We start from the raw sequence: 230,686 nt of genomic DNA, 5'->3' as shown, positions 1-230,686 counted from the left end.
TTATTTAAAAGTCGTTTGAAAAAAGAATAATGGTATATTTACCTTAATTACTATCAAAAAAACCAGAACCCAAATGAAACAACTCATTCGTCTCACACTACTTCTTGCTCTACTATATTGCAACACAATTGAAGCACAAAAATCAAAGTCCAGCTGGACATTACTTGATTTTGTAAAAACGGACAGCATTAATCCTATTTTATCACCTGATAAAAAACAGACCTTTATATGTCCGGTAAGTAAAAAAACGGTGAGTTGGGAAGAACGCAATGTACTCAATCCGTCTGCCATTGTAAAAGACAACAAAGTATATCTCATTTATCGAGCACAAGACAACCAAATGACTTCCCGTTTAGGCTTAGCCGTAAGCGAAGACGGTTTGCATTTTAAAAAAGAAGCCGAGCCTATCTTTTCCCCTGACAATGACAGCATGAATCAATACGAATGGAAAGGTGGAGTAGAAGATCCAAGGGTGATTGAATGCTCTGACGGAAGCTATTTTATGACCTATACTGCTTATGATGGTAAAGTGGCCCGATTGTGTTTTGCCACTTCCAAAGATTTGAAACATTGGACAAAACAAGGCCTGGTACTGAAAGACGAAAAGTACAAAGACCTCTGGGCCAAATCTGGGGCGATTGTAGGTAAAAAAAAAGGAAATAAAATAATTGCTACCAAAATTAATAACAACTATTGGATGTATTTTGGCGATACCGATTTGTTCATGGCGTATTCTGACGATTTAATCCATTGGCAAGCCGCTGTCAATGAAGAAAGTCAAAAAATAATTAGTGTTCTTCATCCTCGAATGGGCTATTTTGACAGTCGATTGGTAGAACCTGGACCTTTTGCCCTTTTGCAAAAAGAAGGAATTGTATTAATCTACAACGGTAGTAATGCAGCCAATTACAACACCTCTGAATTGCCAAAATTTACCTATGCTGCAGGCCAAGCATTATTTGACAAAAACCAACCGTACAAACTAATCGACCGTACTCAAAATCACTTCATTCATCCCGACAAACCCTATGAAAAAATGGGAGAAGTAAATGAAGTTTGTTTTGTAGAAGGATTGGTTTTCTTTAAGAACAAATGGTTCTTATATTATGGTACAGCCGACTCAAAAATTTCCGTAGCGGTGCGTAAACAATAGGTATTACTGCAAACTTTCAGCGATTTTTAAAGCGCATTTTTCACCATCAATGGCAGCCGAAATAATGCCACCAGCATAGCCTGCTCCTTCTCCACACGGATACAATCCTTTGATTTGCAAATGCTCAAGAGATATTCCATCTCTCGGAATTCTCACAGGCGAAGAAGTACGTGATTCAGGCGCGTGAAGAATCGCTTCATTGGTCAAGTAGCCTTTCATCGATTTGCCAAATTCGGTAAATCCTTCTCTCAAAATCTGACTTAAAAAACCAGGAAACACCCGCCCCATTTCTACCGAAGTAGTACCTGGAACATAGGATGTAGTAGGAATAGTAGTAGATACTTTATTTTGAGTAAAATCAACCATTCGTTGTGCGGGAACACGTTGGGTTTGACCAGCCAAATGCCATGCTTTCTGCTCGATACTCTTCTGAAATTCCATTCCAGCCAAAGGCCCAAATTTAGCAAAAGGAGCAAAATCTTCTAACTTCAATTCGATAACAATGCCGGAATTGGCAGTAGCCTGATCCCGTTTAGAAGGCGACCATCCATTGGTTACTACCTCGCCTGGGCTAGTAGCACAAGGCGCAATTACTCCACCTGGACACATACAAAAAGAATACATCCCTCGACCTCCCACTTGTTTTACTATCGAATACGGAGCGGGTGGTAAATGTTCCCCACGATAATCACAACTGTATTGAATACGGTCTATCAACGATTGTGGATGTTCTGCTCGAACGCCCAAAGCAAAAGGCTTGGCTTCAATCAATACTTTTTTGCGATCCAACAATTCAAAAATATCACGAGCCGAATGCCCTGTGGCCAATATGATTTTATTAGCGGCAATGGTATCCCTTTTTTGAGTTACCACGCCTTGGACTTCGTTATTTTTGATTACAATATCGGTTACACGGGTTTCAAACAAAACCTGTCCGCCACATTCAATAATTTTTTCTCGAATATCCTGAATAATTTGAGGCAATTTGTTTGTTCCAATGTGCGGATGAGCATCAACCAAAATATCAGGTGTTGCACCAAAAGCAAATAACAATTCCAGAATTCGAGTTACATCACCTCGTTTTTTAGAACGGGTATACAATTTCCCATCCGAATAAGTTCCTGCCCCGCCTTCGCCAAAACAATAATTGGAATCTTCATTCACAATATGATCTCGATTGATCGCTTTTAAATCACGACGACGACCACGAACGTCTTTTCCACGTTCAATCACAATAGGCTTTAATCCTAATTCGATCAATTGCAAAGCAGCAAAAAGTCCTGCTGGACCTGCACCAACAACAATTACTTCATGGGCATGAGCGACATTTTGATAATCAGGAAGCGATATAGATTGTTCTTGAAAGACTTCTTCTTGCAAATAAATCCGTACTTTCAGATTGATTTTAATGGTTTTTTGACGCGCATCAATAGAACGTTTTAGTATGGAAACATGTTGAATTTCAGAAACCCCAACCTTGATTTGTTTAGACAAATACTGTTGTAGCAACACAGCATCGGCAGCTATTTCGGGACTAACTTGTAGTAAAAGTTCTTTTGGCATCAAATGTTATTTTTTCTATGTTAAACCCATTTGGCAAAACAGAATACAAAAATAACATTTTGAAGTGAATTCAGTCAATGAAAATAACAACCATTTCGAAGAAGAGTTTGTACCTTTGCGTTTCAATTGCAAAAAATGGAAAGAAAAATTAAATTAATTTGGGATTTTAGAGGACCAACAGCTGCAAAAACCGCCGAACATCATGAAATTCACCTCAAAGAATTCATCGACATCGAAAAGCTACCGCTCAAAATTACAGGATTTGAAATACGAAATGAAATGTACGCTATCGCTTATATGGTAGTCACTGACGACTATATGATTGCAGTTCGCGATGCCTTAAAACCACATCGCGGAGAAATCTACCAAGAGTAACGATTGCTACATTAGTTAGCGACTTCGCTAATGAATTGAATACGCATCAAACGCAATTCATCAATATCGTATTCACCGTCAAATTCTTTCAAAGCGTCTTCAATTCGATCCGATTCAGATTCCATAAAGTAGTCGTGAATTTCTTCTTGTTGTTCGTCATCCAAAAGATCGTCAATCCAATACTTAATATTTAATTTAGTTCCTGAATACACAATCTGTTCCATCTCTTTAATCAAGTCATCCATAGTCATGCCTTTGGCTGCAGCAATATCCTCTAAAGAGAGTTTTCTGTCAATATTTTGGATGATATACAACTTATTAGCCGAATTCACACCGGTAGATTTCACTACCAAATCATCTGGACGAATAATGTCATTATCCTCAACATAACGACTAATTAATTCTACAAAGGAAGCACCATATTTTTTAGCCTTTCCTTCTCCAACACCATGAATCGTAATTAATTCATCTTGAGTAATCGGATATTTTAACGCCATGTCTTCCAAAGAAGGATCTTGGAAAACCACAAAAGGCGGAACTCCTAATTTTTTGGCTACTTTTTTACGCAACTCACGCAACATTCCCATTAAAATTTCATCAGTCGCTCCCGAAGATTTTGTTGATGAAACAATTGCATCCTCCTCACTTTCGCTATACTCGTGATCTTCAGACATCATAAACGAACTAGGATTTTTAATAAAATCCAATCCTTTGTCTGTAATCTTAACAATACCATAGGTTTCAATATCCTTAGCCAAATACCCTTCGACTAAAACTTGGCGTAACAAAGCCATCCAATATTTTTCATCGTGATCAGCTCCCGATCCAAAGAAGGATTGTGAGTCTGTTTTATGTGCCTTAATTACCGCATTCACACGACCTATCAAAGTAAATACGACTTCTTTAGATTTGTATAAATGTTTGGTATCGCGAACAACTTCTAATAATTGTACGACTTGATTTTTAGCTTCTACTTTATTCTTTGGATTGCGTACGTTGTCATCCATATCGGCTCCTTCACCCGTTTCGCTATCGAATTCTTCACCGAAATAGTGCAATAAAAATTTACGTCTCGACATCGAAGTTTCAGCATAGGCCACTACTTCTTGCAACAAAGCAAATCCAATTTCTTGTTCAGCAACAGGTTTACCCGACATGAATTTTTCTAATTTTTCTACGTCTTTATACGAATAGTAGGCTAAACAATGACCTTCGCCTCCATCTCGTCCTGCACGTCCTGTTTCTTGATAATAACTTTCCAAAGACTTTGGAATATCGTGATGAATTACAAAACGAACATCGGGTTTGTCAATTCCCATACCAAAAGCAATAGTAGCTACAACTACCTCCACATCTTCCATCAAAAACATGTCTTGATGTTTCGCTCTTGTTTTCGCATCCAAACCAGCATGATAAGCCACCGCGCTAATACCATTCACTTGCAAAACCTCAGCAATAGCTTCAACTTTTTTACGACTTAAACAATAAATAATTCCTGATTTTCCTTTATTTTGTTTGATAAAACGAATGATATCCGATTCAATATTTTTGGTTTTAGTACGAACCTCATAATACAAATTAGGCCTATTAAACGATGCCTTAAATGTTGTGGCATTAGACATATCCAAATTTTTCAAAATATCTTCCTGTACCTTTGGAGTAGCCGTAGCGGTTAACCCAATTACTGGAACATCACCACCTAACTGTTTGATAATATGTCTTAAATTGCGATACTCTGGTCTAAAATCATGTCCCCATTCGGATATACAATGCGCCTCATCAATAGCAACAAATGAAACAGTTACCGACTGAAGAAATTGCACATATTCCTCCTTAGTCAACGATTCAGGGGCAACATATAATAATTTAGTAATTCCTGCTGAGATATCATTTTTTACTTGGGCTATCTCAGTTTTAGTCAAAGATGAATTCAACACATGCGCAATACCATTCTCAGAAGAAAGACTTCGAATAGCATCTACCTGATTCTTCATTAAAGCAATCAGTGGCGAGACTACAATCGCAGTTCCTTCCTGAATTAAAGCCGGCAACTGATAACAGAGTGATTTCCCTCCGCCTGTAGGCATAATAACAAAAGTATTTTGTTTAGCAAGAATACTTCGTACAACCTGCTCTTGTAATCCTTTAAATTGACTAAAGCCAAAATACTTCTTTAATTCTTTGTGGATATCAATTTCGTTTGAATTCATTCTTTATTATGTGGTATTTTGTATAAATTTGCATCACATAAAGATACAACTTTCTTTTATAATCGCAAATTTAATGATAACAACCCAAAATATTTTGGCTACAGCCCAAAAAACTATACTCTCAGAAAGCCAATCGATAGCAAAAATTGCTGATTATCTGGATGAAACATTTGCAACGGCTGTTGAAAAAATTTACCATTCAAAAGGGAGATTAATCGTAACTGGTATCGGGAAAAGCGCCATCATTGCACAAAAAATGGTTGCTAGCTTCAATTCGACAGGAACTCCATCCTTATTTTTACACGCTGCCGAAGCCATTCATGGCGATTTAGGAATGGTTCAAAAAGAAGATATTGTCATCTGCATTTCTAAAAGTGGCAATAGCCCTGAAATTAAAGTATTAGTGCCTCTATTGAAACGTTTTGATAATTTTTTAATTGCCATAACTGGAAATATGAGTTCGTTTTTAGCGCAAGGATCCGATATTGTACTCAATACTACAGTAGATCATGAAGCTTGCCCTAATAATTTAGCACCAACCAATAGTACTACAGCTCAATTAGTAATGGGCGATGCCTTAGCCGTTTGTCTGATGGAAATGCGCGATTTTAAAGCCGAAGATTTTGCAGTCTATCATCCTGGAGGTGCTTTAGGTAAAAAACTACTACTCCGCGTCAAAGACATGCTAGAAAACTCGCAAAAACCAATGGTTACTCCCGATGCTCCAATCAAAAAAGTAATTGTTGAAATTTCGGAAAAACGTCTTGGAGTTACTGCCGTAGTAGAAAACAATCAAGTAATCGGGATCATTACCGATGGAGATATTCGTCGTATGTTAAACGAAAGAGATTCTTTTGCTGATTTGACAGCCAAAGACATTATGACCAAAAATCCAAAAACCACTACCTCTGAAGCCATGGTAATTGATGCTTTCCATTTGATGGAAAACTTCAAAATTACCCAACTCGTTGTAGTAGACGACTCAGAATTTAAAGGGGTGTTACACCTGCACGATATTTTAAAAGAAGGAATTATATAATGGCAAAGAAAGATTTAAACGAAATGTCGTTTTTAGACCATCTCGAGGAACTACGATGGTTATTAGTACGAAGTACAATTGCTATTTTAATTTTAGCAACGGTCACTTTTTTTGTAAGCGATTATATATTTGATGTAATTATTTTTGGACCAACTAGTCCCGACTTCATTACCTACCGCTTTTTCTGTGATTTATCACACCAATTAGGATTTGCCGACAGCATTTGCGTAACCGAAATGCCTTTCATTATCCAAAATACCGATATGGAAGGACAGGTAAACATTTTAGTTTGGACGTGTATCTTATCTGGATTCATTCTTGGATTTCCTTACATACTATGGGAATTATGGAAATTCATTAGCCCTGCCTTGTACGAAAAAGAAAGAAAACACGCCAAGTTATTTCTATTTGTGTCTTCGATGCTTTTCTTCTTAGGCGTTTTATTTGGCTACTTTGTGGTGATCCCAATGTCTGTAAACTTCTTTGCCACCTTCAAGGTGAGTGATGTGGTAAAAAACCAATTCAGCATTGATTCCTACATCGGAATGGTAAAAACGAGTATCGTAGCCAGCGGCTTGTTTTTTGAATTACCAATTATTATCTATTTCTTAACCAAGCTAGGCTTAGTTACTCCAACATTCTTAAGAAAATACTGGAAATATGCAGTGATAATTATTTTAATTGTAGCCGCTATTGTAACACCTCCTGATGTAGTAAGTCAAACAATTGTAGCTATCCCAATGTTGATTATTTACGAAGCAAGTATATGGATTTCTAAAGTTGTAACTCGAAATAAAAACAAAGAAAATGGCTGATATCGTTCAAGAATTTAATGAGTACCGTTCAAAAATGAACGAGAAATTACTCGCAGACAATAACAAAATTGTCAAGCGTATTTTCAATTTAGACACCAATGCCTATGCCGAAGGGGCTTTGGATGTAAAAACCAAAGAACTTTTAGGTCTTGTGGCCTCTACTGTATTGCGCTGTGATGATTGCATCAAATACCATTTAGAAACCAGTTATAAAGAAGGCGTAACCAAAGAAGAAATGATGGAAGCAATGGGAATCGCTACTTTAGTAGGCGGAACTATTGTAATCCCTCATTTGCGTAGAGCCTACGAATTTTGGGAAGCCTTAGAAAACAATTAAATAATGTAACAATATTGCCAATGTAACAATAAACCAATTGCTACATTTAGGAAGTGATTCATTTACACATTAGACTATGATATTAAAAGCAGACAATCTAATCAAAACCTACAAGGGCCGCAGTGTCGTAAAAGGGATTTCGGTAGAAGTAAACCAAGGAGAAATCGTAGGACTTTTAGGTCCTAACGGAGCGGGTAAAACCACTTCTTTTTACATGATTGTAGGCTTAGTAAAACCCAATGCAGGCAGTATACATTTAGATAATTTGGACATTACGGATTACCCAATGTACAAAAGAGCTCAAGCAGGAATTGGCTACTTAGCGCAAGAAGCCTCTGTTTTTAGAAAGCTAAGTATTGAAGACAATATATTAAGTGTACTGCAATTGACCAACTTATCAAAAGCAGAACAGGAAGCCAAAATGGAAAGTTTAATTGCCGAATTCAGTTTGGAACACATCCGAACCAACCGAGGCGATTTACTATCAGGTGGAGAAAGACGTCGTACCGAAATTGCACGTTGTTTAGCCACCGACCCTAAGTTCATCTTATTAGACGAACCTTTTGCAGGGGTAGACCCTGTAGCGGTGGAAGACATACAGCGTATTGTAGCCCAATTAAAAAATAAAAACATCGGTATCTTAATTACCGACCATAATGTGCAAGAAACACTAGCCATTACGGACAAAACGTACTTGATGTTTGAAGGTGGAATCCTGAAAGCAGGAATACCTGAAGAATTAGTGGAAGACGAAATGGTACGCCGAGTATATTTAGGACAGAACTTCGAATTGAGAAAGAAAAAATTAGAATTTTAAAATGAATAAACTTTCCCCTGAAGAATTAAATCAAAGTCATCAAGATCCGAATCATTGGATATGGGGAATTTTTTATTTCAACAAACAAGATCATAGATTGCTTCCGCCTAAACGAAATCCTTGGATGGGTTGGACCGTAAACTTTGCTAATCCAAAATCAATTTTACTATTACTAGCTATGATTGTATTTTGTAGTGCAATCGTCTATTTCGCTAAATCGAAATAAATGATTTTTGTATTACGCTAACTTGTTCATTTTTGCAAAGGCATTATTAGCAACAGAAAGCAACACATAGAATACAATCACTAAAGGAATCCCAGCATACTGAAAAAATACCAACAGTAAAAGTGAAGCTACTAAAAAGCCTATTTGCAGCGCATTCTTCTGCACACTAAACGTCTTGATTTTTAAAGAAAACAAAGGGATTTCAGCATTTAACAAATACACACTCAAGAAAATAATCGCTATTAATACCCACGGATTAGTCAATAATTCCAAAACCAACATCGAATCGGAATAACGCAATACTAGAGGCAAACTCAAAATAAATAACGCATTAGCTGGTGTAGGCAAGCCAATAAAAGAATCCGTTTGACGGGTATCAATATTAAAATTAGCCAAACGATAGCACGATCCCAAAGCAATCCAAAAGCCTAGAAACGGAAACGGTTCAACGGCCCAACCTAACTTTGGATAACCACTTGAACTCCCTAGTAATTGGTACATAACAACCCCAGGCACAACCCCACTAGTCACCATATCGGCTAATGAATCCAATTGCAAGCCTAACGGACTAGAAACCTGAAACAAGCGCGCAAAAAAACCATCAAAAAAATCCAAGAAAATCCCCAAGCTCACAAAATAAAAAGCCATTTCGAAATCATTGTTCAAAGCAAATACCATAGCAATACAGCCACAGAAAAGATTGAGCAAAGTAATCACATTAGGGACGTGTTTTTTAATAGTCATCATAATATAAAGTCTACAGATCGTTGAGAGCAAATTTAATATAATAATTTCAAGGACGTGAGATTTAAGCCCCATTTTTCATTCAGAGCTCTTACTTTACTATTATTTTAGAACACAGAGATAGATTCACTTTATAAAAAAGAGTATTTTTGGCAATAAGAATAACACTGCCCAATAACCTATTATGATGAAGTATTCCGTGCTAAAAAAAACAGTCTTTTTCACCCTATTTGCCTTAAGTCTACAAATTAGTTTTGCACAAAACATAACGCTTTCCAAAGAAGCCAAAGCAAGTGTACTAACCTGCGGAACAAGCAATGAAATCTATGCTCTTTTTGGCCACACTGCCATCCGAATAACAGATACCATCAACGGAATTGACGTAGTGTATAATTATGGCGCATTCGACTTTAGCACCTCTAATTTTGCCATGAAATTCGTTAAAGGAAACCTGCACTATTTTGCTGTCGCTAATTCGTATGCCGATTTCATTGCGAATTACACCTTCGAAAAGCGCTCTGTTTACGAACAAGTCCTCAACATTTCGGCAGCACAAAAACAACGATTATTTGACAACCTGAACCAATCCCTACAATTAGAAAATCGAGAATACATCTATAAATTCATTGACCAAAACTGCACGTCTATGGCGGTGGATGCACTCAACCGTTCCTTAAATCAAAAAGTAATTGTAAAAAAAGGAGATACAGATAAAAGTTACCGAACCATTTTATACCCTTATTTTAACCACCATTTTTACGAGCAGCTAGGAACGAGTATCCTCTTTGGAACAAAAACAGATCAACTAGGCACAAGCATCTTTTTGCCTTTTGAACTCCAAAAAAGTCTCAACCAAATCAAACTAAACCAACACCCTATTGTAAAAGAAAATAAAACGGTATTGGAATTTGAACCAGAACCCAATTCTTCTTGGTGGAACAATCCTTACACTTACTTACTCTTTTTAGGACTAATTCTAATACTCAACAAAAGCAGTATTGACAAAATATACCTAATAACAATGGCATTTTTAGGGATGGTATTTGCCTTTTTAGGAATGTATTCTACCCACTTAGAACTAGCCAACAATTATAACATCTTGTTATTTAATCCCAGTCTAATTGCTTTATTGTATTTTGCTAAAGCAAACAATATAAAGGGAATACAATACACATTTTGGTTTAACTTAGTAGCATTAGTAATCTATACTCTTATCATAATCAACAAAGCCCATCTTTGGATTGTAACACCCTTAATCATTACTAACGGACTTATTCTCAAACGACGATTTTAATTTACGATATTGGATTTACGATTTACGATATAACAATTTGAAAACAAGTATATCTTAATGAATCTTAATTTCTTAATGGTTTAAAATATTGGTCTTAAAAAAGCTTCTTATATTTCCTTATATACCCTATATGGTTTGAAATTTACGATTTGCGAGGTACGATTTACGACCCGAGGCAAAGCCAAAGTCTGCGAATACTTGGAGCAGAGTATGTGGGGAGCGAAGCTATTTACAAATAACCAACAACTGACAACCAATCCCTACTTCCCAAAGAAATCCCTCAAAATTCTAGCGGTAAATAGTCGAGCACCTGCATCGTTCAAATGCCCGCAAGAAGAAAAATACTGATCGCCTTCCACCACATTTTCATAATTGTAAATCTCTGGATATTTGGATTTGACTTTATCAAAATAGTCCATTCCCTTGACATTGGAACACATTGGAGTCATAATCGCAATCAATTGGATATGATGCGCTTTACAAATAGCCTTAATTTCTTTGTAGTATTTATTGTCAAGCGGATTCAACGCACGAATATCATTCTTCATATTTCCCTTCTTCTTACCACTCAAAGGATGATACCCCAAATTTTCCAAATAATTAGTAGGAACACCACGCCAACTTCGGTTCATTTCTCGAAAGCCAATTTTAGCATCAAAAGCCACATAGCGATAAAACGGAATATAATACAACTTCCAAAAGTCTTCTTCTTGAGCAAAATGATTCCGAATCATCTCCGAATCATGCAAATAGGGTAAAAATTGAGCCGAAATTCCAGCATCTCTTTTCTCATTAGCCAAATTCATATCGGTCTCAAGGATCAATTTCTTGATCACAAAATGGCGTTCTACCATCAATTTCAATAGCAAAGAAGCCTCAAACAAATGCGACGCACTCATCCCATAGTTGAACGTCTTGAGACCTTTGGCTTCAAATAAGGGCGCTACAAAATGATTGTTGGCTCTTGACGAACCTAAAAAAACCACATCATACTGTTGCGGACGAGCGTGATACACATATTCAATTTTCCCTCTCATCGATGATTGCTGAAAAATAGTGGTGTACACCCAATCCAAAACCACTGCCAAAAGCATGACAGCAACTACTATAAAGGCAATTAAACGTATAAATTTTTGCATTAAAACTGAAAATAAATAAATTCCTTATAATCCGAAAAAGTGCCCAAAGCCAAAATTGCAGCCAAGCACAACACTAATTTCAAACCACTATAGTTCCCTGAAATTGGCTCCACTTTCGTACGAGAATTCCACTCGACTATTACAAAGGCACCAATCAAAAACAACAACTCATAGTTGTACCGTTCATTTTTCAAAAACTGAGAAACAAAATGCTGCTCGGTGAATATGCGCTGAATATAACGCAACGCCTGCTGTATCGAATTGGCCCTAAAGAAAATCCAAGCCAAACAACTCAACAAAAACGTACTCAAAATACTCCCAACAACGCGAACCGAATGCCAATCGCGAGTCAATACTACGGTTTCCATATTGGTTCGGTTCTTTTTCAAAAGTAATAAGGGTAAAAAGTACACCGCATTAATCAATCCCCAAGCAATAAATGTCCAATTGGCGCCATGCCAAAAACCACTCACCAAGAAAATGATAAACGTATTGCGAATTTTCATACCCATACCGCCACTACTTCCACCTAACGGAATGTACAAATAATCTCGGAACCAAGACGAAAGTGAAATATGCCAACGGCGCCAAAACTCGGCAATATCCCTTGAAAAATACGGATAATTGAAATTGCGCAACAAATCAATCCCAAACAACTTCGACATCCCTAACGCCATATCCGAGTAACCCGAGAAATCACCATAAATCTGAAAGGCGAAATACACCGCTCCCAAAATCAAGGAAAGCGAATTCATATTGGGATAATAATCAAAAATCGCATTGGCATAGGTCGCACAGGTATCGGCAATAACCACTTTTTTGACCAAGCCCCAAAGAAATTGATACACCCCTTCTTTGGCTTTCTCAAAATCAAAATGACGTTTAATTTTTACCTGTGGCAATAAATGAGTAGCTCTTTCAATAGGTCCAGCGACTAGTAGTGGAAAGTAACTGACAAAAAGAGAATAATCCACAAAGTTCGTTTCGGCCTTGATGCGCTTCAAATAAATATCAATCACATACGACAAGCCGTGAAACGTATAAAACGAAATCCCAACGGGCAACACCACATTCAATAACAACGGACTAGTGGATAACCCAATAGCATTCAACGCTTCGGATAGCGAACTAGCAAAAAAATTATAGTACTTAAAAACTCCTAGAAAACCCAGATTAACAGTAATACTCAGCCAAAACCAAAATTTCCTTCCTTTTTCAGTAGTCCCTTTTTCAATTCGAAGTCCTGTGTAGTAATCCAAAAAAGTAGAAAAGACCAACAAGAACAAAAACCGCCAATCCCAACACGAATAAAAATAATAGCTCGCTACAATTAGCACGGCATTCTGACTGGCTTTACTTTTGTTAAACACAAACCAATACAGTACAAATACTATGGGCAAAAAAACCGCAAAACTTAACGAGTTAAAAAACATAATTAGGGTTTCTAATTTTCAAGCGCGAAATTACCATTTATTCTTTTTACAAACTAATTTTATATACGAGTGACGATTTACGAAGTACGATTTTAGAATGTATCAATTTGAAAATTTGAAAATGTAACAATTCCTAAAATAAGTGTTCGTGATGTGCTACTTAAATGCGCTGTAACAAAGCGAAGCGACTTCTTAATTTTCCTTATATGACTTAAATGGTTTTAAAATATCGAGTTACGAGTTACGGTTTACGAGTCAAAAAAAAATCCCCAAAGAATAGTTCTCCAGGGATTTGTAGTCGATTAGTGAAATCGTAATTAATTATCTAGTACCGCAAAAGTCGAATTCATACTCTTAAACTCCGGTACAATTTTCTTCATTCTACTCACAATGGTATCATTATCAAAAATATCGGAACCTGTAATCAATTCAATAATATCGAGATGCAACTCTTCAAACTCCTCCTCCATTTCTTGAGCAATCATAATCTTCTCGTGATACGTCGGAATTGTTTTAGCCGAATCATTCAACAACTCTTCATACAATTTCTCTCCTGGTCGAAGTCCTACTTCCTCAATAGCAATATCAACATTAGGAACAAATCCAGCCAACTTAATCATTTTAAGTGCTAAATCATAAATTCTAACAGGTTTACCCATATCAAAAATATAGATTTCACCTCCGTTCCCCATAGCACCGGCTTCCAAAACCAGTTGACACGCTTCAGGAATCGTCATAAAATAACGTATAATATCTTTATGCGTAATGGTCACCGGGCCACCTGCTGCAATTTGTTTCGTAAATAAAGGCACTACCGATCCGTTAGACCCCAAAACATTTCCAAAACGAGTCGTAATAAATTTAGTGACAACACCGGTATTTTCTTTTGAATGTTTCCATTGTAAGGACTGTACATATTTTTCGGCAATACGTTTACTAGCACCCATTACGTTAGAAGGATTAACTGCTTTGTCTGTAGAAACCATAACAAACTTAGCGACACCATACTTACAAGATAAATCAGCTACATTTTTAGTTCCTTTTACATTTGTTACAATGGCTTGTGCGGGATTTTCTTCCATTAACGGAACGTGCTTATAGGCTGCCGCGTGATACACCACCTGCGGTTGATGTGTTGCAAAAACTGATTCCATGGCTTTCTTACTTCGAACATCAGCAATCAAACTACGAATAACCGTATCGGTAGTGATGCTTTGCATTTCAAGGGTTAGTTGGTGCAAAGGCGTTTCCGCTTGATCTAACATTAAGATTACTTTTGGCTTAAATGCTAATACTTGACGAACTATCTCACTCCCTATTGAACCCGCAGCACCTGTGATTAATATAGTTTTCGATTTTATTTGTTTTGAAATAGCCGAATTATCCAATACAATTGGCTTTCGCTCCAATAAATCTTCAATTTGAATGTTTTTAATTTTTTGAGAGATCTCTTTTTGATTCTCCCAATTGGTAATCAAAGGAACTGTAAATACTTTATAATTGTACTCCAAACATTGATCTACAATATAAATTTGTTCTTCTTTAGTTAAACTCTTATCAGCAATAATTACCCCTTCTGCATTCATGGAACGCATCAAAGCAGGTAATTTTTTCTTTTGTGCCAAAATAGGCAAATCCAACATTCGTTTAGAAACATTTTGATTGTGATGATCCACAAACCCAAGTACTTTAAAACGAGCCGGAGTTTCTGAATTCAAGGCATTGGCAACAGATAAGGCATTAGCGTCAGTACCGTATATAATCGTTTTTACTAACTTTTGCTTTGAATTGTCCGAAAAATACAATTCAAACGTACGTTTTACAAGTACTCGGTATAAGAACAAGCCACAAAACGAAAATACTGTATTAATTAACAATGCGGTATTTAGGAAAACTTTTTCTTCAAATCGAAACTCATAAACCAAGTTAAAAATCAAGAAAAAGACCAAAACAAAAACTTGTGAGAAGAGTAATTTTACAGCATCAATATAAGAAGAATGACGAATAATACCCGAATAGGTTCTAAAGATCCAAAACGAAAAAAGATTGACCAATAGAAAAAACCCAACAAATACTTCCCAATGAGGTGTAATGACAAAATCAACTCCTGTCCCTCTGAACAACAAAAAATTAAACAAACAAGCCGATATAAGTACTCCAAAATCAATGGAAAGTATAATCCAACGAGGGAGGTAATTCAGACTACTAATGTTAAACCTTAGATTTTCTCTTGAAAAAAACGACATAAAATGAGTTTCTTTTTTAGACATACTGATATTCAGAGAAATAGAAAATTAATATTACTTAATTTGGACTTTTAGTTAAGTACAAAGTAACCAAAAATAAACAATTTAAACGAAATAAAATTATTTTATATCAATCAATCTCAAATAAATCTTACAACTTATTCTTTAACAATCCCAATAAATAATCCCCGTAGCCCGATTTTCGTAAGGGTTCAGCTATTGTTCTTAGTTGTTCTGAACTAATAAATCCTTGACGCCAAGCAATCTCTTCAATACATCCTACTTTCAAACCTTGACGCTCCTCTAAAACTTGTACAAACTGCCCTGCTTGCATCAAGCTAGCAAATGTTCCGGTATCTAACCAAGCCGTTCCCCGACTTAAAATTCCGACTTTCAACTTGCCTTGTCGCAAATATTCTTTATTAACATCAGTAATTTCATATTCGCCACGGGCAGAAGGCTGAATATTCTTGGCTATTTCAACGACTGAATTATCATAAAAATACAAACCTGGAACAGCAAAATTCGATTTAGGTTCCAATGGTTTCTCTTCTATTGAAAGGGCTTTGAATTCATGATCAAACTCTACTACGCCATAACGTTCCGGATCTGAAACATGATACGCAAATACCACACCTCCATCAGGGGCTGTATTAGAACGCAACAATTCTTGCATATTAGCCCCAAAGAAAATATTATCGCCCAATACCAGCGCCACCGAATCGTCACCAATAAAATCAGCCCCAATCACAAAAGCCTGTGCCAATCCATTCGGAACGGCTTGCTCGGCATAACTAAATTGACATCCAATAGCTGCCCCATCGCCTAACAATTTTTGAAAATTTGGCAAATCATGAGGTGTCGAAATAATCAAAATTTCGTTAATCCCAGCCATCATCAAAGTCGATAACGGATAATAAATCATGGGCTTATCATAGACCGGCATCATCTGCTTGCTCATCGCTAAGGTTAAGGGATGCAATCGAGTACCGGATCCTCCGGCGAGTATAATTCCTTTCATGTGTTTTTATTTTTTTTCTTTATTGCCACTAAGACGCTAGGGCACAAAGTCTTTATCAGTTGTCGTTTATTGTTTGTCTGACATTGCGAACGCAGTGGAGCAATCTTATTCTTAAAATTGTTAAATTTTTAAATTACTACATTGATAAATTTCCATTCGTAAATCGTACCTCGTATATCGTAATTCTACGTATATTGCTTCTCATAATAACTCGCATACGCCCCCGAAGTCACATTATCCAACCATTTTTGATTGTCTAAATACCAGTTCACCGTGCGCTCCAATCCTTCTTCAAAAGTAACCGATGGTTTCCAACCTAACTCTTGGTTAATTTTAGTCGCATCAATCGCATAACGCAAGTCGTGCCCTGGGCGGTCTTTCACGTAGGTAATCAATTGAGCCGAAGTCCCTGCTGGGCGGCCTAATTTGTCGTCCATAATTTGGCACAACAATTTAACCAAATCAATATTTTGCCATTCATTAAAACCGCCGATGTTATAGGTATCGTGATTTTTCCCTTTATGAAAAACCAAATCAATCGCTACAGCATGATCTTCTACAAACAACCAATCGCGCGTATATTTCCCATCGCCATATACCGGTAACGGCTTATTTTGAATAATATTATTGATAAAAAGCGGAATCAATTTCTCTGGAAAATGAAAAGGCCCATAATTGTTAGAGCAATTGGTCAACACATACGGCAAACCGTAGGTCTCGCCATACGCTCGTACAAAATGATCCGAACTCGCTTTCGAAGCCGAGTAAGGCGAATTAGGGTCATAAGCCGTCGTTTCAGTAAACAAACCTTCAGCACCCAAACTACCATAGACCTCATCGGTACTGATATGATAGAAACGTTTGCCTTCAAAATTGTCTTTCCAAATCGTTTTAGCCGCATTCAACAAATTCATCGTCCCAATCACATTCGTTTTCACAAACGCCAAAGGGTCTGTAATAGAGCGATCCACATGCGATTCAGCTGCCAAATGCAGTACCCCATCAAACTGATGCTCAGCAAACAAAGCATCAATAAAAGGAGCATCTACAATATTGCCTTTCACAAAAGTATAATTAGGTGCCTTTTCAATATCGGCAATGTTCTCTAAATTCCCCGCATAAGTCAAGGCATCCAAATTAAAAATCTGATAATTCGGATACTGATTCACAAAACGTCTCACCACATGAGACCCAATAAATCCGGCTCCGCCGGTAATCAATATTTTTTTCATTTTTTTTATTTTGCCACAAAGGCGCTAAGTCACTAAGTTTTTTATCAGTTGTCCGTCATTGCGAACGCAGTGAAGCCTGCCTGCGACAGTCAGGCAATCTCTAAATTGTTACATTGATACATTGATACATTGATACATTGATACATTGATACATTGATACATCGTACCTCGTAAATCACTTCATACATTTCTCCAAACTCTCCCGATACCCAGAAACAACCACTCCAAAGGTAGTCGTAATTTTGGATTTGTCCAACAAGGAATAATGCGGTCGTCGCGCAGGTGTAGGGTAATTGGATGAAGGAATCCCGGAAATTGTACACTCCCACCCTCCTATTTCTTGAATCGCTAACGCAAATTCATACCAACTCATTTCTCCTTTATTAGAGAAATGATAAATACCACCTTGCCAATGAGAATGCGTAATAATCGTCATAATGGCTTGCGCCAAATCAGCAGCATAAGTAGGACAGCCTATCTGGTCGTTCACTACATTGATGCTATCGCGTTCTTGTATCAATCGGCTCATGGTTTTTACAAAATTGTTCCCAAAACGAGAATACACCCAAGAAGTCCGAATAACAATAGCCTCTGGATTTTCTCGCAAACAGGCGTGTTCCCCTGCCAATTTGGTTTGACCATACACATTGATCGGTCCGGTTGGGGCATCTTCAGTCAAAGGAGTACTCGAACTACCATCAAAAACATAATCAGTCGAAATATGGAGTAATTGTACTTGATGTGATGCTGTCCATCGGGCCAAAACCGCTACGGCTTGATGGTTCAACACGTCGGCCAATTCCGTTTCAGTTTCCGCTTTATCCACGGCAGTATAAGCCGCACAATTAATAATAATGTGAGGTTGAATCCCATCCAATACATCGGATATCGTTGCCAAATCACTCAAATCCAAAACCGAACGATCCGCAAACACCCATTCGAATTGGGCATATTGCGATGCCAACTCCTTCAATTCCGAACCCAGTTGTCCGTTAGCACCTGTTACTAGTATTTTTTTATTCATTATTTTGCTTTTGTTACCACTAAGACGCCAAGGCGCTAATGTAAGTCATTGCGAACGTAGTGACGCAATCTCTATTTCTCAAATCATAAATTTTTAAACCATATAAGTCATATAAGGAAATATAAGAAAGTCTCTTCGCTCTATTACAGGATATTCAATTAGTAAATTCTGAACACTTATAACTGAATTCTGAACGCTCTCTTAAATCAAACATCATGAATTGTTCCATTTTTAAATTGCTACATTCTTATATCGCACTTCGCATATCTAAAATCGTACATCCAACTTCGCAAATGGTATATTGCTAAACCCCCAAAGAAGCTAATGAAATCACATTTATTCCATCGGGACGCCGGTAACTCATTCCCGTTCCGGTAATTATATTCAGTGATTTTGGAGATTCCATTTTTTCCGAGTCAATATTGGTTGCAAACTTTTTGAGATTTTCAGCAGCTTCGTCAATAAAACCTACGCCTAGTTTTATTTCAAATGCTGCATAATCTCCGTTGCGTTTCTGAACGATGGCATCTACTTCATAGCCATATGAATCGTTGTAGTGGTAAACCGTAGCATCATTTGTTTTTGCATATACATTCAATTCGTGTATTGCCAGTGATTCAAACAGAAAACCGGTGTACTTAATATCTTTCATCAATGATTCCTTATCCAAACCCAAAACTGCAACTGCTAACGAGGGGTCACATAGATGCCTTTTGGGAGATTTACGCAACGATGCAGCTGATCGAATATGAGGGTTAAAAGCAGGTTGCTCGTATAGAATCATTAATTTAGATAATGCATCTAAATAATCAGAAAGCGTGTTTCTTGATAGTTCATTATTTTCATTGATTTTTACATCTTTCTCTAAGGTCTTGTTGTCAACTAAAGTTGCTATATTTCTCGATAGAGAGCGTAATAAACTCCGTACTTTATGGGGATTACGCTTCACTCCAGACACTTGACTCATGTCTACCTCGCAAAGCAAATCTATATAGCCTCGATTCATTTTCAAGGCATTTTTATACTCCTCATTAATCAATGTAGGCCACCCCCCTATACAAATTCTTTCAATGATAGATTCCAATGAAATCGCAGGTTCGTAATAATCATTTCCTAACCCAAGAAGCAAATCCGATAGTTTTACAGTACCACTTGAATAACCTAATTCTTGCCAAGTCATGGTGTCCATTTGCAAAACTGTAAATCGTCCTGCACCACTATGAAGCCTCACCTGTTCAGGCGGATTAGCGGAGCCTGTAAGTAGAAACTCGCCTTTAGACTTGCGTTCATCGACTTCGTGTCTCACATAATTCCATATTTCAGGTTGTTCTTGCCATTCATCAATCAATCGCGGGGTTTCTCCCTCCAATAATAATTGTGGATTGGTTGCCATAATTACCGGAACTTGTGGATCTCGATCCATTCTCAAAACGCTTTTTGCATACCGCATAGCAGTCTCTGTTTTCCCGCATGATTTAGGACCTTTTATCAGTACCGCGCCAGAAGCGGCCATTTTTGCCATTAAATCATCTTCAACCAATCGTTTAATATAATTCATTTACTCCCTATGTATTTAGCTTAAATATACTTTTAAAAATGCAATTATGCAAATATAAGGTTTTTTGTTGTGCAAATATAAGATATTTTATTGTGCAAATATAAGGTTTTTTGTCGTGCAAATATAAGATCTATTCTTATGCGCTTTTTATATTAATTACTGATTATTGGATCTTTTTTTGTCATTACGAACGTAGGTCAACTTTAATAATTTTAAGGATTAATACTATTAATTACTATTCACTAATTACTATTGTTATATACCATATAAGTCATATAAGGAAATTTAAGAAGTCACTTCGCTCATTTCAAGAACAGATAAATTAGAATATACTAATTCCTAACAACTGACAACCAACAACCAAACACACATTTTCAAATTATTTCATTTTCAAATTTTCAAATTGCTACATTATCAAATCGTAAATCGTAAATCGTAAATCGTATATCGTAAATCGTCCCTCGTACATCTAAAACATACTATTACACCCGTCAATCCCCGGCAACACCAAGTCTTTATCGGACACAATAGCGTCTTTTAAATCAATTCCCCAATCAATATTCAAACTAGGATCATCAAAACGGATACCGCCTTCACTAGCTTTATTATAAAACTGATCGCATTTGTACAACACCACAGCCGTCTCACTGATCACTGAAAAACCATGCGCAAAACCATGCGGAATCAACAATTGCTTTTTATTCTCGGCGGATAACCGTATCGCAAAATGCTGCCCATACGTAGGCGACGCTCTTCTAATATCTACGGCTACATCAATGATTTCGCCTTGCAGTACCCGCACCAACTTAGTCTGTGCATACGGCGGATTTTGATAATGCAAGCCCCTCAAAGTACCACGCTTGGAAAACGACTGATTGTCTTGCACAAAATCAATGGTAACCCCTAAGGCTGCCAATTTCTCTTGATTATACGCCTCAAAAAAATACCCACGCGCATCTTCAAATACTGTGGGATTAATAATAAGTAAATCTTGAATGGGTGTAGTTTCTATTGTCATTGTATTCTGTTGTCTGTCATTGCGAACGTAGTGACGCAATCTATTCCTATCGTAAATTGTTATATTTTAAATTCGTAAATCGTATATCCTACCTCGTATATCCTACCTCGTATATCGTATATCTAACCTCGAATCATTCTATCCCCAGACCCTTTACCTAGCACAGTAGCAATAATATAATAAAAATACTGAACCACGGTCAATTGACTTGTCATTTTGGCATCGGTTTCAGCTAGGAGTTGCGGGGTGGACATATCGATTTTATTGATTTGTGATAAACCCGTAATTCCAGGAACTACTTGGTACACTCCCCTGCTATCACGTTCTTGAATCAACTCTACTTGATTGAACAAATTAGGTCGTGGCCCTACTAAACTCATATCGCCTAGCAGTACATTCCACAATTGGGGTAGCTCATCCAGTTTGGATTTACGCAAAAAAGCACCATATTTCGTAACCGCACTATAATTAGCCAAATGAGTCGCTACGGATTTCGTATCCACATGCATCGAACGAAATTTATACAAATTAAACGGTCGCTTATTTTTCCCAACACGCTCTTGACAAAAAATAGGAGAACCCGTATCAAAATACCCAATAATTAGTAATACAATAATAATAGGACTCAGTAGCACTAGACCAATCAAAGAAAAAATAAAATCAAAAAATCGAATCATATTTTAAAATAGTTTTGAGAAATAAAACGCTAGTACATCTCTTTTTTTAAATGTATTCCTTTTGAGGTTAAGCGATACTTTTGTTTAGGACTTTTGGGACTATCAGGTTTTCTCATTTCTATCAGACCTAATGCTAAAGCAGGCTGCAAATAATTATAAAGAAAAGAAGGGTGATGTTTTATTCCGACTAATACCTTTAATTCTACTGCAGCATAATATTCTACTGACATAACTTGAATTAAAAATAATACTTGTTCGGTTACTTCTTCGGTTACTTGTTCGGTTACTTGTTCGGTTACTTGTTCGGGAATACTATTTGAGACTAATGCAAAGCTACAAATAACACTGTCAAAGTCTAATGTATATGTTGGGATACTTCCATTGTATTGCATCCAATTAGATTCTATTTTATCAATACCGAAACCCACATTTTCGGCTAATTTAACCATTCTAAAAAGTTTTGATAATACTGGATTTCTTGGTATAGACAAGTCTTTATCTTTTAATTCTGAAATCGATTTTGGCAAACCTCCGGGATTATAGAACTCAATGGAATTATTAAAAACACGAATTCTAGCATGTGCCGGAGAAAAATAATCAGCGTGCATCAATAAATTTACTAATGCTTCTCTAATAGCTATTAAACCGGTTGATAGTTCCTCACCAAATCCTTCAGATGAAACCTGAAACGTTACATCAACCTTAGATTTTAAACGTGCAAAACATTCAAAATAATACTCCCATAAATTTTCTTGTTCTTCCAGACGAAACGTATATCTTGAATCTGTTTCTGAGTAAGAATCTCCTGGAATCTCTAATAAATCAATTCTAAAATCAGGAAAATACTTTTCAATATGTTCTCTTTTTCCTAACAATAGCAAACCGCTATACGTACAACATCCATCTTCAAATATTCGCAATTTTTCTAAAAACTCATCTTCATCAAAACGGTTGTAGCTTACATTAGGATTGAATCTTGTCATATAGTCGCGATAGCGAAGTAATGAAATTTTATTTAAGCTATCTCTACTTGTACCTATAACTTTCTCAGAAGATTTTGAACCAAATGTTTGATCGCGATACATGGCATCAATCTCCTCTTTAGTTGCCTTATTATCAGCACTACCTCTTCGAATATAAGTATTTGCTTGCGTATTAAAGTAAACTGGTTTTTTATTTGATGCTACTATGTAAAAAGCAAGAACCACTTTGCCTTCAAATTCATATTTTACTGATTTGACACCTAAATAAACATTAAACTTTTCGCTTCTTACTGTATTTAAAAAATCTTGTTCAATTTTCTCTGGATTAGCAACCCCTTGAATTTCAAACAAACTGCCCGTTTGTTTTACACCAAAAACAAGCCACCCTCCAGAAGTATTAGCAAATGCACTAACGGTCTCCCATGAAGATTTAGGTACTTCAGCTTTGGCTTCTTTTAACTCAAAATCTTCCCACTCTAGCTCTGTAAGCTTATTTAAAAACAATGATTTGTCCATAGATAGAAACAAAATTAAAACAATATTAATTTATATATTTTCACTATCTAAAAATATAGGTGTTATTATAAATGAGACGAAATTTATACAAATTAAAAGCATGCTTATTTTCCTTACGGGGTACTGACAAAAAAAAGATTTTTGTTAGGCATAAATGAAAAAAAAAGACCAGAAGGCTGATCTAACGGGAAGCGATACTGGTACGATTGATACAAGTGTAGTTACAATCGAAAAAATAAACAAATTTTTTAACAATAAATTCTAATGAATCCAAAAGCTAAAATTTTAAACCATATTAGTAATATAAGAAAATTGAAGAAGTCGCTTCGCTCTATTATAGAAAAATTAAGTCAAATCAACTGATCACTTACAGCTGAACACTGAACATTTCCTATATCGTAAATCGTACTTTGTACTTTAAATAACATACCCTTAATCCCTCTATAGAGGGTAACGTGTAGTGTAACTTACACGAATTGTTACATTTTTAAATTGCTACATTTCATAATCAAACTTCGTAAAACGACCCGAGGCAAAGCCAAAGTCTGCGAATACTTGGAGCAGAGTATGTGGGGAGCGAAGCTAATATCGTAAATTGTAAATTGATACATTTTCAAATTGCTAAATTGGCACATCGTACCTCGTAAATCGTATATCGTAAATCATATATCATAAATCGACTCATCTTCCAAAATCATCCTGCACCCGCACTATATCCTCTTCATCCGAAGGATGATTCGCATCCGTATGTTGCCAAATCTCAGCAATGACGGCATAATCGTCTAAACCTATTAAACGGTGACGCTCCCCTTGTTGCAAGGTAATGGTATCGCCTACGCTTAGAATTTCTAATTCCCCTTCGATATCGTTAGGGCTTCTCTTAATTCCAGCTTGCCTTTGAATCACTCGCCATATCTCAGCTCTACGGTGGTGGTACTGCCAAGACAACCGTTGCTTTGGCGCTACAACTAGAATTTTAGGGCTTAATGCACCGCCTCTTTTTAAAGTAGACACATCCAAGCCATCAAAGTAGGCATTGGCAAAAGCCTGTGCTTGCTCCTCAGCAATAACGAAAAAACCACCCCAAGGGCGGTTGTGATCTTTTGAAACGATGGTAAAACGATTCGTTTCCAATTGGTTTTGTATAGTTTCGAAAATCATTAAATAAACGATTTTATTGTTTTTACTAAACCTTCTTTTGCAGAAACAGGTAATTTTTCAATTCCCAAAGCAGCTTTAATTTTAGCATTAGAAACTACAAAACTTTCAGTCAATTTATCCAACCGTTCTGTATTTAAAGGCAAATACAATACATTTCCTAATTCAGCAATTGTATTAATTATATTTTTAGGGATATTAAGAATTTTTGTTTTTTTATTTGTAGTTGATACAATGAGTTCAATCAATTCATTGGTTGATAATGCTTCGTCATCTGCTAAATTATAGACTCCAGAAGGAATATCATCCCGTTCTAAAATTTGTTGGATTACAAAGCAAACATTATCAATACTACAAAAAGAACGCTGATTATGAAAAGAGCCTAAAGGCCAAGGTATTCCTCTTGAGACTAATTGATACAACAAATTCAAGTTGCCTTTATTACCGGGGCCATGAATCATAGCAGGACGAATTATGAATACTCGCTTTCCTTGTGGCAGTGTTTTACTTAAAATATACTGCTCTGCCTGGAGTTTTGATTGACCGTAAGCAGTTTGAGGATTAGTTACTGTTTCTTCTTTTACAATATCTTCTGCTTTATCAGTAACTGCCTTTACACTACTAAAAAATATAAAATCGCGGCAATTGCTTTCCAAAAATACATCAAATAATTCTTGAGTTAACTTAGTGTTTACATCAAAATATTGATCAGGATTAAAACTATTTTTTAGATCGTGTGCTTTGCCGGCAAGATGAATAATTGCAGTAGATTCATTATCAATCTCCGATTTCCAGTTGGTATTTCTAAGATTGAGAGATATAGGCTCCCAATTATTGTCTAGTAAATATTCAAATAGATTAGATCCTACAAAACCTCTAACTCCTGTGATGATTATATTAGATTTTTTTTTCATCAAATCTTTTCAAATAAATCTAGATACTGTTCAATTACTTTCTCTTTAGTATAAAAATTTTGAATTTCATTATATCCATTCTGTCCTAATTCAAATTGTTTATTCTTGTCACTAGCTAATGAAATAATAGATTCAACAAAACTGTCATTACGATTATCGGAAATAAGGATTGAACAATTTTTACCTGAAAGAAAGTTAAAGAGAGGGGTGTTTTCACCAGTTAAAATAATCATTGGTTTTGCACAAGCCATAATTGTATACACTTTTGATGGAAATCCTTCTTGTTCCATTTCTTTACTAATGGAAATAAAATGAATATCCGCAAAAGAATTAATAGCCGGCATTAAACTTCTATTTTGGTATGGAAGTATTTTAATATTACTTAATTTTTCTTCATTAACCCTATTCATTAAATACTCTTTTCTAACTCCTTCTCCTATTATCCAAAATTCAATATTAGTATTTAATAACTTTTTAGCGGCATAAAAAACAGGTTCCCAATCTTGAAAGAAACCAATATTTCCAGCATATAGTAACTTTAGCTTGGATTTATCATCAGTAAAAACAGGAGGTAGAGTTACTTTAGTTTCTGGTTTATATAATTCAGTGTCTACAAAATTTGGAATAATATTCAATTTTTGTAAATTTTTTAATCGATCTTTTATTTGATTATAGAACAGCTGGTCTATTGTTATTATAGCATTCGAATTATTATAAACAAATTTCTCAAGCCATTTTAATATATTTATAATTAGTTTTGATTTTAATCCACCTTGATTAATTAATAAGTCTGGATAAATTTCTTGTACATTGTATACAATTTTAGCTTTCTTAATTTTTGCAATTAAAATAGATACAAACCCTATACTTAATGGTGGAGATGGACTTAGAATAAAGTCGATTTTATTGATAGACAATCCTATAAAGAATGAAAACAAATGCCAATATATAAACGATAGTATTCTAAGTGTTGTACTCTTATATTTTTTTAAGGGAACGTGAATAACTCTAATCTCATTAAAACTACTCTCATAAAAAAGCCCCATTAATTTGGGACATAATGGTTGCTTTGCAGAGTCTTCTTTTACTATATTATAATGCGGCGTAGTGGTTAATACGACTACTTCATATCCATTTTTCTTAAATCCAAGCGCTATATCATTATATAGATAAGCCGTTGAGACACCATCGGGACTAAAAACAATAGAGTGTATTAGTATTTTTCTATTTATCATTCGCTCCAAACTGTTCTTTTGATATAATCGGTATAACTTAAAATGATTCGTACCATTTTTTCTGAAACATTCGGCATAGAATAATCGGCTACCGGTCTAAAATTACGTTCAACACCTCTTTTTTGAGATTGTAATTGAACCAATCCTTGCATAATTCGTTCTGGGTTTAATCCCACCATCATCACCGATGCTTCTTCCATTGCCTCTGGTCTTTCATGCGCTTCACGAATATTCAAGGCAGGAAAATTAAGCGTAGAGGATTCTTCCGAAATGGTTCCACTATCCGATAAAACTGCAAAAGATTTCATTTGCAATGCATTATAATCATTGAAACCCATAGGTTTTAAAAACTGAATCTCTGGACGCATTTCAAACTGTTTCGCATCCATCATTTTTTTAGTTCGCGGGTGCGTACTCACAATGATTGGGTAACCATATTTTTCAGCAATCAGATTCAAACTGTCCATTAACCCTTTAAAGTTTTTTTCGCTATTGATATTTTCTTCTCTATGTGCTGAGATAACAAAAAATTTATTTTCTTCTAGATTTAATCTAGAGATAATATCCGACTTATTAATTTCGGGTAAGTAATGATGAAGGACTTCATACATTGGAGAACCCGTTTTGATGATTCTATCGGCAGGTAAACCTTCACGAAGTAAATATTCTCTGGCTATAGAACTATATGTCAAATTAATATCAGAAACATGGTCTACGATTTTACGATTCGTTTCTTCTGGAACTCGCTGGTCAAAACATCGGTTTCCTGCTTCCATATGAAAAATAGGAATATGACGTTTTTTAGCTGGTATTGCGCACAAACAACTATTGGTATCTCCTAAAACTAAAAAAGCGTCAGGCTGCTCACTAGCTAAAAGTGGATCTATTTTAATTAATATTTGCCCCACCGTTTCTGTAGCTGTAGCACCTGCTGCATCCAAAAAGAAATCCGGTTTACGAATGCCTAAATCGTCAAAAAATATTTGATTCAATTCGTAATCGTAGTTTTGACCAGTATGGACTATTATATGTTCAATAGCCTCCGACTGATCTAAAGCTGCCATTACTCTTGACAAGCGAATTATCTCGGGACGAGTCCCAACCACTGTCATTACTTTTAATTTTTCTTTCATTATTTATATTTTTAGGAGCCAAGGTAAAAGTAAAAAGAACCAAGGCTTTAAAACTTATTTAGTATTATTTATTATTGCTGCAAGTATATTTTTAATTTCTTTACTTTCTTGTAACAAATTATCCAATTTACTATTCTCTATTTCTCCGAGTGCTTTAATAACTCGTAACCAATAATTCGACTCACGTGCTTCTTTTAATGCAATTCTAACTTTGTTTTTAAAATCTGCTTTAGAAGACCCCGCTTGTGATTCTTCATAATTTGCACCAACAGATGTTGCTGATTTACCAAGTTGATATCTAATTATTGTATATTCAGAATCTTTAGGTAAATTTCGGTTCAATTTTAATGTTTCAACCCCAAAATTAAAAGTTCTTTCTAATAAATTATTAGGCTTCATGTTTTTTACTTTTAACTTTCAACTTGGCTCTTAATTCTTTTGCCTTGGTGCTTGATTAAAACTAAACATTCTCAAAATAGGTATCCGGATCATTTGGATCGTAAAACTCATTGATCCAAAAATTGGTATACAATACCTCATCCCCTATATTTTTAATATTATGGGTGTACCAAATAGGCATATCCACATAAGAAGGAGCATCTCCATCTAGATAAAAATCCAATACTTCATCGGTTCCAATGCGCCTTAATTGAATCAAAGCTTTTCCTTTGATTACTGCAAAACGTTCAATTTTTCTAGTATGATAATGATTCCCTCTAGTTATACCTGGAACTGTAGTTGAAAAAGAAACCTGTCCTCCTACTCCTAAACGAATTATTTCTACAAATGAACCTCTATCATCTGTATGTTCTACAAATGAAACAGGGAAATGAGTAGCAATGTCCATATAACAACGAAAGGTATTGAACAAATTCAATTCAAAAGTAGAATGTATTTCAGGTATTATTCCCTTATCTTGATACTCTGATTTGTATTTTTCTAATACATGCAAAATTTCAGACACCTTAGCTGTTGCTGTATATGGGACTATCATTTCAGCTTTACTATTTGCATTTCTTATTTCAGAAAGTAGCACCTCTACAAGTTCACCTACATAAATTAACTTCAACTCACTATCAACTGCAATTGTTGGTGTTTCGTTATGAGCTAATTTATGGCAAAAAGTCGCAATAACCGAATTGTAATTAGGATGTCCAAAAGGCCCAAAAACATTAGGAATAATTAAACCTGTAAATTTTCCACCTGATCGTTGTGACCAATTGTACAACAATTCTCTACCCACTTTTTTGGATTTTCCATATTCGTTGTCCCTTTCCTCTTGAGTGGAAGAAGAAAAAATTACATGTGCTCTACTTTTAGTAGACTCCAAGGCATCAACTAATTTTTGAGCCAATTCAATATTCGTATCATAAATTACTTTTGGATCATTGTGACGATTCATTGCCGCCAAATGCACAATCACATCACATTGCGATACAAATTGTTCTAGTTGATGCTGATTTAAAAAAAAGCCTTTATCAAAATGAATTCTCTCAAATTCCTCTGGATGTAATCCAAGGGTATTGTACAAATGGGTTCCGACAAATCCTGCCTGTCCTGTAATTCCTATTTTTAACATTTATTCTGTTGTAAAGTAATCCGTCGGGTATCGAGATTCATCATCTATTTCTCCTAAATGATAATCCGACATAACCACTAATTTTGATTTTTCTTCTAGTGCTTGTATACTGCTAATGTACCCTGCCGGAATATGTAATATGTCTAGTTTTTCTGAATGTAAATGATATTCTATTCGTGGTAAGTTTTCGCTTGGTATGTCCCAATTATCAACCGCAATCAATTGAATTTTAAAACGACCTTGTACAGCACTAAACCATCGTTGTTCAATTTTATGTCCTTGCCAAGCCCTTACAAAATCAACCGAATGATTTTCTATAACATACATTCTTTTAATGCTTGACGCGTCGAAATCATTGTTGTAAAATAATTGTCCTCGTTGGTCTTGATGGCAATTACCTGAAATTAAAGTTGGCTTCATTTACTAATTATCCTGGCATTTGCGTTACCTCTTCACCAAAAATTTCTTTTCGAATTAAGGGCAACTTAGATAACAATTTCTTCATTCCTTCTACATCCTGCTGTACCGTATTATGGGAATGATAATCCTCAATTAGGGAAACATCTTGCTCTCCTTCTGAAAAATATTGTGCGTAATTGAGATCCCTATTATCAGCTGGAATTCGATAAAATTCACCCATATCTTCGGCTTTCACCATTTCCTCTCGTGTACACAAAGTTTCGTATAATTTTTCACCGTGTCGCGTTCCAATAATTTTAACTTCTGTATCTGCTTGACACAATTCTTTCAACGCTTGTGCCAAATCGCCAATTGTTCCTGCAGGAGCTTTATTAACGAATAAATCGCCTGGATTACCGTTTTCAAAGGCAAACAAAACCAACTCCACCGCTTCATCTAAGGACATTAAAAAGCGGGTCATTTTGGGGTCGGTGATGGTAATTGGATTTCCTTCTTTGATTTGTTTTAAAAACAATGGAATTACTGAACCTCGAGAAGCCATCACATTACCATAACGAGTTAGACAAACTGTAGTATCAGTCAAATTTCTTGAGGCAGCTACCGCCACTTTTTCCATTAGGGCTTTAGAAATTCCCATAGCATTAATCGGGTATGCTGCTTTGTCTGTACTCAGACAAATTACTTTTTTAACTTTATTCGCTCCAGCAGCATCAATCACGTTTTGTGTTCCAAAAACATTCGTTCTGGTAGCTTCTAATGGGAAAAATTCACAAGACGGCACTTGTTTTAAAGCGGCAGCATGGAATACATAATCAACACCTCGCATGGCACGCTCTACACTATTATAATCACGAACATCACCAATGTAAAATTTAAGCTTATCACTTTTTAATTGGTTGCGCATATCATCTTGCTTTTTCTCGTCTCGAGAAAAAATTCTGATTTCGCTGAAATGGTTGGTGTGTAAAAACCGATTTAAAACTGCATGGCCGAAAGAACCGGTCCCTCCTGTAATAAGTAATGTCTTGTTTTCTATCTTCATTTTAAATGAATTTTAAATACTGTATTCTTTTCTTTTTGTGTTGGATAATTGATTAATACTGCTTTATAAGGTCCCTTAAAAACAAACAAACTCCCTGCGGCAACTCCAATTACACCATGTTTTTCAATTACTTTTTCAACATCTCGCATTGAACCAGCGCCGCCTAAAACGGTTAAAGGGATTGAAATGACCTCGGCAATTTTATCAATTAAGTTAATATCATAGCCTTTCATTACCCCATCTTGATCAATCGCATTTATAATAATTTCTCCAGCACCTAACTGCTCTAATTCTTGGACAAATTTAATTGGATTAATACCGGTAGCTTTTTTACCATTATGGGTATATACTTCATAACCCCCGAAGAGTTTCTTTTTAACATCAAGTACTACTATTACACTTTGAGACCCTACCCGATCTGCAATTTGAGTAACTAATTGGGGATTTTGAATTACAGCACTACTTAATGCAATTTTTTCAATTCCTAAGCCAAATATCTTTTGGGCTTGCTCCACCGTCTTCACTCCCCCCCCATAACACAATGGCATACGCGATTGGTTAGCTAATTTTTCAATCAATACATAATCTGGCTCTTTATTCAATGTAGTAGCATCTATGTCAAAAAAAGCCAATTCATCAACTTCTTTTTCATTAAATATGCGCACCGCATTTATAGGATCTCCTACATATTTGGGAGTTTTAAAGTTCACTGTCTTTACTAAGCCCTTGTCGTGAAGTAATAAACTTGGGATGATTCTAGGACGAAGCATACTTATAATTTTGCAAAGTTATGTAATAATTTTTCTCCGTATTGGTGGCTTTTCTCTGGATGAAATTGTATACCATACATATTATCAGCATTTACTGCTGAAGTAAATGGAATTCCATAATCAGAAATAGCAATACTATCCTCAGCATTATTGCATTTAAAAAAATAGGAATGTAAAAAATAGAAAATAGCATCTTGTTCTAATCCTTCAAATAAAGGATGTCCTGTAATTGGACTCACATCATTCCAACCCATATGGGGTAACTTGGTACGTTGTTGAATTAGACTCTCATCAAATTTTAGAATATCTGCATCGATCCATTTTAAACCTTCAGAGGTACCTTCATCACTTCTATTACCCATCATCTGCATCCCCACACAAATCCCAATTATTGGGATTTTCTTTTCCAATACCAACTCATCTAATTTGTGACGCATCCCTGAACTATTTAATTGCTCCATGGCATAATCAAAAGCACCTACTCCTGGTAAAATTAACTTTTGAGCATCTTCTAAATCAGCAGCTGTTTTAGCAATTTTTGTTGGAATGTCCAATCGTTTATACACATTTTGAAAAGCAAAGATATTTCCTACTCCGTAATCTATTAATGTAATCATCTAAACAATCTTTTTTCTAATCCTATTTTCTGCATAACATTAGCCCCAAAATTTAGTAATTTTATCTTTGTTTTATAATCGTTAAATGTTTTGTTTTCTCCATCAAAAATAGCCAGCAATTCTTGTCGAGTTAATTCTAATTTATCCGCTACATAATCAAACTCTCTTTGCAAAAATTCTTCTGAGAGTTCCGGTTTAGCAATACGTTCTAATGCTTCCTCCCTTGTCATCTGACCTGTTAAAATCAGACTGGAAAAATGGGCTCTTCGTTTTTCAAAACCAAACTTTCTGGGCAACCAAAAATCTTCATAGAAACGAGTAAAACGCGATTCATGATGTTTGTGTTGAAAAGGTTCCCAGCAAAATTTACTTTGTAATAATTGTTCTGCGTCTTTTTTAATATAAGGAATTAAATTCAATGGTTTAAAAACCTGCATTCCTAAAACATACCTGTAATATAATTTATAGGATAATATATCAACCAATGGAAAAGTCTTTAATGGTCGTTTACCAAACTTTGAATGAATATCTTTTACCAATAAGGTATCAATTCCAGGAAATCCACCCCATTCTTCAGGTTCACGACAACATTCTGTTGAGAAATTCCCGCCTGTAAGTACATATTTTATCTTATTTTTTCTAGCAAATTTGTACAAGCCTGAAAAAAAAGCATAATCTTGAGGCAAATCTTGATCCGCAATTTGAGATTTCAAAAAGGCGACTTGCAAATCCTTCATTTCTTCCCAATTGATTACTTCAGTATACAAATTCAAGCCTAACCCGTTGCACAATTTTTCAATATTACCCACAGCTCTATCAGTATTCCAGCCTGCATCCACATGAAATAATAAAGGACGTAAACCCATAATCTCTTTAGCCACATAAGCCACATAAGAGCTATCCAATCCTCCACTTAAACCAATAATACAATCAAAATCTCTTTTTTTACCATCAGCTTTTATTTTTTCTGCAGTACGCATTAGTTCTTTATACCCATTTTCATCCGTATGCCAATTGGGTACAATAGTCTCAATATAATTAGTATAATAATCGCTCTCTCCCCTTTCATTAAAAACTATATTAGGATCAGAAGTGTCCATTATAGTTTTAGTGCAGATTTGATAAGGTTTATTGCTTTTCATTCTTCTATTTTTTTCATTGTATTACTAATAAATTCAAAAGTTTCATTAGAACATCTTTCCCAAGAAAACTGTTTGGACAATAAATTTGATTTATGTGCTAATTTAAGTCTTAAGTCATCATTCACAATCATTTCGTACAAGGCATTTTTTATTGAACTTACATTCTCTGGATCAAAAAAAATGGCAGCATCTTGAATTATCTCAGGCATTGGCCCATAGTTTGAACAGACTACAGGCAATGAAGTTGACATTCCTTCAATTAAAGTGTTGGGCATATTCTCACAGGTTGATGCGAATACAAATATGTCTGTATTTTCAAGGTAAGTTACTAATTGGGGATGATTAACTTTTGATGTTCTGTAAATAAACTTTTTCTTTAAATCAAATTTATTTATGACCTCATCTATTTTAAGTAATGCCTTTGCATTACCTTCTTCTGAACCTATTAATTGTAATTTTACATTTAAACTATGCTCTTTTCTAATACGATGTACCGCTTCAATTATATTCCAATTATGTTTATACAAATCAGCATTTGATACATAAGTTAGTATTATTTCTTCTTCTTTAATTAAATTTAATTTATTTATTTTATTAATTCTAAACTCATCGGATATTCCATGATTGATAACAATATTGTCGTAGTTTATTTTATGGTATTGTGAAATTTTATTTTTAGCATAATGGGTCAAAAAAATTGTTGCTATAGAATTTTTAAATGAAGATAATTGCACATATTTTAATAAATACAATCTTAACCATGAAAAAGAAAAAGAATATCTATTAAATTCTTTTTTTTCAAATGACAACATGTCACGACTCATTGTTATGTATGGCCTAAACCTACAAACGCTCCCTGCATCAACACTGAATAAAAGTGTACAGTTATTTTTTTTTAGTTCTTTAGGTAAAGAGAAATATTGCCAAGACAATTGATTAACTATACTTTTTTTTAATGAATTAGGACAGTGCTTAACAAGCCAAGGGTAATCTGGTATCTGATTTAACAACTTTTCATATGACCACAAATGAATTTCATTGATTGAATGCTTTTCTGGATTAAAATATTTTAATATATTAATAATATGCACTATCGCTCCTCCCGATTTATTTCTAGTTGCGTCAATAGCTAAATTCATATGCATACAATAGGTAATTATAGTTAGAAATAAAAACTTTAATTGGAATTAGAAAAACTATTTAAAAATTCTATGAATTTTTCGGAATATGTTTCAGCATTAAAAACTGTAAGTGCAATTTTTTTTCCCGATTCACCAATAATTTTAGCTTCATTTTCATTAAGATCAATAAATAATATATTTTTTGCTATACTTTCTAAATCACCAACATTAGACAAAAAAATGTTTTTATTATGAGTCATATAATATTCAATTTCACCTGCAGAAGTTGCTACAACAGGAACACCTGATAATAAATATTCTCCAAGTTTTGTTGGAAAACCACCAGAAACATACTCTAGCGGAGTAGTTAATAGACATTTAGCATTCAACAATATTTTTGGAACTTCATTTATAGATACTAACCCTTTAAACTCAATATTATTTTCTAGATTATGATCCTTGATATAATTCAATATTTGATTACACTCCGGAAAACTATTACATAATCCTAAAAAATCTCCAATAAGTATTAAATCTAAGTAAAATTCCCCTTTTAGTTTACAATATTTATGATAAGCTAGTACACTTTCAAATAAACCATCTCTATTATGAGTACCAAATACAACAGCTATGTATCTCTTACTATCCTTGTCCTTCTCAAAACCTATATATCTTTGAGGGTCTATTGTCATTGGAAGTAAAAAAAATTTTGATTTTTCATAATTAGTAATTTGCAAATAAAATCTTTCTAACTCATTAGTAATTACTATAAATCCATCAAACATTTTAAGTTTAAAATTTTCTATTCGTTTTCTAAATGTAGACATTTTAAAATATCCATTTGGATATTCCGTTTTATCTATAATAAAAGGAATCCCAATTATTTTAGTGAAAATTCTAAAAAAAATATTTGAAAATAATTCATTATGATATGATAGTAAACAATTTATCTTATCTTGGCGTAAATACTTAAAAGAAATGAGAACCCCCTTTACATAATAAAAGAATTTAACATACGTAGGAGTATCCTTCTTTTTCCATGTTATATTGGTCATGTATTGATATTCAACTCCCTCTACATTACCTGATTTAAATTCATTTACAGCTGCTTCGGCTGTAGGTGCTAATAATAAAACTTTTACAAAAGCTCCTTCCTTTGCTAAAGCTTTACAATATGACATAATTCTTAATGAGGAGACATTACCTACAGGAAAGGGGCCTAAAAAAATTAATGCACATCTGAGTGTATTATTATCTTTTTTCATAATTAACCATTCTCAAATACTTTTTATTCAAATTTAAAGTACTTTGTTATTAAAATCTATTGCTCTAAACTCTTTTTTGTTTATTTCAATATATCTGCCCAAGATTAATAAGAATGGAACAATTAACATAACGTACCTTGCATTAATTGTTGGATTCATTAACCAAGTCAAAGTAAATGAAATAAGAATAATATAAACATGTTTAATTATTGTTTTATTTACAATGCTAAAATTTCTTATCGAATAAATCAATGGGTTAATAAAAACTACTAGTGCCAATAATAATGGAATTCTCAATATTTTTGAGACATCTATTAACCCATCCGTATATATATAGAGTGACATATAAATATCCATAAAGAACTGTAAAATACGCAATAGATTAAATATAAGATATCCTGTATAAAAATAATTTTGATTAAAATAAATTAAAAAAGAACTAAATCCACTACCCATGGTTTCATCACTTACAAATTGACCTTTTATAGTAGTAATTGCACCAATAATTGATGTTAATATATAAGCAAAAATTATCCTTTTTTTAAAATTACCAAAACTTAAGTAAATAGTTAAGATTCCAAAAATTAATAATTGAATTCTCACTATAAAAAAAAGTATACTAAAAATAATTATCAACTTATAGTGTTTATCAAGTAGCCATTTTAAAACTAATATAAAAAAAAATAAAGTCAACAAATCTTTATTTATTAATTGAGTGAAATATAAGATTTGCAAACCCAAAAAAAAATAAAACTTTGTAAATCCACTTAATTTAAGTTTATCACAAACTTTTATATAATTTATGAAAATAAAACATACAGTTATTAAATTAAAAATAAATGCTATTAGTTTAACATCGTATATTCCAAATAAATTAAAAAAATTTATTATGTATAAATATAATAAGGCAATTCCAAAATCATTGTTTATTGACAATAAAAAATTTCCGTCTTTAATGTTTTGTATATTATAAAGATAAACATCATGATCATTGTTCACATAATTATATAATTGTTTAAAATCAACAAAGAAATAATTACAACCATAATAATAGATAATACACATTACAATAAATAGTATAAAGAATATACTCGATATTAAATTTGTTTTATTGAAAATTATCTTCACTTTTTTAAAATTTATTATTGAATTAATTATTTAAAAATTTAATTCAAATAAAAAACTCAATCAAAATTTGAAACTTTTTTATAATAAAATACAATTATAAAAAAGTATGTTAAACCAGAAATTATGGTAGCTAATGCGGCTCCTTTAGCACCTGAAATGTTTATCAATATAAAATTAGATATAATTAGAACTCCTCCTACAATAAAAGAGGAATTTCTTAATTCTTTTCCTTTACCTTTTGCCAATAAAAATCTATTAAAAAAATCCGCAATCCCATACAGTAAAGATCCAATAGATAAATAATATAATAAATAAACACATTCTATATACTCGTCTCCATAAATCATTAAAATAATTGGTTTGGCTATTATAAATATTAAAATGACTAATGTAAAACTTATAACATACATTCTAGTTAATGTTGTTTTATCAATTTTCTGCGAATTTGCAAATTTCTTAAAAGATGTTGTTGCTATAACATTAGGTATTAAAGAAAGTGGTGCAGAAAGCTGTAAAGCAATAGCATAGTAACCTACTTCAATATTATTAATACCAAAATATCCAATTAAAACACCTGAAAGACTACTAGATCCAACAGCAAACAATGAACCTACATATACATTAAAACCAAATTTATTATTTGCTACTTTTATTTCTTGGATTCTCTTCTTAAAATTAGTTAACTTTGGTTTTAATTTATGTATTATAATAAAATAAGGAATAATTGATGAAACTATAAAACAACATAATATTGTATTAGTTGATATTTTATGAGAAGTAAATGAATATATAACTATTAACAAAATAAGAAAAAAAAACTTAGGCATAAATCGAGAAAAAGATAAAAGTAAAATTCGATTCCCGCCCTGTAACAAGAGTTCATTAAAATTATTTAACAAAAAAATCCAACTAAATGGAATGCAAAATAACAAGGAGTTTATAACTTCTTGTGTTGTTGATTTATCAAAGATTAGAAAAAAAACTATCAAACAAAGAATCATTATAATAAACAAACAAAAAGATATAATCAAACCCGCACCATACAATTCTCTATGCCTTGAATTATCATCAACTATAGCAATTCCCCTACTTATCGAATAAAATAAACCGAAATTAAAAACTATTTGAGAAAAGTTAAATATATTTAATACTAATGAATAATTGCCAAAAGAATTTTTTTCTAGAATTCTTGTAATGAAATAATTAATTCCTAAAACTAATATCATTACTAAAATTGAAGTAATTAGTAATATTAATGTTTGTTTCTGTTTTTTATCATTTAGATAGTCTATTATAAATTTTGACATACTTTATAAGATCTTTACTTAAAGAGATCCATCAACTTTATTTGTAATAATACTTTTAACATCGTACAATATTGAATTATCCTTTTGTTTCAAAGATAAATCCATGTCTAAAAACTTTTTATGAGCTACACCTAAAACAACAGCGTCAAATTTCTCACTAGGTAAAATAGAAGTTGTACATAAACCATATTCATGCTTCACTTCATTTGGATTTGCCACAGGGTCGTAAATGGTTACTTTAATTCCATAATCATCTAAAGCCTTTACCACATCCACAATTTTTGTATTTCGTACATCTGGACAATTCTCTTTAAAAGTAATCCCTAACATTAGTAAAGAAGCTCCATTAACAGTAATTCCTTTTTTGATCATCAATTTGACCACTTGTGAAGCGACATATTCTCCCATACTGTCATTCAAACGGCGTCCTGCTAGTATTATCTCTGGATGATACCCTAATTCTTGTGCTTTCTGGGCTAAATAATACGGATCTACACCTATGCAATGCCCTCCTACTAAACCTGGTTTAAATGGTAAAAAATTCCATTTAGTTCCAGCGGCTTCTAAAACAGCATGCGTATCAATATTCATTAAATTAAAAATTTTAGCCAACTCATTGACAAAAGCAATATTGATGTCTCTTTGAGAGTTCTCAATCACTTTGGCAGCCTCAGCTACTTTAATACTCGGAGCCAAATGCGTTCCAGCAGTAATTACACTTTTATATAAATCATCTACTTGTTTCCCAATTTCTAGAGTAGAACCTGAAGTAACTTTTAATATTTTTTCTACCGTATGCTCTTTATCTCCAGGATTAATTCGTTCAGGTGAATAGCCCGCAAAAAAATCAACATTGAATTTTAATCCAGAAACTTTTTCTAATACGGGAATACATTCTTCCTCGGTTGCTCCGGGATATACTGTTGACTCATAAATAACGACATCTCCTTTTTTCAAAACTTTACCAACTGTTTCACTAGCTTTGTAAAGTGGTGTTAAGTCCGGTCGATTATTTTTATCCACTGGCGTGGGAACTGTAACAATGTAATAATTACATTCTTGTATATCCGACAAATCATAGGAACAGAAAAGTCCATTACCTTCATTTTGATTACTTTTTAATAAGACGGCTTGAAGTATTTCATCTTCAACTTCTAAAGTTCCATCATGTCCTTCACGAAGTTCTTTAATTCGAGTTTGATTAATATCAAAACCAACTACTTTGTATTTTGTGGCAAATAATCGGGCGAGAGGTAATCCTACATAGCCTAGGCCAATAACTGCTATTTTTTTCATTAAATCTATTACTTTAAATTATGAAAGTACCAAGAAACCGCTTCTTGAATACCTTGTTCAATAGAATATTGAGGATGGTATCCTAAATTATTTTTTGCTTTGTCAATACTAGCTAAAGAATGAGGTATATCTCCAGCTCTATTTGGTCCGTGTAGTACTTCTACCTCAGCAATTTTAGGATCAAAAAGGGCTAAATTATCTTTCAATAATTTTACTAATTGTGTAAGCGTTGTTCTGTCTCCGTAAGCCGTATTATATACTGTATTGATAGCTTCAGGATTTTGGGTAGTAATTGCTAATTCATTCATTTGAATCACATTATCAATGTAAGTAAAATCCCTTGAGTAATTACCATCTCCGTTAATTACAGGGCTTTCATAGTTCATTAATTGCTTTACAAACAAAGGTATCACCGCTGCATAAGCACCATTTGGATCTTGCTTTCTTCCAAAAACATTAAAATAACGTAAACCTATTGTCTCAATACCATAAGTTTTACTAAATATTTCGGCATATAGTTCGTTGACATATTTAGTAATGGCGTAAGGAGAAAGTGGTTTCCCAATAACATCTTCGACTTTGGGCAAACCTTGAGAGTCTCCATAAGTTGAGGAACTAGCTGCATATATAAAACGTTTCACTTTAGCATCTCGAGCTGCAGTCAACATATTCAAAAAACCAGAAACATTCACTTCATTAGTTGTAATGGGATCCTTAATAGATCGAGGAACAGACCCTAAGGCTGCTTGATGCAAAACATAATCAACTCCTTGCACTGCTTTTTGGCAATCTTCGATTTTCCTAATATCGCCTTCAATTAAAGTAAAATTAGAATGATTGATTACTTGATCTAGATTGTGCAAATGTCCTGTTGCAAAATTATCTAGACAAACTACCTGATATTCTTTTTCAATAAAATAGTCGCAAAGATTAGAGCCAATAAATCCAGCCCCACCTGTTATTAGTATTTTCATTTATAAACTATTTAATATTCTTTTTAAAATTAGACCCAAGGTCACCAAAAATCCCGCTAATAGTCCACCCAATACAATCCCTTTGGCTTTTCCAAATTGTTCTTTGGGCAGAGGCAAAATGGGACGATCAATCACTTGAATCAATGGGGTTTCTTTGCGCAGGGTAACTTTAGCCAGTTCCGTTTGTTTCACTAATTCGGTTAAAATAGCCGTATTGGCTTGTACGTCTACTTGTCGTTTTGCCGAAGGCGTACGATTCACGTTCAAGGCAGGGTTTAGCATAAAGGTATTATCATTAGCTACCGCCACTCCAGTGATGGCACCATTCAATTCAGCACGAATGGAATCCGTTTGCTTTTGTAAAATAGCCATATTCATTCGGGCTTTTTTACTCTTCGTATCCACGTAAAAGTCCGATACCTGTTTCGCTAAAGTTTCTGAGAACGCTTTAGCAAAGGCCTCATTCTCTGATTTGACATCAATACTGATAATCGATATTTTTTTGTCTTTTTGGGCAACCGTCAAACTCGTCTTAGACAAATCTTCATACATCTTGCCCATAATACTATCGTGTTCACGGGTAAAGTACTTTTGCTTGGTCAAAGGAGGAAATTGTATGGCTTTTAATTTTGGTTTTTCTTGCCATTTTTCTCTCCATTCCTGAGTACGAATGTATAGTTCAGCCAAAGAAATCGTATCCTTCCCATCGAATACCGGTTGCATCAAAGTTTGCTCCACCATAGAGCGAGATTTGAATAATTCGGTCAAATTAGCCCCTGAGAAGGCGCCACCACCACTACCTCCTAAATCAAACCCCAAGGAACTCGCTAAGCCTAGAGCGCCACTAATTCCTCCTGCTGATTTCTCATCTTCTAAGGCAAAAGATAAGGTGGCAGTATATACCGGTTTTTTCATAAAAGAATAGCCAAGCCCTAAAGCCGCTCCTACTACACCCGCTAACACAATGAACTTCCATTGTGATACCAAGTACGAATACCATTCTTTGGCTTTCTCGAGTAGTTCTTTAAGGGTGATTTCGTCGTTCTCCATTGTAGTTGTTGGTTGATAGTTGTTGGTTGATGGTTCGTTTTTCAACATTCGTTGTTCCTTGTTCATCATTCAAAAATACTATTTTTTACCGCTAAGGCGCTTTTGCCGCTAAGACGCTAGGGCGCTAAGTTTAGTCATTGCGAAAGCAGTGAAGCAATTTTATCACCGCTGATTCGCAGGTTAATTTATTTTATCGTTATCGATTACCTGTCATTGCGAACGCAGAGAAGCCTGCCTGCGGCAGTCAGGCAATCTTTAGTTGTATTGGTTAAACTTCGTAAATCGTACTTCTAACATCGTACCTCGACCCGAGGCGAAGCCGAACGGAGCGAAGCTAATATCGTACTTCGTATATCGTAAATTATTTCTATAATTTCTTCAATCTGTGTTCTTCCAGTAAAAGTACTATTATACACACATTGTTACATTATTACATTTTCAAATTGGTACATTCCTAAATCGTACTTCGACCCGAGGCGAAGCCAAAGTCTGCGAATACTTGGAGCAGAGTATGTGGGGAGCGAAGCTAATATCGTATATCGCAAATTACTTAAACGCCGTTACAATCAACAACGCCAAACTCGTCATGACACTTCCAATACTTACCCATTCTCCTGTTGTCATTTTCTTGGTCTCAGGCTTCTCAGGAATAATAATTTGAGAACCTGGTGTTACTTTAGGATAGGTTTTAAAAAACAAGAACGATCCCGTTACTGCAGCTTTTCCGTTAGGATACACTACATAGGCTTTTTTCTTCCATGCTTTAGCATCAGTCCCCCCCACAGCATTCAAATAGTAATTAATTCCTCTACCACTATTGTACGGAATCTCCGAAGTCAACAATACATTACCGGTCACTTTAACACTTTCGCTAAAGGCAGCGACTTCAATTTCATCTCCAGGAAGTAAGGTAATATTGGTACGGCTTTTAGGATTACGTACAATGCGATCCCAATCTACAGGAATAGTCGCATATTTCAATTCTTCTTTCAATTTTTTAAGCGCTTTATTCTGTACCGTATCTTTTTTAGTCATCCCTGCATCGACTACATTTTTAGTCACATCAAAATTGACATTTTCTAAATCTTCAATTTGTTTGGCTTGAATAGGACGCTTTATTTTTACTCCTTTAGCATCTGCCAAAGAGGTCAAGCCACCCGCTCGTTGAATCACACTGTAAATCTTTTCTTTTTTATCTGCCAAAACATATTTACCAGCATAGGCTACAGCTCCAGTCACACTAACCATCTCTGGCTTTTCGTACACCGCCATTCTACGAATATTGACTACATCAAAGGGAGCCAAAACAAAATTTTCAGCTTGTTCATTATTTCCAGGGGTAATTTCTAGATTAAATAATGCTACTCGAGCCGTACTTTTTTCATTTACCTCATCCGATTGAATCATACGAGCAATCTCCACCCGTTTAGATGCTGAACCCGTGAGACCGCCTGCTTGTACTAGTAAATCATTCAAAGTCAAAGCCGGATTAAAATCATAAGTCCCTGGTTTTTTAATTTCACCATCAATAGTCACTTGATACTCTTCTTTGAAATCCAAGATAGAATATACGGTTACTACATCTTCTTTTTTGAGCAAAATATTCGCTTGAGCATCTCCGCGAAGCGCTTTTCCTAAATCAACTGCAACAGACTCCTTAGTAAAATCCGATTTCAAACGCACAATGGTAGCACGAGTCGCATAGGCGTCTTCTTTCAGTCCATCGGCTTTAGCAATCAAATCAGCAATACGCATCCCTTCATAAAAAGAATAGGTATTGGGTCTAAAAACTGCCCCTTCAATTTTGATACGATTTTCAAAACGATTTAAAATTTTGGCTACTGTAAACACATCTCCAGAACGGGGTTTGTACACTTTATAATCGGCCGCTTTAATATCTTTTACCTTGAACTCTTTATCTGTTTTTTGCAACACATTCACCGATGCAGTATAGGCAAACTCATTAAATCCAGAGGCAAATGTCAACAAATCTTGAAAACTCTCTCCAGATTTCATCTCAAAAATACCAGGACGTTTTACCTGCCCTTCAAGCGTAACTCTTTGGTTATAGGCCGGAATACGAATCACATCATTATCCTTCAATCCAATATTATCCGACTGGTTGCCATGCACCAAAAAACGGTACAAATCAATAGTACGGTACACTTTATTGTTACGAATCAACTCAATGTTACGATAGCTGCCATTTTTAGCTGGACCACCTCCTAAATACAACGCATTATACACCGTTGCCAAAGAGGAAACCGAGTAATTCCCAGGTTGTTTACTCCCAATCAAAGTCACTTTAATGGTACGAATGCGACTCAAACTAATGCCTACTTGGGATTGTCCTGAACGTACTGTACTATACACTCTTGCAATAGCATTGCGTATTTTTACACTTGCAGCTTCAATAGTCATCCCGGAAACCGCTATTTGACCCACATACTGGATATTGACCTTCCCTTCAACGGTAACAGGTACTGCATCACTAAATTCTTGGATACCATAGACACTAATTTGCAATTCATCTCCAGGTCCTAAAACATAATTAACTGGAGTAGCTAATTTTAGATTAGGCTCAAAATTCAAACTAGGAGTATCAAATAGTTCCGAACCAAAAACCAGAGTATTCAAGGTATCTTTTACCTTTTTGTTCACAATAGGTTCTTGCTTGCGACCATACTCTTCTGAAGTTTCTCCTTCTAAATTTCCTTTTTTAATAGGGGCTACAACTGCCGATTTCATTCCCAAACGTGCTTTTAATTTCGCAAATTCAGAGGCTGACATTCCCTTAGATAAAGCCAATTGCTCGGCCTGATCAATGGTAAGCTTGTTCGTTTCTAACTGCGTACGAATTTTAGCCAAGTCAGTATCCGACAAATAGTCCACTTTCAAGGTACTTAAATCTTGTGCTTTCATCAAATCCTGCGCTACAATTGGTGTACTTTGCATCAAGGCAAAAAACAAAAGCGCGAGTGATAGTATTTTTTTCATATTAAAAATTTGTAAATGAAGTAATGTAGCAATATATCAATTGTTTAATTGTTACATTATTAAATTGTTATAGTAGTAGTTGGGAATTTTCTTTTTCTAATTGATTATAAATATACTTTACATCCTGTGATTGTTCTTTTTGCAAAATCAAATTAGCATCAGGAGTGCTGACAAAAATGGTGTTTTTCAATCCAATAAATGTGGAAAAGACATCCGTACCAATCACCATATTGCCTTGATCATCAACAGGATGACCTTGATTGAGCAAATAATCGTACACCGATTCAAAAGATCCTAAGTCAGACCAATTGAAAGCAGAAGCAACAACTTTAATTTTTTTAGATCGCTCCATCACGGCATAATCAATACTAATCGATGGGATAGCCATAGATAAATCCAAATTTAATTGTCCTTCTTGATTCGCTTTCCAAGCAGCTTGAGCTTTCTCAAAAACGGTTGGCTCAAATTGATGCAATTCCTCTAACAAAACTTTAGCCTTAAAACAAAACATCCCGCTGTTCCATAAAAAGTTACCTCTCGAAATAAAATCGACAGCAGTAGCTTTATTCGGTTTTTCGCGAAATGAAAGTACAGCATCATCTTGATACTCAATATATCCAAATCCAGTTTCAGGTTTTGTGGGTACAATTCCAAAGGTAACAATATAATCTTCTTGCGCCTTAGCAATAGCTTCAGTAATCGCACTGTTGTAGGCATCCATTTCGTCAATAATATGATCGGAAGGCGTCACAATTAAAATGGCATCAGGTGCAGCGGCAAAAGCGGCAAAAGCAATGGCTGCAGCCGTATTTCTTGGGGTAGCCTCTACAATATTGATGTAAGTAGTTTGCGTTTTCTCCAACACTTTTTTGCTCAAATGGCAATTATCCACATTCCCCACAACCATCACTTGATTGACTAAATGACTATTGCGTTCCACAGTCATTTCAAACAAAGACTTCCCTTCAAACAATTCTAAATATTGCTTGGGCTGACTTTTTCGAGAGAGAGGCCACAAACGACTCCCTACTCCCCCAGTAAGAATAACATGCACAATAGATGAACTCATACTATCTATTTTTTAACAGTTGTAACATTTCAACCAACAACTGATAACTAACAACTGACAACCAATAAGGTATAACTACTTTTTAGCCTGTTTCTCTGCTACTTCTTGACGAAGGCTGCTACTAGAAAAACGATGTTCTCGCTTATTAAAATACAATTCAATCCCTTTGTCTTCGCAATAGGTTCTACCTGTAAAATTTTTATCTTGATATTCGTCTCCAATAATGCGAACATCTATCTTGAATGAACGTAAAATATCTTCCAAATCCTGCTCTGTAGCATACGGCACAATTTCATCTACAAACTTACATCCCTTCAATTGAATGTATCGCTCCACTACCGATTGTACAGGACGATTTTTATCTGGTCGGTCCAAAGTAGGATCGGTTTGCAAGCCACAAATCAAATAATCACATTGCCTTTTGGCTTCTTCCAACATAGTAATATGCCCTGCATGCAATAAATCAAAGGCACTAAAGGTGATTCCTACTCTTAGTTTGGCACTCATATAATTTTATTTTTAAATAAAAATTTGAATTTAAGACACAGCTTCGCCGTTTCCAGTCCCATAAAAAACTGAAAAACGGATAGTAAAAGTAACGCAAAAATAGTAAAAATAAACCAATATTTTGTAAGTTTTTTAAACTATACGGATACTATAAATTATCACTACTATCCTGTCTTTTCTAATACCTTAATTATCAATTATAAGTACAAACATAGCCAAAAATAAAAAACAAAATATCACTAAAATTAGTGAGAAGAAAGAGGCACAAAAGAGACGCTTCTGGAGAAAATACGAATCATAAAATGTATTCATTTGAAAATGTACCAATTCGTCTATTTAATAGTAGACATTCCTTTCTTGAAATCGAAGATTCAACGATTCCAAAAAAACAATAAAAACTAGAGTTATAGGGGCTAGGGGTGTGTTACAATTTACGAAGTACGAAGTACGATTTACGAAGTTTAACCAATACAACTAAAGATTGCCTGACTGCCGCAGGCAGGCTTCTCTGCCTTCTGAATGACCGACAACAAATAATAAAACCTTTGCGACCTAGCGTCGACAGTTTCGTGGCAGAAAAAAGTAATTACGTTGACTAAAGTACCACAGTCAACTGAACTGTCAACTGAAAACCGTCAACTGACAACCATCAACTGACAACCATCAACAGACAACACTTACTTATGCTTCATCCTCAACACACAACCCATTGATTCCAAAACTAGAATATAGTGAGAAGCAGTTACTTCCTGCACTACAGCTTGTTGGTTCACAAAAGGACCAGATTCTAGTTGAATGGTTTCGCCTACTTGATAGGTACTCACTTCAATTTCAGCAAGATCAGGAGAATTGAGCCATTTTTTAATAGTAGCAATTTCGTCTTCACGGACAATCGCAGGTTTTTGCAACCAAAACAAATACCGTACTGCCCCTGGAGATTGAAACACCGAAGGACGATCTTTATCTTCCAAATGCACAAAAACATACGAATTAAACAACGGTACTTCTACCTTCTTTTTTCGATCCGACCATTGACGCTCTTTGGTCACCAAAGGGCAATAGCATTCAATTCCAATAGCTTGCAATTGCTCGGTAACTTTTTTTTCCCATTTGGGTTTTGTATAAAGTACGTACCAGTTCATGTTGTTTTGCCGCAAAGACGCTAGCCTGCCAGCCGCAGGCAGTGACGCCAAGGTTAGACATTATTTAAAAGTTAAAAAAAATTAAGCCCCAATACCGTGATAAACAAACCCAATAGCTTCCATTTCAGAACGATGCAATAAATTACGCCCATCAAATATAAAAGCAGGTTTTTGCATCCCATCGTATATTTTTTGCCAATCATAGGTGGTAAATTCATCCCATTCAGTCAATACCGCAATAGCATGCGCACCAGCACAGGCTTCGTAAGGTGTACCAAAAGAGGCTACTGATTGTGCATTGGACTCAGGTGTACGTGTTTCCAAATAATCCAAATCAGCCAGCACTTTAGCCGCAGGTACCTTCGGATCATATACAGCGATTTGGGCCTGTTCATTAATCAAATCATCCGCCACATAAATAGCTGCCGATTCTCGAGTATCATTAGTATCTTTTTTGAAGGCCCAACCCAAAAAAGCAATCTTTTTAGATGCTACTGTATTGTATAATGTTTGAACAATTTTAGCCGAAAAACGTCTTTTTTGATGGTCATTCATGATAATCACTTGTTCCCAATAATCTGCTACTTCATTCAATCCATACGACTTAGCGATATAGACCAAATTCAATATGTCTTTTTGAAAACAAGAGCCTCCAAAACCAACAGAAGACTTTAAAAATTTAGAACCAATGCGACTATCCATCCCAATAGCACGAGCTACTTCGGTTACATCAGCTCCTGTCTTTTCACATAATTCAGATAGCGCATTAATCGAAGAAATACGCTGCGCTAAAAAAGCATTAGCTGTTAATTTAGATAATTCAGAAGACCAAACATTGGTCGTTAAAATTTTGTCGCTGGGTACCCAATTCGCATATACATCCACCAAAGACTGAATCGCTTCTTGCCCATCAGGAGTAGTATCACCACCAATTAAAATACGATCTGGATGCAATAAATCTTCCACTGCAGTTCCTTCTGCTAAAAATTCTGGATTTGACAAAATTTGAAATTGCACTCCATTACCTGTATGGTCCAATATATTTTTAATCGCCTCGGCAGTACGAACAGGCAACGTAGATTTCTCGACCACAATTTTATTGTCTTTGGCCACCTGAGCAATTTGACGCGCACACAACTCAATGTATTTCAAATCGGCAGCCATTCCTTTTCCTTTTCCATAAGTCTTGGTAGGCGTATTTACCGAAATAAAAATCAATTGCGCTTCATCAATGGCTTTTTCAACATCTGTAGAAAAAAAGAGGTTTCTGCCTCTGGCTTCTGCTACAACAGCACTCAATCCTGGTTCATAAATCGGAATAGCATCTACGTTTTTATCATTCCAAGCCGCAATACGATCAGCATTCAAATCTACTACCGTTACCTGAATATCTGGACATTTTTGAGCAATTACCGCCATGGTAGGCCCTCCCACATAACCTGCTCCAATACAACAAATTTTTGTAATCTTCATTTATTTATAATTAGTCGTTTGACTTTTATTTAATTTTTTACCATGGATTTTTCAAACGGAACCCGTTGTAAAATACTACGTCCTAATGTTACTTCATCTGCATATTCTAGTTCATCTCCCACCGAAATCCCTCTTGCTATCGTAGATAATTCCACTGGATAATCCATAATTTGCTTGTAAATATAAAAATTGGTAGTATCTCCTTCCATAGTAGAACTTAACGCAAAAATGATTTCTCTTACCCCTCCTTGTTTTACTTTTTCAATCAAAGGATTAATATGCAACTGACTCGGACCTACTCCATCAATTGGTGATATTTTTCCTCCCAATACATGATAAATTCCTTTAAACTGGCCTGTGTTTTCAATAGCCATCACATCGCGAATATCCTCTACTACACAAATAATTTGATGATTCCTATTGGTATTAGAACAAATTTCACACAAATCATAATCCGAAATATTATTGCAACTAGTACAATGTTTGATGTCTTCGCGCATTGTAGTAAGTGCTTGAGACAAATACTGCGTTTGCTCCTGAGGCTGTTTCAACAAATGCAAAACCAATCGCAAAGCCGTACGCTTACCAATACCTGGCAATTGCGACATTTCGTTAACTGCTTTTTCTAATAATTTTGAAGAAAATTCCATGGATACAAAAATAGTGAATTGGATAAATGAATTGACTTAATATTGGTTGGTAGCCAATAAAACCAAAGTACAAGCCACTTCCACCTGAATATCGTTCAATGCTAACAATTGATAAAACTCCGGATTTTCAGTTCCTGGATTAAAAATAACACGATTAGGATGGGCTTCAATAATATAATTGTAATATTCCCTTTGACGAACTGGATTGAGGTACAAACTAACTGTATCGATGTTTTTAATAGGTAGTGCTTTAGTTTGAATTGTAATACCTGCCACTTCACCTGTATTTTGCCCAATCGCTACTACCGAGTGCCCTTTGGCAACCAAAGCAGCAATAGCTTTAAAAGCATAACGTTCGGGATTAGTAGTTGCCCCAAGCACCAAAGTTTTTTTATTTTTCATCGATTTAAATTGTATGCTACAAAAGTAATCAAAAAAGAAACGTTTGTGTCAAATTATTCGGACTAAACCGTCGATTTAGGCAAGAAAATTTCAGCTATCATACAACGCGCACTACCCCCTCCACAAGCTTCAATAGTATCCAAACTAGCTTTCAAAATAGTCACATGCTCTTCTAATTGGGCAATTTGTTTCTTGGTTAAGCTTTGGTATGCCGAAGCGCTCATCACTAAATATCGTCGCTCATTAGCCCCAATTACTTCTAGCATATTACCCGCAAAATGATTCAACTGTGCTTCAGTAATCAGAATTATTTCTTTTTCATCACCACGCAAACTGTCCAAGACCATTTTACGTTCTTTTTTATCGTCAATACAATCAGCGCAAATTACGGCAAAAGTATCACCAATACACATCATCACATTGGTATGATAAATCAACTTACGTTCATCACCAACAGTCTGAAAGGCTTCAAAAATAACGGGGGTGTATTCAAAATCTTCACAAAACTCAATAAACAATTCTTCATCAGCGCGCGGAGACAACGCACAATACGCTTTTCCATTTTCTCGATCCAACACAATACTCCCAGTGCCTTCCAAGAAAAACCCCTCAGTTTCTGCCGAAGTGTAATCCATTATTTCGTTGACCACAAAACCCTCGTCTTCTAATACATCTAAGATATCTTCACGACGTTCCAAACGACGGTTTTCAGCAAACATAGGATACAAAACCACATCACCATTTTCGTGAAACGAAATCCAATTGTTTGGAAAAATACTATCGGGCGTATCAGTATCAGTAGTATCCTCTACCACAATAACCTGAATACCCACAGCACGCAATTGCGCAACGAAAGCATCAAATTCCTGTTGTGCCTTAGCATTAACCGTTGCGGGTAATAATCCGTCCAACACTTTTTGGTAGTAATTATTGACAGCAGTTTGTTCGTTCATTCGAAACGCCACGGGGCGAATCATTAGGATAGCGTTAGTAGTTTGGTTCATTTTTTTTATTGTTTAAAGTTTAAAGTTAGAAGTTTAAAGTTAGCAACAACCTTAAACTTTAAACTTTAAACACATTTATTCTCTAATCAATGGCAATGTCGAGCAACGCAACAACCCTTCTTGTTTAGCTATTTCGGCATAAGGTACTTCTTCTACTGTAAATCCGTTTTCTCTAAGCCAATGGTTCAAACGGCTAAACTTCCTTTCAGAAACAACAACATCTGGAGCTATGGAAAACACATTAGAATACATATGGTACATTTCCTTGCGCTTGATATGAAACAAATTTTCTTTTCCAAACAAATTCACTAAGAATAAATAATCCGCCTCCTCACGAAAGCCTCTTTTGTATATAATTCCTTTGTCTTTACCCACAGGCTGAAAACAACAATCCAAATGCAAGGCATTATCTCGGGCTTCTATTTTGGATTTAACCAAATCGAATTCCTTTACTATTTTATTGGGAAATAGTTTTCGGAGGTACTCTACCCCTTGCAGATTAGTTCGGGCAGTAATATAGTCTTTGTAATCACTCCCTTTATAAGTCCCTACAAAAATATAATCCCTCCACAACATCACATCTCCTCCTTCAATATGAACTTCTTCAGGAGGTCGTACCACCTTATCAGGTGCTATTTGGTCGATGATATACTGTATCGCATCGAGCTCACGCTCTCGATCAGGTAAAATATTAGACTTTATAAAAACATCATCAATAACAAATCCAATATCACGAGTAAAAATCTGATTGTAATTCGGGATGAGTTGAGGGCGAAAAACCGTAACTCCATATTTTTGTAAGACCGACTCAAAAGCATCCATTTCCAGTGCCATATCGGCTTCAACAGGATAAGTTCCAGCTTTGATGTGCTCTAATGATTTAGGATCATAAGCCTCCTCAGCCAGTGGAGTAGGCCCATTACTTTCTGCAGTTCCTAAAACCACCGCACGCAAGCGTGACGTTTCGTCTTGTACATGTAATTGCAACATAAATTCGGGAATTAAGAAAGCGAAGGTAATAAAAAAAGCTTCACCAAAAGTGAAGCTTTAGATTATTCAGAATTAGGCTATCTTTTAAACTCTCTTAAAGGATGACCTACATACACTTGTCTTGGTCTACCAATAGGTTCTTTATTTTCACGCATTTCTTTCCATTGTGCAATCCAACCTGGTAATCTTCCAATTGCAAACATAACTGTAAACATATCGGTCGGAATTCCTAAGGCTCTATAGATAATACCAGAGTAGAAATCTACGTTAGGATATAAATTTCTTGATTTGAAATAATCATCCTCTAAAGCAGCCGCTTCTAACTTTTTAGCAATATCCAAAATAGGATCTTGTACTCCTAAAGTACCTAAAACTTCATCTGCCGCTTTTTTAATAATTTTGGCTCTTGGATCAAAGTTTTTATAAACACGATGCCCAAATCCCATCAAACGGAACGGATCATTTTTATCTTTAGCTTTAGCTAAATATTTCTCTGCATCACCTCCTGTTTTATAAATTTCCTCTAACATTTCAAGTACAGCTTGATTAGCGCCACCATGAAGTGGTCCCCAAAGTGCAGACACACCAGCAGAAATAGAAGCAAATAAACCAGCATGAGAAGAACCTACCATACGCACAGTAGAAGTAGAACAGTTTTGTTCGTGGTCAGCATGAAGAATAAACAACTTGTCTAATGCATTAATCACAACTGGATTGGCAGCATAAGGTCCAGTAGGCAATTCAAACATCAATCGCATGAAATTTTCAACATATCCTTTTGTATTATCATAATAATTCAAAGGGAATCCCATACTTTTTCTATAAGTCCAAGTTGCAATAACCAAAAATTTCCCCATAGTCTTACATACCGCCTCATACATCTCCGCACTATTATCAACATTAACCGATTTTGGATTAAAAGCTGTCAAAGCACTAGTCAAAGCAGATAATACACCCATAGGATGAGCAGTTTTTGGAAAACCGTCAATGATGTTTTTCATTTCCTCATTCACCAAAGTATATTTTCTAATGTCTTCCTCAAATTGATGTAATTGAGCTGCTGTTGGCAACTCGCCAAAAATAATTAAATAAGAAACCTCTAAAAAATTTGACTTTTCGGCTAAATCCTCAATGGCATAACCTCGATAACGCAAAATACCTAATTCTCCATCAAGGAAGGTAATCCCACTCTTACAAGAACCTGAATTTTTATAACCAGGATCGAGAGTAATTAAACCAGAAGCGTCACGTAATTTACTAATGTCGATCGCTCCTTCATTCTCACTTCCTGTAATAACTGGAAGCTCAAATTGATTGCCATCGATTGTTAATGTTGCTATTTTTGACATAATATTAAAAGGAAATAAACTTGAATAAATAAATATTTCTCAAATTTAAGCAATTTTATATTAATTTGAAAGTGAAAATAGAAGTGAAAATGTTAAAATTCAAAAAAAAAGCCATTCACGAACCGTGAATGGCTTTAAAAAATACTATTTGACCTATTTATTTTACTTTAAATGCATTTTTTCCAGGGAAATATGCTGTGTTTCCAAGCTCTTCTTCGATACGAATCAACTGATTGTATTTTGCCATACGATCAGAACGTGAAGCCGAACCTGTTTTTATTTGACCACAGTTTAATGCTACGGCTAAATCAGCAATAGTATTATCTTCTGTTTCTCCTGAACGGTGAGACATTACTGATGTATAACCCGCATTTTTAGCCATGTTTACAGCTGCAATAGTTTCTGTCAAAGTACCTATTTGATTTACTTTTACTAAAATAGAATTGGCAATACCTTTTTCGATACCTGTTGACAAACGCGCTACATTAGTAACAAACAAATCATCCCCAACTAACTGCACTTTATCGCCAATTTTTTCTGTTAATAATTTCCATCCATCCCAGTCATTTTCGTACATACCGTCTTCAATAGAAATAATTGGATATTTAGACGCCAATTCAGCTAGATATTCGGCCTGTTCAGCAGATGTTCTTACCTTTCCTGTTGGACCTTCAAATTTAGTATAATCGTACTTTCCATTTACATAAAATTCCGATGAAGCGCAGTCTAAAGCAATCATAATTTCGTCACCAAAAGTATACCCTGCATTCTCAACTGCTTTTTTGATAGTATCTAAAGCGTCTTCTGTACCTCCAGCCAAATTAGGAGCAAAACCACCTTCATCACCTACTGCAGTAGAAAGACCTCTATCGTGCAATACTTTTTTCAAACTGTGAAAAATTTCAGTACCCATTTGCATAGAGTGAGAAAAAGAAGTCGCTTTTACTGGAAAAATCATAAACTCTTGGAAAGCGATAGGCGCATCAGAGTGAGATCCTCCGTTGATAATATTCATCATCGGTACTGGCAAAGTGTTAGCCGATACACCACCTACATAACGATACAATGGCAATCCCAATTCGTTAGCAGCCGCTTTTGCAGCAGCCAAAGACACTCCTAAAATAGCATTAGCTCCTAATTTAGATTTATTTGGCGTACCATCTAAATCAATCATCATTTGATCCAATACATTTTGTTCAAAAACAGAAGTACCTACTAACTCATCAGCAATAAGAGTATTGACATTTTTCACTGCATTCAAAACTCCTTTTCCTAAGAATGCTTTTCCTCCATCACGTAACTCAACAGCTTCGTGTTCTCCAGTAGAAGCCCCAGATGGTACTGCTGCTCTTCCTAAAATACCATTTTCTGTAATTACATCTACTTCAATAGTAGGATTTCCTCTAGAATCAAAAATTTGTCTTGCGTGAATTTTAACGATAATACTCATAATCATTTATTTTATAATGTTGAACTCTATATTTTAAACGCAAATATATTACATCTTTCGCAATCAGAATACAAAAAAAATCAATCTTATTAACGAAAACGTTGTAATTTATTAGTGCAAATTATAGCGGAATTATGAATATCAAAATTTTAAAAGAAATAACACTTAAATACTGTAAAATGTTACATAAAAAAAGCGGAGTTAAATACTCCGCTTTCGATAACATCCAAATATGGAGTTATTTATTTTTTCATATTCTCAATAAATTGATCAAACAAATAGGACGAATCATGAGGACCCGGACTAGCCTCTGGATGGTATTGTACAGAAAAACAATTTTTATTTTTCATACGCATTCCAGCAACTGTACCATCGTTCAAATGCAAATGAGTGATTTCCAAATCAGGATGATTTTCTAATTCTTCTTTATTGACAGCAAAACCATGATTCTGAGACGTAATCTCTCCTTTGCCAGTAATCACATTTTTTACTGGGTGATTAATTCCTCGGTGTCCATTAAACATTTTATAAGTAGATACCCCATTGGCAAGAGCAATTACTTGATGTCCCAGACAAATTCCAAATAAAGGCTTATTATTCGCTAAAATTTCTTTTGCCACACCAATAGCCCCAGTTAAAGGATCTGGATCGCCAGGACCATTCGATAAAAAGAAACCATCTGGATTAAATGAAGCCAAATCAGCATAAGTAGAATCGTAAGGAAAAACTTTAATATAACAATCTCTTGATGCAAAGTTTCGAAGGATATTGGTTTTAATACCTAAATCCAAAGCAGCTATTTTATAGGTAGCCTTCTCATCTCCATAAAAATAAGGGGTAGTCGTAGATACTTTGGAAGCCAATTCTAGTCCTTTCATATCAGGAGTTTTGGCTAAAGCAGTTTTCAAATCCTCAATAGGCGTTCCATCGGTACAAATCACCGCATTCATTGCGCCATTATCACGAATATAGCTTACTAAAGCACGTGTATCTACATCCGAAATACAGATTAAATTTTGTTTCGTAAAATACTCTTCTAAACTTTCAGAAGCATCTTCTCGAGAATAATTAAAACTGAAATTTTTACAAACTAAACCAGCGATCTTTATTCCATCCGATTCAATCTCTGAATCATTAACACCATAATTACCAATATGTGCATTGGTAGCTACCATGATTTGACCAAAATACGATGGATCTGTAAAAATTTCCTGGTATCCTGTCATTCCAGTATTAAAACATACTTCTCCAAAAGTAGTTCCACTTATTCCAATTGATTTTCCGTGAAAAATGGTACCATCACTTAATAGTAATATGGCACTTTGTCTAGTTGTGTATTTCATGTGTTGTAAAATATGCTGCAAATTTAATTTATAAAAGCAGCACATGCAATTAATTGTTTGAAGATTTTAATTTTTCAAATGATAAGTTATAATTCAAAAAAAAAGGATAAACTAAAAATTAGCTTATCCTTTTATATTATTGAATAATTACTACCATAATTATTCAGCAGCTTCTGTTGTTGGTTCAGCTTCAGCAACCGGAGCATCGGCAACCGGAGCTGCTTCTGTAACTACTTCCTCTGCTTTTTTAGCTTTCCCACCACGACGGCTTTTAGCTTTCTTAACTTCTTTTTTCCCTCCGTTGTAAAGTTCATTAAAATCAACTAATTCGATCATTGCCATATCAGCATTATCTCCTAAACGATTTCCAACTTTAATGATACGAGTATATCCACCTGGACGGTCACCTACTTTAGCAGCAACGTCTCTGAATAAATCAGTTACGGCATATTTACTACGTAAGTATGAAAATACAACACGACGATTGTGAGTCGTATCAGATTTTGATTTTGTTATTAATGGCTCAACAAATTGTTTAAGCGCTTTTGCTTTAGCAACAGTAGTATTAATACGCTTGTGCTCAATTAATGAACATGCCATATTAGCCAACATAGATTTTCTATGTGCAGTCTGTCTGCTTAAGTGATTGATTTTTTTTCCGTGTCTCATTGCTTTATGAAATGTAATCTACCATAAATGGCAAATTAGATTATTCTTTATCTAGTTTGTATTTTGTTAAATCCATTCCGAAAGTAAGGTTTTTAACCGCCACTAACTCATCTAGTTCAGTTAACGATTTTTTACCAAAATTACGGAATTTCATTAGGTCATTCTTATTGAAAGATACCAAATCACCAAGTGTGTCAACTTCAGCCGCTTTCAAGCAATTTAATGCTCTTACAGAAAGATCCATATCAACAAGCTTAGTTTTAAGCAACTGTCTCATATGTAATGATTCTTCATCATACGATTCTGTTTGTGCGATTTCGTCTGCCTCAAGAGTGATTCTTTCATCCGAAAACAACATGAAATGGTGAATTAAAACTTTAGCAGCTTCGGTTAGTGCATCTTTTGGATTAATAGACCCATCAGTTTTGATTTCAAAAACTAATTTTTCATAATCTGTTTTTTGCTCTACACGGAAGTTTTCAATAGCATATTTTACATTTTTTACCGGAGTAAAAATAGAATCTGTAAAAATGGTTCCAATTGCAGCATTTTGTTTTTTGTTCTCTTCAGCAGGAACATATCCCCTACCTTTTTCGATAGTTAAATCGAAATTCAGTTTGACTTTACTATCTAAATTACAGATTACAAGTTCTGGATTTAAAACTTGAAAACCTGAAATAAATTTTTGAAAATCACCAGCTGTTAATTGCTCCTTACCAGAAACTGATACAGTAACTGATTCATTATCGACATCTTCAATTTGACGTTTGAAACGTACTTGTTTTAGATTAAGGATAATTTCAGTAACGTCTTCAACAACTCCTGAAATAGTAGAAAACTCATGATCTACACCTTCGATACGAACCGATGTAATTGCATAACCTTCCAATGCTGAAAGCAAAACTCTTCTAAGTGCATTACCAACAGTCAATCCATAACCAGGTTCTAAAGGTCTAAATTCAAATTTACCTTCAAAATCGGTTGAATCGATCATGATAACTTTATCGGGCTTCTGAAAATTAAATATTGCCATAAATTTCGACTAAGTCAATTATTATTTGTTGTACAACTCTACGATTAATTGTTCTTTAATGTTTTCTGGAATTTGCAATCTTGCAGGTACAGAAACAAAAGTACCCTCTTTAAGATCGTTATTCCAAGTAATCCATTCATAAACATGACTTGAATTAGACAAAGAACGTTCGATAGCCTCTATAGATTTAGATTTTTCACGAACAGCAACTTTATCACCAGGCTTAAGGTGGTAAGAAGGGATATTAACCACTTCACCATTCACGGTAATGTGTCTGTGAGAAACGATTTGACGAGCACCTCTTCTAGAAGGAGCAATACCCATTCTATAAACTACATTGTCTAATCTTGATTCACATAATTGTAATAAAACTTCACCAGTAACTCCTTTAGTAGCTGATGCTTTTTCGAATAAATTTCTGAATTGTTTTTCTAAAATACCATAGGAATATTTAGCTTTTTGCTTTTCCATTAATTGAACAGCATATTCAGATTTTTTTCCTCTTTTTTTAGCCATCCCGTGTTGACCAGGTGGATAATTTCTTCTTTCGAAAGCTTTATCGTCTCCGAAAATTGCCTCGCCGAATTTACGAGCGATTCTTGTACTTGGACCAGTATATCTTGCCATTTTAATTTTTTTAAGATAGAGATTATGAATTCAGGTCTTATCCTTCGATAATCGTATAGTTCTATCTAGGTTATACTATAAATTACTTTGAGTATTAAACTCTACGTCTTTTAGGAGGACGACATCCATTATGAGGCATTGGAGTCACATCAATAATTTCTGTAACTTCAATTCCACCATTATGTAAAGAACGGATAGCAGACTCACGTCCGTTTCCTGGTCCTTTAACATAAACTTTAACTTTTTTAAGTCCAGCTTCAAGAGCTACTTTAGTACAGTCTTCTGCGGCCATTTGAGCGGCATAAGGAGTATTCTTTTTTGAACCTCTAAAACCCATTTTACCAGCCGAAGACCAAGAAATAACTTCACCTTTTTTGTTTGTCAAAGAAATGATGATGTTGTTAAAAGTAGCAGAAATATGAGCTTCTCCAGTTGATTCAACGATAACTTTACGTTTTTTTGCAGTTGCTTTAGCCATATTACTTATTATTTAGTTGCTTTTTTCTTGTTAGCAACAGTTTTTCTTTTACCTTTTCTTGTTCTAGAGTTATTTTTAGTTCTTTGTCCTCTTAATGGAAGACCAGATCTATGACGGATACCTCTATAACAACCAATATCCATTAAACGCTTGATGTTCAAAGAAACTTCAGAGCGTAATTCTCCTTCAATCTTGTAAAACGATACTGCATCACGAATTGCTCCGATTTCAGCATCATTCCAATCTTGAACTTTTTTATCTTGGCTAACTTGAGCTTTCTCTAAAATCTCAATTGCTCTACTTTTTCCTAATCCGAAGATATAGGTAAGTGCTATAACACCTCTCTTGTTTTTTGGGATATCTACCCCTGCTATTCTTGCCATAACTATCCTTGTCTTTGTTTAAATCTAGGATTCTTTTTGTTGATTACGTATAATCTTCCTTTTCTACGTACGATAATGCACTCGGCACTTCTCTTTTTAACTGATGCTCTTACTTTCATTGTTGAAATATCTTTTAATATCTATAAGTAATTCTTGCTTTTGACAAATCGTAAGGACTCATTTCTAATTTCACTTTATCACCAGGTAATAATTTGATGTAATGCATACGCATTTTCCCAGAAATATGAGCAATTACAATATGTCCGTTTTCTAACTCTACACGAAACATTGCATTTGACAATGCCTCAATGATTGATCCATCTTGTTCTATTGCAGATTGTTTTGCCATAACTTAAGCTATTGCTTTTCTATTCTTACCTGTTTTCATTAAACCATCATAATGTTGATTCAACAAGTAGGAATTAATTTGTTGTATGGTATCGATAGCAACTCCAACCATAATAATTAAAGAGGTACCTCCAAAAAACATTGCCCAAGATTGTTGAACATCCATAACGCTTACAACAATTGCTGGGAACACAGCGATTAAAGCAAGAAATAAAGACCCTGGGAAAGTAATTAAAGACATCACTTTATCAAGAAAATCGGAAGTTTCTACTCCTGGTTTTACCCCTGGAATAAATCCACCACTTCTTTTCAAATCATCAGACATTTTATTAGTAGGAACCGTAATTGCTGTATAAAAGAAAGTAAATACTACTATCAAAGTAGCAAATACAAAATTATACCAAAAACCGAACATATTACTAAAAGCACCAACAATAGATTGAGATGCATCTGATTTAGATAATCCTGCTACAGCAGCGGGAATAAACATGATTGCTTGGGCAAAGATAATTGGCATAACTCCTGCAGCATTAAGCTTCAAAGGAATCCATTGTCTACTACCACCAATAGCATCTTGTTCATAATCACCTGTTGACGTACGACGTGCATACTGTACTGGTATTTTTCGCACCGCCATCACTAACAATACACAAGAAATAATTACTAACAACCAAACAATAATTTCAATCACCAATAACATTGGACCTCCATTATTATTCGTAACTCTGGTAGTAAATTCTTGAATAAAAGCTTGTGGTAAACGAGCCAAAATACCCACCATAATTAACAATGAAATACCATTACCAATTCCTTTATCTGTGATTTTTTCTCCCAACCACATAGCAAAAATAGTACCGGTAGTCAAGATAATTACAGAAGAAAACAAAAACTCAAAAGAATTAAACCCTAATAAAAAGGCATTACTCGGTAATGTTCTGTATAAATTGTAAATATAAGTAGGACCTTGAAGTAAAGTAATTCCAATTGTTAACCAACGAGTAATTTGATTGATTTTTTTTCTTCCACTTTCACCATCACTTTGAAGCTTCTGCAAATAAGGAATAGCAATGCCCATTAACTGAACCACAATGGAGGCAGAAATATAAGGCATAATTCCTAAAGCAAAAACAGATGCTTTAGAGAAAGCTCCACCAGTAAACATATCCAAAACAGAACCAATCCCTTGTTTGGTTTGTCCTGCTAGACCACTTAATTGTGTAGCATCAACCCCTGGCAACGTAACATGCGCTCCAAAACGATAGATTAAAAGTAAACCAAGAGTTAAAAGAATACGATTCTTTAACTCTTCGATTTTCCAAACATTACTTATTGATTCAATAAATTTCTTCATCTTAATTGAAAAATTATAATGTTACCGCTTCACCACCAGCAGCTTCAATTGCCGCTTTTGCAGTCGCAGTAAATTTGTGAGCAGTTACTTTTAATTTTGCTTTTAATTCGCCTCTACCTAAAATCTTAACGATTTCATTTTTAGTAGCCAAACGATTTGCAACATATACTGACATATCTACAGTATCTGTAACCATTCCATTATCAACTAATAATTGAAGTGTATCTAAATTAACACCCTCATATTCTTTACGATTGATGTTTTTGAAACCAAACTTAGGCACACGTCTTTGAAGTGGCATTTGACCTCCTTCAAAACCAATCTTTTTAGAATAACCAGAACGAGATTTAGCTCCTTTGTGTCCTCTAGCGGCTGTACCGCCTTTACCGGAACCTTCTCCTCTACCTAATCTTTTATTTTGATTATGCGTAGCACCTTCAGCAGGTTGTAAGTTACTTAAGTTCATAACTATAATTCTTATTTAACTTCCTCAACGGAAACTAAGTGTTTAACTTTATTTATCATACCAAGGATTGCAGGATTTGAATCATGCTCTACAACTTGTCCCATTTTACGTAAACCTAAAGCTTCTAAACCTCTCTTTTGTGAAAGAGGACAGTTAATTTTGCTTCTAACTTGTTTTACTAATAATTTAGCCATAATTTCCTGTTATTAACCTTTAAAAACTTTTTCTAAAGAAACTCCTCTTTGTTTTGCTACTGTATGAGCACTTCTCATTTGTAACAAAGCATCAAAAGTTGCTTTTACCACGTTATGTGGATTCGAAGATCCTTGAGATTTAGACAATACATCGTGAATTCCAACTGATTCAAGAACTGAACGAACAGCTCCTCCAGCAATAACTCCTGTACCATGAGATGCAGGAATTAAAAATACACGTGCACCTCCAAATTTACCTTTTTGTTCGTGAGGAACTGACTGTCCATTCAAAGGAATACGTACTAAATTTTTCTTGGCATCTTCTACTGCTTTTGCAATAGCTTCAGATACATCTTTAGATTTTCCTAATCCGTGACCAACAACACCGTTTTCATCACCTACAACTACAATAGCAGAAAAACCAAAAGCTCTACCTCCTTTTGTAACCTTAGTAACACGATTTACACTAACCAAACGATCTTTTAATTCAAGACCACTAGGTTTTACCAACTCTATATTTTTGTATTTATTAGACATACTTATTAGAATTTAAGTCCAGCAGCTCTCGCGCCTTCTGCTAATGATTTAATACGACCGTGATATAAATAACCTCCTCTATCGAAAGTTACTGTATCAATACCGGCTTTTAACGCTTTCTCTCCAACTAGTTTTCCAACTGCTGCAGCAACTTCAACGTTTGTACCTTTACCTATTTCTTTTTCTCTTGAAGAGGCAGCTAATAAAGTAACTCCATTTACATCGTCAATTAATTGAGCATAAATTTCTTTGTTACTTCTAAACACAGAAAGTCTAGGTTTAGCAGCAGTACCGCTAACAATCTTTCTAATTCTGAATTTAATTCTCTGTCTTCTATCAGATTTTGTTAATGACATAATCTTATTTTTTAAGCTGATTTACCTGCTTTTCTTCTTAATACTTCACCTACGAATTTAACACCTTTTCCTTTGTATGGTTCTGGCTTACGGAAACTTCTAATTTTCGCAGCAACTTGACCTAAAAGTTGTTTGTCAAATGATGTTAATTTCACAATTGGATTTTTACCTTTTTCAGAAATAGTCTCCACAACAACTTCTGGAGCAACTTCTAAAATGATATTATGTGAATATCCAAGAGCTAAATCTAATTTTTGACCTTGGTTTGAAGCTCTATAACCTACCCCAACCAACTCCAATTCTTTAGTAAAACCAGTAGATACACCTGTAATCATATTATTGATTAATGATCTATACAAACCATGTTTTGCTCTTTGGTCTTTCTGATCAGACGATCTTTCAACTTGAACTTGACCGTCTTCAACTTTTACAGTTACGTCCGAAAACTCCTGCAATAGTTGACCATTCTTTCCTTTTACTGTAACAACACCTTCTGCAACTTCTACAGTTACTCCAGCAGGGATTACAATTGGATTTTTACCTATTCTTGACATCTTAATCTAGTCTTTAATATTAGTATACGTAACAAATTACTTCACCACCTACATTCAATTGCTTAGCTTGTTTCCCAGTCATAAGACCTTTAGAAGTAGAAACAATAGCAATCCCCAATCCATTAAGAATTCTTGGAATTTTGGAAGCACCTGCGTATTTACGTAAACCTGGTTTACTAATTCTTTGGATATCTTTAATTACAGGCTCTTTAGTCTCTTTATCATATTTTAAAGCGATTTTAATAGAACCTTGAACCGTATTTTGTTCAAATTTGTAACTTAAGATATACCCTTGATCAAATAAGATCTTTGTAATCTCTTTCTTTAGATTAGATGCAGGAATTTCCACAACTTTATGGTTTGCAGCCACAGCGTTACGGATTCGCGTCAAATAATCAGCAATTGGATCTGTATACATATGTATTAATTTGCGGTTTTGGTTTTCGATAGCACTTTGCCATCGAACCTAAAACCAATTTATAATTCTTTATATTACCAGCTGGCTTTTTTAACTCCAGGAATTAACCCGTTGTTAGCCATTTCTCGAAACGTTACACGTGAAATTCCAAATTGACGAATATATCCTCTTGGTCTTCCAGTCAATTTACAACGATTGTGTAAACGAACAGGTGAAGCATTTTTTGGTAATTTTTGCAAACCTACGAAATCTCCAGCTTCTAACAAAGCTTTTCTTTTCTCAGCATACTTCGCTACCGTTTTTTGTCTTTTCACCTCGCGGGCTTTCATTGATTCTTTAGCCATGTCTTAATTCTTTTTAAAAGGTAATCCTAATTCAGCCAATAACGATTTTGCTTCTTTATCGGTTTTTGCAGTAGTAACAAAAGTAATATCCATACCTGCAATCTTATTAACTTTATCAATATCAATCTCTGGAAAAATGATTTGCTCTAATACGCCAAGGTTATAATTACCTCTTCCATCAAATCCAGTAGCTTTGATACCATTAAAATCTCTAACACGTGGTAAAGCAGAAGTAATAAGTCTATCTAAAAACTCATACATTCTCTCTCCACGAAGGGTTACTTTTGCTCCAATTGGCATTCCTTTTCTCAATTTAAAAGACGCAACGTCTTTCTTAGAAATTGTAGAAACTGCCTTTTGTCCTGTAATCTTTGTCAATTCATCAACTGCGTAGTCAATTAATTTTTTATCAGATACAGCAGCACCAACTCCACGGCTCAAAACGATTTTTTCCAATTTTGGAACTTGCATTACGTTTGTATATCCGAATTCTTCTTTAAGAGCAGCAATTACTCTGTTCTTATACTCTTCTTTTAGTCTAGGTGTATATGCCATCACTATAGTACTTGATTAGATTTTTTTGAAAATCTCACTTTCTTATTTCCTTCTACTCTGATACCTACTCTAGTTGTTTCCTTAGTTTTAGGATCAATCAAAGCAATGTTTGAAATTTGAATAGAAGCCTCTTTTTTAACGATACCACCTTGAGGGTTTTTAGCACTTGGTTTTGTATGTTTTGAAACCATGTTTACACCTTCAACGATCGCTTTGTTCTTCTCACGGTATACACGCAATACTTTACCTTCGGCACCTTTATGGTCTCCTGCGATAACTCTTACTATGTCACCTGATTTTATTTTTAGCTTTATCATCTTATAACGAATTAAAGCACTTCTGGTGCTAATGATACAATTTTCATGAATTGTTTTTCACGAAGTTCTCTTGCCACCGGACCAAAAACACGAGTACCTCTCATTTCACCAGCAGCATTCAATAATACACATGCGTTATCATCAAATCTGATATATGAACCGTCGGCTCTTCTCACTTCTTTTTTGGTACGTACAACAACTGCAGTTGAAACAGCTCCTTTTTTAACGTTTCCGTTTGGAGTTGCATCTTTGATAGAAACTACAATCTTGTCACCAACAGAGGCATACCTTCTTTTGGTACCTCCTAAAACACGGATAGTTAAAACTTCTTTAGCTCCTGTGTTATCTGCTACTTTTAGTCTTGATTCTTGTTGTACCATAATTATTTAGCTCTTTCAATGATTTCAACTAATCTCCAACATTTAGATTTACTCAAAGGACGCGTCTCGCTAATTCTTACAGTATCTCCAATGTTACAGTCGTTTGTTTCGTCGTGCGCAACGTATTTTTTTGTTTTCAACACGAACTTACCGTATAATGGGTGTTTTACTTTACGTACTTCAGCTACAACAATAGATTTCTCCATTTTGTTAGAAGTAACAACACCAATTCTTTCTTTTCTTAAATTTCTTTTTTCCATCTTTCAGCAGATTACAATTATTGTAACTCTCTTTTTGTAAGCTCAGTAGCTAATCTTGCAATTGTTCTTCTTACAGTTCTTATTTGTAGAGGATTTTCAATTGGTGAAATAGCATGAGCCAATTTTAGATTAGCATAAACTTTCTTAGTTTGACTAAGTTTTTCTTGCAACTCCGCTGCAGAAAGATTTTTTATTTCTGATTGTTTCATAATATAATTAGATTATGCTTCGAAATCTCTCGCAATAACGAATTTTGTTTTTACTGGAAGTTTTTGCGCTGCAAGACGTAATGCCTCTTTAGCAACTGACAAAGGAACTCCTCCAACCTCAAACATAATTCTTCCGGGTTTAACAACAGCAGCCCAATATTCAACTGCTCCTTTTCCTTTACCCATACGTACTTCTAGAGGTTTCTTAGTGATTGGTTTGTCTGGAAATATTTTAATCCACAACTGTCCTTCTCTCTTCATATAACGAGTAGCTGCAATACGAGCTGCTTCGATTTGACGAGAGGTTAAGAACATTCCTGTTTCATGTACAGATTTAATACCAAACATTCCATTTGAAAGTTCATGCCCTCTTTGAGAGTTACCTTTCATTTTACCTTTCTGTACCTTACGGTATTTTGTTCTTTTAGGCTGTAACATTTTTTTTTAATTTAAAAATTTACTTTCTTTTACGAGCATCAGGTTTACCCCCTTTGTTGAAGTTTGATTTACCACGAGATGAATCTCCTTTACCTCCAGCACTAGATTGTTTTTTATCCATTCCAGTTAGTGGAGAAAGATCTCTCTTACCATAAACCTCTCCTTTCATGATCCATACTTTAACTCCCATTCTACCATAAGTAGTATGAGCTTCTGCCAAAGCATAGTCAATATCAGCTCTGAAAGTTGATAGAGGAATTCTACCTTCTTTGAAACCTTCTGAACGCGCCATTTCCGCCCCATTCAAACGACCAGAAATCAATACTTTGATACCCTCTGCGTTCATACGCATTGAAGCAGCAATAGCCATTTTAATAGCTCGTCTGTAAGAAATACGACTCTCAATTTGACGACAGATACTTGTTGCAACTAAATAAGCATCTAGTTCTGGTCTTTTGATTTCAAAAATGTTAATTTGAACCTCTTTATCAGTAATTTTCTTAAGCTCTTCTTTCAACTTGTCTACCTCTTGACCACCTTTCCCAATAATAATACCAGGTCTAGCAGTAGTGATAGTAACGGTTACAAGTTTTAAAGTTCTCTCAATAATTACTTTTGATACACTAGCTTTTGATAAACGAGCATGGATATACTTTCTGATTTTATGATCTTCGGCTAATTTATCGCCATAATCATTTCCACCATACCAGTTAGAGTCCCATCCTCTGATGATACCAAGTCTATTTCCAATTGGATTTGTCTTTTGTCCCATCTTTATTAATTGCTTTGTGTGTTATTAATAGCTCCCAACACGATTGTTACGTGGTTAGAACGTTTTCTAATTCTATGTGCGCGACCTTGTGGAGCTGGACGAAGTCTTTTCAACATCATACCACCATCAACTCTGATCTCTTTTACAAATAAGCCTGCTTCAGCAACATTACCTTCACTATTTTTTTGCTCCCAGTTATTGATAGCAGATAATAATAGTTTCTCTAATTTTCTTGAAGCTTCTTTTGAGCTAAATCTTAAAATATTAAGTGCTCTTTCCACTTTCTGACCTCTTACCAAGTCCGCAACTAAGCGCATTTTTCTAGGTGAAGTAGGGCAGTTATTCAATTTTGCAAAAGCCAGTGACTTATTAGCCTCTTTTCTTGCATCTGCTGTTTCTCTTTTACGAACTCCCATTGCTTCTATTTTTTACCTTTATTTTTTGCTCCAGCGTGACCTCTAAAAGATCGTGTTGGTGAAAATTCTCCTAACTTGTGACCTACCATGTTTTCTGTAACGTAAACAGGTACAAACTGACGTCCGTTATGAACTGCGATTGTTTGCCCAACAAAATCTGGAGTAATCATCGAAGCTCTAGACCATGTCTTTACTACTCCGTTATTTCCTTTTTCTATATTTTCTTGAACTTTCTTATCTAATTTATAGTGAACGAAAGGTCCTTTTTTTAATGAACGTGCCATATCTCAATTATTTCTTTCTACGTTCTACGATATACTTATTACTCGGGTTTTTCTTAGAACGAGTTCTATAACCTTTAGCTGGCATTCCGTTTCTTGAACGTGGATGTCCTCCAGAAGAACGTCCTTCACCACCTCCCATTGGATGATCAACAGGGTTCATTGCAACAGGTCTTGTTCTAGGTCTTCTTCCTAACCATCTTGTTCTACCTGCTTTACCAGACACAACTAATTGATGATCAGAATTAGAAACCGCTCCAATTGTAGCCGAACAAGTTAACAAGATCAATCTTGTTTCTCCTGAAGGCATTTTAATTGTGGCATACTTACCATCTCTTGCCATTAATTGAGCAAAAGTACCAGCCGAACGAGCAATAACAGCTCCCTGACCTGGACGTAACTCAATACATGAAATTACAGTTCCTAAAGGAATCTTACTTAAAGGTAATGCATTACCAATTTCTGGTTGAGAATCTGGACCAGAAACTAATTTCTGACCCACTTTCAATCCATTTTGAGCAATTACATACGTTTTCTCTCCATCAGCATAAGCTAACAAAGCAATAAATGCAGTACGATTTGGATCGTATTCGATAGATTTAACCGTAGCAGGAACTCCTACTTTAGCACGTTTAAAATCAATAATACGATATCTCTGCTTGTGACCACCACCCGTATAACGCATGGTCATCTTTCCCTGACTATTTCTACCTCCTGAGTTTTTTATCGGTGCTATCAAAGAGCGCTCCGGCTTATCAGTTGTAATGGCGTCATAACCATTCACAACTCTAAAACGCTGACCCGGGGTAATAGGTTTTAATTTTCTAACTGACATTGTTCTCTATTAGATATTATTGTAAAAATCAATTGATTCTCCTTCTTTTACTTGCACAAATGCTTTCTTTTCAGCATTTGTTTTTCCACTGATTAAACCACTTTTAGTGTATTTTGCAGTTCTATCCGGTCTAACATTAATTGTATTAACACTCACAACAGTTACACCATAAGCAGCTTCAACAGCTTTCTTAATCTCAACTTTGTTTGCTTTTGTGTTAACAAAAAATCCAAATCGGTTCAAAACTTCACTCTCTTTGGTCACTTTTTCAGTTACTATAGGTCTGATTATGATACTCATTTTCCTATTTATTTACTTAAATTTTCTTCAATTCCTTCTAAAGAACCTTCAAAAAGCACTACATTATTAGCGTTTAAGATGGCGTAAGTGCTTAATTCTGAGCTACTTACAACATTAGAAGCCTTCAAATTGCGTGACGACAAATATACATTTTTATTTAAATCACCCAACACAAACAAAGATTTTTTATTCTCTAACCCTAAAGCTTTCAAAACATTAATGAAATTTTTAGTGCTTGGAGTATCAAAATTAAAATCCTCCAAAACAATAATATTGGATTCTTTTGCTTTGATTGAGAAAGCTGATTTTCTAGCCAAACGTTTCAAGTTTTTATTCAATTTGAATGAATAACTTCTTGGTCTTGGACCAAAAACAGTTCCTCCTCCTTTAAACAAAGGATTCTTTACACTACCCGCACGAGCAGTACCAGTTCCTTTTTGCTTTTTAATCTTACGTGTACTTCCAGCTACTTCAGCTCTTTCTTTTGACTTATGAGTACCTTGTCTTTGATTAGCAAGATATTGCTTAACATCAAGATATACAGCATGATTGTTTGGCTCAATTGCGAATACTGAATCAGAAAGCTGAACCTTTCTTCCAGTATCTTTTCCGTTGAAATCTAATACTTTTACTTCCATTACTTCTGAATGATTACATAAGAGTTAGTATGCCCAGGAACACATCCTTTAACAATAAGTAGGTTCTTATCAGCCACTACTTTTAAAACTCTAAGGTTTTGAACTTTTACATTTTCTCCTCCCATTCTTCCAGCCATACGCATTCCTTTGAATACTCTAGATGGATAAGAAGAAGCTCCTACAGAACCTGGCGCTCTTAAACGATTGTGTTGACCATGAGTAGATTGTCCAACACCACCAAAACCGTGACGTTTAACAACACCCTGAAAACCTTTACCTTTAGATACACCTTGTACATCTACAAATTCTCCTTCTTCAAAAATAGTAACATCAATAAGATCTCCTAATTTTTGTTCAGTTGCAAAATCTTGGAATTCAACGACTTTTTTCTTAGCAACAGTTCCTGCTTTTTTAAAGTGACCTACAGCCGCTTTAGTGGAATGTTTCTCATTTTTGTCATCGAAACCAAGTTGCAACGCTTCATACCCGTCAACCTCTTTGGTTCTGACTTGGGTAACAACACATGGCCCAGCTTCGATTACTGTACAAGGAATATTCTTCCCGTTTTCATCGAAAATACTAGTCATGCCGATTTTTCTACCAATTAACCCAGACATAAAATATTAATTATTAATTATTAAATATAAATATAGAACTTTCGCTTAAGCGAATACTATTTTTTAAAAACGAGGTGCAAAAGTAAAACTTATTTGCAGATATTCCAAAAAATGTTTTTTCGCTTAAACGAAACGTCCTTCTATTTCAAAAATTCAGGTATTATACCTTGATTTCTACTTCAACCCCACTAGGCAATTCTAGTTTCATTAAAGCATCAATAGTTTTAGATGAAGAAGAATAAATATCAATTAATCTCTTATATGACATCACTTCAAATTGTTCTCTAGCTTTTTTATTAACGTGTGGAGAACGTAAAACTGTGAATAATTTTTTGTGAGTTGGTAATGGAATTGGACCTGTTACAACTGCACCAGTAGTTTTAACCGTTTTTACAATCTTCTCAGCAGACTTATCCACCAACATATGATCGTAAGATTTTAGTTTTATTCTGATTTTTTGACTCATTTTCTTAAAAATTAAGCGTTACCTTTTGCTTTTTTAATCACTTCTTCTGAAATATTAGAAGGAGTTTGTTCATAGTGTGAAAATTCCATAGTAGAAGTTGCTCTACCTGATGACAATGTTCTTAATGTAGTTACATAACCAAACATTTCAGACAAAGGAACACTTGCTTTAATAGTTTTAGCTCCAGCTCTATCTCCCATGTCATTAACTTGACCTCTTCTTCTATTCAAATCTCCAACAATATCTCCCATATTTTCTTCAGGAGTAATCACTTCAATTTTCATAATAGGCTCAAGGATAACCGCACCAGCAGCTTTCGCTACTTCTTTATAACCCATTCTAGCAGCCAATTCAAATGAAAGAGCATCAGAATCCACTGGGTGATACGAACCGTCTAACAAAGTTACTTTCAAACTATCTACAGTATAACCAGCTAATGGCCCTGTTTTCATAGCTTCTCTGAAACCTTTTTCAACAGCAGGAATATATTCTTTAGGAACGTTTCCTCCTTTTACTTCATTTACAAACTGTAATCCAACAGGCGCTTTACCATCAACAGTATCAGCAGGTTCTAAACGGAAAACAATATCTCCAAATTTACCACGACCTCCAGATTGTTTTTTGTAAACTTCTCTGTGTTGTGCTGACTTAGTAAATGCCTCTTTGTATTCTACTTGAGGCTCACCTTGGTTTACTTCTACTTTGAATTCACGTTTCATACGATCTACAAGAATATCCAAGTGTAACTCTCCCATTCCTGAGATAATGGTTTGACCTGAAGCCTCATCAGTTCTAACAGTAAACGTAGGATCTTCTTCAGCTAATTTAGCCAAAGCCATTCCCATTTTATCAACGTCAGCTTTAGTTTTAGGCTCAATTGCGATACCAATTACAGGATCAGGGAATTTCATTGATTCAAGAATAATCGGATGTTTTTCATCGCACATAGTATCCCCTGTCTTGATATCTTTAAATCCAACTGCAGCTCCAATATCTCCAGCCTCAATATATTCGATCGGATTTTGTTTATTCGCGTGCATTTGGTAGATACGAGAGATACGTTCTTTATTCCCTGAACGAGTGTTCAAAATATAAGAACCTGCATCCAAACGACCTGAATAAGCACGGAAAAATGCCAAACGACCTACATAAGGGTCAGTAGCAATTTTAAATGCCAAAGCTGCAAAAGGCTCTTTTACATCAGGGCGACGCACGATTTTAGTTTGATCTTCTTCTAATAATTCAGCATCATCAGGATGAATTCCCTCAATACCTTCTTTATCTAATGGAGATGGCAAATATTTACATACTGCATCTAACATGAATTGAACTCCTTTATTTTTGAAAGAAGACCCAGCAATCATAGGAATAATTGCCATGTCAATAGTTGCAGCACGCAACGCATTGTTGATCTCTTCTTCTGTAATTGAGTTTTCATCCTCCATATATTTATCAAGAAGACTCTCATCATAGGTAGCAATTTCTTCAATAAGGATAGATCTGTATTTTTTTACATCATCCACCATATCAGCAGGAATATCTACAATATCAAAGGTAGCACCTTGTGTAGCATCATGCCATACAATAGCTTGATTTTTAACTAAATCAACTACTCCTTTAAAATCTGCCTCGTCTCCAATTGGCAATGTAATTGCAACTGCATTAGACTTCAACATATCTTTAACTTGCTGACAAACACCCAAGAAATTAGAACCTTGACGGTCCATCTTGTTTACAAACCCCATTCGAGGCACTCGATATTGATCTGCTAATCTCCAGTTAGTTTCTGATTGAGGCTCAACACCATCAACAGCACTAAACAAAAATACCAAACCGTCTAATACACGTAACGAACGATTTACCTCTACAGTAAAATCAACGTGTCCAGGAGTATCAATAATATTAAAGTGGTACGGTTTTGAATCTGGTAATAACTTACCTTGTTCAGTTGGAAAACTCCACTCACAAGTTGTTGCAGCAGAAGTAATTGTGATACCTCTTTCTTGCTCTTGTGCCATCCAGTCCATGGTAGCAGCACCATCATGCACCTCACCAATTTTATGTGATTTTCCGGTGTAGAATAAAATACGCTCAGTTGTTGTTGTTTTACCAGCATCAATATGAGCCGCAATACCTATATTTCTTGTATATTTTAAATCTCTAGCCATTTCTTATGAATTAAAATCTAAAGTGAGAGAAGGCTTTATTTGCTTCTGCCATTTTGTGAGTATCCATTCTTTTCTTAACAGCAGCCCCTTCTTCTTTAGCCGCAGCTAAACATTCTGAAGCCAATTTTTGAGCCATTGATTTCTCATTTCTCTTTCTAGAATACAAAATCAACCATTTCATTGCCATAGAAATTTTTCTATCTGGTCTGATTTGCATTGGAATTTGAAACGTTGCTCCACCAACTCTACGACTACGCACCTCTACGTGTGGCATCACATTAGTTAATGCATCTTTCCAAATTTCTAAAGCAGATTTTTCTGCATCTTGCTTTTTAGTCTCTATAATATCGATTGCATCATAAAAAACTTTGAAAGCGGTTGATTTTTTACCATCCCACATTAAGTTATTCACAAAACGCGTAACCAATTGGTCATTAAACCTTGGGTCTGGTAAAAGAGGTCTTTTTTTAGCCTGTCTTTTTCTCATGTCTTTTTTTTAATTAAATACTATACTTATATAATAAAGAATACCTATTATATATTACAGCGTTTTAAATTACTTTTTTGCTTCTTTTGGGCGTTTTGCTCCGTACTTAGATCTTCTTTGCGTTCTACCAGCAACACCTGATGTATCAAGTGCTCCACGAACGATGTGATACCTAACTCCTGGCAAATCTTTTACCCTTCCACCCCTAACTAATACTATCGAGTGCTCTTGTAGATTGTGTCCTTCTCCAGGAATGTAAGCATTCACTTCATTACCATTAGTCAAACGCACACGCGCAACTTTACGCATTGCAGAATTTGGCTTTTTTGGTGTAGTAGTGTAAACACGCGTACAAACCCCTCTTCTTTGAGGACAAGAATCTAAAGCAACCGATTTACTCTTCTTAGTTATCTGAGTTCTTCCTGTTCTTACTAATTGTTGAATTGTTGGCATAATTAATACTAAAATTACTTATTTATTTAATTCCCGCTTTTTACGGGGTTGCAAATTTATAAAATATTTTAAACTTAACAAACCATAAATGATTAATTTTCAATATATTTAAATAACTAGCGATTTTTAATGTTATTTTAAGTCTTTTAAAAGCACTTGCTCTTTTCAAAAAACACACTATTAAAGGAACTTTCAGCCGAAAAACTAAAAAGAAAAAGGAAATAAAATCAAATAAAAGCAGATTTATAACATCCGAAACTACTTCTGTTAAAATGTTAAATTTTAGATGCACGCATAAAAAACAACAAAGAATATTAGGAAAGTTAACAAATAATTAAGATTTTTGCTTCACTAATTCAAAATAATTAAAAATGAAACTAAAATTAAATGGATTCTTAATGCTTTTATTAGCATTAGTGACGCAAATAACATTTGCGCAAGAAAGAGCCGTTTCAGGAACTGTTTCTGACAATACAGGACTACCTCTTCCAGGGGTAAGCGTATTGGTTAAAGGAACAAAAACTGGAACGCAAACTGATTTTGATGGAAAATACTCTATCAAAGTGGCACCAAGCCAAACTTTAGTATTTAGCTACATTGGTATGACAAGCCAAGAAGTTAAAGCTAGCTCAACTAGTATTAATGTAAAACTAGCTAGTACAGCAATTGAACTTGAGGGTGCTGTTGTAACAACTGCACTGGGTGTTAAAAGAGAAAAAAAATCTCTTGGATATGCTACTCAAGAAATCAAAGGAGCCGACATTGTTTCAGGAGCTGGAAGCGGAAACTTCTTCAATGAATTATCTGGTAAAGTAGCTGGAGTTCAAATTAGAAGAAACAACAACTTTGGTGGTTCTACTAATATTGTATCACGTGGTATTAAAAATCTTACAGGTAATAATCAAATGCTTGTAGTAATTGATGGTGTACCAGTTAATAACTCTAACATTAACTCAAGTACTGGATCTCAAACTACTGGAGCAGGACCTACTTACGATTACGGTAACAACGCAATGGACATCAATCCAGACGACATTGAAACTATTAACGTATTAAAAGGAGCTGCAGCATCGGCTTTGTACGGATACCAAGCTGGAAATGGTGTTTTAATGATTACAACCAAAAAAGGGAAAGCGAAAAAAGGATTAGGAATTACTGTTTCTTCTGAATTAGTAACTGGTTCTATCGATAAATCTACTTTCATTAAATATCAAGATAAATATGGTGCTGGTTATGGCCCGTATTACGAAGACGCTTCAGGAATGTTCTTATCAAGAGATATTAATGGTGATGGTGTTGATGACTTAGTAGTACCTACTTCTGAAGACGCTTCTTATGGTGCAGCTTATGATCCAAACAAAATGGTTTATAACTGGAATGCATTCACTCCATATTCTGATAATTTTGGTAAAGCAACTCCATGGGTAGCTGCTAAAAATGGTCCAATAACATTTTTTGAATCACCACTTTCTGTAAATAACTCAATTTCATTAGAAGACGGAAATGATAAATCTAATTTCGTTTTAAACTTTAATAACTTCAAACAAAATGGTATTATGCCAAATTCTGAATTGAAGAAAAATAGTTTAAGTTTAAAATTTAATCACCAATTAACTGATAAATTATCAGTATCCTCATTTGCTAGTTATACTGCGCAAACTACAGTAGGTAGAAACTCAACAGGTTATAGTGATAACATCATGACACAATTCCGTCAATGGTGGCAAACTAATGTTGATGTTCAGGAATTAAAACAAGTTTACGAAAGATCAGGAGGTCAAAACGTTACTTGGAACTGGGCAGATCCTACTGACTTACAGCCAATTTACTGGGACAACCCATATTTTACAAGATACAAAAACTACCAATCTGACGAAAGAAACCGTTTTACGGGTTATGCAAAATTAGATTACAAAATTGCTGACTGGGTAACAGCTACAGGTCGTGTATCTACAGACACATATTCTGAACTACGTGAAGAAAGAAGAGCTAACGGATCTACTGCTGGAACTTTTGGAATCAACAGATTGGATGAAGGATCAGGTTACCAAAGATACTCTAGAAATTTTTCAGAGCAAAACTATGATTTCTTCTTAACGTTTAAGAAAAACATCAATGATAGCTTTACATTCAATGGAGTTGCTGGAGGTACTATAAACAGATCTAGAATTGTTTCAGAATTAGCATCAACACAAGGAGGACTTGTAGTTCCTGAACTTTATAGTTTGAATAATTCTGCCTCAACTGTGCCATATCCTCTAGATAGTGAAACAAATACAGGAGTAAACTCTTATTATGGATCTGCTTCCTTTGGATACAAAGATTTCTTATTTTTAGACGGTACAGTAAGACGTGATGCTTTCTCAGTATTACCTGCAGGAAATAACTCATTACTTACAAACTCTCTTTCTGCAAGTTATGTGTTTACCAAAACTATTAACAAGCCATGGTTATCATTCGGTAAATTAAGAGCTAATATAGCTGAAAGTCCTCTTGGATCACCTTCACAAGCATTAGTAGATACTTATCCAAGAACAACTTCATACGAATCAGAACATATGTATTCTGTAGCATCAACAAAAAGCAATCCTGACTTAAGACCTGTTAAATCAAGTACAAAAGAAATTGGATTAGAAATGCAATTCTTAAACAGAAGAATTGGTTTTGATGTTGCCGCATATAAAACATTAAGTTCTGGACAAATTTTTCCAGTATCTTATTCTACAGCAACTGGTTACTCAAATAGATATGTAAATGCTGGTGAAATTGAAAATAAAGGTCTTGAGGTACAAATTAATTTAACTCCAATAAAAACAAATGACTTTTCTTGGGATATTTTTGTAAACTGGGCTAAAAATGAAAATAAAGTTATTAGTTTAACTGAGGGGATATCAAATTTACAATTAGGAAGTTTCCAAGGTGGTGTAACAATTAATGCGCAAGTAGGTCAACCATATGGAACTATTAAAGGAACTGATTACACTTATTTAAACGGTCAAAAAGTTGTAAGCACACTAGGTCGATATGTAATTAATACCTCAACTAACAATGTAATTGGAAACATTACTCCAGACTGGACAGGAGGGGTAAGAAATAATTTTACTTATAAAGATATATCTTTAGGTTTCTTGATTGATATGCAAAAAGGGGGAGATATGTTCTCGCTTGACCAATCATATGGGCTAGCTACTGGACTTTCTGTAGTAACTGCTGGCAACAATGAATTAGGAAACCCTGTTCGTAATACTATCGCTAATGGAGGAGGGGTAATTTTACCTGGTGTTCAAGCCAACGGTACTCCAAACACGGTGAGAACAGCAGCTCCTAATCAATACGGAAATATTTCAGGTTATAGAAGAGCACCTAATGCTGCATTTATCTATGATGCATCATTCATTAAATTAAGAGAGGTTAACATTTCATATAACTTACCAAGTTCTATTACTTCCAAGTTAAAACTTACTGCTATGAAATTTAGTATAGTAGGTTCTAACTTATGGATTATTCATAAAAACCTTCCAGATGCTGACCCTGAAAGTGGTTTAGCTTCAGGAAATTTAGCATCTGGATACTCTGTAGGTTCATTACCAACAACTAGAAATATCGGTTGTAACTTAACATTTAAATTTTAAATTATGAAAAAGATAGTATTATTCATAACGTTTATTTCACTGGCTATATCGTCATGTACAGATGATATTACAGGTTTAAATGAACTAAAAAAAGAAGCTACTTCAACGAAACCAGAGTATTTATTCACAAATGCACAGAAAAATTTAGCCGATCAAATGGTTAGTACATCTGTTAATTACAATGTGTTTCGATTATTTGCACAACATTGGACAGAAACAACATATCCAGATGAAAGTCAATATAATATAACAACTAGAAGTATCCCTGACAATCACTTTACGGTACTTTATAGAGATGTATTAAGAGACTTAAAAGAATCTAAAACAATTTTATCTGCCGAAGTATATGTAGGTACTACAGCAGAAAAAGCAGCTAAAGAGTTAGTTAGAAAAAACAAATTAGCCGTGATAGATATATTAACTGCATATACATACAGTATATTAGTAGATACATTTGGAAATGTTCCTTATACACAAGCATTAGACTTAGAGAATCATCCACAGCCAGTTTACGATGACGCTAAAACAATCTACAAAGATTTAATATCTAGATTAACTTCAGATGTTTCTAACTTATCTTCAAGTGCTGAAAGTTTTGGAAGCGCTGATTTAGTATATGGTGGTGATGTCGTAAAATGGAAAAAATTCGCTAATACATTGCGATTACGTTTAGCTGTAAACATTTATGATGCAGAACCTACTTATGGTAAAGCTCAAGTTGAGGCTGCAGTTACAGCTGGAGTTATAATGAATGCTTCAGATAATGCTAATTTCAAATACCTATCTACACAACCAAATACTAATCCATTATATGTTGATTTAGTTGCTAGTGGAAGACACGATTTTGTTCCAGCAAATACACTAGTAAACAAAATGAACACATTAGCTGATCCAAGAAGAGAAAAATATTTCACTCTAGCATCTAATGGAACATATAAAGGTGGTACATATGGAACTGGAAATTCGTATAGCAGTAATTCACATGTGAGTGCTACTATTGAAGACCCTACTTTACCAGGTACTCTTTTAGATTACACAGAAGTAGAATTCCTATTAGCAGAAGCTGTTGAAAAAGGAGCTACTATATCAGGAACTGCAGAATCTCATTACAATGCAGGCATTACAGCTTCTATGCAAAATTGGGGTGTTGCCGCGGCAGATATTACTACTTATTTAGCAAGAACTGATGTGGCTTATACTACTGCAACTGGTACTTACAAACAAAAAATTGGAGAACAAGCTTGGATTGCTCTTTATAACAGAGGATTTGAAGCATGGACTTCATACAGAAGATTAGACTTCCCTGTATTAGCTGCGCCAGCTGGAGCTTATAACGGATTAACATCTGTTCCTGTTCGTTATTCTTACCCTGCAAAAGAGCAAACATTAAATACAGCTAATGTCACTGCTGCTATCACTGCAATTGGTGGAAATAACTTAACTACAAAATTATTCTGGGATAAATTCTAATTTATCTTCATAATTTGATCAGAAACCATCAGCCTTTGGCTGGTGGTTTTTTTTTGTATCTTTGCGTTATGGAAAAAGAAAAAATTCCATTTGGAATACGGGCTATTATTGAGAGCCCATACAAACTGGAATTACAACAAACTTAAACCTATTCTCAAAAAATCCCAATACAATTCTTTTAAAATCATAATGGTAAACTAGTTTAAACTACTTTATTTTTATATCTTTTAATTACAAATTGTCATCTGTATAATTTATTATAAAATTAAAGCTATGAGCACAATAACAATAACCGAATTATATTCTTTATTATCAGAAAAGGTAGGGAAAGAAACGGCACAAAGTCTAACTGCTTACATTGAACAAAAGATAGAAAAAAATATAGAATACAACACCCGTCACTTGGCAACAAGAAAAGATTTAGAAAAAGGATTCAAAGAACAGTCAAGATGGATGTTAGGTGTTTTTATAACACTTGCCCTAATGATACTGGGATTATATGCGACTATTTTATTAAAGTAATCATATAGACACTATTTAAAAAAACATATTGAACAAACCATTCCTTTGAATCCAAAAGGGATGGTTTTTTTATATCTTTGCGTTATGGAAAAAGAAAATATAATATTTGGAATACGGGCCATAATCGAGGCTATACAAGCGGGAGCTGCAGTAGACAAAGTCTTCATTCAAAAAGAAATTGCAGGCGAACTAATGAAGGATTTAATGAAGGTAATGAAACGTGCTAATATTAATTTTTCCTACGTTCCTGTAGAAAAACTAAACCGTTTAACCCCTAACAACCACCAAGGAGCAGTTGCAAGCATCTCTCCTATCGGTTTTATGGAATTGGAACATTTAGTAGAATCCACCATGGAATCGGGTAAAAAAGCCTTATTTTTAATTTTGGATCAAATTTCGGACGCGCGTAATTTTGGTGCTATTATTAGAACTGCCGAATGTACTGGTGTAAATGGTATCATCATTCAAAAAGCAGGTTCTGCTCCCGTAAATGGAGACACTGTAAAAACATCTGCCGGTGCCGTATTCAATGTGCCTATTTGTAAAGTAGAACACATTAAAGACGCTATCTTTTATCTTCAAAGTTCAGGAATCAAAACCGTAGCCGCTACCGAAAAAACAGAACAAAATATCTACGACATTGCACTAAACGAACCCGTAGCCATCATCATGGGATCAGAAGACCGAGGAATCAATCCATCGGTATTAAAAATTGTAGATGAAAAAGCAAAATTACCAATGTTCGGGACAATCGGATCATTAAATGTGTCGGTAGCTTGTGGCGCCTTCCTATACGAAGCGGTAAGACAAAGAAGTTAGAATTAAAAACAAACACATAAAATTTAAATTCTAACACTACTCAACACCTAAAAAATAACCTCATAAACATATCCCCGAATAACCTTATCAACAAACAACCCCACATAAACACAAAAAATGGAAGCTCCTCTAGCAGAACGCATTCGTCCACAACAATTAGAAGACTATATTAGTCAATCCCACCTAGTGGGTGTTAATGGTTCGTTGACACAGCAGATAGCCAAAGGAATTATCCCTTCCTTGATTTTTTGGGGGCCTCCTGGCACAGGAAAAACTACTCTAGCCCAAATTATTTCGCAAGAATCCAAACGCCCTTTTTATACCTTAAGCGCTATTAATTCCGGAGTAAAAGATATCAGAGAGGTTATAGAAAAAGCCAAACAAAGCGGCGGACTTTTTACTTCCAAAAATCCCATTTTATTTATTGATGAGATTCATCGCTTTAGTAAGTCCCAACAAGATTCCTTATTGGCTGCAGTCGAAAAAGGCTGGATTACACTCATCGGAGCTACAACTGAAAACCCCAGTTTTGAAGTCATTCCTGCTTTATTATCGCGTTGTCAAGTGTACACCTTGAATGCTTTTAACAAAGAAGACTTAGAAGCCTTGCTAGACCGAGCAATGCAAACAGATGCCATTTTAAAAGAAAAAAAAATAAATCTAACCGAAACAGAAGCGCTACTGCGACTTTCTGGTGGCGATGGACGCAAACTATTAAATCTTTTCGAACTGGTCGTAAACGCCTCTAATGAAGATGAAATTTTCATCACCAACGATCGCGTACTCGAATTAGTACAACAAAACACCGTTTTGTATGACAAAACAGGAGAACAACATTATGATATTGTTTCGGCCTTCATCAAATCCATTCGAGGCAGCGATCCTAACGGAGCAGTCTATTGGCTAGCCCGAATGATTGAAGGGGGTGAAGATGTAAAATTCATTGCGCGACGCATGCTTATTCTTGCTAGCGAAGACATTGGTAATGCGAATCCTACTGCCTTTATTATGGCCAACAATACCTTCCAAGCAGTAGCTACTATTGGTTATCCTGAAAGCCGAATCATCCTCAGTCAATGTGCTGTGTATCTAGCTACTTCTCCAAAAAGTAATGCATCTTATATAGCTATTGGCAAAGCCCAGCAACTGGTCAAACAAACAGGAGACTTATCGGTACCTATTCATCTGCGCAATGCACCTACCCCATTAATGGCGGCATTAGGATATGGAGAAGAATACAAATACTCCCACGATTATGCAAACAATTTTGCCGAACAAGAATTTTTACCCGATGCAATATCTGGGACAACTCTTTATGAACCAGGAAATAATACTAGAGAAAATACCACTCGCGAATTCTTAAAAAACCGATGGAAAGACAAATACGGTTACTAAAACTTTACCGATACTTTTTCTGAAATTAATTTTTCATTTACATAATAGTCAAAAAACCACTGTTTGTCCTTTAGAATAAAAACACCTTGGTTGTTACCTTTTACAGCAATATACAAGTCAGGACGTGAAGTTGCATACAATTTAAAAACAACTTTCGGACTTGCATCCACTAACTGATATCCATTTGGAGTAGCTTGAGCATAAAGCAATTCTGGAGCTGTTGTTTGTTCAACTTGTACTGCTGCATTTGTAGTAGAAGGAGCAATTGCTGGTACGACTTCATTTTTTAACGCTACCGCAGGAGTAGTAACCGTCATTTTTTCGTATTTATAATTCAATTTAAAAATAGATTCAAAAGCAGCATTTAAAGCTTTTGAATATGCCAATTCTGTGTCTTTCTCTTTAGTATAACCGCTTTCAGACTTGTAAATCAAATTATTACTACAATCTTTTAATTCAACATGAAATTTTGTGGCTAAAAAAGCACTTTCTTTTACAATATCATAATACAAAAGCTCGCATCGATCACTATATTCCTTAGGAAGTATTTCATTCGCATAAAATACCGTAAATCCAGCTTTATTGAGGTTCATTTTAGACATTGTACATAGACGGTACTGATTATTGGTCCGAATAAAATCAAATTTCAAAGGCACAATAACCGCTTTGTAATTGTTGCTATTTTGTGCAAAACAAAACGAACTAAATAAGACGAATACAAATACTAGTTTTCTCATGATCATAAATAATTTTTAAGTTCCAACAAATGATTAATTGCAATAATTCCTTCAGGGCTACTTTCTTTATTTGGATTAAAAAAAACCGCATCAATTCCAAAATCCAAAGCTCCTCTTACATCGGCTTCTAAACAATCGCCAATCATAATACTGTTTTCTTTTTCGGCTTGAGCCAAATCCAAAGCATGCTGAAATATAATAGGATTAGGCTTTTTAACCCCTGCCATTTCAGAATTGGTAATTGTTTTAAAATAGGAATCCATCTTAGAATTGGCTATTTTTTTATACTGAACATTAGCAAAGCCATTGGTAATAATATGCAATTGGTATTTTTCATTTAAATAATCTAAAATTTCAATAGCGCCGTCAAACAGATGATTATTGTCTGGTAAAAAAGCAATATAATCCTCTGCCATTTGATAAATCGCTGCATCTGAAATAGGATAATTTAAAGCGTCAAAAGAATCCTTAAGCCTTTTGTAACGCAATTCTTCATGCGTGATTTTGTCATACTGATACAATTTCCAACACGCCTGATTGATAGGCGCGTATTTTGCTATAAAATCAGCTATTGCTATTTCAGGATGGTCTTGCTTAAAAATAGAGGCAAACGCCATTTCAGAATTTTTATCAAAATCCCAAAGGGTGTGATCCAAATCAAAAAAAACATGCTGTATATTTTTATTTTTCATTCCCTTTTTTACAAAATCCCTTGATCAACAAAACTAAAATAACCTGTCTCAGTTACTATTACGTGATCTAAAACCAATATTTCTAAACTCTCTCCTGCTTTTTTTAATTTCTGAGTGATTTGCTTATCAGCCTCACTGGGTTTCAAACTCCCCGAAGGATGATTATGACACAAAACTAAAGAAGTAGCTCCCATTTCAAGCGCTACTTTAAAAACCAAACGAACATCAACCACGGTACCTGTAATTCCTCCTTTACTCAATTGTTGTTTCGAAATCACCTTGTTAGAATTATTCAAATATACAATCCAAAACTCTTCGTGTTGCAATTCACCAATAATGGGTTGCATCAACTCAAAAATGACTTTACTAGAATTGATTTTAACTAACTCAACTGCGTCTTCTACCCTGCGTCTTCTGCCTAATTCTAAAGCAGCTACTATAGCAATTGCTTTAGCTTCTCCTATTCCTTTGAATTGCATCAATTGCGACAAACTTTGTTTTCCTAGCGCATTCAAATTATGAGAAACTGTAGCCAAAATCCGTTTGCTTAAATCGACTGCCGTTTCATTCCGACTACCAGAACCTATTAATATAGCAATCAATTCGGCATCGCTTAAAGCACTTTTACCTTTAAGCATGAGTTTCTCCCGAGGTTTATCATCTTCAGACCAACTACTAATGGGAAAGGGGGCTTTTTCCATAGGTATTCTATTTGGGTAAATATTATTCTATCAACTGCTTAACTCCATCAAAATTCAATCCTCCGTAATTACCAGAACTCATCAAAAGTAAGGCAGAATTATCTAAATTTCGGCTGAATAAATAGTGTTTAAATTCGGCCGGATTGGTATATATAATTAAATCTTCTCGATTAAAAGCTTTGGCAATTTGCTCATAAGTTACTTCTTCCAATTGTTTGATTTTTACCGCATCTGGCGAATAAAAAACAACTGCTTCATCGGCATATTCCAAAGCGCCTTCATATTCTTTCAAAAATTCAGCATTCAAACTACTATACGTGTGCAACTCCAAACAAGCCACTAAAGTACGATTTGGATATTGCTCTTTTACAGCTTTGGTGGTGGCAGCTACTTTGCTTGGTGAATGAGCAAAATCTTTATAGGCTACTTTTCCTTTTCCTTCGGCAATTTTTTCCAAACGTTTGGATGCCCCTTTAAAACTAGCAATTGCCTCATAGAAATCAGCTTCGTCCACTCCCATATTTTGGCAAATCCATTTGGCACCGGCTAAATTATTCAAATTATGTGCACCAAATACCTCAATTGGCATAGGTCCTTCAGGAGTTTCTAAAAGCGTTACCCCATCGCTAACCGTATAAGCAGGCGTGCTATAAGGCAGTTTCCGAATTGGATTCGCAGCCGCTTCCGAAACACGTTTTACCTCAACATCGTCTTCGTTATACACCAAAATTCCGCCATTCGTAATTTTGCCAATAAAAATCTCAAACTGTTCTACATAATTCTCATAGGTTGGAAACACATTAATATGATCCCAAGCAATACCAGAAATCAAAGCAATATTAGGCTGGTACAAATGAAATTTCGGACGTCTATCAATCGGAGACGATAAATATTCATCACCTTCCAAAACCATAAAATCATTTTCTTCAGTAAGATGCACCATGGTATCAAATCCTTCTAACTGCGCTCCCACCATATAATCTACCGCAATATTATGGTAATGCATGACATGCAAAATCATCGAAGTAATGGTAGTCTTTCCGTGAGAACCACCAATAACCACACGGGTTTTATTTTTGGACTGTTCGTATAAGAATTCCGGATACGAATAAATTTTTAATCCTAATTCTTGTGCTTTCAACAACTCAGGATTGTCTGCCTTTGCGTGCATTCCTAAAATTACAGCTTCAATATCTGCGGTGATTTTTTCTGGAAACCAACCCATTTCAGCAGGTAAAATTCCTTTCTTTTCTAATCGTGATTTAGAAGGTTCAAAAATGGCATCGTCACTTCCTGTAACCTGATATCCTTTGTTGTGTAAAGCCAACGCTAAATTGTGCATTGCACTGCCACCAATAGCAATAAAATGTAGCCTCCTACCCCCCGAAGGGGGCATGCTTTTAGTATTATTTTTATCAATCATCTTAAGTTTATTTATTAATCTCTTTTTAAGCCCCTCCTTTGGAGGGGTTGGGGAGGCTTATTTTTCAAATCGTTCTTTTAATTGTTGTGCTTTCGCAAAATTTTTCATTTTGTACCAATACAAATTATATAACTTTTGAAAAGCTAATTTTGAATGGGTCAACTCTAAAGCTTTACTATAATTCAGTTCCGCTTTTTTATTTCGACCAAAATATTCTTCAATATATCCTTTTGACAAATACCCATCCAAAGAAGACAACCGCATCAATTCATTAGAATACTGTACCGCTTTTGCTTCGCTACCACCAATAATTCCAGGTAATTCCAAATACAACTGAACCAAAGCCCAACGGGATTCTTTGTGTTTCGGATCTAAAACAATGGCTTTCTCAAACGACGATTTAATTTCCTCAATCATTCCCAATGCTTTAAATTTAGTCCCCTCTTTCGCTTTCATTCCTAAAGCGCCTCCATATTTGTAATAGTAATTGGCTTCTCTAGGTTGTAATTGTTTTAGCTTTTTGTAATACAACAATGCTTTGTCCCATAGCTTTTGCTGACCTGCAATATCTCCCAAATATTCAATTGCTTTTAAATGCGATGGATTTTCAACAACTACACTTTCAAATAATGTGCGAGCTTGTTCTATTTTTCCAGCTTCAAAGAACTGCTCTGCTTTCTCAAAATTAACCTGAGACCAAAGTAGTATTGGAAAAAATAGTAAAACAAAAACAATCCCTTTCATTCTTCAAAAATAGCGAAATTTATATTTGTTTTCTTGTAGATTTAGGAAGCTTTGACTTTTTTTATAAAAAAAATCCGCCTCATGAGAGACGGATCTATATTTGTCACAACTAAATACGTTTAGTTATTTAACATATTCCACAATTTATCTTTTAATTCAGTCAAACCTTGTTGTGCCACCGAAGAAATAAACAAATACGGAATATCCTTAAACGCAACATCTAATTCTGCCTTTAGTTCTGCCTTCAATTCTTCATCCAACATATCTATTTTTGAAATGACCAACAACCGTTCTTTGTCTAACATTTCCGGATTGTACTTGGTCAATTCATTGACTAAAATATCGTATTCAGCTTTAATATCGGGCGTATCCACAGGGACTAAAAATAACAAAGTAGAATTTCGTTCAATATGACGCAAAAAGTAATGCCCCAATCCTTTCCCTTCAGCTGCACCTTCAATAATTCCAGGAATATCAGCAATTACAAACGATTGAAAATCACGATACGCTACAATTCCTAAATTAGGTTTTAAGGTTGTAAATGGATAATCCGCAATTTTGGGTTTCGCTGAAGTTAAAACCGACAACAAGGTTGATTTTCCAGCATTTGGAAATCCAACTAAGCCCACATCAGCCAATACTTTCAATTCTAAAATCACATCCATTTCTACACCCGGTAAACCCGGCTGTGCATAACGTGGGGTTTGATTGGTTGAACTTCTAAAATGCCAATTACCTAAACCTCCTTTTCCACCTTGAGCTAAGATTTTTTTCTCTCCGTCTTCGGTAATTTCAAATAAAACCTCTCCGGTTTCTTTATCTTTTACCACAGTTCCTAAAGGCACTTCAATAAATTTATCTTCTCCATCAGCACCCGTACTTCGATCAGAACCTCCATCTCCTCCATGACCTGCTTTAATGTGTCGTGCAAATTTCAAATGAAATAAGGTCCAAAGTCCTTTATTACCAATTAAATAAACATGCCCTCCACGACCACCATCTCCGCCATCTGGCCCCCCTTTTTCAATAAATTTTTCTCTATGCAAGTGCGTAGAACCTTTCCCTCCTTTTCCAGAAGATACATATATTTTAACGTAATCAACGAAGTTCCCTTCTGTCATTATTCCTTATTTTATTAATCTACAAATGTTTTGATTACTACTTTATCAATCTTTACACCATCCATTTTTTGAGCTTCAAATTCCAACTTATTCCAAATCAATTTATCTCCTTCTTTAGGAATAGCGCCTAACTCTGTAATAATAAAACCACTAACGGTAGTTACTTCATAGTCAGTGGTCAACTCATCCAAATCAAAATAAGTCAAGAAATCGTGTAAGGAATACTGCCCATCTACTAACCAAGAACCATCTTCATTCGCAATCAATTGGTATTCATCATCATCAAAATCAGCAGCATCACCTACCAATGCTTCCAAAATATCATTCAGTGTAATAATCCCTTGAAAAACGCCATATTCATCTGTGATAAAAGCATAATGAACTTTCGTTTTCTTAAAATTCTCAAGGGCTTTATAGGCCGATGTATGCTCGATAAAATAAGCGGGCTCTTTAGCAATCGATTTCAATTGAAAGTTGCCTTTTTCAAAGTTAGCAAACAAGTCTTTCAAATACACAACTCCTACTACCTCGTCCAAATTTTCTTCACAAACGGGATAAACAGAATGCAATTCATCCAATACTTTAGATTTGATTTCTTCCAAAGTATCATCTACAGAAAGATAGACCATAGAACTTCGATGCGTCATCAACGAATTCACTTTCCTGTCTCCAATGTGAAATACACGTTCCACAATATCCTGTTCAATTTCTTGCACCTCACCAACTTCTGTACCCTCTTTGATTATAGCTTTAATTTCTTCTTCAGTAACTTTTCCGTCTGCCGTAGGTTTAATTTGAAGAATGTCTAAAAGAAATTCTGTCGATGTGGTTAATAACCAAATAAAAGGCGCCGTGATAATGGAAATTCCCTTCATTGGCATAGCCATAGCTTTGGCAATTGATTCCGGGTAATTTAAACCAATACGCTTGGGTAGTAATTCACCCAAAACCAAAGAAAAAAAGGTTAATATTACAACTACTATTGCCACTGAAAGAGAATGCGCATAAGGCTGCATCGCTGCAAATCCACTCACAAAAAACTCAACGTCTTCAGTAATTTTATCTCCACTATAGATTCCGGTTAAAATTCCAATAAGGGTTATTCCTATTTGAACAGCCGAAAGGAATTTATTTGGAGAATTAGCTAAATCAAGGGCAGTTTTCGCGGTTTTACTCCCTTTTTTAGCAGCTGTTTCCAATCTACTTTTTCGTGAAGAAATCAAGGCAATTTCGGACATAGAAAAAACGCCATTCAGTAGAATTAATAAAAATATAATAAGTAGTTCCAATTGTATTTTTTTAAAGTATTGGTTTAAAGATAAGTAAATTTACTTTTTTCTTGAAAACCAGAATTTCAAGCTTTTTAATAAATACTATAAATTATCAATTACAGCGCTCAATCGTTCAGTAATCTCAGCGATAGAACCTATTCCATCCACTGCATAAAATTTACCTTGATCTTTGTAGTACCCCATCAAAGGAGCGGTCTTTTCATTGTATTCTTGGTAACGGTTTCTGATTTTCTCTTCATCTTGATCATCTGGTCTTCCCGAAGTTTTACCTCTTTCTAAAAGACGTTGTACCAAAATTTCATCATCTGCTTCTAAAGCCACAGTCGCTGTAATTTGTTGTCCTTTTGATTCTAAAAAACGATCCAAAGCACCCGCTTGTGCCAAAGTTCTTGGAAAACCGTCAAATAAAAACCCAGCCGATTGCGGATTAGCATCTACTTCTGATTGTAACATTTGAATCGTTACCTCATCAGGAACTAAATCGCCTTTATCCATATAGGTTTTAGCTAATTTCCCTAACTCGGTTTCATTCTTAATATTAAATCTAAAAATATCCCCTGTTGAAAGGTGTGTTAGGTTGTATTTCTCTTTCAAAAATTCAGCTTGAGTTCCTTTTCCTGCTCCTGGTTTCCCAAATAAAACAATGTTAATCATCTTGTAAATTATTTTTTGTGTTGTAAATAGGACTAAATTCAAATCCCAAATTAATCATAGTTCTGGCAAATATACTGAATTCGAATCGGACAATCTATATAAAGAAAGGGAATTTGTACATTTACAACCACGAATTATCCAATATCAATTGTTAATTATCAACGGACTAAGTATCTTTGCGAAACGAAACAACAACTTGTATGACACGAGCGAAGCGACTGCATTCAACAACTAAAAAATAATTACTACTCCAAATGAACTATTTTTCTTCCAATTTTAAATTAGGTATTCTAGGTGGAGGCCAATTAGGCAAAATGCTTTTGCATGACACTCGAAAATTTGATATTCAAACCTATGTTTTGGATCCAAGTGAAGAAGCACCTTGTAAAATTGCTTGCAACCAATTCTTTCAAGGAGATTTGATGGATTTTGACACCGTATATAAATTCGGAAAAAAAGTAGATATTTTGACTTTCGAAATCGAATTGGTGAACCTAGACGCCTTAACACAATTAGAAGAAGAAGGAGTACCCGTTTATCCTTCGCCAAAAACCTTGAAATTGATTCAAAACAAAGGTATTCAAAAAGATTTTTACACCCAACACAATATTCCAACAGCTCCGTACCAGCGATTTGAAAATCTTGAAAATCTAAAATCAGCAATCAACAGTCAGCAATCAACGCTTCAATTGCCTTTTGTTTGGAAGTGTACCGAATTTGGTTACGATGGTAATGGGGTCAAAGTAGTTCGAAAAGTAGCTGATTTAGACGAATTACCCAACGTAGAATGTATTGCCGAGGCAATGATCCCATTCAAAAACGAATTGGCCGTTATTGTATGTCGCAATCCTTCGGGCGAAATCAAAACCTATCCTGTGGTAGAAATGGAATTTCACCCCGAAGCCAATCAGGTAGAATATGTTATTTGTCCTGCGCGAATTGATGAGGAAGTAGCCCAAAAAGCCAGAGCCATTGCTTTGAATGTTTCCCAACAATTTCATCATGTGGGGTTATTAGCAGTGGAAATGTTTCAAACCGAAAATGACGAAATTCTAGTCAATGAGGTAGCGCCAAGACCACATAATTCAGGTCATTATTCTATTGAAGCAAGTTACACCTCACAATTTGAAAATCATTTGCGCGCGATTTTAGATTTACCTTTAGGCAATACTGATAGTAAAGTGGCCGGAATTATGGTCAATTTGGTAGGCGAAGAAAATTTTTCGGGCAATGTAATTTATGAAAACATTGAAAAAATACTAGACTGGGATGGTGTAACACCACACATCTACGGTAAAAAACAAACCCGCCCTTTTAGAAAAATGGGACACGTCACCATCGTAAATGAAGACGTAAACGAAGCAAGAAAAATTGCCGAAGAGGTAAAAAATACGATTCGAGTAATTAGTGAAAAATAAACACAAATTTCACAGATTTACACAAATCAAATTGGTGTTAATTAGTGCAATCTGTGTTAAAAATAACAAACAATGAGTAAAATAGCCATCATCATGGGAAGCATTTCGGATATGCCGGTAATGCAAGACGCCATAGACATTTTAAAAGAATTTGGAATCGAAACCGAAGTAGATATTGTTTCGGCACATAGAACTCCTGAAAAATTAGTGGATTTCAGTACAAAGGCACACGAAAGAGGGATTTCGGTTATTATTGCGGGTGCAGGTGGTGCAGCACATTTACCTGGGATGGTCGCTTCTATGAGTCCGCTTCCAGTTATTGGAGTTCCGGTTAAATCAAGCAATTCGATTGACGGTTGGGATTCGGTTTTATCAATTTTGCAAATGCCGGGCGGAGTTCCTGTAGCTACAGTAGCATTGAACGGAGCTAAAAACGCAGGAATCTTGGCAGCTCAAATCATCGGAAGTGCTGACAAAACTGTTTTAAACCGAATAATTGCCTACAAACTAAGCCTAAAAGACGCCGTTATCAAAGCATCAGAAGGATTGAAAAAATAAAAGTAAAACCATTAAGAGATTAAGGTTCATTAAGATTTTGATGTAGCAATCCTTCTTAATTTTTCTTAATCTCTTAATGGTTAAAAATAAGGAAACTAGATTGCACAATGAACATCTTAACCTCAACATACACTACCCAACACAACGCAGCACCATTCTCTCAAATTCAAATGAGCGATTACCAACCTGCTTTTGAAACCACTATTGCCGCTGCGCGCGCAGAAATTGATGCGATTACCAATAATCCTTCAACACCTACTTTTGAAAACACCATCGAAGCATTGGATTTTTCAGGACAAACTTTAGATCGTTTATCCTCTATTTTCTTCAATTTGAATTCGGCAGAAACCTGTGACGAAATGCAGAAAATCGCACAAGAAGTTTCGCCTTTACTAACAGCGTTTAGCAATGATGTTTCGTTAAACGAAGCCTTATTTCTACGAGTGAAAGCAGTGTACGACCAAAGAAATGAATTGAGTTTATCTCCAGAACAAGCCACTTTATTGGATAAGAAATACAAAAGTTTTGCTCGCAATGGAGCACTACTTAGCGAAGATAAAAAATCACGCTTACGCGAAATCGATACTGAATTAGCCAAATTAAAACTGACTTTTGGTGAAAATGTATTGGCAGAAACCAATAACTACCAACTACACATCACCAACGAAACCGACTTAAAAGGATTGCCTGAAGGAGCTATTGAAATGGCTCGTTCTTTGGCTGAATCTAAAGAAAAAGAAGGTTGGATTTTTACGTTAGACTTTCCGAGTTACCTGCCTTTTGTAACCTATGCAGACAACCGTGAATTGCGAAAGGAAATTACCATTGCCGCAGGAAAAAAAGCCTTTCAAAACAACGAGTTCGACAACCAAGAAATTACGTTACAAATTGCTAAACTACGTTACGAACGCGCTAATTTATTAGGCTATGAAACCCACGCACACTTTGTTTTAGAAGAGCGCATGGCACAAAACCCTAATCAAGTAAAAACGTTTTTAAATGATTTGTTAGCCAAAGCCAAACCGGCAGCCGAAAAAGAGTTTGCGCAATTAACCGCTTTCGCCAAAGAATTAGACGGTATTGACCAATTAGAAAAATGGGACGGACCCTATTATTCAGAAAAATTGAAACAAAAATTATTCAATTTGGATGACGAATTATTAAAACCCTATTTCAAATTAGAAAATGTATTAAATGGCGCTTTCACTATTGCTAATAAATTATTTGGATTAACATTCAAAGAAATTAGTACCGTGGACAAATACCACGCCGATGTACAGACTTTTGAAGTCGTAGATGAGAAAAACGAATTAGTAGCACTATTCTATGCCGATTTTTTTCCAAGAAAAGGCAAACGAAATGGAGCTTGGATGACCTCGTTCAAACCACAATACATTCAAAATGGCGTAAACGAAAGACCACATATTTCCAATGTGTGCAATTTTACACCGCCTACTCCAACCAAACCTTCTCTGTTGACATTTAACGAAGTAACTACCTTGTTTCATGAATTTGGACACGGTTTACACGGCATGTTGGCTAACACCACCTATGCAAGTTTATCAGGGACTTCGGTATATTGGGATTTTGTAGAATTGCCTTCGCAAATGATGGAAAACTGGTGTTACGAACCGGAAGCTTTGGCTTTGTTTGCCAAACATTATGAAACAGGCGAAATCATTCCGCAAGAATATGTAGAAAAAATAAAAGAAAGTGCCAGTTTCTTAAAAGGAATGGCCACCTTACGCCAATTGAGTTTTGGATTATTAGACATGGCGTTTCACAGCAATAATCCAACGGGAATTACCGACATCAAAGCATTTGAAAAAACGGCTTTTGAAGGCACAAGCCTTTACCCTGATGTAGCCGAAAATTGCATGAGTGTTTCCTTCTCTCATATTTTTCAAGGAGGGTATTCTTCGGGATATTATAGTTACAAATGGGCCGAAGTTTTAGATGCCGATGCTTTTGCTTATTTCCAAGAAAAAGGCATTTTCAACAAGGAGGTCGCTACAAAATTTAAAGAAAACATCCTCTCAAAAGGGGGTACAGAACACCCAATGATTCTATACAAACGTTTTAGAGGGCAAGAACCAAAACCAGAAGCCTTATTGAAACGCGCGGGATTGATTTAGACAATTAGAAACTTTAGACATATAAAAACCGAAGTTACTCGCTTCGGTTTTTTTATAGGAATACCATCAAAATTAACCACCACAGGATCGGTAAACTTTCAACCCAAAACGAAGTATAATACCAACTCCTTTTTTGAGAAGAAAAATAAATAGCAATTACCGAAGATAAAGCATAGATAAAGTAGGGATAAAGCATGGATAGTGTATGAAAAGAGGTAATACAAAACAACCCTACTAACACATAACCTATTTGTTTTGTTCTTACTATTCCAAACAAATGGGGCAAGGTTTTCAAGGAAACAGCATCGGTGGTGCTATCCAAAATTTCGAAAGGAATCATTACACTAGACAACAATAGAAACCGTTGTGCAAAAAACCAAGCAACATCTAAACTAGACTTTAAGGGAATAACCACTGTAATATAGCTTACTACACCACTCACAAAGAAAGGTTTTAACCAGCCCAGTTTACGAATAAAAGGATACAACACAACCAATCCTAAAGCGATTGTCAAATCCAACTGTATTGCAACATCTTGCTGAAAGAAAAGCAGCACAAACCCTGCCGCAGCAATTGAAGTAACACTTAGTATCCCAATAAGATGAATTCGTAAAGGCTTATTAGACAAAACCCATTCGGAATATTTCAAAAAATTATAGCCTACCACTGTTCCAAACAAAACCAAAAAAGAATAACCGCTCCATTGAGGAACACTAAGCTGAACCAAACAGAACACAGCTATCCCAACATGAATAGAGGACTGAATGTAGAAATTTAAAATTTTCCTAAGACTAAGCATATTACAAAACTAACAAATCTGTTAATAAGACTCGATTTTGGTTAACAAATTCTCAAAATATTACCATTTGTTGAACTTAAAAATACAAGTTTAATAATTACTTTTGTACACGAATTCTTTGGCTGAGACCAACACCGAATTAAAACACAACTATATTTACTTTTATTATATATAAATGAGAACAGACGCATTTGCTTTACGCCATTTAGGCCCAAGAGAAAGTGACCTTCAGCACCTATTTACAACTATCGGAGTTGACTCACTTGACCAATTGATTGCTGAAACTATTCCAAATGACATTCGACTAAAAAAAGACCTAGAGTTAGATGCTCCAATGACCGAATTTGAGTACTTAAGTCATATTCAAGAATTGGGAAGCAAAAACAAAGTATTTAAATCATATATCGGTTTAGGGTATCACCCTGCAGCAATTCCTGCCGTAATTCAAAGAAATATTTTTGAAAATCCGGGTTGGTACACTGCCTACACTCCTTACCAAGCAGAGATTGCTCAAGGTCGTTTAGAAGCTATTTTAAACTACCAAACTACCATTATCGAATTAACAGGAATGGAAATTGCCAATGCTTCATTACTTGATGAAGGTACTGCTGCGGCCGAAGCCATCGCTTTGTTATTTGATGTCCGTTCTCGTGACCAAAAGAAAAATAACGTAAATAAGTTCTTCGTTTCAGAAGAAATTTTACCACAAACCCTATCTGTTTTACAAACGCGTGCCACTCCAAAAGGTATTGAATTAGTGATTGGAAATCACGAAACATTTGATTTCTCGTCTGATTTCTTTGGTGCGATGTTACAATATCCAGGTAAATTCGGTCAAATCAATGACTATGCTAGTTTTATTGCTAATGCACATGCTAACGAAATAAAAGTCGCGGTAGCAGCCGATCTTTTAGCATTGGCTAAATTAACTCCTCCAGGAGAAATGGGAGCTGATGTAGTGGTAGGAACTTCTCAACGTTTTGGTATTCCAATGGGATACGGAGGACCTCACGCAGCTTACTTTGCTACTAAAGAAGAACACAAACGCTCCATGCCAGGAAGAATCATTGGTGTAACCATTGACGCAAATGGAAACAGAGCTTTACGAATGGCTTTAGGAACTCGCGAGCAACATATCAAACGCGAAAAAGCCACTTCAAATATTTGCACAGCTCAAGTTTTATTGGCTGTTATGGCAGGAATGTACGCCGTTTATCACGGCCCAAAAGGATTACAATACATTGCTAATAAAGTACACGCTTCGGCAGTAACTTTGGCGGAAGCCCTAAATCAATTAGGCGTTTACCAAACGAATACTGCTTTCTTCGATACACTTTTGGTAAAAGCAGATGCTGCGAAAGTGAAAGCTATAGCTGAGAAAAACGAAGTAAACTTCTTTTATGTAGACAGCGAAACGATTTCGATTGCATTAAATGAAACTACTTCATTAGCAGATTTAAACCAAATTGTATCCATTTTTGCGGAAGCATTAGGAAAGTCAAAGGTGCAAATTGATCAATTTGCAAATGAAACAATGGTTCCCAAAAACTTAGAAAGAACCTCGACTTTCTTACAACACGAAGTATTCAATAACCATCATTCTGAAAGCCAATTGATGCGTTATATCAAAAAATTAGAGCGTAAAGATTTATCATTGAACCATTCTATGATTTCTTTAGGTTCTTGTACGATGAAATTGAACGCTGCAGCCGAAATGTTGCCTTTGTCTATGGCAAACTGGAACAGCATTCACCCGTTTGCTCCTGTTGAACAAGCAGAAGGGTACCAAATCATGTTGAAAAAATTAGAGCAACAATTGAATGTAGTTACTGGGTTTGCTGGAACTACTTTGCAACCGAATTCGGGAGCGCAAGGCGAATATGCTGGTTTAATGACCATCAGAGCTTATCATTTGTCAAGAGGAGATAACCACAGAAATGTGTGTTTGATTCCTTCATCGGCACACGGAACCAATCCAGCATCGGCAGCGATGGCAGGAATGGAAATTATCGTAACCAAAACTACTCCAGAAGGAAATATTGATGTTGAAGATTTACGCGCCAGAGCCATTGAGTACAAAGACCGTTTGTCTTGTTTAATGGTAACCTATCCTTCTACACATGGTGTTTTTGAAAGTTCGATTATCGAAATCACAAATCTAATCCACGAAAATGGTGGATTAGTCTATATGGATGGTGCAAATATGAATGCACAAGTAGGATTAACTAATCCTGCTACTATTGGCGCTGACGTTTGTCACTTAAATTTACACAAAACATTTGCAATTCCTCATGGTGGTGGTGGACCTGGTGTTGGCCCAATTTGTGTGAACGAAAAGTTGGTTCCATTTTTACCAACAAATCCTGTTCTAAAAGTAGGTGGAGAAAAAGCTATTACTGCTATTTCATCTGCTCCTTATGGTTCGGCTTTAGTGTGTTTAATTTCGTATGGCTACATTTCTATGTTAGGTTCAGAAGGCTTGACCAATGCTACTAAATATGCGATTTTGAATGCCAATTATATGAAAGCGCGTTTGGAAGACCACTATCCTGTTTTATATTCAGGAGAAATGGGAAGAGCGGCTCACGAGATGATTTTGGATTGTCGCGCTTTCAAACAACAAGGCATTGAAGTAACTGATATCGCTAAACGTTTGATGGATTACGGTTTTCACGCACCAACGGTTTCTTTCCCAGTGGCAGGAACTTTGATGATTGAACCAACTGAATCGGAAGATGTAGCCGAGTTAGATCGTTTTTGCGACGCGATGATTGCTATCAGAAAAGAAATTGCAGCAGCAACTGCCGAAAACCATAATACAGTTTTACACAATGCACCACATACACAAGCGATGCTTACTGCTGATGTTTGGAATTTCCCATACACCAGAGAACAAGCCGCTTTCCCATTGGAATACTTAACAGAAAATAAATTCTGGCCAAGCGTGCGTCGTGTAGATGATGCTTACGGAGATCGAAATTTAGTATGTTCGTGTGCGCCAATTGAAGCGTATATGTAAATTTAGTTTAAAGAGTTTCAGGTTTGAAGTTTAAAAGTTCAAGATTTAATAAATTAATCTAAACTTTTTTATACCAACTTGAAACCTGAAACTTAAAACTATTTAAAAATGAAAGACATTCAAACACCCGAAGAAATCTATACTGTTGTTGATGAGTTTTACAAAAAATTATTAGCCGACGAAAAAATCAGCTACATCTTCACCGATGTAGTTAAAATAAAACTAGAAGAGCATCTACCAATTTTAGTTACTTTTTGGTCTCAAGCCATTCTAGGGACAGGCGGTTATGTAAACAATTTAACGCAAATTCATTTGGATGTCAATGCAAAATCGTATTTATCAAAAGAGTTATTTGAAATTTGGCTCGCTCACTTTGAAGCAGCAATCGACGAAAACTTTGAAGGATTCAATTGCGAACGAATGAAAAACCAAGCGCACAATTTATCTACTATAATGCAAATAAAGATTGCACAACAAGACAAATAATTATTGTATTGTTATTTTTTAAATATTTTTATTAAAAAAAATAATAATAAATCCCTAAAAAATAGTTTTCACACAATAATTCCGAATAAAAATGATATTTTCGTAACGTAATATACTATTTATGAATATCAAAATAAGCGGAATTGGAAGTTATATTCCTGAAAAAAGCATAAGCAATACTGATTTTTCCAATCATGTTTTTCTAAACGAAGATGGAAGCCCTTTTGGGTATCCAAATGAAGTAGTTGTCAACAAATTCAAAAGCATTACCGGAATAGAAAACAGACGGTATGCTAACGACCAATACACCTCATCAGATTTAGGTTATTTTGCCGCAAAACGTGCCATTAAAAATGCTAATATAGATCCTGAAACTATCGATTATATTATTTTTGCACACAACTTTGGCGACGTAAAACACGGCACTATTCAATCGGATATGTTGCCAAGTTTAGCCACAAGAGTTAAACACAAATTACAGATTCAAAACCCAAAATGTGTTGCTTACGACTTACTTTTTGGCTGTCCAGGTTGGGTAGAAGGCGTTTTACAAGCGAATGCGTTTATTAAATCAGGAATGGCAAAACGTTGCTTGGTTATTGGGGGAGAAACTTTATCTCGAGTAGTAGACGACCATGATAGGGACTCCATGATTTATTCTGATGGTGCAGGTGCTTCAATCATAGAAGCCTCAGATGACGAAAGCGGAATGTTATCTTACGAAAGTGCCACTTTTGCCAATGACGAAGCTGGTTATTTATTCTTCGGAAAATCCTATAATCCTGATTTAGATCCCGACACTAAATACATTAAAATGTATGGTCGAAAAATCTATGAATTTGCCTTAAGCAATGTCCCATCAGCAATGAAAAATTGTCTAGATAAAAGTGGTTTAGGCATTGATGATGTAAAAAAAATATTGATTCATCAAGCAAATGAGAAAATGGACGAAGCTATTGTGCATCGCTTCTACAAACTATACGGGAAAACGCCGCCAAAAGACGTGATGCCGATGAGTATTCACGATTTAGGAAATAGTAGTGTAGCCACTGTTCCTACACTTTTTGATCAAGTTCTACAAGGAAAAATTGAAAATCAAGAAATAAACAAAGGAGATATTTTAATTTTTGCTTCGGTTGGGGCAGGAATGAATATCAATGCATTTGTGTACCGATATTAATTACAATTATCATTATATAAAATTTCGCAGTTTATGCCATAAGCTGCGAATTTCTTATTTTTATCATTCTCTCTAAAAGTTTAAATTTCAAAACTTTATTTATCTTTGTTGCTTTAACAAAATCGGGCTCAATTTTAAACCGTTCCTTACCAAAAATATGTACGAAAAAACGTTTCCAAATAAAAGATTCAAACACACTTTAGAGTTTTTACAAAAACACATTGCTACTTCAGAAACTATTTTTGATTTAGGTGTTCCCAATCCTTTTTCAAAAATTATGATTGAAAATGGATATACCGTGAAAAACACTACTGGAGAAGATTTAGACAACAACCAAGACGCACTACAAAACGAAGACTATTCTGTTTTTACCGCGTTTGAAATTTTCGAACATTTATTGAATCCATACACCGTTTTACAAAACGTAAAATCAGATAAATTATTGATTTCAATTCCACTTCGTTTGTGGTTTTCTTCTGCATATCGTAGCAAAACAGACCTATGGGACAGGCATTACCACGAATTTGAAGACTGGCAATTGGATTGGTTATTAGAAAAAACAGGCTGGAAAATCATCGCGCGCGAAAAATTTACTCACCCTGTAAAAAAAATTGGATTCAGACCCTTATTACGTCTCTTTACACCTCGATACTATATCGTATATGCAGAGAGAGTGAAAAATAATTAGTCAAATGAGGTTTTATATCATAATCCCTTCTTATAACGAAGAAGAATTTATCACTCTTACCTTACAATCATTAGTAGAACAAACTGCACTTCCAACAAAAGTTGTTGTAGTCAATGACAGTTCTACCGACAAAACTCCTGAAATTGTTTTGGCATTTGCTGAAAAGCACCCTTGGATCTCATTGGTAAACAAAACGTCAAATGCAGTTCATATGCCAGGAAGCAAAGTAATTCAGGCTTTTCAAGAAGGGCAAAAACATATTGACGATAATTACGACATCATCGTTAAAATTGATGCTGATTTAATTTTTCCTCCAAATTATTTTGAGACCATTATCAACCATTTTAAATCTGACGATCAAATTGGAATGGTAGGCGGATTTTGTTATATTGAAAAAAATGGAGATTGGGTTTTAGAAAATTTAACTGATAAAGACCACATTCGCGGAGCTTTGAAAGCGTATCGCGCAGCAACTTTCAAACAAATTGGCGGTCTGAGAGCGCAAATGGGCTGGGATACGGTAGACGAGTTGTTATGTAAATTCTATAATTGGAAAGTTGTTACAGACGAAAGTTTACATGTAAAACATCTCAAACCAACTGGAGCTAGTTATACCAAAGCCGCGAGGTACAAACAAGGTGAAGCATTTTACACACTAGGCTATGGCTTTTTCATTACCGCTGTCGCTTCTTTAAAATTAGCTTTTCGCAAAGGGAAACCATTTCTGTTTCTAGATTACATTATGGGATTTTTAAAAGCTAAAAAAGAACAAAAGACAATGCTTGTTACTCCAGAGCAAGCTTTATTTGTTAGAAATTACCGTTGGATGAAAATGAAAAACAAACTATTTCATTAATCAATTGCTAAAAGTCGAATATCAAACCCTTCAAGGCACTACATTTTTTTTGTAATTTAGCCCATATTTTTAAATTATGATGCTCCTTAGATATTTATCACAAATAGGCCGCTATTTTTTGATGTTAAAAGATATGTTCAACAGACCTGTAAAATGGAGTGTGATGAAACAATTAATACTAAAAGAAGTTGATGACCTAATTATTGATTCCTTAGGCATTGTATGCTTCATTTCATTTTTCGTTGGAGGTGTTGTAGCTATTCAAACCGCTTTGAATTTAACCAATCCTTTAATCCCAAGATATTTAATTGGATTTGCCACAAGACAATCTGTAATTTTAGAGTTTGCACCTACGTTTATTTCTATAATTATGGCGGGTAAAATGGGGTCTTTTATTACTTCAAGCATTGGAACAATGCGGGTAACAGAACAAATTGATGCTTTAGAAGTAATGGGAGTCAACTCCTTAAATTATTTGGTATTTCCGAAAATAGTTGCACTCCTCTTATATCCTTTTGTTATTGGAATCGCCATGTTTTTAGGCATTTTCGGAGGTTATTTAGCAGGCGTTTACGGAGGTTTTACAACCGAGACCGAATTCGTAAACGGAATACAAGTAGAGTTCATTCCATTCCACATCACCTATGCTTTCATCAAAACATTAGTTTTTGCTTTCATATTGGCTACAATTCCTTCTTTTCATGGTTACTACATGAAAGGTGGTGCATTAGAAGTTGGAAAAGCAAGTACCGTTTCCTTTGTTTGGACCTCAGTAGTAATTATCCTGATGAACTATATACTCACTCAAATATTGTTAAGCTAATGATTGAAGTTAAAAATGTTGAGAAACGATTTGGAGCGCAAAAAGTACTAAAAGGCATTAGCACTACTTTTGAAGCAGGACAAACTAGTTTGGTAATTGGTCAAAGTGGTTCTGGTAAAACCGTTTTCATCAAATCACTATTAGGGATTCATGAAATAGACAAAGGAACTATTTCCTTTGATGGACGTATCTATGGAAAAATGGACAAAGATGAAAAACGCGATATACGTACCGAAATAGGGATGGTTTTTCAAGGGAGTGCTTTATTTGATAGTTTGACCGTAGAAGAAAATATTGGTTTTCCGCTAAAAATGTTTACCAATAAGACTCCTAAAGAGATCAAAGAGCGTGTTGATTTTGTTATTGAACGTGTCAACCTTATTGAGGCACATCATAAAAAACCTTCAGAAATTTCTGGAGGAATGCAAAAACGCGTAGCTATTGCACGAGCCATTGTTAACAATCCAAAATACTTGTTTTGTGACGAACCTAACTCTGGTTTAGACCCAAAAACAGCTACTGTAATTGATAATTTAATTCAAGAAATCACAAAAGAGTACAACATTACTACGGTAATTAACACCCATGATATGAACTCTGTGATGGAAATTGGAGAGAAAATTGTGTTCCTAAAAAACGGGCTAAAAGCTTGGGAAGGAAGTAAAGAAGAAATTTTTAGAACCGACAATAAAGCTGTAGTTGATTTTGTGTATTCTTCTAATCTATTTAAAAAAGTAAGAGAAGCTGTTTTAAACGGACATTAATTCGTTTTCAAAAGTTCCACTTCAGCATTTGGATTGAACAAATACGTTTTACCTGTGCTGATTTCCAAACATTCGAATCGCTTGGTTCTCACCGCCATTTTTTTAAAAATTTTCCCATTTGAAATTCGAAAAACACTCCCGTACGGAATTTCGAACACATAATTTTTATCATTTTGTTGGTCAAATTGTTTGAGTGCCAATGACAAAGTAGTATCCGTATCACTACTCGCTGACGGATTTCTGAAATGCCTTGCCAATAATGGCAATAAATGATGTGGGAAAATTTCTGGTCGAATAAACGGCAACATCAAACGTTGAAACGTATATTTCCATTCATTACCATGTGGTTTAATGGAACGCCCGAATTTTTCAAAGGCAACGAGATGTGAAATTTCGTGAATCAACGTAATCAAAAATTTATATTGATTGAGACTTGCATTCACCGTAATTTCATGCTTCCCACTCATCCCTCTTCTATAATCGCCATGACGAGTTTGCCTCTCATTTACAATTTTGAGATGCACTTGATGCGTTACAATCAATTCAAAAACAGGCTTTACAGCATGTTCTGGCAAATATCTGGCTAAGGTTTCGCTCAAAACTAAACGAATTTAAGGATTTGAAGAAGATACTTGCAGCACTTTTCCGTTATAATATCGATTTCCTGTAAGGGTAAAATCTACAATATATTGGGCCATATCAGCCGCTGAAATTGGCGCTTGGTATCCTGGAAAAGCTTCGGCTAGCATTTCGGTTTGAACAGCGCCAAGTGCTAACACATTAAACGTAATTCCTTGTTCTTTGTACTCTTCGGCTAACAATTCAGACAAGGTTATCACAGCTCCTTTACTAGAACTATAGGCTGACAAACCTGCGAATTTTAAACTCCCTTGAATGCCTCCCATCGAACTAATAGTAACTACATGACTTCCTTTTTGTAAATACGGTAACGCTACACGAGTCAAATTAGCTACACCAAAAACATTTACTTTATAAATGCTTTCAAAGTCAGCTTGCGAAGTTTCAAAAAAAGGTTTCAACAACAAACTTCCTGCATTATGAACTATCGCATCAACCTGTTTCCATGTAGCTGACAAATAATCAGCTACCTTTTGTAAATCAGATTCTACCGCTAAATCGACAGACAAACAACTGATGTTTTCATTACCTAAAAGTGCTTGTGGAATTGTTCTTGAAATAGCTAACACACGATGCCCTTTTGTAGCAAATTGCAATGCCAATTCTAAACCTATACCCCTACTTGTTCCTGTAATTATAATGTTCTTCATTTGGCAAAAATAAACAAAAGAGTGAAGATTCTACCCATACCCAAAGTCTAATCCGCTAAAACAGCTCTTGAAATCACAATTTTTTGAATTTCAGAAGTACCTTCATAAATCTGGGTAATTTTAGCATCGCGCATCAAACGTTCCACATGGTATTCTTTCACATACCCATTACCTCCATGAATTTGAACCGCTTCTACAGCAGTATCCATAGCCACTTGAGAAGCATACAATTTTGCCATTGCCCCACTTACATCATAATTATGATGATTGTCTTTGTCCCAAGCCGCTTTCAAACATAAATAACGTGCTGCCTCAATGCTTACCGCCATATCAGCTAATTTAAAAGCAATAGCTTGATGATTGCAAATTTCAGTACCAAAAGCCTTGCGTTCTTTCGAATATTTAAGTGCTAATTCATACGCTCCTGAAGCAATTCCCAACGCCTGAGAAGCAATTCCTATACGACCGCCAGCAAGGGTTTTCATAGCAAACTTAAATCCAAAACCTTCTTCACCTATTCGATTGGCTTTAGGAACTTTTACATCTGTAAACATCAGCGAATGCGTATCAGAACCACGTATTCCCATTTTTTGTTCCTTTGGGCCAACGGCAAAACCAGGCATGTCTTTGGTCATAATCAAGGCGTTGATTCCTTTACTTTTTTTAGCGATATCAGTTTGTGCAATCACAATATAAAAAGAGGCCGTATTCCCATTGGTTATCCAATTTTTAGTTCCGTTAACCAAATAATAATCCCCCATATCGATGGCAGTAGTTTTTTGCGAAGTAGCATCACTTCCTGCTTCTGGTTCGCTCAAACAAAAAGCGCCATGAATTTCACCCGAAGCCAATTTAGGCAACCATTCTTGTTTTTGTTCTTCGGAGCCATAGGTTTGCAAGCCCCAACAAACCAAAGAATTATTTACGGACATCACCACCGAAGCAGAGGCATCTACTTTAGAAATTTCTTCCATTGCTAGTACATACGAAATCGTATCGAGTCCGCTACCTCCATATTTTGGATCTACCATCATACCCATAAAACCCAATTCTCCCATCTTTTTAACCTGTTCTGCTGGAAAAATTTGTTTTTCATCTCGTTCAATTACACCTGGTAGTAATTCATTTTGAGCAAAATCACGTGCCGCTTGTTGAATCATCTTATGTTCTTCGGTCAGACTAAAATTCATAATAATATAAAATAAATAGGTTGATTTGTTATAAAAATGCAATCAAAGATACTTTTTAAAACGGAATTTTGGCATTTAAAAATCAAAAAATAAGTATTGAAACTGTAACTATTTCTTTTCTCTCTTGACAATTTTTAGTACATTTCGGCGTTTTTAAAAAGTCTTTTACATTTATACAGAACACATGAGTTTTACTCCTTCTACAGACCAAAAAAAATCCTTAGCATTTTCGCTGCTTATCTATGCCGCAATGTTGTTGATTTTATTTTTCATCCGATTTTGGCCGCCATCTAATTTGGCAGAGCTAACCGGTGGTGGCGGAGGTGGTGTTTCTGTAAATTTTGGAGACAGTGATCTAGGTTCGGGTAGCAATTACAAAAGCGAGGTACTTGAAGTCCAAAACCAAGTAAAAGAAACTCCAACAGCAGTTACTCCAGAAGAAGCCGTAATTGCACAAGAAAATAGCACGGAAGAAAGTGTTGTGATTCCGAAAAAAGAAAAAACAGACCAAAAAACAACCGTAGTCAAAGACGAGGCTAAGCCTGAAGTTGTAAAGCCTAAAGTAGCTAACACAACCAACGACGCCTTATCCAGTCTTTTAAAAGGATCTAATAAAGGAGGGGATGGCGATGACAAGACTGCAGGAAACAAAGGAAAATCAAACGGAAGTTTGAGCGCTACAAGTTATTATGGAAACGGTGGTTCCGGAGGAGGAACTGGCGGTGGTAATGGTACTGGAAACGGAATAGGTAATGGAAGTGGCTATGGAGCAGGTTCTGGTGGTGGCTCAGGAAATGGTATTGGAGGAGGCTATTCGTTAGGCAATAGAAAAGCAATTTCAAAACCTGCGCCTAAATATACGTGCAACGAAGAAGGAAAAGTAGTTGTAGAAGTTGCTGTCGATAGAAACGGAAGAACGATCAGCGCCATAGCCGGAATTAAAGGAACTACTAAACGCTAAGTGTTTATTAGAACAAGCAAAGATTGCCGCAATGAATACTAAATGGGATGCGAGTAGCGATGCCCCAGAAAAGCAAGTTGGAAGAATTGTGTATAACTTCAATTTGAATTAGAAAAACTCAATACATTTAAAAAACCCCCTTAACTCTTTTGAATTAAGGGGATTTTTTTGTTATTTTTTATTTAGGACTCGTGGCAATCACAAATTTTAAATTGTTTCGGACTCCAATTTGTAGCACATCAACTAAATCTTGTACTTGTAAATTAAACGGAATTCGCACCACGACCGTTTGGTCTTTTTCTCCATTCATTTTGGACATCAAGGTACTCTCTAAAGCATCAAAAGCAACAGGCTCTTTGTCAATATAGAATTTTTTATCTTCTGTAACTGAAAGGCTAATGAATTGCTTGTTTGTTTTTTCATTGGCTTGCGCTTTTGGCAAGGTCATTTTAATTACGTTAGGATTAGCTAAAGTAGAAATGATCAAAAAAAACAACAATAAAAAAAACATAATATCACTCAGTGACGAGGTCGCCACTTCAGCATGAAATCTTCTTTTACGTTTAATGGACATACTTATGCTTTTTGAATAATATTGACAAACTCTAAAATTTGTTTCTGAATCTTCAAGGCAAAATTATCGATTTTACCATTCAACAAGTGGTAAGCACTATATGCAATAATACCTACAATAAGACCAGAACCACTACTAATCATTTTTTCGTACAACCCTCCAGAAATGTTTCCAATACTAATATTCTCAGTTACTGAAATGCTGTAAAAAATCTTAATAACACCCGAAATAGTCCCAATAAACCCTAATGTAGGTGCAATACCTGCAATCAAACCTAAATGTCCTAGACGGCTTTCCATTTGAGCAATTTCGATATCGGCAGCACGGTCCATATTTGATTCAATTTCGGCAATAGGTCTTCCAATTACCAAAATTCCTTCTTTCAATATATTTCCAGATGCCGAATTACTTCTTTCTGCAATTGATCTTGCCAAATCCAAATTCCCTGAATGCAATTGATCGCGAATATCTAACATCAAACGATTGTCAATAGTTGAAGCTTTACTTATGTATAAGTAACGTTCAATGATTACATAAATAGTATAAAACAATAAAATAGCAATAGGAATCAAAAAGAAACCACCTTTAACTATAAACTCTAATACCGAGATTTCGTTATTAGTTGCAATTTTTTCCACCACCACATTAGAGGCAGCATTAGCAAGGGTGTCAGACTGTAATTGTAGTAAACTAAACATATATTATTCTTGTTTTTTAAGCTTTAATTCTAAAATTTGTTTGAAATTTGCAATAAAGATACTTTTCGATGCAATAGTAAACTAAAAAAATCGAAAAATATTTTAAACAATTACTTTTTTTCAAAAAAAAATGAACTACCCAGAAACCCTAAACTGGCTCTTTAATCAACTCCCGATGTACCAACTTCAGGGGGCTTCGGCATATAAAAAAGACTTGACGAACGTTCATTTACTTATGGACTATTTGGAACATCCCGAAGACCAACTGCAATGTATTCATGTAGCGGGAACTAATGGCAAAGGCTCAAGTTCTCACATGTTGGCCTCAGTTCTTCAAGAAGCGGGATATAAAGTAGGTTTGTACACCTCGCCTCATTTAAAAGACTTTAGAGAACGCATCAAAATCAATGGAGTGATGATTTCCGAAGACTTTGTTTGTGATTTCGTCAACCAACACCAATCGTTTTTTGAAGCCAATGACATGAGTTTTTTCGAAATGACTGTTGGATTGGCTTTTGATTATTTTGACAAAGAAAAAATAGACATTGCCGTTATTGAAGTCGGCATGGGCGGACGATTAGATGCCACCAACATCATTACGCCTCTAGTTTCGGTGATTACGAATATCGGTTTAGACCACACGCAGTTCTTAGGCAACACTTTAGCGGCAGTTGCAACAGAAAAAGCAGGCATCATCAAACGCAATATTCCAGTAGTCATTGGTGAATACACTCCCGAAACCCAGCCGGTTTTTTTGGCTACAGCCAAAGTAAATCAAAGCAACATCTACTTTGCTTCTGATTTGATTGCAACGACTTATCCGTCTGACTTAGTTGGCGATTACCAAGTGCATAACAAAAAGACAGTCCTACAAACCCTAACCGTTTTAAATCAATATACTTCCTTCCAGACTACCGAATCGCATTGGAAAAAAGGATTATCTCAAGTGGTGAAGAATATAGGTTTACAAGGACGCTGGCAGCAGTTAGGCAAATCTCCCAAAATAATTTGCGATACAGCACACAATACCCATGGTCTTACTATTGTTTTAAACCAAATCCAAAAAGAATCTTTTGACCAGCTCCATTTTGTTTTAGGTGTAGTAAATGACAAAGATTTGGATGAAGTACTCCCTTTATTTCCAAAAAACGCAATTTATTATTTTTGTAAACCGAATATTCCACGTGGACTTGAAACAGACATTTTGCATAAAAAAGCCAGCTCATTTGGACTAAACGGAAAAATATATAATTCTGTTTCAGCCGCTTACACCAAAGCCAAACAAAATGCACAGCCTTCCGATTTTATCTACGTGGGCGGAAGTACGTTTGTAGTGGCAGAAATTTTATAATTTTTTTTCTTTTTTTCTTGCAAATACAAAAAACAGCTGTATATTTGCACTCGCAATAAGGGAATGAAAATTACATATTGCAATCGGGCGATTAGCTCAGCTGGTTCAGAGCACCTCGTTTACACCGAGGGGGTCGGGGGTTCGAACCCCTCATCGCCCACAACACTAAAACTCCTTAAGCAATTAAGGAGTTTTTTTATGAACTCTAATTACTCTTTTTGTAGTAAATCAAATTCACGACTTTAAGTTCGCACTTTTTATTATTAACTTTGACGTCGATCAGAGCAAATCATCAAAATTCTTAATGCAAAAACAACACACAACATACTAGACCATGTCATCAAATTCAACTCAAAAAAGTATTTCTAATGGCGTAATGTTAAACGCCTATCCGGATAGTATTGGAAACAATTTAAATGATATTGTGCAAATGCTACAACTGCCCGAGTTCAAAAATACTTTTTCTCTTTTTTATGTATTACCTACCTTTTTCAATAGTGACTTAGACAGAGGTTTTTCTATTATCAATTACGACATCAACGAGGAATTAGTATCCAAACAAGATATTGCAGCCTTAAAAGAATTGAATATCCAATTGAAGTTTGACATCGTTTTAAATCACTTGTCGGTAGCCTCTCCTCAATTTAAAGATTTGATTGCCAATGGAGATCAATCCAAATACAAAGACTTTTTTATTGATTGGAACGAGTTTTGGAAAGGCAACGGAACGCTTGGAGAAGACGGTGTGATTATTCCTAATAAAGAATATTTAGACAAACTGTTTATGCGAAAATCAGGTTTGCCTATTTTAAAAATAGTATTCCCTGACGGACAAGAGAGACCGTATTGGAACACTTTTTACCAAAAAATAACGTTTCAAAAAATAACTGTTTCCGATTTACAATCACTTAATATCTCTCCTGAAGAAGCGAATGCTATTTGCGAAATAATAAATCGTGCTATTGACGAAAACCAAGACATTCAAAGTCTTGATTTAGGTAGCAATGCGCAACTCCATGCCGAAGTTCTGAAAATCGTAAACAACAAACGCGAGTATTTAGGACAAATGGATGTAAATGCTCAATCGCCTTTGGTTTGGGAATTTTACGAAGACGTTTTGGCTAAAGTAGCGAGTTACGGCGGGCAAATCCTACGTCTAGACGCCTTTGCTTATTTGCACAAAGCTATTGGCGAAAGTAATTTCTTCAACAAACCTGGTACTTGGGAATATTTGGCACGAATCAATGAGATAGCCCAAAGAAATAATTTAGAATTATTACCCGAAATTCATGCCGAATACGGTTTACATTTGCACGAAGAAGTAGCCAAAGAGGGGTATGCTATTTATGATTTCTTCTTGCCTGGTTTGTGTATTCACGCTATTGAAAAAGGAACGAATAAAGCCATTCTAACTTGGGCAAAAGAAATTATTGCCAAAGGCTTGAAAACAGTCAACATGCTGGGTTGCCACGACGGAATCCCTGTTTTAGACTTGAAAGGAAAAGAAGTGAATGGGATGTACCAAAAAGGATTGTTAGAAGACAACGAAATCGAAGAGTTGATGAACCTCATCATTGAACGCGGAGGATTGGTAAAAAACTTATACGGTGCCGACGGTAAAAAAATCTCGTATTACCAAGTTAATGCTACATACTTTAGCGCTTTGGGCGAAAACGAACAAAAATTAGCTTTAGCGAGAGCGATCCAACTCTTTATGCCGGGAATCCCTCAAATTTGGTATTTGGATATTTTTGCGGGTGCCAATGATTACGCAGGAGTTGAAAAAGCAGGTAAAGACGGTCATAAAGAAATCAACCGAACTACATTGAGCCTAGAAAATATTCAAGAAGGGCTGAAAAAAGAAGTGGTACTGAAACAATTGGACATGCTACGTCTGCGCAATACCTCTAAAGCGTTCTCAGGAACATTAGAATTTGGAGTGGCTGCTGAAAATGAATTGAATCTAATTTGGAGAAACGAAGAGGAATTCGCACAATTGAATGCCAATTTGACCACTCACGAATTCTCTATTCAATATACCGATTCAGGAGAAGTGAAAACTTTATAATTTAGTTTCCCCTTTAAATTGAACCATAAAAAACTCCTTAAGAAATTAAGGAGTTTTTATTTAGAGTTATACCTTCAACCACAACACATCATACGCGCTTATAAAAGTGCTTTGATGAATTGCTATTCGACTATCGGTAATTAAGTCATGAAGTTCTGTATACTCATTTGTACCAAAAATATTTTTTTCAAAAACCGTATCAAATTCAGAGAAGTTCGCAATCACATACACTATTCCGTCGTGCTGATCTGTTTTTTTATACACTAGCAAATGACTGTTAGCACAGTCTAAAAATTGCAAATCGTTATCATCTGAAAAAGCAGGAGTTCGTTTCCGAATCGCAATTAATTTTTTCAACTGATTGTACACCTGAGTCGGCACAAAATTAGAAGAAGACAATCCCGCAACTACTTCCCAATTCATTGGCGAACGGTGTAACCAACGGTTGTCATACTTTTTACTTTTATCGTTCAGATAATCATAATTATTAGGCGTCGCAATTTCGTCACCGCTGTAAATCATTGGCAAACCACCCAAAGACAAGATAATTGCATGTTGTAAATTAATGCGCTTAATTGCTAATTCAATTTCTCGCTCGTTATTTTCAGCAACCGCTTTCTCAAGACCGCATAATGCTGCTAACGAACCCGATATTCGGGCTTTACCTGTTTCGGGTTCAGTCATAAATCGTTGTCCTAATGCGGCACTTCCATTGAATCCATCGCAGAAATATTGTAAAATATACAAGCGATGCGCTAAGCTATCCAATCCTAATTCTTTCACTAAAGCATCATCAAATCCTAACCCAATATCGTCGTGACAACGTGCATAGTTAATCCAAGTAGTATTACGAGGTTTGGCCGGCACTGCTTTCATTGATTTTTTAATCAATTCGGTACTTCGAGTAGCCATTGCCTCCCAGCTTAATGCCATGAAATTAGCATTGTACGCAATATCGCATTCATCTCCCGCTGCAATTCCTTCGCCAAAATATTTGATAATTTCTTCGGGTTGCACAATAGCTTCAGCAATATATGCTACACCTGGTGCCACAATTTGACCACATAATTTAAACAATTGTAATAAAATATGGACTTCGGGTAAATTCTGATTGTACTTCCCAATTTCTTTCCACATAAAAGCTACCGCATCCAAACGGAAAATATCAATCCCTTTATTAGACCAATACAACATTGTATCAATCATTTCGACTAAAACCATTGGGTTTTTATAATTCAAATCCCATTGATAGCCATAAAACAGAGACATTACCCATTGATTGCTTTCGGGCAAGTAACTGAAGTTCCCAGGTGCTGTGTCTGGAAAAATCTCAGTCATTGTTTTCTCGTATTCATCAGGCAAAGTGCGGTCTGGGAAGAAATAAAAAAAGTCTTTGTATTTGGGATGCCCTTTGCTCCCTTCCACTGCCCATTCGTGTTCGGAGGCGCAATGATTCAACACAAAATCCATCACCAAATTCATATCATTCTTTTGGAATTCGGCTACCAAAGATTCAAAATCTTCCATGGTTCCAAATTTTGGATTTACTTTGCGATAATCACGCACAGCATAACCTCCATCATTTTCAAATTCTGGCACATCCAAAAAAGGCATCAAATGAATGGTATTGATTCCTAAATCTTTGAAATAGGGAATTTTTTCTTTGAGCCCATTGAAATCCTGATTAAAAAGATCCACATACAACATCATCCCCACTATCTTCTCACTTGAATACCAATTAGGATGAGCCATACGATCTAAATCACGTTCTTTTTGATAAACAGATCGTTCCTGAAAGCGTTTGAACAAAGTAATCAGCAAGTCCTGAAAGGTTTGTGCTCCATAAGGACTATCCGCATATAATTGTTGGTACAAATCAGTTATAATAGGAAAATTAGCACCCATCCGCAATTGGAAATTGGAATCCGTTATTTTATGCTCGTCCAAGAACTTTTTCAATTTTGATAACTTTTCTGCTTGTTGCATTCCTTACGCTTTTGGTTAACCTTTATTCTATATAAATCGAATTGAAATATACTAAAAAAAGCATTTCCTATATAAAAACAAGCAAAAAAATAGTGAGTCTGAAAAAATTACGTTAAATCAATTACTGTATTAATAAAAAAAGGGCTGTCTTTTCAGATAACCCTTTCTAAATTATTAATTAAAGTGACATTACCAACCTTGGTGCAACCCTATTTTCAACACTTCTTCGTATCGTTCTTTATCAAAGGAATACAAGTTAGGCGCTTTGTGTGCTACATTACTTTTCTTCTCATCTAATTTGGTCAAAATCCCAATTGAAGTTATTTTTCGAAGAAAGTTTCGACGATCTAATTTTCTACCCAAAATAGTTTCATACAATCGTTGCAACTCAGGAATAGTAAATTTTTCTGGTAATAAATTATACCCAACAGGTACTAAATTGAGCTCCATTCGGAGCGTTTCAAGCGCTTTATCAAAAATTTCTTTATGGTCTAAAATCAACTCCGGAACTGCATTACAATCAATCCACTCTACTATTTCGTTATTTCCCTCAGGTTGCGGAACAGCTTGTAAAAAATCGACTAATGCATAATATCCAACGGTAACAAAACGATTCCTATACCATTGACCCTCTACTAACGGTATTTGATAAAATGCCAATACACCATCACTAAATTCTACAGGATTTCTCTTTGCCTGACCAAAGGTGGCAAACTGTCTAAGGAAAATTCCTTGTAATCCTGTTCGTCCTTTCAATACATTTACCGCTCCATCATCAATACTCTCATCAACACGAACAAAACCTCCTGGCAAAGCCCATTTATCGCTATACTTTGTTTTTATTAATAATACTTTAAGTTGATTATCATGAAACCCAAAAATTACACAATCAATGGATAGACCTGGCTGATAGTTTTCTTTATTGGCTAGAATTTCTTTTAACATTTATCTATCGTATTACTTTCTCTTTGCTAATGGAATTCATAAAATCTATGAATTGAGCGAATATACTATTTTATATAGAACATCACAAAATGAATTTATTTTTTGTTTGAATCCAAAAAAATCATACATTGCGTCAAAATTACGCATTAATTATAAAAAAGGTTATTATAGACTAAAAGTATTGATACGAACAAAAAAAGAGGCTGCTTATAGCAACCTCTAATTAAGTTCTCTCTTCATAGCTCTTCTCCTAATGATGTCATAACTACAAGCTTATTAGGAATTTTGAATTGAGTCAATACTTTTTAGTCTCTTCAATAAAAGTAAAAAAGCTTCTCCTCAAATATATTCATTTCTATTTAAAATTAAGCTACTTATTTTCTTTTTTATTTTAAAAGTTCTATCACTGAACGCAATCGAATATCTGAAGATGAAGAGCCAATCATCAGATCAAATTCTCCAGGTTCTGTTGTCCATTCTAATTTTTCATTGTAAAAAGATAATTTTTCCTTGTCAATAACAAACTGAATATTCATTGTTTCGCCTGCATTCAAATGTATCTTTTTAAAATCTTTCAACTCAATTATCGGACGTACTACCGAGCCGACTCTATCTCTTAAATACAATTGCACTACCTCATCACCCGCATATTTACCTGTATTAGTCAGATTAAATGAAATCTCAACCTTTTCAGAATCAGTTATTTTATTCTTTGTTACTTTTAAATCTGAATATTGAAAAGTTGTATAGCTTAATCCATATCCGAAAGGGTATTTTGGGCTATTCTTCAAATCAATATATGCTGACACATAATTGGTTGTTGTTTCATTTGGAGCAGGTCTACCGGTATTAAAATGATTGTAATATATTGGTAATTGTCCTTCATCCCTTGGAAAGGTCATTGGTAATTTAGCTGAAGGATTATAATCTCCAAATAACACATCTGCGATAGCATTTCCTGCTTCGGTTCCTAACCACCAAGTATATAAAATAGCGGGAGCAGTATCTGCAATTTTATTAAAGACAAGTGGCCTACCTGCATTTATTAATACCACTACAGGTTTTCCTGTAGCTTGAAGTGCTTGAACCAACTCTTCTTGCACTCCTGGAATACGAATACTACTTCTACTTTTAGCCTCTCCACTCATATCCCTACGTTCTCCTATACTCACAATTACAATATCTGCTTGATTAGCAACTGTTACAGCCTCAGCAAAGCCATCTTTATTATCTCCCTCTATTTCACATCCTTTAGCGTATAAAAGCTGCGTGTTTTTACCCACTTTATTTTGCAAGCCCTCCCATTGAGAAACAATATATTTATCGTAATCCACTTCTGGTAATTCTACTGACCAAAATCCCATGTTTTGTTTGTGTTCTTTCACCAGGGGACCAATGAATGCAATTTTTTTCACATCTTTAGATAAAGGCAACAGTTGTTTTTCATTTTTTAACAAAACAATACTTTTAGCCGCTATATCTCTTGCAATTTTACGATGCATTGGATTATTTAACTCTTTGTCTTCACGCTTTGGATTCGAATACTTATAAGGATCTTCAAACAACCCTAATTCGAACTTTTTACGCAGAATTCGTTTTACAGCATCATCAATCAAAGCAATATCAACTTTACCTTCTTGTACTAATTGAGCTAAATTATAACGATAGGAATTACTCTCCATATCCATATCGCTTCCTGCTGTAATGGCCAATTGAGCTGCTTCTTTACTATCTTTCACATTACCGTGATTGACCATCTCACCAATAGAGCCCCAATCTGAAACAACAAATCCTTTAAAATTCCATTTGCCTTTAAGAATATCTCTTTGCAAGAATTTATTCCCTGTCGCTGGCACACCATTCAAATCATTAAACGAATTCATGAAGGTAGCAACCCCTGCATCTAAGGCAGCTTTAAATGGAGGTAAATAGGTTTCCCAAAGCATTCTATCACTCATATCTACGGAATTATAATCTCTCCCGCCAACAGCAGCTCCATAGCCTACAAAATGTTTTACACAAGCCATTACCGAATTTGTATCTCCTAGGTTTCCTTGAAACCCTTTTACTCTAGCAAAAGCTATTTTAGAACCTAAATAGGTGTCCTCTCCGGCTCCTTCCATGACACGACCCCAACGAGGATCCCTAGATATATCCACCATAGGAGCAAATACCCAATGAATCCCGCTAGCAGATGCTTCTTGTGCTGCTATTCGAGCGCTTAACTCAATAGCTTCTAGATCCCAACTAGCCGCCTCAGCCAAAGGAATTGGAAAAGTTGTTTTATATCCATGAATCACGTCTTGTCCAAATAATAATGGAATTTTTAATCGAGACTGCATCGCCAATTCTTGATATTGACGTGTGTACTTAGTACCCACAATATTTAACATTGACCCAATCAATCCTCCTTTGATTTCGGCTTCTTTATTAGGATTTATAGTTATCGGGCCCGTAGCCTGATTATCGCCTGTATATTGGTTTAATTGTCCTATTTTTTCTTGCAGGGTCATTTGTTTTAATAATGACTCTACTCTTTGATCGATTGTTTTTTGCTGTGCAAAAACAACTTCGGCACCCAAGGCTAAGATAGCTCCTAATACAATTAATTTATGTTTCATAATTACGATTTTATTGATTACCAAATAAAAGTAGCTACAGCACCTGATTCTAAAGAAACTGTAACCCACTTTCCATTATTTTTAATATTAAATAGTTGAGTAACAACCCCATCATTCTCTACAATTAGTACTTTATTCCCCTTTGGAGTTTTAAATGCGACCGTATTTAAATCTTTATGTTGTTCTGAATCAATCCTAACAGAACCAGAGGGAACAAATTTAGAAACATGTGCAATAATGTAATACCCAACATTCCTTTCAAAATTTTCCGCACTATTAATTGTCAAAGCCCCTTTACAAGTGGAACATCCACCGGGAGTATAAGGTCTAAAGTTCGCATCGTTGGCTAAATTCCATTCAAAGGCCGTTTTACTCCAATTGCGCATCGAACCAATAATCACATTTTTCAAATGCCATTTTAAATCGCCGTCAAAAGTCCCAGATGTCCCAGTATATTGTTCTGTAAAATAAACATTTTTATTTGGATAAGCATTATGAACAGTAGATAAAGCGCTAATATCACCTTCATACAGATGAAAAGCAGAACCATCTACATACGGATTTGCTCCTGCATCATTCAAAATTGCTAAAGGATATTCTGGTTTATTGCAGTTGTGATCGTAAATGATAATCTTGGTTTTCAAATTCGCTTTAGCAAAAGCTGGCCCTAAATGATTTTTAATAAAATTGGCTTGTTCTAAAGCCGTCATATACATACTTGGATTATTGCCTGGATGTAGCGGTTCGTTTTGAGGTGTGATTGCGGTTATAAGAATTCCTTCCTCTTTCATTTTTTGGATGTATTTCACAAAATAATTAGCATACGCTTCATAATATTCTGTTTTCAAACTACCTCCTATGAAAGCATTGTTGGTTTTCATCCAAGTTGGTGCAGACCAAGGTGTTGCTAATAGTTTTATCTCAGGATTAATTGATAAAATTTCTTTCAGCATTGGGATTACAGTAGTTTTATCTGGAGACAAACTAAATTGTTGCATCGCGACATCAGTTTGTCCCAAAGGCACATCATCATAAGTAAAAGGAAATTCATTCAAATCAGACGCTCCAATACTAATGCGGAGATAACTTATCGAAATGGAATTGTCGTTTTTTCCAAAGAGTTCCTGTAAAAGTGCTGTTCTTTTTGGAGCATCTAACATAGTAATTGTCTGTACGCTACCTCCAGTTAAGGTAAAACCAAAACCATCTACTTCCTGATAGCTTTGATTTTCATCAACTGTAATCGTTGGGTAAGTATTGTAATTAGTCCCAAAAACTAATGACTCCTTTTGCTGTTGCAAATAAATAGATTGGTCAGGATTAGTCATCCAAAAATCAATCTTATTTTTGGTCAACGAGGAACTTGCCTGATAATTTTTATCAATAACATTTACAGAAGAAGAACAACTATACAAAACAAGTGCTACTAGTGGCAAAAGATTAAAACATTTATTTCTTACTGACATTATAATTATTTTTTAGGATTAAAACTAACCTCTACATAAACAGGTAGATGATCTGATGGGTACTTTAACGCGTCAGAATCGCTTAAAACGGCATATTTCTTTATTATCAGATTAACTTTTTTAGAAACAAAAATGTAATCTATTCGTTTTGTCACTGAGAGATTATGTTCAAAATTATTAAATGTTCCTATTGGACCAAATGGTTTGTGTATTGCTATCTCTCGAGTGTCATCCATTTGAGTTTTAAGTGAAATTATCCTATCCTCTAGTGGTTCCGAATTAAAATCTCCCATAAAAAAAACAGGATAATTCTTGGTATTTAATTCTTTAATCTTAGAAAGAATTAAGGCAATCCCTTTAGTTCTTGCTTGTTCCCCAATATGATCAAGATGCGTATTAAATACCCAAAATATTTTTTTAGTTATTGCATCTTGAAAAAGAGCATACGTACACACTCTATGGCAGGCTGCGTCCCAGCCTTTAGAAATTATTTCAGGTGTATCAGAAAGCCAAAAAGTATTGGTTTGTATAATTGTAAACCTATCTTTTTTATAAAAAATATTGGAAGATTCTCCTTTACCTATCCCTTCACGCCCTATTCCTACTTGACTATATTGAGAAAGTAATTGTTCTAAATCTACCACTTGATGAGGCATTGCTTCTTGTACCCCTAAAATATCAGGTTCATAAAATTGAATTTGTGAAGCAAAAAAATCTTTCCGCAAAGGCCAAGCATTTACTCCATCAGACGCCACATCTAAACGGATATTATAAGTCATCATTTTGATGGACTGACTGTGTACAATAGTACAAAAAATCAATCCAATAAATACCATCATTTTTTTCATATATACCAAAATATTCTTCAAAAAAGCTTTTATCCAACTTACAAATAAAAGCTTTTTTTGAAGAACTCTTAAGGTTTATAAACCATTTAATTAAAAACTCTGATATAATCTACTTCATAGGTAGAAGAAACAAAATTAGGATCTATAGTTCCACCAAAATTTCCTCCTATAGCGCAATTAATAATCAAGAAAAAATTCTGATTAAACGGCAATGAAGAAGTATTAGTAAAGGTGTAGAATAACTGATTATCTACATAAAACTTAATAGCATCGGCTCTCCAATCAAGAGCATAAATATGAAATTCTGAAGTAGCATTTGCAATATCAACCGTTCTCGAATCTGCATTTCCTCCTGAATGACCTGGATGATGTAGCGTGCCGTAAATTTTATTCAGTTGATTCCCTAAATGCTCCATAATATCAATTTCGCCACATGCAGGCCACCCAGCTGTTGTAATATTATTTCCTAACATCCATAGAGCAGGCCAAGTCCCTCCTCCAGATGGTAGCTTTGCTCTCATCTCAACTCTACCATATTTAAAAGTAAATTTCCCTTGTGTTTTTATACGTGCCGAGGTATAATTACTTCCACTATAATTTTCTCGTTGAGCAATTATCTTCAATACGCCATTTTGAACCTTAACATTATCCGCTCTGCTAGTATAATATTGTGCTTCATTATTACCCCATCCCCAATCACCTGTTCCAATATCATAAGCCCATTTAGTAGCATCAGGAGCTCCATCTACATTAAATTCATCTGACCATATCGCCTTTGGGGCTACATAAATAGTTACTGGAATGGAAGTACTTATAAATTGTGCCCCATTGTATGCCGAAACATAAATGGTATAACTATTGGTTCCTGACACAGTATAAGTATACGATAAGGTTCCTGAGGAAGTTTCTCTTGTCTCACCATCTCCTAAAGCGACTTTATAAGAAGTAGCATTAGTTGCAGATATAGTAAAATTTACTGTCCCACTACCATCTCCATTTGGATTTTGAGTTGAAACCCCAACAGGCGTAGCAACAACTGTCAAATTGGTTGGTTTTAATATTGTATCGCCACCAGTTGTGCCTCCGTTATCTCCACTACAAGAAAAAAATAAAAAAGCAGCCACGAAAACACTTAGCATAATCTTATATTTTTGAAATTTATTTAAATAATCTCCCATTTTATTTAAAATTTAAATCTGCCAGACTTAAAATTATTACAAGTCTGGCAGTTATTTAATTATTTATGGTGCTGGTTTTAACTTCAAGTACCATGCATTACCTGTTTCGGTACCCTGTACTCTCAAATACATATAATTTGCATTGATAACTAAAATTTCATACTCCTTTTGGAGTGCGCCATAACCAATGAAAGTATCAACACCAGATAATAAAATACTAGTTTGAGTTGATGGTGTAGCAGCTGCAATTCCTGTACTAGACGGAATAAAGCTAAACGCTCCTGAACCTCCACCATAAGAATAACATCCTTCAGCGCCAGAAGATGGAATTCCAGGTAAAGTGGTTAACGCACCTGTTTTAGTAAAAGCTCCGTCAGGACAAGCTACTTGAATAGTGTATGATGTTGCAGAAGCTTTTGTAAAAGTAAAAGTTGACGTATAAAAACAATTACAGCAACTTACTTTCTCATCTACATTGGCAGACCACCAATCAGGACCTACAGATCCTGTCCAAGGACCTACTCCAAAGTGACCTGGAACTGACTTGTCAACTACCCAAGTTTTAGAAGTGTTATTAGTCAATGCGGTAACTATAGCAGGATTTGGTGTAAAATCACTTTTTACCGTAACCTCAGTAGTTACTGTAGTAGAAGTCCCTCCAGGACCATATGCAATAACGGTTACCGTATACGTATTCAAACCAAGGGTGGTGTATTTCTTCGTAATTTTTCCATTATTAACAGCTACTAAATCTAAAGCATTGTTTGCATCAAAATCAATTTTTGAAGCTAAAATATTATCCCCAGAAATTGTAAATGTCACATCTCCAGACCCATCTCCATTAGGGGCGGCAGTCGTTTTACCTGCAATAGTAACAGCAACCGCAACATTTGAAGGTGCATTTAATTCCCCTAACTCATATTTTTCTACTGTACAATTGGTAATCAAAAGCACTGAAATAACAAACGTTATTTTATATAATATATTTTTCATTTTTGTATTTTTTAGAAATTAAACTCTTACCAGTTTGAAATACCACCAAACACCAGTTCCTGATTCAATTTTTAACTCCATAGTGTTGTTCCCATTTGACAGTTGAACAGAATAAACTCTAGAATTTGGAACAGGGACATTTGGCAATTCTCCTGTATTAGTCGCTTTTGGAAGTCCTAAATAGGCTCCTGTACCATTAATTGTAATTGTATGAGCAGTAGCATCATAAACATAAGTAGCAGAAGCTGATCCATCATGAGGTGCAACTGGTGTTCCACAAGCATCTGAAGTACCTTGCCAACTTTCAAGCCAAGTAGTACTCCCTAAAATATTCCTGAAAGAACCATTAGAACCAAATACATAAGTATCGTCAAAATAACATGCTCTTGCGGTCACTCCAGCGGCATCAATAGACCACCAGCTTTTATCTCCTGGAGCAGGTCCAACACCTAGAGCTCCAGCTTCGGAAGCAATTTTCCAAGTCCCTTCTATACCTGAAGCAGGAGTTGGGTTTTTGTAAAAATAAAGGTTATCAATAAATACAGTACCTCCAGAAGATGCAAATAACATTTGTGTTATTGCAGATTTATTGGTCGTGAAATCAGCTAAAGGAATATCTACGCTCACCCAATTATTAAGGGTAATTGATGATAAATCAACTTGCGATTCTTTTGATGGACCAGCTGGTTGGCTAGTATTCACAATTTTGAAACCTAAATTTGTTGCATTAGGTGTCCAATAATCAAAATGTACATACTGCATAGCAGACAAATTGGTCGGATTGCCATAGTCGGTTACAATTCCTGTGTAGTTAAGTAAACTATATTTAATAGTATTATTAGTCCCAACAGTAACGTTTGTCAAAATCGTTGATTGTCCCCATCCTGGATTCCATTCGTTTATAGTAATATTTGTATAGGAATCACTAAAAATAGAGACAACATCAGCAGCTTGTCTGCTAGGTGGAGTTGGAGCTGCCGAGGTAGGAGCTAGAATTGCAGTAACCACAAAATCTTCCTGATAATTGGTTGTACGGATAGCACCACTTTTTGAAACTATTTTTATTGTATAGGTTCCCGCTGAAGCATAAACATGCGAAATAGAATCTCCATTATTAACTTGAGTAGGAACTTCATTAGGCACATCCCCAAAATAAACATCGTAAAACAAAGCAAAATCAGCTGTAGCTCTAATATTTACTTTTTTAGAAACAACCCTGTCATTTTCAATTGTGACAACTAAATTTTCTGGTGCTCTAAAAGAGACATTTATTTCTTGTTCTGCAACTGTTTTCTTTCCAGATAATCCAATTGCAGTTACTTTAACTTTATACACTCCTTCTCTATAGATATGAACTGTACTACCGCCAGCTATGACTTTAGCTACAGTAGTTGTACCATCTCCATATTCGATTTCAAAACTAGTAGCACCTTCTCCCCTCGGAATCAAGGTTACTTTTCCTGTATTATCTTGAGTAATTAAAGCTAAAACAGAAACAGATTTAGGGTCTTTGATAGAATTTACAGCACTTATATCCGAATCTATACCGTCTGGAACAGAACAACCTATAGCTAAGAACACTAGTAATATTAAACTATATATATTTTTAAATTTTTCATAACTTTCATATTTTAATTAATTATATCCAGGATTCTGAACTAATTTGGTGTTTTGTAATTCTTTATACGGAATTGGAAAAACTTCATTTTTATTAGCTCTGAAACCTCTAGACGCTAATTTTGTTGCAGCATCACCCCAACGAACTAAATCAAAGAAACGATGTCCTTCTCCAGCTAGCTCCGCTCTTCTTTCTGCTTTTATAGCAGCTAATGAAACTGGCGTACTTGCAAGACCTACACGAGCTCTAACAGCATCTAATAATGCTTGTGCTCTTGCTCCAGTTCCTCCTAATGCTTCAGCTTCCATTAAATAAGTATCTGCTAAACGAATGACATAGGAATTTTGTCGGTAATTCAATACCGGCTCACCAGTTCCTGTAGTTACATCAGAGCGTCTTGGAATAAATTTATTTAAAAAATAACCTGTGTCTTGATATCCTCCGATATAAGATGCTTTACCTCTTGTTTGCAAGTCTTTCATATCCAATACAGTAGCTGCAAATCGCGGATCTAATTTTATAAAATCATAGAAATCTTGAGTAAACACATTGAAACTCCAGCCCGAAGGTAAATCAGGTGCATCAGAAGCAATCTTAGCGTACGTTCTAGGTCCACACATTACATTCACTGAATTTCCTTCATCTATTCCGTTACCCCAATTTTCCCAACCTATACTAGAAGCATTAGTGTGAGCAACTTCTAAAATAGACTCCGTATTGAACTTATTATTAACTGTCCATAAATCAGCAAAATTGCTCAAAAGTCTATACCCATATTGACTAGTTCCTCCTGGCGTACCATTTACAGCAGCCAATTCAGTTGCTGCTAAAGTGTTTTTGTTTTGATATAAATATACTTTACCTAACAACGCACGAGCAGCACCTTTAGTAAAACGAGCCGATTCAGCTGAAGAAACTGTCGCAGGTAAATTTGGACTAGCAATAGCTTCTGTCAAGTCTTTCTCAATTTGTGCATAAACTGCTGCCGGTGTTGCTTGTGTTACAGTATAAAACTCTGATGACGACATAGGTACAGTAATCAAAGGAATATTTTTGAACATACGTACTAAATTAAAATAATAATTAGCACGTAATGCTTTAGTCTCTGCAGTATAACGATCTATTAAAGCTGCATCCATTGGAACATCTGGTAATTTTGTTAGCAAATAATTGGCTCTGAAAATTCCTTGGTAATGATCGTTCCAAAAACTTGATGGCATAATGTTAGGATTTAAAGTATAATTTGAAAACCCTTGTATTCCAGCTCCATCTGTTGCGCCCCCACCTCCAGCATAATGATCATCTGAACCTGCATTCATCATGGTAATCATATTCTCAAAACCACCAGAATTTTTTCTCATTATATCATAAACAGCAACTAATCCTGCAAAGGCTTGTTCTTGATTTTGATAATAATTATTCTCCAAACTAGTCCCTTTTGGTTCCACTTCTAAGAAATCTTTAGAACAAGAACTTAACAATACAACTATTGCTACTACAATAGATGATAATTTATAATTTATTGTTTTCATAATTTAATTTGTATTAAAACTGAACTTGTGCTCCAAACATAAATGTACGTGCTTGTGGGTAATACCCTCTATCAACTCCAAAAATATTCCCTCCAATTTCAGGATCGAAACCTGTATATTTTGTTAAGGTTAGTATATTTTCTCCTGTTATGTAAAAACGCACTTTTTGTGCTCCAAATCTGTTCACTAAACTTGTTGGTAAAGCATACCCTAATTGTACCACTTTAAGTCTTACATAATCTCCTTTTTCTAAATAGAAATCAGATGAATTACCAAAATTACCATTTGTATCATTGTTGGTTAATCTAGGATAAGTATTTGAAGTTCCAGGTCCTGTCCAACGAGACAAAGCTTCTGTTTGATAATTTGAATTCAAGATGTCTAGACGTCTGATTCCTTGAAAAATTTTATTTCCAGTAGCTCCTTGTGCAAATGCCATTAAATCAAATCCTTTGTAATCTAAATTCAAAGTCAGTCCAAAAGTAAATTTAGGCAACGGACTTCCTAAAAATTGTTTGTCATCATTAGTTATTGTACCATCTCCATTAGTGTCTGTCCAGCGGAAATCACCCGGACGAGCGTTAGGTTGAATCAAAGTACCTGAGCCATTTTTATATGCGTTGATTTCATCTTGTGTTTGAAAAATTCCTGCTGTTTTAAAACCATAAAAAGAATTATAGGGTTGTCCTACCTGAGTTCTGGTTATTTCACCCATTGATTGGAATCCTGCAACTCCACTAGTTATAAACTCTTTGCCTTGACCTAAATAAGTCACCTCATTTTTAAGATACGATACATTTCCATTAGCTGAAAAATTAAAATCTCCTAATTTCTTACGGTAACCCAATTCTACTTCAACCCCTTTGTTTTGCATGTCAGCAACATTCCCTAATGGGCTTCCGGTAGCTCCAACATAACCTGGCAAGTCAACATATTGTAAAATACCTGTTGTTTTCTTGTCATAATACTCAACCGCAAGAGTAAAATCTGTGAATAATTTTGCATCAAAACCAATATTCAATTGAGAAGTCTCTTCCCATTTCAAATCAGGATTTGAAGGCGCGCTTGGACTATTTCCAGGCGATATAGTTGAACCAGCGCTACCAAAAGTATAGTTACGACCTCCATCAATTAAAGCTAAGAATCCATTAGGAGCAATTGCATCATTCCCTGTAACTCCGTATCCTCCTCTAATTTTTAATGAGTTAACAATCTTATTCTCTTTCCAAAATCCTTCTCTTGACACCACCCAACCTGCTGAAAAAGAAGGGAAAAATCCATATTTATTATTAGGACCAAAATTAGTAGATCCATCTCGTCTTACAATTCCTGTAAACAAATACTTCTCGTTATACGAATAATTCAAACGAGAAAATAAAGAAGTTACTCGATGCTCTTGTGTTGTATAAGAGGCACCTACACGTTGCGCTGTTGGCAAAGGAAAATTAAAAGAAGCTTCTCTATAATCGTTAACTGGCAGATTAGTATGAGCCACATAAGATCCTCTAGTATTATTATCTACATAAACCCCTTGCCCCAACAATACAGTAAAATCATGAGAACCAATGTTTTTGGTATAAGAAGCTGTATTTTCAATATTCCAAGCAAATGTTTGATTGGTAGCTCTTGCCAAACTATTCTGAGAAGCTAATACTGTAGGACTTAAGAAATACTTCGGAGTAAATGATTCATCTCCCCAATAAGCTATTTTACCCCCCATTGAAGATTTAATTTTTAAATTATCAATAGGTTTTATTTCTGCAAAAACATTTCCAATGAAATCATCAGACCAATTGTAATTTCCTAATCTTGTATTTACATAAGCCACTGGATTAGACATTTCTTGGCCCACTAAAGACGATATTCCATATGGATTCCCACTAGCATCTCTAAATACAGGATTACTTGTATATATGGAAGAATTAGCCACTATAGGATCTGTAATAACCACTGGAGTAATTGGGTCTAAATTTAATGCTGAACTTAATGGCCCACCAAATTCACTATTTGTATTTCCTAGACCTACACCCTTTTGATGCGTGTAACCCAAAGTTTGACCAATTTGAATCTTCTTAGATAAATTGTGTGTAGAGTTTAGACGAATAGTTTTTTTATTGAAATTAGAAATTGGTTTAGACACAATTCCTTCTTGATCTTGAACTCCAAATGAAGCAAAAAAAGTAGAAACATCATTACCTCCACTAAAACTAACCTCGTGATTAGTTCTCATAGCATCATTACTAAATATCTCTTTTTGCCAATCCGTTCCTTTACCTAAAGCTGATAAATTAGAAAACAATACTGGTCCACCTGCCGCAACTGATTTTTCATTCATCAATGCCCCGTATTGTGTAGCATTTAACAACTTTAAAGTTTTTTCAGGAGCAGAAACTCCCATAAAACCTGTATAATTGACACTAATTTTACCTGACTTCCCTTTTTTAGTAGTTACTAAAATTACCCCAGAAGCAGCGCGTGCTCCATAGATGGCTAGAGATGCTGCATCTTTCAGTACTTCAATTGACTCAATGTCAGATTGGTTAACAAAACCAATTCCTCCTGTATCCACAATAACACCATCAACTACCCATAAAGGATTATTACCCCCATAAGTATCAAAAGTGGTTAATCCTCTTACCCTAACTGTTGAAGCAGCCCCAGGTTGACCCGATTGAGCGGCAATGGTAACACCAGAAACTCTACCTTGTAAAGTTTGTTCAATTCTACCATTAGGCACTTTTTCTAAATCTTTTGCTTTTACACTAGATATAGCTCCTGTAACAACACTTTTCTTTTGAGTTCCATAACCAACCACTACAACTTCATTTAAATCCTGAGATTGAGATCTCAATCTAATAGTAACTGAGGCTCTCCCATTGACAGATTCTTGAACCGTCGTATATCCAATAAAACTAATTACCAATACGGAATTTTTTGATGCTCTAATTTCAAAAACACCATCAAAATCTGAAGTAGTTGCTTTATTAGTTCCTTTAATAAGAACGGTTGCTCCTGGAACAGAAATACCATTCTCGTCATAAATTTTTCCTTTAACAACAAGATCTTGGGCTTGTCCATAAATAGAGAAAAAGAATGACAAAAAACAAAAAATAAATAATTTCGTTAATTTCATTTTTCTAAAATTTTGGTTAATTAATTAGTAATTTGAAGCAATACTATAACTATTAATTTATTTTTTATTTTTTTTATTCCTTACAAAAACACATCAAAACGTATTTTTAGTTACTACAAAAACACATCATAATTTTATTAATATTTTGATTATCAATTTAATAAAAAATAAAAAATGTTATAATCAAAAAATAAAAATTAAAAAAACCACTACAATCTATAATTTCACAATAAATTAGCATGAACAAGCTTAAGAAATAGGTTATGTATTCTAAATCAAAACAAATTTGTATTTACTTATTTTTTATTTTCTCTAACACTATGCTAGTGTTGGGACAAGTAAAAAATATTGGGCTACCTGAAATACGCAATTATATCAGATCTGATTATAAAGGAGGAACACAAAATTGGAATATTGATCAAGACAAAGACGATAATTTATATTTTGCAAATAATGAGGGGCTCTTTCAATATGACGGAACCGTTTGGACTAAATATACACTACCTAACAAATCTGTTATTCGTTCAGTAAAGACGGATTCTTCAGGAAAAATTTATGTTGGAGGATACAATGAATTTGGATATTTCAAACCAAATAAAAATGGGAAATTAGTTTATTTTTCATTGTCCAGATTTTTGAAGAAAAAACAGGTAAATTCAATTGATATAATCTGGAAAATACACTTATACAATAATGAAATAATCTTTCAATCATTTGAAAAAGCATATATCTACAATAAACAAACATTACGATTACTAACACCTCCATCACGATTTCAATTTTCATTCTTATCAGACAATACGCTTTATTTTCAAGACATTACAAATGGTCTTATGGTGTATAAGAAAGGAAAAATCACTCCCTTAAAAAACACAACAGAATTAAATAATACCGAAGTATGGGGTATTTTTAATTTATCAAAAACAAAATTACTCATTACCACTTTAGACAAAGGTCTTTTTATTTATGAAAACCAAAAATTAGTTCAATGGAACACTGAAGCCAATGATTTCATAAAAAAGAATAGTGGCTTAGGTGGATATAAAATGAAAAATAGTTACATCGCACTTAATTCTGTTTTAAACGGAATTATTATTTGCAATCCTCAAGGAAAAATTATTCAACATATCAATCGCAAAAAAGGATTGCAAAACAATACTGTATTGGCCTCGTTCATAGACCATAAAAATAACTTATGGTTAGGTCTTGACAATGGCATTGCATTTATAAATGAAAATTCTCCTTTTACATTTTTTGGTTTTAGCTACAACCTAAGTACTGTTTATGCCACAGCGGTTCATAAAGAAAATCTATTTGTTGCTACAAATCAGGGAGTGTTTTATCATTCTTGGAATTCCCCATTTAAAGAAGATAATTTTGAACTAATCAAAGGGACTACAGGTCAAACATGGAATGTTCAAATTATTGATAATGAATTGTTTTGTGCACATAACAGGGGTGCTATAATTATTAACCCGGATAAAACGACAAAAACATTAGATAATGTTGGGTATTGGAGTTTTAAAAAAATCCCTAATCTACCTAATAGTATCATCGGTTCTAATTACAAAGGGTTCTCTTTATTTGAAAAAAAGAATAACGAATGGAAATTTATAAAACATATTGATGGCTTTAATAAATCTGTTGGAGAATTTGAAATTGATACCAATAACTCTATTTGGGTAAAAAAAGATGAACTTATTTACTTGATGAGTTTGGACTCTAGTGCGCATAAATTTAATTCTATAAAGACATTCAAAAGACTCTCAAGTACAGATAATGGAATTACAAGTATTCAAAGAATAAACAATATTGTTTATTTCCAAAAAGACAATCATTTTTACACGTACTCCTATACCGACAAAACCTTTCAAAAAGATAACAAAATAACCAATGTTTTCAGAAAAATTCCACAAACAAATACAATTCAAGAAGATCGATACGGCAATATTTGGTATGTAACTAACGAATCGCTTGGGGTTTTATTAAAAAAATCTAATCATTCTTACAGTAATAGAATTGCTCCTTTTCTTAATCTTACCGAAGACTTAGTGTACAATAATCTATCTATTAACACACTAAACCCAAACAACATATTTATAGGACTTACAGATGGTTTAGCACATTATGATTCAAAACTATCAAATGATTTTAATCAGTTACCTAAAGTCTTTATCCGCAATTTTTCGAGTCCAAGCGGAACATACACAATAGTAAATAATAAAGATGATTTTGATATAACAATACCCTATAAATCAAACTATGTAAAATTTCGATTTTCGACACCAACTTATGAAAACATTGAAAACATAAAATATTCTTTCAAACTTGAAGGCTTTGATGAATATTGGAGCGATTGGAATCAAGGGACTATCAAAGAATATACCAATCTTAGAGAAGGTGAATATACCATGAGGGTAAAAACCAAAAATGGTTTCGGAATAGTTTCAAAAGAAGCTACCCTATCTTTTACAATTTCTCCTCCTTGGTACAGACACTTTTTTGCTTATATTTTCTATCTACTATTAATTGGAGCTATAATTCGTATTATTCGTGATCGAGTTAAAATTAAAATTCGCAAAAACAAATATTACGAAACAATTGAACAACGCAGACTATATTTAGAGAAAGAAGCAAGAATACGCAAAGAACAATACAAACTAGAAAAAGAAATTGAAAAACTAAAAAACGACAAACTTCAAATAAAAATATTAGCTAAAGACAAAGAATTAGTTACTAATTCACTCCAAGTTGTAAAAAAGAATAAAATACTTAATGGTATCATACATAAATTGAAAGACATCAATACTAATTCTTTTGACGAAGAGAGCAAATTTCAATTCGAGAAACTACGTAAAAGCATTCTTAAAGAGGTAAACTCCGACAAAAGCTGGAAAGACCTAGAAAAACATATTAAAAATGTCCATTTTGATTTCTTGAAAAGATTAAAAGAAAAACACCCAACAATATCTCCAAGAGAATTAGACCTGTCCACTTATTTGTTAATGAATATGTCTACTAAAGAAATTGCTGAAATTATGAATATTTCAATTGGCGGAGTAGAATTAGCAAGGTATCGCTTACGAAAAAAACTTGATCTTACAAAAAAAGAAAACTTAATTGGTTATCTTATGAGTATTTAGAATTTTAAAATGTAAACACCTTATTTAATTAAATAATTTCTAAAGTTCGCTCTAAAGCCATTCCTCTTGATCCTTTTATAAGTAGGGTACTGTTCTCTATTTTTTCGGTTTTCAAATAGGCCGATAAATCATTAAAACTTGGATGAAAATGAAAATTTTCATTCTTCAAACTATTGGCAAAAAAATCAGCGCCAACAAAATGACAAACAATCGATTTTTGATTAGCTAAAGAAGCTACAACTGCAGCATGCTCTTTTAAACTCTCTCCTCCTAATTCAAACATATCGCCTAAAATTGCAATTTTGTTTGCATTGTCTAATTGTTTAAAATTCTCAATTGCCACCGCCATACTACTTGGATTAGCGTTATAAGCATCTAATATAATTTGATTGGTTCCTTTTGTGATTAATTGTGATCGGTTATTTTCAGGAATATACCCTTCTAAAGCTTTTTTAATATCTTCTTTAGAAACTTCAAAATAATTACCAATTGCTATTGCTGCATTAATATTGTTTGCATTATACAATCCTATCAAATGGGTTTTTAAACTCAATCCTGCATAGTCTATACAAACAAATGGGTCTGCCTTTACATCAAGTATAACTACATTAGCGTTTGATTTATTAATACCAAAAGTATAGTGCTTCAATGACTTTGTTTTTTCTACTTGAACAGAATCCTCTAAATTAACAAAAGCTAATTTTGCAAATTTGCCAAGGTAGTCATACATTTCACTTTTGCCCTCTACAACCCCTAAAACACCTCCAAATCCTTCTAAATGTGCTTTCCCAAAATTAGTTATATAACCATAATCAGGCTGAGCCAATTCACACAAAAATTCGATTTCTTTTTTATGATTTGCTCCCATTTCAACTATTCCGATTTCTGTTTCTGAAGTAAAGGAAAGTAAGGTCAGCGGAACTCCAATATGATTATTCAAGTTCCCAACAGTAGCTTTAGTTCTATATTTCGTAGACAAGACAGCATGAATTAATTCTTTAGTAGTTGTTTTTCCGTTACTACCTGTAAGAGCAATAATTGGTAATTTCAAATAATTCCTATGGTATTGCGCTAATGCCTGAAGAGTTTGAAGACTATCCTTTACCAAAACAGTTCTTTCATCTATGTAATAATCTGCATTATCGATTACAACATACGAAGCGCCCTTTTCTAAAGCTTCGTTAGCAAAAGTGTTCGCATCAAAATTGTCTCCTTTAATAGCAACAAAAAAAGAATTTGGTTGAATTTTACGGGTATCAATTGAAATCGATTTGCATTTTAAAAATAAAGCATGAATCTTAGCAATATTCATAATTGTGAAATTTTAAAAAACAAAAAGCCCTAAAAAAGGGCTTTATATTATAAATTTATAAAAACTAATTTCTAGGTCTTTTCTTATTTTGTGATTTAGAACCTACTCTAGACATAGCACATCTAAAACCGATATAATCAGTAGCCATATCCTGAGGAAAATATCTTCTTTGAGCTGGATCCAACCAATAAGCTCTATCTCTCCAAGAACCCCCTTTATACACTCTTACATTATCATTGATAAGTGTTGTTCTTTTATTCGATCTATCGTACTTTCTAACCATTTTTCCTAAACTATCAACTGTCACATTATGCTTAGGAGAATTGTACATCGTTTTAGGTTCCTTTGTAGATTCAGAAGATGCAAATTTATATTCTTTACTTGATTGCTGATCTCCATCTCTAAAATTAAGATTGTTACTTCTATCAAAATTTTGTCTTAAATAAGTTTCATTTTCGTCAACTGGAACTTGTACTAACTGACCTGGAAAAGTTCGTGCTATTACCTTTCCATTACTTAAAGTATCATACTTCATAGTTTCTTTAGTAATGATCTCTGCTTTACCATCTTTTCCTATTTTATTTTTAGTATATTGATTTCCTCTAAAGTAATTGAAATCATTAAATTCATTATCAACAATAGGACGATAAACATCGGCAACCCATTCAGCAACATTTCCTGCCATATCGTATAATCCAAAATCATTAGCTGGATACTTTTTAACTTCATTAGTAATATCAGCTCCATCATCAGACCAACCTGCTATACCACCATAATCTCCATTACCCTGTTTAAAGTTTGCTAATTGATCTCCTTTTGTCTGACGTTTGCCTGAACGAGTATACTGACCAGACCAAGGATATTTTTTCTGGCCTTTATACACATTATATTCTCTTTGCCCTACATCAGCTGCTGCGGCGTATTCCCACTCCGCTTCTGTTGGCAATCGATATTCTGGAAGCAACAATCCTGACGATCTTTGTACATAAAGATTTTTAGGCTGAATCGTTTTACCTCCTTTAGTTGTAGTAGCTTTTGCCGAACCTTTTTTCCCTTTTAACACAATCTTATCGTCTCCTCCATAAGTAGCTGTTGGTGAATTAAAATAGGTTTCTGTACTAAATGAACTTTCGGCAGTTACATCTTCAGTTTTTGCATTCTTTTTTAAATACCCGTTTTTTTCTAACAAGGCTTCATTAACTCGATCTGTTCTCCATTTGCTAAATTCATTTGCCTGAATCCAATTTACACCAACAACAGGATAACTAGCGTATGCTGGATGTCTTAAATAATTATTAGTCATAGTCTCACTATACCCTAACCTGTTTCTCCATACTAATGTATCTGGCAAAGCTCCTTCATAAATATGCTTATAATTTTCTTCTGTTGGAGGAAATACATTTTTCAACCATTGCAAATATTCCAAATACATAAAATTGGTAACTTCAGTCTCATCCATATAAAAAGATTGAACATGCTGTTGATTCGGTGTATTGTTCCAATCATGCATTACATCGTCTTGAACTTTTCCCATTGTAAACGTTCCTCCCTCAACAAAAACCAAACCTGGGCCTGCCTCTTGTTCTCCTGCTTTTTTAAATCCTCCTTTTTTATTGTTTACATTCCAACCTGTTGCTCTTGACGAACCTTTCCCTGTGCTTGAAGATTTTTTACTACAACTTGAAACACCTATGATTAATAGCATAGAAGCAACTAATTGCAAGACATTAATTTTGTTTATTTTCATACTTATTTATGGATAATTGTATGGTAATTTTTTTATTATCAAATAATTAACTATACTAATTTTTCTTTTACATTCTTTTTAAATTGCTTTGGGTAATCTCCCTAACAGCGATAAAAACGCAAATTTATAATTTTTATTATTAAAAATACACTAAAGATTTAGATTTTTACTCCCAAAACAGTCATTATAATCTTAAATTAAAATTAGAAATGATTTTATATTTGGATTTATATATACAATAATACTACAAAATAACAGTTATATAAAAAGTATATCTGAATTACTAAACTAGCAAACTAATACAGATAAAGCCAAAATAAACTATTAAATATACTTTTCATTCTGAATTAATCAAAATAAAAAAACATTACATTTGTTCCATAATTACATTTTTTGAAAATGAAAAAAACAATCCTGATTCTATCATTTCTATTTTTATTTTCTACAGTAAATGCTCAAGAAAGAGTTATTACTACTGGTGTACCTTTTTTATTGGTATCCGCAGATGCTAGAGCGGCTGGAATGGCAGATGCTGGCGTTGCTACTTCTGCAGATGCTTTTTCTCAACAATGGAATCCGGCAAAATATGCTTTTATCAATAACGAAAAAGGATTTTCTATAAGTTATACACCTTATTTAACAGATTTAGTTAATGATATTTCTTTAGGTCAACTTACCTATTTTAATAAAATAAATGACCGAAGCACTTGGGCTGGAAGCTTAAGGTATTTTGGATTAGGAAATATTGAATTACGAAATGACGCAAATGACCAACCAAGAATTGTTTCACCAAACGAATTAAGTCTTGACGGTTCTTACTCTCTAAAATTAAGCAATGCCTTTTCAATGGCTGTAAGTGGAAGATACATCCGTTCCAATCTCAAAGTCGCAACAGATAATACTGACGCCTCTGCAGCAAACACATTTGCGGTAGATGTTGCAGGATACTATCAATCTGAAGAAAAAGCATACTCCCATTTTAACGGTATTTGGAGAGCTGGTTTTAACATTCAAAATCTAGGACCAAAAATTAGTTACGATAATGACGAATTTAACACTAATTTTTTGCCAGCTAATTTAAAAATTGGAACTAGTTTCGATTTTATTTTTGACGAAGACAACAAACTTTTAGTGCATCTTGAATTAAATAAATTACTAGTCCCTACCCCTCAAAATCCGGATAGCAATGGAGACGGAACAATAACTCCCGAGGAATACACTCAAAACTATAACAATTATCGTAAAACAGGATGGGTATCGGGAATTTTCAAATCTTTTGGTGACGCCCCTAATGGATTTAGTGAAGAATTAAAAGAAATTACCTATGCTTTAGGAACAGAATATTTATTTAAAGAATCTTTTGCAATACGTATGGGGTATTTTCACGAAAATCCTCTTAAAGGCGCAAGACAATTTTTCTCACTAGGAGCTGGATTTAAATATACAACCGCAAAAATTGACGTATCGTATTTGTTTTCATCATCAAAAGTACGAAATCCACTAGAAAACACCCTTCGTTTCTCGTTAACGTTTAACTTTGGCGACAATTACGGACTAAATTAATTTATTATAACTTACACTTGCTAAATCCAAATTTCAATTGAAATTTGGATTTTTTTTCCAAAAAAATTATGAATAAAATAACCATAACTACCAATTTTGATGTTTTTGAATCCATTCAAGAACTTCCAATAGACATTCAGAATTTGATGCAAGAAGCCATTGCTATTCGCAAAACAGCCTACGCTCCTTATTCGAATTTTAAAGTTGGAGTTGCACTTTTATTGGATAATGAAAAAATTATACTCGGTTCCAATCAAGAAAACGCAGCCTACCCTTCTGGACTATGCGCAGAGAGAGTCGCTATTTTTCATGCAGGGGCCGTTTTTCCCGAAGCAAAAATTTTAAAAATGGCCATCTCTGCAGCTTCAAGCACCACAACTACTAGCGCACCAATACCGCCTTGTGGCTCATGCAGACAAACTATTGCAGAATATGAAATTAAACAAAACACTCCAATTGAAATCTATTTTATGGGGGAAATAGGCTCCATCTACAAGTCCGATTCTCTCAAAAACTTACTTCCTCTCCTTTTTGACAAAAAGTTCTTGTAAAAAATTCAAAAAATAGCATATTAATTTTAGTGCTAAGTTGGAATGTCTTATTTTTGCACTTCGCAAATTTGTGTGAGGAAACTATTTTGCGTTATTCGATACAATTGATAACACAACATTATTCAAATGAAAGAAGTTACAAAAGAAGTTTATTTAAAGTGGTATGAAGACATGCTGCTTTGGAGAAAGTTTGAAGACAAACTTGCAGCATTATACATCCAACAAAAAGTGAGAGGCTTTCTTCACTTATACAATGGTCAAGAAGCAGTACTTGCAGGGGCTCTACACGCCATGGATTTGACCAAGGACAAAATGATTACAGCCTACCGAAACCACGTTCAACCAATTGGCATGGGAGAAGACCCTAGACGTGTAATGGCAGAACTTTTAGGAAAAGCAACCGGTACTTCAAAAGGGATGGGGGGCTCAATGCACATTTTCTCAAAAGAACATCGTTTTTACGGAGGTCATGGAATTGTTGGTGGCCAAATTCCTGTAGGAGCTGGTTTGGCATTTGCAGACAAATATTTTAATACTGGAGGAGTTACAATGACTTACTTTGGTGATGGTGCGGCTCGTCAAGGTTCTTTACACGAAGCATTTAATATGGCCATGTTATGGAAATTACCTGTTGTATTTATCGTTGAGAACAACGGTTATGCCATGGGAACATCTGTTGAAAGAACAGCTAACCATACTGATATCTGGAAATTAGGTTTGGGGTATGAAATGCCTTGCGGACCTGTTGACGGAATGAATCCAGTAAAAGTAGCTGAAGCGATGACCGAAGCTATCGAAAGAGCACGTCGTGGAGATGGACCTACCTTCCTTGAAATGAAAACGTACCGATACAGAGGACACTCTATGTCTGATGCACAATTATACCGTTCTAAAGAAGAAGTAGAAGAATACAAAAAAATTGACCCAATTACACAAGTATTAGATGTAATTAAAGACCAAAAATATGCTACTGACGATGAAATTGAAGTAATCGAACAAAGAGTGAAAGATTTGGTAGAAGAATGTGCAAAATTTGCCGAGGAATCTCCTTATCCAGAAATCCAACAGTTATACGACGTAGTATACGAACAAGAAGACTATCCATTTTTACCTCATAAATTATAATCAGTTATGGCTACAATAGTAACAATGCCTCGTTTGAGCGATACAATGACAGAAGGAACGGTGGCTACTTGGCTTAAAAAAGTCGGTGATAAAGTAAGCGAAGGAGATATCTTAGCTGAAATCGAAACAGATAAAGCTACTATGGAATTTGAATCTTTCAATGAAGGAACACTTTTACATATTGGTATTCAAGCAGGAGAAACTGCACCCGTAGATTCATTATTGGCAATTATAGGAAATGAAGGAGAAGACATCTCGGCTTTATTAGCTGGGGGTACTGCAGCAGCTCCTGTAGCTGAAACTCCTGTAGCAACTGAAACCAAACAAGAATCACCTGCCGCTACCCCAGCAGCACTTCCAGAAGGAGTAATTGTTGTAACAATGCCTCGTTTAAGTGATACGATGACTGAAGGAACCGTAGCTACTTGGTTGAAAAAAGTAGGTGATACAGTTGCAGAAGGAGATATTCTTGCTGAAATCGAAACAGACAAAGCGACAATGGAGTTTGAGTCATTCAATGCTGGAACTTTATTATATATTGGAATTCAAGAAGGAAGCACGGCACCAGTTGATAGTTTATTAGCGATCATAGGACCAGCGGGAACAGATATTAGTGGCGTAGCTGATAACTTCAAAGTGGGTGGTTCAAACACTGCTACTGCAAAAGAAGAAACTAAAGCAGCTCCTGCTGAAAAAGCAGCTCCGATTACTCAAGAAGCAGCTGCTGACGGACAACGTATTTTGGCTTCACCATTGGCAAAGAAAATTGCTAACGAGAAAGGAATCCAATTATCACAAGTAAAAGGTTCTGGAGAAAACGGACGTATCGTAAAAAGCGATATCGAAAACTTTACACCATCTACAAGCAGCACTACAGCCGCTGCAGCACAACCACAAGAAACAGCTAAAGCAGCAGCTCCAAAAGTATTCGTTCCTGCTGGAGAAGTTTTCACAGAAGAAATTAAAAATTCGCAAATGCGTAAAATCATTGCGAAACGTTTAGCTGAATCTTTATTCACAGCACCTCACTATAACTTATCTATTGAAGTTTCAATGGACGAAGCAATGAAATCAAGAGCAGCTATTAATAGCGTTCCTGACACCAAAGTTTCATTTAATGATATGGTAATTAAAGCTTGTGCGACTGCCTTGAAAAAACACCCAATCATCAATTCACAATGGAGAGAAGATGCTATTATCATCAATCACCACGTAAATATTGGTGTAGCTGTAGCTGTTGAAGACGGATTAGTAGTTCCTGTACTGCGATTTACAGATGCTATGAGTTTATCTCAAATTGGTGCAAGCGTAAGAGATTTAGCTGGAAGAGCTAAAACCAAAAAATTACTTCCTAACGAAATGGAAGGAAGTACATTTACAGTTTCTAACCTTGGAATGTTTGGTATCACTGAATTCAATTCTATCATTAACCAACCTAACTCTGCTATCCTTTCTGTAGGAGCTATTGTAGAGAAACCAGTAGTTAAAAATGGACAAATTGTAGTAGGTAACACTATGATGCTTTCTTTAGCTTGTGACCACCGTACCATTGATGGTGCAACAGGAGCACAGTTTTTACAAACATTAAAACAATTCATCGAAAACCCAGTAACAATGCTTGCATAATTACTCGTTTTCATAAACTATAGAATCCCGTCTTGTTTACTTGACGGGATTTTTTATTTCTTATTTTTTTCTTCAATCCAACGCGACATATATTTGGTACTCTGCATTGTATGGTGGGACAACATTTGACCCAAGAAATTATTTTGCCTGTGCATCTTTAAATTCATTTGTAATTCAGCTATTGTATTCTTAAATTCATCTTCAAACAGCTCTTTCAAATAGCGTTGCTTAATGATTTCAAATCCATTTTGCTGACTTTGTTTCCAAACGATTTCATCTTGATACAATTGAATTGATGCATCTGCAAATTGTTGCGGATTATCTTCGATGCTACCATTCCAATCTAAAGCACCACGCATCGACTCAGCACCAATAGAAGAAGTAACCGATGGAGTTCCATATTCCATTGCCTCCAATAATTTGCCTTTAATTCCAGCACCAAAACGAAGTGGTGCCAACAATACCCGAGCATTTGAAATGACCTCTTTAGCATTTTCAGCTCTGCCTTTTATTATAAATCCTTCCTTCTCATTATGCAATTGAAAAACTTTCTGCGAAGGATAGGCCCCATAAATTTCCAACACTGTTGTAGGAAGTTGTTTTCTAATCAAAGGCCAAATCGTTTCTTTCAAATACTGAACGGCATTCCAATTGGGTTCATGAAGAAAATTACCTATAAATACAAAACGTTGCCTTTGTTCAAATGACAAAATATTCCAATCAACCGAATCAACCATTAAAGGCAAATAAAACAAAAGCGATTGATCTATTTTAAAAACAGACTGCAATACCTCCATTTCATATTCAGAAACCATCAAAGATACATCTGAACGCAAAATACTAGCAATTTCTCTTTTGGCCACTTCTTCTTGTAGTAAATCCAAAACTTCAAATTCCCGATTCGCTTTAAAAGAATTTTGGCGCGCCAAACGCAAACAATGCAAATCTTCAGTATCTAAAATCCGAACGGCATCAGGACAATGTTCCGCAACACGCCACCCAAATTGCTCTTCGATCATAAAACGATCAAATAAAACCACACTAGGCTGCAATTCCTTCAAAAACAAATCAAAACTAGATTCATTCAACTCTATTGCTGCCTTATCAACACCAAAATCGGCAAGAGAAACCATAAAATCACTATCCTGAGCGGGACTTGCAAAAGTAATAGCAAAACCCTGTTTCTTGAACAAAGAGATTAACCGCATCATTCTTCCACCAGCGGCAGAAGAATTAGGCTCAGGCCAAACAAAACCGATAATTAAAAGTCGTTTATTGGTATCCATATTTACGTAATAGCAAAATACAAAATAATAGCAATTAAACTAAAATCAAATCATTTATCTTAAAAAATTAAACATAAAAAAGTAATTTTGTAACTCTAAATAAAAACTCATGTTAGGACTTAAATTAGCTACCGATCCCAGATGGGTCAATATCGTGGAATCCAATATTGAAGAAATCTTAACCGACCATGCGTGGTGCGAGCAAAAAGCAGCCTCCAATGCAATTTACATCATCGTCAACAATTCAGAAAAAGAAGAATTGGTTACCGAAATGACGCGAATTGCTTTAGAAGAAATGGAACATTTCCAAATGGTACACAATATCATTAAAGAAAAAGGTTTGGTATTAGGCAGAGAAAGAAAAGACAATTATGTGAACGATCTAGTCAAATTTGCTAAAAAAGACGGCAGCCGAAATGATGCTTTGGTCGAACGACTCCTTTTTGCAGCCATGATTGAAGCTCGAAGTTGCGAACGCTTCAAAGTCCTATCCGAAAACATTCAAGACCCTGAATTAGCGCAATTTTATAGAGACCTTATGATTTCTGAAGCAGGACATTACACCACGTTTTTAAACTTTGCCAAACAATACCAAGAAAACATCAACGTAGATACCCGTTGGAAAGAATGGATAGCCTACGAATCCTCTATTATTACCAAATACGGCAAACAAGAAACCGTTCACGGTTAAAAAATATCCTTTTTATTTGTCATTCCGAACTCGTTTCGGAATCTATAAATAACACCTTTTATTTAGTAATTTTAGCAGCACTTATTGTACTTCCTGAACACGAGTTGTCCCGCTATCCGCGCTACAAGGTAGCTTGCTACTATCGGGGCTAGAAAAGGCGTTTAGTAGTTCAAAACATTTACCAAATAACACTCCTAACGGAGCTAATAGTCTTATAAATGTCTATTTTACTTTGATTAGTTTACAATAGATAAATCCCTTAGAAATGGCATATTGGTAACAAAAATCTTTTAATGTTGAACTCTTAAATCCCATAGATTTGAGATTAAGAGGAGGAAGCCCAGTGGGCTTCAGGTATAAACAAAAAAACTCCAACTTGTACAAGTTGGAGTTTCAAAAGAAACCTGTCTGCCGACAGGCAGAGGCGACGACTACCGATTGCAATCGGGACTCCCACATAACTACCGTACTCCCGAAGCGTCGGGACGCAAGCGGGCATAACTACTCTGTTCGGGCTAAATCTTATCTTGTTTTTTCTAAAAAAATATATAAAATAAAAAACCCCGTTTCGTTAGAAACAGGGTTTTCAAAAGACTTGAGGGCTATGCCCGACTGAGCGAAGCTAAAGGCGACGAACCGAGCCCGAAGGGCGAACACGTCGATCCAATATAAAAAAAGAGCCTTGTCTGAAAAGACAAGGCTCACTAAAGAAAGGCGACGACACGAACGCAGTAACTGCGCCGAACCGCTTGTAAACAAAAAAGCCTGTCTAGATTTAGACAGGCTTTCTAAAAAAAGGCGACGACATACTCTCCCACATAACTGCAGTACCATCTGCGCAGGCGGGCTTAACTTCTCTGTTCGGGATGGGAAGAGGTGAGCCCCGCCGCAATAACCACCTTAAGGTTTTTGTTGGCGGTTGTTGGTTTTTGGTTGTTGGTGTTGCCATCAACTACCAACCATCAACTATCAACTGCAGCTTCGCTGCAAATATCTTAACATACTGAGATAAAGAAAAAAATTAAGAAAGTTTCTCTCTGCCCCTTGCGGGGCAGGAAAAGCGTACATAAGCTTACGGGTTATTAGTACTACTCGACTATGACATTACTGCCTTTACATCTATAGCCTATCAACGTGGTCATCTTCCACGACCCTTAAAAGAAATCTCATCTTGTGGTGGGTTTCGCGCTTATATGCTTTCAGCGCTTATCCCTTCCAAACGTAGCTACTCTGCAGTGCCCCTGGCGGGACAACAGATACACTAGAGGTTTGTCCAATTCGGTCCTCTCGTACTAGAATCAGATCCACTCAAATTTCTAACGCCCACAGTAGATAGAGACCGAACTGTCTCACGACGTTCTGAACCCAGCTCGCGTGCCACTTTAATGGGCGAACAGCCCAACCCTTGGGACCTTCTCCAGCCCCAGGATGTGACGAGCCGACATCGAGGTGCCAAACCCCCCCGTCGATATGAGCTCTTGGGGGAGATCAGCCTGTTATCCCGGCGTACCTTTTATCCTTTGAGCGATGGCCCTTCCATGCGGAACCACCGGATCACTATGCTCTACTTTCGTACCTGATCGACCTGTATGTCTCTCAGTCAAGCTCCCTTATGCCATTGCACTCTACGCACGGTTACCAAGCGTACTGAGGGAACCTTTAGAAGCCTCCGTTACTCTTTTGGAGGCGACCACCCCAGTCAAACTACCCACCAAGCAATGTCCCCCGCTTAAGCGGGGTTAGGCCTCAGATAAACAAAGGGTTGTATTTCAACAATGACTCCACAACGCCTGGCGACGCCACTTCACAGTCTCCAACCTATCCTACACATCATTTATCCAAGGTCAATACTAAGCTATAGTAAAGGTGCACAGGGTCTTTTCGTCCCACTGCGGGTAAACGGCATCTTCACCGTTACTACAATTTCACCGAGCTCATGGCTGAGACAGTGTCCAGATCGTTACACCATTCGTGCAGGTCGGAACTTACCCGACAAGGAATTTCGCTACCTTAGGACCGTTATAGTTACGGCCGCCGTTTACTGGGGCTTCAATTCAATGCTTCTCGCAAGGATAACATCTCCTCTTAACCTTCCAGCACCGGGCAGGTGTCAGGCCCTATACTTCATCTTACGATTTTGCAGAGCCCTGTGTTTTTGATAAACAGTCGCCTGGACCTCTTCACTGCGGCCAGCTTGCGCTGGCGACCTTTCTCCCGAAGTTACAGGTCTATTTTGCCTAATTCCTTAGCCATGAATCTCTCGAGCACCTTAGGATTCTCTCCTCGACTACCTGTGTCGGTTTACGGTACGGGTACTTATTACCTGAAGTTTAGAGGTTTTTCTTGGAAGCCCTTAGGCGTACTATCTCTTTGACCGAAGTCTCCGAGTACTATCGTATTTCCCCAAAAAGCGTGGATTTGCCTGCGCTTCTTATAGGTAGGTACTTCAACGAACTATTCCGTCAGTTCGCGACGCTTTCATCACTCCGTCACCCCATCACAGTAATAAGTAGTACGGGAATATTAACCCGTTGGCCATCGACTGTCCCTTTCGGGTTCGCCTTAGGTCCCGACTAACCCACAGCTGATTAGCATAGCTGTGGAAACCTTAGTCTTTCGGTGGCGGTGTTTCTCGCACCGCTTATCGTTACTTATGCCTACATTTTCTTTTCCAGCCAGTCCAGCATACCTTACGATACACCTTCAACCCTGCTGGAATGCTCCCCTACCACTTGTATATAATACAAATCCATAGCTTCGGTAGTATGCTTATGCCCGATTATTATCCATGCTCGTCCGCTCGACTAGTGAGCTGTTACGCACTCTTTAAATGAATGGCTGCTTCCAAGCCAACATCCTAGCTGTCTGGGCAGACAAACCTCGTTCTTTCAACTTAGCATACATTTGGGGACCTTAGCTGATGGTCTGGGTTCTTTCCCTCTCGGACTTGGACCTTAGCACCCAAGCCCTCACTGCTGGTAAACATTATATAGCATTCGGAGTTTGTCAGGAATTGGTAGGCGGTGAAGCCCCCGCATCCAATCAGTAGCTCTACCTCTATATAACTTAAATCCAGCGCTGCACCTAAATGCATTTCGGGGAGTACGAGCTATTTCCGAGTTTGATTGGCCTTTCACCCCTACCCACAGGTCATCCGAAGACTTTTCAACGTCAACCGGTTCGGTCCTCCACTGTGTGTTACCACAGCTTCAACCTGCCCATGGGTAGATCACACGGTTTCGCGTCTAACACTACTGACTAAAGCGCCCTATTCAGACTCGCTTTCGCTACGGATCCATGGCTTAACCACTTATCCTTGCCAGCAACGTTAACTCGTAGGCTCATTATGCAAAAGGCACGCCGTCACCCCACGAAAGGGCTCCGACCGCTTGTAAGCGTATGGTTTCAGGATCTATTTCACTCCGTTATTCACGGTTCTTTTCACCTTTCCCTCACGGTACTGGTTCACTATCGGTCTCTCAGGAGTATTTAGCCTTAGCGGATGGTCCCGCCAAATTCAGACAGGGTTTCACGTGCCCCGCCCTACTCAGGATACCACTATCCTTTACACTTGTTACCTATACGAGACTATCACTCTCTAGGGTCCTACTTTCCAGTAGATTCTAGTTCCTTGTGCAAGAAATGTCGTGGTCCTACAACCCCAAAATTGCCGTAACAACTCTGGTTTGGGCTAATCCGCGTTCGCTCGCCACTACTTACGGAATCACTTTTGTTTTCTTCTCCTCCGCCTACTTAGATGTTTCAGTTCAGCGGGTTTGCCCACCTATCGGTGTACTATGTCTTCAACATAGTGGGTTGCCCCATTCAGGTATTTACGGATCAATTCGTGTGTGCCAATCCCCGTAACTTTTCGCAGCTTATCACGCCTTTCTTCGCCTCTGAGAGCCTAGGCATCCCCCATACGCCCTTATTTTGCTTATTGTACCAACCTATTAATTAAAATAGGCCGTTTCTTTTACTTGCCTAATGATAAACAAGTAAAAATGTTTTCTACTTTATTATTTTCTTATCTCAATATGTCAATGAACTTTTTTCTTAGTAATTAGTTACTAGTAATTAGTGATTAGCACAAGGCTAATTACTATTTACTCTTTACTATTCACCAGAATAGTGGAGAATATCGGAGTCGAACCGATGACCTCCTGCGTGCAAGGCAGGCGCTCTAGCCAGCTGAGCTAATCCCCCGTCTTTTAGTTGGCAGTTAACAGTTATCAGTTAACAGTACTTCAAACGGTTACTCAACCTCTAAAATTTCCTTAAGTCTAAAAAAGTAGTCCCGGGCAGACTCGAACTGCCGACCCCTACATTATCAGTGTAGTACTCTAACCAGCTGAGCTACGAGACTCTGTTTTGTTCTTAATTGTATTATTTGAACCAACAGCAAGAGTAATATTATCAAACTATTCTTAACTCTAAATAGTACGTTTTTTTCTTAATCGTGTTGCCTAAGCAACTAACAATTAAGCTCTAGAAAGGAGGTGTTCCAGCCGCACCTTCCGGTACGGCTACCTTGTTACGACTTAGCCCTAGTTACTAGTTTTACCCTAGGCAGCTCCTTGCGGTCACCGACTTCAGGCACCCCCAGCTTCCATGGCTTGACGGGCGGTGTGTACAAGGCCCGGGAACGTATTCACCGGATCATGGCTGATATCCGATTACTAGCGATTCCAGCTTCACGGAGTCGAGTTGCAGACTCCGATCCGAACTGTGACCGGCTTTATAGATTCGCTCCTACTCGCGTAGTGGCTGCTCTCTGTACCGGCCATTGTAGCACGTGTGTAGCCCAAGGCGTAAGGGCCGTGATGATTTGACGTCATCCCCACCTTCCTCACAGTTTACACTGGCAGTCTTGTTAGAGTTCCCGACATCACTCGCTGGCAACTAACAACAGGGGTTGCGCTCGTTATAGGACTTAACCTGACACCTCACGGCACGAGCTGACGACAACCATGCAGCACCTTGTAAATTGTCCGAAGAAAAATCTGTTTCCAAATCTGTCAATCTACATTTAAGCCTTGGTAAGGTTCCTCGCGTATCATCGAATTAAACCACATGCTCCACCGCTTGTGCGGGCCCCCGTCAATTCCTTTGAGTTTCATTCTTGCGAACGTACTCCCCAGGTGGGATACTTATCACTTTCGCTTAGCCACTGAAGTTGCCCCCAACAGCTAGTATCCATCGTTTACGGCGTGGACTACCAGGGTATCTAATCCTGTTCGCTCCCCACGCTTTCGTCCATCAGCGTCAATCCATTAGTAGTAACCTGCCTTCGCAATTGGTATTCCATGTAATCTCTAAGCATTTCACCGCTACACTACATATTCTAGTTACTTCCTAATAATTCAAGCTCTACAGTATCAATGGCCGTTCCATCGTTGAGCGATGGGCTTTCACCACTGACTTATAAAGCCGCCTACGGACCCTTTAAACCCAATGATTCCGGATAACGCTTGGATCCTCCGTATTACCGCGGCTGCTGGCACGGAGTTAGCCGATCCTTATTCTTACAGTACCGTCAAGCTCCCTCACGAGGGAGTGTTTCTTCCTGTACAAAAGCAGTTTACAATCCATAGGACCGTCTTCCTGCACGCGGCATGGCTGGATCAGGCTTGCGCCCATTGTCCAATATTCCTCACTGCTGCCTCCCGTAGGAGTCTGGTCCGTGTCTCAGTACCAGTGTGGGGGATCTCCCTCTCAGGACCCCTACCCATCGTCGCCATGGTAAGCCGTTACCTTACCATCTAGCTAATGGGACGCATGCTCATCTTTTACCGTTGGAACTTTAATGTTAAAATGATGCCACTTTAACATACTATGGGGTATTAATCCAAATTTCTCTGGGCTATCCCCCTGTAAAAGGTAGATTGCATACGCGTTACGCACCCGTGCGCCGGTCTCTAGTTCCGAAGAACTATACCCCTCGACTTGCATGTGTTAAGCCTGCCGCTAGCGTTCATCCTGAGCCAGGATCAAACTCTTCATCGTATATTATTTATATTATAATTAACGACTATCTAGCATTTTTTAGAATCTCTCGAATCTATTACTCTTTATTGTGTTTTGAAATTAATCTCAAAACGGCTGTCAATTCAATATGTCTAGGAACGTATCTTCTTTTTTATTCGCTTATCTCTCAAAGCGGGTGCAAAAGTACAACTTCTTTTTTATCTCACAAGTATATTCAAAAGTTTTTTTAAAGAAAATTTACTTTCGTTTTACTCATTCAATACATTCAAGAACTTGTCCCCTTTTCGGGAGGGCAAAGATAATTACTTTTTTATCTCTAGCAAATTTTTTAAAGTAAAATTTCTTTTATCTTCATTACCTTGCCTTTCAATAATTAATTAAGAACCTCGCCGGTATTGCGGGTGCAAAAGTACAACCTAATTCCGCTTTTCCAAGATTTTTTTAACCTTATTTTTTTTCTTTTTCTTAACTCGCTGATTACCCGTTTTGTAAATCATAAAGTTTTTTCCAATTGGGTATTATAAACGGTGAATTATCTATTGTTTTAGCAACAAAATTAGAAGATTGAAGTTTGAAATTGATATTGTTATTGAACCATATAAGGAATATAAGGGAATATAAGTTTTTGAACCATTAAGAGATTAAGGAAAATGAAGATACAGGTTTAAATTAATGAACAACGAATGTTGAACTTTGAAGTTTGAAATTGCTATTGTTATTGAAGTTCAACCCGCGTTAGGGATAGTAGCGAAAAGCCCACAGCATGTGAAGCATCGCGAAACAGCGAGGACTTGTAGCAAATAGCCCGACCCGGAGGGAAACGCCATAAAAATTACTCGTAACGAATGGCTTTGATGGGAGAAATTTTGGTAATAATGTAGGAAGGAATTAATAAAACCAAGAAACATACTCCCACTGTAAGTAGGTTTAACGCTACAATATATCCTAAATTAAAATAAACCGGAGCTTGGTTGACGTAGTAATTTTCAGGATTGAGCTGAACGACACCAAAGTATTTTTGAATAAGCACCACTCCAATTCCGATGCAATTGCCCCAAAAGAGCCCTCGAAGAATTAAATAAAAGGCATTGTACAAGAATATTTTTCGCACAGACCAGTTGTTTGCACCAAGTGCTTTTAAAATTCCTATCATTTGTGTACGTTCTAAAATAAGAACGAGCAAAGCCACTACCATATTTATAGTAGCTACTACTATCATCACTCCAAGAATGACAATAATATTAAAATCGAATAATTGCAACCAATCAAATATATAACTGTATTTTTCGATTATGGTTTTGGAATCCAAATTAGATGGCGTTTGCTGATACACCTCTTCTCCAACTGTTTGAATTTGGTTGAAATCTTGTACAAAAATCTCAAATGCACCGATTTCGTTTGGAGTCCACTTATTGATTCGTTGAATATGTCGAATGTCACCTATTATATAAGTAGCATCAAATTCTTGAAATCCTGAGTTAAAGATTCCTGTAATTTTAAATCGTCGAATGTTAGGAAGTTGGTTTTGATTTTCTTTGATAAAAAAAGTATTGAAAGCATCTCCTACTTTTAATTGCAATCTGTCAGCTAAGAATTGAGAAATCACAACCTCTGGATTGAGTTGGCCTGACAAATTAGGCAAACGTCCCGCTATCAAATACTCTTTAATATTACTCCATTGATAATCGGCTCCAACTCCTTTAAAAATAATTCCCTCAAAAGCTTTTTCTGTTCGAATTATTCCTGCTTTGGTGGCAACGGCTTGAATATGGCTAATTCCGGAAACCGAATTGAACTTAGGGTAAAACTTTTGATTTTTAGAAATAGGAGTTAATGTTGCCTCCGATTGGTTATTATCATAATTTGAAATAATGATATGACCATTGAAAGCCGATACTTTTTCTCTAATTTTTTGTTGTAAGCCAATTCCTGTCGCTACCGAAACAATCATCATTACCATTCCAATAGCAATAGCTGCGATAGCAATTTTTATTATTGGCGCAGAAATACTACTTTTATAATCTTTAGCAGTAATCAATCTTTTGGCGATGAAATATTCTAAATTCAAGTTGATTCGGTATTTACTTGAGCCAAAAATACAGCTAAAACACGAATTACACTAATTGACTTTAACTTTATTTATTTTGACAATGATAGTCTCTTTTAAAAAACACTCCTCTTTAATTGGTCTTCTTTTTTTCATTGTTTCTTGCTCAATACATAAAACTCTTCCAACAAAAAATACCACTCCACACAAAACCGTCACTGGAATTCAGAGCCATATTCGACCTAGCCAACCGACAGATTTCAAAACGGGTGCTGACAACTTCGAAAGCTACCTCCCTCTTTTAAAAGATAAAAAAGTAGGAGTAATAAGCAACCAAACCGGAATTTTAACTAACGGAACTCATTTGGTGGATTTTTTGGTTGCCAATCAAATCAATGTCCAAAAAATCTTTGCGCCAGAGCACGGCTTTCGTGGTACTGCAGATGCTGGCGAACTCATCATTGATGGAAAAGATGCTAAAACGGGATTGTCCATTATTTCACTTTATGGCTCTAATAAAAAACCGAAACCAGAACAATTAGAAGGAATTGACATTTTGATATTTGACATTCAAGATGTAGGTGCGCGATTTTACACCTATATTTCTAGTCTTCATTATGTTATGGAAGCTTGCGCTGAAAATAACATTCCGCTATTGGTTTTAGACCGCCCTAATCCAAATGGATTCATTATTGACGGGCCTGTCTTAGAAAAAGAATTCAGCAGTTTTGTAGGTATGCACCCCGTACCGGTACTTTATGGAATGACTATTGGCGAATATGCCCAAATGATTAATGGCGAAAAATGGCTCAAAGACGAAGTGCAATGTAATTTGAACGTGATTCCTTGTGTTCATTATGATCGAAATGCCTCGTACCATTTTTCAGAAAGACCTTCTCCAAATCTCCCTAATGACCAAGCCATTAACTTGTATGCGAGTTTGTGTTTCTTTGAAGGCACCAATGTTAGTGTAGGAAGGGGTACAGACAAACAATTTCAAATTTATGGCTCCCCCTTTTTACCCAATACTGGATTTAGTTTTACTCCTGAACCCAATTTGGGAGCAAAAGAACCGATGCATAAAGGCGCTATTTGCTACGGAGAAGATTTATCTACTATTGAACCGGTAAACCAAATTGAATTGAAATGGCTTATCAAAGCCTACAACACTACAGAAGATAAGACAAAATTTTTTATTCCTTTTTTCACCAAATTAGCAGGAACAAACACTTTACAGCGTCAAATTGAAGAAGGCTTTTCTGAACGAAAAATCAAAAAAAGTTGGAAAACAGGTCTAGATCAATTTAAAGAAATTCGAAAAAAATATTTACTGTACTAAAGTGGTAATTTCTTTTTCATTTCTTCTATAATATTATAGACTGCAGGACAAATGGGAATGTTCTTTAATGTCAAATTAGTAATTTGCTGAAATTTTTTTCGGTCAGTATGTGGAAATTCCCGACACGCTTTTGGACGAACATCATAAATAAAGCAAGTATTGTCATGATCCAAAAACGTACAAGGTACTGATTGCAACACATAATCATTGTCCTCGTCAATACGAAGATACATTTCAATGAATTGTTGTGATTTTTGCCTGAGATGTTTAGCGATACGTTCAATATCTGCCGAAGTAAACAAAGGGCCAGTCGTTTTACAGCAATTCGCACAAGTCAAACAATCTGTTCTTTTAAATTCGGCATCGTGCAATTCTTGCATCGCATAATCTAAATTTTTAGGTGCTTTCTTTTTCAGCTTATCAAAATACTTTTTGTTTTCGATATGCTTATCTTTGGCAAGTTTCCCGAGTTCATTTAAATTTGGCTTTAACATCATATTGAATTTCTAACGCAAAGTTAAACAACTTGAAACTATAAACTAAAAAAAGAGGAAAGATTGCTTCGTTCCTCGCAATGACATTATGAAAGACCTTTTCGGAAAAGCAATACTCGATTATCAAACCAATTCTTCACCTGAAAACATCATTACATCGACTTCTATTTCGGAAGAAGATGAAATGGAAGTCGCGTACTTATTTCGAAGCTTTGATGAAATGCCCGCTATCGAACAAAAAGCATTACAATTAGCCAAAGGCAGCACTTTAGATGTGGGATGCGGGGCAGGAAGTCACGGATTGTATTTGCAAAACGAACGAAATATAGATGTTCATTCTATTGATATTTCTAAAAACGCTATTCAGGCCTGTTCCCTTCGCGGATTGAAAAACACACAAGCCATTGATGTCTTGAATTTGGAAAACGAAAAATACGACACGATTCTGTTATTGATGAATGGCACAGGGGTCTTTCAAACCTTAAAAAAAACAACTATTTATCTTCAAAAATTGAAAAGCTTACTCCATCCAAACGGACAAATATTAATTGATTCTTCTGATATTATCTACATGTTTGACGAAGACGAAGATGGAGGTAAGTGGATTCCGAGCGACAACTACTATGGCGAGTTAACGTTTAATCTTCAATACAAAAACGAAACTGAAGACTCATTTCCTTGGCTATACCTAGATTACAATACACTTCAAAATGCGGCTTTAGCCAATGGACTACAATGCCAACTCATAATGGAAGGAGATCATTTTGATTATTTAGCACAACTTACTGTTTAACATATCAACACTTAGCAGAGATGGAAGACAAATTACGTTACCCTATTGGAAAATATACAGCTCCCGAAGTTTATACCAAAGAATATCTATCAGAACGTATTCAAGAAATTGCTCAATTCCCCGCATTGTTGAAAAAGGAAGTATCGCAACTTACTAACGAACAATTAGACACCCCTTATAGAGACGGCGGCTGGACGATACGTCAAGTAATTCACCATTGCGCCGATAGTCATATGAATTGTTTCATCCGAATTAAATGGGCGTTAACCGAAAACAATCCTACCATAAAATTCTATTATGAAGACCGCTGGGGTGAAATGGAAGACAATTTAAATATGCCTATTGAACCAACGCTAGCTTTGTTAGAAGGATTGCATTTTCGCTTATCGTATTTAATGAGTAGTTTGTCCGAATCGGATTTAAACAAATCATTTATCCATCCCGAGCATAATGCTTCGTTCCAAATCAAAGAAATTATTGGAACCTATGCTTGGCATGGATTGCATCATTTAGCTCATATTACCGAGTTAAAAAAACGAAAAGGTTGGTAATTTTTCTAAGGGATATTCAAATATTTATGCGTTTGTAAAGACACACGCCATTTTGGATTGTTCATTACATAATCAACAATCATTGGTGTCATTTCTTCTCTTTTACTCCATTCGGGTTGCAAAAAAAGAATGGCATTTTTGTTTACTTTTTCGGCTTGCTCTTCAGCAAAAATAAAGTCGTGTTTGTTATAAATAATGACCTTTAACTCATCTGCATTATCATATACGGTTTGAGTGGGTAATTTATATTTTTTCGGCGAAAGACAAATCCAATCCCAAGTTCCTGACAAAGGATAGGCTCCTGAGGTTTCTATATGAACTTTTACATTGTTATCCTTTAATTTTTGGGTTAACAAAGTCATATCCCAAGTAAGTGGCTCTCCTCCGGTTACTACAACTGTATCAGCATATTTGGTGGCATTGGCTACAATTAAATCCACATGGGTTGGAGGATGTAACTCTGCATTCCAACTTTCTTTTACATCGCACCAATGACAACCTACATCACAACCGCCTATTCTTATAAAATAAGCCGCCGTTCCTGTATGTGACCCTTCGCCTTGAATGGTATAAAATTCTTCCATCAAAGGCAACATGGCTCCTTTATTAACTTCTAATTGTATTTCTTTTGATAACATCTATTTCTTTTGAAGTTGCAAAGATAGTCAATTAGAAAATTCATTTCCTATCTTCTTTTTCCTTAAAATTGAGCATAAAAAAACCGACAACTAATTGTCGGTTTTTTAAAATATAAATAGTTTATTTATTTCAATTGTTTGATTGAACTTAATGCGTAAGCATTAGTTGGATCAATAGCTAATGTCTTGTTGAAATACTCTACTGCTTTTACTTTATCTGTATTAGCGTAAGTAGCTCCAATAGTGTTGTAACTTTCAGCGATTTTTTTAACAACAGCTGGTTTTGCAACTTCATCAGCTCCTTTTGCAGTTACTGCAGCTACATAAGCTTCATAATACTTAATTGTATTTGCATCATTATCTATCAAACTATTTGTTCTTGCTTTAAATAAAAATGCCTCATAGTAACCTGGAGATGCCACCAATACTTTATCAAAAGCAGCATCTGCTTTCTGAAGTGCTACAGCATCTGGCTTAACATCTTTTTTACTATTTGCATAGTACAACGACAACCCAAAATACAAATTATCATCTAGATAATTTTTAGACTCCTGATTTGTTGTACCTAATTCAAAAATTGCAGCTGCTTCTTTAAATAACTTTTGTGAAAAGAATTTTTTTCCTACCTCATTTAAATCTTCCGCTGCTAATGGTTCCATCTCAATCGATTTTTTGATAGCAGTCAAACCTGCATCAAAAGCAACTGGGTCAATAGAAAGCCCATCAGCACTAGTTCCTTTTTTAATTTTGGCTAATCCTAATACTTGAAAGTCTTTTGCAATAATTTTATTAGACGTATTCGATGTAAACGTTTCTAAAGACTGAATTGCTTTATCTGTATTGCCGTTTTCATATGCTGCATATCCTAAATAACGATAGATTCTTGGATTCACCTTATCCAACTGGATCATTTTATTAGCTTCTTCCTCTAGCGTTCTATAATCTTTTACCAAAATCATAAAATCAGCACGACGCATTCTTGAATGAATCGAATAATCAGTTAAATCCATGTATTTTTGATAATAATCAATGGCTATTTTGTAGTTTTCAGCAGCTTTAGAAGGTTTATTCCTAGCTATTTTATAATAAGTTTCAGCTAACTCTCTGTATACTGGTCCGTAATTAGGATTGATGGCAATCACCTCATTATACGCTTTTGAAGCTTCATCATATGATTTAGCTCCTTTTAACAAAACACCCAATTGCATTTTAGCTCTTAACAAAGTATTATCAGCTGAAAATGCATCTCTGTAAGCTTTATATGCTTCATTTTGGTTACTTTCTCCATAATAAGCATCACCTAAAGCTAAAAGTACTTGAGCATCTTGAGGATTGTTCACAAGTGCACGATTTAAAACAGCAATCGCACTTTTGTAATCTGGTTTTGAAGTATTCATATAAGCCCTAGCGATATATACATATTCTTCAAAATCTTTTTTACGCATATCTTTGGTAGCCAAAGCAAACTTAGCTGTGGCAGATGGAATGGAATGTCATTATTATCCAAATCTATTTGCCCTAAACCAATATGATTAAATCGAGCAGATTCAGAAGCTGTCAACCCTTTTTCGTAAGAAATCCTCGCCGAATCTTTTATGCTTTGAGTTAAATACACATTTCCTAAGATAAAAGAAGCCATGCCATTCGAAGGTTTTGCTTGTAAAATTGATTTCAAAATAGATTTTGCCTCTTCGTATTTTTCTGCATCAATAGCCTTTTTTGCTTGATTAATATCTTGGGCTTGACTTACCGAAACGGAAGTCAAAAGTACTAATCCAAAAATTTTAAATTTATTCATCTTTATAATTATAATTTATTTAATTCTTATCGTTGGTAATCTCTTTTCTGATAACTAATTTTCTAGGAGGTACTTTAACGGGTAGCAATCCTGATTTTAAAATAATTCGTTGACCAATATCTCCAGCCACAAAAGAGGCAAATCCCATTCCTAATCCTGAATAGCCTTGACAATTTACAATAAACAAATCGCGTGCCAAAGGATATTTTCCTTCAGCTATTGTATTTTGATCTGGTGCATAATAGTTCGAATCTTTCAATCCTTTAACGCTCAAAATGTTCACTTTGTCAACATAGCGTTGCATTGCTGGTGTAGGCTGTGAAAGCCAATTCATACCAACTACACCAATCATTCCTTGATTATCGGAAACAAATTTAATAACTTCATTGTTTGTTCCAAAAGAAAATACACCTTTTTCTGGAATTGCTGACAAGCCTGCTAAATTATTCATATAGCGAACTGTACTTGAGTTAGGATTGTCAAAAACCAAACCTTTGATATTCCCTACTGATTTCCCTTTCATAAAATCCAAAACATCACTCAAAGCAATTAAGGTATCTTTAGTACCCGCATTAGTTATAAAAGCAATTGCATCAATAGCTATAGGGGTAACCTTTGGAATAATCTTTCTAGATTCAAAAATCTTCATTTCTACTTCATTAAGCTTTCTTGAAAGAACAGCTATACTTGAAGTATCTTTAGCCAAAGCTTGAATTACTTCATTCTCAGATTTAGCATCCAATTTAATTTTAGCTTCATACCTACTTTCAAAAACCTCTATTTGGTCTTCCATTATAGGCTGCAATGTTTCGTCAACCAAAAGCGTTGCATTCCCTTTCAAAATAGTTTCTTGATTATTTTGATTGGATTTATTACATGAAGTAAAAAATAAAAACAAAATAATAAGACCCGAAAAATTTACAGAATTTCTCATAATTTAATCATTGTTATCATTAATTATCCTTACGAATCTAAAAAGAGAATAAACGATTAGCAGTACGCCAAAAGCGATTCTATAATTGTATTGCATTTGCAAAGGAAAATGCTTCATAAAGATAACCAATAATCCTAAAACTAAATAGGATACTAAAAACAAAATTCCTATAACGAGAAGAAATCGCCCTTTGAGCGATTTCTTCTGAAAACTAGTAACAAAGTTTTTAAACATTATTCTGCAGATTGGATAGTAATTGGAAGAGAATATAACACTCTTACTTTTTTACCATTTTGCTCTCCAGGAGTCCATTTTGGACATTTGTTTAAAACACGTATTGCTTCTTTACCTGTTCCGTAACCAATATCTCTAATTACTTTAATATCGGTCAAAGATCCGTCTTTCTCTACTACGAAAGTAACATATACTTTCCCTTTCAATCCTTCTTCTTCAGGAGTTTGGTAATTATTCCCTACAAACTTGTAGAATTTTTCCATTCCACCAGGAAAATCTGGTTTCACTTCGATACCTGCAGTATTATAAATAGTATTATCTACTTCTTCTACAACTGCAGCAGTACCATTACCAACTGGTTCAACAGTCAATTCAGCATCAGGATCTCCTTTGATAGTTTCATTACCTAGTTTCTTATCTTTGATTTCAGTAATTTTTGGTGGTTCTTCGGTAACCTCTTCAGCTTTAGCCACTACAGGCTTAACAAATTTAACTTGATCCACTTTTGGTGGAGGTGGTGGAGGTGGCGGAAGATCTTTTTTAGGCTGTTCTTTCTTAGGAGGTAATTTCATGGTTACAATTTTTGTATCCAATCCTTCATCATCACTTGAAGAATCTGGCAATAAGCTCATAATTAATGGAGCTGCAACTGCAAACGAAAATACAATCGCTCCAATAATTAATGCCTTAACAGTGGTCTTAGTATTCTTTTTTTCTAAGATCATAAGCCCCATAAGCCTTATTTCGACCCTCGAATACGATATCAAGCCATTGGTTTGTAAATATATCTAATTTCATTTTATATAATTATTAGGTTATTGAGCAACAAGAAGTTCTTATTTACTTTCTAACAATTTTGTTTCCTCAGGAGTATAATCATTAACAATTGCATATGTAGGAACATCAACAATTGCCATTTCATCTAATATATCAACTAAGTTTCTATAATTTGACTTTTTACTCGGTTTGATTATTACAATCATCCCTTTGTCTTTATTTCCTGTATATTCAAGAACTAATTTCTTTCTTGCAATTAATTCTTTGCGAATCCCTTCTTTACCGTAAGAGAAGTCTTTAGGAGCTCCTCCAGCAACAGGAGTCGCTAACAAACCTACATAACGAACCAACTTATCGTTATCTCCAAGAAGAATCGTCATAGTACGATTTTCATCTACTTTAACCTGATTCTTTGGATCTGGTTTATCTTCTTTATCTGGCAACCCCAAACTCATCGATTGAGGTTTTGACAAGGTAGTCGTAAGCATAAAGAATGTTATCAATAAGAATGCCAAATCCACCATCGCTGTCAAATCAACTTTCGCATTGGATTTTTTACTTCTTACCTTACCATCGCCTTTTTTACCACCACCGTCGCCGGTATTTAATTCAGCCATTTTAGTATCTTTTAAATATTATTTGTCTTTTGCTCTTAAACCAGTAACTAAATTAAAGCTATTGATTTTTTGATCTTGTAAGATATCCATCACTTTTTTAATAGATGGATACTCTTCTCTTGCATCGCCTTTGATTGCAATCTGCAATTCTTTATCGTCAATTTCAATATTTGCTATTCGAGCATTTTGAATCCACTGAGACAACTGATTATCTAAAGAATCTTTAGGGATTCCTGGTTGATTGGATTTACCTCTTTCCGAACTAGTCATTGCAATGATTTGCTTAAGATTAGCGATTGGCACTCCAAATCCTTCCATTAAAGCAAATTTAGCAGCTTCATCTTCTGTAAATTCAACTCCGTATTTTTGACCCATTAATTCTAAAGTCCTTTTTCTAACTTCTCTACCTTTTAAATCAAAGAAAACTTTTCCTTTTCCTACGGTAATAGTAGCTAAATCAGTGTCTGGCAATTTAGTTTGAACTGTTGATGCTGGTGTGTCTACTGGCAAAGGTTCTGGAATCTTGGCTGTAGCAGTCAAAATAAAGAACGTAAGCAATAGAAAGGCAACATCACACATAGCGGTCATATCAATAGACGCAGCTTTTTTGGACATTTTTACAGCCATTACTTTATTTGTATTATAATTTAATGAGTTGCTTTTTACATTAAAAACTCATTAGAATTAATTAATTAATTATTTTTTTGAACTTCTGAAGTGTCTGTAAGTGTTTACAATTGTATTACCAGCCTCATCAATTGAATACGTCAAAGTATCAATTTTAGAAGTAAACAAATTGTAAGTAATAATTGCTAATGCAGAAGTAGAAATACCTGTAGCGGTGTTAATCAACGCTTCAGAGATACCATTTGCCAAAGCAGCTTGGTCTGGAGTTCCAGCAGAAGCTAACGCACCAAACGCTTTAATCATCCCTGTTACTGTTCCTAACAAACCAGCTAATGTACCTAAAGATACTAATGTAGAAAGGATAGTCATGTGCTTCTCTAACATTGGCATTTCTAATGAAGTAGCTTCTTCAATTTCTTTATGAATAGTTTCAGCAGCAGCTTCGCTATCTAATCCTTCTGCTTTTACATCTTGGTATTTCAATAAAGCTGATTTGATTGCATTTGCAACAGATCCTTGTTGTTTGTCACAAGAAGCAATAGCTCCATCAATATCTCCTTTAGTAATACTTGCTTGTACATTTTTCATAAAAGCATCTAAGTTACCTTTTCCTGCTGCCTTAGAAATTACAGCGAAACGCTCAAATGAAAATACGATAACCATTAATAAACACCCTAATAATACTGGAACGATAGGACCTCCTTTGTATACCATTGCTAAATAGTTTCCTGGTAGTGGGTGTCCTGTATTAACTCCACCTTCGAAGTTTGCTCCATTACCCATAATAAAATTCCAAATAATCCATCCTACGAAGATACATGCTCCGATGATAATTCCTGAAATTGCTCCTCCACCTTTTGGTCCATTTTCTTTTTTAACGTTTGCCATTTTTTTAAATTTTAATAGTTTTAAATAATTTAATTTTTTGTGTTTAAATAAACTTGTAGTGGAGCAAATTTATATTTTTAGTTTAAATAAAAAAACTTTTTTTGATTTAATTGGTGTTAATTTTAGTCAAACCAATTGCGTTTCTTTTTGTTTTTTTTTTATTTAATAAAAAATACACAACGAAAACGATTGTTTACTACAAAAAACTCACTCAAGCCCTAAATATTAAAATAATTTATCAATAAAAGAAGAAAAAAAATTTAGATATAAAATTTTTATTTTTTTCATAAAAAACGATGTAGTTCCTCTCAAAAACCTACTATCAGGACTCAATAGATCCGAAATTAAGGATTTTACATTGATCTTAAACTCTAGTACAACTGACACCAACTAGTTGTAATAAAACTAAAGACTATTTACTTAAAATTCGTCAACAATGTGAAATATTAATTATTGTTAGATTCTTATTTTTGCAATTCAATAATTAATTTATGAAAGGTTTACTTACTATTGGTCTTTTGATTCTATCCAATATGTTTATGACATTAGCTTGGTATGGGCATCTTAAGTTTAAAGAACTTAAATGGTTTGAAAATGCAGGACTACTCTCCATTATATTTATTAGTTGGGGATTAGCACTATTTGAATATTTTTTTCAGGTTCCTGCTAATCGAATTGGATTTAGAGGAAATGGAGGGCCTTTTTCTTTGTTACAGCTCAAGGTTATTCAAGAAGTAATTACATTAGTAACGTTTGTACTTTTTAGTTTGGCCTTTTTCAAAAACGAAACCTTTAGATGGAATCATGCTATTGGCTTCTGTTTTCTACTATTAGCTGTTTACTTTATTTTTAAAAAATAAGATTTAACATCGTTCATTATGAAAAAATACACTTTACAGAAAAGCCCGTTTGTTGTTCCTACAACTGATGGCAAACTTATTGAAGAACATCATGGATTGGCAAGCACTAATAATCCTGACATCTCTATTGCACACATGATAGCTCCTGCAGGATGGAGCGAACCTTTTCAAACACCAGAGTTTGAAGAGTACACCTATATCATTAGTGGGAAGAAACAATTCATTATTGAAGACGAAGTACTAGTATTAGAAGCTGGGCAATCCATTAAAATTGAGAAAAACACAAGAGTTCAATATTACAATCCGTTTGAGTCTCCTTGTGAATATATAGCTATTTGTACTCCTGCATTTGACTTTAATAAAGTACACCGAGAAGAAGCTTGATTATTTTAATTGAAGTAATTTCAATATTGTATGCTCCACTTCTTCCGAATCCCAATTTTTATCAATGTTAGGCATTTTTAAAACCTCTTCCATGATAGCATTTTGGGCATCGCCAATAGCTAGAGCTTCGGTATACGGTCGGTCACTAAACGTTACCCTACTATATAAAGGAATCCATAAGTTTGGATGTTTGTCTGAAAACACCTTTTCGATTTTCTTTTGTAATAAGAATTTTTCATCAGCCGTTTTAGTACTCATTTCCATGAAATTGCGATAGGACAATTCGGCAATCGCGTCTGCATTAGGCTTTCTTGATTTTTGATATTCTGAAAAAATGGTTTTCCAGTCGTCTCCATACTGCTGCATCATTTCGTTCAAGACTGTTATATCTTCAAACCCAGCATTCATTCCTTGTCCATAAAACGGCACAATGGCATGACTAGCATCTCCAATTAAGGCTATTTTATCTTCAAACGTCCATGGAAAACATTTCATAGTCACCAAAGTACTAGTAGGATTTTTAAAAAAATCATCCGCTAACTTAGGGATAACATCAATGGCATCAGGAAAGTTTTTAGCAAAAAACGCTTCTACCAACTTCATATCTTTCAACTCTTCCAAAGAATTGTCTCCCTCAAAAGGCATAAATAAAGTACAAGTAAAGCTCCCGTCTAAATTAGGCAAAGCAATCAACATGTATTCGCCACGAGGCCAAATATGGAAAGAATTCGGATCTAATTTATGAGACCCATCAGCATTGGCAGGAATATTTAATTCTTTGTAGCCGATTTTTAAAAATTCTTGTGAATAATCAAACATACTCTGGCGTTGCATGCGATGGCGAATTCGAGAAAAAGCACCATCCGCTCCAAAAACCATATCGTATTTTTTTTCTTCCCAAGCACCGCGTTCGGTTTCGCCAATATGCAAAGTGGCATCAGCAAGCGTAACATCCCAAATGCGTTGTTCAAAAAAGAATTCGGCTCCAGCGGCTTCCGCCAAATCAATCATTTTTCGATTCAAAAGACCTCTTGAAATAGAATAAATAGCCTCTCCTTCTTGTCCGTACGGTTGAAAATTGAGTTTATCTACTAAATGAATCGCGCGCTTGTCCATGGGAATGGCAATTTCACGAACAGCATCTCCCACTCCTACTCCATCTAAGGCTTTCCAACCTCGATTGGACATCGCTAAATTAATAGAACGCCCTGAAAATTCAATTTGCCGAATATCCGGACTTCTATCATAAATATGGACGGTATGACCTGCTTTACGCAAATAAATTGCTAACAGCGAACCTACTAATCCGGAACCAACGATTGCAATATTCTGAGGAGTTTGCATTACTATTTTATAAAAGTTAGGCAAAATTACTCATTTATTGCAATAGCCTCTTTAGTATCGTTTACTTTTTATTAGGAATAAAAACCAATTTTGTTGAAGTTCTAACAATTTCAGCTTTGTTCAATTTCATTTTTCTGAACTTTCCTGTATTGTACATTTCGGCTTGATCTTTATAATGGGGACTCATCGGATTTCCAGATTGACCTGTTGGCAGAATACTCCAACTATTTTCAATATCCGAAAAATCAATAATTCGTCTAGTTGAAGGTCCTCCTTTTACCAGATACTTGCCGTCTTCAGTAAAATCAAAAAACAAATTGTTAATCACTTCCATTGAACCAGAAACTTCAAAAGGGCCTACATTAAAAAATGGTTTCAATGCATTTACTTTTCCTAAAGGATGTTGGTGTTCTACCGTATGTACTTTGTTCCAAGTCCAAGCAGTAATTGATTTCCCCAATTGACCTTCCAAAGCAGCAATTGCTTCTTTAAAAGACTTCGTTATAATTTGTTCTCGAGTTTCTTTTTCATTTTTAGTGGTAACATTGTCCCACCAAAGTGATTGGGTGTTGACGATTTGTCTCGCTACCACTTGCTTCATAATATGGGTGCTTAAAAACTGTTTAAAACCTGCTTCACCCATTTCGTCTTGAAAGGTGTTTTTTAGATACAGATAAATCCATTTGTTATAAATTGTTGGTGCTACCTCTGCTAGATTATTAGATCCTTTCCAATTTTTCAGCACAACAAGAGCTTCTTTTTCGGTTTTAGAAAGAGCATTGTTATCTAATGCAGTCGTTAAATTTTGAACCACCGATGGTGCTACTGATGATGTATTATCAAAAATCATTTTACTTGCTGATTCCTTATCCCAATTGGATTTTGAATCCAATAGTTGAACAATTCGCTTGGCTCTATCTTCTGGTAAATAATAGCCTGGATATAAAAATCCGTCAATCGCTTCGGGTTGATTATTAGCCGAATACACATAATTCCAACTCGGATTGACTGCCGAAGGATTTTTGGAGAAATCCAAATATTCTTTAATATCGTCTTTTCCGCTAGCTCCATCCAAAATAAAATTAGGATTCACACCCACATTGTGTTTGTATAATTTTCCGGTGGCCCACCAAGCTACATTGCCTTTGGCATCACCATACATCACGTTCAAACCAGGTGCCGCGATCAATTGAACCCCTTTTTGAAAATCGGCTTTATCCTTAGCATGCGAAAGAGCATACACTGCATCTAAAATTAAAATAGGTTGTTGGGTATAAATCCACGATAAGGCTACGGGTTTGTCCTTTTGTAAACCATCAATCAAATCATTTACAATAGGTCCATGGCGACTTACTTTAACGTTTATCACCACATCCGAAGTATCCTTAACTTTAATTGTTTTAGTTCTTGTTTCATAGGCACTCAATCCTGTAGGAGTATTGTATTTTGTAACATCTGTCGCACTATTTTCTTCTTGGTACAAATCAATATCGTCATTTTCAAACATCGTCAATCCGTAGGCATATTGATGATTATGACCTAATAACGGAAAAGGAGTTCCTGCCAAATAACAGCCATACATTTCATAATCAGGCGTTACCAAATGTGCTTCGTACCATGTACCAGGTTGTGAGAAGCCAATGTGTGGATCATTTGCAAAAATCACTTTACCATTTTTGGTCTTTTGCGGGGCAATAACCCAACTGTTACTACCAATGAATGGTGGGATAGGTGATTGATCTAACAAAGAAGCGACCGATTTAGCTATAGCAGAATATTCCTGAACATTCTCCTTAGCATTTTTGATTTTAGTGGTATTAAATTCGCTTTCTAAACCAAAATCTTTCAAATACTCCATGCCGTATTTATTCCGCAAATCCGTCATCAAAGGATCTGATTTTTGTGCCATAGCAAAACTAAATGCCATGTAGCCAAAAATATTGTACACGTCTTTTATCTCAAATTTTTGCTTTTGGATTCCGAGTAACTGAAATTCAATAGGCGTTTTTCCTTCTGCTATGTATTGATTGATGCCATCCAAATAAGCTTGCGTCAATTGGTAACTCGGACTGTTTTTATCCAATTGAGCAATGGCCTTCGCCGAAGCTTCTTCAATTCCTAATCCGGTAAAGAATTTATCATTTTTTAACGCCACCGAACCAAAAATCTCAGACAAGCGCCCCGGTGCAATTCGGCGCATTAACTCCATTTGCCACAAGCGGTCTTGAGCATGAACATAACCCAAGGCTTCCATAGCATCGGTTGTATTTTCGGCGTAAATATGCGGCACGCCAAATTCATCAAAGTAAACTGTTGTTTCTTTTTGAATGTTTTTCAGCGGTAGTTCTCCTTCGTATTTGGGCTTGGAATAAAAGGCATAGCCAACCAATGCCAAAATTAGGAGTGCCAAAATTGAAACAATTACAACCAGTACTTTTTTAACTATTTTCATCTGTAAATGGATTTGATAAACAAATATAACGGAATAATCTACAATTACTACTTAGTTATAATTCAATTATTACAATTTTGTTTAACAATATATGATTTTTAATTAAACAAAAAGTATCTTTGTCTAAAACCAATCCAATGAAAGACATTTCAAAAGAAACCATTATCGCAATGGACAAAGTGCCTCGATTGAATTTAATTAATTCGTGTACAGGATACAAATCGACCAATTTAATTGCTACTCAATCCATTGACGGGCAATCTAATGTGGCTATTTTTAGTAGTGTAACCCACCTTGGGAGTGACCCAGCATTGATTGGATTTATTATGCGACCAACAACCGTTCCGAGAGACACCTACAAGAATATAAAAGAAACCGGCTACTTCAGTATCAATCATGTAACAGTTGATATGATTGAAGACGCACATCATACTTCGGCAAATTATGACTTAGGTGTTTCTGAGTTTGACAAAACCAATCTGAAAGAAGAATACAAAAAAGGTATCGCAACTCCCTTTGTAAAAGGAAGCCCTGTACAATTGTACTGCAAATATGTAAATGAATATTACATCCAAGAAAACGACACCATTCACATCATAGCATCTATTGAGCGTTTATTTTTTGACGAAGAATTACAGCACGAAGACGGCTGGTTACAACTAGACAAAGGAAAAGTAGTTACTGTAAATGGTTTAGATGGCTATTGTTTGCCAAAACTCGTTGATCGTTTTCAATATGCTCGAAAAGACCAACCTACAAAATCATTTTTTTAAGTTAAAGAATTTTATTTTTCTAAAATTCCGCTTTTTAAAATTTGTCCAAAACGATAGATATTTTCAAAAGAAGTATATAAAGGAACGGGGGCGAGACGAATCACATTGGGTTCGCGCCAATCGATTATCACTCCGTTTTTCATTAGATAATCAAACAAACTTCGGCCTTCTCCATGCAGAAAAACCGAAAGCTGGCACCCTCTTTCCTTTGGATTGGAAGGGGTAATAATTTCAAAATTACCTTTCACTTCTCGGTCAATTTCGTGTAAAACAAATTCTAAATAAGCGGTGATTGTATTTCTTTTTTTGATTAATGCCTCCATTCCTACTTCGGCAAACAATTCGACTGAAGCTAGATAGGGTGCTAAAGACAAGACTGGTAAATTACTAATTTGCCAACCATCAGCCCCTTGAACAGGGTCAAAATGAGGTTCCATTTTAAAACGGCGTTCTTTATTATGTCCCCACCAACCCGCAAAACGTGGCAGTTCCGAATTAGTGTGGTGTTTCTCGTGAATAAAGCAACCCGAAGCATTTCCAGGTCCTGAATTCATGTATTTATAACTACACCAAGCAGCAAAATCTACTTGCCAATCGTGCAATTGCAATTCGATATTGCCAGCGGCATGCGCCAAATCCCAACCAACATAAGCCCCTACTTTATGCCCTGCTTCGGTAATGGTTTTCATATCAAAAACCTGTCCGGTATAATAATTGACCCCGCCAATTAAGACCAAAGCTAGCTCGGCTCCCACTTCATTAATTTTTGCCACAACATCTTCTAAACGAATGTTGTGTTCGCCTTTGCGACGCTTCACCTCTACAATAGCATCTTCGGGTTCATATCCATGAAAACGAACTTGACTTTGAAATAGGTATTGATCTGAAGGAAACGCTTTTTCTTCGCAAATAATTTTATATCGTTTGGATGTTGGTTGATAAAATGAAACCATCATCAAATGTAGATTCACCGTCAAGGTGTTCATTACGGTAACTTCTGTTGGCAAAGCCCCAACCAACTTACTCAAGGGATTTGTAAACCGTTCGTGGTAATCCCACCAAGGTTTCTCGGCATAAAAATGACCTTCAACCGCTAATGTGGCCCAATCGTTCATTACCTCATCTACATAGGCTTTGGCTCTTTTAGGCTGGAGTCCCAACGAGTTTCCCGTAAAGTAAATCACTTTCTTTCCGTTGACTTGCGGAAAAGAAAATTCATTTTGATAGTGACTTAATGGGTCCTGCGCATCGAGTTGTTGTGCAAAAGCAAGGCTGTTTTCAAATATCATTCTTACTAATTTTATGAAGTAAAAGTAGCAAACTAATATGAAATTTGAACACGAATGACACGAATTAAATATCGTATTGCGTTTGCGTGAGGGATAGCAACGAAAAGCCCACAGTAAATGGAGCGATAGCGGAATGAAGCGAGGACTTGAAGTGCATAGCCCGACCCTTGGGTCACGCCCAAAATAAAAAAATCTCGCCAAGACTGACGAGATTTCTTCTTATTATTTAAAATTTCTATTATAGGATTAGCATCGCATCACCATACGAATAGAATTTGTATTCTTCTTTGATGGCTTCTTCGTAAGCGCGTTTCATTAAATCGTGACCACAGAAAGCTGAAATCATCATTAACAAAGTTGATTTTGGTGTATGGAAATTGGTAATCATACAATCAGCAATACTGAAATCATGAGGAGGAAAAATGAATTTATTAGTCCATCCTTCATACGGATTTAGTGTTTTTTGCGAAGAAACGGAACTTTCGATAGCACGCATAGAAGTAGTTCCTACAGCGCACACTCGCTTTTTTCCTAGTTTAGCTTTATTCACAATTTCGCAAGCCTCAGGAGTAATTTTTAACTCTTCAGAATCCATTTTATGCTTTGACAAATCTTCTACTTCCACTGGATTGAAAGTTCCTAAACCAACGTGAAGCGTCACCTCAGCAAAGTTAATTCCTTTAATTTCCAATCTTTTCAATAAATGTTTAGAGAAGTGCAAACCAGCCGTAGGAGCAGCAACAGCTCCTTCCTCTTTGGCATAGATAGTTTGGTAACGCTCTGCATCTTCTTCGGTAACCTCTCTGTTGATGTATTTAGGGATTGGGGTTTCACCCAATTCAGTCAATTTATTTCTAAATTCTTCGTACGAACCATCATAAAGGAAACGCAATGTTCTTCCGCGAGAAGTCGTGTTATCAATTACCTCAGCTACTAAAGAATCATCGTCTCCAAAATACAATTTGTTCCCAATTCTAATTTTACGAGCTGGGTCAACCAATACGTCCCAAAGGCGTTGTTCAGCATTCAATTCGCGCAACAAAAACACTTCAATTCTGGCTCCTGTTTTTTCTTTGTTTCCGTACAAACGAGCTGGAAAAACTTTCGTATTATTCAGAATCATTACATCACCCTCGTCGAAATAATCGATAACATCCTTGAACATTTTATGCTCTATTGTTTGTTTTTTACGATCAATAACCATTAATCGAGACTCATCTCTATTCTCTGCAGGAAACTCCGCCAAAAGTTCTTTTGGCAAATTGAAGTTAAAATGTGATAATTTCATTTAAAAAAGTTTAGGTGTTTAAGAGTCTAAATGTTTGTCAATTATACAACCATTTAAAATCAGGGTGCAAATATACAACTGTGAAAGAGGCGTTGTCAAGTGTTTTAGTGTTTATTTTACTTTTTACCGCAAAAACACTAAGTCAAAAAGTTTATATTTCAGAAATTTGAAAACCCAAACTTTTTAGATCTTCCCAAAAATCAGGATACGATTTAGAGACTACTTCGGCATTTTCAATATAAATAGGCACCCGCAAAGCCAAAGGTGCAAATGCCATTGCCATTCGGTGGTCATTATAGGTCGCAATGGCAACATTAGGATTGATTTTTTTAGTAGCCACCAAAGTCAAACTATCATTAGTTACCGAAATATTCGCTCCTAACTTGGTCAATTCGATTCGGAGCGCTTCTAGACGGTCGGTTTCTTTTATTTTCAAAGTATGTAAACCCGTTAAGTGACAACCAATTCCTAACCCCAAACAGGTTACTACAATAGTTTGTGCAATATCGGGTGTGTTGTTCAAATCAAAAGTGACGTCTTGGTAATTGAAATTAGCTTGTTTGGTTAAAGTCAATTGGTTTCCGTTAAAACTGGACTCTACTCCCATCGCTTTGTATAAGTTGACCAAAGCCGAATCGCCTTGCAAGCTATTTTCTTTATAACTTGAAATGGTGATCGAAGCGACATCTGCCAAGGCGGCAATACTATAATAATACGAAGCCGAACTCCAATCGGACTCTACCACCATTTCTTTAGTTTCCACTGCCGGTTTTGGAGCAACGGTAATGACGTTTCCTTCAAAACTAGTCTGGATATTCAAATCATTAAGCAAAGCCAAAGTCATTTTGATATACGGAATAGAAGTAATTTCTCCTTCCAATGTCAACTCTAAGCCATTCTCTAATTTGGAAGCGACTAACAATAAAGCCGAAATGTATTGACTGCTTACATTGGCCGCTAATTTTACCTTGGAAGCCGTTATTTTTTGTCCTTTGATTCGGATAGGTGGATAACCTACTTCTTTTTCATACGTAATCACAGCGCCTAATTGTTCCAACGCTTCTACCAAAATTTTGATAGGACGCTCTTGCATTCGGCTAGAACCAGTCAACACCACTTCACGACCTGCATTTACAGCAAAATAAGCCGTAAGAAAACGCATAGCTGTTCCTGCATGGTGAATATCAATTATTTGGTTGCTGGTTGTTGGTTGTTGGTTGTTGGTTGCTAAAGCAGCACCCATTACTTCGCTATCATCCGAATTGGAAGTATTGGCTAAAGTAATGTTAGGAAACATTGCTTTTAGCAATAACAAACGATTGGTTTCACTCTTCGATCCCGTAATTTTTATTGCCGCATTGATTTCAGATAGTGCAGATTGTAGCAGTAATTTCATTCTGTTGTGTGTTGGTATGTAATTGGGCGCAAATTTATTTTAAAAAACTGGAAAATAAACTTTTTTTACCGCAGATTCGCAGATTTTTTTATCATTTATGAATGACCAGAAATCCGTAAAAATCTGTTTTATCCGTTGCATCCGCGGGCAGTTTGTTATTAAACTACCATTTTATTTCTTATTTCAGTTTTTCGTTGTTTTTATGGCGGTCTTTATCACGAACAGATTTCAATTCCATTTTTTTATCAAAAGCAGCTTGTAAGTCAATTCCGGTTTGGTTGGCCAAACACAAGACTACAAAAACCACATCGGCTAGTTCTTCGCCTAAATCTTTAGCTTTATCGGACTCTTTCTCAGATTGTTCTCCATAACGACGTGCGATAATGCGAGCTACTTCGCCCACTTCTTCTGTCAATTGTGCCATATTGGTCAATTCATTGAAGTAGCGAACCCCGTGTTCTTTAATCCACGTATCTACGTCTAGTTGTGCGTTTTTTAGATCCATTATTCCTTATTTTTACTATCAATAACTATAGTTACAGGACCATCATTCAGTAAGGCTACTTTCATATCGGCACCAAAAATACCAGTTGGCACTTTCTTACCTAATTTATGCTCTAAAATAGTTACAAATTTTTCATAAATCGGAATCGCCACTTCGGGTCTAGCCGCTTTAATATAAGAAGGTCGGTTGCCTTTTTTAGTGGCTGCATGAAGCGTAAACTGACTTACGACAAGAACATCGCCATTCACCTCTTCTACCGATAAATTCATTATCTCATTGGCATCTCCAAAAATACGAAGTTGCGTAATTTTGCCAACCAACCAATCAATATCTTCTTGGGTATCGGCGTCCTCAATTCCTACTAGGACTAACAATCCTTTTTGGATTTCTCCCACTATTTTTTCAGAAACGGTGACTGAAGCCGATGAAACTCTTTGTAACACTACTCTCATTAATCTCGTGTTTTATCGCTGGCAATTCGGTCTTCATTGTACACATCAGTTCTATAATGTTCGTCATCGCCTTCTAAAATTTTCAAATAGCTATTGTAACGAGACCAAGCGATTTCATCTTTTTCCAAAGCCGCTTTTATGGCACAATGAGGCTCTTCTTTGTGCAAACAATTATTGAATTTGCATTGGTCTTGTAATTTGAAAAATTCTGGGAAGTACCCGCCAATTTCTTCTTTTTCCATATCCACAATCCCAAATCCTTTGATACCAGGTGTATCGATGATTTTGGCACCAAAACTCAAATCATACATTTCAGCAAAAGTGGTGGTGTGTTGTCCTTGTTTGCTTTGTTCCGAAATATTTTTTGTTTTCAAATGCAAAGAAGGTTCTAAAGCATTGACTAAAGTTGATTTCCCTACACCAGAATGTCCTGAAAACATACTGACTTTACCCAACATCAATTGTTTTAATTCTTCCACTCCTTTTCCTTCGGTTGAAGATACGCGCAAACAACGATAGCCAATTTCTTGATACACATGTTGCATATACAATTGCTCATCTAAAGAGGTGTCGTTTAAGGTATCGATTTTGTTAAAAACTAAAATTGTTTCGATACCGTAGGCTTCGGCGGTAACTAAAAATCGGTCAATAAAACTGGTGGTTGTAGGCGGATTATCAATCGTAATCAATAAAAAAACTTGATCAATATTGGAAGCAATAATATGAATTTGCTTGGATAAATTCACCGATTTTCGAACGATATAATTTTTCCTGTCGTGAATGTTATGAATGGTTCCCGTCACAGCATCCGAACTTTCGTCCAATTCAAAATCCACTACATCCCCTACAGCAATTGGATTGGTACTTTTAATCCCCTTCATTCGGAACTTCCCTTTCATACGGCATTCCATAAAATCACCTGTTTCAGATTTTACGGTGTACCAACTCCCTGTAGATTTATAAACGATTCCTGTCATGTGACAAAGGTAAAATTTTGTTTCAAGTTTCAAGTTCGAAGTACAAAGTTTTTACAATGACTCGAAATAAAAAATCCTCACAATTCAATGAACTGTGAGGATTATATAAATTGAAAAATACGAATTAAGAATTCAATATTTTCTCTTGTTGTTCGATACTCTCTTGGTGAATTCCTTTGAACAATTTAATGATAAATTCTTCAGACAATCCTTTTTTAGCACCTTCAGCAACCATTTTTGCTTGGATTTCATTCCAACGACTGTTTTGTAAAACCGCTACGTTGGCATCTTTTTTCACTTGACCAATTTCTGATGCTACTTGCATACGTTTTCCAAGTAATTCCAATAAATTAGCATCTAACACATCAATATTAGCTCTTAATTTTGTCATTTTGTTTTCAAAATCAGCTGTATCTCCACTTTGTTTTCTAATTTTCAAATCTTTGAAAATTTGTTTCAAAGCAGCAGGTGTTACTTGTTGAGCAGCATCACTCCAAGCATTGTCTGGATCAATATGTGTTTCGATAATCATACCGTCATAGTTCAAATCCAAGGCTTCTTGAGTGACTTCCAAAATCATATCACGGTTTCCTGTGATGTGTGATGGGTCAATGATTAAAGGCAAATCAGGGAATTTATTTTGCAATTCGATAGCAATTTGCCACTCAGGAATGTTTCTGTACTTTGTTTTTTGGTACGTAGAGAAACCTCTATGAATTACTCCTAATTTTTTAATACCAGCAGCATACAAACGCTCTACACCACCTAACCACAAAGCCATATCTGGGTTTACTGGGTTTTTAATCAAAACGATTTTATCAGTTCCTTTTAAAGTATCTGCAATTTCTTGAACTGCAAATGGATTCGCAGTTGTACGCGCTCCCACCCATAAAACATCAATATCGTATTCCAAAGCCAATTTACAGTGTGCAGCAGTAGCTACCTCAGTCCCCATTAACAAACCTGTTTCTTCTTTGGCTTTTTTCAACCATTTCAATCCAATTTCACCCACACCCTCAAATCCTCCTGGACGTGTTCTTGGCTTCCAGATTCCTGCTCTAAAAACGCTTACATCTGAATCTTTCAATTCGTGAGCAATTTTTAATACTTGCTCTTCAGTTTCAGCACTACATGGTCCTGCAATAACTAATGGATGATCTAATTTGAATGCATCCAACCAATTTCTCATTTCTTTACTATTCTCCATTTTTCTAAAATTACTTTTTAATGTTTATTCCGTTTAATATTTCTTTTATTTTATTCACACTTTGCATTTCGTGGTAAATCGCATCAAAATCATCGTTTTCTAACAGCGTTTTGAACTTTGACAAATTAGAAATGTATTCTTCCAAAGTATTCACCACTTGTTTTTTATTCTGTTTGAAAATGGGTGTCCACATCGCTGGGGAACTTTTTGCTAAACGCACCGTACTTTCAAATCCACTGCCCGCCATATCAAAAATATCTTGCTCTTCGGTTTCTTTGTCAATTACTGTCTTTCCTAACATGAACGAACTAATGTGCGACAAATGCGATACATAGGCAATATGCTTGTCATGCGATTGTGGGTCCATATACCGAATTCGCATTCCCATAGCGGTAAACAATTGCAAGGCTTTTTCTTGTAATTTGAAGGTTGTCTTTTCTACCTCACAAATAATATTCGTTTTCCCTTGAAACAATCCTTTTATTGCTGCCGAAGGGCCAGAAAACTCCGTTCCTGCAATAGGATGCGTTGCAATATAATTGCGTCGCTTAGGATGATTCGCTACTGCTTCGCAAATAGGCAACTTGGTGGAACCGACTTCAAAAACAATGGTATTTTCTCCAACAGCGTCCAATACTTGCGGCAATACCACCAAAGCAATATCCACAGGAACCGAAACAATCACAAAATCAGCATCGGCTAAATCTTCGGTAGTTCCTGCTTTTTCAACCACGCCTAAATCAATAGCTTGTTGCAAATGGTTTTCATTGGCATCAATCCCTAAAATAGTCGCATCTGGATGCAGCGCTTTGATGTCCAAAACCATCGAACCGCCTATTAAACCTATACCTATTACAACTACTTTCATTTGATTAAAATCTATCTATTGCTTCTTGTACTTTTTCTTCTTTTACACAAAGTGCAAATCGAATGTATCCTTCTCCGTTACTTCCAAAAATAGTTCCTGGTGTAATGAAAATATGTTTTTCGTATAAAATTTGGTCGATGAATGCTTCTGCAGAGCTAATTCCCGCTGGCAATTTTGCCCAAACAAACAAACCTACTCCTTCTTTATACACTTCACAACCTAATTTCTCTGCTAATTGTTCGGTTAAAACACGACGCTTTCTATAAATCGCGTTCATCGATTCGAACCAAGAAGCATCACTTTTTAACGCGGCAATAGCTCCTTTTTGGATGCCATAAAACATACCGCTATCCATATTACTTTTCACTTTCAATACAGCATCAATACAAGCGGCATTTCCTAAAACCATTCCTACACGCCATCCTGCCATATTGAAGGTTTTACTCAACGAATTCAGTTCTAAAGCCACTTCTTTGGCGCCTTCAACCTGCAATAAACTCATTGGATTGTCATTCAAAACAAAACTGTACGGATTGTCATTGACTAACAAAATGCTGTGCTTTTTGGCGAAAGCCACTAATTTTTCAAACAAAGCCAAACTGCCTCTCGCTCCCGTTGGCATGTGGGGATAACCCACCCACATGATTTTCACTTTGGATAAATCCAATTGCTCTAAAGCGTCAAAATCGGGTTCCCAATTAGTACTTTCCTTCAAATCATAATACACCGGAACCGCTCCTACTAAATTCGTCACGGAAGTATAGGTTGGATATCCTGGATTCGGAATCAACACTTGGTCTCCTTCATTCAAGAAAGCCAAAGAGATGTGCATGATTCCTTCTTTAGATCCCATCAAAGGCAAAATTTCAGTAGTAGGATTCATTGCCACTCCAAAGTTTGTCTGATAAAAATCAGCCATACTTTGACGTAATTCTGGAACCCCTTGGTAACTTTGGTATTGGTGAGCATTTTCTTCTTGCATTGCCAAAACCACTGCGTCAATAACGGCTTGCGAAGGCTTCAAATCTGGGCTTCCAATTCCCATATTGATGATTGGTTTCCCTTCTGCAGCCAATTGCCTTACCTCTCTCAATTTAGAAGAGAAATAATATTCTTCTACTATGTCTAAACGTTTTGCCGTTGTGATCATCTTTGTTTATCTATCTTTTGTATTAAACCTCAAGGTTTTGTATTCTTATATTCTCCCAACACTTTAAAATATTCGGCCATAATGTCGATTAAGGCTTTTGCTTTGGCATAATCTTCGTATTTCTCAAAGGTCACATCCACAAAAAAGGAATATTTCCAAGGCGTTTCAATTTTGGGTAGCGACTGAATCTTGGTCAAATTCAATTTGCAGTCACTCATGACATTCAAAACGGCTGCCAAACTCCCGCGTTTATGATCCAATTCGAATTTAATAGAGGCTCTATTAATTTCGTTTGTTGCCAAAACCGATTGCTCTTTATCAATAATCACAAAACGCGTCATGTTATTATTAATCGTCTGAATCTCTGGTGCCAAAATTTCCAAGTCGTACATTTCAGCAGCGACTTTACTCGCAATGGCTGCAATTCCTTTCAATTGTTTTTCGTGAATTCTTCGAGCCGTTTCGGCTGTATCTTTATCTTCAACAATTTTAATATGAGGATACTGTTTTAAAAACTCCATACATTGCAACAAGGCCATCGGATGCGAATGAACTTCCTCAATATCTTGAATGGTCTGACCTTTTAAAGCCATTAAATTCTGGTGAATATCCAAATAATGTTCGCCAATAATGTGCAAATTATTCTTGTCAATCAACGCATAATTAGGAATAATAGGCCCCGCAATCGAATTTTCGATAGCCATTACCGCCTGGTCTGATTTACCCGACAATACGCTCGATACCAATTCTTCAAATGACAAGCATTCATCAACAGCTACTTCTTTTCCAAAGTACTCCTGAGCCACTTGATGGTGGAACGAACCTTTTATTCCTTGTATTGCGATTTTTGTTGCCATAAATTCAAAAAAAAATCCTGATTTTCATCAGGATTGTATATTGTTTTAATTTGCTTTTTTATTTTTCAAATAACCATATAACAATCCTTACTTCCTAAAAAAGAAGTAATAAGTATTGCTAAAATAAAAACGGTTATTACACATGACCTGCTTGTTTTGTATTTAATTACGGTGCAAATATTAGCATTTATTTCATTTCAACCAAAAAAAACTAGCGCTTTTATACAACAAAAACGAAATTCTTTGTTAAAACTATTTTTTTCTAACTATTGACTAATGAAACTATTATTTACATCCTGTTTTTTAAGAATTTGAAAATAGTGCAAAAATTCAAATTGGTTGAAACAACAAACAAATGCTTTTTCTGTTTACTTTTGTACCAAATACAAAGCGATGTCAATAGCAATTCAGAATATATCTAAAAGTTACGGAACCCAAAAAGCATTAGACGCCATTTCATTTTCTATCAACAAAGGAGAAATTGTGGGCTTTTTAGGGCCAAACGGAGCAGGAAAATCTACTTTGATGAAAATTCTAACCACCTATTTGACTGCCGATGAAGGCAGTGCCAAAGTCAATGGTTTTGATGTGAGTTCCCAACCCAAAGACGTCCAACTTTCTATTGGCTATTTGCCCGAACACAATCCGTTGTATTTGGATTTGTACGTTCGGGAATATTTAGCGTTCAATGCCGATGTTTATAAAGTAGCTACATCTCGAATTGAAGAAGTAATTCAATTGACGGGACTAAGCACTGAAAGCCACAAAAAAATAGGCCAATTATCGAAAGGATACCGCCAGCGTGTGGGTTTAGCCAATGCTTTATTGCACAACCCTGACGTCTTGATTTTGGACGAACCTACCACAGGCTTGGATCCTAATCAATTAGTGGAGATTCGAAATGTGATTAAAAATGCCGGCAAAGACAAAACCGTTTTCCTTTCTACGCATATTATGCAAGAAGTGGAGGCCATTTGCGACCGCATTATTATTATTAACAAAGGGAAAATTGTAGCCGATAAAAAATTAGAAAAACTCATCAGCGAGTCTACCACTCAAATTATCGAAGTGGAATTTGACCAAAAAGTGAGCGAAACCCAAATAACTACTATCGACACTATTCATTCGTACACCACTACCAATGGTATTATTTGGGAATTGACTTTTACTACCGACAAAGACATGCGTCCTGTAGTGTTTGATTTTGCTACCGCCAATGGATTGAAAACTTTACAGCTCAACCAGAAAAATAAGAATCTAGAAACGGTATTCAGAGAGGTTACTAAATAAAAAAGCTTCCAGCTTTTAAAGGCTGGAAGCTTTTCTGTAAATATATAAATATTTTATGTGTTTCAATTTATCACTTACCTATCTGAATAGTCTCCAACCATGATATTAATTTTTCTAATTCTTTTTTACTAATAATAGTATGTCCATCACCTTTAGATGGTCTTTCAAAAAGGTATAAGTTGTTTGAAAAATCAAATACCGAAATACCATATAATTGTCTTTTCCAATCAATATTTTGTTTCGAGCCTATTTCTGGCAATGCAACTTTTAAATCATCAACAAAAGATTTCAAATCTTCTTGTTTTGCAAAAAATACAGATCTGGTATCTGAAATAGTTCTATATTTAAAATTTTGAAAACCTAAATACACATATGAAAGTGTATCATTCTTTTCTAAATCAACCACTTTACTATATTTCCCTGAAATCTGACCGATTTTAATCGAAGAAACATCCATGGTTTTCTTCTGAGCACTCATAATTACAGTACACAAAATTGCCAATAACGACTTTAATACTAATTTTTTCATTTCTATAAGATTTATTTTATAATTCAAATATAAATAAAAATTCTAATATATAGTGTACTTTATTATGGAGTACCTAAAAATAGATAAAATTTTGAGATTTGAAGTATGGAAAAATCTTTAGACAATCTCAAATTACCTGAATTACAAGCGATAGCAATACGATTAAAAGAACTAAGAAAATCCAAAGGGTATTCAAATTACGAACATATAGCTTTTGAGTTAGGAATGAGTCGATCTGCATATTGGAGATTAGAAACAGGTGTAAATTTTGAACTTAAAACTCTTATAAAAATATGTCGTTTATTAGATATTAGTTTAGAAGAGTTTTTCAAGGGAATAGATATTCCAAAAAAATCCTGAAATAAAAAAACCTCACTATTTTTAAAATGTGAGGTTTTTTATTCTTAAATTATTTTTCTTTTTAAAAAACTTTACTTGCTATTTGACGGATGTTTTCTGATTTACCCATAGAATAATAATGTAAAAACGGCACTCCAGCAGCTTTTAATTCTAACGACTGTTGAATCGCCCACTCCACTCCTACTTGTCGGATATCAGCTGGCGTTTTACATTTTTCCACTGCATTAATTAAATCTTCTGGCAAATCTATTCTAAAAATTTGAGGCAAGATTTGCAAATGTCTTTGTACTGCAATCGGTTTAATACCTGGAATAATCGGAACATTGATTCCAATTTCACGCGCTTTGGCAACAAATTCAAAAAATTTTGAATTGTCAAAAAACATTTGAGTTACCACATAATCAGCACCCGCATCTACTTTTTCTTTCAATCGTTTCAAATCAGAGGTTAACGATGGCGACTCCAAATGCTTTTCAGGATAGCCCGCTACTCCAATACAAAAATCCGATTTATGCTCGATATCTTTCAAACCGTGTAAATAATTCCCTTGATTCAATTGGTGAATTTGACTTACCAAATCAGCTGCATAATGGTTTCCTCCTTCTTTTGGGATAAACGATTGTTCGTCTTTCATCGCATCGCCACGCAACGCCATTACGTTATCAATTCCAAGATAATGACAATCCACTAAAAGATATTCGGTTTCTTCTTTTGTAAAACCACCACACAGTACGTGAGGTACCGTGTCTACATTGTACTTATGCTTAATAGAAGCACAAATTCCCAAAGTTCCCGGACGCATTCTGGTTAATTTTTTTTCCAATAAACCATTGCCTTTATTCACATAAATATACTCCTCACGCGAAGTCGTTACATCTATAAATGGCGGTTTGAATTCCATTAACGGATCTATATTATCATATAATTCCTGAATACTTGTCCCTTTAGTAGGTGGCACAATTTCAAAAGAGAATAAAGTTTCTCCTTTGGCTGCTGCTATATGGTCTGTTACTTTCATAGTATCGGTTGTTGGTTGTCAGTTGTCGGTTGTCGGTTGAATTCAAATACTATCAACTAGCAACCAAAAACTAACAACTATTTTTAATCTGCAATATTAGGAGCCAACCATTTTTGAGCTTGCTCCATGGTTGTATTTCTTCGTTTCGAATAATCTTCTACTTGGTCTTGTTTTATTTTACCTAAACCAAAATACTTACTTTCTGGGTTAGCAAAATAATAGCCTGAGACCGATGAAGCGGGCCACATCGCCATACTTTCAGTCAAAGTTACCCCAATTTCTTGTTCTACATTTAAGAGTTTCCAAATCGTTGGTTTTTCCAAATGGTCTGGACAAGCAGGATATCCTGGTGCAGGACGAATTCCTTTATAATTTTCAGCAATTAACTCTTGATTCGATAAATTCTCGTCTGAGGCGTAGCCCCAAATTTCTTTACGTACTTTTTCATGCAAATATTCAGCAAAAGCTTCTGCTAAACGGTCGCCTAAGGCTTTCACCAAAATCGAATTGTAATCGTCTAAGTCTTTTTCAAATTTCTTGGCTTTTTCTTCTACTCCAAAACCGGTGGTTACACAAAAACAACCCATATAATCTTGCAATCCGCTGTCTTTTGGTGCAATAAAATCAGCCAACGCTATATTAGGCGCTCCAGCGGTTTTTTGAGATTGTTGACGCAACGTTAGAAACTTGGTTGTTGGTTGTTGGTTGCTGGTTGCTGGACTGATTTCTATATCGTCATCATTCACTGTATTGGCTGGAAAAATTCCTAAAACACCTTTGGCAGTCAACCAATTTTCTTGAATTAATTGTGCCAACATTTTTTGCGCATCGGCAAATAAAGACGTAGCCTGTTCTCCTACCACCTCATCAGTTAAAATGGCTGGATATTTTCCGTACAATTCCCAAGAATTGAAAAACGGTGTCCAATCAATATAATCGACTAAATCAGCAATAGCGACATCCACGGTTTTGGTTCCAATGAAATTAGGTTTTGTTGGTGTGTATTTACTCCAATCCAATTGTAATTTATTGGCTCTTGCCTGTTCAATTGTTAAGAAATTTTTATCTCTACTTCGATTCAAATAGCCTTCACGAAGGGCGTCGTATTCGGCACGAAGGTCTTGAGTGTATTTCTCTTTCGTATCCGAATTCAATAAATTTCCGGCAACAGTAACCGCTCTAGAAGCATCGTTTACGTGTACTACCGTCGCTTTGTATTGTGGTGCAATTTTCACTGCCGTATGCGCACGAGAAGTCGTTGCTCCTCCAATCATAATTGGAATTTGAACATTGATTTTGTCCAATTCTTTAGCCAAATACACCATTTCATCTAACGAAGGCGTAATTAAACCACTCAATCCAATAATGTCTACATTATGCTCAATAGCTGCTGCAATAATTTTCTCAGGCGCTACCATCACTCCTAAATCGACTATCTCATAATTGTTACATGCTAAAACAACTGAAACAATGTTTTTTCCAATATCGTGAACGTCTCCTTTTACAGTAGCCATCAAGATTTTACCGGCACTTTGAGAAGCTCCGTCTTTTTCAGCTTCGATAAAAGGCAATAAATAGGCCACTGCTTTTTTCATTACACGTGCCGATTTTACTACCTGCGGCAAGAACATTTTTCCGCTTCCGAATAAATCGCCTACAACATTCATTCCTGCCATCAAATTGATTTCGATGACTTCAATGGGTTTCGAAGCCGCTTGTCTTGCTTCTTCAACATCAATTTCTATAAATTCGTCAATTCCTTTGACTAACGAATGTGTTAATCGCTCCTGAATCGAACCGTTTCTCCACTCTGCAATCGCTTTTTCATTGGCTTTGAAATCGCCTTTGAAACTTTCTGCCAAATCCAATAAACGCTCGGTAGCATCTTCTCTTCTGTTTAATAAAACGTCTTCCACATACTCTAATAAAACAGAATCAATTTCGTCGTAAATCTCTAACATCTCAGGATTCACGATACCCATTGTCATTCCGTTTTTAATGGCGTGGTATAAAAATGCTGAGTGCATGGCTTCACGCACTTTATCATTCCCTCTAAACGAAAAAGACACATTACTTACTCCTCCCGAAACATGGGCATACGGCAAGTTCTCTCTAATCCATTTGGTCGCACGGAAAAAATCCAAAGCATTTAATTTATGCTCTTCCATTCCGGTGGCAACTGGGAAAATATTCGGGTCGAAAATAATATCTTGAGCAGGAAAACCTACTTTATCTACTAATACATCGTAACTTCTTTTACAAATCTCAATTCGACGCTCGTAAGTATCCGCCTGACCGTTTTCGTCAAATGCCATTACAATAACTGCGGCTCCGTAACGTTTGATTTTTTTAGCGTACTCAATGAACTTTTCTTCTCCTTCTTTTAGCGAAATAGAATTCACTACCCCTTTTCCTTGAATAACCTTCAATCCTGCTTCGATGATTTCCCATTTCGAGCTATCAATCATTACCGGAACTCTAGCAATATCGGGTTCAGCAGCTATTAAATTTAGGAATTTGGTCATAGCATAGGCCCCATCCAACATTCCCTCATCCATATTGACATCGATGATTTGTGCGCCACCTTCTACTTGATTTCTGGCAATATCCAAAGCTTCTTCGTATTGCTCTTCTTTGATTAATCGAAGGAATTTTCTGGAACCGGTAACATTAGTTCGTTCCCCCACATTCACAAAATTAGTTTCTGGGGTAATAATTAATGGCTCTAGACCGGATAATTGTAAATATTTCTTTTCGTGTGTACTCATATCGTATAAAAACCTAACGGTTTTGAAAACCTTTCAGGTTTAGTTTAATTCAACAGTTCTCGGTTTAAACTCTTGGGCTACATCAGCAATTGCTTTGATGTGTTCTGGAGTAGTGCCGCAACAACCTCCAATAATATTGATTAAATTATCTTGTAAATACTCTCTAATTAAGGCTTGCATTTCTTCTGGCGTTTGGTCATAATGTCCAAAGGCGTTTGGCAAACCTGCATTAGGATGTGCCGAAATATTCAATTGGGTGTTCATCGACAAACGTTTCAAATACGGTTTCAATTGATCGGCTCCTAAAGCACAGTTGAATCCTACACTCAATAACGGAATGTGGGAAATCGAGATTAAGAAAGCTTCTACCGTTTGTCCCGAAAGTGTTCTTCCTGAAGCATCGGTAATGGTACCCGAAACCATTACTGGCATGTCTATTTTACGTTCTTCTTTTACTTCTTCAATGGCAAAAAGCGCTGCTTTAGCATTCAAGGTGTCGAAAATAGTTTCCACTAATAACACATCGCAACCGCCATCAATTAAGGCTTCTACTTGTTGCTTGTAAGCTACACGCAAATCGTCAAAAGTAACTGCACGATAACCCGGATCGTTTACATCTGGCGACATCGATGCTGTTCTGTTAGTTGGCCCAATCGAACCAGCTACAAATCGCGGACGATCTGTAAATTCGTCAGCCACTTCACGAGCAATTTTAGCCGACTGATAGTTCAACTCATACACTAGGTCTTCCATGTGATAATCGGCCATACCGATAGTCGTTCCTGAAAACGTGTTGGTTTCTACAATATCAGCTCCCGCTTGAAAATACAAACGGTGCACTTGTTTTACTGCTTCGGGTTGTGTAATAGATAGCAAATCGTTGTTCCCTTTTAACGGATGTGGAAAATCTTTGAAGCGTTCGCCACGAAAATCTTCTTCAGAGAAATTGTTGCGTTGCAACATGGTTCCCATAGCGCCGTCTAGGACTAGAATTCTTTCTTTTATGGCTTGTTGAATTTTTGACATATTTTTTATTTTGGCCCTAAAGGCACTCCATCAAATTATTGTGTTGTATATTTCTTGGCAATAATGCCATTTCTCTCCTTTAGCTCTGACCTATCTGCCGACAGGCAGGTGGAAGCGGCATCCTTTTATTCTGGGTTTCAGAATAAAAGATACAGCGTACAGCAGGAAAAAATCTTGGCAAAAATACGCCATTCCTTTGCTTTAAAAAAATATTAAATACTATCCTTTTAAAAAATTGGGATTTGGCCAGCTGTCAAGAAGCAAAAAGCGCTAGAACTCGAAAGTAATAGCGCTTTATATTAGGATGAAAAAGCTATTATACAATCGCTTTTACTACTGCTTTTGGCGCTTCTTTACGAGTTCCGTCAAATCCATCTACTCCTGAAACGGTAGTGTATTTCAACACATAACGTTTTCCTGGGTTGATGATTTGGTAGGCTGCCTGACACATTAAAGTCGCTTCGTGGAAACCACAAAGAATCAATTTCAATTTCCCTGGATAGGTATTTACGTCACCAATGGCGAAAATTCCAGGAATATTCGTTTGGTAATCCAAGGCGTTATTTACTTTGATGGCATTTTTTTCGATTTCCAATCCCCAATCTCCGATTGGGCCTAATTTTGGCGTCAAACCAAAAAGCGGAATAAAATAATCGGTTTCGATAGTTCTTTGTGTTCCCTCTTCGTCAAGAACAATTGATTCTACGTGGTCAGTACCATTCACACCCACTACTTCAGCAGGAGTGATCATTCTGATTTTACCTTCGTTTTTCAACTCTTGTACTTTCTCCACTGAATCCAAAGCACCTCTAAATTCGTTTCTTCTGTGAATTAAAGTTACTTCTGAAGCTACATCAGCCAAGAAAATACTCCAATCCAAAGCCGAATCTCCTCCACCAGCAATTACGACTCTTTTATTTCTGAATTCTTCTGGATTTTTGATGAAGTATTTCACGCCTTTATCTTCGTAATATTCAATATTTTCAATTAAGGGTTTACGAGGTTCAAAACTTCCTAAACCACCTGCAATGGCAACTACTGGTGTGTGGAATTGCGTTCCTGCATTAGAAGTTACAATGAACGTTCCGTCTTCTTGTTTTACAATGGTTTCAGCACGCTCCCCAAGCGTAAAACCTGGTTCGAATTGCTTGATTTGCTCCATCAAATTATCTACTAAATCACCTGCTAACACTTCAGGGAAACCTGGAATATCATAAATTGGTTTTTTAGGATATAATTCTGAAAGCTGCCCGCCTGGTTGAGGCAAAGCATCTAGAACGTGACATTTCAATTTTAATAATCCCGCTTCGAATACGGCAAATAAACCTGTTGGGCCTGCTCCAATTATAAGTATGTCTGTTTTAATCATTCTATTTAATTTTATTCTTTTTAATTATGCTTCTCTTTATTTAATGCAAATGAACAAATGATTTTAGTTTCTTTAGGTAACAATTATCACTTTTTCATTTTAATCGCTATTTCTTGTTTTTCAACGATTCGGTAATTTCATTCATCTTTTGAACTTTTTCCTCAAAATTACCTTTAAGTGTTTTGCGGTATTCGTTCAAATTTTCAACCATTGTATTGATGTCGTCTGGAATGATTTCTTCAAAAAACTCTCGCAATCGCTTGGCTGTTGTGGGTGATTTTCCATTGGTCGAAATGGCAATTTTCACATTTCCTTTGGTTACAATGCCACCCAAATAATAATCACACAACTGAGGCGTATCTGCAATATTGCAAATCAAATGACGCTTGCGACACAAATCAAATACTCTTTTATTTACCTTCAAATCATCAGTACACGCAATTACCAAATGGCGTTTGCGAAGCATCCAACGATTGAATTTCTTTGCTGTTAGCTTAACCGAAGGATGTTGTGCAACCAAAGCTTCCAATTCAGGAAGAAATCGTGGCGCTACTACTTCAACATTGGCATTCGGACTGGATTTTAACATAAAAGATAACTTTTCTAAACCTACGTTTCCGCCACCCACAATCAACACATTCAATTGATGTAGTTTTAAAAACACAGGATATAGTTCGTTTCTTTCCATAAGCCTCACCCCCAGCCCCTCTCCAAAGGAGAGGGGAGTAGAGTCGTTAATTTATTGTATCAAAAACAAAGGTTAAATAATTTCTTTCGAAATAAATTCCTCGTAAAACCCTTTTAATTTATTGCTTTCTCTCACCACTTCACCAATGACAATAATGGCAGGTGAACTTAATTTCTTTTCTGCTACTACGTTTTGAATCGTATCAATAGTTCCCACTCCTATTTTTTCTTTTGGAGTCGTTCCGTTTTGAATAATCGCAATCGGACTAGCTCCTTTCGATTCGTTTTGGAACAAATTCACAATCTGAGCCAATTTGCTCATGCCCATCAAAATCACCACCGTTGCTGATGACTGTGCTGCCAAAGCCACATCGTTTGACAATTTTCTGTCGGAAGTAGTTCCTGTAATTACCCAAAAACTTTCTGAAACTCCACGTTTAGTTAATGAAATTCCTTGATAGGCCGGCACTGCTACCGAAGAGGATATTCCAGGTACCACTGCTGTTGGGATTCCGAAACTTTCTACGAAATCAATTTCTTCACTTCCACGTCCAAAAATAAATGGATCGCCTCCTTTTAAACGCACCACGTGTCCGTAAGTCAAGGCATTATCTACAATCAACTGATTGATTTCATCTTGCGAATAGGTATGACATCCTTTTCTTTTTCCCACAAAAATCTTGATTGATTTTTTAGGAGCATAAGTCAAAATTTCTTCGTTGGCCAAGGCATCATACAAAACCACCTGAGCTTCTGCTAAAGCATTGGCTCCTTTGATAGTAAGCAAGTCTGGATCGCCTGGACCAGCACCTACTAAAGTTACTTTGGGTTGAGCCCCACTCCGACCCTCCCCAAAGGAGAGGGAGGAAGCACTGATGTAATTTATATTTTTATGCATTAGCTAAATCTTTTGCTCTGTATTCTTCAATTGTTGCGAAGAATGCTGTTGCTTGTTCTAAATACTGTTTTGCAAACGCTTCTGAAGGTTCGTTCTCTTTAATTTGGTACACCAACTCTTTGAAAGCAGTTGCCAATTGGATTTTATTGGTTTCTACAAAAACGGTATCAAACAAATCGATGATACCCGCATGGTGGTTTGTTTTTTGTTTTTCAGCAAGCAATAACGCTTTGGCAGCATTCACAAATCCTGCGTAAGTCAAATAAATGGAATCCGACCATTTTTGATCGTTCAAGGCTTCTTGAGAGAACGTCAATTTGTCTTTCGCTTCTACCAATAAAGTAGCCACTAAATCAATCACCACTCCTGCACATTCACCCACACCTACTGCTTTTACGTAGTTGTCTGCATTTCCCCAATCGACAAAATCAGCTTCTGTTAAGTTGGTTACATCTGCCAAAGGTTTCAAAAATTCGTAAAAATATTTTTCTCCTTTGGCATCATAATAATTCAAGAACGATTGTCCATTGGCATTCGCTTCAAAATCATTTAAAATCAAACGCAAGGCTTCAGGTCCTCTTCTACTTGGAATTTTAATTACTTTATCAGAAAAACGACCTTGGCCATTTCCTAAGTTACCTCCTCCCAACAATACTTGAAGGGCTGGCGCTACTAATTTTCCTGAATTGATTGACATTCCTTGGAAACCAATTTCTGCCATATTATGTTGTCCACACGCATTCATACAACCACTAATTTTAATCGTGATTTCATTATTATTGCTGTATTGCGGATATTCTGTTGCTAAAACGCGTTCTAATTCTACCGCGATTCCTGTACTACTAGCAATTCCTAAATTACACGTATCTGTACCAGGGCAAGCGGTAACATCATTGATAGTATTGTACCCTAAAGTAACAAAATCCAACTTGGCTAATTCTTGGTAAAAGAACGGTAAGTTTTCTTCTTTAATGTTGCGAATCAAAATGTCTTGACGCAAGGTAAAACGCAATTCATTGGCACCATAATTTTTAATTAAATCCGCCAAAGCTCTTGCTTTATCAGTGTAAAAATCACCTAAAGCCACTTTAATTCCGATGGCTACATAACCTGCTTGTTTTTGAGCGATGACGTTGGATTTTTTCCAAGCTTCAAAACTTGCAGTATCTTCAATAGTCACTTTTGGCACTTCTAATGCAGGTGCTGGAATTGGACCATCAAAAGGAGTAGTGTCAATTTCAACCGTTTTGAAAGACAAAGCTTTTTTCTCTTCTTCAACCAATCGTAAGAATTCATCTTTACCAATTTCTTTAATTAAGAATTTCATACGGGCTTTCAAACGTTTGGCTCTTTCGCCATAGCGATCAAAAATACGCAACACTCCTTCCGTCATCGGAATAATTTGGTTCGCCGGTACAAATTCAGAAAGTAATTCGGCATGGCTTGGTTGCGAACCTAATCCACCCCCCAATAGTACTTTGAATCCACGCTCTCCATTGACAATTTTTGGGATGAATCCTAAATCGTGTAAATAACTCAAAGCGGTATCTTTATCTGAGGATGAAAAGGCCATTTTGAATTTACGTCCCATTTCTTGACACACCGGATTTCGTAAGAAAAACTGAAACAAGGCGTGTGCATAAGGCGACACATCAAATGGTTCGTCAGGATCAATTCCTGCTGTTTCACTCGCTGTAATATTTCGAACGGTATTTCCACAAGCTTCTCTCAGCGTGATATCGTCTTTTTCTAAATCAGCCCAAAGCTCCGGAGTTCTATCCAAACTTACATAGTGAATTTGAATATCCTGACGCGTGGTAATATGCAAACGTCCTGTCGAATATTCGTCAGACACTTTAGTAATACGAATTAATTGTTCGCTACTCACTTTACCAAAAGGCAATTTGATACGAATCATTTGTACCCCTTCTTGACGCTGACCATAAACCCCTCTGGCCAAACGAAGACTACGAAAACGCTCGTCATCAATTTTTCCTTCTTTGAATAATCGAATTTTTCTTTCTAAATCGATAATGTCTTTTTGGACAATCGGATTTTCTATTTCGGTTCTAAAACTTTCCATTTCTTATTTAGTTGTTGGTTGTTGGTTGATGGTTATTGGTAGTTAAACTAGCAACTGAAAACTATCAACAAACAACTAATTTATAAATCCAACTCCCGCTGTTGTGTTGGTATTGGTATCAATTAAAATAAAGGCACCATTTGATTTGTTTTCATTATAGCTATCAAAATACAATGCTTTACTCAATTTGATAGTTACTTCTCCAATTTCGTTAATAGCTAATTGCGTAGCAGGAGTTGCTCCTGAATAATCTGTTGCAATTACATTTTTGATAGTGTCAATTTTAGCCAAAACTCTATTCGTATTGTGTTGTACCAAATACTTGGTTCCTGGTACTAATTTCTTGCTGTCCATCCAACAAATAGTGGCATTAATTTCTTTTTCTACTTGAGGTAATTCTCCTAATTTTACAATCATATCGCCTCGAGTCACATTGATGTCATTTTCTAATTCTACCACAATAGATGACCCTGCTTTAGCCTCGTCAAATTGTTGGTCGAAAAAGTGAATTTTTGACACTTTCGATTCGGTTAACGAAGGTAATACTGTAACGGCATCGCCTACTTGAATTGAATTACCGTATAATTTTCCAGCATATCCTCTAAAGTCGTGGTATTCTTCTGTTTTTGGACGAATAACCGTTTGCACTGGAAAACGTGTTTTACCTGTTTCAAAAACATCTTCAGGAGTTAAATCTTCTAAGTGTTCCAACACCGTTTGCCCCGTGTACCAAGGCATATTTTCTGATCTATCGGCTACATTACCACCATTAATCGCACTCAACGGAATGTAAGTTACATTTTGCTCTTGGAACGAACTTTTAGCATTTAAGGCTTGGAAGTCGGCTTTGATCTTGTTAAAAACATCTTCTGAATAATCGACTAAGTCCATTTTGTTTACTGCAACAATAACTTCTTTGACACGCAATAAATTATTGATGAAAAAGTGACGGTAGGTTTGCTCAATAACTCCTTTACGCGCATCAATTAAAATGATAGACACTTGCGAAGTCGAAGCTCCCGTTACCATATTACGCGTATATTCTACGTGACCCGGAGTATCGGCAATGATGTAACTTTTCTTTGCAGTAGAAAAATAAATATGCGCCACATCAATTGTAATTCCTTGCTCTCTTTCGGCAACCAAACCATCCGTAGCCAAAGAAAAATCAAGATAATCGTAGCCTTTTTGTTTACTACTTTTTTCTATTGCTTCAATTTTATCCGTAGTCAATGATTTAGTATCATACAATAACCTCCCGATTAAAGTACTCTTTCCGTCATCTACACTTCCTGCTGTTGCTATTTTTAAAACTTCCATAAGCCCCTTCCCAGCCCTCCCCAAAAGAGAGGGAGCTGAGTTTTGATTTTAAATTAATATTTTATTTATTTTTTGTTGCTCCTTTATTCCCCCTTCGGGGGGTTAGGGGGCTTAAAAGTACCCTTGTTGTTTTCTTTTCTCCATCGCTGCTTCTGAACGTTTGTCGTCAATTCTAGCACCTCTTTCAGAAATAGTTGAGGAACGAATCTCACCCACTACTTCTTGAATAGTAGCTGCATACGATTCAACAGCCGCCGTACAACTCATATCTCCTACCGTTCTAAAACGAACAATTCGTTCTTCAATTTCTTCATCTTCCTCTTGATACACAAATGGTGAATGTGACCAAATCAATCCATCTCTCAAGAATACTTTACGTTTGTGTGAAAAATAAATCGATGGAATTTCAATTCCTTCTTGTTCAATATAACTCCAAACGTCTAATTCTGTCCAATTCGAAATTGGGAAAACACGAACATTTTGACCCAACTCAATTTTTCCGTTCAATAAATCAAACAATTCAGGGCGTTGGTTTTTCTCATCCCACTGACCAAAATCATCACGTACCGAAAAAATTCGTTCTTTCGCTCTTGCTTTTTCTTCATCTCTTCGCGCTCCTCCAATACAAGCGTCAAATTTAAATTCTTCAATAGCGTCCAAAAGCGTGGTGGTTTGCAAGCTATTTCTACTAGAATACTTCCCTGACTCTTCCACTACTTTTCCTTGGTCAATAGCATCTTGTACGTTACGAACAATTAACTCCAAACCTAATTCGGCTACCAATTTATCTCTAAATTCAATCGTCTCAGGAAAATTATGACCTGTATCGACGTGCAACAACGGAAAAGGAATTTTTGCTGGGAAAAAAGCTTTTTGCGCCAAACGCACTAATGTAATGGAATCTTTTCCTCCTGAAAAAAGCAATACCGGTTTCTCAAATTGAGAAATTACTTCTCTAAAAATATATATCGCTTCGCTTTCTAAAGCATTTGTTTTTACTATTGAACTCATTTATCATTGTTTAAAAGTTTAAAGTTTAAGGTTTAAGGCTTATTAATCTCTTATCATTAAACTTCCCACTACTTTTTTTATTTATTATATTCTAATCACTATTTTTGGTGTAACCCACATTCTTTATGACTTGATTCCCAAGACCATCTTCCGGCTCTGATGTCTTCACCCGGCAAAATAGCACGAGTACAAGGCGCACAACCAATGCTTACAAAACCTTGTTTATGCAAACTGTTTTGAGGTACGTTATTCTTTTCTAAATACTCTTCCACTTCTTTTAATGTCCATTTCAGCAATGGATTGAATTTGATAATATCAAAATGGGCATCATATTCAAAAAAGTTCAAGTCACTTCTATTCTCTGATTGCTCCGCTCTCAAACCTGTAATCCAAATCGCATTGCCTTGTAAAGCTTTCGTCAAAGGCGCTACTTTTCGAATAAAACAACATTCTTTTCTATTTTCTACCGATTCATAAAAACTATTCGGCCCTTTTTGATTCAACAAAGCTTCTACCGCAGTTGTATCAGGAAAATAGGTTTTGATTTCGGTTTTGTATTTTTTTAATGTTTTATGAAACACATCGTATGTTTCTTGAAACAAACGCCCTGTATCTAAAGTAAAAACCGCTATTGGCAACTGATTTTTACCAATCAAATCGGTAATCACCTGATCTTCTTGCCCAAAAGAAGTAGAAAAAACCACTTGATTTGGATATTCATTGGCCAAAAAAGCAAGCGTCTCCTCGATAGAGAAGTCTTTTGTTTTATCTAATAATAATTGTACTGTAGCTATGCTCATTTTATTTTTTAATTATTAAATCTATTACCCTATCGGTTTAGTAGATTATTTTGCAAAAGTAGTACTTATTTTTAATCTACAAAACACTAATATCTGTTTTTTTCTTAAATATAGTGTTTCAAAATATTTCTTTTAAATCCTACTAAATCGATAGGATTATTAAATATATTTATTATTTTTGCCAAAAAATTACATTTAATGAATTTTGAAATTGGATTTGTAGTCGCTGGTTTAGTAGTCGGTTTTATTGTAGGTCTTACTGGAGTAGGTGGTGGTTCTTTAATGACCCCTATTTTATTATGGTTTGGAATTCCTCCAACTACAGCCGTAGGAACTGACTTATTATATGCTGCCTTTACTAAAACAGGAGGGATATTTGTACATCATAAAAAGAAAAATATCGATTGGGCTATCACAGGTTGGCTTTCGTTAGGGAGTATTCCAGCAGCACTAATTACACTGTGGATTTTACATTCTATTGAAAGTGATATTTCTGGAATTAATTCCATAATTAAACACAGTTTAGGTTGGGCTTTACTATTTACATCAATAGCAATTATTTTCAAAAAAAGACTCTTGGCTTTTTCTCAAAAACATGCGGGTGACAAATTTCATAGCGAGAGTAGAACTCAAAATTTATTAACCGTTGCAATTGGGGTAGTATTGGGAGCAACTGTTACACTTACTTCAATCGGAGCAGGAGCTTTAGGAACTGTAACTTTGTTTTTCCTTTATCCCTTATTGCCTACTCCCCGACTTGTGGGAACCGAAATTGCACACGCCGTACCTCTAACCCTTGTTGCTGGTTTGGGTCATGCTACCATGGGGAATTTGAACTTAGAACTTTTAGGACAATTATTAATGGGTTCTCTACCCGGAATCTATGTGGGTAGCACTTTAAGTGGTAAAGTTCCTGATTTATTTTTGCGAAATGCTATTGCCATTATGCTCTTCTTTGTAGGTTATAAATTAGTGTTCTAATATAGAACCGTAAAATGACAAAGCCATTTCAGATTGAAATGGCTTTGTCATTTTTCTACTCGATTAAAAACTAAAATGCAATATCCGCAAGTGTATTATTCTCCAGAATCATCAAAGTATTATCTCTAACTTCCATCATTAATTTCCTAACTGCACAACTTGCTTCATCAGTACAATCATCACATTTTTCATAGAAATTATGACTAGCACAAGGCAATAAAGCAATAGGTCCTTCTAAAATGCGGTACACTTTTGCCATATTAATTTCTTTCGGGTCTTTAATTAAATAATACCCACCACCTTTTCCTTTTTTGGCACCCAAAAAACCCGAATGACGCAACAATAACAAAATACTTTCTAAAAACTTAATCGAAATGTTCTCGCTCTTAGCGATTTCAGCAATTTGCACAGGCGTTTGATTCTCTTGGCGTGCCAAGAAAGTCAATGCTTTAATTCCGTATTTTGTTTTTTTAGAGAGCATGATTTATATATACGATTTACGATATTGGATTTACGTGTGTGATGTGCTAAATTATAACACTAAATTGTAAATCCAATATCGTACTTCTTAAATTTTAAGACAAGGCTTGTTCTAAATCAGCAATTACATCAGCAACCGTTTCTAAACCAATAGAAATACGTACCAAACCATCGGTAATGCTTACTGCTAAACGTTCTTCAACAGTTAGTTTACTATGTGTAGTAGATGCTGGATGCGTTACAATCGTTCTGGTATCTCCTAAATTAGGTGACAACGAACATAATTTGATTTTATCCAAAAAAGCTCTTCCGGCTTCGATTCCGCCTTTGATTTCAAACGCTACAATATTACCGCCTAATTTCATTTGCTTTTGCGCAATGGCATATTGCGGATGCGATTTCAAGAACGGGTATTTTACTTTATTTACTTGTGGATGGTTTTCTAAAAACTCGGCTACTTTCAAGGCATTTTCGCAATGTCTCTCTAAACGAACGGCTAATGTTTCCAAACTTTTTGACAATACCCAAGCATTGAACGGAGACAAAGTAGGTCCTGTTAATCGAGAAAAAAGATAAATATCTTTAATCAAATCAGCTCTACCTACGGTAATCCCTCCTAAAACACGCCCTTGACCGTCCATCAATTTAGTAGCAGAATGCACCACCAAATCCGCTCCCCATTTGATAGGTTGTTGCAAATATGGCGTTGCAAAACAGTTGTCAATGATTAAAATTAAATTGTGTTTTTTGGCAATTTTTCCTAATAATTCCAAATCGATAATATCTACCGCAGGATTCGTTGGCGACTCAGCAAACAAAATTTTAGTATTGGGTTGAATACAACTCTCAATCGTTTCTGGTTGCGATAAATCAAAGTAAGTGGTTTCAATATTCCACTTTGGAAAATAATTGACAAACAAGGAATGGGTTGCCCCAAAAACACTACTCGCCGAAACGATATGATCTCCTGATTTCAATAAGGCTGCAAAAGTAGAATACACAGCTGCCATACCCGATGCAAAAGCAAAACCAGTTTCGGCGCCTTCCATTTGGCACACTTTATTGATAAATTCAATCGTATTTGGATTGCTATAACGGCTGTAAATATTGCGCTCTTTTTCGTCTGCAAAAGAAGCACGCATATCTTCGGCATCTTCAAAAACAAAACTAGAGGTTAAGTACAAAGGCACAGAATGCTCTAAGTATTGTGTTCTTTCTAATTGACCGCGTATTGCTTGGGTTTCAAAACCAAAATCGTGTTCGTTCATTGTTGTTGTTTTTATTTTTTTAATTCGCTAATTCCACACCATTCAACACTACTTTATAAAGAATGGTTGCGGTAGGTTCCAAAGTTTTGGAAACCGAACAATATTTTTCAAATGATAATTTGGCCGCTCTAGCCGCTTTATCTTCATTGATTGGGCCTTCTAAAAAGAAAACAATGTGAATTGTTTTAAAAGGATTTGCCTCACCTACAGGTACGCGCTCTCCTTCTACCTCAGCTTTAAAAGAAGTAATTTCTTGACGTTGTTTTTTCAAAATCGAAATCATATCAATTCCGCTACAACCGGCTACTCCCATCAAAACCAATTCCATTGGACTTGGTCCCATATCATTTCCTCCAAAAGCAGGACGAGCATCTACATCTACAATATGACCTCTTTCATTTTGCATTTGAAAATGAAAGTTTTCGTTTACTCTTTCTAATGTTATTTTCATTTGTTATAATTTTCGTTTTAAACTTTAAAAATTATTCAGTTGAATTTTGTTTGCGATAGTCATCTACTATTTGTTTTGCAACTTCAAAATCATCTTCGCTCACTTGCAAAATTACAGGATTAAATCCAGCAGCAGTTACTACCCAAGGTTCTATAGTGGCCATATATTCATTTTGAACAAAAACAGAAATATCATTATCTGCTAATATGTTCTTCACATTCATTGCCTCAAAATAAGAACCATTAAATATAGGTTTCATACAATCTTCCTTGTTATCCTTTGTCTGACAATCTCAAAATATCTCCAAAAACACCTCTTGCCGTTACTGCCGATCCAGCTCCGGCTCCTTGAATTACAATCGGTCTATCACCATACGACTCAGTATAAATTTCGAAGAATGAATCCGATCCTTTCAATCCACCCAAAGCAGTGTCTGAAGGAACAGAAACTAGTTTTACTTCTAAATTTCCTTTGTCACTTTGCAAATCACCTGACAATTCGCCAATGTAACGCAATACGTGATTCGGCTCTTGTTCTTCTTTTATTTTGGCATAAACAGCATCAAATTCTTTCAATTTTGTCAAAAATTCAGAAGCACTTCCTTCTCGTAAATGTTCCGGAATTAAATTCTGAATAGCAATTTCTTCAAATTCGTTTTGTAAATCCAATTCACGCGCCAAAATTAATAATTTTCTACCCACATCGTTCCCGCATAAATCTTCTCTTGGATCTGGCTCGGTATAACCGTTGTCAATAGCCTCTTTCAAAATCTCACTAAACGGAACGTCTTTGGCTGAGAAATTATTGAATAAATAACTCAATGTTCCTGAAAACACCCCTTTAATTTTAGTAATATTTTCTCCTGAAAGATGCAATAATTTAATCGTATCAATCAAAGGCAAACCAGCACCCACATTGGTTTCATACAAATAGGTTTTTTGATTGTCTGCCAATACTTTACGCAGTTTTTTATAAAAACTATAACTCAAGGTATTCGCCACTTTATTTGACGAAATTAAGTCAAAACTACTTTCTATCAACGGAATGTAATTTTCAACAAAATCAGCACTAGCCGTATTATCAATAGCGATTAAGTTTTCCAAATGATTTTCATTGGCATAATCAATGACATCTTGGATAGAATATAAAGTTCCTTTATTTTGAATTTCGTTTTTCCAATTCGGAGTCACTCCATTTTTATTCAGCAATACGTTTTTAGAATTGGCGATAGCAAAAATATTCAACTTTACATCTTTGCGTTTCTCAATAGCGGTAGCCGATTCTAAAATTTGGTTAATCAAAGTACCACCAACCAATCCGTGACCAAAAATGGCAATGTTGATTTTTTTAGAAACTCCAAAAATCTCCCCATGAATTACGTTCAAGGCACGATTCAATTCGGATTTCTTTACTACCAAACTCACGTTTTTACCTGTAACAGTGTTGTTGAACAAAATCGGAACAATTTTATTTCTAATCAAAGCGGTGTACGGCTTGTGGAAAGTACTCAAATCTTGTCCGATAATCGATATTACCGAAACATTATCGGTCACCGAAATTTTATTTACATCTTTGGAATAAAAATCATTTTCAAATTCTTTCTCCAACTGAATCATTGCTGTACTGGCTTTATCGGCAGCTACTACCAAGCCAATTCCTCGCTCAGAAGAACCTTGCGAAATGATACTTACGCTAATATCATTATCGCCCATTACTTTGAAAATTCGGGCATCGACACCTGTTTTACCAAGTAATCCGCGTCCTTCTAAATTGACCAAAGCCACATTTTCCAGCACCGAAAGTGTTTTGATTCCTTCTTTACTCGCTGTAGAACGAATTAAAGTTCCTTTATTTTCGTGATTGAAAGTATTCAAAATACGAAGTGGAATGTTTTTTTCTAATAAGGGAATAATCGTTTTAGCGTGTAAAATGGTTGCCCCAAAATTAGCCAACTCATTTGCCTCGTTGAACGTCAAATAATCGATTTTCTTCGCATCAGGAACTAAATCAGGATTCGCCGTGTAAATTCCGTCAACGTGTGTATAGTTTTGTAACTCTTCTGCATTCAAATAATTAGCAATTAACGAAGCCGTATAATTACTTCCGTTTCTTCCTAAAGTGGTGGTTACATTTTTAGCATTCGAAGCAATGAAACCAGTTACAATATTTACGGCATCATCATTTTCTTTGAAATACTGCACCACATTTTTCTTAGAAGCTTGCTCGATAGGTTGTGCGTCACCAAATTTCGAATCCGTTTTAATCAATTCTCTACTATCTGCAAAACGAGCATTTACGCCGTTTTTAACTAAAATAGCCGTCAGTAATTTTGCAGAAAGCACTTCGCCAATCGACAAAATTTGGTCTTTAATTTTACTGCTGTAATCTCCAATTAAGCTTACGCCTTCAAATAATTTTTCGAGAACATTAAATTCTTCGGTCAAATCAACATCAGCAAACCCATTTTGTTGTTCTAGTTTGAATTGTTCTAACAAGGGTTTATAACTTTCATTTTTAGCTGCAATAGACAATAGGTCTTCCAACTCGTCTGTAGCATTCCCACGTGCGGAAACCACCACGGCAATTTTCTCACCTTGGTTCACTTTATCTAAAATAATTGCGACTACTTTATCTAATCCTTCGCCGTTAGATAATGATTTTCCTCCAAATTTTAAGATCTTCATAGTATTCTTTCTGTAAGCACCATTAAAAAATGGTTGCCAATAAATTATGTAATTGATTGTATTCTATCAAAAAAGCGTCGTGACCGTGAATGGAAACAATTTCTTGATACGACACGTTTTGTTTGTATTTTTTTAATTCTTCATAGGTCGCACGATTCTCATTGGCTGTAAAAAACAAATCAGAATCAATGCCTATAATATGAATATCTGCTTCTATTTTTGATGCGATTACCACAAAAGAATCCCTTCCTCTAGTAATGTCAATCGTCTTTAACAATTGGTTCATCATTTTATAAGCCGAAAGCTGAAAACGCTTTTGCAACTTCGTCCCGTGATGGGCTAACCAACTTTCTATATTGAAAACGTCCAATTCTTCATTAGTAGTGCGTTGAAATTTCGCCGAAAAAGAGGCTGGCGTTCTATAGCACAACATGGCGTGAATACGGGCATCTTCAATAGGTTTTGACGAATTGGCTAAAATTTGCTCTTGTAAAAAACAATTCGCAATCAACCAATCAGTCGATTTCCAATCAGTCGCAATGGGGATTAAATGCTGAGTAATTTTAGGCTCTAAAGCGGCCATTTCCCAAGCAATTCCGCCACCAACAGAGCCACCAATAATAGCAAACAACCGTGTTATTTGTAAGGCTTTAATTCCTTGATTAAATAGCTGAGCAATATCTCTAGCGTTGAAATCTTGATAATTTTTGATACCAAAACCATCGTATCCATTGCCTGGTACATTAAATGCCAAAACAGTATATTTGAGCGTATCTATTGTTTTGCTTTCGCCAATTAAATCATTCCACCAACCTTGATCACCAATGACTTGAGAATTTCCCGTCAAGGCATGATTGACTAAAACAGTGGGAGCTGTATTCAAACTGGGACCAAAAACTTGGTAACTCAAATTGATTACAGGATAATGCGCACCACTTTCGGTGGTGAAATTGTGTATTTGTATTTGGCTAATTTTATTTCCCAATGTCAAATCGGTTGGAATTATTGATTTGTGTTGGAAATATTAGAAAGAAATCTAGGAGGGAACTCATAAAATCTCGTGTTATCTTTCCACATTACTGTGGTAGAATGCAGCACCTTCTTCGATTTACCGAAGGGTTGCTAAGGCTTCACTGGGTCTAATCCCTCTACCTTTCTCTATAACATTTCAATACGTTTATCTGAACTTTGAGCTGCAAATTAACGTCTTATTTCTTAAAGAAACAAATTTCATTCCTGCATAATTGGAGAAAACACTATTACGCACTTTTGATTTACTCTTTTGAACGAACAATTATTTTATTTTTCATTCAAAAGAGCCAATCAAAGCAAATTTGTTTTTATTAAATAAAGAGTGACTCATTTTCTTGAGAATACATTAGAAATAATAGGGAGTTGACCGTTTTAGTTTTTGTCAACATATCCGTTTCTGTCAAAACAAATCTTGGATGAATTAATTCGTTAGTTGACAATTTATTGTTTGCATTTTTCGTTCGAAGAAATCTTCTGAAGCGGCTTATTGGTGGGTAAATGGCTTCTTTTTTCATGACAGTATATAGTTAAATAATTGTTTATTTTTTAAAGGCTAACAAAAAACCCCTTTTGAAACAGATTCCAAAAGGGGTTTTAAATTATTAAAACAAAACTTTTGGCATCAACAGACTCGAATAGACATCACGACAGTAGAACACACTAGTGCTAGCATCTTAAATTGTTTTGGTTGTTGTTTTAAATTTTTCATTTTGTTTATTTGATTTTTGAGTATAAAAAAAGCCTCCCGTTTTTTGCGGGAGGCTTACTATAATTACTTAAAATAATTTATGCAATAGGCAACCCGCAGGACATTTCCTGAAGTGATTTTACCATTTTGCACACCTTATTGTTCATGTTTTCTTTATTTGAATACCAAAATTGCGAATAATTAATTACAAATCCAAATTTGAGAAAGAAATAATTCAAAAAAAAGAACCCAAAAGCCCCATTTTTTGAAGAAAACGAAATCAAAACTCCTTTTTGAAATAAAAAAAAGGAAAATTTAATTTGGAATTCAAAATGGTTTTATAACTTTGCACTCTAATTTCAGAGGAAAAATTTGAACTGATTGCAACCTCGTTAAAAAATGCTAAAGCAGGAACTTCCCTTTAGCATTTCGGAGCAATTTCCTTTTTTTTCTCGCTTAATTTAAAACTAATTAAATTATTATGGCTTATTTATTTACGTCAGAATCTGTGAGCGAAGGACATCCAGACAAAGTAGCTGATCAAATTTCAGATGCGTTAATTGATAATTTTTTGGCTTTTGATGCCGATTCAAAAGTAGCCTGTGAAACATTGGTGACTACAGGTCAGGTGATATTGGCTGGAGAAGTAAAGTCAAATACCTATTTAGATGTACAGCAAATCGCTCGTGATGTAATCAAGAAAATTGGTTACACTAAAAGTGAGTACATGTTTGAAGCTAATTCTTGTGGTATCCTTTCGGCTATTCACGAACAATCAGCTGATATTAATCAAGGAGTAGATAGAGCGAGTAAAGAAGAGCAAGGAGCAGGTGACCAAGGAATGATGTTTGGTTATGCTACCAATGAGACGGAGAACTACATGCCTTTAGCTTTGGATTTATCTCACGCAATTTTGATCGAGTTGGCTAATTTAAGAAGAGAAAACAACGAAATCAAATACTTGCGTCCTGATGCTAAATCGCAAGTAACTCTTGAATATTCAGATGATAACAAACCGGTTCGTATTGATGCGATTGTAATCTCTACGCAACACGATGATTTTGATGAAGAAGCGGCTATGTTAGCTAAAATCAAATCAGACTTGGTTAGTATTTTGATTCCGCGTGTCAAAGCGAAATACCCACAATATGCGCATTTTTTCAATGACAATATCACTTATCACATCAACCCGACAGGAAAATTCGTTATTGGAGGACCTCACGGAGATACTGGTTTGACAGGAAGAAAAATCATTGTTGATACGTATGGTGGTAAAGGTGCTCACGGTGGTGGTGCATTCTCTGGAAAAGACCCGTCAAAAGTAGACCGCTCAGCGGCTTATGCTACACGTCATATTGCTAAAAACTTAGTAGCTGCTGGATTGTGTGACGAAGTTTTGGTACAAGTATCGTATGCTATTGGTGTAGCAAAACCAACATCTATCAACGTAAATACGTATGGAACTTCAAAAGTAAATTTGACTGACGGAGAAATCAGTAAAGTAGTAGAAGGTATTTTTGACATGCGTCCGTACTTTATCGAGCAACGTTTGAAATTAAGAAATCCAATCTATAGTGAAACAGCTGCTTACGGACACATGGGACGTACACCTGAAACGGTTACTAAAACCTTCTCTGCTCCTGGTGGATTAACCAAAACGGTTACTGTAGATTTATTTACTTGGGAAAAATTAGACTTTGTAGACGCTGTAAAAACAGCTTTTAAATTGTAATTCAACCCTTTCAATTCATAAAAAAACCACGCAAATTGCGTGGTTTTTTTATGTGTTTTATTGAAGTTATAAATTGTACTTCAAGCTAAATAGTATATATCTAGGCTGCACCGTATATTGTGAAGTTCGCGTAGAAAACTGCGAGAAACTATCATCATTCAACGAAGTAGTATTCAATAAATTAGTAGCCGATATTTTATACTCTAATTTACTTTCTTTAGTTCTTTGATAAATTAAACTTGCTGAAAGAAAATCATATTCATTATTGACTGTCTTATCTCCGTTGTAATAATGGTAAAACTCATATTCTGAAACGAAAGAGAAACTTTTCAAAAAGTAATAATCCAATTTTACAAATGGTTTGTCAGTGTAAAATTTAGAATTATTATAATCATTTACTGTCAACGAATACCCTATCTCAAGGTTAGGTAAATTCTTATAATTAGTTGCCGCTGTAATAGTATGAGTTTGTGTAAAACTCTCTCTAACAGTTAAGGTTGCATTTTGAATATTATTAAATTTTGACCAGCCTAATCTCGTATTAAAAGAAGCTTTATAATTCTTTAAAAATGAACGCCCATACATGGCAAAAGCACTAGCTGATTCGTCAGCAAAATCAGAATTATAAGGAGACGAAGACTGATTTACTCCATTAAAAACTGATTGTGTTTTAATAGCATCCACGGTTTTGGAATAACTCAAATTAGCCGAAATATTCTCTAAATTGAACATATTGTATTTAAAATAACGCAACGAATGATTTTGCTGTGTAGCATTCTCCAAAGTACGGCTACCTTTTGACAGGCTGTTGTAATTATTAAATACAAAACCCTCTGCCAATCTATTAATATCTGTAAAGCTATTCGTAAAACCAAAATTATACGTCAGTGTTTCGGCTTTCTTAATTTGATAAATCGTTAAGAAATCAGGTAATATTCTAAAGAAATTTTGATTAAAACTATTCCCTAATTGTGTGTTAGTCATATCGTATGCATGAAAACTAACCCCAGGTGTGATTGTAAATTTGCCCGATAAAAATTTATAATGTAATCCTAAAAAAGCATCATTAAATTTATAATTCACACTATTATTATTTTGAGAATCAGTTAATTTATTAATTCCTCCTCCATCTAAAATTTGGTAAATACTAGAGTTGAAATTTTGATTAGAATTAGTATTTCCTATAGTAATATTAATGTTGCTTTTTGGAGTAATCATATAATAATAATCCAATTTTGCATCTAACTTATTAGTCTTTACAAAACGATTTTGTGATAAATCATTTCTATTTTGTCCCGTTAAATATCCTATCAAACTAAACGGCTGGGATTGCAAATTTGCATTATAAAATGGATTTTCATCTTGATACAAATGTTGCATTTCGACAGCAAAAACATTCTTATCGCTTTGTGTAAAATAAGCGCTTAGATTTTGATTCAAAGAGGTTGGATCTTGCTTTTTACCTGTAAAAATTGTTTCATTAGTCGATATATAATTCACTATTGATTGTCGTAACAAACTACTATTTTCGTCTTGTTTAGACAATTTTGACAAGATATCATAATCCAATTGAAATTTTGAATTTGGCTTATAAATAGAACCTAGTTTGAACAACCCAAGATTACTTTTCTGGCTGGTAACTTCGTCTCTATTCTCAGTCGAAGCAATCTGATTAGAACTTGGATTTAAAATATTAACAGTTGATTTGGTTTCCAAATCCGAATTTGAATTCAAAATAATCCCAAAACCGCTTAAAGTCCAAGCTTTAGTAACATTATAAGTAAAATTAGCGGCTCCAAATTGAGTCTCAATTTCTTTAGCTCTATTATTTCGCATCAACGAAATTCCTAAATCATTAGAACTAATATTGAAACTACTGCCTCCTTTAGACATCATATTTTTAAACCCACCCGTAAACTTAAAATAATCTTGAACGGTTAATGGCAACTCCCCAATATTATTAAAATTGGTGATTAAATTAATACTATAATTAGGAGAATAATAAAATAATTTAGGATTGACTAAATACCTATTTGTATCATTGATGCCCCCTGCTGCCGAAATATCACCAAACCAAAAATTTTTCTTTCCTGATTTTAGTTTGATATTCATTGCCACATTATCCTGATTGTTTTCGACTCCTTTCAAGATTGAATTTTCATTATAATTTCTAAGAAATTGTACTTTATCTATAGCATCTGCCGGAATATTTTTAACTCCTAATTTGGTATCTCCTTTAAAAAAATCTTTCCCATCTACCATCAATTTAGAAACCTTTTTTCCTTCTACTTCAACTTCGCCATCCGAATTAATTTCAACTCCTGGTAATTTTTTTATTACATCTTCTAATTTTCTTTCGGTCCCTGATTTGAATGAATCAGCATTATATACAATTGTATCTCCTTTAATAGAAACAGGCATTTCGCGAACAATTTCAACACCAGCTAATTCTATTCCGCCAGATTCCATTGTAATATTTTGAACAATGTTTTCAGACTTGGTAGCAACAGTGATTTCCTTATTCTGCATTCCAATATAACTCAACTTTATAGTATAAGAAGTATTGGCTTTCAAATTCAACACAAACTTTCCTTTATCACTAGTAATAGCATATGCATCCATAGCTTTGGTGGTTTGATTGACCGCCATTACATTAGCCATCTCTAAAGGAGCTTTGCCTGAATCCATAATAACACCTTCAAAACGAATGTTTTGGGCATACCCATTTGCAAACAATCCTAAGGCAAAAAACAATAGTAATTTCTTCATTATATGGCATTTAAATAAAGAACCCATTAGCGATTAATTCTGATTTCCATTCCTCCTCCACGTCCTTGATTCATTTCTCGAAATTCTTCCATCTTCTTAATTACGGTTTCGTCATATTCTTTTTGACTAACTACTTTTCCTTTTGTTGACGGCTTAATTTCGGCTTTGTCCTTAGGATTTAATACTACTTTGGAACATAAAATAGTTGTTTTACCGTCATTAATCTCTAAAATCAAACCAGGCAATCCCCAATATCCTTCTGGACCTTGATTCACTGGGATTTCTGGAGTGTACCAAGCTGCAATGGTAATTTCTTTTGGCATTTCGACTGCATCCATGAAATTCGTTTTCTTTCCCTCACTAGGTTGGTCTGCTTCTTTTTTAACTTCCCCTTCTTTTCTAGGTCGGAAATTTCTAAAATCGGTTTTACTCGCTGCTTTTACAGCCGTTGCTTTGTAACAGGTATAGCCTCCAATTACTCGGGTTTCAGCCTCCATTTTCCAATTCAATGTAGCCAAAGAATCTTTTACTAAAAATTCCTTACCCATAAATTCTTTATCTACAACATAGGTTTTATCTTTGACATTTTTGTAGAAAGTTCCACCACCACCTGTAAATGAACCCATCATGCGTATTCCCATACCTCCTTGAGATTGAGGCGACTCTAATTTTTCTTCTTCTTTGTAAATAGAAGCCGATTTATCAAAATTCAAAACAAACGTCTTTTCAAACATTTTTTTCATTCGCTCTTCCATCATCTTTTGCATATCGGGTGTGATATTTTTGTTTCCTTCAAAACGAGCTTTAAAATCGGACATGCTGGTTTTTGACTCATACACAGCCATTCCTTGAAAATCTTTTTGTGCATTAGAAGCTGTATAAGCTAATGTAAAGAATAGTATTAAAAATGTTTTTTTCATTGAGTTGACTTTATGGTTAATAGGCAAATATGTCGAAAGAAAATTTGATTTGTTACCAAAAAAATGTTAAATCCTAAACGGTTAGATAGTACAATCATCAAATGGTTTAAAGTCTATTCAAAAAAAATCACAATTAAATCTATTGCATTCCATTTAATCATTGTGAATAAATCATGTGAAAAAAATATTCCAAAAGACTAAATTTTATCTATTTTTACAAATTCAGAAATTTATCAATACTAAAATATTCTACGATAATGCATATAGCAGTAGCAGGAAACATAGGATCAGGAAAAACTACCTTAACCAATTTATTGGCAAAACATTTCAAATGGGAGCCCCATTTTGAAGATGTGGTTGACAATCCATATTTGGATGATTTCTATCACCAAATGGAGCGTTGGTCATTTAACTTGCAAATTTATTTCTTAAATAGTCGTTTTCGTCAAGTAATGCAAATTCGCGAAAGCGGAAAAAAAATTATTCAAGACAGAACCATTTATGAGGATGCTCATATCTTTGCGCCCAACTTGCACGCTATGGGCTTAATGACTAATCGCGATTATCAAAACTATTCTTCTCTTTTTGAGTTGATGGAATCTTTGGTAAAAGCACCTGATTTATTGATTTACTTGCGTAGTTCTATTCCTAATTTAGTGGGTCAAATTCACAAACGTGGGCGTGACTATGAAAATTCTATTTCTATAGATTATCTGAGCCGTTTGAACGAGCGTTATGAAGCTTGGATTCACACGTATGACCGTGGTAAATTATTAATTATTGATGTAGACAATATTAATTTTGTTGATAATCAAGAAGATTTAGGTGATATTATTCGCCGAATAGATGCCGAGCTAAACGGATTGTTTTAATCTTTATTGCTTCTTGGTTTAGATTTATAAAAAAATGCCTCAAAAAATTGAGGCATTTTTATTGGTATTAAAACGAAAACTATTTAATAGCTTCTACTTTAGCTTTTACCTCAGCTTCAGTACCTTTAAAAACCTGAACGGTTTGTTTTCCGTTTTCAGAAATAGTTACCGTTGCTTTAGCTTTACCATTTTCGTTGCTCATTTGAACATTGACTTGTTTTTTAGCTTCGCCTTTTTTAGCACAACAATCTTTTTCTTCATTGTCTTTTTTAGCAATGAATTTTCCGTTGGCATCATAATGAGACAAACACATTTCTTTTTGCTCTGGAGTACATTTCAAACTGTCGCACATAGCAGCACATTCGTCTTTAGTCATAGTGGCACATTTGCTCATATCACAATTGCCCATCATTTCTCCTTTAGCACAAGAAGACTTCATTTCAATAGTACAGGTCATTTCTTTTTTGTCTTCCATTGAATGTCCTCCTAAAATTGGAGCAATAACCAAGCCTACTAAACAAGTTAATTTAATTAAGATATTCATTGAAGGTCCTGAAGTATCTTTAAAAGGATCACCAACAGTGTCACCGGTCACCGCTGCTTTGTGTGCATCCGAACCTTTAAAAGTCATCTCTCCATTAATCATCACACCTGCTTCAAATGATTTTTTAGCATTGTCCCAAGCACCACCTGCATTATTTTGAAAAATAGCCCAAAGCACACCAGAAACGCATACTCCTGCCATATACCCTCCTAATGCTTCAGCTCCCATAAGGATTCCAACTACTATTGGAGTGATAATAGTAATTGCACCCGGCAACATCATTTCTCGTAAAGCAGCTTTAGTTGAAATATCTACACATTTTCCGTATTCAGGTTTTCCTGTACCTTCCATAATACCTGGAATCTCTCTAAACTGACGACGTACCTCGTTTACCATATCCATCGCTGCTTTTCCAACAGATTGCATTGCTAAAGCAGAGAAAACTACGGGTATCATTCCTCCAATAAACAATGCTGCAAGAACATCTGCTTTAAAAATATTAATTCCTTCAATTCCTGTAAAGGTTACATAGGCAGCAAATAAAGCTAGGGCAGTTAACGCCGCGGATGCGATTGCAAACCCTTTACCTACAGCAGCAGTTGTATTACCAACTGAGTCCAATACATCTGTTCTTTGGCGCACTTCTTTAGGTAATTCACTCATCTCTGCAACACCACCAGCATTATCAGCAATAGGTCCAAAAGCATCAATTGCTAATTGCATGGCAGTAGTTGCCATCATTGCTGAAGCAGCGATTGCCACACCATAAAAACCTGCTAAAGCATAAGCTCCCCAAATAGCCGCTGCAAATAAAATAACAGAGCCGAATGTAGATTTCATTCCTGTTGCTAATCCTGCAATAATATTTGTTGCTGCTCCAGTTGACGAATTTTGAACAATATTCAAAACTGGTTTTTTCCCTAAGGCTGTAAAATATTCTGTAATAGCCGAGATCAACCAACCTACAGCTAACCCTACCAACGTCGCATAAAACACATGTCGGGAAGGAATTTCTTTGATTCCTTCTCCAAAGAAATTCATTTTTATAGTTTCTGGTAGCATTTGTTTGATTAAAAACCAACAAGCAATTACTGTTAACCCTAAAGAAACATAATTTCCTAAATTTAAAGCTCCTTGAACCTCTGCTTCTTTAGCTTCATTATTTTTGATTTTTACAAAAAATGTTCCTACAATTGAAGCCAGAATTCCCACACCTGCAATAACCAGTGGTAAAAGTATAGGCCCCATGTTTCCAAAAGCATCCGAGAATTGTACTCCATTTGCTTCGCTCATGTCTTTGATAATATAATTACCCAAAACCATCGATGCTAAAACAGTAGCTACATAAGACCCAAATAAATCAGCTCCCATTCCTGCAACATCACCCACATTATCTCCTACGTTATCTGCAATAGTTGCTGGATTACGAGGATCATCTTCTGGAATACCGGCTTCTACTTTTCCCACTAAATCAGCACCTACATCTGCTGCTTTTGTGTAAATACCTCCTCCAACACGGGCAAATAAAGCAATAGATTCTGCTCCTAATGAAAAACCAGCCAATGTTTCTAAAACCATTGACATATTATCATAGAAAGATTTTTCAACATCTCCCATGAATTGATTTAAAAATAATATAAAAAATATGCTCAACCCTAAAACGGCTAAACCTGCTACGCCTAATCCCATCACTGTTCCTCCTCCAAAGGAAACTTTCAGTGCTTGTGGCAAACTAGTCTTTGCAGCTTGAGTAGTTCTAACGTTTGATTGTGTAGCAATTCGCATCCCTATATTTCCAGCTAAAGCAGAAAAAATAGCTCCAAAAATGAAGGCAACTACTATCATCCAATGGGAAGCTCCTGAAAACTTCGAAACAAAAAACAATGCTACAGAAGCAATTACCACAAAAATGGCTAAAATTCTGTACTCAGCTTTTAAGAATGCCATTGCTCCTTCTTGAATACTTTTTGAAATACTTTGCATTTTTTCGTCTCCTGCGTCTTGTTTATTCACCCAAGCCGCTTTTAAAAACATAAAAATTAATCCGAACAATGCCAATGTTATTGGCAAGTAAAGCATAAATTCATTCATAAAAATAATTTTGGTTTTAATTAATAATTCATTGATAACGAACGAATTTAAACAAAAAAGCAATACTCTTAACAGAATATTGCTTTTTTTTTAAATATTACTCAATAAAATTATTTGATACTAAACAGGTTTTTTGGTTTATTTTCGATAGCATCAAAACGTTCTGTACACTCTTTAATAATAGCATATGCTTCGTTTACATCTCCCCAACCTTCTACATCTACTTGTTTATTTTCTAAATCTTTGTATACTTGGAAGAAATGTTCAATTTCTTTAATTAAGTGAGGGTTTACATCGCTTAAATCGTTTAATGAATTCCAAATTGGATCAGAAACAGGTACACAAATTACTTTCTCGTCTGGTCCTTTATCGTCTGCCATATGAAAAACTCCTATTGGCTTTACTTCCATCACACAACCAGGAAAAGTAGGCTCGTTAATTAATACTAAAACGTCCAATGGATCTCCGTCTAAAGCCAAGGTTTCAGGAATAAATCCATAATCCGCTGGATACATCATTGAAGAAAATAACATTCTATCAAAACGCATTCTTCTAATTTTGAAATCGTACTCGTACTTATTTCTACTCCCTCTTGGTATTTCGATTAAAACGTCGAAAGTTTTTAATTTGTCTGCAGTCATTTTATTTGTTGTATTATTCTTTTAAATTTGGGTGCAAAGGTACAGAAACTATACGTTTTTACAAGAAAAAATAAGAGTTATTCTGTTACAGAATAAGACACTCGAAATTTGAGCTGAATAGCTACCTTTTTCGCATTAATTCTCTATTAAAAATAAAACCCAAAAGAACCTTTAATAGCAAATTTAGTAGCATCTGTAGTGTTTAAATAACTGCCCCTCCACGAAAAATCGATACGGAACACTTTGAATATATTACCTATACCTGCACTATATTCCCAATAGATATTTTCAGGAGCGTTATAAACTAAACCTGAGGCATTGATCAATCGATTTTCATCTGAAATACTTCCATAAACGCCTCTTATTCCAATTATTTCACGCCAATTTAATTTTCGTAAATAAGGAATACGAGAAAATATACGCCCATTAAAATTATGATCCCATTTCAAAGTAGCATATTGATCACTAACAAATTCATAGAAATTCAAATTACTAAACGTATTTTCAATGGTAAAATAGGTTTGGTTCCCAGGAATTACACTCATTAATCCTAGAGGGATAGTCCCAAAGGTCTTTCCTAATTCTAAAGTAATGTTAGTTCTTCCTAGAGGACCTATAATAATAGGTTGTTTATAAAACAATTGTATTTTTTCATATTTAAAATCGCTATTCAATACCCCTTTAAATCCATGACTGTAATTAATGAAAAAACGACTATAAGGGTTGTCCACCACGTCTCTCTCCACTCCATATCCAATTGTTTTTCTGTTAGGCATGTATTCTATTTGAATATTTGCCTCAGACTGTTTTACCTCACTTTGAGTAGCAGTTCTAGTAGCATTAGTAAAATAATCTAAACTAAAAGTAGGTGATGCTGATGCTAATGTCCGATGGGAGATTCCGAGTTGAAAAATCAAATTTTTTATTGGCTCTACTTCAACAGACAGGTTGGTCAAATTAATATTAGTAAGTTTCCCATTACTGCCCGTAGTAAATAAAGCCGAAGAAGCAAAACTTCGTCCCATTACATCATTAGTTGTTGTCAAGCTAGCACCTATTTGCTCAATATCTCTCCTATTCCCTGCGGCAACAATAACTCGGTTTTTCTTGTCAATCATCCATTTTCCTGACAATCCATATTTGAACTTTTGATCATTCAATCCATAGGCCGTAAAAACCTGTACACGCCAAGGATCATTCGGCCCAAAAAAAGTTCGCCCTCCAACTCGGAGTCGAACTCCTTCTACTTCATTGAACCCAAAAGAAGAAAATATAGGTCCATAATCAAAATTTTTAAATTCAACATAACCACTCCCTAAAATGGATACCAGATTATACATTTGTTTGAATTTTTTAACCGTTTGCAGTGTGTCTAACATTTTATACACCCCTGCTTCGTCTTTGTTTAATTTTTCAAAACGGTTTTCATGCCAAAATTCTTCGGATTTTTTATACACATCGTTGTCAATAAAATTAACTTCTTCTTTATAAAAAGCTAGCGGTTTTTCTTGATTGAATTGATGATTACGGTACAGTGTGGTGCGTTTGCCATAAACTCCTTTAGAATCTTCTTTTTTATTTAAAGCAAAATCTGACATCATATAATCTCGAGTCAACAAGAAAACAGAGTCGTTCATCACTTCAAATTCTTGTTCAATGTAGATATCTTTAATCCAGTTGATGTTAGCGCTCTTAGTTACCGCCATATTGATTTTCTTAATAGCAAATGTGGTGTCATTCACCCAAAAATCACCTTTAAATGTCAGTTCATTTTTTCTCCTTGGATAAAATAAAATATTGTAACATTTTTTATTATCAATATAAGCACTATCCCTTAATACATAATTATAAACATCTATTCCTGTTCTGGACAGTGGACTTGTAAAACTCTTGTCAAAAAAAGTGAGATGATTATTATAAATGGAATAGTCATTATACAAATCTTTAATAAAAGACAAAATTTGTTGATTCCCCTCAAAACCAGACGTTTTGTTTGCTTTTAGTTTTTCTTTTACCTTTTTCTGACGGTTGTCACCATACACCTCTGACAAAGATTCATTAATAAAAATAGGCAAATAGGTTTTTCCAGTAACTTTAGAAGTATCGACATGTTTAAAAACAAACTCCATACCTTTGAAGATTTTATTCTTCATAAATGCACTATCGATAGTATTCATATCAAATTCTACCTTTTCGTATTTTTCCATTTGGTATTGGTTGAACTGAAACAAGCCGTTTTTACGTTTTCTCTCCCATATTTTTCTGAGTATCTCTAAAGCAGGATTATTTTTTTTAGATGTTTTTCCAGTAAAAATAACTACTTCTTTCAGGGCTTCCATCTCTTTAAGCTGTACCCTGAAATTATAAGTAACTGATTCATTCAGATGTATTTCTTTTTCAGAAAATCCTGTAGCAGAAACAATTAAATCTGTAAATTTTTGAGAAGATTCGATATAGAAATGTCCATCTTCGTTAGCAACTACTCCTACATTAGATTTTTTAAACACAATATTCGCAAATGGAATAGGTTGATTCAATTTATCTAATACCACTCCACTTACCTTAGTTTGTGCAAAAATAAACTGAGATAAAATAAGAAAAAATAATAAACTAATTTTTGAGAAACTCAACTTCATAACTTAAAAAAAATCTTCACCAAATAAAAATCTGATGAAGATTACAAAGATAAAGATTATACTTATTGCCTTTAGGCAATTAACAGCAACAAATAGTTATTTGTTCAATACTTTTTTAACAGCTTTAATCACATCTTCTGAATTAGGCAACCATTCTTTCAATAAAACTGGCGAATAAGGAGCCGGAGTATCCGCAGTAGTAATACGCTGAATTGGAGCATCTAAATAATCAAAAGCCCTTTCTTGAACAATATAAGTAATCTCTGAAGACACGCTTGCAAACGGCCAAGCCTCTTCTAAAACAACCAATCGGTTTGTTTTTCGAACAGAAGCCAAAATAGCATCATGATCCATTGGACGCACAGTTCTTAGGTCGATAATTTCACATGAAATACCTTCTTTAGCCAATTCATCTGCAGCTATAAATGCTTCTTTAATAATTTTACCAAAAGAAACGATTGTTACATCTGTTCCTTCTCTTTTGATATCAGCTACACCAAGAGGAATTGTGTACTCTCCATCTGGCACTTCTCCTTTATCACCATACATTTGTTCTGACTCCATAAAAATTACTGGATCGTCATCGCGAATGGCCGATTTTAATAATCCTTTAGCATCATAGGGTGTAGAAGGAACTACCACTTTAAGACCTGGAGTATTAGCAAACCAGTTCTCTAACGCTTGTGAGTGAGTCGCACCTAATTGTCCTGCAGAAGCTGTTGGTCCTCTAAAAACTATTGGTACATTAAACTGTCCCCCTGACATTTGGCGCATTTTAGCAGCATTACTTATAATCTGGTCAATTCCTACTAAACAGAAATTGAAAGTCATATATTCAACAATTGGACGACAACCATTCATTGCTGAACCTACTGCGATTCCAGTAAAACCAAGCTCAGCAATTGGAGTGTCAATAACCCTCTTATCACCAAATTCTGCAAGCATTCCTTTAGACGCTTTATAAGCACCATTATATTCAGCAACCTCTTCACCCATTAAGTAAATGGATTCATCGCGACGCATTTCTTCACTCATCGCTTCGCAAATGGCCTCTCTAAATTGTATCGTTCTCATAGTTGTTTGTTGTATGTGTATTTTTTGAAACGCAAAAATAAATATTTTATATTACTTAAAAGCATAAAATCACCTAAAATAATAGGAGATTTTTCTGGATATTCACTTATCTTAGGTTGCCAAGACGGCTACAATAAAGATATCGCTATGTTCCAAGAAAAAAATTAAATTTTACAAAAAATATTATGCGCGCATAGTAAATATTCCGATTTATTATTTTAAATTTGTAGGGCATTTAACAAATCTGTAAATAACACCTCTATGAAAATATTAGTTTGCATCAGCCACGTGCCTGATACTACTTCAAAAATCAACTTTGTTAATGGAGATTCTGAATTTGACACTAACGGAGTGCAATACGTAATCAACCCTAACGACGAGTTTGGTTTAACACGTGCTATTTGGTTCCAAGAACAACAAGGAGCCGTCGTAACTGTTGTTAATGTTGGCGGTCCAGAAACGGAACCAACACTTCGAAAAGCACTAGCGATTGGTGCTAATGAAGCTATTCGTATTAATACCAACCCTACTGATGGTTTTTTCGTTGCTAAACAATTAGCCGAAGTAATTAAAACAGGAGGATATGACCTTATTATTGCGGGAAAAGAATCCCTAGATTATAATGGAGGAATGGTGCCTGGTATGATCGCTGGCATCCTAGGATATAATTTTGTAAATTCTTGTGTAGGCTTAACTATTGAAGGTACTAACGTAACTGCAAATCGCGAAATTGATGGCGGAAAAGAAATCGTAAGCACTACCCTTCCTTTAATAATTGGTAGCCAGAAAGGATTAGTAGAAGAAAAAGACCTTCGCATCCCTAACATGAGAGGAATTATGACTGCGCGTACTAAAGTAATCACAGTTCTAGAACCTATTGCAGCAAACGTGAATACAAAATCGGTCCAATTTGAAAAACCAGCACCAAAATCAGCCGTAAAACTAATTGCCGCTGACCAAATAGACGAGTTAATCAATTTATTACACAACGAAGCCAAAGTAATTTAGTAATCAGTTAATAGTGTTCCGGAACTTACCAAACACTTCAACTTTTTAATCAATTTAAACACTTAAACTTATAACCATGTCTTTATTAATATACGCAGAATCAGCCGAAGGAAAATTCAAAAAAGTAGCTTTTGAATTAGCTTCTTATGCTAAAAAAGTAGCTGAAAGTCTAGGAACGACCGTAACCGCTGTTACTATCAACGCTGGAGACGTATCGGATTTATCAAAATACGGAGTAGACAAAGTATTAAAAGTAAATAACGATGCCTTAACTGGGTTTTCTGCTAGAGCTTACGCTGATGTGATCAAACAAGCAGCACAAAAAGAGGGCGCTAAAGTGGTTGTTCTTTCCTCTACAACAGATAGTATTTATTTATCCTCTTTAGTAGCCATAAGCTTAGACGCAGGATTCACTTCAAACGTAGTAGGACTTCCAGTAAGTACCAGCCCTTTCCAAGTAAAAAGAACGGCTTTTTCAAATAAAGCATTCACTATTACTGAAATCACAACAGATATAAAAGTGCTTGGCTTAGCCAAAAACTCCTACGGAATAATTGAAAACAACGTTTCATTAACCGAAGAAGACTTCAACCCAACTATTGATGCTGCCGATTTTAACGTAAAAGTAACTTCAGTAGAAAAAAGTTCCGGAAAAGTTTCTATTGCTGATGCCGACATTGTTGTTTCTGGTGGGCGTGGACTAAAAGGGCCTGAAAATTGGGGAATGATTGAAGAATTAGCTAGTGTTCTTGGAGCAGCAACGGCTTGTTCTAAACCAGTTTCTGATTTGGGTTGGAGACCTCACGGAGAACACGTAGGACAAACAGGAAAACCAGTTGCTACCAATTTATACATAGCGGTTGGGATTTCAGGTGCTATTCAACACATTGCTGGAATTAATTCTTCTAAGGTAAAAGTTGTAATTAACAACGACCCTGAAGCGCCTTTCTTCAAAGTAGCAGATTATGGTATTGTAGGAGATGCGTTCGAAATCGTACCACAATTAATTGAAAAATTAAAAACGTTCAAGGCACAACACTAATAGAAATATTTTGCAAAACCCTCTCTAAAAACAATGATATTTGTATCTTTGCTTTTAGAGAGTTTTTTTTGAAACCTTCCGAAAATTTGATTTGGAAAACATGAGTTTAGTAAAATTATCTATTAAAGGAATATCATACAGCCAGACACAAAACGGAGCTTACGCTTTGATTTTAAACGAAGTAGATGGCGATAGAAAATTACCTATCGTAATTGGAGCTTTTGAGGCGCAGTCCATCGCTATTGCTTTAGAAAAAGAAATCAAACCACCTAGACCTTTAACTCATGATTTATTTAAAAATTTTGCCGACCGATTTGATATCGTAGTCAAACAAGTAATCATACATAAGTTAGTTGATGGTGTTTTTTATTCAAGTATCATTTGCGAAAGAGATAAAATAGAAGAAATTATAGATGCGCGCACCTCTGATGCAATTGCTTTAGCACTTCGTTTCAACTCACCTATATTCACTTATAAAAACATCTTAGATAAAGCGGGAATTTATTTAAATAGTAATCCTGCTGACACTACTACAGATTCCGAAGATATTGACGATATCCTTTCTAATCCGGAAACCTTTGGTCACGAAAACGAAAGTAATCTTTCGGCAAGAACTTATGCCACACATAGCGTTCAAGAATTGCATGACCTATTAATTGAGGCTGTAGAAAACGAAGATTATGAAAAAGCTGCTAAAATTAGAGATGAGATTTCAAAAAGAGAATCCTAATTTCCCAATAAACAATTAAACACAAGTACTCCCCACATGAAACAATACCTAGATTTAGTTAGACACGTAATGGAAAACGGACATCAAAAAGGTGACCGAACTGGAACTGGAACCAAAAGTGTCTTTGGATATCAAATGCGTTTTGACTTAAACGAAGGTTTTCCAATGGTAACCACTAAAAAACTGCACCTTAAATCTATTATATATGAATTGCTTTGGTTTCTAAAAGGAGACACTAATATTAAATACCTACAAGAAAAGGGAGTTAAAATTTGGGATGAATGGGCAGATTCTGATGGAAACTTAGGTCCTGTTTACGGGCACCAATGGCGCAACTGGAATAGTGAAGAAATTGATCAAATTTCAGATTTAATAAAAGAATTAAAATCGAATCCAAATAGTCGACGAATGTTAGTATCGGCTTGGAACCCTTCGGTATTACCAGACACTAGCAAGTCATTTGAAGAAAATGTTGCTAACACCAAAGCTGCTTTGCCTCCTTGCCACGCATTTTTTCAATTTTATGTAGCTGATGGCAAATTATCATGCCAATTGTACCAACGTTCTGCAGACATATTCTTGGGGGTACCTTTTAATATCGCCTCTTATGCCTTACTAACCATGATGATAGCACAGGTATGCGATCTAGGTGTTGGCGAATTTATCCATACTTTTGGGGATGCGCACATCTATAACAATCATTTTGAACAGTTGGAATTACAACTCTCTCGAGAAACAAAACCATTACCTAAGATGATTTTAAATCCAGCAATCAAAAATATTTTTGATTTTGACTTTGATGATTTTACTTTAGAAGGATATGATCCACATCCTCTCATTAGAGGAAGTGTTGCAGTATAAAAAAAGAAAATCCGCTTAAGAGAGCGGATTTATCTTTTTTAATTATATAGATAAAACACTGTTTTCTGCACCTGCATAATCATTCCATCGGAAAGAATCCGCTTCTGGCTCGTTTACATATTGGCCATCAACTACATATTTAAACTCATAGGATGCATCTTTATTCAAATCAAAAACACCTTTAAAAGTTCCGTTTTTTAATTTATTTAAAGCGCCAGATTCTTGATCCCAATTATTAAAATCTCCAACCACTGAAGCCGTATTAGCTTCTTTTGCTTCTACAGAAAATATAACTTTACAAACTGGTTTTGTCTTTACAAATTGTTTCTTAATTGACATAACTATTTCATTTTTAGAATTATGTAACAAAGTAACTACAATTCAACGACTCAAAAAAATGAAAGTAAATTTTTAAGATAATAACAAAAACCCATAACTTTTTTAATCGTATTCTTATTTTAAAGGTGCTATTTTATTATTTCCAAAACAAGAAAACCTTTTCGTGCTAAATTATTAATAATCAATAAAATGGCATTTTAAAAATAAATTTTACCTTTATGGACCGAAAAATGTCATCAAAGTTGATTCTAATTTGAACGACTCACTTTATTATATAAATTGTTATGATTGTAATGATTGCGGCTGTAGCCGAAAATAACGCCTTGGGCAAAAACAACGAATTAGTTTGGCACTTGCCTAATGATTTTAAAAGATTCAAAGAATTAACTACTGGACATCACATCGTCATGGGAAGAAAAACGTTTGAAAGTTTTCCAAAACCATTACCTAATCGAACTCATATAGTGATTACAAGACAAGAAAATTATCATCCAGACGGATGTATTGTAGTTCACTCCTTAGAAGATGCAATAAACACGTGCCCTAAAAATGACACCACATATATTATTGGTGGAGGTGAAATTTATAGTCAAGGACTTGCTTTTTCAAATAAAATTGAGATTACTAAAGTACATGGACTATTTGAAGCAGATACTTTTTTCCCTGAAATCAATCCTCTAGACTGGGAGTTAATCCATTCTGAGTTTCATCCTAAAGATGAAAAACATTTGTATGATTATACGTATCAAACCTATATAAAAAAATAATACAACAAACTATGTTGGAAGCATGAATATTACTGATTTTTGTATTTGAGACTACATCTCACTATTTGCACTTCTAAATACCACAAAAGAAGCACAAATAATAATTAATTAAATTTTCCAAAAACAATTAATTTTAAGAACGTGTATGCGTTAGATTTAGGATCTCAATAACTTTTGAGACTTTCAAAAAACAGTAACTTAATTAATCTAACAACGCAAAAGTTAATTAAATAACAACAGAGGCTTCCAAATAGTGTGTAATTAATTTTTGTTTTCAAAGCAAAATTGAGCAGAAATATGATAGTTCACAATACCTACTTTTAGTGATTTTTTAAGTCTATATTAGTTCAATATTGTTAATTGACTTTAATTATATTTGCAGAAAATAACAAAATGTCCAAACAAATAACTCCATACAAAGACTCTAAACTGAGTAAAAAAGAGCAGATTGCTCAAATGTTTGATGCCATTTCTGGAAATTACGACAATTTAAATCGTGTGATTTCATTTGGAATCGATGTGCAATGGCGCAAGAAAGTTTTGAAAATTGTAACGGAATCAAATCCAAAAACCATATTAGACATAGCCACAGGTACAGGCGACTTAGCTATACTAATGGCACAAACTAAAGCACATAAGATTATTGGTTTAGATATTTCTGCAGGAATGTTAGAGGTAGGTATTCAAAAAATTGAAGAAAAAAACTTATCCCAAACAATAGAAATGATTTTAGGAGATTCTGAAAAAATCCCTTTTGAAGACAACTATTTTGATGCTATTACAGTAGCTTTTGGAGTACGGAATTTTGAAAACCTAGAAATTGGATTGTCTGAAATATTAAGAGTATTAAAGCCAAATGGAACTTTTGTTATTTTAGAAACATCTGTACCTGAAAAAACACCTTACAAGCAAGGATATTATTTTTATAGCAATACTATTCTTCCGCTAATAGGCAAATTATTTTCAAAAGACAATGTAGCTTACGGATATTTGTCGGAGTCTGCTGCCGTATTCCCTTATGGAGAAAAGCTAAACAATATTTTGAGAAAAATTGGGTTTATAGATGTAAAGGCATTACCACAAACGTTTGGTGTAGCCACTATCTATACAGCATCAAAATAATACTATGAAGAAAACTACAGCCTTACTTTTAATTATTTTCTCTATTACAGTTAAAGCTCAATTTAGAGAAAGTATTTTTAGTAAAAATCCAGTAATTCACCTAGAAACTTGGCAAAAACAAACCGTATATTTTGGTTTTTTCTTAGGGCTAAATTCTTACGACTTCAAATTCAACTATAAAACGGTTAGTGATGCGATTCAGGTTCAAAAAACTACCGGTTTTAACGTTGGACTCGTATCCGATTTAAGGCTTCAGGAATATATTAACTTACGCTTTGAACCTGGTTTATATTACACAAAAAGAATCCTAAACTACCCTGAAAGTTATTTTACAACAACGCCAAGAGCCTCAGATAAATTAAGAGAAGTGAATAGTACGTATATTCATCTTCCACTTTTATTAAAATTTTCAGCTCTTAGAACCGGTAATATTCGCCCTTATCTTTTAGGAGGACTTTCTACCACTTTAAATTTATCTAGTAATTCTAAATCAAAGGATGATAATTTAGAACAACGTTTTCGTGTAAAAGCATGGAGCCCAAACTACGAATTAGGATTAGGTATTGATGTTTTCTCAGAATATTTTATCTTTTCGCCTTCCATTAGAGGGGTTTTTGGTTTAAAAGATGAACTAATTAGAGATAATGATCCAAACAGTCCATGGACCAGCAATATTGAATCAATGAAGACTAGAGGTTTATTTATTAACTTCACTTTTCACTAAAGCAAACTATCTTCTACAAAATTCACTTAAAACAATGGCTGTAGCAGTAGCCACATTTAAGCTTTCTGCTTTTTGAAGCGAACCAAAATGTGGAATTGTTAAGCGGTTTTTTATAATCTTTTCCAACTCTTTTGAAATTCCATTGGCTTCATTCCCTACAACAACAATTCCTTCACGAGGCAATGTTGCATCATATATAGAGCGACCCGTCATGAATGTACCGAAGACGGGCAGGGAGGTTGACGATAAAAAATCATATAAATTCACATAATTAACGTTTACCCTAGTAATTGACCCCATTGTTGCCTGAACTACTTTAGGATTATAAACATCTACAGTCTCTTTAGAACAAATCAATTGTTGAATACCAAACCAATCGCACAACCGGATAATAGTCCCCAAATTACCTGGGTCCCTAATGGCATCTAACACTACTAATAATCCCGACTCTTTAATCTTTTCTTCTTTAGGGATTCTAAAAACCGCCAAACAAGTATTTGGTGTTGATAAAGCGCTAATTTTTTTTAAATCAGCATCCGACACTATCGATTTCTTATCCTTTGCAACTGTTTTAAAATCGTTTTGTGTAGTATATAAATGTTCCAGTTCAAGAGTAGAATCTAACAATTCTTGAATTCCTTTTTTCCCTTCTACAGTAAATAATTGATGTACTGTGCGGTATTTTTTTTGTTGTAAACTTGATATAAGTTTTATTTGGTTTTTACTAACCATAAAAAAATGTACTTTTGAATTAAATTACTAAAACACTTGAAAAAGATTTTTACAAAAATAGGAGCATTTATTCTAATTGCAATATTTATTTCTGCATGTAACTCTATTAAGAGAGTTCCTGAAGGTCAATTTTTATTAACTAAAAATAAAGTTTTTCAAGACAATAAACTAATTACTGATGAAATTGTTTTAGATCAACTATCTCAAAAACCTAACACCAAAATTATTGGGGTTCCGTTTTTTTTAAATTTATATAATTTAGCCAATCCAAATCCCGACTCTACATTTCAATCTAAATTCAAAAACAATCCAAAAAAATACAAAAGAATGTCGAGATGGCTTTCTGCTAAACAAGTTGATCAACTTGGGAAGTCTTTTTGGTACTCTGGAATTCATAATTTTCTAAAAAAAATAGGAGAAGCTCCTGTTATTTTTGAAAAAACAAAGGCTGAAAAATCGCTAACTAGACTTAAGTATTATTATTTCAATAAGGGTTATTTTGATGTAAAAGCAACTTATACATTTGATAGCATTAGCACTAAAAAAGGAACTGCAAAATACACTATAAACCGAGGAAAACCCTACATAATTGATTCTTTGAAAGCAACAATCTATACTCCTATATTAGATTCTCTATATACCACAACAAAAAACATGTCTTTCATATCTATAGGAAAGCAATACAAAACAGAAGATTTTGAAAATGAAAAAAATCGTATCACTACACATTTCAGGAACAATGGCGCTTACTTTTTTCAACCCAATAACATCACATTTGATATTGATACAATAAATAAGAAAAACAAGGCAAATATTAATCTTAAAGTAAGTAATTACAGTTATCAAGAACAAGACTCTACAAGAACAGTCCCTTTTCAATTGTTCAAAATAAGTGATGTCAAAATATTTACTGACTACTCAGCTGCTGACCCGAATGCTAAAATTACAGATAGCATAACCTATAACAATTTCAACTTGTATAGCAAATCAAAATTAAAGTACAAACCGTATGCTATTACTGACGCTATTTTTATTACCAAAGGAGGTTTGTTTTCAGACGCAAAGACTACTTTAACTAGTAGGTATTTGAGTAATCTCAAGATTTTCAATTATCCATCTATTCTTTATGAAGTGGATAAAAAAGACACGACTAACCAATCTCTAATTGCTAAAATCTACCTCACACCTAGAAAAAAATATAGTTTTGGTCTTTCGTTTGATATTACCCATTCAAATATCCAAAACATCGGAATCACTTTTAGCCCAACAATATCAATCCGTAATGTATTTAATGGTGCTGAAACCTTAGAGTTTTCAGGACGAGCTAATATGGGTTCTTCAAAAGATTTTGCTAATCCTAATAACATTTTCTTTAATGCCTCAGAATATGGTTTGGATTTAAAACTTCATTTTCCTAGAATTGTAGTCCCTTTTAATACTGAAAGAATTATCCCTAAAAGCATGATTCCTTCTACTTTACTTACAACTGGATTTTCAACACAAAAAAACATTGGACTAGACAAAGAAAACTTTACCGGTTCAATAAGTTATAATTGGACTCCTAAAAAAAATAATACCGCCCGATTTGATTTGTTAAACGCTCAATTTGTAAGAAACTTAAACCCGAAAAATTATTTTAATGTATACAGCTCGTCATACAAAGTTTTAAATACTCTTGCAAAAAATCCTTCTTACAATGTCAATCAAAATTATTTTGATGCTAAAAACAATTTAATTATTGAAAGCGGGACTAATGGATTCATCCAAGATGCAATTGGAACAAATGCCATAATACCTACTTCTTCATTAGATTACGCGACTATAAAAAGTATTGAAGAAAGACGTATTCGATTGACTGAAAATGATTTTATATTAGCAACAAGTTTTAGTTTTACTAAAACAAACAAGAAAGATTTATCAGATAAAAATTTCTTCCTTTTCAAAACAAAAATTGAATCAGCTGGTTCCGTTTTATCCTTGTTTGCCAATGTAACTAACCTTGACAAAACCTCAAACAATCGTTACAAAATATTTAATTTAGAATATTCCGAATATATTAAAACCGAATTTGATTTTATCAAACTTTGGGATTTATCAAGAGAGAAAGTGATTGCCATTCGAAGCTTTTTTGGAATTGCAATTCCTTTCGGAAACTCAAATGATATCCCTTTTTCAAAAAGTTATTATTCTGGAGGATCAAATGATAATAGGGCTTGGCAACCATATAGTTTAGGGCCAGGAAGTACAGGCGGAATAAACGATTTTAATGAAGCAAATATGAAAATAGCTTTAAGCAGTGAATTCCGTTTTAAACTTTTAGGCAGCTTAAAAGGGGCGATTTTTGCTGATGCAGGCAACATTTGGAATGTATTAGACAATACTAAAGATACCAAAGCTACTTTTTCTAGAATAAAAGATTTAGAAAATATAGCCTTAGGTTCAGGGTTTGGGTTACGCTATGATTTAGGCCTTTTTGTTTTCAGATTGGATTTAGGATTCAAAACCTATAACCCAGCTTATGAAACTGGAAATAGATGGCTGAAAGATTATAATTTTGCGCGTTCTGTATTAAATTTTGGAATTAATTATCCTTTCTAATGCTAATTAATTCTTATTTTTGCCAACTAAAAACTAAAAACAACTAAATAAAATTAAAATGGCACACAACATCAAACCAGGCGTAGCTACGGGAGATCAAGTTCAAGAAATTTTCAATTATGCAAAAGAAAAAGGATTTGCATTACCTGCAGTAAACGTTACTGGATCAAGCACTATCAATGGAGTTCTTGAAACAGCTGCTAAACTAAACGCACCTGTTATTATTCAGTTTTCTAATGGTGGAGCACAATTCAACGCAGGAAAAGGATTATCTAATGCTGGTGAAAAAGCAGCTATTGCTGGAGGAATTGCCGGGGCTCTTCATATTCACACATTAGCAGAAGCTTATGGAGCAACTGTTATTTTACATACGGATCACTGTGCAAAAAAATTATTGCCTTGGATTGATGGTTTGTTAGATGCTTCTGAAAAACATTTTGCAGCTACTGGGAAACCTCTTTTTTCTTCTCACATGATTGACTTATCAGAAGAACCTATCGAAGAAAATATCGAAATCTGTAAAGAATATTTAGCTCGTATGAGCAAGATGGGAATGACATTAGAAATCGAACTAGGAATCACAGGTGGTGAAGAAGATGGTGTTGACAATTCTGATGTTGATAGCTCAAAATTATACACACAACCTGAAGAAGTAGCTTATGCTTACGAAGAGTTATCGAAAGTAAGCCCTAAATTTACTATTGCTGCTGCTTTTGGAAACGTTCATGGGGTATACAAACCAGGAAATGTTAAATTAACTCCAAAAATCTTAAAAAATTCTCAAGATTTTGTTCAAAGCAAATACAACACAGGATCTAATCCAGTTGATTTTGTTTTCCATGGTGGATCAGGTTCTACTTTAGAAGAAATCAGAGAGGCAATTGGATATGGCGTTGTTAAAATGAACATTGATACTGATTTGCAATTTGCTTATACCGAAGGAATTCGCGATTATATGGTTAAAAACATTGAGTATTTGAAATCACAAATTGGTAACCCAGAAGGTGCCGATGTTCCTAACAAGAAATATTATGACCCAAGAAAATGGGTACGTGAAAGTGAAGTTACATTCAACACAAGATTAGAACAAGCATTTGCTGATTTGAACAATGTAAACACACTATAATTAACAATTGATAATTGACAATTAAATTTAATTGTCAATTATCCATTATTCATTTAATATATGGCTTGGTTTAAAAGACAAGAAAAAGGAATCACTACTCCTACAGAGGAAAAAATGGATGTTCCAAAAGGACTTTGGTACAAATCTCCTACAGGAAAAATTATTGATGCAGAAGAATTAGCACGTAACTTGTACGTGAGCCCTGAAGATGATTTTCATGTTCGAATTGGGAGTGAAACTTATTTTGAAATTTTATTCGACAACAATGTATTTATTGAGTTGGATAAAAACATGACTTCAAAAGATTCTTTACATTTTGTGGACACCAAAAAATATTCGGATCGTCTAAAAGATGTGACTTCAAAAACCAAGTTGAACGATGCTGTTCGTACTGGCGTTGGAAAATCTAAAGGAAAAGACTTAGTCGTTTGTTGTATGGATTTTGCCTTCATTGGAGGATCAATTGGAGGGGTTGTAGGTGAAAAAATCGTAAGAGGAATTGACCATGCTATCCAGCACAAAATGCCTTTCGTTATGATTTCAAAATCAGGAGGAGCGCGTATGATGGAAGCCGCATTTTCTTTGATGCAATTAGCCAAAACATCTGTAAAGTTAGTTCAATTAGCCGAGGCTAAACTCCCTTACATTTCACTTTGTACTGATCCAACAACTGGAGGAACGACTGCTTCTTACGCCATGCTGGGGGATATCAACATCTCTGAACCTGGTGCCTTAATTGGATTTGCCGGTCCCCGTGTTGTTAGAGACACTACCGGTAAAGATTTACCAGAAGGTTTTCAAACCGCAGAGTTTCTTTTAGAACATGGGTTTTTAGATTTTATCACGCCTAGAAAAGAATTGAAAGACAAGATTAACTTGTACATCGATTTAATTCAAAACAACGATATTAGATAAATAAAAAATCCCGAATTACTTCGGGATTTTTTTATGTTCAACCACAATGCATTTTACATTCCTGTTCGAATTGCCTCTACAGGATCCAATTTAGCAGCGGTAATAGCAGGCAAAATCCCAGAAATTAATCCAATTAAAGCTGCTAATCCCGTACCTAAAAATACATTACCCATACTCAACACGAACTCAAAATCTAAGGCCTTGGTTAGCACAACAGAAATTATCCAAACCAACAACAAACCTACTGCTCCCCCAATAACGGAAAGTATAACTGCTTCAAAAAGAAATTGAAATAGAATGAATTTATTCTTTGCTCCTAACGATTTCTGAATTCCTATTAAATTTGTTCTTTCTTTTACCGAAACAAACATAATATTAGCAATTCCAAAACCTCCTACTAATAAAGAAAACCCACTTATAATCCAGCCCACTACATTCATCTGACCTACTATACCATCAATTAAATCAGTAAATCCAGACAAAACATTGATAAAGAAATTGTCAATTTCATCTGATTTCATTCCGCGATAATTTCGCAATTTTTGACCTAACTCCGCTTTAAACGCGTCCATATCTACTCCTTTTTCAGGTTTTACAAGAATTACAGGCGTCATAGCATCATTATTATCACCATACATACGTCTTAAAAAATTAACAGGAATAAATACTGAAGTATCATTACTATCTCCAAACATTCCTGCTCCTTGTTTTTTCAACACTCCTATTACCAAAAATCGTTGCCCATACAACCGTACATCCTTACCTATTGCATTACTATCTTCAAATAAGTTCTGAGCAATTTCATTTCCTAAAACAATCACAGCCGCTCCTGAATTAGACTCTGGCTCATTATAAAATCGCCCATCTTCAAATTCTAACCCTTGAATATCAATAAATTCATGAGAAACTGGTACAATATTTACATCACTCACAGAAGCTGATTGGTATTTTATAGATTCACTTTTAACAAAAAGTTGGAATCCCATTTGATCCAAATCGTTCATGGAATTTTTCAAATATTCATATTCGTCATATTTCACATCTGGAAATTGTTCTCTTTTCCATTGTGGAATTTCAGATGGCCCGAAAGAAAAACGCATTAAATAAATGGTGTTCTTATCCAAACTACTTAAATCTTTTTTGATTTTTTTATCCAATGAATCTACTGCAGCCAGTACTGCTATGATAGAAAAAATACCAATAGTAACTCCCAATAAAGAAAGTAACGTGCGGAGTTTATTATTGCGCAAAGCATTCATTGCAAAACCAAAACTCTCTTTTAATAATCGAAGATAAACCAACATACTATTTCTCTTTTGTACCCATGTAAAATTGAGTAAATTTTATTCAAAAACCTAATAAAAAAAATCTCCACAATAAGTACTCATTTTTAGCATAATGTTACAGCTTTAGAATGAGATTTATAATCAAAAAAAAACTATTTTTGCACTTTAAAATTTTAACTACACAATGAGCACAACTAAATCGATTCAATCGGCATTAATTTCAGTATTTTCAAAAGACGGTCTTGAACCAATTGTTAGGAAATTACATTCACAAAATGTAACACTTTATTCTACAGGAGGAACCGAAGACTTTATCAAAAATTTAGGCATTCCCGTAATTCCTGTAGAGGATGTAACTTCTTACCCTTCTATCCTTGGTGGAAGAGTAAAAACATTGCACCCAAAAGTTTTTGGAGGAATCCTAAACCGTCAAGATAATGAAAGTGATGTGCAACAAATGAAAGAATTTGACATTCCTCAAATTGATTTAGTAATTGTTGATTTATATCCTTTTGAAAAAACAGTCGCTTCAGGAGCAAGTGAAGCTGATATTATTGAAAAAATTGATATTGGCGGAATTTCATTGATTCGTGCTGCTGCAAAAAACTTCAAAGACACTGTAATTGTAGCTTCTGTTGACGATTATGGTTTGTTGTTTTTGGATATGATTACCAATCAAAATGGCGCTACTACCTTAGAAGACAGAAAGTTGTTAGCTACAAAAGCATTTCATGTTTCTTCACACTATGATGGTGCAATTTTTAATTACTTCAATACAGACGAAACCATATATAAAGAAAGTATTGCTAATGGCCAAGTATTGCGTTACGGGGAAAACCCGCACCAAAAAGGATTTTTCTTTGGCGAATTTGATAAAATGTTCAACAAAGTTCACGGAAAAGAGTTATCCTACAACAACCTCCTTGACGTAGATGCTGCCGTAAATTTAATTAATGAATTTAAAAATGACGGACCAACATTTGCCATTCTTAAACACAATAACGCTTGCGGGTTAGCAACTAGAAAATCTATTAGCGATGCTTATTTAGCAGCTTTGGCGTGCGACCCAACTTCAGCTTTTGGAGGAGTGTTAATTGCAAACACTAAAATTGACGTTGCAACAGCTACTGAAATTAACAAACTTTTTTGCGAGGTAGTTATCGCTCCTGCTTTTGACACAGAAGCTATCGCTATTTTAGAGGAAAAGAAAAACAGAATTATTTTGATTCAAAACGAAGTAGCCTTGCCTCAAAGACAGGTTCGCACTTGTTTGAACGGAATTCTAGTTCAAGACAGAAATAACATTACAGATACTAAAGAAGATTTAAAAACCGTAACACTAACAGCCCCAACTGCTCAAGAGGTAGAAGATTTAATTTTTGCTTCAAAAGTGTGCAAAAACACCAAGTCTAACACGATTGTTTTTGCTAAAAACGGAACGCTTATCTCTTCTGGAACAGGCCAAACTTCTAGAGTTGATGCTTTAATGCAAGCCATTGACAAAGCCAATGCTTTTGGTTTTGACTTGCACGGTGCTTCTATGGCAAGCGATGCTTTCTTCCCATTTCCTGACTGCGTAGAATTAGCAAAAAAAGCAGGAATCACAGCCGTAATACAACCAGGAGGATCAATTAAAGACCAATTGAGTATCGATTATTGTAATGAAAATAAATTAGCAATGGTATTTACAGGAACGCGTCATTTTAAACATTAATTTGTTTAACTTTGCTCGTTAGATAATTTTTAAATTTTAAACCCCGCTTAAGCTTATGGGATTTTTTGATTTTATGACCGAGGATATCGCAATTGACCTTGGTACCGCAAACACATTAATAATCCACAACGACAAAGTTGTTATAGATAGTCCTTCCATTGTTGCCCGAGACAGAATCTCAGGAAAAATCATTGCCGTAGGTAAAGAAGCTAACATGATGCAAGGAAAAACTCACGAAAACATCAAAACCATTCGACCTTTGAAAGATGGTGTAATTGCTGATTTTGATGCTTCAGAGAAAATGATAAATATGTTTATCAAAAGTATTCCTGCGCTAAAGAAAAAGATGTTTACTCCTGCACTACGAATGGTAGTTTGTATTCCTTCAGGTATTACTGAAGTGGAAATGAGAGCAGTAAAAGAATCATGTGAACGAGTGAATGGTAAGGAAGTATATTTGATTCACGAACCAATGGCTGCTGCTATTGGTATTGGGATTGACATTATGCAACCAAAAGGAAATATGATTGTGGATATCGGGGGCGGAACTACTGAGATTGCTGTAATAGCTCTTGGAGGTATTGTTTGTGACAAATCAGTTAAAATTGCTGGAGATGTATTCACTAATGATATTATTTATTACATGCGTACACAACACAATTTATTTGTAGGAGAAAGTTCAGCCGAAAAAATCAAGATTCAAATTGGAGCTGCAATAGAAGATTTAGAAACTCCACCAGATGACATGTCTGTGCAAGGGCGTGATTTATTAACTGGTAAACCGAAACAAGTTGAAGTGTCTTATCGAGAAATTGCAAAAGCTTTAGACAAATCAATCCAACGTATTGAAGATGCTATTATGGAAACCTTATCACAAACACCTCCAGAATTAGCAGCTGATATTTACAATACAGGAATTTATCTTGCAGGTGGAGGGTCTATGTTAAGAGGACTTGACAAACGTATCTCACTAAAAACAGACTTGCCTGTTTACATTGCAGAGGACCCATTAAGAGCTGTTGTAAGAGGTACCGGAATGGCTCTTAAAAACATCAATAGATTTAAAAGTATCTTGATTAAATAGTCTTACGAAAAAGTCATAAATAATACACATTTAAAAAATGCAGCAAATATTTAATTTTATATTTAAAAACAGTAATCGTTTACTGTTTTTGCTGCTTTTGGGCATTTCATTAACACTAACTATTCAATCGCATTCTTTTCATAGAAGCAAAGTGATTAGTTCCGCTAATTTCTTAAGTGGAGGTGTTTATGAACAGCTGAATGAATTTGACGAATACCTCAGCTTGCGCTCTCAAAATGAAGCTTTAGCTCAAGAGAATGCCGCTCTTAAAAGTTTGTTATTTAACAAAAAAGACACCACTGTTATTAGAAAATTAGATAGTATCAAAGGTGTAAAACCAAATGACATTATTGTTTCTAAAGTAATACACAATTCGTATAATGTTTATGAAAACTATCTCACCATTAATTCTGGAGAATTACAAGGCGTGAAACCAGACATGGGAGTGGTCAATAGCTTAGGAATTGTAGGTATTGTAGACAACACCTCGCCCCATTATGCAACTGTAATAAGTATTTTAAATAAGAAATCTCAAATTAATGCTAAAATCAAAAAATCAAATCATTTTGGTTCATTAATTTGGAATGGCAAAAGTACTGGATTTGTACAACTAATTGATGTACCTCGATTAGCCTCTGTTAGAAAAGGAGACACCATAGTAACAGGAGGACAATCTGTAATATTCCCTGAAAATATTAATATTGGCACTATTGATAAAGTCTACATTGATAACGAAACCAACTATTACACTTTAGACGTTAAACTATTTAATGACATGACTAATCTAGGCCATGTGTACATCATAAAAGGTAAAGATCGTCAAGAAATTATGAATCTAGAAAAACGAGAAGAAAATGAATAGTAGTTTGTTTTTCAATATTTTCAGATTTTTTATTTTACTAACCATACAAGTTATTGTTTTTAATAATATCAACCTATTTGGGTTCATTAGTCCGTTCCCTTATGTTTTATTTATTATTTTATATCCTGTAAACGGTAATAAATCGGGTCTATTAGTAACGAGTTTTTTATTAGGATTAATACTCGACATGTTTAGTAATTCAGGCGGAATACACACAACCGCTTGTTTAACTTTAGCCTACTTTAGACCTGCTGTATTCAAATTTGCCTTTGGAGTAAGTTATGAATACCAAACTATAAAACTAAATGACGTACTAACCCCTGAACGATTCTCATTTATTTTAGTATCAGTACTCATACACCATTTAGTATTATTCATATTAGAAGCGTTTGAATTTAACTTATTTTGGGATATTTTACTACGTACTCTACTTAGCAGTATTCTCACAATTATTATTTGTATTGTCATCATATATTTAATTAAGCCCAATAAACGATGAGAAAAGTCTTGCTGCCTACCCTGATTATTGTTGCAGCATCATTGCTGGTATTACGAATATTTTACCTACAAGTTATTGATGATTCATTCAAATTGAAATCAGACAATAACGCGATTAAAATCAAATATGATTACCCCGAAAGAGGTTATATTTATGATAGAAACGGAAAATTATTAGTTTCTAATCAAGCCTCTTATGATATCATGGTTATTCCTAGGGAAGTTAAAAATTTAGATACTTTAGAATTTTGCCAATTACTAAATATTAATAAAGAAGAATTTCTTAAAAAAATTGAAAAAGCAAAAGTATATAGCCCAAGACTACCTTCTGTTTTCTTATCGCAATTAAATAAAATTGAATTTGCTGCTTTTCAGGAGAAAATTAGAAAATTTCAAGGATTTTATTTTCAAAAGAGGTCATTACGAGATTATGAAGTTAATTTTGGAGCCAATGTATTTGGTTTTATTACACAAGTTAACGAGAATCTGATCGCAAAAAATCCTTATTATAACAGCGGTGACTTGATTGGTAGACAAGGTGTCGAAGAAAGCTATGAAGAAATTTTACGAGGAATTAAAGGAGTAAAATACATTCAAAAAGATAAATACAACAGGGAAATAGGTTCTTTCAAAGAAGGTAAATACGATACTGTAGCCGTTCAAGGAAAAGATATTAACCTAACTATTGATGCTGAATTACAAAAATATGGCGAAGAATTAATGATTAATAAACGAGGTGGTATTGTTGCTATCGAACCTAAAACTGGTGAAATATTATCATTAGTAACTGCCCCTTCATACGATCCTGCTATACTCGTTGGAAGACAACGATCTAAAAATTACACCATGTTGTACAAAGATTCTATTGCTAAACCACTTTACGATAGAGGACTTTTGGCCGAGTATCCTCCAGGATCTCCCTTCAAACTTATGACTGGTCTTGTTGCCTTGCAAGAAGGGGTTATTAATGAGCAAACTTCTGTAGCTTGTCATCATGGTTTTAGCTATGCTAGAGGTCGTTTTATGAGATGCCACTGTCATGGAGGAATGCTACAATTACATCGCGGAATTTACGAATCGTGTAATGCCTTCTTTGGCACAGCTTATATGAAGACAATCAACAAATATGTGCAACCTTCTTATGCTGTTGATGTTTGGAGCAAACATGTTAAAAGTTTTGGCCTAGGCCAATTTATGGGATACGATTTACCAACGGGAAGACGTGGAAACATTCCAACTTCAAAAACATACAAACGAATTTATCCTAATGGAGGCTGGAGAAGCACTGCAATTGTATCTAATGCAATCGGACAAGGAGAAGTCCTTATGACACCTATTCAATTGGCTAATATGATGGCAACCATAGCTAATCAAGGGTATTATTACACCCCTCATATTATTAAAAAAATAAAAGGACAACGCATTGATCCTAAATTTACTACCAAGCACGTCACTACTATAAATAAAAAACATTTCAAACCAATTATAGATGGTTTATTCGATGTATATAATTTTGGAACAGCTTATTTTTTAAAAGCAGAAGGTATCGATATTTGTGGAAAAACAGGAACAGCTGAAAATTTTGCCAAAATAAATGGTAAAAGAACTCAGCTTGAAGACCACTCGATATTTGTTGCTTTTGCACCTAAAAACAATCCAAAAATAGCAATTGCTGTAATGGTAGAAAATGGTGGATTTGGAGCTACCATAGCTGGCCCAATTGCAACATTAATGATAGAAAAATACCTCAGAAAAAAAATTACTAGAACTGATTTAGAAACACGTATTTTAAATAAAAGTCTACAAGGTCAATATGCCAAATTAGGTGGGCTTTCTGAAGCAGTAAAATTAGAGATGAAAAGACAAGATTCTATTGCAGGAAAGAAAACATTGGTCTCAAAAGTAAACAAAGACACTATTAGATCCAACAAAAAGTGATTCATTAAACTATGAAAAATCAAAGCATTACAAATAATCTCGACTGGATATGTGTTATTATTTATTGTGTATTAGTATCGTTGGGCTGGCTAAACATTTATTCTTCGTCCCTATCTTCGATGGAAGGCACTTCGGAAAAGCAATTTATTTTTATTGCATTAACCATTCCTTTGATTTTTATTGTTCTTTTTGTTGAAGGTAAATTCTATGAAAAATATGCCTCAATCATTTTTGGAATCTCTCTATTGTCTTTGATAGGGCTATTTGCTGTGGGAAAAACTATTGCTGGTCAACGTTGTTGGTACGGATTTGGAAGTTTTACATTACAACCTTCTGAATTTGCTAAGGCTGCCACCGCTTTGGCTTTAGCCAAATACCTGAGTGACACCCAAATCAATCTCAAATACACCAACAGACAAATCCAAGCATTAGCCATCGTATTCTTACCTGTATTGTTAATATTACCTCAACCAGACCCAGGAAGCGCATTAATATACAGTGCATTCTTCTTAGTTTTATACCGTGAAGGGCTTCCTTCTTGGTACATTTGGACTGGATTTTCTGCAATACTTTTATTTGTTCTAACCCTAATTTTACAACCTCAATATGTAATTCTACTTGCATTACTAGTTATTGTTATTGTATATTATAAATCAAGATTAGCCGACAGAAATATTGTAATGAGTGCTATTCTTTTTACTCTTATATCTGGTTTTGTACTATCTGTGAATTATGTATTTACACATGTATTTAAACAGCACCATAGAGACCGTTTTAATATATTATTAGGAAAAACAGTAGATATGAAAGGTATTGGATACAATACTAATCAATCTGAAATTGCAATTGGATCGGGTGGTTTTTTTGGAAAAGGTTTTTTAGAAGGGACACAAACTAAAGGAGGATTTGTACCTGAACAACATACCGATTATATATTTACTACTGTTGGAGAAGAATGGGGATTCATAGGCTCTTTAGTGGTAATCGCTCTTTTTGTGACGTTATTTCTTCGAATCATCTATCTAGCCGAAAGACAAAAAACAAAATTCAGCCGTGTATATGGTTATTGTGTAGCAGCAATATTATTCATCCATTTTTTTGTAAATATCGCCATGGTTGTGGGAATTTTTCCAACAATTGGAGTGCCTCTTCCTTTCTTTTCTTATGGAGGATCTGGATTATGGGGTTTTACTATTCTGCTTTTTATTTTCTTAAAAATGGATGCCAACAAAGTAAATGAATGGTAATTTTACATCCGTACTATAAAAAAGCAAAGCCCTCAATTGAGGGCTTTGCTTTTTAAATCTATTTAATTTATTGATTATGATTTAACCAGTTTATTGCTTTTTAACTTTGCAACCATCGGCTTCTTTGTCACAGCTTTTGATTGTAAATCATCTAATACATTCAAGGCTTCCTCTACATAAATATCTTTTGATAACGATTCATGCCAACGATCTCTTTTCTCTTTCAAAACACTGTCTTTATTCATTGCTTCATACTCGTAAGGCAAAGAACTAAACTTTAAATTATTTTTATAATTCTGAAGCGGTTTGTATTTTTTTGCTTTCTCTTCAATTTGCTTTTGTGCCATCCTAAACTTGTCGATATTCAAGCTGTATACATAATCTTGACTACGACTATCAATCCATTTGGCATTATCTTCTACCAATTGAAATTGTGGATTTTGAGCGATTCTTTTTTTACTGTTAGCAATGGCTTGGCTAAAGTTATTATTGTTGGTCCAAACTCCATATTGAGCTGGATCTATTTTATCCCAAGGCATTGCATTATGGACATCACGTTCCCCCATTTTTAAATAAGCATAACGATCCGGCATTACCACATCACTACTCACTCCCTCTAATTGTGTTGATCCTCCGTTAATTCTGTAGAATTTTTGAGTAGTTGTTTTCAATGCTCCTAAATCGCCAACGGAACTGCTACGCACAAATTGATTCAAATCAATTACATTTTGCACCGTTCCTTTTCCGTAAGTTTGCTTACTCCCAAGGATAATTCCGCGCTTGTAGTCTTGAATGGCTGCTGCCAAAATTTCAGAAGCCGAAGCGGAGAAACTGTTCACCATAATTACTAAAGGTCCATCCCACTCGATTTTCTTATCACGGTCGTACAACACTTCTTTCCTTCTCCCTGCCGATTTGATTTGGACAATTGGCCCCTCTTCAATAAATAAACCAGCAATATCTACAACGGTCGATAAAGAACCTCCTCCATCATCACGAACGTCTAATACAATACCATTGACACCCTCTTTTTTCAAACGAGATACTTCTAAAGCAATATCTTTACCTGCATCTCTACCATCTTTATTCTCAAAATCAATGTAAAATTTTGGTAAATAAATTACCCCGTATTTCAAGCCATTTTTTTCGACAACACTTGATTTAGCATACGTTTCTTCAATTTCAACAATATCTCTAATGATTGAAATTACTTTAATAGTTCCATCCACTTTTTTTACGGTAAGACGTACTTCAGTACCTTTTGGCCCTTTGATTTTCTTTACAACATCATCTAGACGCATTCCAACTACATCCACTGGTTGTTGGTTTCCTTGTCCTACTTTAATTACTACATCACCTGCCTCTAATTGTTTTCCTCTCCAAGCTGGCCCTCCCGAAATCAATTCAGAAATTTCAGTATAATCATTTTTCTTTTGTAAACGCGCACCAATACCTTCTAACTTCCCACTAATACTAACATCAAAACGTTCTTTTTCTTCTGGCGCCAAGTAATTCGTATGTGGGTCAAAACGGCCTGTAATCGTATTTAAATAGACCGAAAAATAATCGTTTCTATCCAAGTCCTTAATAAACCCAAAATATTCATCTAATGATTTCAACGAACTCTCTCTAGTCTCTTTTTCTAATTCTTCAAAAGATTTCACCTTCCCTGCGTCAGCAGCAGTGGTCTCTTTTTTAGTTTCGGCTACGTTGTCTTGGAAAACAGTTTCTGAGTTAACTGGAGCAGCGGCGTCTTTTAAGTCTTTATCTACCTTACCATTATTTTCTTGAATCTCTAAACGATCCACTAAAGAAGATAAGGCC

General features: G+C 35.3%; 210 protein-coding genes, 3 tRNA genes, 3 rRNA genes, 1 pseudogene and 1 riboswitch (2 of these 218 cut by a window edge). Of the genes and pseudogenes, 61 read left to right on the top strand and 156 right to left on the bottom strand.

The features are described from left to right. Together MG292_RS05785 and MG292_RS05780 are read left to right on the top strand one after the other, a co-directional pair. A protein-coding gene (locus tag MG292_RS05785) for a bifunctional methionine sulfoxide reductase B/A protein (protein ID WP_264533663.1) crosses the window boundary here: on the top strand, positions 1–30 show its final stretch. 1,062 nt of this gene lie to the left of the window's left edge; the window shows 30 of its 1,092 coding nt (coding positions 1,063–1,092); its start codon lies beyond the left edge, outside the window; the stop codon is at positions 28–30. 43 nt (positions 31–73) lie between these two features. Then, positions 74–1,153: a glycoside hydrolase family 130 protein gene (locus MG292_RS05780; protein WP_264533664.1), complete on the top strand. Its 1,080-nt coding sequence runs from the start codon at positions 74–76 to the stop codon at positions 1,151–1,153. A 3-nt stretch (positions 1,154–1,156) separates the two neighbouring features. Here the strand turns inward: MG292_RS05780 and MG292_RS05775 are convergent, their stop codons facing one another. Beyond that, a complete protein-coding gene (locus MG292_RS05775; protein WP_264533665.1) occupies positions 1,157–2,716 on the bottom strand; it encodes an NAD(P)/FAD-dependent oxidoreductase in 1,560 nt (519 codons plus the stop codon). Between the two features lie 135 nt (positions 2,717–2,851). Between MG292_RS05775 and MG292_RS05770 the strand changes: the two genes are divergently transcribed. Next, positions 2,852–3,091: a hypothetical protein gene (locus MG292_RS05770; protein WP_264533666.1), complete on the top strand. Its 240-nt coding sequence runs from the start codon at positions 2,852–2,854 to the stop codon at positions 3,089–3,091. An 11-nt stretch (positions 3,092–3,102) separates the two neighbouring features. Here the strand turns inward: MG292_RS05770 and MG292_RS05765 are convergent, their stop codons facing one another. After that, complete coding sequence (locus MG292_RS05765) at positions 3,103–5,301, bottom strand: ATP-dependent DNA helicase RecQ (protein ID WP_264533667.1); 2,199 nt, start codon at positions 5,299–5,301, stop codon at positions 3,103–3,105. Positions 5,302–5,374: 73 nt separating this feature from the next. Between MG292_RS05765 and MG292_RS05760 the strand changes: the two genes are divergently transcribed. The 5 genes from MG292_RS05760 (at position 5,375) to MG292_RS05740 (ending at position 8,535) form a co-directional block, all read left to right on the top strand. Then, positions 5,375–6,340: a KpsF/GutQ family sugar-phosphate isomerase gene (locus MG292_RS05760; protein ID WP_264533668.1), complete on the top strand. Its 966-nt coding sequence runs from the start codon at positions 5,375–5,377 to the stop codon at positions 6,338–6,340. After that, the gene (gene tatC / locus MG292_RS05755; RefSeq protein ID WP_264533669.1) at positions 6,340–7,155 is read left to right on the top strand and encodes a twin-arginine translocase subunit TatC; all 816 of its coding nucleotides are present in this window, start codon (positions 6,340–6,342) and stop codon (positions 7,153–7,155) included. Before MG292_RS05760 ends, tatC begins: the two co-directional genes overlap by 1 nt. After that, positions 7,148–7,492: a carboxymuconolactone decarboxylase family protein gene (locus MG292_RS05750; RefSeq protein WP_264533670.1), complete on the top strand. Its 345-nt coding sequence runs from the start codon at positions 7,148–7,150 to the stop codon at positions 7,490–7,492. The genes tatC and MG292_RS05750 overlap by 8 nt, the downstream gene beginning before the upstream one ends. Before the next feature lie 76 nt (positions 7,493–7,568). Beyond that, on the top strand, positions 7,569–8,309 hold the full coding sequence (lptB, locus tag MG292_RS05745; RefSeq protein ID WP_264533671.1) for an LPS export ABC transporter ATP-binding protein: 741 nt from the start codon (positions 7,569–7,571) through the stop codon (positions 8,307–8,309). A 1-nt stretch (position 8,310) separates the two neighbouring features. Further along, on the top strand, positions 8,311–8,535 hold the full coding sequence (locus tag MG292_RS05740; RefSeq protein ID WP_264533672.1) for a DUF5808 domain-containing protein: 225 nt from the start codon (positions 8,311–8,313) through the stop codon (positions 8,533–8,535). A 12-nt stretch (positions 8,536–8,547) separates the two neighbouring features. On the opposite strand, the gene MG292_RS05735 is transcribed toward MG292_RS05740, so the two are convergent. Next, positions 8,548–9,279, bottom strand: a complete 732-nt coding sequence (locus tag MG292_RS05735) for a CDP-alcohol phosphatidyltransferase family protein (protein ID WP_264534556.1) — start codon at positions 9,277–9,279, stop codon at positions 8,548–8,550. A gap of 184 nt (positions 9,280–9,463) precedes the next feature. Here MG292_RS05735 and MG292_RS05730 point away from each other — a divergent pair, with 184 nt between their 5' ends. Further along, complete coding sequence (locus MG292_RS05730) at positions 9,464–10,573, top strand: lipoprotein N-acyltransferase Lnb domain-containing protein (RefSeq protein WP_319799838.1); 1,110 nt, start codon at positions 9,464–9,466, stop codon at positions 10,571–10,573. Positions 10,574–10,833: 260 nt separating this feature from the next. Here MG292_RS05730 and MG292_RS05725 read toward each other — a convergent pair whose 3' ends face one another. The 72 genes from MG292_RS05725 to rpsL form a co-directional block, all read right to left on the bottom strand. Continuing rightward, positions 10,834–11,712 carry a hypothetical protein gene (locus MG292_RS05725; RefSeq protein WP_264533673.1) on the bottom strand — a complete coding sequence of 293 codons (879 nt, stop codon included), beginning with the start codon at positions 11,710–11,712 and terminating at the stop codon, positions 10,834–10,836. Next, positions 11,712–13,145 (bottom strand): MBOAT family O-acyltransferase, encoded by a 1,434-nt coding sequence (locus tag MG292_RS05720; RefSeq protein WP_264533674.1) that lies wholly within the window; start codon positions 13,143–13,145, stop codon positions 11,712–11,714. The genes MG292_RS05725 and MG292_RS05720 overlap by 1 nt, the downstream gene beginning before the upstream one ends. 317 nt (positions 13,146–13,462) lie before the next feature. Next, positions 13,463–15,415: a polysaccharide biosynthesis protein gene (locus MG292_RS05715; protein ID WP_264533675.1), complete on the bottom strand. Its 1,953-nt coding sequence runs from the start codon at positions 15,413–15,415 to the stop codon at positions 13,463–13,465. A gap of 127 nt (positions 15,416–15,542) precedes the next feature. Then, entirely contained in the window at positions 15,543–16,412 is an 870-nt protein-coding gene (rfbA, locus tag MG292_RS05710) for a glucose-1-phosphate thymidylyltransferase RfbA (RefSeq protein ID WP_264533676.1), read from the bottom strand. A gap of 185 nt (positions 16,413–16,597) precedes the next feature. After that, entirely contained in the window at positions 16,598–17,644 is a 1,047-nt protein-coding gene (gene rfbB, locus MG292_RS05705; RefSeq protein ID WP_264533677.1) for a dTDP-glucose 4,6-dehydratase, read from the bottom strand. Positions 17,645–17,819: 175 nt separating this feature from the next. Then, a complete protein-coding gene (gene rfbD, locus MG292_RS05700; protein WP_264533678.1) occupies positions 17,820–18,668 on the bottom strand; it encodes a dTDP-4-dehydrorhamnose reductase in 849 nt (282 codons plus the stop codon). 304 nt (positions 18,669–18,972) lie between these two features. Then, complete coding sequence (locus MG292_RS05695; RefSeq protein ID WP_264533679.1) at positions 18,973–20,226, bottom strand: ATP-binding protein; 1,254 nt, start codon at positions 20,224–20,226, stop codon at positions 18,973–18,975. A gap of 469 nt (positions 20,227–20,695) precedes the next feature. After that, positions 20,696–21,244, bottom strand: a complete 549-nt coding sequence (gene rfbC, locus MG292_RS05690) for a dTDP-4-dehydrorhamnose 3,5-epimerase (RefSeq protein WP_264533680.1) — start codon at positions 21,242–21,244, stop codon at positions 20,696–20,698. A 122-nt stretch (positions 21,245–21,366) separates the two neighbouring features. Next, positions 21,367–21,921, bottom strand: coding sequence for a sugar transferase (locus MG292_RS05685; protein ID WP_264533681.1), 555 nt, complete (start codon positions 21,919–21,921; stop codon positions 21,367–21,369). A 29-nt stretch (positions 21,922–21,950) separates the two neighbouring features. Further along, the gene (locus MG292_RS05680) at positions 21,951–23,420 is read right to left on the bottom strand and encodes a Fic family protein (RefSeq protein ID WP_264533682.1); all 1,470 of its coding nucleotides are present in this window, start codon (positions 23,418–23,420) and stop codon (positions 21,951–21,953) included. A gap of 681 nt (positions 23,421–24,101) precedes the next feature. Then, positions 24,102–24,581 carry a cupin domain-containing protein gene (locus MG292_RS05675; protein WP_264533683.1) on the bottom strand — a complete coding sequence of 160 codons (480 nt, stop codon included), beginning with the start codon at positions 24,579–24,581 and terminating at the stop codon, positions 24,102–24,104. Next, positions 24,581–25,492, bottom strand: a complete 912-nt coding sequence (locus MG292_RS05670) for an NAD-dependent epimerase/dehydratase family protein (RefSeq protein ID WP_264533684.1) — start codon at positions 25,490–25,492, stop codon at positions 24,581–24,583. The genes MG292_RS05675 and MG292_RS05670 overlap by 1 nt, the downstream gene beginning before the upstream one ends. After that, a complete protein-coding gene (locus tag MG292_RS05665; protein WP_264533685.1) occupies positions 25,492–26,727 on the bottom strand; it encodes a glycosyltransferase family 4 protein in 1,236 nt (411 codons plus the stop codon). The genes MG292_RS05670 and MG292_RS05665 overlap by 1 nt, the downstream gene beginning before the upstream one ends. Continuing rightward, positions 26,724–27,860: a non-hydrolyzing UDP-N-acetylglucosamine 2-epimerase gene (wecB, locus tag MG292_RS05660; RefSeq protein WP_264533686.1), complete on the bottom strand. Its 1,137-nt coding sequence runs from the start codon at positions 27,858–27,860 to the stop codon at positions 26,724–26,726. The genes MG292_RS05665 and wecB overlap by 4 nt, the downstream gene beginning before the upstream one ends. Before the next feature lie 54 nt (positions 27,861–27,914). Next, entirely contained in the window at positions 27,915–28,259 is a 345-nt protein-coding gene (locus MG292_RS05655) for a four helix bundle protein (RefSeq protein WP_264533687.1), read from the bottom strand. Between the two features lie 61 nt (positions 28,260–28,320). After that, entirely contained in the window at positions 28,321–29,439 is a 1,119-nt protein-coding gene (locus MG292_RS05650) for a polysaccharide biosynthesis C-terminal domain-containing protein (RefSeq protein ID WP_264533688.1), read from the bottom strand. Beyond that, entirely contained in the window at positions 29,440–29,859 is a 420-nt protein-coding gene (locus MG292_RS05645) for a WxcM-like domain-containing protein (RefSeq protein ID WP_264533689.1), read from the bottom strand. Between the two features lie 7 nt (positions 29,860–29,866). Beyond that, complete coding sequence (locus tag MG292_RS05640; RefSeq protein ID WP_264533690.1) at positions 29,867–30,901, bottom strand: polysaccharide biosynthesis protein; 1,035 nt, start codon at positions 30,899–30,901, stop codon at positions 29,867–29,869. Beyond that, positions 30,898–31,671, bottom strand: a complete 774-nt coding sequence (locus MG292_RS05635; protein ID WP_264533691.1) for an AglZ/HisF2 family acetamidino modification protein — start codon at positions 31,669–31,671, stop codon at positions 30,898–30,900. Before MG292_RS05635 ends, MG292_RS05640 begins: the two co-directional genes overlap by 4 nt. Positions 31,672–31,673: 2 nt before the next feature. Beyond that, positions 31,674–32,288 carry an imidazole glycerol phosphate synthase subunit HisH gene (hisH, locus tag MG292_RS05630; RefSeq protein WP_264533692.1) on the bottom strand — a complete coding sequence of 205 codons (615 nt, stop codon included), beginning with the start codon at positions 32,286–32,288 and terminating at the stop codon, positions 31,674–31,676. After that, positions 32,285–33,430, bottom strand: coding sequence for an N-acetyl sugar amidotransferase (locus MG292_RS05625; RefSeq protein ID WP_264533693.1), 1,146 nt, complete (start codon positions 33,428–33,430; stop codon positions 32,285–32,287). The genes hisH and MG292_RS05625 overlap by 4 nt, the downstream gene beginning before the upstream one ends. Then, entirely contained in the window at positions 33,427–34,575 is a 1,149-nt protein-coding gene (locus MG292_RS05620; RefSeq protein WP_264533694.1) for a glycosyltransferase family 4 protein, read from the bottom strand. The genes MG292_RS05625 and MG292_RS05620 overlap by 4 nt, the downstream gene beginning before the upstream one ends. A gap of 32 nt (positions 34,576–34,607) precedes the next feature. After that, on the bottom strand, positions 34,608–35,816 hold the full coding sequence (locus MG292_RS05615; protein WP_264533695.1) for a glycosyltransferase family 4 protein: 1,209 nt from the start codon (positions 35,814–35,816) through the stop codon (positions 34,608–34,610). A 33-nt stretch (positions 35,817–35,849) separates the two neighbouring features. Then, positions 35,850–36,815, bottom strand: a complete 966-nt coding sequence (locus tag MG292_RS05610; protein WP_264533696.1) for a hypothetical protein — start codon at positions 36,813–36,815, stop codon at positions 35,850–35,852. A 185-nt stretch (positions 36,816–37,000) separates the two neighbouring features. Beyond that, positions 37,001–38,251, bottom strand: coding sequence for an oligosaccharide flippase family protein (locus MG292_RS05605; protein WP_264533697.1), 1,251 nt, complete (start codon positions 38,249–38,251; stop codon positions 37,001–37,003). Positions 38,252–38,269: 18 nt separating this feature from the next. Continuing rightward, positions 38,270–39,547: a nucleotide sugar dehydrogenase gene (locus MG292_RS05600; protein ID WP_264533698.1), complete on the bottom strand. Its 1,278-nt coding sequence runs from the start codon at positions 39,545–39,547 to the stop codon at positions 38,270–38,272. Positions 39,548–39,555: 8 nt separating this feature from the next. Then, positions 39,556–40,521, bottom strand: coding sequence for an SDR family oxidoreductase (locus MG292_RS05595; protein WP_264533699.1), 966 nt, complete (start codon positions 40,519–40,521; stop codon positions 39,556–39,558). Then, positions 40,522–41,640, bottom strand: coding sequence for a Wzz/FepE/Etk N-terminal domain-containing protein (locus MG292_RS05590; RefSeq protein ID WP_319799839.1), 1,119 nt, complete (start codon positions 41,638–41,640; stop codon positions 40,522–40,524). A 477-nt stretch (positions 41,641–42,117) separates the two neighbouring features. Further along, positions 42,118–44,568, bottom strand: coding sequence for an SLBB domain-containing protein (locus tag MG292_RS05585; RefSeq protein WP_264533700.1), 2,451 nt, complete (start codon positions 44,566–44,568; stop codon positions 42,118–42,120). Between the two features lie 67 nt (positions 44,569–44,635). Further along, entirely contained in the window at positions 44,636–45,637 is a 1,002-nt protein-coding gene (locus MG292_RS05580) for a mannose-1-phosphate guanylyltransferase (protein ID WP_264533701.1), read from the bottom strand. Between the two features lie 75 nt (positions 45,638–45,712). After that, positions 45,713–46,144 carry an adenylyltransferase/cytidyltransferase family protein gene (locus MG292_RS05575; RefSeq protein WP_264533702.1) on the bottom strand — a complete coding sequence of 144 codons (432 nt, stop codon included), beginning with the start codon at positions 46,142–46,144 and terminating at the stop codon, positions 45,713–45,715. 677 nt (positions 46,145–46,821) lie between these two features. Next, positions 46,822–47,286: a UpxY family transcription antiterminator gene (locus MG292_RS05570; protein WP_264533703.1), complete on the bottom strand. Its 465-nt coding sequence runs from the start codon at positions 47,284–47,286 to the stop codon at positions 46,822–46,824. Positions 47,287–47,367: 81 nt separating this feature from the next. Further along, positions 47,368–48,759 carry a UDP-glucose 6-dehydrogenase gene (locus MG292_RS05565; RefSeq protein ID WP_264533704.1) on the bottom strand — a complete coding sequence of 464 codons (1,392 nt, stop codon included), beginning with the start codon at positions 48,757–48,759 and terminating at the stop codon, positions 47,368–47,370. Positions 48,760–48,788: 29 nt separating this feature from the next. Beyond that, positions 48,789–49,409, bottom strand: coding sequence for a recombination mediator RecR (gene recR / locus MG292_RS05560; protein WP_264533705.1), 621 nt, complete (start codon positions 49,407–49,409; stop codon positions 48,789–48,791). Between the two features lie 36 nt (positions 49,410–49,445). Beyond that, positions 49,446–49,811 carry a CoA-binding protein gene (locus tag MG292_RS05555; RefSeq protein WP_264533706.1) on the bottom strand — a complete coding sequence of 122 codons (366 nt, stop codon included), beginning with the start codon at positions 49,809–49,811 and terminating at the stop codon, positions 49,446–49,448. Positions 49,812–49,873: 62 nt separating this feature from the next. Beyond that, the gene (ctlX, locus tag MG292_RS05550) at positions 49,874–50,815 is read right to left on the bottom strand and encodes a citrulline utilization hydrolase CtlX (protein WP_264533707.1); all 942 of its coding nucleotides are present in this window, start codon (positions 50,813–50,815) and stop codon (positions 49,874–49,876) included. A 75-nt stretch (positions 50,816–50,890) separates the two neighbouring features. Continuing rightward, complete coding sequence (locus tag MG292_RS05545) at positions 50,891–51,805, bottom strand: dimethylarginine dimethylaminohydrolase family protein (RefSeq protein ID WP_264533708.1); 915 nt, start codon at positions 51,803–51,805, stop codon at positions 50,891–50,893. A gap of 77 nt (positions 51,806–51,882) precedes the next feature. Beyond that, positions 51,883–53,154, bottom strand: a complete 1,272-nt coding sequence (locus MG292_RS05540; protein WP_264533709.1) for a citrate synthase — start codon at positions 53,152–53,154, stop codon at positions 51,883–51,885. 157 nt (positions 53,155–53,311) lie between these two features. Next, the gene (gene eno, locus MG292_RS05535) at positions 53,312–54,604 is read right to left on the bottom strand and encodes a phosphopyruvate hydratase (RefSeq protein ID WP_264533710.1); all 1,293 of its coding nucleotides are present in this window, start codon (positions 54,602–54,604) and stop codon (positions 53,312–53,314) included. Between the two features lie 242 nt (positions 54,605–54,846). Further along, on the bottom strand, positions 54,847–55,947 hold the full coding sequence (gene carA / locus MG292_RS05530; protein ID WP_264533711.1) for a glutamine-hydrolyzing carbamoyl-phosphate synthase small subunit: 1,101 nt from the start codon (positions 55,945–55,947) through the stop codon (positions 54,847–54,849). A gap of 159 nt (positions 55,948–56,106) precedes the next feature. Then, complete coding sequence (rplQ, locus tag MG292_RS05525) at positions 56,107–56,616, bottom strand: 50S ribosomal protein L17 (protein WP_264533712.1); 510 nt, start codon at positions 56,614–56,616, stop codon at positions 56,107–56,109. A gap of 40 nt (positions 56,617–56,656) precedes the next feature. Beyond that, the gene (locus MG292_RS05520; RefSeq protein WP_264533713.1) at positions 56,657–57,649 is read right to left on the bottom strand and encodes a DNA-directed RNA polymerase subunit alpha; all 993 of its coding nucleotides are present in this window, start codon (positions 57,647–57,649) and stop codon (positions 56,657–56,659) included. 21 nt (positions 57,650–57,670) lie between these two features. Next, positions 57,671–58,276, bottom strand: coding sequence for a 30S ribosomal protein S4 (gene rpsD / locus MG292_RS05515; RefSeq protein ID WP_264533714.1), 606 nt, complete (start codon positions 58,274–58,276; stop codon positions 57,671–57,673). A 94-nt stretch (positions 58,277–58,370) separates the two neighbouring features. Next, positions 58,371–58,754 (bottom strand): 30S ribosomal protein S11, encoded by a 384-nt coding sequence (gene rpsK / locus MG292_RS05510; RefSeq protein ID WP_229316093.1) that lies wholly within the window; start codon positions 58,752–58,754, stop codon positions 58,371–58,373. An 8-nt stretch (positions 58,755–58,762) separates the two neighbouring features. Continuing rightward, a complete protein-coding gene (gene rpsM / locus MG292_RS05505; RefSeq protein WP_264533715.1) occupies positions 58,763–59,137 on the bottom strand; it encodes a 30S ribosomal protein S13 in 375 nt (124 codons plus the stop codon). A gap of 2 nt (positions 59,138–59,139) precedes the next feature. Then, entirely contained in the window at positions 59,140–59,256 is a 117-nt protein-coding gene (ykgO, locus tag MG292_RS05500) for a type B 50S ribosomal protein L36 (RefSeq protein ID WP_002987490.1), read from the bottom strand. Positions 59,257–59,270: 14 nt separating this feature from the next. Further along, a complete protein-coding gene (infA, locus tag MG292_RS05495) occupies positions 59,271–59,486 on the bottom strand; it encodes a translation initiation factor IF-1 (protein ID WP_007136545.1) in 216 nt (71 codons plus the stop codon). A 3-nt stretch (positions 59,487–59,489) separates the two neighbouring features. Continuing rightward, positions 59,490–60,836 carry a preprotein translocase subunit SecY gene (secY, locus tag MG292_RS05490; RefSeq protein ID WP_264533716.1) on the bottom strand — a complete coding sequence of 449 codons (1,347 nt, stop codon included), beginning with the start codon at positions 60,834–60,836 and terminating at the stop codon, positions 59,490–59,492. Positions 60,837–60,849: 13 nt separating this feature from the next. After that, positions 60,850–61,302, bottom strand: a complete 453-nt coding sequence (rplO, locus tag MG292_RS05485) for a 50S ribosomal protein L15 (protein ID WP_264533717.1) — start codon at positions 61,300–61,302, stop codon at positions 60,850–60,852. Positions 61,303–61,313: 11 nt separating this feature from the next. Next, a complete protein-coding gene (rpmD, locus tag MG292_RS05480; protein ID WP_264533718.1) occupies positions 61,314–61,496 on the bottom strand; it encodes a 50S ribosomal protein L30 in 183 nt (60 codons plus the stop codon). A 12-nt stretch (positions 61,497–61,508) separates the two neighbouring features. Beyond that, on the bottom strand, positions 61,509–62,033 hold the full coding sequence (gene rpsE, locus MG292_RS05475; RefSeq protein ID WP_024981522.1) for a 30S ribosomal protein S5: 525 nt from the start codon (positions 62,031–62,033) through the stop codon (positions 61,509–61,511). Between the two features lie 5 nt (positions 62,034–62,038). Next, the gene (gene rplR / locus MG292_RS05470) at positions 62,039–62,389 is read right to left on the bottom strand and encodes a 50S ribosomal protein L18 (protein ID WP_264533719.1); all 351 of its coding nucleotides are present in this window, start codon (positions 62,387–62,389) and stop codon (positions 62,039–62,041) included. Positions 62,390–62,400: 11 nt separating this feature from the next. After that, positions 62,401–62,943: a 50S ribosomal protein L6 gene (gene rplF / locus MG292_RS05465; RefSeq protein ID WP_264533720.1), complete on the bottom strand. Its 543-nt coding sequence runs from the start codon at positions 62,941–62,943 to the stop codon at positions 62,401–62,403. A 19-nt stretch (positions 62,944–62,962) separates the two neighbouring features. Then, positions 62,963–63,361, bottom strand: coding sequence for a 30S ribosomal protein S8 (rpsH, locus tag MG292_RS05460; RefSeq protein ID WP_264533721.1), 399 nt, complete (start codon positions 63,359–63,361; stop codon positions 62,963–62,965). Positions 63,362–63,435: 74 nt separating this feature from the next. Next, complete coding sequence (rpsN, locus tag MG292_RS05455; protein WP_264533722.1) at positions 63,436–63,705, bottom strand: 30S ribosomal protein S14; 270 nt, start codon at positions 63,703–63,705, stop codon at positions 63,436–63,438. Positions 63,706–63,708: 3 nt separating this feature from the next. Further along, the gene (gene rplE / locus MG292_RS05450; RefSeq protein WP_264533723.1) at positions 63,709–64,260 is read right to left on the bottom strand and encodes a 50S ribosomal protein L5; all 552 of its coding nucleotides are present in this window, start codon (positions 64,258–64,260) and stop codon (positions 63,709–63,711) included. Between the two features lie 2 nt (positions 64,261–64,262). Further along, positions 64,263–64,577 (bottom strand): 50S ribosomal protein L24, encoded by a 315-nt coding sequence (gene rplX, locus MG292_RS05445; RefSeq protein ID WP_264533724.1) that lies wholly within the window; start codon positions 64,575–64,577, stop codon positions 64,263–64,265. Between the two features lie 11 nt (positions 64,578–64,588). Further along, positions 64,589–64,957 (bottom strand): 50S ribosomal protein L14, encoded by a 369-nt coding sequence (gene rplN, locus MG292_RS05440; protein ID WP_007803649.1) that lies wholly within the window; start codon positions 64,955–64,957, stop codon positions 64,589–64,591. A 2-nt stretch (positions 64,958–64,959) separates the two neighbouring features. Beyond that, positions 64,960–65,217, bottom strand: coding sequence for a 30S ribosomal protein S17 (gene rpsQ / locus MG292_RS05435; protein WP_264533725.1), 258 nt, complete (start codon positions 65,215–65,217; stop codon positions 64,960–64,962). 17 nt (positions 65,218–65,234) lie between these two features. Further along, on the bottom strand, positions 65,235–65,426 hold the full coding sequence (gene rpmC / locus MG292_RS05430) for a 50S ribosomal protein L29 (RefSeq protein ID WP_264533726.1): 192 nt from the start codon (positions 65,424–65,426) through the stop codon (positions 65,235–65,237). A gap of 12 nt (positions 65,427–65,438) precedes the next feature. Then, positions 65,439–65,864 (bottom strand): 50S ribosomal protein L16, encoded by a 426-nt coding sequence (gene rplP / locus MG292_RS05425; RefSeq protein ID WP_264533727.1) that lies wholly within the window; start codon positions 65,862–65,864, stop codon positions 65,439–65,441. 19 nt (positions 65,865–65,883) lie between these two features. Continuing rightward, positions 65,884–66,636, bottom strand: coding sequence for a 30S ribosomal protein S3 (rpsC, locus tag MG292_RS05420; protein ID WP_264533728.1), 753 nt, complete (start codon positions 66,634–66,636; stop codon positions 65,884–65,886). Between the two features lie 5 nt (positions 66,637–66,641). Next, positions 66,642–67,052 carry a 50S ribosomal protein L22 gene (gene rplV, locus MG292_RS05415; protein ID WP_264533729.1) on the bottom strand — a complete coding sequence of 137 codons (411 nt, stop codon included), beginning with the start codon at positions 67,050–67,052 and terminating at the stop codon, positions 66,642–66,644. Between the two features lie 5 nt (positions 67,053–67,057). Then, a complete protein-coding gene (gene rpsS / locus MG292_RS05410) occupies positions 67,058–67,336 on the bottom strand; it encodes a 30S ribosomal protein S19 (RefSeq protein WP_264533730.1) in 279 nt (92 codons plus the stop codon). Between the two features lie 7 nt (positions 67,337–67,343). Then, positions 67,344–68,168 (bottom strand): 50S ribosomal protein L2, encoded by an 825-nt coding sequence (gene rplB / locus MG292_RS05405; protein WP_264533731.1) that lies wholly within the window; start codon positions 68,166–68,168, stop codon positions 67,344–67,346. Positions 68,169–68,177: 9 nt separating this feature from the next. Beyond that, the gene (gene rplW / locus MG292_RS05400) at positions 68,178–68,468 is read right to left on the bottom strand and encodes a 50S ribosomal protein L23 (RefSeq protein ID WP_264533732.1); all 291 of its coding nucleotides are present in this window, start codon (positions 68,466–68,468) and stop codon (positions 68,178–68,180) included. An 8-nt stretch (positions 68,469–68,476) separates the two neighbouring features. Further along, positions 68,477–69,106, bottom strand: a complete 630-nt coding sequence (gene rplD, locus MG292_RS05395) for a 50S ribosomal protein L4 (protein ID WP_264533733.1) — start codon at positions 69,104–69,106, stop codon at positions 68,477–68,479. Continuing rightward, positions 69,106–69,723 (bottom strand): 50S ribosomal protein L3, encoded by a 618-nt coding sequence (gene rplC / locus MG292_RS05390; RefSeq protein ID WP_264533734.1) that lies wholly within the window; start codon positions 69,721–69,723, stop codon positions 69,106–69,108. Before rplC ends, rplD begins: the two co-directional genes overlap by 1 nt. Before the next feature lie 160 nt (positions 69,724–69,883). Then, positions 69,884–70,189 (bottom strand): 30S ribosomal protein S10, encoded by a 306-nt coding sequence (rpsJ, locus tag MG292_RS05385; RefSeq protein ID WP_007803605.1) that lies wholly within the window; start codon positions 70,187–70,189, stop codon positions 69,884–69,886. An 11-nt stretch (positions 70,190–70,200) separates the two neighbouring features. After that, positions 70,201–72,357: an elongation factor G gene (gene fusA, locus MG292_RS05380; protein ID WP_264533735.1), complete on the bottom strand. Its 2,157-nt coding sequence runs from the start codon at positions 72,355–72,357 to the stop codon at positions 70,201–70,203. A gap of 10 nt (positions 72,358–72,367) precedes the next feature. Next, positions 72,368–72,844: a 30S ribosomal protein S7 gene (gene rpsG, locus MG292_RS05375; protein ID WP_264533736.1), complete on the bottom strand. Its 477-nt coding sequence runs from the start codon at positions 72,842–72,844 to the stop codon at positions 72,368–72,370. Positions 72,845–72,913: 69 nt separating this feature from the next. Continuing rightward, positions 72,914–73,297: a 30S ribosomal protein S12 gene (rpsL, locus tag MG292_RS05370; RefSeq protein ID WP_007136570.1), complete on the bottom strand. Its 384-nt coding sequence runs from the start codon at positions 73,295–73,297 to the stop codon at positions 72,914–72,916. A 371-nt stretch (positions 73,298–73,668) separates the two neighbouring features. Between rpsL and MG292_RS05365 the strand changes: the two genes are divergently transcribed. The 5 genes from MG292_RS05365 to MG292_RS05345 all read left to right on the top strand — a co-directional run bounded on the left by MG292_RS05365 (position 73,669) and on the right by MG292_RS05345 (position 81,135). Beyond that, positions 73,669–76,929 carry a SusC/RagA family TonB-linked outer membrane protein gene (locus tag MG292_RS05365; RefSeq protein WP_264533737.1) on the top strand — a complete coding sequence of 1,087 codons (3,261 nt, stop codon included), beginning with the start codon at positions 73,669–73,671 and terminating at the stop codon, positions 76,927–76,929. A gap of 3 nt (positions 76,930–76,932) precedes the next feature. Then, positions 76,933–78,399 (top strand): SusD/RagB family nutrient-binding outer membrane lipoprotein, encoded by a 1,467-nt coding sequence (locus MG292_RS05360; RefSeq protein ID WP_264533738.1) that lies wholly within the window; start codon positions 76,933–76,935, stop codon positions 78,397–78,399. A 273-nt stretch (positions 78,400–78,672) separates the two neighbouring features. Next, a complete protein-coding gene (locus tag MG292_RS05355) occupies positions 78,673–78,921 on the top strand; it encodes a hypothetical protein (protein ID WP_264533739.1) in 249 nt (82 codons plus the stop codon). An 84-nt stretch (positions 78,922–79,005) separates the two neighbouring features. Then, the gene (rlmB, locus tag MG292_RS05350; RefSeq protein WP_264533740.1) at positions 79,006–79,740 is read left to right on the top strand and encodes a 23S rRNA (guanosine(2251)-2'-O)-methyltransferase RlmB; all 735 of its coding nucleotides are present in this window, start codon (positions 79,006–79,008) and stop codon (positions 79,738–79,740) included. A gap of 117 nt (positions 79,741–79,857) precedes the next feature. Further along, entirely contained in the window at positions 79,858–81,135 is a 1,278-nt protein-coding gene (locus MG292_RS05345; RefSeq protein ID WP_264533741.1) for a replication-associated recombination protein A, read from the top strand. Here the strand turns inward: MG292_RS05345 and MG292_RS05340 are convergent. The 8 genes from MG292_RS05340 to MG292_RS05305 all read right to left on the bottom strand — a co-directional run bounded on the left by MG292_RS05340 (position 81,132) and on the right by MG292_RS05305 (position 88,499). Continuing rightward, on the bottom strand, positions 81,132–81,872 hold the full coding sequence (locus MG292_RS05340) for a hypothetical protein (protein ID WP_264533742.1): 741 nt from the start codon (positions 81,870–81,872) through the stop codon (positions 81,132–81,134). The genes MG292_RS05345 and MG292_RS05340 overlap by 4 nt on opposite strands. Positions 81,873–81,874: 2 nt before the next feature. After that, positions 81,875–82,564 carry a YjjG family noncanonical pyrimidine nucleotidase gene (locus MG292_RS05335; RefSeq protein ID WP_264533743.1) on the bottom strand — a complete coding sequence of 230 codons (690 nt, stop codon included), beginning with the start codon at positions 82,562–82,564 and terminating at the stop codon, positions 81,875–81,877. A gap of 8 nt (positions 82,565–82,572) precedes the next feature. Beyond that, entirely contained in the window at positions 82,573–83,265 is a 693-nt protein-coding gene (radC, locus tag MG292_RS05330) for a RadC family protein (RefSeq protein WP_264533744.1), read from the bottom strand. 22 nt (positions 83,266–83,287) lie between these two features. Then, a complete protein-coding gene (locus MG292_RS05325) occupies positions 83,288–84,688 on the bottom strand; it encodes a UDP-N-acetylmuramate--L-alanine ligase (RefSeq protein ID WP_264533745.1) in 1,401 nt (466 codons plus the stop codon). A 57-nt stretch (positions 84,689–84,745) separates the two neighbouring features. Next, positions 84,746–85,432, bottom strand: a complete 687-nt coding sequence (locus MG292_RS05320; protein ID WP_264533746.1) for a tetratricopeptide repeat protein — start codon at positions 85,430–85,432, stop codon at positions 84,746–84,748. Between the two features lie 119 nt (positions 85,433–85,551). After that, complete coding sequence (gene obgE / locus MG292_RS05315) at positions 85,552–86,553, bottom strand: GTPase ObgE (protein ID WP_264533747.1); 1,002 nt, start codon at positions 86,551–86,553, stop codon at positions 85,552–85,554. Between the two features lie 14 nt (positions 86,554–86,567). Further along, positions 86,568–87,791 (bottom strand): hemolysin family protein, encoded by a 1,224-nt coding sequence (locus tag MG292_RS05310; RefSeq protein ID WP_413614215.1) that lies wholly within the window; start codon positions 87,789–87,791, stop codon positions 86,568–86,570. Between the two features lie 135 nt (positions 87,792–87,926). Beyond that, positions 87,927–88,499 carry an adenylate kinase gene (locus MG292_RS05305; protein ID WP_264533749.1) on the bottom strand — a complete coding sequence of 191 codons (573 nt, stop codon included), beginning with the start codon at positions 88,497–88,499 and terminating at the stop codon, positions 87,927–87,929. Between the two features lie 254 nt (positions 88,500–88,753). Between MG292_RS05305 and MG292_RS05300 the strand changes: the two genes are divergently transcribed. From MG292_RS05300 to MG292_RS05290, 3 genes are all read left to right on the top strand, one after another. Then, positions 88,754–89,917, top strand: coding sequence for a 5-(carboxyamino)imidazole ribonucleotide synthase (locus MG292_RS05300; protein ID WP_264533750.1), 1,164 nt, complete (start codon positions 88,754–88,756; stop codon positions 89,915–89,917). 72 nt (positions 89,918–89,989) lie between these two features. After that, the gene (gene purE, locus MG292_RS05295; RefSeq protein WP_264533751.1) at positions 89,990–90,475 is read left to right on the top strand and encodes a 5-(carboxyamino)imidazole ribonucleotide mutase; all 486 of its coding nucleotides are present in this window, start codon (positions 89,990–89,992) and stop codon (positions 90,473–90,475) included. A gap of 107 nt (positions 90,476–90,582) precedes the next feature. Next, entirely contained in the window at positions 90,583–92,610 is a 2,028-nt protein-coding gene (locus tag MG292_RS05290; protein WP_264533752.1) for a M3 family metallopeptidase, read from the top strand. 52 nt (positions 92,611–92,662) lie between these two features. Here MG292_RS05290 and MG292_RS05285 read toward each other — a convergent pair whose 3' ends face one another. Further along, a complete protein-coding gene (locus MG292_RS05285; protein ID WP_264533753.1) occupies positions 92,663–93,409 on the bottom strand; it encodes a hypothetical protein in 747 nt (248 codons plus the stop codon). A 175-nt stretch (positions 93,410–93,584) separates the two neighbouring features. Between MG292_RS05285 and gcvP the strand changes: the two genes are divergently transcribed. The 7 genes from gcvP (at position 93,585) to MG292_RS05250 (ending at position 101,225) form a co-directional block, all read left to right on the top strand. After that, entirely contained in the window at positions 93,585–96,428 is a 2,844-nt protein-coding gene (gcvP, locus tag MG292_RS05280; protein WP_264533754.1) for an aminomethyl-transferring glycine dehydrogenase, read from the top strand. Between the two features lie 108 nt (positions 96,429–96,536). After that, entirely contained in the window at positions 96,537–96,914 is a 378-nt protein-coding gene (locus MG292_RS05275; protein WP_264533755.1) for a group III truncated hemoglobin, read from the top strand. Between the two features lie 121 nt (positions 96,915–97,035). Then, on the top strand, positions 97,036–98,094 hold the full coding sequence (locus tag MG292_RS05270; RefSeq protein ID WP_264533756.1) for a 3-oxoacyl-ACP synthase III family protein: 1,059 nt from the start codon (positions 97,036–97,038) through the stop codon (positions 98,092–98,094). A 157-nt stretch (positions 98,095–98,251) separates the two neighbouring features. Next, complete coding sequence (locus MG292_RS05265) at positions 98,252–98,782, top strand: methyltransferase (RefSeq protein WP_264533757.1); 531 nt, start codon at positions 98,252–98,254, stop codon at positions 98,780–98,782. Positions 98,783–98,786: 4 nt separating this feature from the next. Beyond that, entirely contained in the window at positions 98,787–99,638 is an 852-nt protein-coding gene (locus MG292_RS05260) for a glycosyltransferase family 2 protein (RefSeq protein ID WP_264533758.1), read from the top strand. Positions 99,639–99,714: 76 nt separating this feature from the next. Continuing rightward, on the top strand, positions 99,715–100,461 hold the full coding sequence (locus MG292_RS05255) for an MlaE family ABC transporter permease (RefSeq protein ID WP_264533759.1): 747 nt from the start codon (positions 99,715–99,717) through the stop codon (positions 100,459–100,461). Beyond that, on the top strand, positions 100,461–101,225 hold the full coding sequence (locus MG292_RS05250) for an ABC transporter ATP-binding protein (RefSeq protein WP_264533760.1): 765 nt from the start codon (positions 100,461–100,463) through the stop codon (positions 101,223–101,225). Before MG292_RS05255 ends, MG292_RS05250 begins: the two co-directional genes overlap by 1 nt. Here the strand turns inward: MG292_RS05250 and MG292_RS05245 are convergent. From MG292_RS05245 to MG292_RS05235, 3 genes are read right to left on the bottom strand one after another with little or no spacing between them, the layout of a single operon-like run. After that, on the bottom strand, positions 101,222–101,824 hold the full coding sequence (locus MG292_RS05245; protein ID WP_264533761.1) for a SprT-like domain-containing protein: 603 nt from the start codon (positions 101,822–101,824) through the stop codon (positions 101,222–101,224). The genes MG292_RS05250 and MG292_RS05245 overlap by 4 nt on opposite strands. Before the next feature lie 12 nt (positions 101,825–101,836). Further along, positions 101,837–102,514 carry an SDR family NAD(P)-dependent oxidoreductase gene (locus MG292_RS05240; RefSeq protein ID WP_264533762.1) on the bottom strand — a complete coding sequence of 226 codons (678 nt, stop codon included), beginning with the start codon at positions 102,512–102,514 and terminating at the stop codon, positions 101,837–101,839. A 47-nt stretch (positions 102,515–102,561) separates the two neighbouring features. Continuing rightward, positions 102,562–103,704: an acyl-CoA dehydrogenase gene (locus MG292_RS05235; protein ID WP_264533763.1), complete on the bottom strand. Its 1,143-nt coding sequence runs from the start codon at positions 103,702–103,704 to the stop codon at positions 102,562–102,564. Between the two features lie 184 nt (positions 103,705–103,888). Here MG292_RS05235 and MG292_RS05230 point away from each other — a divergent pair, with 184 nt between their 5' ends. After that, positions 103,889–104,665, top strand: coding sequence for an energy transducer TonB (locus MG292_RS05230; RefSeq protein WP_342032619.1), 777 nt, complete (start codon positions 103,889–103,891; stop codon positions 104,663–104,665). 178 nt (positions 104,666–104,843) lie between these two features. Here the strand turns inward: MG292_RS05230 and MG292_RS05225 are convergent, their stop codons facing one another. Continuing rightward, positions 104,844–105,239 carry an ExbD/TolR family protein gene (locus tag MG292_RS05225; RefSeq protein WP_264533765.1) on the bottom strand — a complete coding sequence of 132 codons (396 nt, stop codon included), beginning with the start codon at positions 105,237–105,239 and terminating at the stop codon, positions 104,844–104,846. Positions 105,240–105,241: 2 nt separating this feature from the next. Further along, positions 105,242–105,937 (bottom strand): MotA/TolQ/ExbB proton channel family protein, encoded by a 696-nt coding sequence (locus MG292_RS05220; protein ID WP_264533766.1) that lies wholly within the window; start codon positions 105,935–105,937, stop codon positions 105,242–105,244. Positions 105,938–106,067: 130 nt separating this feature from the next. On the opposite strand from MG292_RS05220, the gene MG292_RS05215 reads away from it, so the two are divergent. From MG292_RS05215 to MG292_RS05205, 3 genes are all read left to right on the top strand, one after another. After that, on the top strand, positions 106,068–107,288 hold the full coding sequence (locus MG292_RS05215) for a bifunctional folylpolyglutamate synthase/dihydrofolate synthase (RefSeq protein WP_264533767.1): 1,221 nt from the start codon (positions 106,068–106,070) through the stop codon (positions 107,286–107,288). 85 nt (positions 107,289–107,373) lie between these two features. Beyond that, positions 107,374–107,448: transfer RNA gene (locus MG292_RS05210), tRNA-Val, on the top strand. Positions 107,449–107,622: 174 nt separating this feature from the next. Further along, positions 107,623–109,356, top strand: a complete 1,734-nt coding sequence (locus MG292_RS05205) for an alpha-amylase family protein (protein ID WP_264533768.1) — start codon at positions 107,623–107,625, stop codon at positions 109,354–109,356. 66 nt (positions 109,357–109,422) lie between these two features. On the opposite strand, the gene MG292_RS05200 is transcribed toward MG292_RS05205, so the two are convergent. The 10 genes from MG292_RS05200 to MG292_RS05155 form a co-directional block, all read right to left on the bottom strand. Next, a complete protein-coding gene (locus MG292_RS05200) occupies positions 109,423–111,342 on the bottom strand; it encodes an alpha-amylase family protein (RefSeq protein ID WP_264533769.1) in 1,920 nt (639 codons plus the stop codon). Positions 111,343–111,531: 189 nt separating this feature from the next. Continuing rightward, positions 111,532–112,287 carry an NUDIX hydrolase gene (locus MG292_RS05195; RefSeq protein WP_264533770.1) on the bottom strand — a complete coding sequence of 252 codons (756 nt, stop codon included), beginning with the start codon at positions 112,285–112,287 and terminating at the stop codon, positions 111,532–111,534. 386 nt (positions 112,288–112,673) lie between these two features. Continuing rightward, positions 112,674–114,908, bottom strand: coding sequence for a glycoside hydrolase family 3 N-terminal domain-containing protein (locus MG292_RS05190; RefSeq protein WP_264533771.1), 2,235 nt, complete (start codon positions 114,906–114,908; stop codon positions 112,674–112,676). Positions 114,909–114,925: 17 nt separating this feature from the next. After that, positions 114,926–116,374 (bottom strand): glycoside hydrolase family 30 protein, encoded by a 1,449-nt coding sequence (locus MG292_RS05185; protein WP_264533772.1) that lies wholly within the window; start codon positions 116,372–116,374, stop codon positions 114,926–114,928. Positions 116,375–116,379: 5 nt separating this feature from the next. Continuing rightward, positions 116,380–117,213 carry an endonuclease/exonuclease/phosphatase family protein gene (locus MG292_RS05180; RefSeq protein WP_425287152.1) on the bottom strand — a complete coding sequence of 278 codons (834 nt, stop codon included), beginning with the start codon at positions 117,211–117,213 and terminating at the stop codon, positions 116,380–116,382. Between the two features lie 95 nt (positions 117,214–117,308). Then, positions 117,309–118,361 (bottom strand): family 16 glycosylhydrolase, encoded by a 1,053-nt coding sequence (locus MG292_RS05175; protein WP_264533774.1) that lies wholly within the window; start codon positions 118,359–118,361, stop codon positions 117,309–117,311. Positions 118,362–118,463: 102 nt separating this feature from the next. Continuing rightward, entirely contained in the window at positions 118,464–119,393 is a 930-nt protein-coding gene (locus MG292_RS05170) for a hypothetical protein (protein WP_264533775.1), read from the bottom strand. Between the two features lie 18 nt (positions 119,394–119,411). After that, a complete protein-coding gene (locus MG292_RS05165; RefSeq protein ID WP_280158254.1) occupies positions 119,412–120,974 on the bottom strand; it encodes a hypothetical protein in 1,563 nt (520 codons plus the stop codon). A 54-nt stretch (positions 120,975–121,028) separates the two neighbouring features. Continuing rightward, positions 121,029–122,543: a RagB/SusD family nutrient uptake outer membrane protein gene (locus MG292_RS05160; RefSeq protein ID WP_264533777.1), complete on the bottom strand. Its 1,515-nt coding sequence runs from the start codon at positions 122,541–122,543 to the stop codon at positions 121,029–121,031. A gap of 13 nt (positions 122,544–122,556) precedes the next feature. Next, entirely contained in the window at positions 122,557–125,676 is a 3,120-nt protein-coding gene (locus tag MG292_RS05155; protein WP_264533778.1) for a SusC/RagA family TonB-linked outer membrane protein, read from the bottom strand. Between the two features lie 320 nt (positions 125,677–125,996). On the opposite strand from MG292_RS05155, the gene MG292_RS05150 reads away from it, so the two are divergent. Next, complete coding sequence (locus MG292_RS05150) at positions 125,997–128,819, top strand: helix-turn-helix and ligand-binding sensor domain-containing protein (RefSeq protein WP_264533779.1); 2,823 nt, start codon at positions 125,997–125,999, stop codon at positions 128,817–128,819. A gap of 28 nt (positions 128,820–128,847) precedes the next feature. On the opposite strand, the gene MG292_RS05145 is transcribed toward MG292_RS05150, so the two are convergent. After that, a complete protein-coding gene (locus MG292_RS05145) occupies positions 128,848–130,131 on the bottom strand; it encodes a UDP-N-acetylmuramoyl-tripeptide--D-alanyl-D-alanine ligase (protein WP_264533780.1) in 1,284 nt (427 codons plus the stop codon). Between the two features lie 64 nt (positions 130,132–130,195). Continuing rightward, complete coding sequence (gldJ, locus tag MG292_RS05140; RefSeq protein ID WP_264533781.1) at positions 130,196–131,878, bottom strand: gliding motility lipoprotein GldJ; 1,683 nt, start codon at positions 131,876–131,878, stop codon at positions 130,196–130,198. Positions 131,879–132,277: 399 nt separating this feature from the next. On the opposite strand from gldJ, the gene porV reads away from it, so the two are divergent. From porV to MG292_RS05120, 4 genes are all read left to right on the top strand, one after another. After that, on the top strand, positions 132,278–133,441 hold the full coding sequence (gene porV, locus MG292_RS05135) for a type IX secretion system outer membrane channel protein PorV (protein WP_264533782.1): 1,164 nt from the start codon (positions 132,278–132,280) through the stop codon (positions 133,439–133,441). A gap of 68 nt (positions 133,442–133,509) precedes the next feature. Further along, complete coding sequence (locus MG292_RS05130) at positions 133,510–133,992, top strand: cytidine deaminase (protein ID WP_264533783.1); 483 nt, start codon at positions 133,510–133,512, stop codon at positions 133,990–133,992. A 126-nt stretch (positions 133,993–134,118) separates the two neighbouring features. Then, positions 134,119–135,117, top strand: coding sequence for a pyruvate dehydrogenase (acetyl-transferring) E1 component subunit alpha (gene pdhA, locus MG292_RS05125; RefSeq protein ID WP_264533784.1), 999 nt, complete (start codon positions 134,119–134,121; stop codon positions 135,115–135,117). Positions 135,118–135,123: 6 nt separating this feature from the next. Next, positions 135,124–136,743 carry a pyruvate dehydrogenase complex dihydrolipoamide acetyltransferase gene (locus MG292_RS05120; protein WP_264533785.1) on the top strand — a complete coding sequence of 540 codons (1,620 nt, stop codon included), beginning with the start codon at positions 135,124–135,126 and terminating at the stop codon, positions 136,741–136,743. A gap of 53 nt (positions 136,744–136,796) precedes the next feature. Here the strand turns inward: MG292_RS05120 and MG292_RS05115 are convergent, their stop codons facing one another. Next, positions 136,797–138,029: a glycosyltransferase gene (locus MG292_RS05115; protein ID WP_264533786.1), complete on the bottom strand. Its 1,233-nt coding sequence runs from the start codon at positions 138,027–138,029 to the stop codon at positions 136,797–136,799. 109 nt (positions 138,030–138,138) lie between these two features. Here MG292_RS05115 and MG292_RS05110 point away from each other — a divergent pair, with 109 nt between their 5' ends. Next, complete coding sequence (locus tag MG292_RS05110) at positions 138,139–138,720, top strand: MiaE family protein (RefSeq protein WP_264533787.1); 582 nt, start codon at positions 138,139–138,141, stop codon at positions 138,718–138,720. 793 nt (positions 138,721–139,513) lie between these two features. Here the strand turns inward: MG292_RS05110 and rrf are convergent. The 6 genes from rrf to MG292_RS05080 form a co-directional block, all read right to left on the bottom strand. After that, positions 139,514–139,623, bottom strand: a 5S ribosomal RNA gene (gene rrf, locus MG292_RS05105). Between the two features lie 159 nt (positions 139,624–139,782). After that, a 23S ribosomal RNA gene (locus MG292_RS05100) occupies positions 139,783–142,663 on the bottom strand. A 189-nt stretch (positions 142,664–142,852) separates the two neighbouring features. Beyond that, positions 142,853–142,926, bottom strand: a tRNA-Ala gene (locus MG292_RS05095). An 86-nt stretch (positions 142,927–143,012) separates the two neighbouring features. Next, positions 143,013–143,086: transfer RNA gene (locus tag MG292_RS05090), tRNA-Ile, on the bottom strand. A gap of 126 nt (positions 143,087–143,212) precedes the next feature. Further along, a 16S ribosomal RNA gene (locus MG292_RS05085) occupies positions 143,213–144,726 on the bottom strand. Together the 16S, 23S and 5S rRNA genes with 2 tRNA genes alongside form the textbook arrangement of a ribosomal RNA operon. 814 nt (positions 144,727–145,540) lie before the next feature. After that, complete coding sequence (locus tag MG292_RS05080; protein WP_264533788.1) at positions 145,541–146,776, bottom strand: ABC transporter permease; 1,236 nt, start codon at positions 146,774–146,776, stop codon at positions 145,541–145,543. Between the two features lie 82 nt (positions 146,777–146,858). Between MG292_RS05080 and MG292_RS05075 the strand changes: the two genes are divergently transcribed. Then, positions 146,859–148,094: an exo-beta-N-acetylmuramidase NamZ family protein gene (locus MG292_RS05075; RefSeq protein ID WP_264533789.1), complete on the top strand. Its 1,236-nt coding sequence runs from the start codon at positions 146,859–146,861 to the stop codon at positions 148,092–148,094. On the opposite strand, the gene MG292_RS05070 is transcribed toward MG292_RS05075, so the two are convergent. Beyond that, positions 148,091–148,588: a YkgJ family cysteine cluster protein gene (locus MG292_RS05070; RefSeq protein WP_264534559.1), complete on the bottom strand. Its 498-nt coding sequence runs from the start codon at positions 148,586–148,588 to the stop codon at positions 148,091–148,093. The two genes, MG292_RS05075 and MG292_RS05070, sit on opposite strands and share 4 nt — an antisense overlap. A gap of 88 nt (positions 148,589–148,676) precedes the next feature. Between MG292_RS05070 and MG292_RS05065 the strand changes: the two genes are divergently transcribed. Then, on the top strand, positions 148,677–149,381 hold the full coding sequence (locus MG292_RS05065; protein ID WP_264533790.1) for a class I SAM-dependent methyltransferase: 705 nt from the start codon (positions 148,677–148,679) through the stop codon (positions 149,379–149,381). Between the two features lie 20 nt (positions 149,382–149,401). Beyond that, on the top strand, positions 149,402–149,932 hold the full coding sequence (locus MG292_RS05060; RefSeq protein ID WP_264533791.1) for a YfiT family bacillithiol transferase: 531 nt from the start codon (positions 149,402–149,404) through the stop codon (positions 149,930–149,932). 5 nt (positions 149,933–149,937) lie between these two features. Here the strand turns inward: MG292_RS05060 and MG292_RS05055 are convergent, their stop codons facing one another. From MG292_RS05055 to MG292_RS05020, 8 genes and pseudogenes are all read right to left on the bottom strand, one after another. Then, entirely contained in the window at positions 149,938–150,570 is a 633-nt protein-coding gene (locus tag MG292_RS05055) for a 7-carboxy-7-deazaguanine synthase QueE (protein WP_264533792.1), read from the bottom strand. 125 nt (positions 150,571–150,695) lie between these two features. Next, positions 150,696–152,015, bottom strand: coding sequence for a tetratricopeptide repeat protein (locus MG292_RS05050; RefSeq protein ID WP_342032618.1), 1,320 nt, complete (start codon positions 152,013–152,015; stop codon positions 150,696–150,698). Further along, entirely contained in the window at positions 151,964–152,368 is a 405-nt protein-coding gene (locus tag MG292_RS11305) for a tetratricopeptide repeat protein (RefSeq protein ID WP_342032617.1), read from the bottom strand. The genes MG292_RS05050 and MG292_RS11305 overlap by 52 nt, the downstream gene beginning before the upstream one ends. Positions 152,369–152,387: 19 nt before the next feature. Beyond that, a complete protein-coding gene (locus MG292_RS05045; RefSeq protein ID WP_264533794.1) occupies positions 152,388–153,302 on the bottom strand; it encodes a PstS family phosphate ABC transporter substrate-binding protein in 915 nt (304 codons plus the stop codon). A gap of 233 nt (positions 153,303–153,535) precedes the next feature. Next, a pseudogene (locus MG292_RS05035) lies at positions 153,536–154,334 on the bottom strand (energy transducer TonB). A 38-nt stretch (positions 154,335–154,372) separates the two neighbouring features. Then, entirely contained in the window at positions 154,373–154,930 is a 558-nt protein-coding gene (locus tag MG292_RS05030) for an ExbD/TolR family protein (RefSeq protein ID WP_264533797.1), read from the bottom strand. A gap of 18 nt (positions 154,931–154,948) precedes the next feature. Further along, the gene (locus tag MG292_RS05025) at positions 154,949–155,545 is read right to left on the bottom strand and encodes an ExbD/TolR family protein (RefSeq protein WP_264533798.1); all 597 of its coding nucleotides are present in this window, start codon (positions 155,543–155,545) and stop codon (positions 154,949–154,951) included. 81 nt (positions 155,546–155,626) lie between these two features. Further along, on the bottom strand, positions 155,627–156,445 hold the full coding sequence (locus MG292_RS05020) for a MotA/TolQ/ExbB proton channel family protein (protein WP_264533799.1): 819 nt from the start codon (positions 156,443–156,445) through the stop codon (positions 155,627–155,629). Positions 156,446–156,936: 491 nt separating this feature from the next. Between MG292_RS05020 and MG292_RS05015 the strand changes: the two genes are divergently transcribed. Both MG292_RS05015 and MG292_RS05010 read left to right on the top strand, forming a co-directional pair. Further along, entirely contained in the window at positions 156,937–157,305 is a 369-nt protein-coding gene (locus MG292_RS05015; protein ID WP_264533800.1) for a DMT family protein, read from the top strand. Between the two features lie 18 nt (positions 157,306–157,323). Next, entirely contained in the window at positions 157,324–157,689 is a 366-nt protein-coding gene (locus MG292_RS05010; RefSeq protein ID WP_264533801.1) for a cupin domain-containing protein, read from the top strand. On the opposite strand, the gene MG292_RS05005 is transcribed toward MG292_RS05010, so the two are convergent. Together MG292_RS05005 and MG292_RS05000 are read right to left on the bottom strand one after the other, a co-directional pair. Then, positions 157,690–159,033 (bottom strand): FAD-dependent oxidoreductase, encoded by a 1,344-nt coding sequence (locus MG292_RS05005; RefSeq protein WP_264533802.1) that lies wholly within the window; start codon positions 159,031–159,033, stop codon positions 157,690–157,692. 61 nt (positions 159,034–159,094) lie between these two features. Beyond that, positions 159,095–161,485, bottom strand: coding sequence for a penicillin acylase family protein (locus tag MG292_RS05000; RefSeq protein WP_264533803.1), 2,391 nt, complete (start codon positions 161,483–161,485; stop codon positions 159,095–159,097). A gap of 137 nt (positions 161,486–161,622) precedes the next feature. Here MG292_RS05000 and MG292_RS04995 point away from each other — a divergent pair, with 137 nt between their 5' ends. After that, on the top strand, positions 161,623–162,258 hold the full coding sequence (locus tag MG292_RS04995; RefSeq protein ID WP_264533804.1) for a flavin reductase family protein: 636 nt from the start codon (positions 161,623–161,625) through the stop codon (positions 162,256–162,258). 11 nt (positions 162,259–162,269) lie between these two features. On the opposite strand, the gene kynU is transcribed toward MG292_RS04995, so the two are convergent. The 10 genes from kynU to MG292_RS04945 form a co-directional block, all read right to left on the bottom strand. Next, positions 162,270–163,547 carry a kynureninase gene (kynU, locus tag MG292_RS04990; RefSeq protein ID WP_264533805.1) on the bottom strand — a complete coding sequence of 426 codons (1,278 nt, stop codon included), beginning with the start codon at positions 163,545–163,547 and terminating at the stop codon, positions 162,270–162,272. Between the two features lie 238 nt (positions 163,548–163,785). Continuing rightward, the gene (queA, locus tag MG292_RS04985; RefSeq protein WP_264533806.1) at positions 163,786–164,835 is read right to left on the bottom strand and encodes a tRNA preQ1(34) S-adenosylmethionine ribosyltransferase-isomerase QueA; all 1,050 of its coding nucleotides are present in this window, start codon (positions 164,833–164,835) and stop codon (positions 163,786–163,788) included. A gap of 151 nt (positions 164,836–164,986) precedes the next feature. Beyond that, entirely contained in the window at positions 164,987–166,231 is a 1,245-nt protein-coding gene (gene aroA / locus MG292_RS04980; protein ID WP_264533807.1) for a 3-phosphoshikimate 1-carboxyvinyltransferase, read from the bottom strand. A gap of 178 nt (positions 166,232–166,409) precedes the next feature. Then, on the bottom strand, positions 166,410–166,736 hold the full coding sequence (locus MG292_RS04975; RefSeq protein WP_264533808.1) for a nucleotide pyrophosphohydrolase: 327 nt from the start codon (positions 166,734–166,736) through the stop codon (positions 166,410–166,412). Next, a complete protein-coding gene (dtd, locus tag MG292_RS04970; RefSeq protein ID WP_264533809.1) occupies positions 166,736–167,188 on the bottom strand; it encodes a D-aminoacyl-tRNA deacylase in 453 nt (150 codons plus the stop codon). Before dtd ends, MG292_RS04975 begins: the two co-directional genes overlap by 1 nt. Then, positions 167,188–168,165 carry a ribosome small subunit-dependent GTPase A gene (gene rsgA / locus MG292_RS04965; RefSeq protein ID WP_264533810.1) on the bottom strand — a complete coding sequence of 326 codons (978 nt, stop codon included), beginning with the start codon at positions 168,163–168,165 and terminating at the stop codon, positions 167,188–167,190. Before rsgA ends, dtd begins: the two co-directional genes overlap by 1 nt. Before the next feature lie 124 nt (positions 168,166–168,289). After that, complete coding sequence (locus tag MG292_RS04960; RefSeq protein WP_264533811.1) at positions 168,290–169,372, bottom strand: bifunctional 3-deoxy-7-phosphoheptulonate synthase/chorismate mutase type II; 1,083 nt, start codon at positions 169,370–169,372, stop codon at positions 168,290–168,292. 10 nt (positions 169,373–169,382) lie between these two features. After that, positions 169,383–170,240 carry a prephenate dehydrogenase gene (locus MG292_RS04955; RefSeq protein ID WP_264533812.1) on the bottom strand — a complete coding sequence of 286 codons (858 nt, stop codon included), beginning with the start codon at positions 170,238–170,240 and terminating at the stop codon, positions 169,383–169,385. A 4-nt stretch (positions 170,241–170,244) separates the two neighbouring features. Continuing rightward, entirely contained in the window at positions 170,245–171,390 is a 1,146-nt protein-coding gene (locus tag MG292_RS04950) for a pyridoxal phosphate-dependent aminotransferase (RefSeq protein WP_264533813.1), read from the bottom strand. Positions 171,391–171,419: 29 nt separating this feature from the next. Continuing rightward, positions 171,420–172,247 (bottom strand): prephenate dehydratase, encoded by an 828-nt coding sequence (locus tag MG292_RS04945; protein WP_264533814.1) that lies wholly within the window; start codon positions 172,245–172,247, stop codon positions 171,420–171,422. Between the two features lie 393 nt (positions 172,248–172,640). On the opposite strand from MG292_RS04945, the gene gldA reads away from it, so the two are divergent. Then, positions 172,641–173,537 (top strand): gliding motility-associated ABC transporter ATP-binding subunit GldA, encoded by an 897-nt coding sequence (gene gldA / locus MG292_RS04940; protein ID WP_264533815.1) that lies wholly within the window; start codon positions 172,641–172,643, stop codon positions 173,535–173,537. A gap of 70 nt (positions 173,538–173,607) precedes the next feature. Here the strand turns inward: gldA and MG292_RS04935 are convergent, their stop codons facing one another. Next, positions 173,608–174,066, bottom strand: a complete 459-nt coding sequence (locus MG292_RS04935) for a hypothetical protein (RefSeq protein WP_264533816.1) — start codon at positions 174,064–174,066, stop codon at positions 173,608–173,610. 105 nt (positions 174,067–174,171) lie between these two features. Here MG292_RS04935 and MG292_RS04930 point away from each other — a divergent pair, with 105 nt between their 5' ends. After that, entirely contained in the window at positions 174,172–174,426 is a 255-nt protein-coding gene (locus MG292_RS04930; protein WP_264533817.1) for a helix-turn-helix domain-containing protein, read from the top strand. Between the two features lie 61 nt (positions 174,427–174,487). Here MG292_RS04930 and metF read toward each other — a convergent pair whose 3' ends face one another. The 10 genes from metF to MG292_RS04880 all read right to left on the bottom strand — a co-directional run bounded on the left by metF (position 174,488) and on the right by MG292_RS04880 (position 187,406). After that, positions 174,488–175,444: a methylenetetrahydrofolate reductase [NAD(P)H] gene (metF, locus tag MG292_RS04925; RefSeq protein ID WP_264533818.1), complete on the bottom strand. Its 957-nt coding sequence runs from the start codon at positions 175,442–175,444 to the stop codon at positions 174,488–174,490. 83 nt (positions 175,445–175,527) lie between these two features. Next, on the bottom strand, positions 175,528–178,212 hold the full coding sequence (gene metH / locus MG292_RS04920; protein ID WP_264533819.1) for a methionine synthase: 2,685 nt from the start codon (positions 178,210–178,212) through the stop codon (positions 175,528–175,530). A gap of 39 nt (positions 178,213–178,251) precedes the next feature. Further along, a complete protein-coding gene (locus MG292_RS04915; RefSeq protein ID WP_264533820.1) occupies positions 178,252–179,238 on the bottom strand; it encodes a homocysteine S-methyltransferase family protein in 987 nt (328 codons plus the stop codon). Positions 179,239–179,554: 316 nt separating this feature from the next. Then, positions 179,555–180,607, bottom strand: a complete 1,053-nt coding sequence (locus MG292_RS04910) for an NAD(P)/FAD-dependent oxidoreductase (RefSeq protein WP_264533821.1) — start codon at positions 180,605–180,607, stop codon at positions 179,555–179,557. A gap of 106 nt (positions 180,608–180,713) precedes the next feature. Next, complete coding sequence (locus MG292_RS04905; protein ID WP_264533822.1) at positions 180,714–181,295, bottom strand: precorrin-2 dehydrogenase/sirohydrochlorin ferrochelatase family protein; 582 nt, start codon at positions 181,293–181,295, stop codon at positions 180,714–180,716. A gap of 72 nt (positions 181,296–181,367) precedes the next feature. After that, complete coding sequence (cobA, locus tag MG292_RS04900; RefSeq protein ID WP_264533823.1) at positions 181,368–182,192, bottom strand: uroporphyrinogen-III C-methyltransferase; 825 nt, start codon at positions 182,190–182,192, stop codon at positions 181,368–181,370. Beyond that, positions 182,185–184,275 carry a nitrite/sulfite reductase gene (locus tag MG292_RS04895; RefSeq protein WP_264533824.1) on the bottom strand — a complete coding sequence of 697 codons (2,091 nt, stop codon included), beginning with the start codon at positions 184,273–184,275 and terminating at the stop codon, positions 182,185–182,187. The genes cobA and MG292_RS04895 overlap by 8 nt, the downstream gene beginning before the upstream one ends. A gap of 75 nt (positions 184,276–184,350) precedes the next feature. Next, entirely contained in the window at positions 184,351–185,595 is a 1,245-nt protein-coding gene (locus tag MG292_RS04890) for a sulfate adenylyltransferase subunit 1 (protein WP_264533825.1), read from the bottom strand. 111 nt (positions 185,596–185,706) lie between these two features. After that, positions 185,707–186,606, bottom strand: coding sequence for a sulfate adenylyltransferase subunit CysD (gene cysD, locus MG292_RS04885; RefSeq protein ID WP_264533826.1), 900 nt, complete (start codon positions 186,604–186,606; stop codon positions 185,707–185,709). A gap of 98 nt (positions 186,607–186,704) precedes the next feature. Next, on the bottom strand, positions 186,705–187,406 hold the full coding sequence (locus MG292_RS04880) for a phosphoadenylyl-sulfate reductase (protein ID WP_264533827.1): 702 nt from the start codon (positions 187,404–187,406) through the stop codon (positions 186,705–186,707). Positions 187,407–187,604: 198 nt separating this feature from the next. Between MG292_RS04880 and MG292_RS04875 the strand changes: the two genes are divergently transcribed. Then, positions 187,605–188,387, top strand: coding sequence for a sulfite exporter TauE/SafE family protein (locus MG292_RS04875; protein WP_264533828.1), 783 nt, complete (start codon positions 187,605–187,607; stop codon positions 188,385–188,387). A gap of 70 nt (positions 188,388–188,457) precedes the next feature. On the opposite strand, the gene MG292_RS04870 is transcribed toward MG292_RS04875, so the two are convergent. The 6 genes from MG292_RS04870 to MG292_RS04845 all read right to left on the bottom strand — a co-directional run bounded on the left by MG292_RS04870 (position 188,458) and on the right by MG292_RS04845 (position 194,255). Next, positions 188,458–188,868: an RrF2 family transcriptional regulator gene (locus MG292_RS04870; protein ID WP_264533829.1), complete on the bottom strand. Its 411-nt coding sequence runs from the start codon at positions 188,866–188,868 to the stop codon at positions 188,458–188,460. A gap of 94 nt (positions 188,869–188,962) precedes the next feature. After that, the gene (locus MG292_RS04865; RefSeq protein ID WP_264533830.1) at positions 188,963–190,135 is read right to left on the bottom strand and encodes a trans-sulfuration enzyme family protein; all 1,173 of its coding nucleotides are present in this window, start codon (positions 190,133–190,135) and stop codon (positions 188,963–188,965) included. Positions 190,136–190,154: 19 nt separating this feature from the next. Beyond that, positions 190,155–190,586: an OsmC family protein gene (locus MG292_RS04860; RefSeq protein ID WP_264533831.1), complete on the bottom strand. Its 432-nt coding sequence runs from the start codon at positions 190,584–190,586 to the stop codon at positions 190,155–190,157. 31 nt (positions 190,587–190,617) lie between these two features. Next, positions 190,618–190,845, bottom strand: a complete 228-nt coding sequence (locus MG292_RS04855) for a DUF2007 domain-containing protein (protein WP_264533832.1) — start codon at positions 190,843–190,845, stop codon at positions 190,618–190,620. Positions 190,846–190,858: 13 nt separating this feature from the next. Further along, positions 190,859–193,270 carry a bifunctional aspartate kinase/homoserine dehydrogenase I gene (gene thrA, locus MG292_RS04850; RefSeq protein ID WP_264533833.1) on the bottom strand — a complete coding sequence of 804 codons (2,412 nt, stop codon included), beginning with the start codon at positions 193,268–193,270 and terminating at the stop codon, positions 190,859–190,861. A gap of 22 nt (positions 193,271–193,292) precedes the next feature. Continuing rightward, a complete protein-coding gene (locus tag MG292_RS04845; RefSeq protein ID WP_319799840.1) occupies positions 193,293–194,255 on the bottom strand; it encodes an alpha/beta fold hydrolase in 963 nt (320 codons plus the stop codon). Between the two features lie 75 nt (positions 194,256–194,330). After that, a riboswitch (SAM riboswitch) is annotated at positions 194,331–194,437 on the bottom strand. A 1,034-nt stretch (positions 194,438–195,471) separates the two neighbouring features. On the opposite strand from MG292_RS04845, the gene metK reads away from it, so the two are divergent. After that, positions 195,472–196,722 carry a methionine adenosyltransferase gene (gene metK, locus MG292_RS04840; protein WP_264533835.1) on the top strand — a complete coding sequence of 417 codons (1,251 nt, stop codon included), beginning with the start codon at positions 195,472–195,474 and terminating at the stop codon, positions 196,720–196,722. Between the two features lie 66 nt (positions 196,723–196,788). On the opposite strand, the gene MG292_RS04835 is transcribed toward metK, so the two are convergent. Then, the gene (locus tag MG292_RS04835) at positions 196,789–199,491 is read right to left on the bottom strand and encodes a carboxypeptidase-like regulatory domain-containing protein (protein WP_264533836.1); all 2,703 of its coding nucleotides are present in this window, start codon (positions 199,489–199,491) and stop codon (positions 196,789–196,791) included. 26 nt (positions 199,492–199,517) lie between these two features. Further along, a complete protein-coding gene (locus tag MG292_RS04830; protein ID WP_264533837.1) occupies positions 199,518–200,411 on the bottom strand; it encodes a GLPGLI family protein in 894 nt (297 codons plus the stop codon). A 257-nt stretch (positions 200,412–200,668) separates the two neighbouring features. Between MG292_RS04830 and MG292_RS04825 the strand changes: the two genes are divergently transcribed. Beyond that, on the top strand, positions 200,669–201,283 hold the full coding sequence (locus tag MG292_RS04825) for a deoxynucleoside kinase (protein ID WP_264533838.1): 615 nt from the start codon (positions 200,669–200,671) through the stop codon (positions 201,281–201,283). A 79-nt stretch (positions 201,284–201,362) separates the two neighbouring features. Here MG292_RS04825 and MG292_RS04820 read toward each other — a convergent pair whose 3' ends face one another. The 4 genes from MG292_RS04820 to MG292_RS04805 form a co-directional block, all read right to left on the bottom strand. Further along, entirely contained in the window at positions 201,363–203,918 is a 2,556-nt protein-coding gene (locus tag MG292_RS04820; protein WP_264533839.1) for a sodium-translocating pyrophosphatase, read from the bottom strand. A 110-nt stretch (positions 203,919–204,028) separates the two neighbouring features. Continuing rightward, the gene (locus MG292_RS04815) at positions 204,029–204,559 is read right to left on the bottom strand and encodes an inorganic diphosphatase (protein WP_229326914.1); all 531 of its coding nucleotides are present in this window, start codon (positions 204,557–204,559) and stop codon (positions 204,029–204,031) included. A 146-nt stretch (positions 204,560–204,705) separates the two neighbouring features. Continuing rightward, a complete protein-coding gene (locus tag MG292_RS04810; RefSeq protein ID WP_264533840.1) occupies positions 204,706–207,195 on the bottom strand; it encodes a DUF5686 and carboxypeptidase-like regulatory domain-containing protein in 2,490 nt (829 codons plus the stop codon). 96 nt (positions 207,196–207,291) lie between these two features. Further along, complete coding sequence (locus MG292_RS04805; protein WP_264533841.1) at positions 207,292–208,269, bottom strand: pyruvate dehydrogenase complex E1 component subunit beta; 978 nt, start codon at positions 208,267–208,269, stop codon at positions 207,292–207,294. 261 nt (positions 208,270–208,530) lie between these two features. Between MG292_RS04805 and MG292_RS04800 the strand changes: the two genes are divergently transcribed. From MG292_RS04800 to MG292_RS04785, 4 genes are all read left to right on the top strand, one after another. Then, entirely contained in the window at positions 208,531–209,277 is a 747-nt protein-coding gene (locus MG292_RS04800) for an electron transfer flavoprotein subunit beta/FixA family protein (RefSeq protein WP_264533842.1), read from the top strand. A gap of 76 nt (positions 209,278–209,353) precedes the next feature. After that, a complete protein-coding gene (locus MG292_RS04795; RefSeq protein ID WP_264533843.1) occupies positions 209,354–210,319 on the top strand; it encodes an electron transfer flavoprotein subunit alpha/FixB family protein in 966 nt (321 codons plus the stop codon). Between the two features lie 100 nt (positions 210,320–210,419). After that, on the top strand, positions 210,420–211,049 hold the full coding sequence (locus tag MG292_RS04790; protein ID WP_264533844.1) for a bifunctional nuclease family protein: 630 nt from the start codon (positions 210,420–210,422) through the stop codon (positions 211,047–211,049). A 36-nt stretch (positions 211,050–211,085) separates the two neighbouring features. Further along, positions 211,086–211,910 (top strand): thymidylate synthase, encoded by an 825-nt coding sequence (locus MG292_RS04785; protein WP_264533845.1) that lies wholly within the window; start codon positions 211,086–211,088, stop codon positions 211,908–211,910. Between the two features lie 42 nt (positions 211,911–211,952). Here the strand turns inward: MG292_RS04785 and MG292_RS04780 are convergent, their stop codons facing one another. Then, positions 211,953–212,249 carry an isoamylase early set domain-containing protein gene (locus MG292_RS04780; RefSeq protein WP_264533846.1) on the bottom strand — a complete coding sequence of 99 codons (297 nt, stop codon included), beginning with the start codon at positions 212,247–212,249 and terminating at the stop codon, positions 211,953–211,955. Between the two features lie 284 nt (positions 212,250–212,533). Between MG292_RS04780 and MG292_RS04775 the strand changes: the two genes are divergently transcribed. The 3 genes from MG292_RS04775 to porT all read left to right on the top strand — a co-directional run bounded on the left by MG292_RS04775 (position 212,534) and on the right by porT (position 214,862). Then, on the top strand, positions 212,534–213,016 hold the full coding sequence (locus MG292_RS04775; RefSeq protein WP_264533847.1) for a dihydrofolate reductase: 483 nt from the start codon (positions 212,534–212,536) through the stop codon (positions 213,014–213,016). A gap of 393 nt (positions 213,017–213,409) precedes the next feature. Further along, positions 213,410–214,138, top strand: coding sequence for a bifunctional demethylmenaquinone methyltransferase/2-methoxy-6-polyprenyl-1,4-benzoquinol methylase UbiE (ubiE, locus tag MG292_RS04770; RefSeq protein ID WP_264533848.1), 729 nt, complete (start codon positions 213,410–213,412; stop codon positions 214,136–214,138). A 4-nt stretch (positions 214,139–214,142) separates the two neighbouring features. Next, positions 214,143–214,862 (top strand): type IX secretion/gliding motility protein PorT/SprT, encoded by a 720-nt coding sequence (porT, locus tag MG292_RS04765; RefSeq protein ID WP_264533849.1) that lies wholly within the window; start codon positions 214,143–214,145, stop codon positions 214,860–214,862. Between the two features lie 6 nt (positions 214,863–214,868). Here porT and MG292_RS04760 read toward each other — a convergent pair whose 3' ends face one another. After that, the gene (locus MG292_RS04760; RefSeq protein ID WP_264533850.1) at positions 214,869–215,594 is read right to left on the bottom strand and encodes a TrmH family RNA methyltransferase; all 726 of its coding nucleotides are present in this window, start codon (positions 215,592–215,594) and stop codon (positions 214,869–214,871) included. A 36-nt stretch (positions 215,595–215,630) separates the two neighbouring features. Between MG292_RS04760 and tamL the strand changes: the two genes are divergently transcribed. Genes tamL through accD form a run of 3 tightly spaced genes read left to right on the top strand, consistent with a single transcriptional unit; the run spans position 215,631 to position 220,233 of the window. Further along, positions 215,631–218,192: a translocation and assembly module lipoprotein TamL gene (gene tamL, locus MG292_RS04755; RefSeq protein ID WP_264533851.1), complete on the top strand. Its 2,562-nt coding sequence runs from the start codon at positions 215,631–215,633 to the stop codon at positions 218,190–218,192. Between the two features lie 58 nt (positions 218,193–218,250). Beyond that, a complete protein-coding gene (gene fbaA, locus MG292_RS04750; protein ID WP_264533852.1) occupies positions 218,251–219,318 on the top strand; it encodes a class II fructose-bisphosphate aldolase in 1,068 nt (355 codons plus the stop codon). 60 nt (positions 219,319–219,378) lie between these two features. Next, positions 219,379–220,233 carry an acetyl-CoA carboxylase, carboxyltransferase subunit beta gene (gene accD / locus MG292_RS04745; protein ID WP_264533853.1) on the top strand — a complete coding sequence of 285 codons (855 nt, stop codon included), beginning with the start codon at positions 219,379–219,381 and terminating at the stop codon, positions 220,231–220,233. A gap of 53 nt (positions 220,234–220,286) precedes the next feature. Here accD and MG292_RS04740 read toward each other — a convergent pair whose 3' ends face one another. After that, a complete protein-coding gene (locus MG292_RS04740) occupies positions 220,287–221,537 on the bottom strand; it encodes an ABC transporter permease (protein WP_264533854.1) in 1,251 nt (416 codons plus the stop codon). A 166-nt stretch (positions 221,538–221,703) separates the two neighbouring features. Here MG292_RS04740 and purH point away from each other — a divergent pair, with 166 nt between their 5' ends. Genes purH through rodA form a run of 6 tightly spaced genes read left to right on the top strand, consistent with a single transcriptional unit; the run spans position 221,704 to position 228,862 of the window. Further along, entirely contained in the window at positions 221,704–223,233 is a 1,530-nt protein-coding gene (purH, locus tag MG292_RS04735; protein ID WP_280158236.1) for a bifunctional phosphoribosylaminoimidazolecarboxamide formyltransferase/IMP cyclohydrolase, read from the top strand. 55 nt (positions 223,234–223,288) lie between these two features. Then, the gene (locus tag MG292_RS04730; RefSeq protein WP_264533856.1) at positions 223,289–224,317 is read left to right on the top strand and encodes a rod shape-determining protein; all 1,029 of its coding nucleotides are present in this window, start codon (positions 223,289–223,291) and stop codon (positions 224,315–224,317) included. Between the two features lie 37 nt (positions 224,318–224,354). Continuing rightward, positions 224,355–225,179, top strand: a complete 825-nt coding sequence (gene mreC / locus MG292_RS04725; protein WP_264533857.1) for a rod shape-determining protein MreC — start codon at positions 224,355–224,357, stop codon at positions 225,177–225,179. Beyond that, positions 225,172–225,678 (top strand): rod shape-determining protein MreD, encoded by a 507-nt coding sequence (locus MG292_RS04720; RefSeq protein WP_264533858.1) that lies wholly within the window; start codon positions 225,172–225,174, stop codon positions 225,676–225,678. Before mreC ends, MG292_RS04720 begins: the two co-directional genes overlap by 8 nt. After that, positions 225,675–227,615: a penicillin-binding protein 2 gene (gene mrdA, locus MG292_RS04715; RefSeq protein WP_264533859.1), complete on the top strand. Its 1,941-nt coding sequence runs from the start codon at positions 225,675–225,677 to the stop codon at positions 227,613–227,615. Before MG292_RS04720 ends, mrdA begins: the two co-directional genes overlap by 4 nt. Positions 227,616–227,626: 11 nt before the next feature. After that, a complete protein-coding gene (rodA, locus tag MG292_RS04710; protein WP_264533860.1) occupies positions 227,627–228,862 on the top strand; it encodes a rod shape-determining protein RodA in 1,236 nt (411 codons plus the stop codon). A gap of 74 nt (positions 228,863–228,936) precedes the next feature. Here the strand turns inward: rodA and MG292_RS04705 are convergent, their stop codons facing one another. Then, positions 228,937–230,686, bottom strand: partial view of a carboxy terminal-processing peptidase gene (locus MG292_RS04705; protein WP_264533861.1) — the 3' portion only. 518 nt of this gene lie beyond the right edge of the window; 1,750 of the gene's 2,268 nt are visible here — the last part of the coding sequence; its start codon lies beyond the right edge, outside the window; it ends in the stop codon at positions 228,937–228,939.

It is taken from the genome of Flavobacterium keumense (genome assembly GCF_029866485.1).
GTDB lineage: Bacteria > Bacteroidota > Bacteroidia > Flavobacteriales > Flavobacteriaceae > Flavobacterium > Flavobacterium keumense.
This window is presented reverse-complemented; position numbering and strand designations above follow the sequence as displayed.

Excerpts from the sequence above, each read along its gene's own strand:
- MG292_RS05635 (WP_264533691.1), bottom strand. The coding sequence starts at position 31,671 with ATGCTTCGTCCTAGAATCATCCCAAGTTTATTACTTCACGACAAGGGC.
- MG292_RS04790 (WP_264533844.1), top strand. The coding sequence starts at position 210,420 with ATGAGTTTAGTAAAATTATCTATTAAAGGAATATCATACAGCCAGACA.
- rpmD (WP_264533718.1), bottom strand. The coding sequence starts at position 61,496 with ATGGCTAAATTATTAGTAAAACAAGTTAGAAGCAAAATTAACTGTCCT.
- MG292_RS04955 (WP_264533812.1), bottom strand. The coding sequence starts at position 170,240 with ATGAAAGTAGTTGTAATAGGTATAGGTTTAATAGGCGGTTCGATGGTT.
- ykgO (WP_002987490.1), bottom strand. The coding sequence starts at position 59,256 with ATGAAAGTAAGAGCATCAGTTAAAAAGAGAAGTGCCGAGTGCATTATC.
- MG292_RS04860 (WP_264533831.1), bottom strand. The coding sequence starts at position 190,586 with ATGAAAATAACATTAGAAAGAGTAAACGAAAACTTTCATTTTCAAATG.
- MG292_RS05775 (WP_264533665.1), bottom strand. The coding sequence starts at position 2,716 with ATGCCAAAAGAACTTTTACTACAAGTTAGTCCCGAAATAGCTGCCGAT.
- MG292_RS04815 (WP_229326914.1), bottom strand. The coding sequence starts at position 204,559 with ATGACTGCAGACAAATTAAAAACTTTCGACGTTTTAATCGAAATACCA.
- MG292_RS05005 (WP_264533802.1), bottom strand. The coding sequence starts at position 159,033 with ATGCAAACTCCTCAGAATATTGCAATCGTTGGTTCCGGATTAGTAGGT.
- purE (WP_264533751.1), top strand. The coding sequence starts at position 89,990 with ATGAGTAAAATAGCCATCATCATGGGAAGCATTTCGGATATGCCGGTA.
- MG292_RS05670 (WP_264533684.1), bottom strand. The coding sequence starts at position 25,492 with ATGAAAAAAAAATCTAATATAATCATCACAGGAGTTAGAGGTTTTGTA.
- MG292_RS05730 (WP_319799838.1), top strand. The coding sequence starts at position 9,464 with ATGATGAAGTATTCCGTGCTAAAAAAAACAGTCTTTTTCACCCTATTT.
- MG292_RS05685 (WP_264533681.1), bottom strand. The coding sequence starts at position 21,921 with ATGATTCGATTTTTTGATTTTATTTTTTCTTTGATTGGTCTAGTGCTA.
- MG292_RS04835 (WP_264533836.1), bottom strand. The coding sequence starts at position 199,491 with ATGAAGAAATTACTATTGTTTTTTGCCTTAGGATTGTTTGCAAATGGG.
- MG292_RS05585 (WP_264533700.1), bottom strand. The coding sequence starts at position 44,568 with ATGAAAAAAATACTATCACTCGCGCTTTTGTTTTTTGCCTTGATGCAA.
- rfbA (WP_264533676.1), bottom strand. The coding sequence starts at position 16,412 with ATGAAAGGAATTATACTCGCCGGAGGATCCGGTACTCGATTGCATCCC.
- metF (WP_264533818.1), bottom strand. The coding sequence starts at position 175,444 with ATGAAAGTAACAGACCATATAGCAGCAGCCAAAGGAGAAACTTTATTC.
- rfbB (WP_264533677.1), bottom strand. The coding sequence starts at position 17,644 with ATGAAAAAAATATTGATTACCGGCGGAGCCGGATTTATTGGGTCTCAT.
- MG292_RS05760 (WP_264533668.1), top strand. The coding sequence starts at position 5,375 with ATGATAACAACCCAAAATATTTTGGCTACAGCCCAAAAAACTATACTC.
- porV (WP_264533782.1), top strand. The coding sequence starts at position 132,278 with ATGAAAAAAACAATCCTGATTCTATCATTTCTATTTTTATTTTCTACA.
- MG292_RS05150 (WP_264533779.1), top strand. The coding sequence starts at position 125,997 with ATGCTAGTGTTGGGACAAGTAAAAAATATTGGGCTACCTGAAATACGC.
- kynU (WP_264533805.1), bottom strand. The coding sequence starts at position 163,547 with ATGATATTTGAAAACAGCCTTGCTTTTGCACAACAACTCGATGCGCAG.
- MG292_RS05055 (WP_264533792.1), bottom strand. The coding sequence starts at position 150,570 with ATGTTATCAAAAGAAATACAATTAGAAGTTAATAAAGGAGCCATGTTG.
- rplP (WP_264533727.1), bottom strand. The coding sequence starts at position 65,864 with ATGTTACAGCCTAAAAGAACAAAATACCGTAAGGTACAGAAAGGTAAA.
- MG292_RS04740 (WP_264533854.1), bottom strand. The coding sequence starts at position 221,537 with ATGTTGGTTTATCTTCGATTATTAAAAGAGAGTTTTGGTTTTGCAATG.
- tatC (WP_264533669.1), top strand. The coding sequence starts at position 6,340 with ATGGCAAAGAAAGATTTAAACGAAATGTCGTTTTTAGACCATCTCGAG.
- MG292_RS05770 (WP_264533666.1), top strand. The coding sequence starts at position 2,852 with ATGGAAAGAAAAATTAAATTAATTTGGGATTTTAGAGGACCAACAGCT.
- MG292_RS05230 (WP_342032619.1), top strand. The coding sequence starts at position 103,889 with ATGAGTTTTACTCCTTCTACAGACCAAAAAAAATCCTTAGCATTTTCG.
- rpsK (WP_229316093.1), bottom strand. The coding sequence starts at position 58,754 with ATGGCTAAAGCAACTGCAAAAAAACGTAAAGTTATCGTTGAATCAACT.
- MG292_RS04855 (WP_264533832.1), bottom strand. The coding sequence starts at position 190,845 with ATGAAACCTATATTTAATGGTTCTTATTTTGAGGCAATGAATGTGAAG.
- rplF (WP_264533720.1), bottom strand. The coding sequence starts at position 62,943 with ATGTCAAGAATAGGTAAAAATCCAATTGTAATCCCTGCTGGAGTAACT.
- gcvP (WP_264533754.1), top strand. The coding sequence starts at position 93,585 with ATGAGAACAGACGCATTTGCTTTACGCCATTTAGGCCCAAGAGAAAGT.
- rplW (WP_264533732.1), bottom strand. The coding sequence starts at position 68,468 with ATGAGTATCATAATCAGACCTATAGTAACTGAAAAAGTGACCAAAGAG.
- MG292_RS05575 (WP_264533702.1), bottom strand. The coding sequence starts at position 46,144 with ATGAGTGCCAAACTAAGAGTAGGAATCACCTTTAGTGCCTTTGATTTA.
- MG292_RS05275 (WP_264533755.1), top strand. The coding sequence starts at position 96,537 with ATGAAAGACATTCAAACACCCGAAGAAATCTATACTGTTGTTGATGAG.
- MG292_RS04960 (WP_264533811.1), bottom strand. The coding sequence starts at position 169,372 with ATGGAGAATAGTAAAGAAATGAGAAATTGGTTGGATGCATTCAAATTA.
- MG292_RS05075 (WP_264533789.1), top strand. The coding sequence starts at position 146,859 with ATGATAGTCTCTTTTAAAAAACACTCCTCTTTAATTGGTCTTCTTTTT.
- MG292_RS05290 (WP_264533752.1), top strand. The coding sequence starts at position 90,583 with ATGAACATCTTAACCTCAACATACACTACCCAACACAACGCAGCACCA.
- rplC (WP_264533734.1), bottom strand. The coding sequence starts at position 69,723 with ATGTCTGGGTTAATTGGTAGAAAAATCGGCATGACTAGTATTTTCGAT.
- MG292_RS05590 (WP_319799839.1), bottom strand. The coding sequence starts at position 41,640 with ATGATGAACAAGGAACAACGAATGTTGAAAAACGAACCATCAACCAAC.
- MG292_RS04935 (WP_264533816.1), bottom strand. The coding sequence starts at position 174,066 with ATGAAAAAATTAGTATTAAAGTCGTTATTGGCAATTTTGTGTACTGTA.
- rfbC (WP_264533680.1), bottom strand. The coding sequence starts at position 21,244 with ATGACAATAGAAACTACACCCATTCAAGATTTACTTATTATTAATCCC.
- MG292_RS05340 (WP_264533742.1), bottom strand. The coding sequence starts at position 81,872 with ATGAGAAAACTAGTATTTGTATTCGTCTTATTTAGTTCGTTTTGTTTT.
- MG292_RS05205 (WP_264533768.1), top strand. The coding sequence starts at position 107,623 with ATGTCATCAAATTCAACTCAAAAAAGTATTTCTAATGGCGTAATGTTA.
- lptB (WP_264533671.1), top strand. The coding sequence starts at position 7,569 with ATGATATTAAAAGCAGACAATCTAATCAAAACCTACAAGGGCCGCAGT.
- MG292_RS05000 (WP_264533803.1), bottom strand. The coding sequence starts at position 161,485 with ATGAAAATAGTTAAAAAAGTACTGGTTGTAATTGTTTCAATTTTGGCA.
- MG292_RS05655 (WP_264533687.1), bottom strand. The coding sequence starts at position 28,259 with ATGAAGCCTAATAATTTATTAGAAAGAACTTTTAATTTTGGGGTTGAA.
- secY (WP_264533716.1), bottom strand. The coding sequence starts at position 60,836 with ATGAAGAAATTTATTGAATCAATAAGTAATGTTTGGAAAATCGAAGAG.
- MG292_RS05520 (WP_264533713.1), bottom strand. The coding sequence starts at position 57,649 with ATGGCAATATTTAATTTTCAGAAGCCCGATAAAGTTATCATGATCGAT.
- rpsE (WP_024981522.1), bottom strand. The coding sequence starts at position 62,033 with ATGTCTAATAAATACAAAAATATAGAGTTGGTAAAACCTAGTGGTCTT.
- MG292_RS05600 (WP_264533698.1), bottom strand. The coding sequence starts at position 39,547 with ATGAAAAAAATAGCAGTTATTGGCCTAGGCTATGTAGGATTACCTCTC.
- MG292_RS05050 (WP_342032618.1), bottom strand. The coding sequence starts at position 152,015 with ATGCGTAAAAAAGATTTTGAAGAATATGTATATATCGCTAGGGCTTAT.
- MG292_RS05220 (WP_264533766.1), bottom strand. The coding sequence starts at position 105,937 with ATGTTTAGTTTACTACAATTACAGTCTGACACCCTTGCTAATGCTGCC.
- MG292_RS05190 (WP_264533771.1), bottom strand. The coding sequence starts at position 114,908 with ATGAAACATAAATTAATTGTATTAGGAGCTATCTTAGCCTTGGGTGCC.
- purH (WP_280158236.1), top strand. The coding sequence starts at position 221,704 with ATGAGCACAACTAAATCGATTCAATCGGCATTAATTTCAGTATTTTCA.
- MG292_RS05555 (WP_264533706.1), bottom strand. The coding sequence starts at position 49,811 with ATGAAAAATAAAAAAACTTTGGTGCTTGGGGCAACTACTAATCCCGAA.
- rplB (WP_264533731.1), bottom strand. The coding sequence starts at position 68,168 with ATGTCAGTTAGAAAATTAAAACCTATTACCCCGGGTCAGCGTTTTAGA.
- carA (WP_264533711.1), bottom strand. The coding sequence starts at position 55,947 with ATGAAATACACAACTAGACAAAGTGCCATATTACTATTAAGTGATGGT.
- MG292_RS04895 (WP_264533824.1), bottom strand. The coding sequence starts at position 184,275 with ATGGAAAGTTTTAGAACCGAAATAGAAAATCCGATTGTCCAAAAAGAC.
- MG292_RS05650 (WP_264533688.1), bottom strand. The coding sequence starts at position 29,439 with ATGTTAAAAATAGGAATTACAGGACAGGCAGGATTTGTCGGAACCCAT.
- mrdA (WP_264533859.1), top strand. The coding sequence starts at position 225,675 with ATGAGAAAAGTCTTGCTGCCTACCCTGATTATTGTTGCAGCATCATTG.
- MG292_RS05300 (WP_264533750.1), top strand. The coding sequence starts at position 88,754 with ATGAACTATTTTTCTTCCAATTTTAAATTAGGTATTCTAGGTGGAGGC.
- rpsG (WP_264533736.1), bottom strand. The coding sequence starts at position 72,844 with ATGAGAAAAAGACAGGCTAAAAAAAGACCTCTTTTACCAGACCCAAGG.
- aroA (WP_264533807.1), bottom strand. The coding sequence starts at position 166,231 with ATGAAATTACTGCTACAATCTGCACTATCTGAAATCAATGCGGCAATA.
- MG292_RS05235 (WP_264533763.1), bottom strand. The coding sequence starts at position 103,704 with ATGAATTTTAGTCTGACCGAAGAACATAAGATGATTCAACAAGCGGCA.
- MG292_RS05355 (WP_264533739.1), top strand. The coding sequence starts at position 78,673 with ATGAGCACAATAACAATAACCGAATTATATTCTTTATTATCAGAAAAG.
- obgE (WP_264533747.1), bottom strand. The coding sequence starts at position 86,553 with ATGACAGAAGGGAACTTCGTTGATTACGTTAAAATATATGTATCTTCT.
- MG292_RS05570 (WP_264533703.1), bottom strand. The coding sequence starts at position 47,286 with ATGAACTGGTACGTACTTTATACAAAACCCAAATGGGAAAAAAAAGTT.
- MG292_RS05310 (WP_413614215.1), bottom strand. The coding sequence starts at position 87,791 with ATGTCCGAAATTGCCTTGATTTCTTCACGAAAAAGTAGATTGGAAACA.
- rplN (WP_007803649.1), bottom strand. The coding sequence starts at position 64,957 with ATGGTACAACAAGAATCAAGACTAAAAGTAGCAGATAACACAGGAGCT.
- rlmB (WP_264533740.1), top strand. The coding sequence starts at position 79,006 with ATGGAAAAAGAAAATATAATATTTGGAATACGGGCCATAATCGAGGCT.
- rfbD (WP_264533678.1), bottom strand. The coding sequence starts at position 18,668 with ATGAATAAAAAAATACTAGTAACAGGTGCTAACGGACAACTGGGTTCG.
- rplE (WP_264533723.1), bottom strand. The coding sequence starts at position 64,260 with ATGGCATATACACCTAGACTAAAAGAAGAGTATAAGAACAGAGTAATT.
- queA (WP_264533806.1), bottom strand. The coding sequence starts at position 164,835 with ATGAAATTATCACATTTTAACTTCAATTTGCCAAAAGAACTTTTGGCG.
- MG292_RS05175 (WP_264533774.1), bottom strand. The coding sequence starts at position 118,361 with ATGCTAAGTGTTTTCGTGGCTGCTTTTTTATTTTTTTCTTGTAGTGGA.
- rplD (WP_264533733.1), bottom strand. The coding sequence starts at position 69,106 with ATGGAAGTAAAAGTATTAGATTTCAACGGAAAAGATACTGGAAGAAAG.
- MG292_RS04800 (WP_264533842.1), top strand. The coding sequence starts at position 208,531 with ATGAAAATATTAGTTTGCATCAGCCACGTGCCTGATACTACTTCAAAA.
- MG292_RS04930 (WP_264533817.1), top strand. The coding sequence starts at position 174,172 with ATGGAAAAATCTTTAGACAATCTCAAATTACCTGAATTACAAGCGATA.
- rpsQ (WP_264533725.1), bottom strand. The coding sequence starts at position 65,217 with ATGGAAAAAAGAAATTTAAGAAAAGAAAGAATTGGTGTTGTTACTTCT.
- rpmC (WP_264533726.1), bottom strand. The coding sequence starts at position 65,426 with ATGAAACAATCAGAAATAAAAAATCTTTCTGCAGCGGAGTTGCAAGAA.
- MG292_RS05665 (WP_264533685.1), bottom strand. The coding sequence starts at position 26,727 with ATGATAAATAGAAAAATACTAATACACTCTATTGTTTTTAGTCCCGAT.
- MG292_RS04720 (WP_264533858.1), top strand. The coding sequence starts at position 225,172 with ATGAATAGTAGTTTGTTTTTCAATATTTTCAGATTTTTTATTTTACTA.
- MG292_RS05360 (WP_264533738.1), top strand. The coding sequence starts at position 76,933 with ATGAAAAAGATAGTATTATTCATAACGTTTATTTCACTGGCTATATCG.
- MG292_RS05345 (WP_264533741.1), top strand. The coding sequence starts at position 79,858 with ATGGAAGCTCCTCTAGCAGAACGCATTCGTCCACAACAATTAGAAGAC.
- MG292_RS05025 (WP_264533798.1), bottom strand. The coding sequence starts at position 155,545 with ATGTCCAAAAAAGCTGCGTCTATTGATATGACCGCTATGTGTGATGTT.
- MG292_RS04950 (WP_264533813.1), bottom strand. The coding sequence starts at position 171,390 with ATGATCACAACGGCAAAACGTTTAGACATAGTAGAAGAATATTATTTC.
- rpsM (WP_264533715.1), bottom strand. The coding sequence starts at position 59,137 with ATGGCAAGAATAGCAGGGGTAGATATCCCAAAAAACAAGAGAGGTGTT.
- cysD (WP_264533826.1), bottom strand. The coding sequence starts at position 186,606 with ATGAGTTCAATAGTAAAAACAAATGCTTTAGAAAGCGAAGCGATATAT.
- MG292_RS05170 (WP_264533775.1), bottom strand. The coding sequence starts at position 119,393 with ATGAAAAATATATTATATAAAATAACGTTTGTTATTTCAGTGCTTTTG.
- radC (WP_264533744.1), bottom strand. The coding sequence starts at position 83,265 with ATGGAAAAAGCCCCCTTTCCCATTAGTAGTTGGTCTGAAGATGATAAA.
- MG292_RS05320 (WP_264533746.1), bottom strand. The coding sequence starts at position 85,432 with ATGAAAGGGATTGTTTTTGTTTTACTATTTTTTCCAATACTACTTTGG.
- MG292_RS04890 (WP_264533825.1), bottom strand. The coding sequence starts at position 185,595 with ATGGAAGTTTTAAAAATAGCAACAGCAGGAAGTGTAGATGACGGAAAG.
- MG292_RS04975 (WP_264533808.1), bottom strand. The coding sequence starts at position 166,736 with ATGGATCTAAAAAACGCACAACTAGACGTAGATACGTGGATTAAAGAA.
- MG292_RS04820 (WP_264533839.1), bottom strand. The coding sequence starts at position 203,918 with ATGAATGAATTTATGCTTTACTTGCCAATAACATTGGCATTGTTCGGA.
- cobA (WP_264533823.1), bottom strand. The coding sequence starts at position 182,192 with ATGCATAAAAATATAAATTACATCAGTGCTTCCTCCCTCTCCTTTGGG.
- MG292_RS05030 (WP_264533797.1), bottom strand. The coding sequence starts at position 154,930 with ATGGCTGAATTAAATACCGGCGACGGTGGTGGTAAAAAAGGCGATGGT.
- pdhA (WP_264533784.1), top strand. The coding sequence starts at position 134,119 with ATGAAAGAAGTTACAAAAGAAGTTTATTTAAAGTGGTATGAAGACATG.
- MG292_RS05285 (WP_264533753.1), bottom strand. The coding sequence starts at position 93,409 with ATGCTTAGTCTTAGGAAAATTTTAAATTTCTACATTCAGTCCTCTATT.
- rpsC (WP_264533728.1), bottom strand. The coding sequence starts at position 66,636 with ATGGGACAAAAGACAAATCCAATTGGAAATAGACTTGGTATCATCAGA.
- MG292_RS05725 (WP_264533673.1), bottom strand. The coding sequence starts at position 11,712 with ATGCAAAAATTTATACGTTTAATTGCCTTTATAGTAGTTGCTGTCATG.
- MG292_RS04875 (WP_264533828.1), top strand. The coding sequence starts at position 187,605 with ATGAATTTTGAAATTGGATTTGTAGTCGCTGGTTTAGTAGTCGGTTTT.
- MG292_RS04910 (WP_264533821.1), bottom strand. The coding sequence starts at position 180,607 with ATGATTAAAACAGACATACTTATAATTGGAGCAGGCCCAACAGGTTTA.
- MG292_RS05740 (WP_264533672.1), top strand. The coding sequence starts at position 8,311 with ATGAATAAACTTTCCCCTGAAGAATTAAATCAAAGTCATCAAGATCCG.
- MG292_RS05615 (WP_264533695.1), bottom strand. The coding sequence starts at position 35,816 with ATGAAAAAAGATAATAATACACTCAGATGTGCATTAATTTTTTTAGGC.
- mreC (WP_264533857.1), top strand. The coding sequence starts at position 224,355 with ATGCAGCAAATATTTAATTTTATATTTAAAAACAGTAATCGTTTACTG.
- gldA (WP_264533815.1), top strand. The coding sequence starts at position 172,641 with ATGTCAATAGCAATTCAGAATATATCTAAAAGTTACGGAACCCAAAAA.
- MG292_RS04780 (WP_264533846.1), bottom strand. The coding sequence starts at position 212,249 with ATGTCAATTAAGAAACAATTTGTAAAGACAAAACCAGTTTGTAAAGTT.
- MG292_RS04810 (WP_264533840.1), bottom strand. The coding sequence starts at position 207,195 with ATGAAGTTGAGTTTCTCAAAAATTAGTTTATTATTTTTTCTTATTTTA.
- fusA (WP_264533735.1), bottom strand. The coding sequence starts at position 72,357 with ATGGCTAGAGATTTAAAATATACAAGAAATATAGGTATTGCGGCTCAT.
- MG292_RS05365 (WP_264533737.1), top strand. The coding sequence starts at position 73,669 with ATGAAACTAAAATTAAATGGATTCTTAATGCTTTTATTAGCATTAGTG.
- MG292_RS05695 (WP_264533679.1), bottom strand. The coding sequence starts at position 20,226 with ATGAATTATATTAAACGATTGGTTGAAGATGATTTAATGGCAAAAATG.
- MG292_RS05195 (WP_264533770.1), bottom strand. The coding sequence starts at position 112,287 with ATGTTAAAAGAAATTCTAGCCAATAAAGAAAACTATCAGCCAGGTCTA.
- rplQ (WP_264533712.1), bottom strand. The coding sequence starts at position 56,616 with ATGAGACACGGAAAAAAAATCAATCACTTAAGCAGACAGACTGCACAT.
- rplV (WP_264533729.1), bottom strand. The coding sequence starts at position 67,052 with ATGGGAGTTCGTAAAAGAGAAACAGCAGATGCAAGAAAAGAGGCTAAT.
- MG292_RS04730 (WP_264533856.1), top strand. The coding sequence starts at position 223,289 with ATGGGATTTTTTGATTTTATGACCGAGGATATCGCAATTGACCTTGGT.
- MG292_RS05060 (WP_264533791.1), top strand. The coding sequence starts at position 149,402 with ATGGAAGACAAATTACGTTACCCTATTGGAAAATATACAGCTCCCGAA.
- rpsN (WP_264533722.1), bottom strand. The coding sequence starts at position 63,705 with ATGGCTAAAGAATCAATGAAAGCCCGCGAGGTGAAAAGACAAAAAACG.
- MG292_RS05155 (WP_264533778.1), bottom strand. The coding sequence starts at position 125,676 with ATGAAATTAACGAAATTATTTATTTTTTGTTTTTTGTCATTCTTTTTC.
- MG292_RS04995 (WP_264533804.1), top strand. The coding sequence starts at position 161,623 with ATGAAAGACATTTCAAAAGAAACCATTATCGCAATGGACAAAGTGCCT.
- MG292_RS04915 (WP_264533820.1), bottom strand. The coding sequence starts at position 179,238 with ATGTCAAAAATTCAACAAGCCATAAAAGAAAGAATTCTAGTCCTAGAC.
- MG292_RS05020 (WP_264533799.1), bottom strand. The coding sequence starts at position 156,445 with ATGGCAAACGTTAAAAAAGAAAATGGACCAAAAGGTGGAGGAGCAATT.
- fbaA (WP_264533852.1), top strand. The coding sequence starts at position 218,251 with ATGGCACACAACATCAAACCAGGCGTAGCTACGGGAGATCAAGTTCAA.
- MG292_RS05750 (WP_264533670.1), top strand. The coding sequence starts at position 7,148 with ATGGCTGATATCGTTCAAGAATTTAATGAGTACCGTTCAAAAATGAAC.
- MG292_RS04795 (WP_264533843.1), top strand. The coding sequence starts at position 209,354 with ATGTCTTTATTAATATACGCAGAATCAGCCGAAGGAAAATTCAAAAAA.
- rpsJ (WP_007803605.1), bottom strand. The coding sequence starts at position 70,189 with ATGAGTCAAAAAATCAGAATAAAACTAAAATCTTACGATCATATGTTG.
- MG292_RS05675 (WP_264533683.1), bottom strand. The coding sequence starts at position 24,581 with ATGATTTTCGAAACTATACAAAACCAATTGGAAACGAATCGTTTTACC.
- MG292_RS04880 (WP_264533827.1), bottom strand. The coding sequence starts at position 187,406 with ATGAGCATAGCTACAGTACAATTATTATTAGATAAAACAAAAGACTTC.
- MG292_RS04945 (WP_264533814.1), bottom strand. The coding sequence starts at position 172,247 with ATGGCAACAAAAATCGCAATACAAGGAATAAAAGGTTCGTTCCACCAT.
- MG292_RS05185 (WP_264533772.1), bottom strand. The coding sequence starts at position 116,374 with ATGTCAGTAAGAAATAAATGTTTTAATCTTTTGCCACTAGTAGCACTT.
- MG292_RS05735 (WP_264534556.1), bottom strand. The coding sequence starts at position 9,279 with ATGACTATTAAAAAACACGTCCCTAATGTGATTACTTTGCTCAATCTT.
- MG292_RS05120 (WP_264533785.1), top strand. The coding sequence starts at position 135,124 with ATGGCTACAATAGTAACAATGCCTCGTTTGAGCGATACAATGACAGAA.
- porT (WP_264533849.1), top strand. The coding sequence starts at position 214,143 with ATGAAGAAAACTACAGCCTTACTTTTAATTATTTTCTCTATTACAGTT.
- recR (WP_264533705.1), bottom strand. The coding sequence starts at position 49,409 with ATGGAATTTTCTTCAAAATTATTAGAAAAAGCAGTTAACGAAATGTCG.
- rplR (WP_264533719.1), bottom strand. The coding sequence starts at position 62,389 with ATGTCATTAACAAAATCTGATAGAAGACAGAGAATTAAATTCAGAATT.
- rpsL (WP_007136570.1), bottom strand. The coding sequence starts at position 73,297 with ATGCCAACAATTCAACAATTAGTAAGAACAGGAAGAACTCAGATAACT.
- dtd (WP_264533809.1), bottom strand. The coding sequence starts at position 167,188 with ATGAGAGTAGTGTTACAAAGAGTTTCATCGGCTTCAGTCACCGTTTCT.
- MG292_RS05070 (WP_264534559.1), bottom strand. The coding sequence starts at position 148,588 with ATGTTAAAGCCAAATTTAAATGAACTCGGGAAACTTGCCAAAGATAAG.
- MG292_RS05780 (WP_264533664.1), top strand. The coding sequence starts at position 74 with ATGAAACAACTCATTCGTCTCACACTACTTCTTGCTCTACTATATTGC.
- MG292_RS05545 (WP_264533708.1), bottom strand. The coding sequence starts at position 51,805 with ATGTTGCAATTACATGTACAAGACGAAACGTCACGCTTGCGTGCGGTG.
- rodA (WP_264533860.1), top strand. The coding sequence starts at position 227,627 with ATGAAAAATCAAAGCATTACAAATAATCTCGACTGGATATGTGTTATT.
- MG292_RS04870 (WP_264533829.1), bottom strand. The coding sequence starts at position 188,868 with ATGCTCTCTAAAAAAACAAAATACGGAATTAAAGCATTGACTTTCTTG.
- MG292_RS05160 (WP_264533777.1), bottom strand. The coding sequence starts at position 122,543 with ATGAAAACAATAAATTATAAATTATCATCTATTGTAGTAGCAATAGTT.
- MG292_RS04830 (WP_264533837.1), bottom strand. The coding sequence starts at position 200,411 with ATGAAAAAAACATTTTTAATACTATTCTTTACATTAGCTTATACAGCT.
- MG292_RS05540 (WP_264533709.1), bottom strand. The coding sequence starts at position 53,154 with ATGTCAAAAATAGCAACATTAACAATCGATGGCAATCAATTTGAGCTT.
- metH (WP_264533819.1), bottom strand. The coding sequence starts at position 178,212 with ATGAGTACACACGAAAAGAAATATTTACAATTATCCGGTCTAGAGCCA.
- ctlX (WP_264533707.1), bottom strand. The coding sequence starts at position 50,815 with ATGAACCAAACTACTAACGCTATCCTAATGATTCGCCCCGTGGCGTTT.
- MG292_RS05720 (WP_264533674.1), bottom strand. The coding sequence starts at position 13,145 with ATGTTTTTTAACTCGTTAAGTTTTGCGGTTTTTTTGCCCATAGTATTT.
- rplO (WP_264533717.1), bottom strand. The coding sequence starts at position 61,302 with ATGAACTTAAGTAACTTACAACCTGCTGAAGGTGCTACGCATAATCAA.
- metK (WP_264533835.1), top strand. The coding sequence starts at position 195,472 with ATGGCTTATTTATTTACGTCAGAATCTGTGAGCGAAGGACATCCAGAC.
- ubiE (WP_264533848.1), top strand. The coding sequence starts at position 213,410 with ATGTCCAAACAAATAACTCCATACAAAGACTCTAAACTGAGTAAAAAA.
- hisH (WP_264533692.1), bottom strand. The coding sequence starts at position 32,288 with ATGATTACATTAATAGATTACGGAGTAGGAAATATCTTTGCTTTTCAA.
- MG292_RS05605 (WP_264533697.1), bottom strand. The coding sequence starts at position 38,251 with ATGTCAAAATTTATAATAGACTATCTAAATGATAAAAAACAGAAACAA.
- MG292_RS05260 (WP_264533758.1), top strand. The coding sequence starts at position 98,787 with ATGAGGTTTTATATCATAATCCCTTCTTATAACGAAGAAGAATTTATC.
- MG292_RS05640 (WP_264533690.1), bottom strand. The coding sequence starts at position 30,901 with ATGAAGATAGAAAACAAGACATTACTTATTACAGGAGGGACCGGTTCT.
- MG292_RS04805 (WP_264533841.1), bottom strand. The coding sequence starts at position 208,269 with ATGAGAACGATACAATTTAGAGAGGCCATTTGCGAAGCGATGAGTGAA.
- MG292_RS05270 (WP_264533756.1), top strand. The coding sequence starts at position 97,036 with ATGAATATCAAAATAAGCGGAATTGGAAGTTATATTCCTGAAAAAAGC.
- MG292_RS05115 (WP_264533786.1), bottom strand. The coding sequence starts at position 138,029 with ATGGATACCAATAAACGACTTTTAATTATCGGTTTTGTTTGGCCTGAG.
- MG292_RS05065 (WP_264533790.1), top strand. The coding sequence starts at position 148,677 with ATGAAAGACCTTTTCGGAAAAGCAATACTCGATTATCAAACCAATTCT.
- rsgA (WP_264533810.1), bottom strand. The coding sequence starts at position 168,165 with ATGACAGGAATCGTTTATAAATCTACAGGGAGTTGGTACACCGTAAAA.
- MG292_RS05180 (WP_425287152.1), bottom strand. The coding sequence starts at position 117,213 with ATGATGGTATTTATTGGATTGATTTTTTGTACTATTGTACACAGTCAG.
- MG292_RS04825 (WP_264533838.1), top strand. The coding sequence starts at position 200,669 with ATGCATATAGCAGTAGCAGGAAACATAGGATCAGGAAAAACTACCTTA.
- MG292_RS05110 (WP_264533787.1), top strand. The coding sequence starts at position 138,139 with ATGTTAGGACTTAAATTAGCTACCGATCCCAGATGGGTCAATATCGTG.
- MG292_RS05680 (WP_264533682.1), bottom strand. The coding sequence starts at position 23,420 with ATGGACAAATCATTGTTTTTAAATAAGCTTACAGAGCTAGAGTGGGAA.
- MG292_RS04760 (WP_264533850.1), bottom strand. The coding sequence starts at position 215,594 with ATGGTTAGTAAAAACCAAATAAAACTTATATCAAGTTTACAACAAAAA.
- MG292_RS05250 (WP_264533760.1), top strand. The coding sequence starts at position 100,461 with ATGATTGAAGTTAAAAATGTTGAGAAACGATTTGGAGCGCAAAAAGTA.
- MG292_RS04905 (WP_264533822.1), bottom strand. The coding sequence starts at position 181,295 with ATGGAAAGAAACGAACTATATCCTGTGTTTTTAAAACTACATCAATTG.
- MG292_RS11305 (WP_342032617.1), bottom strand. The coding sequence starts at position 152,368 with ATGAATAAATTTAAAATTTTTGGATTAGTACTTTTGACTTCCGTTTCG.
- MG292_RS05620 (WP_264533694.1), bottom strand. The coding sequence starts at position 34,575 with ATGCATATGAATTTAGCTATTGACGCAACTAGAAATAAATCGGGAGGA.
- MG292_RS05565 (WP_264533704.1), bottom strand. The coding sequence starts at position 48,759 with ATGAAGATTACAAAAATTTGTTGTATTGGAGCAGGTTATGTGGGAGGG.
- MG292_RS05595 (WP_264533699.1), bottom strand. The coding sequence starts at position 40,521 with ATGAAAATACTAATAACAGGTGGGGCTGGATTTATTGGCTCTAATCTT.
- MG292_RS05145 (WP_264533780.1), bottom strand. The coding sequence starts at position 130,131 with ATGAATATTGCTAAGATTCATGCTTTATTTTTAAAATGCAAATCGATT.
- MG292_RS05265 (WP_264533757.1), top strand. The coding sequence starts at position 98,252 with ATGTACGAAAAAACGTTTCCAAATAAAAGATTCAAACACACTTTAGAG.
- infA (WP_007136545.1), bottom strand. The coding sequence starts at position 59,486 with ATGGCAAAACAATCTGCAATAGAACAAGATGGATCAATCATTGAGGCA.
- MG292_RS05715 (WP_264533675.1), bottom strand. The coding sequence starts at position 15,415 with ATGTCTAAAAAAGAAACTCATTTTATGTCGTTTTTTTCAAGAGAAAAT.
- MG292_RS05765 (WP_264533667.1), bottom strand. The coding sequence starts at position 5,301 with ATGAATTCAAACGAAATTGATATCCACAAAGAATTAAAGAAGTATTTT.
- rplX (WP_264533724.1), bottom strand. The coding sequence starts at position 64,577 with ATGATAAAGCTAAAAATAAAATCAGGTGACATAGTAAGAGTTATCGCA.
- MG292_RS05215 (WP_264533767.1), top strand. The coding sequence starts at position 106,068 with ATGAACTACCCAGAAACCCTAAACTGGCTCTTTAATCAACTCCCGATG.
- thrA (WP_264533833.1), bottom strand. The coding sequence starts at position 193,270 with ATGAAGATCTTAAAATTTGGAGGAAAATCATTATCTAACGGCGAAGGA.
- rpsS (WP_264533730.1), bottom strand. The coding sequence starts at position 67,336 with ATGGCACGTTCATTAAAAAAAGGACCTTTCGTTCACTATAAATTAGAT.
- MG292_RS05010 (WP_264533801.1), top strand. The coding sequence starts at position 157,324 with ATGAAAAAATACACTTTACAGAAAAGCCCGTTTGTTGTTCCTACAACT.
- MG292_RS05625 (WP_264533693.1), bottom strand. The coding sequence starts at position 33,430 with ATGAAAAGCAATAAACCTTATCAAATCTGCACTAAAACTATAATGGAC.
- MG292_RS05255 (WP_264533759.1), top strand. The coding sequence starts at position 99,715 with ATGATGCTCCTTAGATATTTATCACAAATAGGCCGCTATTTTTTGATG.
- accD (WP_264533853.1), top strand. The coding sequence starts at position 219,379 with ATGGCTTGGTTTAAAAGACAAGAAAAAGGAATCACTACTCCTACAGAG.
- gldJ (WP_264533781.1), bottom strand. The coding sequence starts at position 131,878 with ATGAAAATAAACAAAATTAATGTCTTGCAATTAGTTGCTTCTATGCTA.
- wecB (WP_264533686.1), bottom strand. The coding sequence starts at position 27,860 with ATGAAAGAAAAATTAAAAGTAATGACAGTGGTTGGGACTCGTCCCGAG.
- MG292_RS04775 (WP_264533847.1), top strand. The coding sequence starts at position 212,534 with ATGATTGTAATGATTGCGGCTGTAGCCGAAAATAACGCCTTGGGCAAA.
- MG292_RS05045 (WP_264533794.1), bottom strand. The coding sequence starts at position 153,302 with ATGAGAAATTCTGTAAATTTTTCGGGTCTTATTATTTTGTTTTTATTT.
- MG292_RS05325 (WP_264533745.1), bottom strand. The coding sequence starts at position 84,688 with ATGATTGATAAAAATAATACTAAAAGCATGCCCCCTTCGGGGGGTAGG.
- MG292_RS05130 (WP_264533783.1), top strand. The coding sequence starts at position 133,510 with ATGAATAAAATAACCATAACTACCAATTTTGATGTTTTTGAATCCATT.
- MG292_RS05015 (WP_264533800.1), top strand. The coding sequence starts at position 156,937 with ATGAAAGGTTTACTTACTATTGGTCTTTTGATTCTATCCAATATGTTT.
- MG292_RS05225 (WP_264533765.1), bottom strand. The coding sequence starts at position 105,239 with ATGTCCATTAAACGTAAAAGAAGATTTCATGCTGAAGTGGCGACCTCG.
- MG292_RS04785 (WP_264533845.1), top strand. The coding sequence starts at position 211,086 with ATGAAACAATACCTAGATTTAGTTAGACACGTAATGGAAAACGGACAT.
- rpsD (WP_264533714.1), bottom strand. The coding sequence starts at position 58,276 with ATGGCAAGATATACTGGTCCAAGTACAAGAATCGCTCGTAAATTCGGC.
- MG292_RS05240 (WP_264533762.1), bottom strand. The coding sequence starts at position 102,514 with ATGAAGAACATTATAATTACAGGAACAAGTAGGGGTATAGGTTTAGAA.
- eno (WP_264533710.1), bottom strand. The coding sequence starts at position 54,604 with ATGAGTATTATCGTTAAAATTCACGCAAGACAAATTTTTGATTCTAGA.
- MG292_RS04865 (WP_264533830.1), bottom strand. The coding sequence starts at position 190,135 with ATGAACGAACACGATTTTGGTTTTGAAACCCAAGCAATACGCGGTCAA.
- MG292_RS05200 (WP_264533769.1), bottom strand. The coding sequence starts at position 111,342 with ATGCAACAAGCAGAAAAGTTATCAAAATTGAAAAAGTTCTTGGACGAG.
- MG292_RS05645 (WP_264533689.1), bottom strand. The coding sequence starts at position 29,859 with ATGAAGCCAACTTTAATTTCAGGTAATTGCCATCAAGACCAACGAGGA.
- rpsH (WP_264533721.1), bottom strand. The coding sequence starts at position 63,361 with ATGTATACAGATCCAATTGCTGATTATTTGACGCGAATCCGTAACGCT.
- MG292_RS05580 (WP_264533701.1), bottom strand. The coding sequence starts at position 45,637 with ATGAGTTCATCTATTGTGCATGTTATTCTTACTGGGGGAGTAGGGAGT.
- MG292_RS05305 (WP_264533749.1), bottom strand. The coding sequence starts at position 88,499 with ATGATTAACATTGTTTTATTTGGGAAACCAGGAGCAGGAAAAGGAACT.
- MG292_RS05335 (WP_264533743.1), bottom strand. The coding sequence starts at position 82,564 with ATGAAAAATAAAAATATACAGCATGTTTTTTTTGATTTGGATCACACC.